At 58.6% G+C, this 226,203-nt stretch carries 220 protein-coding genes, 7 pseudogenes and 1 riboswitch (2 of these 228 only partly in view); of the genes and pseudogenes, 111 read left to right on the top strand and 116 right to left on the bottom strand.

Going from position 1 to position 226,203, the window contains the following annotated elements; translation table 11 throughout:
* Positions 1-321: the start of an AraC family transcriptional regulator gene (locus ACR809_RS12440; protein WP_004189983.1), read on the bottom strand. It extends 447 nt beyond the left edge of the window; 321 of the gene's 768 nt are visible here — the first part of the coding sequence; the start codon lies at positions 319-321; its stop codon lies beyond the left edge, outside the window.
* Positions 322-430: 109 nt separating this feature from the next.
* Here ACR809_RS12440 and ACR809_RS12435 point away from each other — a divergent pair, with 109 nt between their 5' ends.
* Positions 431-1,222 (top strand): sulfite exporter TauE/SafE family protein, encoded by a 792-nt coding sequence (locus ACR809_RS12435; protein ID WP_009307823.1) that lies wholly within the window; start codon positions 431-433, stop codon positions 1,220-1,222.
* A gap of 88 nt (positions 1,223-1,310) precedes the next feature.
* Here the strand turns inward: ACR809_RS12435 and puuE are convergent, their stop codons facing one another.
* The 3 genes and pseudogenes from puuE to ACR809_RS12420 all read right to left on the bottom strand — a co-directional run bounded on the left by puuE (position 1,311) and on the right by ACR809_RS12420 (position 3,715).
* Entirely contained in the window at positions 1,311-2,243 is a 933-nt protein-coding gene (gene puuE, locus ACR809_RS12430) for an allantoinase PuuE (protein ID WP_122051290.1), read from the bottom strand.
* A pseudogene (gene hpxA / locus ACR809_RS12425) lies at positions 2,128-2,999 on the bottom strand (allantoin racemase). The gene puuE and the pseudogene hpxA overlap by 116 nt, the downstream one beginning before the upstream one ends.
* The gene (locus ACR809_RS12420) at positions 2,999-3,715 is read right to left on the bottom strand and encodes a GntR family transcriptional regulator (protein ID WP_004179987.1); all 717 of its coding nucleotides are present in this window, start codon (positions 3,713-3,715) and stop codon (positions 2,999-3,001) included. Before ACR809_RS12420 ends, hpxA begins: the two are co-directional and overlap by 1 nt.
* A 144-nt stretch (positions 3,716-3,859) precedes the next feature.
* Here ACR809_RS12420 and ACR809_RS12415 point away from each other — a divergent pair, with 144 nt between their 5' ends.
* Together ACR809_RS12415 and guaD are read left to right on the top strand one after the other, a co-directional pair.
* A complete protein-coding gene (locus tag ACR809_RS12415; protein ID WP_004176095.1) occupies positions 3,860-5,356 on the top strand; it encodes an NCS1 family nucleobase:cation symporter-1 in 1,497 nt (498 codons plus the stop codon).
* 101 nt (positions 5,357-5,457) lie between these two features.
* Positions 5,458-6,768 carry a guanine deaminase gene (guaD, locus tag ACR809_RS12410; protein WP_004184146.1) on the top strand — a complete coding sequence of 437 codons (1,311 nt, stop codon included), beginning with the start codon at positions 5,458-5,460 and terminating at the stop codon, positions 6,766-6,768.
* A gap of 97 nt (positions 6,769-6,865) precedes the next feature.
* On the opposite strand, the gene ACR809_RS12405 is transcribed toward guaD, so the two are convergent.
* Positions 6,866-8,122: a sensor domain-containing diguanylate cyclase gene (locus ACR809_RS12405; protein WP_004169988.1), complete on the bottom strand. Its 1,257-nt coding sequence runs from the start codon at positions 8,120-8,122 to the stop codon at positions 6,866-6,868.
* 398 nt (positions 8,123-8,520) lie between these two features.
* Here ACR809_RS12405 and ACR809_RS12400 point away from each other — a divergent pair, with 398 nt between their 5' ends.
* The 3 genes from ACR809_RS12400 (at position 8,521) to ACR809_RS12390 (ending at position 11,863) form a co-directional block, all read left to right on the top strand.
* Entirely contained in the window at positions 8,521-9,561 is a 1,041-nt protein-coding gene (locus tag ACR809_RS12400) for a LacI family DNA-binding transcriptional regulator (RefSeq protein WP_004148452.1), read from the top strand.
* Positions 9,562-9,753: 192 nt separating this feature from the next.
* Positions 9,754-10,677, top strand: coding sequence for a TIM barrel protein (locus ACR809_RS12395; protein WP_004176088.1), 924 nt, complete (start codon positions 9,754-9,756; stop codon positions 10,675-10,677).
* Positions 10,678-10,690: 13 nt separating this feature from the next.
* Complete coding sequence (locus ACR809_RS12390; protein WP_064278750.1) at positions 10,691-11,863, top strand: Gfo/Idh/MocA family protein; 1,173 nt, start codon at positions 10,691-10,693, stop codon at positions 11,861-11,863.
* A gap of 37 nt (positions 11,864-11,900) precedes the next feature.
* Here the strand turns inward: ACR809_RS12390 and ACR809_RS12385 are convergent, their stop codons facing one another.
* Entirely contained in the window at positions 11,901-13,007 is a 1,107-nt protein-coding gene (locus ACR809_RS12385; RefSeq protein ID WP_122051289.1) for a DUF4056 domain-containing protein, read from the bottom strand.
* A gap of 65 nt (positions 13,008-13,072) precedes the next feature.
* Positions 13,073-13,254 (bottom strand): annotated as a pseudogene (locus ACR809_RS12380) (hypothetical protein).
* Positions 13,255-13,356: riboswitch (TPP riboswitch) on the top strand. It abuts the pseudogene before it with no gap.
* Between the two features lie 68 nt (positions 13,357-13,424).
* Between ACR809_RS12380 and tenA the strand changes: the two are divergent.
* The 7 genes from tenA (at position 13,425) to ACR809_RS12345 (ending at position 20,812) form a co-directional block, all read left to right on the top strand.
* Positions 13,425-14,120: a thiaminase II gene (tenA, locus tag ACR809_RS12375; protein ID WP_004189951.1), complete on the top strand. Its 696-nt coding sequence runs from the start codon at positions 13,425-13,427 to the stop codon at positions 14,118-14,120.
* Complete coding sequence (locus ACR809_RS12370; RefSeq protein WP_004180001.1) at positions 14,117-14,845, top strand: ABC transporter ATP-binding protein; 729 nt, start codon at positions 14,117-14,119, stop codon at positions 14,843-14,845. Before tenA ends, ACR809_RS12370 begins: the two co-directional genes overlap by 4 nt.
* Positions 14,842-15,582: an ABC transporter permease gene (locus tag ACR809_RS12365; RefSeq protein ID WP_040250481.1), complete on the top strand. Its 741-nt coding sequence runs from the start codon at positions 14,842-14,844 to the stop codon at positions 15,580-15,582. Before ACR809_RS12370 ends, ACR809_RS12365 begins: the two co-directional genes overlap by 4 nt.
* Positions 15,583-15,606: 24 nt before the next feature.
* Positions 15,607-16,542 carry an ABC transporter substrate-binding protein gene (locus ACR809_RS12360; RefSeq protein WP_117076599.1) on the top strand — a complete coding sequence of 312 codons (936 nt, stop codon included), beginning with the start codon at positions 15,607-15,609 and terminating at the stop codon, positions 16,540-16,542.
* A gap of 306 nt (positions 16,543-16,848) precedes the next feature.
* A complete protein-coding gene (locus ACR809_RS12355) occupies positions 16,849-18,234 on the top strand; it encodes a diaminobutyrate--2-oxoglutarate transaminase (protein ID WP_002905540.1) in 1,386 nt (461 codons plus the stop codon).
* A gap of 9 nt (positions 18,235-18,243) precedes the next feature.
* A complete protein-coding gene (locus ACR809_RS12350) occupies positions 18,244-19,725 on the top strand; it encodes a pyridoxal phosphate-dependent decarboxylase family protein (RefSeq protein ID WP_004217942.1) in 1,482 nt (493 codons plus the stop codon).
* 193 nt (positions 19,726-19,918) lie between these two features.
* The gene (locus tag ACR809_RS12345; RefSeq protein ID WP_073900532.1) at positions 19,919-20,812 is read left to right on the top strand and encodes a LysR substrate-binding domain-containing protein; all 894 of its coding nucleotides are present in this window, start codon (positions 19,919-19,921) and stop codon (positions 20,810-20,812) included.
* Between the two features lie 420 nt (positions 20,813-21,232).
* On the opposite strand, the gene ACR809_RS12340 is transcribed toward ACR809_RS12345, so the two are convergent.
* The 4 genes from ACR809_RS12340 to ACR809_RS12325 form a co-directional block, all read right to left on the bottom strand.
* Positions 21,233-22,423 (bottom strand): cytochrome c biogenesis protein/redoxin, encoded by a 1,191-nt coding sequence (locus tag ACR809_RS12340; RefSeq protein WP_023158305.1) that lies wholly within the window; start codon positions 22,421-22,423, stop codon positions 21,233-21,235.
* A gap of 102 nt (positions 22,424-22,525) precedes the next feature.
* Positions 22,526-23,869: an ATP-binding protein gene (locus ACR809_RS12335; protein ID WP_122051288.1), complete on the bottom strand. Its 1,344-nt coding sequence runs from the start codon at positions 23,867-23,869 to the stop codon at positions 22,526-22,528.
* Complete coding sequence (locus ACR809_RS12330; protein ID WP_004180014.1) at positions 23,866-24,606, bottom strand: response regulator; 741 nt, start codon at positions 24,604-24,606, stop codon at positions 23,866-23,868. The genes ACR809_RS12335 and ACR809_RS12330 overlap by 4 nt, the downstream gene beginning before the upstream one ends.
* Before the next feature lie 86 nt (positions 24,607-24,692).
* A complete protein-coding gene (locus ACR809_RS12325) occupies positions 24,693-25,685 on the bottom strand; it encodes an alpha/beta fold hydrolase (RefSeq protein ID WP_004180015.1) in 993 nt (330 codons plus the stop codon).
* A 243-nt stretch (positions 25,686-25,928) separates the two neighbouring features.
* Here ACR809_RS12325 and ACR809_RS12320 point away from each other — a divergent pair, with 243 nt between their 5' ends.
* From ACR809_RS12320 to pqqF, 7 genes are all read left to right on the top strand, one after another.
* Positions 25,929-26,948: a dipeptidase gene (locus ACR809_RS12320; protein ID WP_004891758.1), complete on the top strand. Its 1,020-nt coding sequence runs from the start codon at positions 25,929-25,931 to the stop codon at positions 26,946-26,948.
* Between the two features lie 136 nt (positions 26,949-27,084).
* Positions 27,085-27,156: a pyrroloquinoline quinone precursor peptide PqqA gene (pqqA, locus tag ACR809_RS12315; protein ID WP_002905689.1), complete on the top strand. Its 72-nt coding sequence runs from the start codon at positions 27,085-27,087 to the stop codon at positions 27,154-27,156.
* Positions 27,157-27,210: 54 nt separating this feature from the next.
* Entirely contained in the window at positions 27,211-28,137 is a 927-nt protein-coding gene (pqqB, locus tag ACR809_RS12310) for a pyrroloquinoline quinone biosynthesis protein PqqB (protein WP_004148467.1), read from the top strand.
* Positions 28,131-28,886 (top strand): pyrroloquinoline-quinone synthase PqqC, encoded by a 756-nt coding sequence (gene pqqC / locus ACR809_RS12305; RefSeq protein WP_004143685.1) that lies wholly within the window; start codon positions 28,131-28,133, stop codon positions 28,884-28,886. The genes pqqB and pqqC overlap by 7 nt, the downstream gene beginning before the upstream one ends.
* 2 nt (positions 28,887-28,888) lie before the next feature.
* On the top strand, positions 28,889-29,167 hold the full coding sequence (gene pqqD, locus ACR809_RS12300; RefSeq protein ID WP_004143686.1) for a pyrroloquinoline quinone biosynthesis peptide chaperone PqqD: 279 nt from the start codon (positions 28,889-28,891) through the stop codon (positions 29,165-29,167).
* Entirely contained in the window at positions 29,154-30,296 is a 1,143-nt protein-coding gene (pqqE, locus tag ACR809_RS12295) for a pyrroloquinoline quinone biosynthesis protein PqqE (protein ID WP_004184158.1), read from the top strand. The genes pqqD and pqqE overlap by 14 nt, the downstream gene beginning before the upstream one ends.
* A complete protein-coding gene (pqqF, locus tag ACR809_RS12290) occupies positions 30,296-32,581 on the top strand; it encodes a pyrroloquinoline quinone biosynthesis protein PqqF (protein WP_122051287.1) in 2,286 nt (761 codons plus the stop codon). Before pqqE ends, pqqF begins: the two co-directional genes overlap by 1 nt.
* Here the strand turns inward: pqqF and ACR809_RS12285 are convergent.
* From ACR809_RS12285 to ACR809_RS12270, 4 genes are all read right to left on the bottom strand, one after another.
* Positions 32,578-33,315 carry a glutamine amidotransferase gene (locus tag ACR809_RS12285; RefSeq protein WP_122051286.1) on the bottom strand — a complete coding sequence of 246 codons (738 nt, stop codon included), beginning with the start codon at positions 33,313-33,315 and terminating at the stop codon, positions 32,578-32,580. The genes pqqF and ACR809_RS12285 overlap by 4 nt on opposite strands.
* 112 nt (positions 33,316-33,427) lie before the next feature.
* Positions 33,428-35,338, bottom strand: a complete 1,911-nt coding sequence (gene mrdA / locus ACR809_RS12280; RefSeq protein ID WP_002905759.1) for a penicillin-binding protein 2 — start codon at positions 35,336-35,338, stop codon at positions 33,428-33,430.
* Between the two features lie 198 nt (positions 35,339-35,536).
* A complete protein-coding gene (locus tag ACR809_RS12275) occupies positions 35,537-36,013 on the bottom strand; it encodes a DMT family transporter (protein WP_122051285.1) in 477 nt (158 codons plus the stop codon).
* A gap of 9 nt (positions 36,014-36,022) precedes the next feature.
* On the bottom strand, positions 36,023-36,457 hold the full coding sequence (locus ACR809_RS12270) for a DMT family transporter (RefSeq protein ID WP_004143693.1): 435 nt from the start codon (positions 36,455-36,457) through the stop codon (positions 36,023-36,025).
* Between the two features lie 99 nt (positions 36,458-36,556).
* On the opposite strand from ACR809_RS12270, the gene ACR809_RS12265 reads away from it, so the two are divergent.
* Together ACR809_RS12265 and katG are read left to right on the top strand one after the other, a co-directional pair.
* Positions 36,557-37,489 carry a LysR family transcriptional regulator gene (locus tag ACR809_RS12265; RefSeq protein ID WP_004184162.1) on the top strand — a complete coding sequence of 311 codons (933 nt, stop codon included), beginning with the start codon at positions 36,557-36,559 and terminating at the stop codon, positions 37,487-37,489.
* A gap of 268 nt (positions 37,490-37,757) precedes the next feature.
* On the top strand, positions 37,758-39,935 hold the full coding sequence (gene katG, locus ACR809_RS12260) for a catalase/peroxidase HPI (protein WP_004176050.1): 2,178 nt from the start codon (positions 37,758-37,760) through the stop codon (positions 39,933-39,935).
* Between the two features lie 34 nt (positions 39,936-39,969).
* On the opposite strand, the gene zapE is transcribed toward katG, so the two are convergent.
* Together zapE and ACR809_RS12250 are read right to left on the bottom strand one after the other, a co-directional pair.
* On the bottom strand, positions 39,970-41,031 hold the full coding sequence (gene zapE, locus ACR809_RS12255; protein WP_004153572.1) for a cell division protein ZapE: 1,062 nt from the start codon (positions 41,029-41,031) through the stop codon (positions 39,970-39,972).
* A gap of 96 nt (positions 41,032-41,127) precedes the next feature.
* Positions 41,128-41,808 (bottom strand): MgtC family protein, encoded by a 681-nt coding sequence (locus tag ACR809_RS12250; protein WP_002906011.1) that lies wholly within the window; start codon positions 41,806-41,808, stop codon positions 41,128-41,130.
* Between the two features lie 587 nt (positions 41,809-42,395).
* Between ACR809_RS12250 and ACR809_RS12245 the strand changes: the two genes are divergently transcribed.
* Positions 42,396-43,802, top strand: a complete 1,407-nt coding sequence (locus ACR809_RS12245) for an MFS transporter (RefSeq protein WP_004151891.1) — start codon at positions 42,396-42,398, stop codon at positions 43,800-43,802.
* Between the two features lie 40 nt (positions 43,803-43,842).
* On the opposite strand, the gene ACR809_RS12240 is transcribed toward ACR809_RS12245, so the two are convergent.
* From ACR809_RS12240 to ACR809_RS12230, 3 genes and pseudogenes are all read right to left on the bottom strand, one after another.
* Positions 43,843-44,157 carry a PTS lactose/cellobiose transporter subunit IIA gene (locus ACR809_RS12240; RefSeq protein WP_004180041.1) on the bottom strand — a complete coding sequence of 105 codons (315 nt, stop codon included), beginning with the start codon at positions 44,155-44,157 and terminating at the stop codon, positions 43,843-43,845.
* Between the two features lie 9 nt (positions 44,158-44,166).
* The gene (locus ACR809_RS12235; RefSeq protein WP_004180042.1) at positions 44,167-44,490 is read right to left on the bottom strand and encodes a PTS sugar transporter subunit IIB; all 324 of its coding nucleotides are present in this window, start codon (positions 44,488-44,490) and stop codon (positions 44,167-44,169) included.
* Positions 44,491-44,525: 35 nt separating this feature from the next.
* Positions 44,526-45,481 (bottom strand): annotated as a pseudogene (locus tag ACR809_RS12230) (alpha/beta hydrolase fold domain-containing protein).
* A gap of 43 nt (positions 45,482-45,524) precedes the next feature.
* Here ACR809_RS12230 and ACR809_RS12225 point away from each other — a divergent pair.
* Positions 45,525-46,493 carry an IS5-like element IS903B family transposase gene (locus tag ACR809_RS12225; protein ID WP_162992539.1) on the top strand — a complete coding sequence of 323 codons (969 nt, stop codon included), beginning with the start codon at positions 45,525-45,527 and terminating at the stop codon, positions 46,491-46,493.
* An 86-nt stretch (positions 46,494-46,579) separates the two neighbouring features.
* Here ACR809_RS12225 and ACR809_RS12220 read toward each other — a convergent pair whose 3' ends face one another.
* From ACR809_RS12220 to ACR809_RS12185, 8 genes are all read right to left on the bottom strand, one after another.
* A complete protein-coding gene (locus ACR809_RS12220; protein ID WP_032418921.1) occupies positions 46,580-47,863 on the bottom strand; it encodes a carbohydrate porin in 1,284 nt (427 codons plus the stop codon).
* A gap of 186 nt (positions 47,864-48,049) precedes the next feature.
* Positions 48,050-48,994 carry an AraC family transcriptional regulator gene (locus ACR809_RS12215; RefSeq protein WP_004180047.1) on the bottom strand — a complete coding sequence of 315 codons (945 nt, stop codon included), beginning with the start codon at positions 48,992-48,994 and terminating at the stop codon, positions 48,050-48,052.
* A 42-nt stretch (positions 48,995-49,036) separates the two neighbouring features.
* The gene (locus tag ACR809_RS12210; protein ID WP_050597315.1) at positions 49,037-51,649 is read right to left on the bottom strand and encodes a family 78 glycoside hydrolase catalytic domain; all 2,613 of its coding nucleotides are present in this window, start codon (positions 51,647-51,649) and stop codon (positions 49,037-49,039) included.
* A 50-nt stretch (positions 51,650-51,699) separates the two neighbouring features.
* Complete coding sequence (locus tag ACR809_RS12205) at positions 51,700-52,935, bottom strand: PTS sugar transporter subunit IIC (protein ID WP_162992579.1); 1,236 nt, start codon at positions 52,933-52,935, stop codon at positions 51,700-51,702.
* Between the two features lie 403 nt (positions 52,936-53,338).
* The gene (locus tag ACR809_RS12200) at positions 53,339-54,220 is read right to left on the bottom strand and encodes a LysR family transcriptional regulator (protein ID WP_002906016.1); all 882 of its coding nucleotides are present in this window, start codon (positions 54,218-54,220) and stop codon (positions 53,339-53,341) included.
* A 149-nt stretch (positions 54,221-54,369) separates the two neighbouring features.
* The gene (locus ACR809_RS12195; RefSeq protein WP_122051282.1) at positions 54,370-56,670 is read right to left on the bottom strand and encodes an FdhF/YdeP family oxidoreductase; all 2,301 of its coding nucleotides are present in this window, start codon (positions 56,668-56,670) and stop codon (positions 54,370-54,372) included.
* Positions 56,671-56,985: 315 nt separating this feature from the next.
* On the bottom strand, positions 56,986-57,903 hold the full coding sequence (locus ACR809_RS12190; protein ID WP_004148478.1) for a bestrophin family protein: 918 nt from the start codon (positions 57,901-57,903) through the stop codon (positions 56,986-56,988).
* Positions 57,904-58,152: 249 nt separating this feature from the next.
* Positions 58,153-59,076: a cation diffusion facilitator family transporter gene (locus ACR809_RS12185; protein ID WP_004151892.1), complete on the bottom strand. Its 924-nt coding sequence runs from the start codon at positions 59,074-59,076 to the stop codon at positions 58,153-58,155.
* Positions 59,077-59,125: 49 nt separating this feature from the next.
* Here ACR809_RS12185 and ACR809_RS12180 point away from each other — a divergent pair, with 49 nt between their 5' ends.
* A complete protein-coding gene (locus tag ACR809_RS12180) occupies positions 59,126-59,308 on the top strand; it encodes a hypothetical protein (RefSeq protein WP_004143707.1) in 183 nt (60 codons plus the stop codon).
* Positions 59,298-59,984, top strand: coding sequence for an ABC transporter substrate-binding protein (locus tag ACR809_RS12175; RefSeq protein ID WP_117109289.1), 687 nt, complete (start codon positions 59,298-59,300; stop codon positions 59,982-59,984). Before ACR809_RS12180 ends, ACR809_RS12175 begins: the two co-directional genes overlap by 11 nt.
* A gap of 1 nt (position 59,985) precedes the next feature.
* Here the strand turns inward: ACR809_RS12175 and ACR809_RS12170 are convergent, their stop codons facing one another.
* From ACR809_RS12170 to ACR809_RS12155, 4 genes are all read right to left on the bottom strand, one after another.
* The gene (locus ACR809_RS12170; protein ID WP_009485847.1) at positions 59,986-60,855 is read right to left on the bottom strand and encodes an oxygenase MpaB family protein; all 870 of its coding nucleotides are present in this window, start codon (positions 60,853-60,855) and stop codon (positions 59,986-59,988) included.
* 104 nt (positions 60,856-60,959) lie between these two features.
* Positions 60,960-61,391, bottom strand: coding sequence for an OsmC family protein (locus tag ACR809_RS12165; protein WP_002906030.1), 432 nt, complete (start codon positions 61,389-61,391; stop codon positions 60,960-60,962).
* 123 nt (positions 61,392-61,514) lie between these two features.
* Positions 61,515-61,661, bottom strand: a complete 147-nt coding sequence (locus tag ACR809_RS12160; RefSeq protein ID WP_002906033.1) for a hypothetical protein — start codon at positions 61,659-61,661, stop codon at positions 61,515-61,517.
* A gap of 15 nt (positions 61,662-61,676) precedes the next feature.
* Complete coding sequence (locus ACR809_RS12155) at positions 61,677-62,081, bottom strand: YdeI family stress tolerance OB fold protein (RefSeq protein WP_002906035.1); 405 nt, start codon at positions 62,079-62,081, stop codon at positions 61,677-61,679.
* Between the two features lie 144 nt (positions 62,082-62,225).
* Here ACR809_RS12155 and ACR809_RS12150 point away from each other — a divergent pair, with 144 nt between their 5' ends.
* The 3 genes from ACR809_RS12150 (at position 62,226) to ACR809_RS12140 (ending at position 64,498) form a co-directional block, all read left to right on the top strand.
* Positions 62,226-62,729 (top strand): hypothetical protein, encoded by a 504-nt coding sequence (locus tag ACR809_RS12150; RefSeq protein WP_032446090.1) that lies wholly within the window; start codon positions 62,226-62,228, stop codon positions 62,727-62,729.
* A gap of 8 nt (positions 62,730-62,737) precedes the next feature.
* A complete protein-coding gene (locus ACR809_RS12145; protein ID WP_004148482.1) occupies positions 62,738-63,184 on the top strand; it encodes a DUF421 domain-containing protein in 447 nt (148 codons plus the stop codon).
* 318 nt (positions 63,185-63,502) lie between these two features.
* Positions 63,503-64,498: an SDR family oxidoreductase gene (locus ACR809_RS12140; protein ID WP_004151245.1), complete on the top strand. Its 996-nt coding sequence runs from the start codon at positions 63,503-63,505 to the stop codon at positions 64,496-64,498.
* Here the strand turns inward: ACR809_RS12140 and ACR809_RS12135 are convergent.
* The 5 genes from ACR809_RS12135 to ACR809_RS12115 all read right to left on the bottom strand — a co-directional run bounded on the left by ACR809_RS12135 (position 64,495) and on the right by ACR809_RS12115 (position 67,655).
* Positions 64,495-66,120: an alpha-amylase family protein gene (locus ACR809_RS12135; protein WP_122051281.1), complete on the bottom strand. Its 1,626-nt coding sequence runs from the start codon at positions 66,118-66,120 to the stop codon at positions 64,495-64,497. The two genes, ACR809_RS12140 and ACR809_RS12135, sit on opposite strands and share 4 nt — an antisense overlap.
* A 39-nt stretch (positions 66,121-66,159) precedes the next feature.
* Positions 66,160-66,342, bottom strand: coding sequence for a hypothetical protein (locus tag ACR809_RS12130; RefSeq protein ID WP_122051280.1), 183 nt, complete (start codon positions 66,340-66,342; stop codon positions 66,160-66,162).
* A gap of 16 nt (positions 66,343-66,358) precedes the next feature.
* Positions 66,359-66,865 carry a ferritin-like domain-containing protein gene (locus ACR809_RS12125; RefSeq protein WP_004151243.1) on the bottom strand — a complete coding sequence of 169 codons (507 nt, stop codon included), beginning with the start codon at positions 66,863-66,865 and terminating at the stop codon, positions 66,359-66,361.
* 23 nt (positions 66,866-66,888) lie between these two features.
* Positions 66,889-67,104, bottom strand: coding sequence for a hypothetical protein (locus ACR809_RS12120; protein ID WP_115196180.1), 216 nt, complete (start codon positions 67,102-67,104; stop codon positions 66,889-66,891).
* 365 nt (positions 67,105-67,469) lie between these two features.
* On the bottom strand, positions 67,470-67,655 hold the full coding sequence (locus ACR809_RS12115) for a general stress protein (protein ID WP_004143718.1): 186 nt from the start codon (positions 67,653-67,655) through the stop codon (positions 67,470-67,472).
* A 655-nt stretch (positions 67,656-68,310) separates the two neighbouring features.
* Here ACR809_RS12115 and ACR809_RS12110 point away from each other — a divergent pair.
* Entirely contained in the window at positions 68,311-69,225 is a 915-nt protein-coding gene (locus ACR809_RS12110) for an SDR family oxidoreductase (protein WP_004151242.1), read from the top strand.
* A 196-nt stretch (positions 69,226-69,421) separates the two neighbouring features.
* Entirely contained in the window at positions 69,422-69,667 is a 246-nt protein-coding gene (locus ACR809_RS12105; protein ID WP_002906114.1) for a YmjA family protein, read from the top strand.
* Between the two features lie 67 nt (positions 69,668-69,734).
* Here ACR809_RS12105 and ACR809_RS12100 read toward each other — a convergent pair whose 3' ends face one another.
* Positions 69,735-70,628, bottom strand: a complete 894-nt coding sequence (locus tag ACR809_RS12100; protein ID WP_004184171.1) for a LysR family transcriptional regulator — start codon at positions 70,626-70,628, stop codon at positions 69,735-69,737.
* A 113-nt stretch (positions 70,629-70,741) separates the two neighbouring features.
* Between ACR809_RS12100 and ACR809_RS12095 the strand changes: the two genes are divergently transcribed.
* Together ACR809_RS12095 and sra are read left to right on the top strand one after the other, a co-directional pair.
* Complete coding sequence (locus tag ACR809_RS12095) at positions 70,742-71,593, top strand: Vmh family MBL fold metallo-hydrolase (RefSeq protein ID WP_004151241.1); 852 nt, start codon at positions 70,742-70,744, stop codon at positions 71,591-71,593.
* Positions 71,594-71,770: 177 nt separating this feature from the next.
* Positions 71,771-71,911, top strand: a complete 141-nt coding sequence (gene sra / locus ACR809_RS12090) for a stationary-phase-induced ribosome-associated protein (protein WP_004143727.1) — start codon at positions 71,771-71,773, stop codon at positions 71,909-71,911.
* Here sra and ACR809_RS12085 read toward each other — a convergent pair.
* Positions 71,908-72,036 carry a hypothetical protein gene (locus ACR809_RS12085; protein ID WP_002906122.1) on the bottom strand — a complete coding sequence of 43 codons (129 nt, stop codon included), beginning with the start codon at positions 72,034-72,036 and terminating at the stop codon, positions 71,908-71,910. The genes sra and ACR809_RS12085 overlap by 4 nt on opposite strands.
* Before the next feature lie 56 nt (positions 72,037-72,092).
* On the opposite strand from ACR809_RS12085, the gene ACR809_RS12080 reads away from it, so the two are divergent.
* The 3 genes from ACR809_RS12080 to ACR809_RS12070 all read left to right on the top strand — a co-directional run bounded on the left by ACR809_RS12080 (position 72,093) and on the right by ACR809_RS12070 (position 76,790).
* Entirely contained in the window at positions 72,093-73,790 is a 1,698-nt protein-coding gene (locus tag ACR809_RS12080; protein ID WP_122051279.1) for an NAD-dependent malic enzyme, read from the top strand.
* A gap of 180 nt (positions 73,791-73,970) precedes the next feature.
* Positions 73,971-74,678 (top strand): glycosyl transferase, encoded by a 708-nt coding sequence (locus tag ACR809_RS12075; protein ID WP_122051278.1) that lies wholly within the window; start codon positions 73,971-73,973, stop codon positions 74,676-74,678.
* A gap of 396 nt (positions 74,679-75,074) precedes the next feature.
* A complete protein-coding gene (locus tag ACR809_RS12070) occupies positions 75,075-76,790 on the top strand; it encodes an ABC-F family ATP-binding cassette domain-containing protein (protein ID WP_122051277.1) in 1,716 nt (571 codons plus the stop codon).
* A gap of 37 nt (positions 76,791-76,827) precedes the next feature.
* Here ACR809_RS12070 and ACR809_RS12065 read toward each other — a convergent pair whose 3' ends face one another.
* Both ACR809_RS12065 and ACR809_RS12060 read right to left on the bottom strand, forming a co-directional pair.
* On the bottom strand, positions 76,828-77,781 hold the full coding sequence (locus tag ACR809_RS12065) for a bifunctional helix-turn-helix transcriptional regulator/GNAT family N-acetyltransferase (RefSeq protein WP_004184175.1): 954 nt from the start codon (positions 77,779-77,781) through the stop codon (positions 76,828-76,830).
* A 167-nt stretch (positions 77,782-77,948) separates the two neighbouring features.
* The gene (locus tag ACR809_RS12060) at positions 77,949-78,548 is read right to left on the bottom strand and encodes an inorganic diphosphatase (RefSeq protein WP_009307786.1); all 600 of its coding nucleotides are present in this window, start codon (positions 78,546-78,548) and stop codon (positions 77,949-77,951) included.
* Positions 78,549-78,800: 252 nt separating this feature from the next.
* Between ACR809_RS12060 and adhP the strand changes: the two genes are divergently transcribed.
* From adhP to ACR809_RS12025, 7 genes are all read left to right on the top strand, one after another.
* Complete coding sequence (gene adhP, locus ACR809_RS12055) at positions 78,801-79,811, top strand: alcohol dehydrogenase AdhP (RefSeq protein WP_002906221.1); 1,011 nt, start codon at positions 78,801-78,803, stop codon at positions 79,809-79,811.
* Positions 79,812-79,980: 169 nt separating this feature from the next.
* Positions 79,981-81,603 (top strand): TIGR04028 family ABC transporter substrate-binding protein, encoded by a 1,623-nt coding sequence (locus ACR809_RS12050; protein ID WP_122051276.1) that lies wholly within the window; start codon positions 79,981-79,983, stop codon positions 81,601-81,603.
* 10 nt (positions 81,604-81,613) lie between these two features.
* Entirely contained in the window at positions 81,614-82,558 is a 945-nt protein-coding gene (locus tag ACR809_RS12045; protein WP_048990728.1) for an ABC transporter permease, read from the top strand.
* Positions 82,555-83,403: an ABC transporter permease gene (locus ACR809_RS12040; protein WP_122051275.1), complete on the top strand. Its 849-nt coding sequence runs from the start codon at positions 82,555-82,557 to the stop codon at positions 83,401-83,403. Before ACR809_RS12045 ends, ACR809_RS12040 begins: the two co-directional genes overlap by 4 nt.
* The gene (locus ACR809_RS12035) at positions 83,400-85,016 is read left to right on the top strand and encodes a dipeptide ABC transporter ATP-binding protein (RefSeq protein WP_004189869.1); all 1,617 of its coding nucleotides are present in this window, start codon (positions 83,400-83,402) and stop codon (positions 85,014-85,016) included. Before ACR809_RS12040 ends, ACR809_RS12035 begins: the two co-directional genes overlap by 4 nt.
* Complete coding sequence (locus ACR809_RS12030) at positions 85,016-86,002, top strand: putative FMN-dependent luciferase-like monooxygenase (RefSeq protein ID WP_162992538.1); 987 nt, start codon at positions 85,016-85,018, stop codon at positions 86,000-86,002. The genes ACR809_RS12035 and ACR809_RS12030 overlap by 1 nt, the downstream gene beginning before the upstream one ends.
* Positions 86,003-86,011: 9 nt before the next feature.
* A complete protein-coding gene (locus tag ACR809_RS12025; protein ID WP_004151235.1) occupies positions 86,012-87,103 on the top strand; it encodes an alkylhydroperoxidase domain protein in 1,092 nt (363 codons plus the stop codon).
* A gap of 6 nt (positions 87,104-87,109) precedes the next feature.
* On the opposite strand, the gene araJ is transcribed toward ACR809_RS12025, so the two are convergent.
* A complete protein-coding gene (gene araJ / locus ACR809_RS12020) occupies positions 87,110-88,264 on the bottom strand; it encodes an MFS transporter AraJ (RefSeq protein WP_002906449.1) in 1,155 nt (384 codons plus the stop codon).
* Between the two features lie 264 nt (positions 88,265-88,528).
* On the opposite strand from araJ, the gene ACR809_RS12015 reads away from it, so the two are divergent.
* The 4 genes and pseudogenes from ACR809_RS12015 to ACR809_RS12000 all read left to right on the top strand — a co-directional run bounded on the left by ACR809_RS12015 (position 88,529) and on the right by ACR809_RS12000 (position 90,542).
* Positions 88,529-88,969, top strand: a complete 441-nt coding sequence (locus ACR809_RS12015; protein WP_004176000.1) for a VOC family protein — start codon at positions 88,529-88,531, stop codon at positions 88,967-88,969.
* Positions 88,970-89,036: 67 nt separating this feature from the next.
* The gene (gene ppk2 / locus ACR809_RS12010; RefSeq protein WP_004180084.1) at positions 89,037-89,855 is read left to right on the top strand and encodes a polyphosphate kinase 2; all 819 of its coding nucleotides are present in this window, start codon (positions 89,037-89,039) and stop codon (positions 89,853-89,855) included.
* A 178-nt stretch (positions 89,856-90,033) separates the two neighbouring features.
* Complete coding sequence (locus ACR809_RS12005) at positions 90,034-90,219, top strand: hypothetical protein (RefSeq protein WP_004175994.1); 186 nt, start codon at positions 90,034-90,036, stop codon at positions 90,217-90,219.
* Positions 90,216-90,542: pseudogene (locus ACR809_RS12000) on the top strand (CcdB family protein). The gene ACR809_RS12005 and the pseudogene ACR809_RS12000 overlap by 4 nt, the downstream one beginning before the upstream one ends.
* Positions 90,543-90,594: 52 nt before the next feature.
* On the opposite strand, the gene fdnI reads toward ACR809_RS12000, so the two are convergent.
* From fdnI to fdnG, 3 genes are read right to left on the bottom strand one after another with little or no spacing between them, the layout of a single operon-like run.
* Positions 90,595-91,251 carry a formate dehydrogenase-N subunit gamma gene (gene fdnI, locus ACR809_RS11995; RefSeq protein ID WP_002906457.1) on the bottom strand — a complete coding sequence of 219 codons (657 nt, stop codon included), beginning with the start codon at positions 91,249-91,251 and terminating at the stop codon, positions 90,595-90,597.
* Positions 91,244-92,128 (bottom strand): formate dehydrogenase subunit beta, encoded by an 885-nt coding sequence (gene fdxH, locus ACR809_RS11990; protein WP_004143747.1) that lies wholly within the window; start codon positions 92,126-92,128, stop codon positions 91,244-91,246. Before fdxH ends, fdnI begins: the two co-directional genes overlap by 8 nt.
* Positions 92,129-92,139: 11 nt before the next feature.
* Positions 92,140-95,187 (bottom strand): formate dehydrogenase-N subunit alpha, encoded by a 3,048-nt coding sequence (gene fdnG, locus ACR809_RS11985; protein ID WP_162992537.1) that lies wholly within the window; start codon positions 95,185-95,187, stop codon positions 92,140-92,142.
* A gap of 225 nt (positions 95,188-95,412) precedes the next feature.
* On the opposite strand from fdnG, the gene yddG reads away from it, so the two are divergent.
* Positions 95,413-96,291 carry an aromatic amino acid DMT transporter YddG gene (yddG, locus tag ACR809_RS11980; protein WP_002906464.1) on the top strand — a complete coding sequence of 293 codons (879 nt, stop codon included), beginning with the start codon at positions 95,413-95,415 and terminating at the stop codon, positions 96,289-96,291.
* On the opposite strand, the gene benD is transcribed toward yddG, so the two are convergent.
* From benD to ACR809_RS11945, 7 genes are all read right to left on the bottom strand, one after another.
* Positions 96,288-97,061: a benzoate diol dehydrogenase BenD gene (gene benD, locus ACR809_RS11975; RefSeq protein WP_004143751.1), complete on the bottom strand. Its 774-nt coding sequence runs from the start codon at positions 97,059-97,061 to the stop codon at positions 96,288-96,290. The two genes, yddG and benD, sit on opposite strands and share 4 nt — an antisense overlap.
* Positions 97,062-97,070: 9 nt before the next feature.
* Entirely contained in the window at positions 97,071-98,087 is a 1,017-nt protein-coding gene (gene benC / locus ACR809_RS11970) for a benzoate 1,2-dioxygenase electron transfer component BenC (RefSeq protein ID WP_040188599.1), read from the bottom strand.
* Positions 98,088-98,096: 9 nt separating this feature from the next.
* Positions 98,097-98,582: a benzoate 1,2-dioxygenase small subunit gene (benB, locus tag ACR809_RS11965; protein WP_004180096.1), complete on the bottom strand. Its 486-nt coding sequence runs from the start codon at positions 98,580-98,582 to the stop codon at positions 98,097-98,099.
* Positions 98,582-99,964, bottom strand: a complete 1,383-nt coding sequence (locus ACR809_RS11960) for a Rieske 2Fe-2S domain-containing protein (RefSeq protein ID WP_002906468.1) — start codon at positions 99,962-99,964, stop codon at positions 98,582-98,584. Before ACR809_RS11960 ends, benB begins: the two co-directional genes overlap by 1 nt.
* 109 nt (positions 99,965-100,073) lie before the next feature.
* Positions 100,074-101,000 (bottom strand): catechol 1,2-dioxygenase, encoded by a 927-nt coding sequence (gene catA / locus ACR809_RS11955; protein WP_004891641.1) that lies wholly within the window; start codon positions 100,998-101,000, stop codon positions 100,074-100,076.
* Positions 101,001-101,066: 66 nt separating this feature from the next.
* Complete coding sequence (catC, locus tag ACR809_RS11950) at positions 101,067-101,357, bottom strand: muconolactone Delta-isomerase (RefSeq protein WP_002906471.1); 291 nt, start codon at positions 101,355-101,357, stop codon at positions 101,067-101,069.
* Positions 101,358-101,376: 19 nt separating this feature from the next.
* Positions 101,377-102,540, bottom strand: a complete 1,164-nt coding sequence (locus tag ACR809_RS11945) for a muconate cycloisomerase family protein (RefSeq protein ID WP_072158546.1) — start codon at positions 102,538-102,540, stop codon at positions 101,377-101,379.
* 115 nt (positions 102,541-102,655) lie between these two features.
* Here ACR809_RS11945 and ACR809_RS11940 point away from each other — a divergent pair, with 115 nt between their 5' ends.
* Positions 102,656-103,546, top strand: a complete 891-nt coding sequence (locus tag ACR809_RS11940; RefSeq protein ID WP_162992578.1) for an IclR family transcriptional regulator domain-containing protein — start codon at positions 102,656-102,658, stop codon at positions 103,544-103,546.
* Here the strand turns inward: ACR809_RS11940 and kmrA are convergent.
* The gene (gene kmrA, locus ACR809_RS11935; protein WP_114266408.1) at positions 103,541-105,040 is read right to left on the bottom strand and encodes an efflux MFS transporter KmrA; all 1,500 of its coding nucleotides are present in this window, start codon (positions 105,038-105,040) and stop codon (positions 103,541-103,543) included. The genes ACR809_RS11940 and kmrA overlap by 6 nt on opposite strands.
* Positions 105,041-105,163: 123 nt before the next feature.
* Here kmrA and ACR809_RS11930 point away from each other — a divergent pair, with 123 nt between their 5' ends.
* The 6 genes and pseudogenes from ACR809_RS11930 to narI all read left to right on the top strand — a co-directional run bounded on the left by ACR809_RS11930 (position 105,164) and on the right by narI (position 114,064).
* Positions 105,164-105,739, top strand: a complete 576-nt coding sequence (locus ACR809_RS11930) for a TetR family transcriptional regulator (RefSeq protein ID WP_004888643.1) — start codon at positions 105,164-105,166, stop codon at positions 105,737-105,739.
* Between the two features lie 174 nt (positions 105,740-105,913).
* Positions 105,914-107,296, top strand: a pseudogene (locus ACR809_RS11925) (NarK family nitrate/nitrite MFS transporter).
* Positions 107,297-107,410: 114 nt separating this feature from the next.
* A complete protein-coding gene (locus ACR809_RS11920; protein WP_122051272.1) occupies positions 107,411-111,151 on the top strand; it encodes a nitrate reductase subunit alpha in 3,741 nt (1,246 codons plus the stop codon).
* Complete coding sequence (narH, locus tag ACR809_RS11915; RefSeq protein ID WP_004148517.1) at positions 111,148-112,692, top strand: nitrate reductase subunit beta; 1,545 nt, start codon at positions 111,148-111,150, stop codon at positions 112,690-112,692. The genes ACR809_RS11920 and narH overlap by 4 nt, the downstream gene beginning before the upstream one ends.
* Positions 112,692-113,387 (top strand): nitrate reductase molybdenum cofactor assembly chaperone, encoded by a 696-nt coding sequence (gene narW / locus ACR809_RS11910; protein ID WP_002906547.1) that lies wholly within the window; start codon positions 112,692-112,694, stop codon positions 113,385-113,387. The genes narH and narW overlap by 1 nt, the downstream gene beginning before the upstream one ends.
* Positions 113,384-114,064, top strand: a complete 681-nt coding sequence (gene narI, locus ACR809_RS11905; protein ID WP_004175972.1) for a respiratory nitrate reductase subunit gamma — start codon at positions 113,384-113,386, stop codon at positions 114,062-114,064. Before narW ends, narI begins: the two co-directional genes overlap by 4 nt.
* A 550-nt stretch (positions 114,065-114,614) precedes the next feature.
* Here narI and nhoA read toward each other — a convergent pair.
* The 4 genes from nhoA to ACR809_RS11885 form a co-directional block, all read right to left on the bottom strand.
* Positions 114,615-115,460, bottom strand: a complete 846-nt coding sequence (gene nhoA / locus ACR809_RS11900; protein ID WP_002906551.1) for an N-hydroxyarylamine O-acetyltransferase — start codon at positions 115,458-115,460, stop codon at positions 114,615-114,617.
* Positions 115,461-115,536: 76 nt separating this feature from the next.
* Positions 115,537-117,192, bottom strand: a complete 1,656-nt coding sequence (locus tag ACR809_RS11895; protein ID WP_122051271.1) for an ABC transporter permease — start codon at positions 117,190-117,192, stop codon at positions 115,537-115,539.
* A gap of 57 nt (positions 117,193-117,249) precedes the next feature.
* A complete protein-coding gene (locus ACR809_RS11890) occupies positions 117,250-118,218 on the bottom strand; it encodes an ABC transporter substrate-binding protein (protein WP_004189830.1) in 969 nt (322 codons plus the stop codon).
* Positions 118,215-118,919 carry an ABC transporter ATP-binding protein gene (locus ACR809_RS11885; RefSeq protein ID WP_162992536.1) on the bottom strand — a complete coding sequence of 235 codons (705 nt, stop codon included), beginning with the start codon at positions 118,917-118,919 and terminating at the stop codon, positions 118,215-118,217. The genes ACR809_RS11890 and ACR809_RS11885 overlap by 4 nt, the downstream gene beginning before the upstream one ends.
* A gap of 211 nt (positions 118,920-119,130) precedes the next feature.
* Between ACR809_RS11885 and ACR809_RS11880 the strand changes: the two genes are divergently transcribed.
* Entirely contained in the window at positions 119,131-119,712 is a 582-nt protein-coding gene (locus tag ACR809_RS11880) for a flavin reductase family protein (RefSeq protein ID WP_004151228.1), read from the top strand.
* 9 nt (positions 119,713-119,721) lie between these two features.
* A pseudogene (locus tag ACR809_RS11875) lies at positions 119,722-119,796 on the top strand (hypothetical protein); the annotation flags it as partial.
* A 39-nt stretch (positions 119,797-119,835) separates the two neighbouring features.
* On the opposite strand, the gene pptA reads toward ACR809_RS11875, so the two are convergent.
* The 10 genes and pseudogenes from pptA to ACR809_RS11825 form a co-directional block, all read right to left on the bottom strand.
* On the bottom strand, positions 119,836-120,063 hold the full coding sequence (pptA, locus tag ACR809_RS11870; protein ID WP_002906690.1) for a tautomerase PptA: 228 nt from the start codon (positions 120,061-120,063) through the stop codon (positions 119,836-119,838).
* 70 nt (positions 120,064-120,133) lie between these two features.
* Positions 120,134-120,751, bottom strand: a complete 618-nt coding sequence (locus tag ACR809_RS11865) for a glutathione S-transferase family protein (RefSeq protein WP_004175955.1) — start codon at positions 120,749-120,751, stop codon at positions 120,134-120,136.
* Positions 120,752-120,828: 77 nt separating this feature from the next.
* Positions 120,829-121,680, bottom strand: coding sequence for a transporter substrate-binding domain-containing protein (locus ACR809_RS11860; protein ID WP_072093194.1), 852 nt, complete (start codon positions 121,678-121,680; stop codon positions 120,829-120,831).
* 38 nt (positions 121,681-121,718) lie between these two features.
* Entirely contained in the window at positions 121,719-122,498 is a 780-nt protein-coding gene (locus ACR809_RS11855; RefSeq protein WP_002906697.1) for an amino acid ABC transporter ATP-binding protein, read from the bottom strand.
* A complete protein-coding gene (locus ACR809_RS11850) occupies positions 122,482-123,408 on the bottom strand; it encodes an amino acid ABC transporter permease (protein WP_004184216.1) in 927 nt (308 codons plus the stop codon). Before ACR809_RS11850 ends, ACR809_RS11855 begins: the two co-directional genes overlap by 17 nt.
* 9 nt (positions 123,409-123,417) lie before the next feature.
* Complete coding sequence (locus ACR809_RS11845; protein ID WP_023283782.1) at positions 123,418-123,927, bottom strand: GNAT family N-acetyltransferase; 510 nt, start codon at positions 123,925-123,927, stop codon at positions 123,418-123,420.
* 11 nt (positions 123,928-123,938) lie between these two features.
* Positions 123,939-126,202 (bottom strand): annotated as a pseudogene (locus ACR809_RS11840) (NtaA/DmoA family FMN-dependent monooxygenase).
* Between the two features lie 24 nt (positions 126,203-126,226).
* On the bottom strand, positions 126,227-127,348 hold the full coding sequence (locus tag ACR809_RS11835; RefSeq protein ID WP_004180131.1) for a M20 peptidase aminoacylase family protein: 1,122 nt from the start codon (positions 127,346-127,348) through the stop codon (positions 126,227-126,229).
* Entirely contained in the window at positions 127,338-128,345 is a 1,008-nt protein-coding gene (locus ACR809_RS11830; protein WP_080884080.1) for an MsnO8 family LLM class oxidoreductase, read from the bottom strand. Before ACR809_RS11830 ends, ACR809_RS11835 begins: the two co-directional genes overlap by 11 nt.
* Positions 128,346-128,436: 91 nt before the next feature.
* Positions 128,437-128,988, bottom strand: a complete 552-nt coding sequence (locus ACR809_RS11825) for a shikimate kinase (protein ID WP_004151218.1) — start codon at positions 128,986-128,988, stop codon at positions 128,437-128,439.
* A 273-nt stretch (positions 128,989-129,261) separates the two neighbouring features.
* On the opposite strand from ACR809_RS11825, the gene ACR809_RS11820 reads away from it, so the two are divergent.
* Both ACR809_RS11820 and ansP read left to right on the top strand, forming a co-directional pair.
* Complete coding sequence (locus tag ACR809_RS11820; protein ID WP_002906776.1) at positions 129,262-130,149, top strand: LysR family transcriptional regulator; 888 nt, start codon at positions 129,262-129,264, stop codon at positions 130,147-130,149.
* 189 nt (positions 130,150-130,338) lie between these two features.
* Positions 130,339-131,793 (top strand): L-asparagine permease, encoded by a 1,455-nt coding sequence (gene ansP, locus ACR809_RS11815; protein ID WP_014907513.1) that lies wholly within the window; start codon positions 130,339-130,341, stop codon positions 131,791-131,793.
* A gap of 49 nt (positions 131,794-131,842) precedes the next feature.
* Here the strand turns inward: ansP and ACR809_RS11810 are convergent, their stop codons facing one another.
* On the bottom strand, positions 131,843-132,064 hold the full coding sequence (locus tag ACR809_RS11810; protein ID WP_002906779.1) for a YgdI/YgdR family lipoprotein: 222 nt from the start codon (positions 132,062-132,064) through the stop codon (positions 131,843-131,845).
* A 168-nt stretch (positions 132,065-132,232) separates the two neighbouring features.
* Positions 132,233-133,294, bottom strand: a complete 1,062-nt coding sequence (gene yncE, locus ACR809_RS11805; protein WP_002906780.1) for a 7-bladed beta-propeller protein YncE — start codon at positions 133,292-133,294, stop codon at positions 132,233-132,235.
* A gap of 258 nt (positions 133,295-133,552) precedes the next feature.
* Here yncE and pqqU point away from each other — a divergent pair, with 258 nt between their 5' ends.
* Positions 133,553-135,658 carry a TonB-dependent receptor PqqU gene (gene pqqU / locus ACR809_RS11800; protein ID WP_002906783.1) on the top strand — a complete coding sequence of 702 codons (2,106 nt, stop codon included), beginning with the start codon at positions 133,553-133,555 and terminating at the stop codon, positions 135,656-135,658.
* A gap of 197 nt (positions 135,659-135,855) precedes the next feature.
* Complete coding sequence (locus tag ACR809_RS11795) at positions 135,856-137,562, top strand: amidohydrolase (RefSeq protein WP_122051270.1); 1,707 nt, start codon at positions 135,856-135,858, stop codon at positions 137,560-137,562.
* A 97-nt stretch (positions 137,563-137,659) separates the two neighbouring features.
* Here the strand turns inward: ACR809_RS11795 and ACR809_RS11790 are convergent, their stop codons facing one another.
* A complete protein-coding gene (locus ACR809_RS11790; protein WP_002906788.1) occupies positions 137,660-137,959 on the bottom strand; it encodes a DUF406 domain-containing protein in 300 nt (99 codons plus the stop codon).
* A gap of 89 nt (positions 137,960-138,048) precedes the next feature.
* Positions 138,049-138,279 carry a hypothetical protein gene (locus ACR809_RS11785; RefSeq protein ID WP_122051651.1) on the bottom strand — a complete coding sequence of 77 codons (231 nt, stop codon included), beginning with the start codon at positions 138,277-138,279 and terminating at the stop codon, positions 138,049-138,051.
* Between ACR809_RS11785 and rihA the strand changes: the two genes are divergently transcribed.
* On the top strand, positions 138,241-139,176 hold the full coding sequence (gene rihA / locus ACR809_RS11780) for a pyrimidine-specific ribonucleoside hydrolase RihA (protein WP_002906791.1): 936 nt from the start codon (positions 138,241-138,243) through the stop codon (positions 139,174-139,176). The genes ACR809_RS11785 and rihA overlap by 39 nt on opposite strands.
* A gap of 62 nt (positions 139,177-139,238) precedes the next feature.
* On the opposite strand, the gene ACR809_RS11775 is transcribed toward rihA, so the two are convergent.
* Both ACR809_RS11775 and ACR809_RS11770 read right to left on the bottom strand, forming a co-directional pair.
* On the bottom strand, positions 139,239-140,276 hold the full coding sequence (locus tag ACR809_RS11775) for an NADP-dependent oxidoreductase (RefSeq protein ID WP_017879923.1): 1,038 nt from the start codon (positions 140,274-140,276) through the stop codon (positions 139,239-139,241).
* A 65-nt stretch (positions 140,277-140,341) separates the two neighbouring features.
* Positions 140,342-140,923 carry a helix-turn-helix domain-containing protein gene (locus ACR809_RS11770; protein ID WP_002906794.1) on the bottom strand — a complete coding sequence of 194 codons (582 nt, stop codon included), beginning with the start codon at positions 140,921-140,923 and terminating at the stop codon, positions 140,342-140,344.
* 162 nt (positions 140,924-141,085) lie between these two features.
* Between ACR809_RS11770 and ACR809_RS11765 the strand changes: the two genes are divergently transcribed.
* The gene (locus ACR809_RS11765) at positions 141,086-141,604 is read left to right on the top strand and encodes a GNAT family N-acetyltransferase (RefSeq protein WP_002906796.1); all 519 of its coding nucleotides are present in this window, start codon (positions 141,086-141,088) and stop codon (positions 141,602-141,604) included.
* Positions 141,601-142,050 carry a DMT family transporter gene (locus tag ACR809_RS11760; RefSeq protein WP_004180135.1) on the top strand — a complete coding sequence of 150 codons (450 nt, stop codon included), beginning with the start codon at positions 141,601-141,603 and terminating at the stop codon, positions 142,048-142,050. Before ACR809_RS11765 ends, ACR809_RS11760 begins: the two co-directional genes overlap by 4 nt.
* 8 nt (positions 142,051-142,058) lie before the next feature.
* Here ACR809_RS11760 and ACR809_RS11755 read toward each other — a convergent pair whose 3' ends face one another.
* The gene (locus tag ACR809_RS11755) at positions 142,059-142,292 is read right to left on the bottom strand and encodes a YdcY family protein (RefSeq protein ID WP_004180136.1); all 234 of its coding nucleotides are present in this window, start codon (positions 142,290-142,292) and stop codon (positions 142,059-142,061) included.
* A 16-nt stretch (positions 142,293-142,308) separates the two neighbouring features.
* The gene (locus ACR809_RS11750; RefSeq protein WP_002906804.1) at positions 142,309-143,907 is read right to left on the bottom strand and encodes an ABC transporter substrate-binding protein; all 1,599 of its coding nucleotides are present in this window, start codon (positions 143,905-143,907) and stop codon (positions 142,309-142,311) included.
* Between the two features lie 269 nt (positions 143,908-144,176).
* On the opposite strand from ACR809_RS11750, the gene ACR809_RS11745 reads away from it, so the two are divergent.
* The gene (locus ACR809_RS11745; protein ID WP_122051269.1) at positions 144,177-145,610 is read left to right on the top strand and encodes an aldehyde dehydrogenase; all 1,434 of its coding nucleotides are present in this window, start codon (positions 144,177-144,179) and stop codon (positions 145,608-145,610) included.
* A 13-nt stretch (positions 145,611-145,623) separates the two neighbouring features.
* Here ACR809_RS11745 and ACR809_RS11740 read toward each other — a convergent pair whose 3' ends face one another.
* Together ACR809_RS11740 and ACR809_RS11735 are read right to left on the bottom strand one after the other, a co-directional pair.
* The gene (locus ACR809_RS11740; RefSeq protein WP_122051268.1) at positions 145,624-146,373 is read right to left on the bottom strand and encodes an alpha/beta fold hydrolase; all 750 of its coding nucleotides are present in this window, start codon (positions 146,371-146,373) and stop codon (positions 145,624-145,626) included.
* Positions 146,374-146,461: 88 nt separating this feature from the next.
* Positions 146,462-146,635: a GhoT/OrtT family toxin gene (locus tag ACR809_RS11735; RefSeq protein ID WP_002906888.1), complete on the bottom strand. Its 174-nt coding sequence runs from the start codon at positions 146,633-146,635 to the stop codon at positions 146,462-146,464.
* Between the two features lie 194 nt (positions 146,636-146,829).
* On the opposite strand from ACR809_RS11735, the gene yncL reads away from it, so the two are divergent.
* On the top strand, positions 146,830-146,922 hold the full coding sequence (gene yncL / locus ACR809_RS11730; protein WP_002906891.1) for a stress response membrane protein YncL: 93 nt from the start codon (positions 146,830-146,832) through the stop codon (positions 146,920-146,922).
* Positions 146,923-146,973: 51 nt separating this feature from the next.
* Here yncL and ACR809_RS11725 read toward each other — a convergent pair whose 3' ends face one another.
* Positions 146,974-147,225, bottom strand: coding sequence for a hypothetical protein (locus ACR809_RS11725; protein WP_048290534.1), 252 nt, complete (start codon positions 147,223-147,225; stop codon positions 146,974-146,976).
* Positions 147,226-147,362: 137 nt separating this feature from the next.
* Positions 147,363-147,560 carry a hypothetical protein gene (locus ACR809_RS11720; protein ID WP_004189776.1) on the bottom strand — a complete coding sequence of 66 codons (198 nt, stop codon included), beginning with the start codon at positions 147,558-147,560 and terminating at the stop codon, positions 147,363-147,365.
* A 148-nt stretch (positions 147,561-147,708) separates the two neighbouring features.
* Here ACR809_RS11720 and ACR809_RS11715 point away from each other — a divergent pair, with 148 nt between their 5' ends.
* Positions 147,709-147,831, top strand: coding sequence for a small membrane protein (locus ACR809_RS11715; RefSeq protein WP_004175940.1), 123 nt, complete (start codon positions 147,709-147,711; stop codon positions 147,829-147,831).
* 340 nt (positions 147,832-148,171) lie between these two features.
* Here ACR809_RS11715 and patD read toward each other — a convergent pair whose 3' ends face one another.
* From patD to ACR809_RS11685, 6 genes are all read right to left on the bottom strand, one after another.
* Positions 148,172-149,599, bottom strand: a complete 1,428-nt coding sequence (patD, locus tag ACR809_RS11710; protein WP_004175939.1) for an aminobutyraldehyde dehydrogenase — start codon at positions 149,597-149,599, stop codon at positions 148,172-148,174.
* A 22-nt stretch (positions 149,600-149,621) separates the two neighbouring features.
* Complete coding sequence (locus ACR809_RS11705; protein WP_004143773.1) at positions 149,622-150,428, bottom strand: ABC transporter permease; 807 nt, start codon at positions 150,426-150,428, stop codon at positions 149,622-149,624.
* Complete coding sequence (locus ACR809_RS11700; protein ID WP_032441246.1) at positions 150,418-151,347, bottom strand: ABC transporter permease; 930 nt, start codon at positions 151,345-151,347, stop codon at positions 150,418-150,420. Before ACR809_RS11700 ends, ACR809_RS11705 begins: the two co-directional genes overlap by 11 nt.
* A 1-nt stretch (position 151,348) precedes the next feature.
* On the bottom strand, positions 151,349-152,362 hold the full coding sequence (locus tag ACR809_RS11695) for an ABC transporter ATP-binding protein (RefSeq protein WP_004151215.1): 1,014 nt from the start codon (positions 152,360-152,362) through the stop codon (positions 151,349-151,351).
* 16 nt (positions 152,363-152,378) lie between these two features.
* A complete protein-coding gene (gene ydcS / locus ACR809_RS11690) occupies positions 152,379-153,524 on the bottom strand; it encodes a putative ABC transporter substrate-binding protein YdcS (RefSeq protein WP_122051267.1) in 1,146 nt (381 codons plus the stop codon).
* A 304-nt stretch (positions 153,525-153,828) separates the two neighbouring features.
* Entirely contained in the window at positions 153,829-155,241 is a 1,413-nt protein-coding gene (locus ACR809_RS11685) for an aminotransferase-like domain-containing protein (protein WP_004180141.1), read from the bottom strand.
* Between the two features lie 687 nt (positions 155,242-155,928).
* On the opposite strand from ACR809_RS11685, the gene ACR809_RS11680 reads away from it, so the two are divergent.
* From ACR809_RS11680 to ACR809_RS11660, 5 genes are all read left to right on the top strand, one after another.
* The gene (locus ACR809_RS11680; RefSeq protein WP_004151214.1) at positions 155,929-157,326 is read left to right on the top strand and encodes a cytochrome ubiquinol oxidase subunit I; all 1,398 of its coding nucleotides are present in this window, start codon (positions 155,929-155,931) and stop codon (positions 157,324-157,326) included.
* The gene (gene cydB, locus ACR809_RS11675) at positions 157,326-158,336 is read left to right on the top strand and encodes a cytochrome d ubiquinol oxidase subunit II (RefSeq protein ID WP_009484795.1); all 1,011 of its coding nucleotides are present in this window, start codon (positions 157,326-157,328) and stop codon (positions 158,334-158,336) included. The genes ACR809_RS11680 and cydB overlap by 1 nt, the downstream gene beginning before the upstream one ends.
* Positions 158,336-158,461, top strand: coding sequence for a DUF2474 domain-containing protein (locus ACR809_RS11670; protein WP_002907461.1), 126 nt, complete (start codon positions 158,336-158,338; stop codon positions 158,459-158,461). The genes cydB and ACR809_RS11670 overlap by 1 nt, the downstream gene beginning before the upstream one ends.
* 95 nt (positions 158,462-158,556) lie before the next feature.
* Positions 158,557-158,862 (top strand): hypothetical protein, encoded by a 306-nt coding sequence (locus ACR809_RS11665; protein WP_029602933.1) that lies wholly within the window; start codon positions 158,557-158,559, stop codon positions 158,860-158,862.
* A 149-nt stretch (positions 158,863-159,011) separates the two neighbouring features.
* Entirely contained in the window at positions 159,012-159,242 is a 231-nt protein-coding gene (locus ACR809_RS11660; protein ID WP_004143781.1) for a DUF2554 family protein, read from the top strand.
* A gap of 12 nt (positions 159,243-159,254) precedes the next feature.
* Here ACR809_RS11660 and ACR809_RS11655 read toward each other — a convergent pair whose 3' ends face one another.
* Complete coding sequence (locus ACR809_RS11655) at positions 159,255-161,216, bottom strand: peptidase U32 family protein (RefSeq protein ID WP_122051266.1); 1,962 nt, start codon at positions 161,214-161,216, stop codon at positions 159,255-159,257.
* A 33-nt stretch (positions 161,217-161,249) separates the two neighbouring features.
* Between ACR809_RS11655 and ACR809_RS11650 the strand changes: the two genes are divergently transcribed.
* Positions 161,250-161,417, top strand: a complete 168-nt coding sequence (locus ACR809_RS11650; protein WP_014343127.1) for a hypothetical protein — start codon at positions 161,250-161,252, stop codon at positions 161,415-161,417.
* Between the two features lie 10 nt (positions 161,418-161,427).
* Here the strand turns inward: ACR809_RS11650 and ACR809_RS11645 are convergent, their stop codons facing one another.
* A complete protein-coding gene (locus tag ACR809_RS11645) occupies positions 161,428-161,997 on the bottom strand; it encodes a helix-turn-helix domain-containing protein (protein ID WP_002907473.1) in 570 nt (189 codons plus the stop codon).
* Positions 161,998-162,182: 185 nt separating this feature from the next.
* On the opposite strand from ACR809_RS11645, the gene ACR809_RS11640 reads away from it, so the two are divergent.
* On the top strand, positions 162,183-163,349 hold the full coding sequence (locus ACR809_RS11640; protein WP_009307732.1) for a benzoate/H(+) symporter BenE family transporter: 1,167 nt from the start codon (positions 162,183-162,185) through the stop codon (positions 163,347-163,349).
* On the opposite strand, the gene ACR809_RS11635 is transcribed toward ACR809_RS11640, so the two are convergent.
* Entirely contained in the window at positions 163,326-164,195 is an 870-nt protein-coding gene (locus tag ACR809_RS11635) for an AraC family transcriptional regulator (protein WP_004151213.1), read from the bottom strand. The genes ACR809_RS11640 and ACR809_RS11635 overlap by 24 nt on opposite strands.
* A 180-nt stretch (positions 164,196-164,375) precedes the next feature.
* Between ACR809_RS11635 and ACR809_RS11630 the strand changes: the two genes are divergently transcribed.
* Entirely contained in the window at positions 164,376-165,272 is an 897-nt protein-coding gene (locus ACR809_RS11630) for a DMT family transporter (protein ID WP_004180146.1), read from the top strand.
* A 46-nt stretch (positions 165,273-165,318) separates the two neighbouring features.
* Here ACR809_RS11630 and ACR809_RS11625 read toward each other — a convergent pair whose 3' ends face one another.
* The 3 genes from ACR809_RS11625 to tehA form a co-directional block, all read right to left on the bottom strand.
* Positions 165,319-165,987 (bottom strand): DUF3313 domain-containing protein, encoded by a 669-nt coding sequence (locus tag ACR809_RS11625; protein ID WP_004184252.1) that lies wholly within the window; start codon positions 165,985-165,987, stop codon positions 165,319-165,321.
* A gap of 260 nt (positions 165,988-166,247) precedes the next feature.
* A complete protein-coding gene (gene tehB, locus ACR809_RS11620) occupies positions 166,248-166,844 on the bottom strand; it encodes a tellurite resistance methyltransferase TehB (protein WP_021313841.1) in 597 nt (198 codons plus the stop codon).
* Entirely contained in the window at positions 166,841-167,845 is a 1,005-nt protein-coding gene (gene tehA, locus ACR809_RS11615) for a dicarboxylate transporter/tellurite-resistance protein TehA (RefSeq protein ID WP_108443568.1), read from the bottom strand. Before tehA ends, tehB begins: the two co-directional genes overlap by 4 nt.
* A 111-nt stretch (positions 167,846-167,956) precedes the next feature.
* On the opposite strand from tehA, the gene ydcK reads away from it, so the two are divergent.
* Positions 167,957-168,937 carry a YdcK family protein gene (ydcK, locus tag ACR809_RS11610; protein ID WP_004891515.1) on the top strand — a complete coding sequence of 327 codons (981 nt, stop codon included), beginning with the start codon at positions 167,957-167,959 and terminating at the stop codon, positions 168,935-168,937.
* On the opposite strand, the gene rimL is transcribed toward ydcK, so the two are convergent.
* Both rimL and ACR809_RS11600 read right to left on the bottom strand, forming a co-directional pair.
* Positions 168,923-169,501: a 50S ribosomal protein L7/L12-serine acetyltransferase gene (gene rimL / locus ACR809_RS11605; protein WP_002907487.1), complete on the bottom strand. Its 579-nt coding sequence runs from the start codon at positions 169,499-169,501 to the stop codon at positions 168,923-168,925. The two genes, ydcK and rimL, sit on opposite strands and share 15 nt — an antisense overlap.
* A 53-nt stretch (positions 169,502-169,554) precedes the next feature.
* Positions 169,555-171,210: a glucan biosynthesis protein D gene (locus ACR809_RS11600; protein ID WP_002907489.1), complete on the bottom strand. Its 1,656-nt coding sequence runs from the start codon at positions 171,208-171,210 to the stop codon at positions 169,555-169,557.
* Positions 171,211-171,647: 437 nt separating this feature from the next.
* Between ACR809_RS11600 and ACR809_RS11595 the strand changes: the two genes are divergently transcribed.
* On the top strand, positions 171,648-172,736 hold the full coding sequence (locus ACR809_RS11595) for an NAD(P)-dependent alcohol dehydrogenase (RefSeq protein ID WP_009484803.1): 1,089 nt from the start codon (positions 171,648-171,650) through the stop codon (positions 172,734-172,736).
* Between the two features lie 46 nt (positions 172,737-172,782).
* Here ACR809_RS11595 and ACR809_RS11590 read toward each other — a convergent pair whose 3' ends face one another.
* The gene (locus tag ACR809_RS11590) at positions 172,783-174,288 is read right to left on the bottom strand and encodes a carboxylesterase/lipase family protein (protein WP_016946517.1); all 1,506 of its coding nucleotides are present in this window, start codon (positions 174,286-174,288) and stop codon (positions 172,783-172,785) included.
* 41 nt (positions 174,289-174,329) lie between these two features.
* Positions 174,330-175,673 carry a 2-oxoadipate dioxygenase/decarboxylase HglS gene (gene hglS, locus ACR809_RS11585; protein WP_048290542.1) on the bottom strand — a complete coding sequence of 448 codons (1,344 nt, stop codon included), beginning with the start codon at positions 175,671-175,673 and terminating at the stop codon, positions 174,330-174,332.
* Between the two features lie 239 nt (positions 175,674-175,912).
* Between hglS and pcaH the strand changes: the two genes are divergently transcribed.
* The 4 genes from pcaH to ACR809_RS11565 all read left to right on the top strand — a co-directional run bounded on the left by pcaH (position 175,913) and on the right by ACR809_RS11565 (position 181,044).
* Positions 175,913-176,653: a protocatechuate 3,4-dioxygenase subunit beta gene (pcaH, locus tag ACR809_RS11580; protein WP_002907552.1), complete on the top strand. Its 741-nt coding sequence runs from the start codon at positions 175,913-175,915 to the stop codon at positions 176,651-176,653.
* On the top strand, positions 176,650-177,270 hold the full coding sequence (gene pcaG / locus ACR809_RS11575; RefSeq protein ID WP_075917503.1) for a protocatechuate 3,4-dioxygenase subunit alpha: 621 nt from the start codon (positions 176,650-176,652) through the stop codon (positions 177,268-177,270). Before pcaH ends, pcaG begins: the two co-directional genes overlap by 4 nt.
* A gap of 177 nt (positions 177,271-177,447) precedes the next feature.
* Complete coding sequence (locus tag ACR809_RS11570) at positions 177,448-178,371, top strand: LysR substrate-binding domain-containing protein (protein ID WP_004143800.1); 924 nt, start codon at positions 177,448-177,450, stop codon at positions 178,369-178,371.
* A gap of 300 nt (positions 178,372-178,671) precedes the next feature.
* Positions 178,672-181,044: a membrane-bound PQQ-dependent dehydrogenase, glucose/quinate/shikimate family gene (locus ACR809_RS11565; protein WP_122051265.1), complete on the top strand. Its 2,373-nt coding sequence runs from the start codon at positions 178,672-178,674 to the stop codon at positions 181,042-181,044.
* Positions 181,045-181,113: 69 nt separating this feature from the next.
* Here the strand turns inward: ACR809_RS11565 and ACR809_RS11560 are convergent, their stop codons facing one another.
* The 3 genes from ACR809_RS11560 to cybB all read right to left on the bottom strand — a co-directional run bounded on the left by ACR809_RS11560 (position 181,114) and on the right by cybB (position 183,164).
* On the bottom strand, positions 181,114-182,232 hold the full coding sequence (locus ACR809_RS11560) for an S-(hydroxymethyl)glutathione dehydrogenase/class III alcohol dehydrogenase (RefSeq protein WP_004143804.1): 1,119 nt from the start codon (positions 182,230-182,232) through the stop codon (positions 181,114-181,116).
* A 24-nt stretch (positions 182,233-182,256) separates the two neighbouring features.
* On the bottom strand, positions 182,257-182,532 hold the full coding sequence (locus ACR809_RS11555) for a metal/formaldehyde-sensitive transcriptional repressor (RefSeq protein WP_002907563.1): 276 nt from the start codon (positions 182,530-182,532) through the stop codon (positions 182,257-182,259).
* A gap of 104 nt (positions 182,533-182,636) precedes the next feature.
* The gene (cybB, locus tag ACR809_RS11550) at positions 182,637-183,164 is read right to left on the bottom strand and encodes a cytochrome b561 (protein ID WP_002907640.1); all 528 of its coding nucleotides are present in this window, start codon (positions 183,162-183,164) and stop codon (positions 182,637-182,639) included.
* A gap of 259 nt (positions 183,165-183,423) precedes the next feature.
* Here cybB and ACR809_RS11545 point away from each other — a divergent pair, with 259 nt between their 5' ends.
* On the top strand, positions 183,424-183,786 hold the full coding sequence (locus ACR809_RS11545; protein WP_004143806.1) for a hypothetical protein: 363 nt from the start codon (positions 183,424-183,426) through the stop codon (positions 183,784-183,786).
* A 9-nt stretch (positions 183,787-183,795) separates the two neighbouring features.
* Here ACR809_RS11545 and ACR809_RS11540 read toward each other — a convergent pair whose 3' ends face one another.
* A complete protein-coding gene (locus ACR809_RS11540) occupies positions 183,796-183,981 on the bottom strand; it encodes a hypothetical protein (RefSeq protein ID WP_002907644.1) in 186 nt (61 codons plus the stop codon).
* A gap of 243 nt (positions 183,982-184,224) precedes the next feature.
* Positions 184,225-184,689: a winged helix-turn-helix transcriptional regulator gene (locus tag ACR809_RS11535; protein WP_004180158.1), complete on the bottom strand. Its 465-nt coding sequence runs from the start codon at positions 184,687-184,689 to the stop codon at positions 184,225-184,227.
* 193 nt (positions 184,690-184,882) lie between these two features.
* Here ACR809_RS11535 and ACR809_RS11530 point away from each other — a divergent pair, with 193 nt between their 5' ends.
* Positions 184,883-186,037: an MFS transporter gene (locus tag ACR809_RS11530; protein ID WP_122051264.1), complete on the top strand. Its 1,155-nt coding sequence runs from the start codon at positions 184,883-184,885 to the stop codon at positions 186,035-186,037.
* A gap of 157 nt (positions 186,038-186,194) precedes the next feature.
* Positions 186,195-187,196 carry an adenosine deaminase gene (add, locus tag ACR809_RS11525; protein WP_004151209.1) on the top strand — a complete coding sequence of 334 codons (1,002 nt, stop codon included), beginning with the start codon at positions 186,195-186,197 and terminating at the stop codon, positions 187,194-187,196.
* Positions 187,197-187,231: 35 nt separating this feature from the next.
* Here the strand turns inward: add and ACR809_RS11520 are convergent, their stop codons facing one another.
* The gene (locus ACR809_RS11520) at positions 187,232-188,272 is read right to left on the bottom strand and encodes an oxidoreductase (RefSeq protein ID WP_117373372.1); all 1,041 of its coding nucleotides are present in this window, start codon (positions 188,270-188,272) and stop codon (positions 187,232-187,234) included.
* 190 nt (positions 188,273-188,462) lie between these two features.
* On the opposite strand from ACR809_RS11520, the gene blr reads away from it, so the two are divergent.
* From blr to gstA, 13 genes are all read left to right on the top strand, one after another.
* Positions 188,463-188,600 carry a division septum protein Blr gene (gene blr / locus ACR809_RS11515; RefSeq protein WP_004227851.1) on the top strand — a complete coding sequence of 46 codons (138 nt, stop codon included), beginning with the start codon at positions 188,463-188,465 and terminating at the stop codon, positions 188,598-188,600.
* A 115-nt stretch (positions 188,601-188,715) separates the two neighbouring features.
* Positions 188,716-190,086: a GH1 family beta-glucosidase gene (locus ACR809_RS11510; protein WP_004180160.1), complete on the top strand. Its 1,371-nt coding sequence runs from the start codon at positions 188,716-188,718 to the stop codon at positions 190,084-190,086.
* 216 nt (positions 190,087-190,302) lie between these two features.
* Positions 190,303-190,518, top strand: a complete 216-nt coding sequence (ydgT, locus tag ACR809_RS11505) for a transcription modulator YdgT (protein WP_002907652.1) — start codon at positions 190,303-190,305, stop codon at positions 190,516-190,518.
* Between the two features lie 75 nt (positions 190,519-190,593).
* The gene (locus ACR809_RS11500) at positions 190,594-191,034 is read left to right on the top strand and encodes a DUF2569 domain-containing protein (protein WP_122051263.1); all 441 of its coding nucleotides are present in this window, start codon (positions 190,594-190,596) and stop codon (positions 191,032-191,034) included.
* A 78-nt stretch (positions 191,035-191,112) separates the two neighbouring features.
* Positions 191,113-191,694 carry an electron transport complex subunit RsxA gene (gene rsxA / locus ACR809_RS11495; protein ID WP_002907658.1) on the top strand — a complete coding sequence of 194 codons (582 nt, stop codon included), beginning with the start codon at positions 191,113-191,115 and terminating at the stop codon, positions 191,692-191,694.
* Positions 191,694-192,272 (top strand): electron transport complex subunit RsxB, encoded by a 579-nt coding sequence (gene rsxB / locus ACR809_RS11490; RefSeq protein WP_004143816.1) that lies wholly within the window; start codon positions 191,694-191,696, stop codon positions 192,270-192,272. The genes rsxA and rsxB overlap by 1 nt, the downstream gene beginning before the upstream one ends.
* A complete protein-coding gene (gene rsxC, locus ACR809_RS11485) occupies positions 192,265-194,628 on the top strand; it encodes an electron transport complex subunit RsxC (RefSeq protein WP_122051262.1) in 2,364 nt (787 codons plus the stop codon). Before rsxB ends, rsxC begins: the two co-directional genes overlap by 8 nt.
* Positions 194,629-195,681, top strand: a complete 1,053-nt coding sequence (gene rsxD / locus ACR809_RS11480) for an electron transport complex subunit RsxD (RefSeq protein ID WP_002907730.1) — start codon at positions 194,629-194,631, stop codon at positions 195,679-195,681.
* A gap of 10 nt (positions 195,682-195,691) precedes the next feature.
* A complete protein-coding gene (gene rsxG, locus ACR809_RS11475) occupies positions 195,692-196,312 on the top strand; it encodes an electron transport complex subunit RsxG (RefSeq protein WP_002907731.1) in 621 nt (206 codons plus the stop codon).
* Between the two features lie 2 nt (positions 196,313-196,314).
* Positions 196,315-197,013 (top strand): electron transport complex subunit E, encoded by a 699-nt coding sequence (locus tag ACR809_RS11470; protein ID WP_002907733.1) that lies wholly within the window; start codon positions 196,315-196,317, stop codon positions 197,011-197,013.
* 1 nt (position 197,014) lies between these two features.
* Positions 197,015-197,650 (top strand): endonuclease III, encoded by a 636-nt coding sequence (gene nth, locus ACR809_RS11465; protein ID WP_002907734.1) that lies wholly within the window; start codon positions 197,015-197,017, stop codon positions 197,648-197,650.
* A 607-nt stretch (positions 197,651-198,257) separates the two neighbouring features.
* A complete protein-coding gene (gene dtpA / locus ACR809_RS11460) occupies positions 198,258-199,763 on the top strand; it encodes a dipeptide/tripeptide permease DtpA (RefSeq protein WP_004151206.1) in 1,506 nt (501 codons plus the stop codon).
* Positions 199,764-199,873: 110 nt separating this feature from the next.
* Entirely contained in the window at positions 199,874-200,479 is a 606-nt protein-coding gene (gstA, locus tag ACR809_RS11455) for a glutathione transferase GstA (RefSeq protein ID WP_032104203.1), read from the top strand.
* Positions 200,480-200,521: 42 nt separating this feature from the next.
* Here the strand turns inward: gstA and pdxY are convergent, their stop codons facing one another.
* From pdxY to anmK, 5 genes are all read right to left on the bottom strand, one after another.
* Positions 200,522-201,382 carry a pyridoxal kinase PdxY gene (gene pdxY / locus ACR809_RS11450; protein WP_023278944.1) on the bottom strand — a complete coding sequence of 287 codons (861 nt, stop codon included), beginning with the start codon at positions 201,380-201,382 and terminating at the stop codon, positions 200,522-200,524.
* Positions 201,383-201,443: 61 nt separating this feature from the next.
* Positions 201,444-202,718 (bottom strand): tyrosine--tRNA ligase, encoded by a 1,275-nt coding sequence (tyrS, locus tag ACR809_RS11445; protein ID WP_002907740.1) that lies wholly within the window; start codon positions 202,716-202,718, stop codon positions 201,444-201,446.
* 124 nt (positions 202,719-202,842) lie between these two features.
* On the bottom strand, positions 202,843-203,499 hold the full coding sequence (gene pdxH / locus ACR809_RS11440; protein ID WP_002907742.1) for a pyridoxamine 5'-phosphate oxidase: 657 nt from the start codon (positions 203,497-203,499) through the stop codon (positions 202,843-202,845).
* Between the two features lie 57 nt (positions 203,500-203,556).
* Positions 203,557-203,880 carry a C-type lysozyme inhibitor gene (mliC, locus tag ACR809_RS11435; RefSeq protein ID WP_002907744.1) on the bottom strand — a complete coding sequence of 108 codons (324 nt, stop codon included), beginning with the start codon at positions 203,878-203,880 and terminating at the stop codon, positions 203,557-203,559.
* A 92-nt stretch (positions 203,881-203,972) separates the two neighbouring features.
* Positions 203,973-205,097, bottom strand: a complete 1,125-nt coding sequence (gene anmK / locus ACR809_RS11430) for an anhydro-N-acetylmuramic acid kinase (RefSeq protein ID WP_004143831.1) — start codon at positions 205,095-205,097, stop codon at positions 203,973-203,975.
* A 267-nt stretch (positions 205,098-205,364) separates the two neighbouring features.
* On the opposite strand from anmK, the gene slyB reads away from it, so the two are divergent.
* Positions 205,365-205,832, top strand: a complete 468-nt coding sequence (gene slyB, locus ACR809_RS11425; RefSeq protein ID WP_002907749.1) for an outer membrane lipoprotein SlyB — start codon at positions 205,365-205,367, stop codon at positions 205,830-205,832.
* Between the two features lie 222 nt (positions 205,833-206,054).
* Complete coding sequence (locus tag ACR809_RS11420; RefSeq protein WP_101998859.1) at positions 206,055-207,416, top strand: sensor domain-containing diguanylate cyclase; 1,362 nt, start codon at positions 206,055-206,057, stop codon at positions 207,414-207,416.
* A 33-nt stretch (positions 207,417-207,449) separates the two neighbouring features.
* Here ACR809_RS11420 and slyA read toward each other — a convergent pair whose 3' ends face one another.
* Entirely contained in the window at positions 207,450-207,890 is a 441-nt protein-coding gene (slyA, locus tag ACR809_RS11415) for a transcriptional regulator SlyA (protein WP_004143833.1), read from the bottom strand.
* 172 nt (positions 207,891-208,062) lie between these two features.
* Between slyA and ACR809_RS11410 the strand changes: the two genes are divergently transcribed.
* From ACR809_RS11410 to ACR809_RS11400, 3 genes are read left to right on the top strand one after another with little or no spacing between them, the layout of a single operon-like run.
* A complete protein-coding gene (locus ACR809_RS11410) occupies positions 208,063-208,299 on the top strand; it encodes a DUF1656 domain-containing protein (protein ID WP_004143834.1) in 237 nt (78 codons plus the stop codon).
* Positions 208,300-208,309: 10 nt separating this feature from the next.
* Positions 208,310-209,206, top strand: a complete 897-nt coding sequence (locus ACR809_RS11405) for an efflux RND transporter periplasmic adaptor subunit (RefSeq protein WP_064839080.1) — start codon at positions 208,310-208,312, stop codon at positions 209,204-209,206.
* The gene (locus ACR809_RS11400; RefSeq protein WP_002907754.1) at positions 209,206-211,230 is read left to right on the top strand and encodes an FUSC family protein; all 2,025 of its coding nucleotides are present in this window, start codon (positions 209,206-209,208) and stop codon (positions 211,228-211,230) included. Before ACR809_RS11405 ends, ACR809_RS11400 begins: the two co-directional genes overlap by 1 nt.
* Here ACR809_RS11400 and sodC read toward each other — a convergent pair.
* From sodC to ACR809_RS11385, 3 genes are all read right to left on the bottom strand, one after another.
* Positions 211,223-211,744, bottom strand: coding sequence for a superoxide dismutase [Cu-Zn] SodC (gene sodC / locus ACR809_RS11395; protein ID WP_004184268.1), 522 nt, complete (start codon positions 211,742-211,744; stop codon positions 211,223-211,225). The two genes, ACR809_RS11400 and sodC, sit on opposite strands and share 8 nt — an antisense overlap.
* A gap of 69 nt (positions 211,745-211,813) precedes the next feature.
* Positions 211,814-212,710, bottom strand: a complete 897-nt coding sequence (locus ACR809_RS11390) for an aldo/keto reductase (protein WP_117080352.1) — start codon at positions 212,708-212,710, stop codon at positions 211,814-211,816.
* A gap of 48 nt (positions 212,711-212,758) precedes the next feature.
* Positions 212,759-213,001, bottom strand: a complete 243-nt coding sequence (locus ACR809_RS11385; RefSeq protein WP_004189722.1) for a DUF1289 domain-containing protein — start codon at positions 212,999-213,001, stop codon at positions 212,759-212,761.
* 139 nt (positions 213,002-213,140) lie between these two features.
* Here ACR809_RS11385 and ACR809_RS11380 point away from each other — a divergent pair, with 139 nt between their 5' ends.
* From ACR809_RS11380 to rnt, 4 genes are all read left to right on the top strand, one after another.
* Positions 213,141-213,740, top strand: coding sequence for a TetR/AcrR family transcriptional regulator (locus tag ACR809_RS11380; protein ID WP_004175857.1), 600 nt, complete (start codon positions 213,141-213,143; stop codon positions 213,738-213,740).
* Positions 213,741-213,793: 53 nt separating this feature from the next.
* Complete coding sequence (locus ACR809_RS11375) at positions 213,794-214,891, top strand: alkene reductase (protein ID WP_002907763.1); 1,098 nt, start codon at positions 213,794-213,796, stop codon at positions 214,889-214,891.
* A 78-nt stretch (positions 214,892-214,969) separates the two neighbouring features.
* Entirely contained in the window at positions 214,970-215,377 is a 408-nt protein-coding gene (gloA, locus tag ACR809_RS11370) for a lactoylglutathione lyase (protein WP_002907764.1), read from the top strand.
* Positions 215,378-215,514: 137 nt separating this feature from the next.
* Positions 215,515-216,162 (top strand): ribonuclease T, encoded by a 648-nt coding sequence (gene rnt, locus ACR809_RS11365; protein WP_002907766.1) that lies wholly within the window; start codon positions 215,515-215,517, stop codon positions 216,160-216,162.
* Positions 216,163-216,209: 47 nt separating this feature from the next.
* On the opposite strand, the gene ACR809_RS11360 is transcribed toward rnt, so the two are convergent.
* Positions 216,210-216,557, bottom strand: coding sequence for a Grx4 family monothiol glutaredoxin (locus ACR809_RS11360; RefSeq protein WP_002907768.1), 348 nt, complete (start codon positions 216,555-216,557; stop codon positions 216,210-216,212).
* Positions 216,558-216,897: 340 nt separating this feature from the next.
* Between ACR809_RS11360 and ACR809_RS11355 the strand changes: the two genes are divergently transcribed.
* On the top strand, positions 216,898-217,770 hold the full coding sequence (locus ACR809_RS11355; protein ID WP_004151204.1) for a C40 family peptidase: 873 nt from the start codon (positions 216,898-216,900) through the stop codon (positions 217,768-217,770).
* Here the strand turns inward: ACR809_RS11355 and ACR809_RS11350 are convergent.
* On the bottom strand, positions 217,725-218,210 hold the full coding sequence (locus tag ACR809_RS11350) for a helix-turn-helix domain-containing protein (protein ID WP_004200127.1): 486 nt from the start codon (positions 218,208-218,210) through the stop codon (positions 217,725-217,727). The genes ACR809_RS11355 and ACR809_RS11350 overlap by 46 nt on opposite strands.
* A gap of 469 nt (positions 218,211-218,679) precedes the next feature.
* Here ACR809_RS11350 and sodB point away from each other — a divergent pair, with 469 nt between their 5' ends.
* The gene (gene sodB / locus ACR809_RS11345; RefSeq protein WP_002907771.1) at positions 218,680-219,261 is read left to right on the top strand and encodes a superoxide dismutase [Fe]; all 582 of its coding nucleotides are present in this window, start codon (positions 218,680-218,682) and stop codon (positions 219,259-219,261) included.
* A gap of 62 nt (positions 219,262-219,323) precedes the next feature.
* Here the strand turns inward: sodB and ACR809_RS11340 are convergent, their stop codons facing one another.
* Together ACR809_RS11340 and cydH are read right to left on the bottom strand one after the other, a co-directional pair.
* Entirely contained in the window at positions 219,324-220,490 is a 1,167-nt protein-coding gene (locus ACR809_RS11340) for an MFS transporter (protein WP_004143846.1), read from the bottom strand.
* 167 nt (positions 220,491-220,657) lie between these two features.
* A complete protein-coding gene (gene cydH, locus ACR809_RS11335; protein WP_002907776.1) occupies positions 220,658-220,750 on the bottom strand; it encodes a cytochrome bd-I oxidase subunit CydH in 93 nt (30 codons plus the stop codon).
* A gap of 292 nt (positions 220,751-221,042) precedes the next feature.
* Between cydH and purR the strand changes: the two genes are divergently transcribed.
* Complete coding sequence (gene purR, locus ACR809_RS11330; RefSeq protein WP_002907778.1) at positions 221,043-222,068, top strand: HTH-type transcriptional repressor PurR; 1,026 nt, start codon at positions 221,043-221,045, stop codon at positions 222,066-222,068.
* On the opposite strand, the gene punR is transcribed toward purR, so the two are convergent.
* Positions 221,995-222,999 carry a DNA-binding transcriptional activator PunR gene (gene punR / locus ACR809_RS11325; RefSeq protein WP_002907780.1) on the bottom strand — a complete coding sequence of 335 codons (1,005 nt, stop codon included), beginning with the start codon at positions 222,997-222,999 and terminating at the stop codon, positions 221,995-221,997. The genes purR and punR overlap by 74 nt on opposite strands.
* Before the next feature lie 112 nt (positions 223,000-223,111).
* Here punR and punC point away from each other — a divergent pair, with 112 nt between their 5' ends.
* Both punC and cfa read left to right on the top strand, forming a co-directional pair.
* Entirely contained in the window at positions 223,112-224,293 is a 1,182-nt protein-coding gene (punC, locus tag ACR809_RS11320) for a purine nucleoside transporter PunC (protein WP_122051261.1), read from the top strand.
* A gap of 292 nt (positions 224,294-224,585) precedes the next feature.
* On the top strand, positions 224,586-225,734 hold the full coding sequence (gene cfa / locus ACR809_RS11315) for a cyclopropane fatty acyl phospholipid synthase (protein WP_002907788.1): 1,149 nt from the start codon (positions 224,586-224,588) through the stop codon (positions 225,732-225,734).
* Positions 225,735-225,770: 36 nt separating this feature from the next.
* Here the strand turns inward: cfa and ACR809_RS11310 are convergent, their stop codons facing one another.
* A protein-coding gene (locus ACR809_RS11310; protein WP_025861980.1) for a riboflavin synthase crosses the window boundary here: on the bottom strand, positions 225,771-226,203 show its 3' portion. The gene runs 203 nt beyond the window's last position; the window shows 433 of its 636 coding nt (coding positions 204-636); the start codon falls outside the window, past its right edge — the gene reads right to left on this strand; its stop codon occupies positions 225,771-225,773.

Below are 226,203 nucleotides of genomic sequence, written 5' to 3'. Positions count from 1 at the left end.
CGGCGAGACGCTGATCACTTCGCAACGACGGTGTTTAATGAAAGCGGCCACACAATCTGGCTCAATATACAAGCTACGCGTGGTCACCCCTGCAAATCTGACGGCATGCACGGTTTCAGGGGGGATCCAGACAGCGTGTTGCGGAGGAACCACCCATTCTCCGTCCTGCGTAGTGACATACATCAGTCCGGTCGCGCCATACAGTAGCTGTGCGCGACGATGCTGGTGCGGGGGCAGGATAAATCCCTGCGCATAGTCATTACCTAACGCCACCACATCACGATCGAGTCGATCGAACTCGTCAATTTTTACGTTGCGCACACCTGCCTCCCTCTGACCGATTTACAAAGGTAATTGAGCGCTACGCAAATGGGAAGCAGTACGCGACCGGTATAAGCTGCTCGCTCATTTTCAGGTCGGGGATACTCTCTTGAATGAGATCGTTATTATTGCGCTGGCAGGCTTTACTACCGGCATTACCACGGTGCTGTTCGGCTTCGGCGGCGGCTTTGTGGTGGTGCCCTTTGTCTATCAACTGATGCTCCGGCAGCCGGCGATCGCGGGCAACGCCATGCATGTCGCGGTGGCTACCTCAACGGCGGTGATGATATTTAACGCCGGCTGGGTCAGCTATCGAAACTGGCGGGCGGGCAGGCTTACCGCGCAGACGCTGTTTCCGTTGTTATGGTTTATTGCCATTGGGGCGGTGGTAGGCTCCTGTCTGGCGGGGATATTGAGCGAGAAGATCGTTCGCGTGCTGTTTATTCTCTATATGCTGGCAACCATCAGCGATTGTTTGTTGCGCAAGGGTTTTTTCACGGGCAGCGCTCGGCGTCGCCTGTCCCTGCCAGTGGTCACCGGCGGCGGTGTGATTATCGGTACGATCGCCGCATTGCTGGGCGTGGGCGGCAGCGTCATGACGGTGCCCCTGCTACGGCGACACGGGTATGCAATGCAGGAGTGCGTTAGCGCATCCAACCCGCTTTCTTTACCCGTGGCGCTATGCGGGGCTGTGACCTATGCCGTCATTGGCTGGCACAGCATTCCGCTGAGCGGATTTCTGGGGTTTATCAGCCTGAAAATTTTAGGCCTGCTCGTCCTGACCGGCTGGGCCGGGATAGTGTTTAGCCGCCGGGCAATCCCTGCGGTACCTGATGTATGGTATGCGCGCATCTATGTGCTGCTGCTGTGCCTGGTACTCCTCGCCATGCTTATTCAATAATCAAATTACATTCTGGTGAACCGGTGTAACAGACGCGGCCGGGCGGAGCCCTCTCCCTGGAGAGAGGGCCAGGTTCAGGGGCAACAAGCTACCCGCGATACGGATGGGTTTCGCGCCAGTGGTCGGCAATCTGCTGCCGGGTGCAGACCCACACCTTGTCGTGCTGCTGGACATAGTCAAGGAAACGCTGCAGCGCGCGGAAACGGCCCGGACGCCCAAGCAGCCGGCAGTGCATTCCCACGGACATCATCTTCGGCGCGGTTTCACCCTCGGCATACAGCACGTCAAAGCTGTCTTTCAGATAGGTATAAAACTGCTCCGCGGTGTTGAATCCCTGGGCGGTGGCGAAGCGCATGTCGTTGGCGTCGAGGGTATAAGGCACGATCAGGTGCGGCCGCTGGCTGCCGTCGCTGCAGGCCACTTCGCTCCAGAAAGGTAAATCATCGCCGTAATAATCGCTGTCGTAGTCAAAGCCGCCGTGCTCCACCACCAGCTGGCGGGTGTTAGGGCTGTCGCGGCCGGTATACCAGCCGGTGGGCGGTTTGCCGAACAGGTCGGTCAGTACCTGCACCGCTTTTTGCAGATGCTCGCGCTCCTCGGCGATATCCATGTGCTGATAGTGGATCCAGCGCCAGCCGTGGCTGACCACATCGTAATCCGCAGCCTTGATCGCCGCCACAATCTCCGGATGCCGCGCCAGCGCCATCGCCACGCCGAAAACGGTCAACGGCAGCCCGCGCTGGCTGAACTCGCGATGGATGCGCCAGAACCCTGCCCGGCTGCCGTACTCATAGAGTGAATCCATCGACATATGGCGCGCCGGGTAGCTGGCGGCGCCGATAATATCGGACAGGAACTGTTCCGAACCCGCATCGCCATGCAGGACGTGATTCTCCGCGCCTTCCTCATAGTTGAGGACGAACTGCACCGCGATCCGCGCCCCGCCCGGCCAGCGCGCGTGCGGCGGCTCCCCTGCGTAACCTCGCAGATCGCGAGGATAGTGTTCCTGGTTCTCTCCCATCTCCTGCCCCTTTTAAAATGGATTTAACGACTGAAACTGTCCGCTTAACGCTTTTTTCTCCGGGAACGCTAAGTCCCCATGCTTGCTGGTCGCCAGGCCCAGCGCGACCAGCGACTCCACCATCTTCACCGCCGCGCTGACGCCATCGATCACCGGCACCCGCAGCTCGCGGGTCAGCTCCTGCGCCAGGGTCGCCATCCCGCCGCAGCCAAGAACAATCGCCCCGCTGCCATCCTCTTTCAGCGCGCGAATGCAGCGCTCACGCACTTTCTCCTGTGCCAGGCCACTGCCGTCTTCCAGCGCCAGCACCGGCAAATCAATGGCGTGTAGCGCCGCGCAATGTTGATGAAATCCGTACTGGTGCAGCAAATGACGGGCGATGATCAGCGTGCGCGGCAGCGTGGTCACAATGGAGAAACGGGTGGCGACCATCGTCGCCATATGCATTGCCGCCTCCGCGATACCGATCACCGGCCCCTGGGCCAGCTCCCGCGCCGCCAGCAGCCCCGGGTCGCCGAAGCAGGCGATCACATGCCCATCCACTCCCTGCTCGCGTCCGGCCCTGATCTGCTCCAGCACGCCGACCGCCGCGATGGCTTCGTCAAAGTGGCCCTCAATTGACGGCACCCCGGCGCGGGGACAGACCGTAAGGATCTCGGTGCCCGGCGCAGCGACCACACGCGCGGCGGCGCCTATCGTTTCGGTCATCGCCAGGCTGGTGTTGGGGTTAATCACTTGTATACGAACGGAAGACATCACGACTCCTTGTGGCCGGCGAACAGCCGGGAAAAATCGGGCAGGCTGACGCCATCGCGCTCGAAGCACAGGCTGGCGACAATATGATCAAAATGGTGCATCAGCGCCTCGCTGAGCGGCTGCAGGGCTTTATCCCGCAGCAAACCGACCAACTGCTGGTGATCGTCGCAACGGCAGCCCTGTCGCCAGGGGGCGCCCCAGGCGGCAATCACTAAAGAGGAGCGCTGGCTGAGGCGGGTCACCATCTCTGTGAGCACCGGGTTGCCGGAGATAGCCTGCAGCTGAATATGAAAGTCAGCGGAGTGGCGGATCGCCGCCGGGCCGTCGTGCGCCGCATGGGCCTGCTGTTCACGCTGAATAATGTTCTCCAGCGCCGCCAGATGCGGCGGCTGACAGCGCGCGATCACATCGGGGAGATTGGCGACCTCGAGCAGCGCCCGGGTGCGAAAGATCGCCTGGGACTCTTCCACGCTCGGGCTGGTGACGTGTGCACCACGTTTGGGCGTCAACGTGACCAGTTGCACAGCGGCGAGTCGTTGCAGCACCTTTCTGATGCCGGTGCGGCTCACGGCGAACACCTCCGCTAGCGCCTCTTCCGGCAGTTTGCTGCCCGGCGGCAGCTGATGTTCGACGATAGCCGTCATCAGCGCCTGGTAAATGCTTTCGTCCTTGTCCTGCAGCGCTGGCGCGGCCTGGAGACGATGTTCATTATTCATTAACCCACTCCGGTTTCACTTATCGATAGCAGATCGTATACATAAAATTTATTTTTTGTATACAAGATTCATCATTCTGGCCTGGATCCTGCAATAGCCTCAGCAATCCATATCAAAGGGTTTTCATTCAGAGGAGCAGGTTTCATGCCACATTCATCCCACACGCAGCAGACGAAGACTCACAAGGCGGCCGCCGGCTACAGTCCGCGGCTATGTAATGACGATCTGGCGCCGACCCGCGACCAGAACTGGAGCTGGTACAATATCTTTTCATTCTGGATGTCGGACGTGCACAGCATGGGCGGCTACGTAGTGGCGGCGAGCTTCTTTACGCTTGGGCTGGCCAGCTGGCAGGTTCTGCTCTGCCTGCTGGTGGGCATCTGTATTGTCCAGCTGTGCGCCAACCTGGTGGCGAAGCCGAGCCAGATGGCCGGGGTGCCTTACGCGGTGATTTGTCGTCAGGCGTTTGGCGTTTTCGGCGCCAATATCCCGGCGGTGATCCGCGGGCTGATCGCCTTTGCCTGGTACGGCATTCAGACCTATCTGGCGGCGAATGCCCTGATGCTGGTCCTGCTCAAGTTCTGGCCCTCCCTTGCCTCGCTGACCAGCAGCAGCTTTCTCGGGCTGTCGCCCCTCGGCTGGCTGTGCTTCGCCACTATGTGGCTGCTGCAGGCGATGGTGTTCTGGCATGGCATGAACGCCATCAAACGCTTTATCGATATCGCCGGTCCGGCGGTTTATGTGGTGATGCTGGCGCTGGCCGGCTGGATTGTATACAAGACTGGTCTGGACGGTATCTCCTTTACCCTCGCCAGCAAATCCCTGAGCGCCGGCGAGCAGACCTGGCAGATGATCACCGCCACGGCGCTGGTGGTCTCCTACTTCTCCGGGCCGCTGCTTAACTTCGGTGACTTTTCCCGCTACGGCAAAAGCATGGGCGAGATCCGCCGCGGTAACCGCTGGGGACTGCCGTTTAACTTTCTGCTATTCTCGGTGGTTACCGTGGTGATTGTCTCCGGCACCCAGTCGCTGTTTGGCAAAATGATCACCGACCCGATCGAAACCGTCAGCCGCGTGGGTAACGATCTGGCGGTGGCCATCGGCCTGCTGACCATGATCACCGCCACCATCGGCATTAATATCGTGGCTAACTTCGTCTCGCCGGCCTTCGATTTTTCCAACTGCGCCCCGCAGAAAATCAGCTTCCGTACCGGCGGGATGATTGCCGCGGTGGGCTCGATACTCCTGACGCCGTGGAACCTGTTTAACTCCCCGGAGCTGATCCACTATACCCTCGACGTGCTGGGCGCCTTTATTGGCCCGCTGTTTGGCATCCTGATCGCCGACTTCTACCTGATCAAACGCGGCCGGGTGTCAGTGGACGATCTGTTTGACGATACGCCGCAGGGTAAATACTGGTACCGCAACGGCTTTAACCCGAAAGCGATTGCCGCCCTGCTGCCGTCGGTGGGCCTGGGGCTGATTATCAGCTTTATTCCGGCCCTGCATGAAGTGGCGAACTTCAGCTGGTTTATCGGCGTCTTCCTCGGCGCCACCACCTACCGCTGGCTGGCTCGCGACGAGCGCGAAGTGCAGGCGAAAGCTGCCTTCCGCTCCGGCGCGGTGGCGCAAAAAGAGTAACCTTCCCCTTCTGCCGCGGCGTCTGGCCGCGGCAGGCTGCAAACTGGCACCAATCTTGCTGTTTATCACTATTCCCAGAGCGTTAAGAGAAGGCAGGTTCGATGATGGATTACCAGACCGCGGTGCGCGGTGCATTTTTTGATATCGCCGGCGTGGCGGAGACCCCGGATGAGGTGGCCGCCCAGGCCCGCTATCTCGATGATGGCTTGTTGTTCCTGCAGGAGGGGAAAATTATCGCCCTGCTGCCATGGCAGGAGGGGGAAGCCTTTCTGCATCCCCTGAAGGGCTATGTCGATCTGAGGGGTAAGCTGCTGCTGCCGGGGTTCGTTGATGCCCACGTTCACTATCCGCAGACCGAGATGATCGGCGCCTTTGGCGAACAGCTGCTGGAGTGGCTCACCACCTACACCTTCCCGGTGGAGAGCCAGTTTGCCGATGCGGAGTATGCCCAGGAGATAGCGCAGTTTTTTGTAAATCAGCTGATAAGCCATGGCACCACCACCGCGCTGGTGTTTTGTACCCTGCATCCGGCATCGGTGGAGGCGTTATTCAGCGAAGCGCTGCGCCTCAATATGCGCCTGATCGCCGGGAAAGTGATGATGGATCGCCATGTGCCCGACTACCTGTGCGAAACCGCCGGGGAGAGCTACGAGCAGACCCGGGCGTTGATCCGCCGCTGGCATCAGCGCGGCAGGCTGGGCTATGCCATCACCCCGCGCTTTGCCCCCACCTCGACCCCGGGGTTGCTGGAGGCGGTGCAGCGCCTGCGGGCCGAGTTTCCCGACACCTGGCTGCAGACGCATCTCAGTGAAAACCGGGAGGAGATCGCCTGGGTTAAACAGCTGTGGCCTGAGCATGCGCGCTATCTGGATGTCTATCATCACTATCAGCTCACTGGCGAACGCAGCGTCTTCGCTCACGGGATCCATCTCGATGATGCCGAGTGGCAGTGCCTGCATGACACCGGGTCCGCCGTCGCCTTCTGCCCGACGTCGAATCTGTTTCTCGGCAGCGGGCTGTTCCGCCTGCCCGCCTGCTGGCAGCACCAGGTGCGGATGGGCATCGGCAGCGACGTCGGAGCCGGGACCACCTTCAGCATGCTGCGGACGCTGGGCGAGGCCTACAAGGTAGGACAACTGCAGAGCTATCGCCTGCGCGCCAGCGAGGCCTTCTATCACGCCACCCTCGGCGGGGCGCGCGCCCTGCGGCTGGAGGAGAAAATTGGCAATTTCCAGCCGGGCAAAGAGGCGGATTTTGTGGTGATTGACCCGGCGGTCACCCCGCTGCAGCGCCTGCGCATAGGCCGCTGCCATGACATTTATGAGCAGCTGTTCGTGCTGATGACCCTGGGTGATGAACGCAATATCAGCGAGACGTGGGTGAATGGCGAGCGGGTGTGGTGTCAGGACTGACCCCTCAGCCAGTCCCACTTCCTGAAAAGAACGAGAAAACGCACCATACCTTGTTTGCCACCTTAACGCAGGCTAACCACTACAGGCGGGGGCTTATTCAGGCGGCGCCATCTCTACTGCGCCGTCGCTCAGAGCTGTCAAAAGGCATGCGCGTCACCCGATTACGCCCATCATTTTTTGCCGCATACAGCGCTTTATCGACGCGGGAAAACAGTTGTTCAACCGTTTCGCCGTCATGATGTTCAGCTACGCCGATGCTGACGGTCACCGACAGCGTCTGGTATTCGCTAACCGCCTGGCGGATCCCCTCCGCCAGTATCAGCGCGCGGCCGATCGGCGAATGGGGCAAAAAAAGCAGAAACTCTTCTCCACCCCAGCGATAAATTTTATCTTCGCGGTCGACCGACGTTTCCAGAATACGAGAGAGCACCAGCAGGACCTCATCGCCTTTTTGATGGCCGTGAATATCATTAATGCTCTTGAAATGATCGATATCGATTAACAGCAGACAATAACCCCGGGGGATAAAAGTTGGCGCCTCAACCAGACGGTGAAACTCCCGGCGATTAAGCAAGCCGGTTAACGGATCGTGGGCGGCGGAAAATTCCAGCTCTTTTTTCAGATGCACTTCTTCGGTGATATCGTGAATGATGCATAGCATCAGTCGAATATTATACAGCACCACCGGCCCGGCATAAGTTTGGACATGGCGTAGCGAGCCGTCAGCCAGAATATGCGTAAAATTAAGCGGTTTATGACCGCCAGGCAGACTGGCAATATTATTCATAATGGGGATAACGTCCCGGCCCAGGGTATTTATTTGCCAGGTATGTTTGGTGCGCATTTCCTCATCGGAATAATGATAAAAACGTAGCGCGGCAATATTGGCATCGACAATCCGGCCATCTTTATGAGGGTCGATCAACAGCATCGGCGCGGTATTGGTCATAAAAAAGCGAGCGAAAAAGCCATTGTTACGCCGCTGGTAGCGGCGGGAGCCGGTATGAATCGACTGATTTTGCGCCAGCAGCTTCACGGCTTCAAACAGCAGCAAGCAACCACAGTCTTCGGTATCAATCAGGGTGGTTTTGCAATACACCGACTGCAACCCATTGGCGGTGGGTAACGTCCAGACTTCGAATATCTCGCTCATGGTGTCGAGATAGCGAAGGTAGTGCTGCAGTTGCGTTTCCGGACAGGTGGAATAAATACCGTTACGCATCTCATTGAGCGACATCTCGCCGCTCAATGTCCGGGAAGCCTGATTGGCATAGACCACCCTTTCGTTAAAAGGATGAACTACCCATATCGGGGTGCTTAAGACCTCAAAAACAGCCAGCTCTTTTAATAACATACAGGCCCCAAACCGACCCACTGCCGGCGCGGAACGGCACTTAACGCTGTGCAGCCCCAACGCTGGTTTAAAGTGAAAGCAAAATAGACACCGAGAAACCGCAATTACGCGCGAGCGCGCCAAGTATAGTCGGTTATGCGCCCAGTAAAGCCCTCTGAGGGTGACTTTGCGCGCAGTTTAACCAACAGAAGCGATGCTGCCTTTAATAATAATTTTATTTCAACAGCATAGCAGCAATGCCAGAACGGGTAGTCGCTTTTGATCACAGAGTGTGCATCGCCAACAGGGGTTACCCGGCAGGCGCAGCGGCATAGGCCAGGGCGGGCAGAGAGTCGCTTTTCTGCCCAGGCTAACCGTGATAGTTTCTATCATTACGCTCATTCATAGCGACAATTACCTTGAAAAAAATCGCCACTAAAATCACCCTTGCCGACATTGCGCGTGAAGCGCGCGTCGGCGTAGCCACCGTTGACCGGGTGCTCAATAAGCGCGCGGCGGTGAAAGAGTCCACGGCGCGGCGCGTGCTGGAGGCCGCCCGCCGGCTGGGTTTTACCCTCGAGCAGCCCCACTATCGCCTGGCTGCCGGCAAAGCGCCGGTCACGATCAGAATGGGCTTTATCCTGCTGCAGGAGAGCCACTCCTTCTACCTGCCGTTGGCCCGGGCGCTGACGCGCGAGGCTGCCCCATGGCTACCGGCGGGCCAGGCGCCGGTGATACTGCATTTTGCCATCGATGCGGTGGAAGCGATGGCTCAGGCCATTCACCGACTCAGCGATGAAGTGGAGGTGCTCGGCCTGGTGGCGCTGGATCACCCGCTGATTCGCCACGCGGTGGCCCGGGCCGCCGCCCGCGGCGTGCGCGTGTTCACCCTGCTTTCCGATCTATCGGTCCCCCAGCGCAGCGGGTATATCGGCCTCGATAATCATAAAGCCGGGCGCACCGCCGCCTGGTTTATCGAGCGCTTATGCCGGGGGAATGGCGAAATTGGCATTATCATTGGCGATAATCGTTTTACCTGCCAGGAAAGCTGTGAGATCAGCTTTCGCTCCTGCCTGCGAGAACAGGGCAAGGGGCAACAGATCCTTGAGCCGGTTCGCAGTCATGAGCGGGCGGATATCGCCAGGACCGTGACGGAACAGATGCTGACTCAGTACCCGGCCCTGCAGGCGATCTACGCCCCCTGCGGCGGCGTCGAAGGGATCGTCGACGCGCTGCGCGACAGCGGCCGTCAGCAGGAGATCGCTCTGGTCTGCCACGGTCCGCTCAGCGACAGTGAACTGGCCCTGATCGATGGCACCATCGACATCATGCTTAACCACCGGCTGGATGAGTTTGCCGCCGTTACGCTGCGCGCCATGGCGGACGCCGCTTCACGCCCCCATAGCGAGGTGATTTCACTCCCTCAGCCTTTCGATATCATCACCAAAGAAAATATGTAAATTTCCGGCTCCGTCTCCAGCGGAGACGGTTATCGGGCGGACCGCGCCACCTCTCGATTTGATAAAAAATTATCAAAAAATCCATCAATTAAAATCATGATGATTATCATAAAATCAAAGTTCCATCATTGTTGATAATGAAATCTTTATTCAATACTCAGCGGCATCCCTTGTATGAAAAAGGAAGCCGACATGATACATCCTATCGCTAACGCCCCCTGCAGCTGGGGCGTCGATGACCCGAAAAACCCTAACCTCCCTGCCTGGGCTACCGTACTGAAGGAGGCGGCGCAGGCTGGCTATCGCAGCATTGAGCTCGGCCCCTGGGGTTATCTCCCCACCGATCCGGCCAGCCTGCGCGCGGCGCTGGAGCAGCATCAGCTGTCGCTGGTCGCCGGCACGATCTTTGACGATCTGGTGAGCGAGGCCCATTTCCCCACCCTGGTGGCGCTGACCCATCAAATCTGCCGCAATCTGTCGCAGGTAGCCGCTGCCGAGCCGATCCCGGGCCGCCCTTTCCAGCCGCCCTATCTGGTGATTATCGACTTCGGCAACCCCGAACGGGCGCGCTTTGCCGGGCGCGGCGCGCTGGCTCCGCGCCTCAATGACAAAGACTGGCAGCGCATGATGGAGCACATTATCGCCCTTAGCACCCTCGCCTGGCAGGAGTACGGTGTGCGGGCGGTTATCCATCCGCACGCCGGGGGCAGCATTGAATTCGCGGATGAGATCGAGCGGCTGGCCAACGATATCCCGCACGACGTCGCCGGGTTGTGTCTGGACACCGGACATCTCTATTACGCCGGGATGGATCCGCTCGACTGGCTGGATCGCTATTACCACCGCCTGGACTATCTGCACTTCAAGGATGTCGACCCGCAGGTTTATCAGCGCGCTATCCATGAGGGTATCGACTTCTTCACTGCCTGCGCCGAAGGGGTGATGTGCCCGCTCGGCAGCGGCGCCATTGACTATCCGGCTATCAAAGACTTTCTTGCCCGCCGGGGGTATCAGGGCTGGATAACCATTGAACAAGAGCGCGACCCGCGCCATGCCGCAGGCAGCCTGCAGGCGGTCACGGAAAGTCTGCGCTATCTGCGCGACGTCGGATTCTGACAGGAGGCACGACATGATTAACGGTTTAAAACCTCTCGACCGCACCCTGCGCTGGGGCATGGTCGGCGGCGGCGGCGGCAGCCAGATCGGCTATATTCACCGTTCTGCAGCGCTGCGCGATAACACCTTCACGCTGCTGGCCGGCGCCTTTGATATTGATGCCGAGCGCGGACGCCAGTTCGGCCAACGGCTGGGGGTGGATCCCGACCGCTGTTACGCCGACTATCAAAGCCTGTTCCGCGGCGAGGCTGCCCGGCCTGACGGCATTCAGGCGGTGTCAGTTGCCACGCCAAATAACACCCACTATGCCATCTGCCGGGCCGCGCTGGAGGCCGGGCTGCACGTGGTGTGCGAAAAGCCGCTGTGCTTCAGCAGCGAGGAAGCTGACGAGCTGGTGGCGCTCAGCCAGCGGCGGCGCAAGATCATCGGGGTGACCTACGGCTATGCCGGCCACCAGCTGATCCTGCAGGCCCGGCAGATGATCGCCGACGGGCTGCTGGGCGATATCCGTATCGTTAATATGCAGTTTGCCCACGGTTTTCACGCCCAGCCGGTGGAACAGGAAAACGCCAGTACCCGCTGGCGGGTCGATCCCCGCTTCGTCGGCCCCAGCTATGTGCTGGGCGACCTGGCCACCCATCCGCTGTTTCTGGTCGAAACCATGGCCCCGCAGCTGAAGATCACCCGGCTGATGTGCGCCAGACAAAGCTTCGTCAAAAGCCGCGCGCCGCTGGAAGATAACGCCCATGTACTGATGGAGTATGACAACGGGGCCATCGGCTCACTGTGGAGCTCCGCCGTCAACTGCGGTTCGATGCACGGGCAAAAGGTGCGAATCATCGGTGAAAAAGCCAGTCTCGAATGGTGGGATGAACAGCCCAACCAGCTACGCTACGAAATCCAGGGCGAACCCGTGCGCATCCTCGAGCGCGGTATGGACTATCTCGATCCGCTGGCGCGTCAGGATGATCGCATCGGCGGCGGCCATCCCGAGGGCCTGTTTGAGGCATGGTCGAATCTCTATCGCCGCTTCGCCATCGCCATGGATGCCGCCGACCGTCGCGACGAGGCGCTGCTGGCCGACTTCTGGTACCCGGACGCCCGCGCCGGGGCGTTCGGCGTCCGCTGGGTGGAAAACTGCGTGCGTTCTGCCGACAACGGCGCCTGCTGGGTCGACTTCCGCTAACTCGCCGGCTCAGGGCGTTCGTCCTGAGCCTTTACGGCTATTTTTCTGTCCGCGCCAGCTGGGTTTTATCCGCCTCATGGGCGCGATCCGCCAGCCCCTGGAACGCTCCGGCGCCATAGTATTGCGCGGGAACCGGCAGCGCCTGCATATCGTGCCCTGGATAGATCTGCAGTTCGCCGAGGTCGCGTAAGCGGAATCCCCCGACCTGCTCCGGCATGGTCAGGCGATACGGCGGCATGGTTTCGAATGGGACCGGCGTCGGCAGCCGGTTTTCCTGTAGATCGTAGTTACGCTTCAGTACCAGAAACTTATCCGGCACCCGCCGGTGACTGTTCCACCAGTCGCCGTCGATCTGCTGAAACATCGCTTCCGTCTCTCCGCGCGTCGCCACCAGCAGCCGGGTCAGCACTTGTTTCAGCGCCGAATCCATGGCCTGGTTATAATCCTCCAGCGAACCGCCGTGGCCGCTGAGGATGACATTAATCGCCAGCCTCGCGCCCAGTAAATTGGAGTAGAGATCCTCGGGCGAAAAAGCGGAAATCTCTTCGGAAAACCCGGGGACCGACTGGAAGCCATACCACTGGGCGATCTCATGCCACTGGGCGATTTCGAAGGCCAGATGCCCGGCGAGCCAGGCCGCCAGCTGATAGCGCTGCCTGACGCCCGCCGGCGGCGTAAAGGTATTCAGCTGCACGCGGCGCACGCCCAGTTCTTCACTGTAGAAGATCCGCCCCGCCTGGCCCAGCGTCGGCGCAATACGATTGAACAGATAAAAGGTGTTGTCCGCCGTATCGCGCACATGGGCGATATCAATAAACCCGCCGCGGCGGGTATAGATAAGCCCGTTCTGCTCCTCGCTGAGCCCCAGCAGATTTTTCACCGCACCGAACGCGCTGTCGTTGTAATGGTGCTTACCCAGCGTACCCAGAGTCAACACATTACCGATCTGGTACATCGGGATCGGAATGCCCGCCGCGCGCACGTGCAGGTCGTAACCAAAAGCGCAGCACGGTCGCAGCGACTCCGGCGGCGGCAGCTCACCGAGGGTGGGCGCCGTATGGATCGCCGTCACGGCGGGTAGCACCGGATCCTGCGCCAGCGCCGGCAGCGCCAGCGCCAATAATAGCCAGAAGGCTTTACGCATCAACAGCCTCTCCACAGCAATAAAAGTGCGCGCATCTTACCGGCAGATAGCGCCTGCGGTTTTAGTTAAAAACGGTATTCAGCGCCGACAACGAAACTATTGCGCGCGTAAAAGCCGCTCTTCCGTTCGTCGCGGCCCGGTGGTTAGTAGTTCTTGCGCGGAAAAGCGCTGGCTATCCCCCTATTACCATCATCCTGCGGCAAGGTGGCGCGGTGATTGTATTCAAAAGGTGAATGTCGTATAACATAGCGCTACCGAGGGGTGTCCCGTGAGGGCTGAGATGGCGCAAGCCGAACCCTTTGAACCTGATCTGGGTCATGCCAGCGAAGGGACGGGTCGGCAATTTTGCCAGCATTACCGCCATTGCCTGTTCACACCCCTGCACGCCCGGATCTCCCCTGAATAAATGGAGGTCCTGTGATCGTTCCCGCTTTTAGCCAAGGTCTTTACGGCCGTTTACGCCAGCTGGCCGCCGCTGACTGGCAGCGCTATGTGGCGCATCCTTTCGTCCAGCAACTTGCCTCTGGGACGCTGGCGGAAAACGCCTTTCGTCGCTATCTGACCCAGGATTATCTGTTTCTGATTCACTTTGCCCGCAGCTACGCGCTGCTGGTGAGTAAACTGCGCACGCTGCCGGAGATGCGGGCCGCGGCCGCCTCGATGAATGCCATCCTCAACGAACTGCCGCTGCACGTCGGCTACTGTGCCCAGTGGGGGATTAGCGAACCGGAGATGGCCGCCCAACCTGAAGCCCCCGAAACTCTCAACTATACCCGCTATGTGCTGGATATTGGCCACTCGGGTGACGCGCTGGATCTGCTGGTCGCCCTGATGCCCTGCGTCGCGGGCTACGCCGAAATCGGTCTCGGCCTGCTGCAGCATCCCGCCACCCGACTGGACGATAACCCCTACGCCTCATGGATCCGCAACTATGGCGATGAAGGCTATCTGCAGGGCGTCAGCGCCGCGCTGGCGCTGTTGGAAACGGTGTGGCAGCAGCGCGGGAGCGAGGCGCGAATCACTGAGCTGAGCGAGATTTTCACCACCGCCACCCGCCTTGAGGCGCAGTTCTGGCAGATGGGCCTCAACGCCGCGGCGGAGACTCGGGCGTGACGGCGCCGGGTATTGAGGTCCGTGGCCTGAGCCTGCATGTCGGCGACCGTCGGCTGTTCGACAACCTGTCGTTTACGGTCCCCGGCGGGCAGTGGGTGTCGCTGCTCGGCGCCAGCGGCGCCGGCAAAACCAGCCTGCTGCGGGTGATGGCCGGTCTGGCGCCCGCCACCCGCGGAGAAGTGGTCGCCAGCGATGGGCAACCGATTCAGGGCCGTCTGGCGTGGATGGGGCAGAAAGATCTGCTCTACCCCTGGCTGAGCGTTAGGGACAACGTCGCCCTCGGCGCGCGGCTGCGCGGTGAAAAAGTCGATCGTGCCCGGGTCGCCGCCCTGCTTGAACAGGTTGAGCTTTCATCCTGCGCCGACGCCCGCCCGGCGACTCTCTCCGGCGGCATGCGTCAGCGCGCCGCGCTGGCGCGCACGCTGTATGAGGATCGCCCCATCGTGCTGATGGATGAGCCTTTCTCGGCGCTGGATACCCTCACCCGTACGCGCATTCAGACCCTGGCGGCCACCCTGCTGGCCGGTCGCACGGTGGTGCTTATCACCCACGATCCGCAGGAGGCCTGCCGGTTGAGCCACCGCCTGCTGGTCCTCTCGGCGGCCGACGGCGACATTGATGATAGCCATCACCTCGCCGGCACACCTCCGCGCGCGCCGGACGCGCCCGATCTCCTGATCGGCCAGGCCGCCCTGCTGCAGCAGCTGATGAGGGCCCAACCATGACTGGACGTCTCTGGCGCGGCGGCATGGTATTCGGCGGGCTGATGCTCCTCTGGGGTCTGGCCAGCCGCAGCGGCATTCCCCATTTTCTTTTACCGTCCCCGATGGCGGTCGCCGAGGCGCTATGGGTTAATCGCGCCTATCTCGGCTGGCATACGCTTATCACGCTCAGTGAGATCCTGAGCGGCCTGGCGCTGGGCGTGACGCTCGGCGTCACCCTGGCGCTGGGCATGATCCTCTCCCCCCGTCTGCAGCGCTGGCTGATGCCGCTGGTGCTCACCAGTCAGGCGATCCCGGTCTTTGCCCTCGCCCCGCTGCTGGTGCTGTGGCTGGGCTTTGGCATGAGCGCCAAAGTGGCGATGGCGGTGCTGGTGATTTTCTTTCCGGTGACTTCCGCCTTCTTTGATGGCTTGCGGCGGGTCAACCAGGAGTATCTCGACCTGGCGCACAGCATGAATGCCTCCTTCGGCGCTCAACTGCGACATGTCCGCCTGATGGCCGCCCTGCCGGCGCTGGGCTCTGGCCTGCGCATGGCGGCGGCGGTGGCGCCCATTGGCGCGATCATCGGCGAATGGGTCGGCTCCGCCGAGGGGCTGGGCTACGTCATGCTCAATGCCAATGCGCGACTGCAAACCGATATCTGCTTCGCCGCGCTGTTTATTTTAGTACTACTGACCCTCCTGCTGTGGCTGGCGGTAGATACCCTGCTACACCGGCTGATCGACTGGTCGCCGGAATAAGAATGACGTAATAAAGGAAAACAGATGAAAAAGTCGCTATTCGCCGGGGCAACCTTGACCGCCCTGTTCAGCGGCCACGCGCTGGCCAATGAACCGCTGACGCTGGTGCTGGACTGGTACATTAATCCCGACCATGCGCCGATTATGGTAGCCGAGCAGATCGGCGCCTTTAAGGCCCAGGGGCTGGACGTCAGGATTGTCCCTCCTTCCGATCCCGCGCTGCCTCCGCGCATGGTGGCCGCCCGTCAAGCGGATCTGGCCATCACCTACCAGCCGCAGGTGCACTTCTTTGCTGACGAAGGGTTACCGCTGGTGCGTGTAGGGACTCTGATTAATTCGCCGCTGAATACGGTTATCGCCCTGGATAAGCAGAACAAAACCCCGGCAGATCTGCAAGGCAAGAAGGTGGGCTACTCGGTCAGCGGCATTGAGCAGGCCACCCTGGCGACCATGGCGCAACATGCGGGGATCGATCCGGCCAGCATCAAACTGGTGAACGTCAATTTCCAGCTGACCAGCGCCCTGCTGGCCGGCCAGGTGGACGCGGTTATCGGCGGCTATCGTAATATAGAAGCGCAGGAGCTGAAGCTGCAGGGCAAAACGCCGGTGGTGATGAACGTCGAAGATTACGGCGTGCCGGCCTATGACGAGCTGGTGATTGTCGCCCATCGCGACGCAATTCATGAGGCGAAGATCCGTAAATTCCTCACCGCCCTGCAGGCGGGAGTGGGCTATCTGCGCGCCCATCCGCAGAAGAGCTGGGAGGCGTTCGCCGCCGCCCACCCGGAGCTTAGGACCGAACTCAACCACCAAGCGTGGTTGCAAACCGTGCCCCTGTTCGCCACCGATCCGGCAGCGCTGGATAAAGCGCGCTACGAGACTTACGAACAGTTTTTATATAACAATAAGTTGGTGAAAAAAGTTACACCTTTAACAAATTATGCGGTGCAACTGCATTGAGTCTTGCTATCGCTGACGGAAGGCATTCCGTCAGCGCTTTAACGTAGCGGCAATAAAAATATAGAGACTTTCTCACTAATAATTACACTTTAAAGGGTTATAGTGACAGAGCGTTGTTCTATTATAATTCAGCAAGTTACGTTAATTTTGCCCCTGGTAAGAATAACGTCAAAATAGCGCAATCAATAAAACGTTGAATGCGGATTTAAAAAGCCATATATTGTGCGCGCTTTATGAATGCCAATTCAATTTCTTACACCAATTATTCAACCAGCGTTCAACCGCAATGCTGGTTGTGGGAGTGATATGATGACGGATAAAGTCCGTATTGATACTTTACGTGCCGATTTATTAGACGCAAACAACGAAACCTTTTTGGCCCGTCAGGCCGAATTCGAATCGAATGTCAGGAGTTACCCGCGTAAGCTGCCGCTGGCTATCACTAAAGCCGAAGGCGTGTGGCTGACGGATGCGGATAACAAACAGTACCTGGACTGCCTCGCGGGCGCCGGTACTCTCGCTCTGGGCCACAACCACCCTGATGTATTGCAGAGCATCCAAAGTGTCATTACCAGCGGCTTGCCGTTACATACTCTCGATCTTACCACCCCGTTAAAAGATCGCTTCTCCGAATACCTGCTCTCTTGCCTGCCGGGCGAAGGGAAAGAATATTGCCTGCAGTTCACCGGCCCGTCCGGCGCTGACGCCGTGGAAGCCGCGCTGAAGCTGGCGAAAAAATACACCGGTCGTACCGCGGTGATCAGCTTCTCCGGCGGCTATCACGGGATGACCCACGGCGCGCTGTCCGTCACCGGCAACCTGTCGCCGAAAGCGGCGGTTAACGGCATGATGCCGGAAGTCCAGTTCATGCCTTACCCGCACCTGTATCGTTGCCCGCTGGGCATCGGCGGCGAAGCCGGCGTGAAAGCCCTGACCTACTACTTCGAAAACCTGATCAACGACGTGGAGAGCGGCGTCCGTAAACCGGCGGCGGTGATCCTTGAAGCCGTTCAGGGCGAAGGCGGTGTGAACCCGGCGCCGGTCGAGTGGCTGCAGCGCATCCGCAAAGTGACCGAAGAGCACGGCATTCTGCTGATCGTCGATGAAGTGCAGGCCGGCTTTGCCCGTACCGGTAAATTCTTCGCCTTCGAGCACGCCGGTATTCAGCCGGACATCATCGTGATGTCGAAAGCGGTTGGCGGCGGGCTGCCGCTGGCGGTGCTGGGCATTAAAAAGCAGTTCGACGCCTGGGAACCGGGTCACCACACCGGCACCTTCCGCGGCAACCAGCTGGCGATGGCCACCGGCCTGACCACCCTGCGTCATCTGCGCGACAACAAGATCGCCGACAAAGTCGCCGCCCAGGGCGAGTGGCTGAAAGGTAAACTGGCCGAGCTGCAGAAACGCTACCCGGTGATTGGCCACGTTCGCGGTCTCGGTCTGATGATCGGTATCGAAATCGTCAAGCCGAACGAAGCGCAGGATCACATGGGCTGCTACCCGGCTGACGGCGAACTCTCTGCCCTGCTGCAGAAGAAATGCTTCGAAGCGGGCCTGATCCTCGAGCGTGGCGGTCGTCACGGCTGCGTGCTGCGCCTGCTGCCGTCCCTGCTGATCAGCGACGCAGAGCTGGACGTGTTCCTCGACAAATTTGAACAGGCCCTGCTGGCCGCCGGCGTAAAACCGGTCTGAGTGGAGTAAGTGACCGCCATGTCCACATTGAATCCGATTCTTGCTGGTTCAGCGCAGAGCGTTGAAGCCTATCAGCAGGTTATCGAGCAGACCAGCCAGGCCGTTGTGCAGTGGCTGAAGCAACCTGAGATGTATCAGGGGAAAAGCGTTGACGAGCTGCGTGAGCGTATCTCCCTAGAATTTAACGAACAGGGTTTGGGTAACCAGGCGGCGATTGATCGTGCGATCGAGTACTTCCTGAAAGACAGCCTGTCGGTGCATCACCCGCAGTGCGTGGCGCACCTGCACTGCCCGAGCCTGGTGATTAGCCAGGCGGCGGAAGTGCTGATTAACGCCACCAACCAGAGCATGGACTCCTGGGATCAGAGCCCGTCGGCAACCATTATCGAGATGAAGCTGATCGAATGGCTGCGCGCCCGGGTCGGTTTTCCGGCGGGCGACGCCGGCGTCTTCACCAGCGGCGGCACCCAGAGCAACCTGATGGGCCTGATGCTGGCGCGCGACGCCTTCTTCGCCCGTCAGGGCCACTCCATCCAGCAGGATGGGCTGCCGGGGGATATCCGCAAGTACAAAGTCTTGTGCTCGGAAAACGCCCACTTCTCGGTGCAGAAGAACATGGCGCTGATGGGCCTCGGCTACCGCTCGGTAACGCTGGTGAAAACCGACGAATTCGCGCGGATGGACGTGTCCGACCTGCAGGCGAAGATTGCGCAAGCGCAGGCTAACGGCGAGCAGATCATGGCGATCGTGGCCACCGCCGGCACCACCGACGCAGGCGCTATCGACCCGCTGCGCGACATCGCCGGTATCGCTGCGGAACATCAGATCTGGCTGCACGTTGACGCAGCCTGGGGCGGCGCCCTGCTGCTGTCTGAGCAGTATCGCGACTACCTTGACGGTCTGGAGCTGGTGGATTCCGTTACCCTGGACTTCCATAAGCAGTTCTTCCAGACCATCAGCTGCGGCGCATTCCTGCTGAAGGACGCGCGCCATTACGAGCTGATGCGTTATCAGGCGGCCTATCTGAACTCCGAGTTCGATGAAGAACACGGCGTACCGAACCTGGTGTCTAAGTCGCTGCAGACCACCCGTCGCTTCGATGCGCTGAAGCTGTGGATGGGTCTGGAAGCGCTGGGCCAGAAACAGTATGCGGCGATCATCGATCACGGCGTCACGATGGCGAAAAACGTGGCGGAGTACGTGAAGTCGCAGCCGACGCTGGAGCTGGTGATGCAGCCGCAGCTGGCGAGCGTGCTGTTCCGTTCCCGTCCGGCGCAGATGGCCGGGAGCGACGCGGCGGCTATCGCGCTGCTCAACCAGCGCGTCGGCGACGCCCTGCTGGCCTCCGGCCGCGCTAACGTCGGCGTAACCGAGCACAACGGCGTTACCTGCCTGAAGCTGACCCTGCTGAACCCGGTGGTGACGCTGGATGACGTGAAGGTTCTGCTGAACCTGGTGGAGCGCACCGCTCAGGAACTGCTGGCGCAATAACCTGCCTTAGCGAGGCGGCGCCTGCCGCCCCGCTGCCAGCCTTGCCTGCAATAAGCCGATAATGTCCTTATCGGCTTTTTTTATTTCTTTCCGCACCGCTAATGCTCTCTTCGCAGGGCCCGTTGACCCCTGCCTCTCGCGATGCCACAGTACTATCTCGAAAATAACAACGTTCAGGATAAACGTCCTGAAAATGGGGATGATGATGGAGAAACGCTTACCAGGGCTGGATCTCGACGCCCTGCGCAGCTTTGTGACCGGCATGGAGTGCGGCAGTTTCGCCCAGGCAGCGCTGCGCCTGTCGCGTTCCACCTCCGCGGTCAGCGCCCAGCTTAAAAAGCTGGAGAGTCAGTGCGGTGCGGCGCTGGTGACCAAACAGGGGCGCCATCTGGTGCTCACCGCGGAAGGCGAAAAGCTGATGAGCTACGCCAGACGCCTGCTGGCGCTCAATGATGAAACCCTGCGCGCGCTGCAGGGTGAGCGGCTCACCGGCGAGATCCACCTTGGTATGCAGGAAGATTTTGGCGAATCGCTGATGCCGGAGATCCTTGGACAATTTAAACGGCATCATCCGCAGGTGCGGATAGTCGCCAGGGTGGATCGCAATGGTCCGCTGCGCCAGGCGCTGGCGGAAGAGGCGCTGGATCTGGCGCTGCTGTGGCAAACCGAAGATCAGGGTCCCGGGCTGGGCCTCTGCCCGCTGGCGTGGATTGCGCATCCTGACCTGGACATTCGCGCTCTGCTGGTCTCCGGCGAGCCGCTGCCGCTGGTGATGTTCGACAGCCCGTGCCTGATGCGCTCCCGCGCCATTGCCTGTCTCGATGCCGCGGGGATCCCCTGGCAGGTGGTGTTCGTCAGCCACAGCCTGAGCGGCATTTGGGCGGCGGTGCAGGCCGGGCTGGGCCTGACGATACGCACCCGCATCGGCATGCCAGGCAACCTGCGCCCCGCAGGAGGACTCCTGCCAGCTCCAGGAAGTCTGGCCGTCAGCCTGCGACAAACCCCGCGTGAGGAACACCATTCCGCCGCCGTGGCGCTGCTCGGCGAACTGATGACCGAGGCCCTGCAGGGATGGCTCGACAGGTGACACTGTCACGCCATTTCCATTCACCCTCACCCTAACCCTCTCCCTGAAGGGAGAGGGAACCGTTCGGCAGCAGATGTTACCCCTCTCCACATTCTGTCTCCCGGGCAAGCGTAGCGCAGCCCAGCCCAGCGCCGTTCCCGCTTCAATGCCCGGTGGCGGCTACGCCTTACCGGGCCTACACGCGGCTCCGTAACGATGTAGGCCGGGCAAGCGCAGCGCCGCCCGGCAATGTGCACAAGGGATGAAGGGAACCGCCCGGCAGTCACCGGCAATGGGCATTCTGCGCCTCTCCCGCTTCAATGCCCGCATTACCGGGCCTACATTCTCCCTGCGCGCTCATGTAGGCCGGGCAAGCGCAGCGCCGCCCGGCATCGGGTATAAGGGCTGGAGGGATCCGTCCGCCAGACGCCTGCGCCGCGGTCAGGCTTTGCTCTCCTGCAGCAGCTGCTGGATCACCTGCTCCTGGCGGGCATAATCCCCTTCGCCGAATGCGGTATAACGCAGCTGTCCGCGAGCGTCGAAAATGTAATGCGCCGGCCAGTACTGATTGCCGAAGGCGTTCCAGATGGCGTACTCATTATCCGCCACCACCGGGTAGGTTATCCGCCAGTCCTTCACCGCCTGGCGCAGCAGGGGCAACGAACGCTCCCAGGGATATTCCGGGGTATGAACGCCAATCACCACCAGGCCTGCCGCGCGGTATTTGTTCGCCCAGTCGCGCACGTAAGGCAGGGTATGCTGACAGTTGATACACTCCCGGGTCCAGAAATCCACCAGCACCACTTTGCCCTTCAGACGCTCCGGAGTTAACGCCGGGCTGTTGATCCATGCGCTGCCCCCCGCCAGAGAGGGCATCGCGCTGCTGGGCTGCGGCGCGGCGATCGGCTGGAGGCTGGTCTTTTGCTCCGGCTGCGGCAGACGGGCGGCCAGCCGCTGCTCCAGCGCCTGGCTCAGTCCACCAGCGCTCTGCAGATAGCGATCGCCGCCGCTGGCGATCAGCGCCACCGAGGCCAGCATTGCCCCCCCTGCCAACCGGCGCAGCCGTTCGCCGAACGCCTGTCCGCGACGCAATCTGGTGATCAACGCCGCCCCGCACCACCCCAGCAGGAATAACATCAGCGCCCCGCCGCTGCCGTAGGCCAGCAGCAAGCCGCCGGTAGTCGCCTGCCCCGGATGCACAAAGCCCAGGCTAAGTATCGCTCCCAATACCGGCCCGGCGCACGGCGCCCACAGCAGGCCCACCGCCAGCCCGGCCAGTAGAGAACCGATCCAGCCGCGCTGGCGTGAACTGGCATCGTTAAGCTGATTCCCCAACGCTACCAGGGGTGAGGTCAGCCGTTGCGCGACGCGTTGCGAAAGCAGACTCAACCCGACCAGGGCGAAGAACGCCAGCGCCAGACCGCGGCCTGCGAGGGTCAGATTCACCACCCAGCCGCTGGCGACCGTCACCAGCCAGGAGACAGCGCCGAACATCAGCGCCATTCCTGCCAGCATGATCGCCAGCTGCCCCCGGCGGCCCCGGACGCTGGCGAACAGCAGCGGGATCACCGGCAGCGTACAGGGGCTCAGCAGAGTTAACATCCCGCCCAAAAATGCAATTAATATCGACATCGCCTTCTCCTCATTATGCCGTCGCTGCCGAGAGTGGCAGCCACGACATTACAGCAAGGCCATGTAAGGCGAATGTGTCGGGAAAGGGGGAGAATTGTCGGCTTAGTTATCCGTCTTTCCCGGAGATACAACAGGATACAATCCCGCCGCGGCAAGGCGAACGCTGGCGTCCAGGCCGCCCTGCGGGCGGTTGGCCAGGCGCAGCGCGCCGTCCATCTGGCTGACCAGCTGCGCGGCGATCGCCAGCCCCAGGCCGGTGCCGCCGGTATCGCGATTGCGCGAGTCCTCCAGGCGATAAAACGGCTGCAGCACCGCCTGCAGCGCGGCCTCGGGGATCCCCGGCCCCTCATCCAGCACATGAAGGGTGATATCCCCCACGGCGTCACGGGTCAGGGTTACCGTGGCCGTCGTACCGAATTTCAAGGCGTTATCGATAAGATTGGTCATCACCCGGCGCAGAGCCTGCGGCGGGATCCACACCACCCCGGCGGTCTCTTCGGGACAAAACTGGACCGGCCGGCCGACATCGGCATAATCGCAGACGATGGTGTCGAGAAACGCATCGAGATTCAGCCGCTGTCGCGCCTCCTCCAGCGGCTGCGAGGTGCGGGCGAAGGCGATGCCCTCCCGCACCAGACGGGTCATATTGTCGAGATCCTGCAGTAGCTTATCGCGCAGTTCCGGCTGGTCGGCCATCTCCACCCGCAGCTTCATTCGGGTTATCGGGGTTTGCAGATCGTGGGAGATGGCGGCAAGGATCCGCGCTCGCTCCTGCAGATGATCGTGGATGCGCGCCTGCATCGCGTTAAACGCGCGGGCGGCGCGACGCACCTCCTCCGGCCCCTGCTCGGCCATAGTTCCCGCCGTGTCGCTGGCCGGCTCCAGGGCATTTACCGCGTGGGTAAAGCGGGAGATGGGCAGCAATACCTGGCGAACCGCGTACCAGGCGCAGGCCAGCAGGAGGACAAACTGAGCGATCAGCACCACCGGCAGCCAGCGGGCGATGGCCGGTAGTTTCGGCCACAGGTCGAGGGTCAACGGCGCGCCGTCGTGAAGGGTAATATGGGCCTGAATATGCTGCCGCGGGCCGGGGATCGCCACAATACTTACCGGATACTGCGCGCTCAGCGCCTCCTGCAGGGAGCGCGCTGCGTCCCGGGCGCGCCAGCTGTCCGGGTAATCGCCGCGCTCCCCGGCGTCCAGCAGATAGCGATAATTGCCGCGCGCCAGCTTCGGCAGCCATTGTGGCCGCTCAGCGGCCGGCAGGCGGTCAAGGATCGCCACGCTGGTGGCGACATCGGAAGCCAGATTCCCCAGCATCACGCTGCGAGCGCTGCTCATACGCTCATAAAACAGCAGCGACAGGGTTAAGGTATTCGCCAGCAGCAGCGCCAGAAACAGCAGCGCCATCAGCCTCGACTGCAGCGAGGCGGGCCAGAACCTCATTCATGCCTCTCGCGAATGGAGACCGGCACCGACAGCACATAGCCTTCGCTGCGCACCGTTTTAATGTAGGCCGGCTCGCGGGCATCCTCCCGTAGCCGTTGGCGCAGTCGGCTCACCAGCAGGTCAATCGACCGCTCAAACAGTTCCGCGTCGCGTCCCTGGGTCAGATTGAGCAGCTGATCGCGGTTCAGCACCCGCTGGGGATGGTCGAGAAACACCCGCAGCAGCCGATACTCCGCCCCGCTGAGGGCGACAATCGCCCCGCTGTCGTCAAGCAAATGGCGAGCGGCAGTGTCGAGCAGCCAGTCGCCAAAGGCGATCAGCCTGCCCGCCTCGGTGATCTGCAGGTTGGGCGGCAGCGCCCGGGTGCGGCGTAAAATGGCTTTGATGCGCGCCAGCAGTTCGCGGGCCACAAAGGGCTTAATCAGATAATCGTCAGCCCCCATTTCCAGGCCGAGGATCCGGTCGCTGTCATCGGTGCGGGCGGTGAGCATCAGCACCGGGATATCCTGCTGCGGGTTGGCGCGCAGCTGGCGACAGAGCGTTAAGCCATCCTCGCCCGGCATCATAATATCCAGCACAATCAGGTCAATTTGATGGTTTTTGAGTACCGACCACATGGCTTTGCCGTTCGCCGCGCCGCTGGCGCGATATCCCGATTTTTCCAGATAGTCGACAATCAGTTCCCGGATGTCGCGGTCGTCGTCGACGACCAGGATGTGGTCAATACGCTCCAAAGGCTGCTCCTGCGGCAAAATAAACTCTTCACAAGCATAAGCCGTGTTGCCGGAAGCGCAACGTCGCGCCGCCGGCAAGGCGCGGGTTACAAACGATCGGCGTCCACCACCGCCTGCACAAACGCCGTCGGATCCTCCTGCGGCGGGTTATGGCCCACCGCTCCCGGCAGATCCCGGTGCTCATATTTACCGGTAAATTTGGCACGGTAGCTGGCGGGAGCCGGATGCGGCGCGCCGTTATTCGCCCCTTCCAGGGTGATGGTGGGCACGGTTATCGGCGGTAGCGCCGCCAGCCGTTGTTCATAGCCGGCATACTTCGCTTCCCCTTTCTCCAGCCCCAGGCGCCAGCGGTAGTTGCTGATGGTGATCGCCACATGGTCCGGGTTATCCAGCGCCCGGGCGGTTTTGGCAAAGGTCGCGTCGCTGAATTGCCACTGCGGCGACGCCTGATGCCAGATAAATTTCGCAAAGTCGTGGGTGTTTTGCCGGTAACCGGCCTCCCCACGCGGGGTGGCAAAATAGAATTGATACCACCACGACAGCTCAGCCTGCGGCGGCAGCGGTTTTTCGCCAATCTGCTGACTGCTGATCAGATACCCGCTCACCGAGACCAGGGATTTCACCCGCTGCGGCCACAGCGCGGCGACGATATCCGCCGTGCGCGCGCCCCAGTCAAAACCGGCCAGATCCGCCTGCCTGATGTTAAGGGCGTCCATCAGATGGACAATATCGGCCGCCATCGCCGACGGCTGACCGTTACGCGGCGTGCTGGCGGAGAGGAAACGGGTCGTGCCGTAGCCACGCAGATACGGCACGATCACCCGGTAACCCTTCTGCGCTAGAGCCGGCGCCACCTGGGCATAGCTCTGAATATCGTAGGGCCAGCCGTGCAGCAGGATCACCGGCTGGCCGTCGCGCGGGCCGATATCCACGTAGCCAATATTCAGGTCGCCGGCGCGGATCTGCTGGATCTTGTCGAACGCCCCCGCGTCTTCAGCGGCGCAAACGGCGGCGGACCACAGGGTGGATAACCCCAGCGCCACGGCGCTGGTATAGCGGATCAGGGATAATCTGTTCATCGTTTTCTCACCTTTTATCGTCATCAAGAGAGTACGTGACCAGTAAAACGGAAATTTGTATCCGCCATGTGCCCGACCGGGGCCATTTTTATCTCTTAATGTCAGCGCTGCGCCGCGAGATACAGTGTGATACAAAGTCGAGGTTGGCAATTGTTGCGGGCATGTGAATTTATGCTTGCCCCGGGAGATAAATCCGTTACCGTGGCAGGCATTTTTCACCACTTGAGAACGCAGGAACCCGCTATGGCGATTTTTGATGGTCACAATGACCTGCTGCTGAATCTCTGGCTTCACCATCGCGCGGATCCGGTGAGCGCCTTCTTTGCCGGGATAGAGAACGGCCATCTCGACTATCCGCGCATGCTGCAAGGCGGATTTGCCGGCGGGCTATTCGCGCTATTCGTGCCACCGCAGGAATATATTGCCCGTATGACGCCGCAATACGCCAGCCAACGATGGGATCCGATCGATATCCTCTGGCAGCAACTGGCCATCCTGAAGCAACTTATCGCCCACTCCGCTGGACGCTTGAGATTGTGTCTGAGCGCGGCGGATATCGAGCGCTGCCGCGAGAATAAGGTACTGGCGATGGTGGCGCATATTGAGGGTGCCGGAGGTTTTGATGGCGAGGGCCGCGACCTGCAGGCCTTTTATGCCGCCGGGGTCCGCAGCATTGGTCCGTTCTGGAATATTGCGAACCGCTTCGGCAGCGGCGTTAACGGTTCGTTTCCCGGTAGCCCGGACACTGGGCCTGGACTGACAGCGGCAGGTATCGATCTGATTAAGCAGGCCAATGCCTTGAAGATGCAGATGGACGTGTCTCATATGAATGAAAAAGCGTTCTGGGATACCGCCCATCACTCGACGTCACCGCTGGTGGCCACCCACTCCAATGCCCACGCCCTGTGCCCGCAGCCGCGCAATCTGACCGACCAGCAACTGCGGGCGATCCGCGACAGCGGCGGCGTGGTGGGCGTCAATTTCGGCAATGCTTTCCTGCGCGCCGACGGCCGGCGCGATAGCGACACGCCCTTAACCACCATTGTCCGGCATATCGACTATCTTATTAACATAATGGGTGAGGATCATGTGGCCCTTGGCTCGGATTTTGACGGCATCACCCTGCCGGACGAGCTGGGCGATGTGGCCGGCTTACCGCGGCTTATCAATACGTTGCGCGCTAGCGGCTATGATCAATTGGTGCTGGATAAGCTGCTGTGGCGTAACTGGCTACGGGTATTAAAAAATGTTTGGCAACAATAGGTTATATTGTAAACATAAAGTTAATTCCTTACAGATTCCGGGTTGATCTCTCTCCCGGTGAAGCGCAATATGCGGCAGCCGTCACAGATCCACCATTATCCGTGAGGCCTGTAGTCATTTTTAAGAGGAACAAAACATGTGGAAGAAACCTGCTTTTATCGATTTACGTCTCGGTCTGGAAGTGACGCTGTACATTTCTAACCGTTAATCGCCCCGCCCGCCGTTCGCGCGGGCACCTTCATTCATTACCCGGTCCGTCTTCATGTTCATTAAAGTCCTCGGTTCCGCCGCCGGCGGCGGTTTCCCGCAATGGAACTGCAACTGCGCCAACTGTCAGGGTCTGCGCGATGGCACCATTCAGGCTGCCCCCCGCACCCAGTCGTCAATTATCGTCAGCGACAACGGTAAAGAGTGGGTGCTGTGCAACGCCTCGCCGGATATCAGCCAGCAGATTGCCCATACCCCCGAGTTAAATAAAGCCGGCGTACTGCGCGGAACGCATATCGGCGGCATTATTCTCACCGACAGCCAGATCGACCACACAACCGGGTTGCTGAGCCTGCGGGAAGGCTGCCCACATCAGGTCTGGTGCACCCCGGAGGTTCATGAGGATCTCTCCACCGGCTTCCCGGTGTTTACCATGCTGCGGCACTGGAACGGCGGCCTGGTGCATCATCCCATCGCTCCGCAGCAGCCTTTTACCGTTGACGCCTGTCCTGATTTGCAGTTTACCGCGGTGCCTATCGCCAGCAACGCGCCGCCCTATTCGCCGTATCGCGACCGGCCGCTGCCGGGTCATAACGTGGCGCTGTTTATCGAAAACCGCCGCAACGGGCAGACGCTGTTCTATGCCCCGGGGCTGGGTGAGCCGGATGAAACCCTTCTGCCGTGGCTGCAAAAAGCGGACTGTCTGCTGATCGATGGCACCGTCTGGCAGGATGACGAGCTGCAGGCCGCCGGCGTCGGGCGCAATACCGGGCGCGATATGGGCCACCTGGCGCTCGGCGATGAGCACGGGATGATGGCCCTGCTGGCCTCCCTGCCGGCAAAACGCAAAATTCTCATTCATATTAATAACACCAACCCGATCCTTAACGAGCAGTCTCCCCAGCGCCAGGCGCTAACGCAACAGGGGATCGAAGTGAGCTGGGACGGGATGGCAATCACCCTTCAGGATACCGCATGCTGATCACTGACACGCTGTCGCCGCAGGCCTTTGAAGAGGCTCTGCGGGCTAAAGGCGCCTTCTACCATATTCACCACCCTTACCACATCGCCATGCATAACGGCGACGCGACCCGCGAGCAAATTCAGGGTTGGGTGGCGAACCGGTTTTATTACCAGACCACTATTCCGCTGAAAGACGCGGCGATTATGGCCAACTGCCCGGATGCGCAAACCCGGCGCAAATGGGTGCAGCGGATCCTCGACCACGACGGCAGCCACGGCGAGGACGGCGGGATTGAAGCCTGGCTGCGGCTGGGGGAAGCGGTCGGTTTAAGCCGCGACGATCTGCTCAGCGAGCGTCACGTGCTGCCCGGCGTGCGCTTCGCAGTGGATGCCTATCTTAATTTCGCTCGTCGCGCCTGCTGGCAGGAGGCGGCCTGCAGCTCCCTGACCGAGCTGTTCGCCCCGCAGATCCATCAGTCGCGCCTCGACAGCTGGCCGCAGCACTATCCATGGATCAAAGAGGAAGGCTACTTTTACTTCCGCAGTCGTCTGAGCCAGGCTAACCGCGACGTTGAGCATGGCCTGGCGCTGGCGAAGGCCTACTGCGACAGCGCTGAAAAACAGAACCGGATGCTGGAGATCCTGCAGTTTAAGCTCGACATTCTGTGGTCGATGCTCGATGCCATGACCATGGCCTATGCCCTGCAGCGCCCGCCCTATCACACGGTCACCGACAAGGCGGCCTGGCACACGACCCGACTGGTGTAATCATGCAGAAAACGTCCATCGTTGCCTTTCGTCGCGGCTACCGACTGCAGTGGGAAGCCGCCCAGGAGAGCCATGTGATCCTCTATCCGGAGGGTATGGCCAAACTCAATGAGACCGCCGCGGCGATCCTCGAGCTGGTCGATGGCCGGCGCGACGTCGCGGCGATTATCGCCATGCTTAATGAACGTTTCCCGGAAGCAGGCGGCGTCGATGACGACGTCATCGAGTTCCTGCAGATCGCCTGTCAACAGAAGTGGATCACCTGCCGTGAGCCAGAGTAAACCCACCGTCAATCCGCCGCTGTGGCTGCTGGCAGAGCTGACCTACCGCTGCCCGCTGCAGTGTCCCTACTGTTCCAATCCGCTGGACTTCGCCCGGCAGGATAAGGAGCTGACCACCGAACAATGGATCGAGGTCTTTCGCCAGGCGCGGGCGATGGGCAGCGTTCAGCTGGGCTTTTCCGGCGGCGAGCCGCTGACCCGTAAAGATCTGCCGGAGCTGATCCGCGCCGCGCGCGACCTCGGGTTCTATACCAACCTGATCACCTCCGGGATAGGGCTGACGGAGAGCAAACTGGACGCCTTCAGCGAGGCCGGGCTGGACCATATCCAGATTAGCTTCCAGGCCAGCGATGAAGTGCTCAACGCCGCGCTGGCCGGCAACAAAAAAGCCTTCCAGCAGAAGCTGGCCATGGCCAAAGCCGTGAAAGCGCGCGACTACCCGATGGTGCTCAACTTCGTTCTCCACCGGCACAACATCGACCAGCTCGATAAAATTATCGAGCTGTGCATTGAGCTGGAAGCCGATGACGTTGAGCTGGCCACCTGCCAGTTCTACGGGTGGGCGTTTCTTAATCGCGAAGGGCTGCTGCCGACCCGGGAACAGATCGCCCGCGCCGAGCAGGTGGTCGCTGACTACCGGCAGAAAATGGCCGCCAGCGGCAACCTCACCAACCTGCTGTTCGTCACCCCGGACTATTACGAAGAGCGGCCGAAAGGCTGCATGGGCGGCTGGGGATCGATTTTCCTCAGCGTCACCCCGGAAGGCACCGCCCTGCCTTGCCACAGCGCGCGCCAGCTGCCGGTGGCGTTTCCGTCGGTGCTGGAGCAGAGTCTGGAATCGATCTGGTATGACTCATTCGGCTTCAATCGCTACCGCGGGTATGACTGGATGCCGGAGCCGTGCCGCTCCTGTGATGAAAAAGAGAAGGACTTCGGCGGCTGCCGCTGCCAGGCCTTTATGCTGACCGGCAGCGCCGATAACGCCGACCCGGTGTGCAGCAAATCCCCGCATCATCACAAAATCCTCGAGGCCCGGCGCGAAGCGGCCTGCAGCGACATAAAAGTCAGCCAGCTGCAGTTCCGCAACCGTACCCGCTCGCAGCTGATCTACCAAACCCGGGACCTGTAATGACGCTGGCGACCCGCACCCTCACTTTGCCGGGCGGCCTGCAGGCCACCCTGGTCCATCAGCCGCAGGCGGATCGCGCGGCGGCCCTTGCGCGGGTCGCCGCCGGCAGCCACCACGAACCGTCGCGCTTCCCTGGGCTGGCGCACCTGCTGGAACATCTGCTGTTTTACGGCGGAGAGCGCTACCAGGATGATGACCGACTGATGGGCTGGGTGCAGCGCCAGGGCGGAAGCGTGAATGCCACCACCCTGGCTCGCCATAGCGCGTTCTTTTTCGAGGTTGCCGCCGATGCTCTGGCTGACGGCGTCGCGCGTCTACAGGAGATGCTGCAGGCCCCGCTGCTGCTCAGGGAAGATATTCAGCGCGAAGTGGCGGTGATTGACGCCGAGTACCGCCTGATCCAGCAGCATGAGCCATCGCGCCGGGAAGCCGCGGTGCGCCACGCCGCCAGCGCGCCCGCGGCCTTTCGCCGCTTTCAGGTAGGCAGCGCCGACGCGCTGGCGGGCGATCTCGCTGCGCTGCAGGCCGCCTTAGGCGATTTTCACCGCACCCATTACGTCGCCCGGCGAATGCAGCTCTGGCTGCAGGGGCCGCAGTCGCTGGAGGCGCTCGGCGAGCTGGCGGCCCGTTTCGCCGCCGGGCTTGCCGCAGGCGAGGCTCCGCCGCCGGCGCCGCCGCTGCGCCTGGGCGAGTTCACTGCACTGCAGCTGGCGGTCTCCAGCCAGCCCGCGCTGTGGCGCTGCCCGCTGATCGCTTTAAGTGACAACGTCACGTTACTGCGCGAGTTTTTGCTGGATGAAGTCCCCGGCAGCCTGATGGCCGGCCTGCGCCAGCGCCGGCTGGCCGGGGATGTGGCGCTGAACTGGCTGTATCAGGATCGGCACCTCGGCTGGCTGGCGCTGGTCTTCGCCAGCGACCGGCCGGAAGAGGTCGACCGGCAGATAACCCACTGGCTGCAGGCGCTACAGCAAACGACACCTGAGCAGCAGCTACACTACTATCAGCTATCCCGGCGCCGCTTTCAGGCGCTGTCGCCTCTCGATCAGCTGCGCCAGCGGGCATTCGGCTTTGCCCCCGGCGCGCCGCCCGCCGGGTTCGCCGATTTTTGCGCCGCCCTGCAGGCCGCCCCGTCGGTCAGCCTGGCCTGTCAAACCGTTTCCCCAGGGGAGCCTGTTGCCACCCAGGGCTTTAGCCTGCCGCTTAGCCGCTGGCGCCGCCGCCCTGAGTCTGACCCGGCGCTGGCGTTCGCTTTTTATCCGCAGGCCGCTGGCGATCTCGTTGCCAAATGCCCGGAGAAAGCCGCGCCGCTGCTCCACCTCCCGTCACCGGGAGATCCGCCGAGGCTCCTGCTGCGACCGCCCTTCTACTGCTCGCCCGATCAGGCCGAGGGGCTGGCGCGTGGGGAACAGCTGCGCCCACTGCTTGCCGCCCTGCGCCATGCCGGGGGACACGGCGAGTGGCATCTGTTCGACGGCAGCTGGCAGTTGACCCTCCAGCTGCCGGAGGCCGGCCGACGGCCGGAGGCGATCCTGCAGGCCATCCTGCGGCAGCTCGCGCTCCCGGTCGCCTCGCCGACCCCACCGCCGGAAAGTATCGCTATCCGTCATCTCATGGCTCAACTCCCCGAACGGCTGGGTACATCCGGGCATCAGGAAGGTTGGCTGTCGGCCCTGGCCGGCGGCAGCGCAGAAGATGCGCAGTGGGTAGCGCTTCAGCTGAGCCTGATTACCGCCCCGGTTAATCCGCCGATGCCCGCTCCGGCGCCCTGCCGCCGCGGCGTCGAACGTCTGGTTTATCCGGGAGGCGATACGGCGCTGCTGGTCTTTATTCCGCTGCCGGATGGCGCCTCGCTGGCGGCCCTGCGGCTGCTGGCGCAGCATTGTGAGCCGCTATTTTTCCAGCGCCTGCGGGTGGAGCAGCAGATTGGCTATGTGGTGAGCTGCCGCTATCAGCGGGTCGCCGATCGCGACGGGCTGCTGATGGCGCTCCAGTCCCCGGATCGCCGCGCCGGGGAATTGCTGCGCTGTGGTAAAGACTTTCTGCGCCAGCTGGCCCCCATGGATGAGGCGACCTTCAGACCGCTACAGCAGCGCCTGGCCGCTCAGATCCGCGCCAGCAGGCCGCCAGAGGCGCGGGCGCTGTCCGCCCTGCGTCAGGAGTATGGTTTACCAGAGCTAACGCCGCAGGCGGTTGACGCGCTGCGCGTTGCAGAGGTGGCCGATCTGGCACGCGAAATGACCCGCCGGCGTCGCCGCTGGCAGGTGCTGTTCACGACAGGGGATTAATGGCCGGGGGCATCCGGGGTCAGAAAGGCGCTGACGAAGCGCGTAAGGATCGCCGCGCCCTGCGGGCTCTCCTGCACCTCGTCGTGTAACCGCTGCGCGTCAATACCTTCCGCCTGCAGCACCGCCTCCCGGTGGCGGATCAGCGAACGGGCTATCGGCGCGGTAAATTCCGGGTGAAATTGCGTAGAGACCGCGTGCGGCCCATAGCGCACAATCTGGTGGGTATCGTGGGCGGACGCGGCCAGCACCGTGGCCCCTTCCGGCAGACGAGTCACGGTTTGCAAATGGCTCAGATGCGCAGGAAATGTGGCCGGCAGGCCGATCAGCAGCGGATCATCTATACCCCACGGCGACAGCGTAATGGTTTGGCTGCCGCTTTCCCGCCCGCCAGGATGATACGCCACCTCGCTCCCCAGGGCATGGGCCATCAGCTGATGACCATAACAAACGCCGAACAGCGGCATGTCGATAGCCACCGCCTGCCGGATCCAGTCGGCGGTCCGTTCGCTCCACGCCAAACGATCGGTTACCATCGCCCACGAGCCGGTCAGCACCGCTATGGTCTGGTTATCCGGCGTCGGCAGCGGTTCATCTTCAAACACCCGCACCGTGGTGAGCTGCATCTGCCACGGCGCCAGCAGCGTGCGAAACCAGCGCGGCAGATCGCCATGCGCCTGGCGAATGGCCGTCGGCGGCGTGCCGGTCTGGACCAGCAGTAATCGGTTACGTGTCACCTTTCCTCCTCGCTCCGGGTCATGTTCCCGTAAAACACTATGCCGCCGGGAAGACGATGGGACAAATAACCAATTACTATGGACGATGCGCCTGCGGAATAAGTCCTGTCGCTTACTGGGCATCGGCGCTGTCACGCTGCGGCACATCGGCTGCCGCCGAAGATGCCTGCTGCGGGACAAAAATATGGTCCAGGATGGCGCGCGCCGTCGGTCCGGCCACCACCCCATCCCCGCCGCCGTTCTCCAGAATCAGCGCCATCGCCACCTTCGGATGCTGATAAGGGGCAAACAGGGTGTAGAAGATATGGTCGCGCAGACGCACCGGGATCATTTTGGCGTTATAGGTCTGGTTTTGCTTCAGGCTAAAGACCTGCGAGGTCCCGGACTTCGCCGCGATCTGATACGGCGCAGTATGAAACAGCTTATAGCCGGTGCCGTTGGGCTGATTCGCCATCCCATACATGCCGTTGCGCACAATGCCCCAGTACGGGGATTTCGGGTCACCCACCTGCGGCAGGTTCGCCGGCTGCTGATAACGTTCCACATGGTTGCCCTGCTTCATCGAATAGAGCAGATGCGGATCCTGTACCTTACCATTGTTCAGCAGAGTGGTAAGCGCCTTCACCATCTGGATCGGGGTGGCGATCCAGTACCCCTGGCCGATGCCGACCGAGATGGTGTCCCCCTGATACCAGGGCTTTTTATGCACCCGCTGTTTCCACTCCCGGCTGGGCAGCACCCCGGCGTACTCCTCATTAAGGTCGATGCCGGTGGACTGGCCGTAGCCGAACTTGCTCAGCCATTCATGGATCCGGTCAATGCCCATCTCGAAGGCGACCTGATAGAAAAAGGTATCCGCTGACTCTTCGATGGCTTTAGTCACGTTGAGCATGCCGTGGCCGGTTTTCAGCCAGTCGCGGTAGCGGCGTTGCGTGCCCGGCAGCGTCCACGTCGGCGCCCCGAAGAAGGTGGTGTTCGGGGTGATGACCCCAGCGGAGAGCGCCGACAGCGCCATATAGGGTTTGACCGTCGAAGCCGGAGGATATAGCCCCTGGGTGACGCGGTTGATCAGCGGCCGGTCCGGATTCTCCAGCAGCGATTTATAGGCCTGATAGCCGATACCTTTGACGAACGGATTAGGATCGTAGCTGGGACTGGAGACCATCGCCAGCACGCCGCCATCCCGCGGGTCGACCACCACCACCGCCGCCCGCTGTCCCTTCAGCACCGACTCAATATACTGCTGGAGATGAAGGTCGAGAGTCAGATAGAGGTTTTTTCCGGCCACCGGCGGCACCTCTTTCAGTAGACGCACCACCCGGCCGTGGTTATCCACCTCCACTTCCTGATAGCCGGTGGTGCCGTGGAGCGCTTTTTCATAATAGCCCTCGATGCCCTGCTTACCGATATTGCGGTCGGCGGCGTAGTTCTCCTCTTCGCCGTTTTTCGCCAGCCGCTGCAGATCGCTGTCGTTGATTTTCGACACATAGCCCACCACGTGCGCCAGCTCTGCGCCGTAGGGGTATTCCCGTTGTTGGTAGCTCTCCACCGTCACGCCGGGGAAACGGAATTCGTTGACCGCGAAGCGGGCCACCTCCACATCGCTGAGGTCTGACTTGAGGGTGACCGCTTTGTAGCGGCTGGTGTGGTGCATATCGTCGCGAAAGCTGGCGATGTCATCCGGCGTCAGGTCGACGATAGGCGTCAGCTGCTGCAACAGCGCGGCCATATCGGGAATTTTGCTCGGGATCACCTGCAGGCGATACAGGGTGATATTCTGCACCAGCGGAATGCCGTTGCGATCGAATATCAGCCCGCGGCTGGGGGCGATGGGCAGCATTTTGATGTCGTTCTGGTTTGACCGGGTCTGGTAAAAATCGTGCTGCTCCACCTGCAGATGGTAGAGGTTAACGATCAGCACGCCAAAGCAGACCACCACCAGCAGAAAAGCAATTGCGGCCCGGCGGATAAACAGCATCTCTTCCGCGGAGTGGTCGCGAATTTCGTCTCTCAAAAGGGGCATTAGCGGTACATCACCTGAATCACTGGAAAAGCCAACGGCGTAACGGCCGGGAAGCATAGCCTTATCGCAGCGTCAGCCCTACTGAAAGGTTGCTAATGATCTGGCAGAAATGTTTCAGCATGTTAGAGGGATCGTTATTCTTAACCTTGCCCGTGACGCGTCAGGCTATATTCACGATGCCCGACGCGTCGGCGCAGCTCACTGTTCTGCGCGGGCCGCCTCGTGGGAGGTAGCCGACTTTCCTGAGGTGTAGATTAAGTACAGCGCGAGGGCCAGACATATCACCGCCGCCAGTCGCGCCGGCGAGAACGCCATCGTGCTATTGCCCAGCCAGCCAAAGTTGTCGATCAGCAGGCTCATCGTCAGCTGGCCAAAGATCACCGCCACGGTGGCCGTAGCGGTGCCTATCCGCTGCACCGCCAGCACCATAATGACGATGTAGGGCACGCCGCAAAAAGCGCCCAGCAGCTGCCACTTAGGCACCTGTAGCAGGTTTACCGACGTCGCTGGAGCAAAAAACAGGATCAGCAATCCCGTCACCAGCGCGCCGGTGGCGAAGGTTAAAAAGGCGCTGCGTAGCACCCCAACCTGGCTGCCAAGACGGCCATTTATCGCCGCCTGGACGCTAAGCAATGCGCCGCCGCACAGTGCCAGAATGATCACTATCGAATCCATTTCCCCTCCTTAACCCAGAGCCACCAGCAGTAACGCCGCCATAATCAACATCAGCGCCATGGCGCGCCGCGGATCGATTTTGCGCCGTGGGCTGCCGAATAACCCGTAATGGTCGATCGCCAGGCTTTTCGCCACCTGACCCGCCAGGATGCCGATCATGGTCATGGCAATACCAATCACCGGCGTCGCCATGGTCAAGATCACCACGTACCCCGCCCCCAACAGACCGCCGGTGAGTTGCCAGCCGGGCAGAGAAAAGAACGACGGGCTGCTACGCGGGCTGAAAAAGAGCATCAGAAAAAAGGTTAACACTGCGCCAATCCCAAAGATGCTCATGGTTGCCCACAGATCCCCCACCTGGCTCGCCAGCGGCCCCAGCAGGCCGGCCTCGACCGATAATCCCATGCCGCCGGCAATCACTAATAAAATGAATAATAACGCCATTACTGCGCCTCCTCTGTACAACAGGCGGCTGAGGATAAAACAGCGTGCTGATGCGATAAACGGTATAATGCAGAAAACACTATTGCAGGAATTGCACAGATGGCCGATGCCAGCAGCGTCGATTTTCGCGCCCTTCAGCTTTTCATCGCGGTTTACGATAACCAGAGTTTTTCCGTAGTGGCCCGCCGCGAAGGGGTCTCTCCCTCGCTGATCTCGCGAACCATCCAGCAGCTGGAAGATGCCCTCGGGCAGCAGCTGTTCTACCGCAACACCCGTGCCGTGGTACCGACCGAAGCAGGACGCCTTTTCGCAGCGTCCGCCCGGGAACTGCTGGGACAGTACGCCGACGCGCAACGGGCGTTACAGGATCGGGCACAGGTCCCCGGCGGACTGGTGCGGATCAATGCGCCGGTCTATTTTGGTCAGCGGCATATCGCCCCCTGGCTTCCGGAACTGGCGGCCCGGCATCCCAAACTGCAGTTTGACCTGATGCTGACCGACGATTTTATCGATCCCCATCGCGATGCGACGGATATCCTTTTTCGCATCAGCAGCCTGCCGGACGCGGGCTATCACGCCAGAGTGTTTGGCAGCCAGCGCTATTACCTGACCGCCTCCCCGGAGTATGTTTCACGGTACGGCAGCCCGACTTCGCCGGAGGCATTGCATCAACATCGCACGCTGGTGTATGGCGGTTCGCAGGGAGCCAACCGCTGGCTGTTTCGCCAGCGCGAAGAGGCATGGGTGCACTATCCGTTGACCCCGCTCATGACCTCGAACAATGCCGATGCCCTGCTCACTTCAGCCATCGGCGGGATGGGGATCGTGTTATTTCCCGACTGGATGGTCAGCGAGGCGCTGCACAACGGGACATTAGTCACGCTGATGGATCGCTATTCGGCGGCCATCAGCCACACGCCATCGTATATCGCGGCGATTTATCCTTATACCCGCCATCCCTCTCTCAACGTGCGGACAGTGATTGACTATTTTGCCGACGTGTTTGGATCGCCGCCCTACTGGCAGCGCTAATGCGAGATTCGTAGTAAAACTTGTCATATCTCAAACAATTAGCATTCCTTCGCCCAGCTTGACGCGGATCGTTTCCTTTGCCGCCTCGTTACGGCTATGGTTACTAATGAGGTTAATCTCAATCTCCAGGCCGACACGGTCCCACCAGGGGGTTGCCTAACCCTTCATTGAACGGAAATAGCTATTAAATCCGTAGATTCATTCAAATATCGCTTATTGGTAGCAGTGTATATCGTAACGGCATTCACAAAAGCAAACGGAGCCTGATATGAGCACGTCTAACGACCCATCCAACAATGCATCCGCCGGGAAGTGCCCTTTCCACGCCGAGACGCCAAAACAGAGCGCCGGCAGCGGCACCGCCAACCGCGACTGGTGGCCGAACCAGCTGCGTGTCGATCTGTTAAACCAGCACTCCAATCGCTCCAACCCGTTGGGTGAGAATTTTAACTACAGGGAAGAGTTTAAAAAGCTCGATTACTCCGCGCTGAAGGCTGATCTCAGAGCGCTGCTGACCGATTCGCAAGAGTGGTGGCCGGCAGACTGGGGTAGCTATATTGGCTTGTTTATTCGTATGGCCTGGCACGGCGCCGGCACCTACCGCACCGTTGACGGTCGCGGCGGCGCAGGTCGTGGACAGCAGCGCTTTGCCCCCCTGAACTCCTGGCCTGACAACGTCAGCCTCGATAAGGCCCGCCGTCTGCTGTGGCCGGTGAAACAGAAATATGGCCAGAAAATCTCCTGGGCCGACCTTTACATGCTGGCGGGTAACGTCGCTCTGGAAAACGCCGGCTTCCGCACCTTTGGCTTTGGCGCCGGTCGCGAAGACGTCTGGGAACCGGATCTCGACGTCGACTGGGGCGATGAGAAAGAGTGGCTGGCCCACCGTCATCCGGAAAGCCTGGCGAAACAGGCCATCGGCGCCACCGAAATGGGTCTGATTTATGTCAACCCGGAAGGTCCGAACGCCAGCGGCGAGCCGCTGTCCGCCGCGGCGGCCATTCGCGCCACCTTCGGCAATATGGCGATGGACGATGAAGAGATCGTCGCGCTGATCGCCGGCGGCCATACGCTGGGCAAAACCCACGGCGCCGCAGAAACCAGCCACGTCGGCGCCGAGCCAGAAGCCGCGCCGCTGGAAGCGCAGGGTCTGGGCTGGCACTCCAGCTACGGCAGCGGCGCAGGCGCGGACGCCATCACCTCCGGTCTGGAAGTGGTCTGGACGCAGACGCCCACCCAGTGGAGCAACTACTTTTTCGAAAACCTGTTCAAATACGAATGGGTGCAGACCCGCAGCCCGGCTGGCGCGATCCAGTTCGAAGCCAAAGACGCGCCGGAGATTATCCCGGATCCGTTTAACCCGGAGAAAAAGCGCAAACCGACCATGCTGGTCACCGACCTGACCCTGCGCTTCGACCCGGAGTTTGAAAAAATCTCCCGCCGCTTCCTCAACGATCCGCAGGCCTTTAACGAGGCGTTCGCCCGGGCGTGGTTCAAGCTGACCCACCGTGATATGGGGCCAAAATCCCGTTACCTCGGGCCGGAAGTGCCGAAAGAAGATCTGATTTGGCAGGATCCGCTGCCGGCAGCGACCCATCAGCCGAGCGCGGAAGATATCGCCAGCCTGAAAACCGCCATCGCCGGCGCCGGCCTGTCGGTCAGTGAGCTGGTCTCGGTCGCCTGGGCGTCCGCCTCCACCTTCCGCGGCGGCGATAAACGCGGCGGCGCTAACGGCGCGCGTCTGGCGCTGGCCCCGCAGAAAGACTGGCCGGTTAACGCCATCGCCAGCCGGGTGCTGCCGACCCTGCAGGCGATCCAGCGCGCCTCCGGCAAAGCGTCGCTGGCCGATATTATCGTACTGGCCGGCGTGGTCGGCGTTGAACAGGCGGCCGCTGCCGCCGGCGTCAGCGTTAATGTGCCGTTTACCCCAGGCCGCGTCGACGCTCTGCCTGAGCAGACCGACGTCGAGTCGTTTGATCTGCTGCAGCCGCTGGCGGATGGCTTCCGCAACTATCGCCGTATCGAAGGCGGTGTCTCGACGGAAACCCTGCTGATCGATAAAGCGCAGCAGCTGACGCTAACCGCCCCGGAAATGACCGTGCTGGTCGGTGGCTTGCGCGTACTGGGCGCGAACTACGACGGCAGCAAACACGGGGTGTTTACCGACCGCGTCGGCGTGCTCAGCAATGACTTCTTCGTTAATCTGCTGGATATGGCTACCGTCTGGAAAGCGGCCGATGATAACGCGGAGCTGTTTACCGGCAGCGACCGTAAAACCGGCGAAGCGAAGTACAGCGCCACCCGCGTGGATCTGGTGTTTGGCTCCAACTCGGTACTGCGCGCCCTGGCGGAAGTGTACGCCTGCGCCGACGGGCAGCAGAAGCTGGTGCATGACTTCGTTGCCGCCTGGACCAAGGTGATGAACCTCGACCGCTTCGATCTGTAATCCTCTCGCCCCGGCTCCCGCCGGGGCGTTTTTCTTATACCGCCCGCGGCAGCTGTTGCAGGCGACTCCGCGTTCGTTGAATATCCTCCAGTTCCACCCCTGCCACCAGCGTCTCCAGGTCGCAGCGGGTCACCAGCAGCAGGCGGATCTGCTTTTCATACAGCACATCAATCACATTGATAAAGCGCTGCTGGGCCGCCGGCCCCACCGTAGCCAATGGCGGCACCTCGTCCAGTAGCCAGACGGCATAGCTTTCGCAGAGCGTCAGATAGTCCATCACCGCCGTGGCGGCCTGACAAAGCTGGGTAAAGGTGAAGTGCAGCAACGCGGGCGACGCCGCGGCCGCCAGCAGCGTGCGATAGCCTACCGTCAGCGAAACCGGTTCGCCAGGCAGCGACGGCAGGTCATACAGCTGACGCTGTTGTGCATTCGGATTAACCCACATCCGCCCGCTGCAGAAGGCGTTATCCTGGCTCAGATGCCGTTCGCGATAATCCTCCTCGCCGTTCAGCGCCACCACCGTTAGATGGGCGCGGATCAGCGCGATCGACGGTAAAAAGCGATCGTGATACAGCGGATTGGGCAGCAGCATCTCCGGTGGGTAGTTTGAGGTGGCCAGCAGCACGATACCGTGTTGAAAGAGATGTTCCAGCAAGGCTTTAATCAGCATGGCGTCGCCGGGGTCATGCAGATGAAATTCGTCGAAGCATAGCAGGCGGCAACCGGATGTCATCTGCCTCATCACCGTCTGCAGGTCGGGCGCTCCGGGGGCATTCAGCCGCTGGTGCAGTTCGCGGAAGAAGTGATGAAAATGGACCCGCCGCCTGGCGGCGAGCGGCAGGCTGGCGAAAAAGTGGTCGAGGATAAAGCTTTTCCCTCGCCCGGTACGTCCCCAGACGTATACCCCCTGCGGCCTGCCTGTCGTGGACACCAACTGCTGACCGAGGGCGTCAAGGCGGGCGATGAGTGACAGCTGATCGTCGTCCAGCGTCAGACGCGCCCGCGCCGCCTGCTCGGCCATCACGCGGGTAAAACGAAAATCAGCCGTCACCTCTGTGGGACCAGATTCCGAGGGTACACATCCATTATTTAACATTCTTATAACCTCCTGCGAGGAGGCCATTCTAGCCGCTTTCCCGCGGGATGGCGAATCGCGCGACGAGCGGCCGTTTCCGCTGCTCCGCCGCCAGCCCTACGCCTCTCCGACACGCCAGTGCACCGATGTGACGTTCTGCTGAACGCCCATCTGCGCCATAATTTGCGCCAGCGTTTTTTGGTGCTGCTTATGGCTAATCAGCTGCGCGCAAATCTCCAGATGGTCCGCGGTGTCCGCCGCCGCCGACTGCAATCCCTGCAGGGTAAACCGCTGCTGCTGCGCAATATTCAGCAACAGCTGACGTACGGCATTTTCATGTTCGCGCAGACAGGTGACGCGTAAGACATAGCGTTTCTCTTCGTCACCGGCCCCCGGCAAGGCATGAATGCGCTGCGCCGCCTCGCGCAGCAGGATATTGGCGCACAGAATAATCAGCGTAGCCGCCGTCGCGTTCCAGAACTGTCCCAGGCCGCAGAGTACGCCGATCCCGGCCGAACACCACAGCGTGGCGGCGGTATTGAGGCCGCGGACGTTCATGCCATCGCGCATAATCACCCCTGCCCCAAGAAAGCCGATACCGGAGACGATCTGCGCTGCAATACGCCCCGGGCTGTCCGGCGAGGCCGACATCGCGCTGAGAATAAACACCGCCGCGCCGGTGGCCACCAGGGCATTGGTGCGTAAACCGGCCATACGTTGCCGCCACTGTCTTTCCGCGCCGATCAGCGCCCCCAACAACATTGCCGCGAGTAAATGAGTCATATAAGGAAATACCATCGCGCCTTCCTCCAGAAAACAGAAAGCCAAAAATTACAGATGTAGCGCTCTGCCGCGCCGGGCGATTAGCCGGTGGATGATGGTGGAGGAAATAAGGGTCTGGAAAACATAAACATAACGCTGCCTCTCGCGCTCAATGGCGCATAAATTATTGAGGGAGGCAATCCGGAACTGAGAGATTGCTGCCCGCCGGGACGGCAAGCAGCGAAATGATCGCGTTAGCTTGCCGGAAAATCGCAATAAGGGTGACTGTCCAACGTATGACTCCTGAATAAAAGTGGGCACATTATAGCCCGGGGTAATGATGGGTAAAGCACGAAAACGCCGCCGGTGACGATTCGTTTAGTTTGTCTTTCGCGGGTCCTGCGTAGCGTGACATCGCCAGGCGACTAAAATGCCGTCAGCGGTGATTTACTTCAATTCCGTCGCTGGGATGCGGCGAAAACCAGCATGAATATCATCTTTATGTCTCCCCAGCGCGATCTTACGCTAAAGAATGTCGCTAAGGCTAAGGATTAAAAATTTAAAACTATTAACAATCAATTAACATTAGCAGGCAAACCATTCTTCCTGAGGAACACAACACCATGTCTACCACCCAGGTTCTCGGCGAAACGCCCTATGCTTCGCCAGGACAACCGCACGCCAGCTTAACCGGACGCATTGATGCGCTGCCCGCCTCATTTGGGTTATGGTCGTTTATTACCCTGCTCTCACTTGGCGGCTTCTTTGAGCTCTACGATCTCTTCCAGACCGGGTATATCAGCGCGGGCCTGCTGGCGGAGGGCATTTTCCACACCGGACAGGCGGGCATCTTCGGCATCGCCGACCAGGCGGCCTTCGCCTCCGCCACCTTTATGGGGCTGTTTATCGGCGCCAGTCTGCTGGCGCCGCTGGCGGACAAACTGGGCCGCCGCCTGACCTTTATGGTGGCGCTCGCCTGGTACGGTCTTTTTTCGCTGCTGATGGCGACGCAGAGTAGCGCGGAAGGGGTGATCTTCTTCCGCTTTCTGGTGGGGATCGGCCTCGGCATTGAGCTGGTGACCATTGATACTTACCTCAGCGAATGGGTGCCAACCCATCTGCGCAATAAAGCCTTTGCCTTTGCCTTCTTCATCCAGTTCCTCTCGGTTCCGGCGGTGGCGCTGATGTCCTGGATGCTGGTGCCGACCACCCTGTTCGGCCTCAGCGGCTGGCGCTGGGTGATCATCTTTGGCGCACTGTTCTCGCTGGCGATCTGGTTTATCCGCAAAAAGCTACCGGAGTCAGCCCGCTGGCTGGAAAGCAAAGGGCGGCATGATGACGCGCATACGGTGATGTGTGAGATGGAAGCCCGCTGCGGCCTGACGCCGTCGCCGAAGCATGCGCATGCGGCACAGAGCGTCGTCAAACGCGGCACCTTCCGCGAAATCTGGGCGCCGGAGTATCGGCAGCGCACCCTGATGCTGATGGTGATGAACTTCTTCCAGGCGATCGGTTTCTTCGGCTTTGGCAACTGGCTGCCGGCGCTGCTCTCCGGTCAGGGCGCCAGCATCACCCATAGCCTGCTGTACGCCTTCTTTATCACCCTCGCCTATCCGCTGGGCTGCCTGTTCTGCACCCGCTTCGTGCATCGCTTTGAAAACAAGTGGCAGATTGTCCTCTCCGCGCTGATGACCGTTATCTTCGGCACCCTGTTCGCTCTGCAAAACAGTCCGATTCTGCTGGTGATTTGCGGGTTTATGATCACCTGGTCCAACGCCTGGCTGACCATCAGCTATCACGCCTACCAGGCCGAGGTCTTCCCGACCCATATTCGCGCCCGCGCCGTCGGCTTCTGCTACTCGTTCAGCCGGCTCTCGACCGCGGTGACCAGCATTCTGATCGGCATTATTCTGCAATACGCCGGCACGCCGGGAGTAATTAGCTTTATCGTCGTCAGTATGCTGATGGTGATGCTGTCGGTGGGGATCTTCGGCCCGAGAACGCGGGGCATTCGTCTGGAGAATATCTGATGGCGGTCGCCGCCGAGGGTGCCGGCGGCGACATATTTTATCAGTTGCGATGTTGCAGCTGGCGCTGAACCTCAATAAGCTCCGCGATCAACTCCCGCGCGAGCATAGAGGTCATTATATGATCCTGGGCATGTACCAGAATAAGATTAACCGGTACTTTGCCACAGCCCTCATCCATACCGATAAGCATGGTTTGTACATCATGCGCGCGTTTTGCGGCATCTGCGGCGTCCTGCATCAGCCTATCAACGTCCTGCCACACTCCTTTTCTGGCGGCTTGCAGCGCCTGCATCGCCAGACTGCGGGACTCACCGGCGTTAATGATGAGTTCCATGACGGTTGCTTCCATATCCATACGGTTTCCCTACTTGTTAAGTGAAGGTTCATCCAGCAGCGCCAGCGCCGCAGCAAGAATTTTATCGCCACGCATCATGCCGTAATCCATGCTATCGATAACGGCGACTCTCTTGCCCACCGCAGCGGCCTTTTTGTTAAATTCTTCGAATTTATATTTAATCTGCGGCCCTAAAAGACAGCAATCGTAATTTGGTAACGTGCGATCAAAATCATCCATTGAAACAGCAATAATATCGACAGCAATGCCTTGCGCCGCGGCCGCTTGTTTCATTTTATTCATTACCATGCTCGTTGACATGCCGGCAGCGCAGCACAAAAATATTTTTTTCATCTTATTTACCTGTTCCTGTAACGTATTATTGATGCTTATCTTTGAGATTTTGGTCTAAAAAATTAATAATAATTTTTGATACTTCAGGCTGATACCACATCAAACCTGCGTGATCCGCCCCTTTCACCACGTAATGGGTGGACGGTATTTTTTTCGCTACCAGCGCCTCGTGTAAAAGCGTTGACTGGCTGGGTGAAACCACATTGTCGGCATCGCCGTTCATTAGCAGAAAAGGCGGCGTTTTATTCGAAATCCAGGTGATGGGATTAGCCCTTTTCGCCTTTTCGGGATAAGCGGAGATCGCGCCACCGCCTTGCCAGGGAATACCATTAACCAGCATCGCCTCTGGTATGGCCGGTGACTGATGCGCTTTTTGAATGTCCGCGGAAAAGTCAGCCCCGACTTTCGTCAGATCGGACAGGCCATAGAGATCAACCACCGCCTGCACATCGCTGCTTTGATTTGAATACTCTCCCTGGTCGAATTCCTTATGGCCGCTGGTGGTACCCACCATGGCGGCTAAATACCCACCCGCCGACTCGCCCATCACAGCGATATGGTTGGGATCGATGCCTAATTTTTCAGCATTGGCGCGTAAAAATCTGACCGCCGTTTTCGCATCTTCAACCATGCCCGGGAAAGTCACATTGGGTACGACCCGATAGGTAATGCTGGCGACGACGTAACCGGCCCGGGCAATATCGACCCGCTGACCGATAAATTTTGATTTGGGCGCATCGAGAAAGCCGCCGCCGGTAATAAATACTACTGCGGGTAACGGTTTATCAGCATAAGGCTTGAGCAAATCCATCGTTAACTGGAGCGGTCGTCCCATGATATTTTGCGTAAATGAATAGGCAATATCAGGCACCATCTCGACGGCCAGAGCGCTGGGTTTAATAACGATAGTTTTGCTGTCTGTTAAAGGTGTTTGTGCAAAAGCAGACGGAATAATAAGCATCGTCAGCATAGCAGCGACGTGTTTGTTCATAGGGTAATATCGGCTTTGTTGAATAAATCGAACTTTTGCTGAGTTGAAGGATCAGATCACGTATCTTCCCGACAACGCAGACCGTTCCGTGGCAAAGCAAAAGTTCAAAATCACCAACTGGCCCACCTACAATAAAGCCCTCATCAACCGTGGCTCCATAACTTTCTGGCTGGATGATGAAGCTATTCAGGCCTGGTATGAGTCGGCAGCGCCTTCTTCACGAGGCAGACCTCAGCGCTATTCTGACCTTGCCATCACGACTGTGCTGGTCATTAAACGCGTATTCAGGCTGACCCTGCGCGCTGCGCAGGGCTTTATTGATTCCATTTTTTCTCTGATGAACGTTCCGCTACGCTGCCCGGATTACAGCTGTGTCAGCAGGCGGGCAAAGTCGGTTAATGTCAGTTTCAAAACGCCCACCCGGGGTGAAATCGCACACCTGGTAATTGATTCCACCGGGCTGAAGGTCTTCGGTGAAGGCGAGTGGAAAGTCAAAAAGCATGGCCAGGAACGCCGCCGTATCTGGCGTAAGCTGCATCTCGCCGTTGACAGTAAAACACATGAAATCATCTGCGCTGACCTGTCGCTGAACAACGTTACGGACTCAGAGGCCTTCCCCGGGTTAATCCGGCAAACCCACCGGAAAATCAGGTCAGCCGCCGCCGATGGCGCTTACGATACCCGGCTATGTCACGATGAACTGCGGCGTAAGAAAATCAGCGCGCTTGTCCCTCCCCGAAAAGGTGCGGGTTACTGGCCCGGTGAATATGCAGACCGTAACCGTGCAGTGGCTAATCAGCGAATGACCGGGAGTAATGCGCGGTGGAAATGGACAACAGACTACAACCGTCGCTCGATAGCGGAAACGGCGATGTACCGGGTAAAACAGCTGTTCGGGGGTTCACTGACGCTGCGTGACTACGATGGTCAGGTTGCGGAGGCTATGGCCCTGGTACGAGCGCTGAACAAAATGACGAAAGCAGGTATGCCTGAAAGCGTGCGTATTGCCTGAAAACACAACCCGCTACGGGGGAGACTTACCCGAAATCTGATTTATTCAACAAAGCCGGTAATATCCTGTAGTGATGTAGTAATGATTCAGAACCAGACTTCCATTCGATACCCGACTCGCCACTCCGAGTCTTCCGGCAATAACGTGACCTCTTTGTCCCCACCTGCGTAGGTAACCGTCAAACTGAGAATCGGCGCGACATACGGTAAAACATCCAGTTGCAGGGCCGGGCCGGCGGCAATTTTGTAGCCGACGCCGCTGGCACCTTCGACGCCATTTTTATTGATAGTGTTATTCACCATGACTTCATACAACATGGAGAGATTTTGGTGATGAATATTTTGTTTAACGTTTACGCCGGTAAAGATCCCGGTTTCATTTGCGGAACCATAGGTCATGTCCCCCCCTGAATAACCTGTATCAGGTATAAAGGTGGTTCGGTCAGCAGTTTTTTCACGCTTGGTATATTCATAGATGAAAGCCGGCGAGACGGCAAAATCATCAAATAACGTCAAGTTTCCGTCGGTGGAAAAACGCATTGAAGAATCGCCCTCTTCGCTAAGGACGGTAATACGACTGGTGTTCAGATAAGGAGCAATAACCCCTTTACCATACTGTAATTTGACTGTCGATTGTCCCTTTGCCACTCCCCAAAAAGACGGCATGCTGTATTTCGCGGAAAAACTAATTGCTTTCTGCTTGCCAGTGCCCAATGGGTCATCAATTTCTTTAACATAGGTCATACCCAGCTCTGTCTGATCGATACGATAAGCCATATCAACGATGCGCCGCGAGCCTTCTATCGCCTGCGGCGCGGTATCGCTGGACCAGTCGATCTGGTCGGTACCAACGTTCAAATCAAAATTCTTACTGTTATAACCGAGGCCGGAATCAATATGTACTTCTTTGGTATTGTAAGCGAAGATATTAATACGTTGATCGAGGTAACGACGCCCAGCCCAAATGTTTGCGCCCTCGGGAAGAAAAGAGAGCCCACCAAAGCGCCCATAATTCTGTGCCGTTTCTACCGTTTTATCGCCGTAACCCACCATTTCATAGGTGTAATCAGCCCATTGCTCGGGAGAAGCCAGCCCCTGCCATTTTTTAGTGATAGCCAGCGATGTCCAGTAATCGTGCCAGAAACTGTTTCCCAAATCGCCCATTTTGCCACGAGGATCCTGATTAGGTCCGGTGGGATCGGTATGCAACGACATGTTTTTGGGACGGTTTAGTTCGCTCTGAAAATCTCCAGCCACCATGCCATATCCATTTAACTGGAAGCTGCCGTCGTCGCTTAGATTGGCCGCATGGCATAAGGTCGCAGGCAGAAAACATGAGATAACACCTGAAATAATAATTCTGGGGTTCATTCTTCAGACTCCATCGGGTAAGAGATATAAAATAAATAAAATTATTATTTTTATTGCTTATCTGATTTTATTTAAAGAATGCCACCCGTGTTATAACCCTGCTTGCCTTTTTATATATCGGTTGTTGCCGATTTTACTTATTACAAAAACATGCAATAGCATGAACGCTGTCAGCCAATTTACTATTCAGGAGTTCAGATCACGATACTCCTTAATACTCATATTATATTTCTCTTTAAATACCTTATAACAATGCGAGGCGTTTTCATAACCCGTCATATTAATAACATCAATAATAGAGTGATTAGTATGCTTAAGGAGATGGATCAACACATCCAGGCGTTTTTCAACCAACAAATCGCTAAAGTTCTTACCAGTGAAGTCTTTTATCAGTTTACTCACCTTATAATTAGGCTGATTTAAACGACAGGAGATCTCTTTCAGGCTGGCAGTTTTATAATCGGTATCAATATATCTCAACACGGCCATGGCAAGTGATTCATTGTAACTGCCGTTGATATGGTAATCGCTGGCTTGCACATTCGAGAGCAGTTCGGTCATCAACAGTCCCACCAGGAAATTGACGCGTATCTCTTTTAAGTGGTTATTACTGTAGATCTCGCTAATGATGACATGCATAATGTTTTGAATTGCGTCGATTTCCCCCACTTTAAAGTGAATATGCTCTCCATGTTTTTTTCTGCCATTAATTGCTGAAAGGATAAAGCGGGAAATGATGTTATTTTCGTCAAAAAGGGACATGAGTCGACCGAAAAATTCGGTCTTAATAATAAAATTGATGATAATATCATTCTGCCCTGCGGCTTCAATTTCGTGTCTGGCAAACTGGTTGATAAGCAGGATCTCCCCCTTACCTAAAGTGAGACTTTCTTCATTAATCTTCTGATGCATTTTACCCTGATATATATAAATAAGCTCGATAAAGCCATGAGAATGCAACGGAATTTTAGTAAATCGGGTCTGCTTTTCAATATGAATGTAGTTGTCTTTGAAAAACCTTCGCTCCATATGGCTTTTGAATTTATGACACAGTTGATAGTTAGCGCGAAGCAGTTCGAGTTCTCTATCGGTATAAGCCAGTAGCTTTTCATGAATATCATGGTGTAACATAAAAGTACCTAACTGGAGCGAACGTTTGGGTATGCACTATCATTACAATAGTACTTTTATCTCACCTGCATCGGTAATGTCATAAAAGTGATGATAGGTATCACAGTCTATCGGCGCAGGTAATTGTTTATTAAGTTGATACACTTTTGGTAATTTAAGGGTGCATTTTTTGAGGTTAAATGGCACTTTGATGACTAATTCAATGCCTTTTTTATAGCGCCGCCAGCGACACTCAATACGCCCTCTGATGGTTTGATGCCAGCAATCCACAAAGTTAATCGTGTCAGTAAAGGATGGACTGATTAAAATAACATCAGCACCAACCGCCTCCTCAGCGACGGTAATGCCGCCCAAAGCCTGAAACAGCCAACTGGAATAAGAACTGAACATCGCGTGATTATTCGAACCATTCAGGTTATCACCGAAAAATTCCTTCAATGTGCTGGCATCATTTTTAAGCATTTTCTTGAATCCGGCTTCGACTCTTAACCATTCAAGGATTAATTCATTATGACCATAGCGATGAAATATTTCATAGGCAAAACTTTGGCCAAAAATCCCACAAGTGATAACATTTTGCTCTTTTTTGATGAGATCGATCAATGCATTCAATGAACTCTCGATATCATCACACAAATCGAAGTAGATTGCAAAAACAAAGCTGGTCTGACTGCGATCGGCAAAGCTGCCATCCGTATTCTTATAGAGTGATAAAATTTTCTCTCTAATTTTATTGGCCTTGCCAATATATTTTAGCCATTTTTCTTTAAAGCCAAGATCATCACATATTTTTGCGATAATTAACAAATGATAATAATAGAAACAAGCACTGGTGAAATGGAGAGCTGGCGAGCCATTTTTGTAATTACGCATATCATGAACGCGGCTTCCCCAGTCACCCAGGCAGCAGGTCACCAGGTCATCAAAGTCGCGCATTTCCAGGGAGAGGATCTGCTTCTCAAGAAATGGCAAGCTTTCGGCCAGCAGATTGACATTGCCATAATGTCGATAGTGAATAGCTATCAAATAAGGTAATACCAGTTGCCAGCCCAGGGGGCCCGTTTCCCCGCCGACTCCATTAGTCTTAATTCCCATAAATGGCGCAGTTTCCGTCACACCACCACAGGGACGAATATCATTGATAAAATCAAAGATAGTTTTCTTATAAATAGCGGCAGAGTCAAACTGATACACTTGCGACCGGGCCAACGCGACAATGTCTCCGCCATAGGCGAAACGTTCGCGGGCACAATCCCCGAAGACCGAATGAATGTTATTCAGTTTGGTTCTTTTAGCAACCTCAAAGAGCTTATTTATGTAAGGATCTGAGCAGTAAAAGCCCCCGTTTTCCCTTAGTACAGTATGTACTGAAAGCGCCTGAACGTTGTTTAATTGTTCAATATTAATACCGCTTAACTGCACATAGCGAAACGAATGACAGGTAAAGGCATTGATAAAATGATTCTTCCCACTGCGGCATTCAAAGGCATCCTTCTGTTCCGCCCTCGCCGGTGCTCCAATTCCGCCGTCAATAATCACACCTTCAGTAACCTGTTTGCCGACAAATCCCGCAAGGGTGGAGTCAGTGTTTAGTTCGTAGTTTTCATCAACGTCTTCGCTATAGAGCAGTTCCACACGTTGATTCTCAGACGCGGTAATGGATAAATCGATAAATCCGGTGACGATGGCACCGAAATCAATAATGAATGTCTCTTCGTCTACGACGTGGATATGCTCTGCCCCGAGGGACAACGTATGGTTAATTTTCGGAATAAAACTCGAGACCAGACGGCCTTCAGGCCCGTTGCTCAGCACCACATTTTTCCAGTCAGGCATCAGCAAATCGGTGGTGTTGTCTCCGCGAAACAGTTTCATATCCAGGCGCTCGCCCAAATAGATATTATTGAAGGTATAAGCGCCTTCGCAATATTGCCAGTCGGCATCACTACCGATGATCATTTCGCGATCTGCAAACCTCATATAAATGTCAGCGATGACCTGTGGTTCACCGATGGTTAAGGTCTCTCTCAGGTTATATTTACCAAATAATTTAAGCGGTGCTGGATTAAACCAGCCATCGGCTAGCTCAACAATGACTTCATTTTTCGGCTGATTAATAAACGGCTTTATATTGTAAGTATCATAATAAATAATTTTAGCATAATTTGTCCAGTCAGTATTGAGCTCACCGCGTGTGACCTCTTTACCGTTGATATACAATTTATAAAAACCAAGACCAACAATACTAATATAGGCATCGAGGAGGTCTTCGTCGAGATAAATTGTTTTTCTCATCACCACATTACGTTTACCGCGATAGTAATGAATATCATTAGTGAAGTGATGCCCACCGCTCACCCAGCGGCCAGAAAAATGGCCAAGATTACTGGTTGTAAAACTGTTTCTAAAAACGTTGTTCTCACCATTGTCACCGTGGGTAAGGACTTCTATGGTATAAGAAGTAAAGCTTTGTAACGATATTGCATCGAGAGTGACAATTGTATTATTACCCTCTCTTGCGATAAGAGATACCAGTTCTGCACCTTTATACACTTTTATCGAAAATGACTTTTGAGGATAATTGGTAGACCAGCACACCATAATTGGCAGATGATCGACAATAATGTTTTCCGTTTGGTAATTGATACTTAACATCTTTCCCACCATGGCTAAATTGGCGTTGCTGGCATTTTTTTAAGGAGCATTCAAATGGTATCCGTCTGATTTTCTTCCCGGCAAGCGACAAGATCGGCAGTCTTGAAGAAGAAATACCATCCTGCAAATCGCGCAAAAAGTCCTATAAATTGGAAAGCGGCAATTTTCCAGCTCCCCTGCATAAAACCAGAAATAATGATCGGCATGCCGGCCGGGGTACTCACCCCAGCGACGCGAGGCAATACGCCAATGACCGTTAGATACCATGCAATGCCGAGCATGATGCCATTGATAAAAATATAAGGAATCGCCAGAGTAAAATTCATTACCAGCGGCACGCCATAAGCCATCGGTTCGCCAATGGTGAAGATAGCTGGCGGCAAGGCGATCTTACCGAGCGTTTTATAGCGTGCGCTCTTCGCGAAAAAAGCGAGCATTATAGCCAGCGGCAATAAATCTCCAGCAGAGCCATAAGTCATAAAGAACGCAAAGCCGGTGATGTTGGGTAAGTCGACGCCTGCAGCATACGCAGCAAGCTGCTGGGCATCCATGGCAAACCAGATCGGCGCTACGATACCGAGGGTGATAGCGTGGCCATGCAGCCCAAAAAACCATAGCAATTGCGCAACAACAGCAACAAAGATGAGTGACCAGATTCCGGATCCAAGTGATGTTAGCGGAACCTGGATTAATTTATAAATAATTTCGTGAATGCTCCCATAACCAACGCTGGTAATGACTGCGGAGATAATTGTAAACAGCGTCAGGATGGCGATTCCTGGAATCAATGAAGAGAACGATTTGGAGATAAATTCAGGGACATTTTCTGGCATTTTGATAATCAACCCCTTGCGAGTTATCGCCACGAATATTCGTGTTGAAATTATCGCCACCAGAATGGCGGTAAACAGCCCCATGGGCCCCAGCCATTGGCCAGGGATTGAAAATGATTGCCCTAACGGCCCTATTTCACCGAGATCATACGGCGTTAAAATAAAGAAAGAGATCATTGAAATCAGGCCTGACATGAAGCCATCAACATCGAAATTTTTCGCTAGCGTATAGGCAACGGAGAAAGCGACAATCACGGCTAAAAAATTATTCGTGAAGGTAATCGGGATATCAAAGAAGCGAGTTAAGTTGTGTCGTAACAAAAAATCCTGATATGGAGCAAACGGAAACACTTTAACCAAAGTCGCCACAGAACTCATGATCGTTACTGGCAATATGAGCATCATACCGCTCATGATTGACTTAAGGTAGGTATTTTGACCAATGCTTTGCATCAGTTGCAAAGCCTTTTCTTGTACAATGTTGGTATGAGATGACATGTAAACAGTCCGTGATATTATTAGTTTTCAGACATATTCATTTAAGAATTCATATGCCGGCATGACATTAATGCATCATAATCTAACCAGGAAGTCAGCCTAATATATCATTATGGAGTAATACATATCGGTTGTTGTTAACTTAAATGACGGCTGTTGCCATAGTTAATATTTGTGATGTGTACTGCAGGAGGGATAAAAAATTGCCATTAAGGCTTGTAACTTCTGGACAGCATTAAGCGGCGCCGCAATACCACTTTTACCAACGGTCCAGCATCACCGGGGCTATATTGACACTCTCCCATCAGAGGGGCGTTTAGGCATTTTAGTGACAAGCCGCCAGGTCGGCGGCCCGGCCTCAGCCAAATATCCCCTGCGCCTCGGCGAAGCATTTTTCCGCCAGGGTCGAGACTGGTTCCTGCTGGCGCATAATCAGCGCCAGCTGTGAATCAACATGGGTTTCGGCGATCGGCAGAATTTCAAGATTATCGCTTAGCGCTTCGAGGCCGTTGTTAAGCGGCATAATGGCGCAGCAGATCCCCGCCTGCACCGCCTGGATAATCTGAAACGTCGAATCACTTTCAAAGACATACCTTGGCGTTAGCCCTTTGGCCTTAAAGCTGATTTCAATCGATTCCCGGTAATACATCCCCTTGGTCAGAAAGCCGAGGGGCAGCGTCGCCAGCGTCTCCCATCCCGGCGTCCCGGCGCTGAAGTCGAAATGGCGTTTATCGTGCAGCAGTCCCATCCGGGTTTGCGGCAAGCGAGCAATCTTGAACTGACCTTCATCCAGATGCTGCAGATAACAGATCCCCAGATCCAGCTGATTACGGCTGACGCCATCGATAATCTGCTCCGAGGTCATCGACAACAGGCTGAACTGCAGCGCCGGATATTTCTCCGCCAGGGGTTTAATCAACTGCATCGGATTGAGGCTCGCCAGCGGCACCATACCGACCCGCAGCTGGCCGACCATCTGCCCGCGACAGATGGCCGCCTCTGCCGCCAGGCCGTCATGAGCGGCCAGCACCGCCCGCGCCCAGGCCAGGATCCGCTCTCCCTCCGGGGTAAAACCTTCAAAACGTTGGCCGCGCTGGATCAGCGTCAGGTTCAGCTCCTCTTCCAGGTTACGAATGCGCATGGAGAGCGTCGGCTGGGTAATATGACAGGCCGCCGCCGCCTGGCCAAAATGGCGCGTCTGATCGAGCGCGATCAAATACTTGAGTTGCTTAATATCCATTCTCTTTCCCGTTTGAACCCCGCCGTTCACCCCCGGGGCCGCGCACAGGTTACCAGAATGTTAGTTTCGCTAGCGATAAATTCAAGCGAGGACACCACGAGGTGCTGCGGGGCGCAGGACGGCGCGACGCCGCTCTGCGCTATACCTTTTTAGCGCCCGCCGCCCAGCGGACGGATCTCTTTCGAGCGCAGCGTCAGGCGAACGGGAACCGACTTATACGAAGGGGTGCCGCTCTCTTCATCGAGATAGTTCAGCGGCACCAGCACGTTGGCTTCCGGATAATAGGCGCCGACGGTGCCCGGCGCAATGCCGTAGGCCACCACCGTGATATCTTCCAGCGTCAGCGCGCTTCCCGGCAGCGCGGTATGGATATCCACCCGATCGCCATGCTCCAGACCTTGGGCGGCCATATCCTGCTCGTTCATAAACAGCACGTCGCGGCGGCCAAAGACGCCACGGTAGCGGTCATCCATCGCGTAGATGGTGGTGTTGTACTGGTCATGACTGCGCAGCGTCACCAGGCGCATCACGTCCTCACCCTCCACCACCACGTTCTCATGCACCCCTTTAAATACCGAGAACATGGCTTTACCGGTGGCGGTAGGCCAGATGCGCTCGGTCGGCGGCAGCGGCATGCGGAAGCCTCCAGGATGGCGAATGCGCTGGTTATAATTCTCGAACCCTGGAATGGTCTGTTCGATCAGATCGCGAATGCGATCGTAGTCTTCCACGAGGTACTGCCAGTCCACTTTGCTGGCCGGCAAGGTGGCCTTCGCCAGACCGGCGACAATCGCCGGCTCCGAGCGCAGCATCGGCGAGGCGGGCTTAAGCTTGCCCGACGAAGCATGCACCATCGACATCGAATCCTCGACGGTGATCGACTGCCGGCCGCTGGCCTGCAGGTCAAGCTCGGTGCGGCCCAGACACGGCAGAATAAAGGTCTCTTTCGCCGTCAGGAGATGTGAGCGGTTGAGCTTGGTGCCGACGTGAACGCTGAGCTCAAGGCCACGCATCGCCGGGAAGGCGCGTTCGTGGTCCGGCATCGCCACGGCGAAGTTGCCCCCAAGGCAGATCAGCGCTTTGGCATCGCCGGCGATCATGGCCTCCAGGGCCTTTACCGCATCGTGGCCATGATGCCGCGGCGGCGTAATCCCCATCACCCGCTGCAGGCTGTCGAGGAACGCCGCGGAGGGTTTTTCGCTGATCCCGACAGTGCGGTTACCCTGCACGTTCGAGTGACCGCGCAAAGGACAGATCCCGGCCCCCGGCTTGCCGATATTGCCGCGCATCAGCAGCAGGTCGGCAATCAGACGCACGTTGGAGGTGCCTTTGTTATGCTGGGTGATGCCCATACCGTAGGTGACGATGGTGGCCCTGGATTTGGCGTAAGCCGCCGCAACCTGGGTCAGGGATTCGCGCGTCAGGCCAGACTCCTGCTCGATATCCTGCCAGCGGGTGGCGTGGAGGTCATCGGCGAAGGCGGTGAATCCCTGGGTATGTTGGGCAATAAACGCGTGGTCGAGCACATTGCCCTGCTCCTCCTCCAGCTGCAGCAGCGCTTTGGCGATCCCTTTCAGCGCCGCCGCGTCGCCGCCGGCCCGTACCTGGTAGTAGGTCGAGGCGATCGGCGTCGAGCGCCGGGTCGCCATCTCCATCACGTTCTGCGGATCGGCAAAACGCTCCAGCGCCCGTTCACGCAGCGGATTGAAAACGATAATCGGCACGCCGCGGCGGGATAGCTCATGCAGGGTGCCCATCATCCGCGGGTGGTTGGTGCCCGGATTATGGCCGATGGAGATCACCAGCTCGGTCTGGTCAAAATCGTCGAGAGAGACGGTGCCTTTACCAATGCCGATCGACTGTGGCAGGCCCACGCTGGTGGATTCATGACACATGTTGGAGCAATCGGGGAAGTTGTTAGTGCCATACTCGCGGGCAAACAGCTGGAACAGCCACGCCGCTTCGTTGGAGGCTCGGCCAGAGGTGTAGAATTCAACCTCATCCGGCTGCAGGCCGCGGAGGATCTCGCCGATACGGGCGAAGGCTTGCTCCCACGCCACCGGGCGCAGGGTATCGCTGTCCCGGTCGTAAACCAAAGGATGGGTTAAGCGGCCGTAGCCCTCCAGTTCAAAATCGCTTTTTGCCAGCAGGGAAGATACGGTATTTGCCGCGAGGAATGCGGGCGTCACCCGTTTGGTGGTCGCCTCCCAGGTCACGGCTTTGGCGCCGTTTTCGCAAAACTGGAAGGTCGATTTATGTTCTTTATCCGGCCAGGCGCAGCCCGGGCAGTCAAAACCGTCCGGCTGGTTGGTACGCAGCAGCGTGGCGGGCGCCTCAAAGGCATCCATCTGGGTGCGCACGGCGATGGCCGTGGCCTTCAACGCGCCCCACCCGCCTGCCGGACCGTCATAGGGGTGAACACCGGGAACCGCGCGTCTTTTATTGGTCATCTCTTTACTCCTGCTGCTCTGTTCTGGCTGTCTCTAGCCGAAAAAGGCGTACGACAACCCCGGCGACGAAGCGTGAATCGCATGGCGTCACCTGAAAAGAATGCTGTTTCTCAAGGATAGTACGATGGGAAAGCGTAGGTACTGCGTTTGTTAACTGAATAATAACATACACCACAATTCTGTATAATTGATGTTATCTATCAGGTGTTAAATTTAACTTATTTGCAAATTTTGCGGTTTTCACCGCGGTGCTGTGACGGATAAATTGCTACGGAAAGTGATGACCGGGCAGCGAAACCGCCCGGTGGGCCAGGCTCAGGTCAGATTGAAGTAACGGTCCGGACGCAGCGTCTCCGGCAGCGGATGCTGACCGGTCATGTCGAGCAGATTGCGCTCGATGGTATTGCACATCGCGTTCAACGGCAGGTCATTGGCTGCGGTGCCGAACGGATCTTCCAGCTCTTCCGCCAGCGAATCCCACGATAAAAAGGTGTAAGAGATAAAGACCGAGACAAACGGCGTCATGTAGTGCAGATCGCCGACCAGGGCGAACGGCAGCAGCGTACAGAACAGGTAGACGGTACGCTGCAGGATCAGGGTATAGGCGAAAGGCACCGGGGTGGTGGCCAGCCTTTCACAACCGCCCAGCACGTGCGCCAGCTCGTCGAGTTTGTTGTCCATCAGCCCGTAAGTGATGTCGCTGAGCTTGCCCGCCTCCCGCAGCTGGCCAATTTCGTTGCCGGCCAGCAGCAGGATCCGGTTGGTGGGCATTGAGCTGGCGAGGATCTCCGTCACCCTCTCCTCCGGTAGCAACCGCCGCAGGTCAGCCGTCGGATCGGTTTTGCGCAGCTGGTGCTTCAGGCTCCAGCTAAAGGCCACCAGATAGCTGACGATGCGGCGATGGGCATCGTGTTCCGCCGGCAGGATATTGCGCAGCTGACGCACCAGCGTGCGTTCGGCGATAAGCACCGTCCCCCACAGATTTCGCGCCTCGACGAAGCGGCTGTAGCTGGCGCTGTTGCGAAAGCCGAGGAAAATCGCAATCGCAATCCCCAGCAGGCTGAACGGCGCCACGGTTAAGTGGATCCCCAGCTGTTCGTACCATTGATAGCTGATAATGGCGATGATCGACATCAGCACATTTAGCAGCAGGCGAAAGATGATTTTCGACAGCACGGAGCCGTGCCAGTCAAATAGGCGAAGAAACCAGTGTTGTTCTGGCCGAATGATCATTGTCTGACTTCCTGAATTACCGCTCTGGTCATTATCTCTGAATACAGAATAGAGATTATCTATGAGCCGATTGGTTTATTTTATCGTTAACTGCGATGGGCAGATCTGCGCCATTATTTAGCGATGGTAATGGCGTTTTTAGTATGGGCCTTTTTTATATTTCAGGCAATCAATGCGCCAGCAATAATGGCTCAGAAGAAAAAATAACCGCTGAGCCAATTCATTTTTCCGCTTATGCTACCGGGTGTATCAGACCGCTTTCGTCAACCCCTGCGCTTCGCAGGGATCGAGATGCACCATCACATTAAGCACCGGATGCTGCGCCAGCACCCGCTCCCGCGCGTGACGGGCAATCTGATGCCCTTCGGCTACCGACATCTCGCCAGCCACCTCGAGATGGACATCCACCAGCACCAGATCCCCCGCCTTACGGGTTTTCAGATCGTGGAGGCCCGCCACGCCCGGCGTGGTTCGCAGCGTATCGGCGATCGCCTGCTGCATCTCTTCATCAACCGCACGGTCCATTAAATCATGCAGCGCGCTGACGGCGAAACGATAGCCCATGCGCGCAATCAGCAGCCCCACCGCCAGCGCGGCGAGCGGGTCGAACCAGGCGAACCCGGCCAGATTACCGATAATCCCCAGGGCCACCACCAGGGAGGATGCGGCGTCAGAGCGGGCATGCCAGGCATTGGCGATAAGCAGCGACGAATTCAGCCGCCTGGCGGCCGCCAGCATATAGCGAAACAGCCCCTCCTTGACGGCCAGCGCCACCAGCGCCATCCACAGCGCCGCGCTGTGCACCGGCGGAATAGTTTGCGGTTGCGCGAGATGGCCCGCCGCGGACCATAGCATGCCACCCCCGACGAGCAGCAGCATCGCGCCGATGATTAGGGAGGCGCCGTTCTCATAGCGCCAGTGGCCATAGTGGTGATCGTGGTCAGACGGTCGACGGCTCTTTTTATTCGCCATCAATACCACGCCATCGGCGACCAGATCGGAAAAAGAGTGCATTCCGTCGGCAATTAATCCCTGAGAGCCGGAAAATATTCCCACGACTACCTGTAAGGCAGAAAGGAAAATATTAACCACCACGCTAACAAGGGTACTCTTTCGCGCCTGCACCGAACGCTCATGATATTTATTATCATTTTCAAAATTATGTTGTGTCATTATTTCTCTCCCTTTGTGAGCGGGAAGAATAAACTGACAAACTGAGTTTATGCTTAACAATATAAAAGCCATTGCCTTGCCGTTTAACGATATCGCGGCGGTCGGTAATGACTATTTACTGTATGTGCCGTTGGAACGCTGCAACCTTGCGCCAATGAACTATCTTTTGAAGGGTGGCCACAGGTCGGGCCACTTTAGCTTAGCCACCACAGGAGTCAGCGATGTCACATAACAAACCATCCCGGCTGCGTTTCGCCATTAATCTGGGCAATGCGGTCCTGGCCCATCTCGGGGAGACAGGAAAGCCCGCGGGCATCACCGTCGAGCTCAGCCATCGGCTGGCGACGCGCTGGGGCGTCAGCGCCGAATTCGTTCCCTATCCTGCCGCGGGTAAAGTGGTGGCTGACGCCGGTGGCGAGCACTGGGATATTGCCTTTCTGGCCATCGATCCGGCGCGGGAAGCCACCCTGCGCTTTACCTCGCCCTATATCACCATCCAGGGTACCGCGCTGGTCAGCGTTGATTCGCCCTGCCAGAGCGTGGCCGACATGGATCGCCCGGCAACCACCATTAACGTCGGACAAAACGCCGCATACGATCTATGGCTAACCCGCCATCTGCAGCACGCCAGCCTGCATCGCCTTCCCTCTTCGCAGGAGGCAATCGACGCCTTCCTCGCCGGTGAAGGGGATATGGTCGCCGGCATCCGCCAGCCGCTGGAGGCGACAGCCCGTCAGCACGCCGGGGTGCGGGTACTGGCGGATAATTTTACCGAGATCCAGCAGGCCATCTGCGTCGCCCGGGCGGACGTGGACCGTTTTCACGCGGTAAACGACGCGCTTAGCGAGTGGCGGACGGATGGCAGTCTGCAGGCGCTGATTGCCGGTCACCTGGGCCAAGCGAACTGAATCACGCCTCCGTCATCCGGCGCATGGCGCAATGCCAGGCGCCGTTGCGTACCGAGGCGCGCAGTACGCGGGCCACGCCATGCACCATCAGGCGCGTCGTGCGCCGCTGCAGCGGCGTGAGCGATAATCCCAGCATCTCCTGCGCCCATTCCGGCAAAAGGTCAATTCCTGCGTTCATCATCACCCGGCCGACCGGCTGGCTCATCCGCCCCGGCAGACGGGTGGAGAGCAGCACCTCAGCTACCTCCCGGGTACGTTCGTCGCAGCGCAGTCGCGGGCGCATCGCCTCGAGATAGTCCGCCACCTCCTGCGGTGTCTGAGGGATATCCCGAGCCCCCAGCCGCCGGGCGATTTCCGCCGACTCACGAAAATAGTCCTCCTGGCGCTCGGGACTGACCACCGTCCGCTTGTAGCGCAGGTGGGAAGCCATAAAGCGACTGCACTCGGCGACGTGCACCCAGGTTAACAGCGCCGGGTCGCTCGCCTGATACGGGGTTCCGTCCTTATCCACCCCGGCGATCCGCTGATGGATCCCCTGTACTTTGGCGATTAGCCGTTCGGCGTCGGGGGTAGTGGCAAAAGTGGTGGCAGAAATAAACTGGCTGGTGCGGCGCAGGCGGCCCAAAATATCCTCGCGAAAACGAGAGTGATCCCAGACGCCGGCCAGCGCCAGAGGATGCAGCATCTGCAGCAACAGCGCGCTAATGCCGCCGCAGAGCATCGAGGTAAAATCGCCATGCACCTGCCAGATGGCCGACTGGGGACCAAACAGCCCCGGCTCTCCTTTGGGTCGTTCAAAGTCGATCTCTTTTAGCGCCATGCCGGTCAGGCCGAGCACCTGCGCCTCGATCATCCGGCGAATGCCGATCATGATGGTATCCCTTACGTGCAACTAAAGGACAAAAGATACCACTGTTGGACAGCATTGGGAGAGATATTGCGGAAAGAGTGCCCGCAGCACGCGGGCACGACGGCTTACGGATTCAGCTGGTAATCGAGGGTAATGTTGGCCTTCAGCACCTGCGATACCGGGCAGCCTGCTTTCGCTTTCTGGATGATCTCATCGAACGCCGCCGGAGACACGTCCGGCAGGACGATCTGGCTTTGCAGCGCGATATCGGTAATCGCAAAGCCGCCGTCGGTTTTATTGAGGGTGACCACTGCGGTAGTGTCAATGGACGTTGCGGTATATCCCTCTTCGCTGAGCATCAGCGACAGGGCCATCGAAAAGCAGGCGGCATGTGCAGCGCCGATCAGCTCCTCAGGGTTGGTGCCCTTCACCCCCTCAAAACGGGTGTTAAATCCGTAGGGCTGCTGGCTCAGCGCCCCGCTTTCTGTCGACACGGTGCCTTTGCCATGCTTCAGGTCGCCTTCCCAGTGCGCTAGCCCTTTCTTATGAATCGCCATTTGATTCCTCCTGTAGTGATGTCGAACAAAAAGTATAGTGCGTGATGCCGAAGCTGCGTCTTTTTGCAGCCTCTGGCTCCCACGTTCCCCTGGTTTTCGTGTCGTTGGTGACGCAGGGTGACGCTATCGGCCATCCTGCGGATGCCAGGGATCGGATTTGTCATCCTTGCTGTCGTCCCGTTTACGCGGAACTTCGCCCTGCTCCCCGGGCGCCTCACGGGCAGGTTGCTTACCGCGCTCTTCGTCTTGCGAGTGAGAAAAGGTGCTCATATCGACGTGCTCCGCTTACTTAGGCGACTGCTTGAGCAGACGATCGATTCGCACGACCGGCGGCGTCATTTTGCGATCCAGACTGCCGTTGATATTGACCAGATCGTCTGGCTCTACGTGTTGTTCGTTAAACGCGGCGACCGGGATAATAACGGTGATGGTGCCGCTTTTATCACGAAACTGATAACGGTCATCTCCCTGCCGCTTGAGCAGATTGCCGCGCAGCGAAACGGTCGCGCCATCGTGCATGGTTTTCGCCTGCTCAACGGTCATGATCCGGCCATCCTCGACGCCGCGATAGCCGTCATCGAGTTTGTGCGGCGGCGGCGGCGCTGCATCCTGGCTAAACCCTCCCTTATCGTCCGCCTGCGCGACACCTACGGCAAACAGACAGGCCATGGCCAATGCTAGTTTTTTCATCATGCCTCCGTTTTTTGCTGACGATGAGAATAAAGCCTGGCTGAGGCTGGCCATTTTTACAAAGTCAATTGTTCTGATATCGTCTAATATAAGAATGTCCTTATCGTTACGCTCCTGGCGAAACGAAACGCGGGGAAAATATTAATGATTAAGAATCAACAGCCTTGTCCTATCGTCGATGAGAATGAACGCTCCTTACGCTTTGAATATCGCTTCCGCCGCTATGGGATAATTGTTTTGAGTCTCATCATTCTTACCGCGTTAAGCGGCCTGTGGTCCTCCGGTTATTTCAGTGAAGCACACCGGGAAACCAGTGGAGGCGAATTAAGCGTCGATTATCAGCGCTATGCCAGGCTGATGAGTGAAACCGAGCTTAATATTCAGATTAAACCGGATACGGCCAGCGACACCATTATCAGCTTCGCCGCCCCGTTATTAACCCGCTACCAGATCGGTGATATCCGTCCGCAGCCGGATAAAATGTATAGCGCCGACGGGAAATTACATCTCGTCTATCAGCGGTCGCCCCCCCCTTCACCGATATCTGTGTGGTTAGCCGTTACCCCAAAAACGGCCGGTAATATCTCTCTGCAGGCGGTAGTTAACGATCGCTATTCTGTAACCTGGCAGCAGTTTGTCTATCCGTAGGAGTCGCTATGGAAATGGTCCTTAGAGCCGCAGCAATCTATCTGATCTTGTTGATTATTTTTAAGATTGCCGGCAGAAGAACCCTGATGCAATTAACCAACTTTGACCTGATACTGTTGCTGATTATCAGCGAAGCCACCCAGCAGGCGATGCTCAGCACAGACTATTCGGTTACCGGGTCGATGCTGACTATCGTCACCCTGGTTAGTATTGATATTTTGTTCGGCTATATTAAGAAAAAATTTGCTCAGGCAGAAAATTTTCTCGATGGTACGCCGGTTATCGTGGTTGAAAATGGTGCTGTCATCGACGAGAAGATTAAGCTCGTCAATATCTCTGTCGATGATATCCTGCTGGCGGCCAGGCAGCACCATGGCATTTATGAATTGAAAGCGATCAAATTCGCTATTCTCGAGCGTAACGGCCAGATATCCATTATTCCTGAGCAGGAATAGTATCGGCTTCGCTATTTATCACGCTCCGGTTGTTTATCACCTGATTCCGGAGCGCGAGTGGCGTCATCCTCTTCTTTTTCACCGTTAACAACGTTCAACATTAACATTTTTCCTCCTCGCTGGTTGTCAGGGATCCTACAAATTATAGAACGCCTTCGCCGAAGTATGTAGGATCTGCCGAAACTAACCAGGAGATGCCGCCTGATTCACATTGCGCTTATTCCAGGATATTTCCCACCTCGTCATTGCCATTGGTGAGAAATAATTAACCGATCCGTACAGTCAATATTGTGAAAGCCAAAACATAATGAGGTCACTATGTCTGTGATGGTTATTACCGGTGGAACCGCGGGAGCGGGCAAAGCTACCGCGCTGCGTTTCGCCCGCGCTGGATATCACGTGGCGCTGATCGCCCGAGACGAAACGGGTTTACAGGAGACGCGACAGGCCTGTGAACGGTTTGGCATTAAAACGCTGGCTATTAGCGCCGATGTCGTCGATGCCGGGGCGCTGCAGCGCGCCGCCGCCGAGGTGGAAACCACCCTCGGGGCAATCGACGTCTGGATCAACAACGCCATGACCACCGTGCTGGCGCCCTTTCGTCAGATGAGCGAGGAGGAGTTTCGCCGGGTGACGGAGGTGACCTATCTCGGGTACGTGAACGGCACCCGCGCGGCGCTGGAGGTCATGATCCCCCGGGATCGGGGGGTGATTATTCAGGCCGGCTCGGCGCTGGCCTGGCGTTCAATCCCACTGCAGTCGGCTTACTGCGGAGCGAAAGCGGCGATCCGCGGCTTTACCGATGCCGTGCGAACCGAACTGATGCATGAGAAAAGCCACATCCAGTTGACCATGGTGCAACTGCCGGGGATGAACACCGCCCAGTTTGGCTGGGCGCGAAACAAAATGGATCAGGCCATGCAGCCGGTGCCCCCGGTCTATCAGCCGGAAGTCGCCGCCGAGGCTATTTACAGCGTCATCCAGCGCCCGGTCAACGAGCTGTGGGTCGGAAAAAGCACCATCCAGTCGATCCTCGGCCAGGTCTTCTTCCCTCGCCTGCTCGATCGGCTGATGGTGAAAAAAGCGTGGGAGGGACAGTTTACCGGTCAGCCAAAGTCGTCAGACCAACAGGACGACCTGTTCACGCCGGTGCGCGGCAATCATCCGGGCCACGGCCCCTTTAACGATGGCGCACGGCGTAAAGCAGTCACCATCAGCGCCGATCTCCCGGGTAAAGTCGCCGCCGGCGTCGGGGTAGCAGTGGCGACGATGGCGCTGCGGGCGTTGTTCCGTCGTTCCGGAAAACGGCGCTAACTCAGGCTGCGGCTGAACCAACGGTAACCATACCCGGAGAGTGCCAGCCGCGCATCTTTCCCGCCGTGCAGCCCATCCTGATAGAGCTTATCTTCCAGAATTGGGCTCCAGTAGCCCTCGGCCAGCGGCGGGAGCAGGACCTCTACCGCCTGCTGGCTGCAGTTGGCCAGCATCAATACCTCCCGCGATTCGCTGCGATAGAGTAAGCCCAGCACCGCGTCGGGCTTTAGGGTAAGGAGAGTAAAAGGGAGGGATCCCGGTTCAGTATATTCCGTGCGCGCCAATACCATATTGCGTACCCGATGCAGCAGCGACCTGGGATGGCGCAGCGCCGTTTCTACATTGATCCGTTGGTAGCGGAACCGCCCGCTGGCCACCGGTTTTACCGGCAAATCATCCCGCGCCGCCCGGGAAAAGCCGGCGTTGGCCGCGGCCGACCACTGCATCGGCGTTCTGACCGCGTAGCGCTCCGGTAAGGAGAGATCGTCACCCATGCCAATCTCGTCGCCATAGCGCATCACCGGCACGCCGGGCAGCGCCAGCAGGATAGCATGGGCTAACGCTATGCGTCGGGTATCGCCGTCCAGCATCGGCGCCAGTCTTCGGCGTACGCCGCGCTGGTAAACGGACATCGATTTATCAGGGGCAAAGGTGCGGATAACCTGGCGCTTGTTGCGCTCGCCAATCCCCTCAAGATCCAGTTCATCATGGTTGCGCAGCCAGTTGACGAAGCAGCACCCGTCCGGCGGGGTCACCATCGCCTGCAGAGCCTTCACGACCGGCGCGGCGCGCTGCTGCGCCAGGCTGAGGTAGAGGTATTTGTTAAGCCAGAAATTAAGCACCATCTGCAGCCGATCGCCCTGGCCGAAATAATGACGGTAATCTTCTACCGCGACGTCCACTTCCCCCAGGAGTATCGCATCGGGATTGAGGCGCTGTACAACCTGCCGGAGATGGGTCAGCAGCGGGTAGCCGCGCGTCTCGTCGCCCTTTCCGGCCTGCTTGACCAGATGTGACGCGGCATCGAGACGAAAGCCAGACACCCCAGCCTGCAGCCAGAAGGTGATAATGTTTTCGATTTCAGAGATCACCGGCGGATGGGCGAGATTCAGGTCGGGCTCGTGGTGATAAAACATGTGGCGATAATATTGCCCAGCCTGTTCGTCCCAGCGCCAGACGCTCTCCTCAACGCCGGGAAACATGGGAGGATCGTCGTTTTCCGGCGGCCGATCGGCCCACAGATAATACGGCCGCCACGGCGACCGGGGATCGCGTCGCGCCGCCTGGAACCACGGGTGCTGCGCGGAGGTGTGCTGGATCACCAGCTCAACGATCACCCGCAGTCCCAGCTCGCGGGCGCGGGTAATCAGCTCAATCACGTCAGCGATAGTGCCGAACCGCGGATCGGGCTGCAGATGATCGCTGATATCATAGCCATCATCCTGCAGAGGAGTGAGATAGAACGGAGTCAGCCAGAGCACCGTCGCTCCGAGGCTGCGGATGTAGTGTAGCTTTTGGCGAATGCCCGCGAGATCGCCAAAACCATCGCCATTGGCATCATAAAAGAGCGAACTGTCAACCTGATAGATGACCGCTCTGTGAAACCACTCTTCCCGTTGCATCACTCTCACCTCGCGTTCTGCCCGTCCCTGTCAGCCGCCTCAGCGCGATCCGGACCCCGCCCTGGCCTTCGCGCGCGGTTTGCCGACAGGCGATACGGGATTGCGTTCCGCTGGTAGCATCCTGTTCGCTACCGCGTCCACCAGCGCCTGCTGCCTGGCGGTTAATACCAGCGGAACCTGTTCCTCGGCGACGAGGAGCGCGATGGTTTGCCGTTTGACCATAGCGTTCTCCGGCGGCTTAATGCCCGGCCTCAACGCCAGGCATATCGGTATCCATAAGATATTGCCCGGTCAGCGCTGGCAGATAATGGAGCAGCCAATCAGCCATTCCTCTCTCTTCAGCCAGGATACCCTCCAGTGTGTGCATCGCGCTGTGGTCGCCTACTCTTTTCGCCGCCGTTAATAAAGCGGTATAGCAGGCGACCTCAAAATGGGCAAAAACGTAGGCAGTGATAATCACTTTAATAACCTCATCACCGGGCAGCATGATGCCAATGGTCTGTCCTAACGCCGCCACCCGGCTCATCGCATCCTTCAGCGCGGAGCGGGAAATATGGTTGCGGGCGATGATATCCTGCAGGGCGGACAATTGCCGTCGGGTTTCATAGAGATGTTGTTCAAGGCGGGTGCGTAACTGCGGTTCATTATCGAGGCGTCTGATGGTGGCCACCAGCAGCGACTCAGCCTGTTTTTCCATGGCATGCGCATCGCGAAGCCAGTTGTGATAATTTTCAATATCCGTCATATACACCTCTGATCATTAACCTTTTATTTTGACGTGGACTCTTCACTCTCTTCCGCCGCCTGGTCAGCTCGCGCTGCGCTATATCCGGATAAATGGCCAACAATATTGGCATAAATACTGATGAGAATGACCCACAGTACGCTGTCTTTCCACCAGATTAACGAGGGTATCGCCAGACCCACCCACATAACGGCGGCGACAAGATGACAGCGCTTAATAAACACTGGCGTCAACTTCATTTTATTACCTTAGGACCGAACAATATTGAGCGACCATTTTATCGACGCTCTGACCGCAGCGTCAGGCGCTAAACCTTACGCTGAAAATGACTTTCTTTTGCCTAAGCATAAAAAAGAAAGTAGCGTTGCGTATTGTCCCGTTCCGTTATTTTCTGTCTTTACCGTCCGGCTAATTTATTGCCGCTGCGGCCGTCTTTTATTGCTAGTGATGCGGCGATTTCCTCCTCACCTTTTAGTTTCCCCACATCGCGGATAATGAATGTCGTTATAGATAAATAAACCCTGAATATGCAGAAACCTGCGGACCATCTGGCCCACAGGTTTTGTCTCAACGCCGATTTGTCGGCGTCACAGCTCATCAGTCGCTAGCTGTCACCGGATTTACGGCCGCCGCCATGACTGTTCTTACCACCCTTCTTACCGGCTTCGGATGCACGTTCAGGATCATTTTTAAAGTTCCCGCCGCTGTGCTGTCCGCCTTTACGCCCGGCTTCGGATGCTTTCTCACGATCTTCTGCAAAATTACCTGAACCGCCTCTATGCTCTGCCATAATTTTCACCTTTGGTTTGATCAATATCGGTTGGTAAATGGAAAATGACCCTGTTACAAATCATCGCCCTCGATATCTAACACTAGAGGAATGCCTGCAGGAGTCAAATTAATTTCAGATACCCATCCGCGCACTGACAAAATAAAGCTTTACTAACGAAGCGGCAAGATAAAATATACCTCACACAACTCCTTTATTTGACGTAGGTTATGTTCACCGGCGGGTAAAACAGAAACGTCCAACGGCCGTTTGTAAAAAAATGCAAACGATTTAATGAATAAATATTTCTTTATCTCGCGCAACACAACCCCAGGAATATTACCCCTAAAGAGGTATCACCTTATAGGCCATGGTTTGCGAGTGAACATCTTCATCGTTTATTCAGGCAGCACCTTCATCGTAACTTGAGAAAAAGATCATGCGCGTTACGAAAATAGCCCTTGGCCCTTGATTAAGGATGGAATAATCCTAATTTAACGTCAGCAATAATAACGCAACGCTATCCCCCGAAATACGCCAAGGATCAGTCGGTTAAGGCATACCGTTACGCCTACGATTGGCCATTGACTGCGATGTTGCGAGTCATCCAGGGTCTGTCGCCAGGAGAAGCTGACCTATTCTTAGAGCTGGCCCGTTCTGTCTGAAGGAGATGACTATGCAAGATGAAAAACCGCCAATGAAGAAGTTACCCACCTCCATGTTGCCAGAAGAGACGGCTCCACGTCCGGAGTTCCCGGAGCAAGAACAAACCCCGCCGGGTCTGGATGCGGAAATGGAGCCATCCCCGGACCACGGTGAAACCAGCTACACCGGCTCCGGGCGACTGGCCGGTAAGAAAGCGTTAATTACCGGCGGCGACTCCGGTATTGGCCGTGCGGTGGCGATCGCCTTTGCCCGCGAAGGCGCCGACGTCGCGATAAACTATCTGCCCGAAGAGCAAAAGGATGCGGATGAAGTTATCGCCCTGATCAAAGCCGAAGGGCGCACCGCGGTGGCCCTCCCGGGTGATATTCGCTCCGAATCCTTCTGCCAGTCGCTGGTGGCCGACGCGGTGGAACAGCTGGGAGGTCTGAGCATCCTGGTTAATAACGCCGGGCGTCAGCAATACTGTGAAACCCTTGAGGAACTCACTACCGAAGATTTCGACGCTACCTTTAAAACCAACGTCTACGCGCCGTTCTGGATCACCCGCGCCGCACTGCCTCACCTCCAGGCCGGAAGCGCGATTATCAATACCACCTCGGTACAGGCGTATAAACCCAGCCCGATCCTGCTCGATTATGCGCAGACCAAAGCCTGTCTCGCGATCTTCACTAAATCGCTGGCTAAACAGGTGGCGAAACGAGGCATTCGCGTGAACGCCGTAGCGCCTGGCCCTTACTGGACGGTGCTGCAATCCAGCGGCGGCCAGCCGGACGAGAAGGTGAAACAGTTTGGCAAAGACACGCCGATGGGGCGCCCGGGACAACCGGTAGAGATCGCCCCGCTGTATGTCACCCTGGCATCCGATGCCTGCTCATATACCTCCGGACAGGTGTGGTGTTCTGACGGCGGGGATGGTGTGGTCTAAGCCTCCCGGCATACCGACGCGCGCCAGCGCGCGCCGGTATTTTCCCGGCCAACCCTTGCGGCTATATACTGGCCCCTCGCCTCCCGGTTGCGGCAATTTTTTCTTTCCTCCACTCCGCTACTCTGGCCGCATGCTATGATGTCCGCCCGCCGCTGTGCGCTAACCCTGGCCCCGACGCCACCCCTGAGGACGACAGATGAGTAATGACATCCCCCTGAAATTTTATGACATCGTGGACGAATACGAGACCGAAGCGGCTGCGCCGGTAAAGGATGAAGAACGCGATGCGCTGGCGCGCTATTTCCAACTGCTGATTGCGCGGTTAACTAATAACGAAGAGATTGACGAAGAGGCGCAGCGAGAAATGGCCCGCGAGGCGGCCATTAACGAAGACCGCATTGACGATATCGCTAATTTCCTTAATCAGTGGGGCAACGAATAAAGCTCAACGTCAGCCTACCGGCGGAATTGCCTTCCGCCGGTGCTGTCGGGGCGCGAAGCGCCAAGACTCAGCCGTGGCCAGTCTCCTCTCCCAGACGCCTCTGCAGCGCATCAAGAAATAGCGGTAATCCGTCAGGTTGGTAGTCGCGGGAAAGATAGATGCCGTAAACGCTCAACGCCTTCGGCGTCCACTCCGGAAGCACCACCTCCAGCGTGCCGCTGGCAATCGCGCCCCGGGCCTCCAGTTCGGGAAGCATCGCAATGCCGCACCCGGCAACCGCCGCCTCCAGCAGCAATGAAGATATCCCTGCGCTCAGATTACCGTTCACCGCCACCGACGCTTCCCGCCCCTGCGCATCGCTGAACTGCCAGTGCTGGCTGGCGAAATGGCTGTATAGCAGGCAGTTATGTCGTTGCAGATCGTCGGGCGTCGTCAATGGGCCATGCTGGCGCATCCAGCCCGGCGCGGCGCAGAGCAGCGAACGGCACACTCCGAGGCGACGAGCGATGGCCCCCGCCTCCGGGTTGTCGGTAATGCGAATGGCCACGTCGATACGCTCGCCGATCAGGCTGACCGGATGGTTATTGATATCCAGCTCCAGGCGCAGTAGTGGATAGCGGGCGAGAAAGTCCGGCAGCAGCGGAGAGATCAGCTGCATGGCGGTAAAGTGCGCGCAGGCGACGCGCAGTGTGCCGCTGGGATCGGCCCGCTGACGCTCGCCGGCGATTTCATCGGCGATCCGCGTCAAACCGCGGGTCTTGAGCAATACCTTCTCCCCGGCCGGGGTCAGCGTCAGCCGCCGGGTTGAGCGATGGATCAGCCGGGCGCCGGCCCAGCTCTCCATTTGTTCCAGATAGCGGCTCACCATCGGGCGCGACATCCCCAGCGCCCGCGCCGCGGCGCTAAGACTTCCCAGCTCGCAGATGCGCAGATACACCTGCGCAGCAATCACCCTGTCCATCACTCCCCCTGATCTGCACGTTTTATGAAACTCAGCATCTCTTGTTTCAGGAATTTTATCAAATAGCGAAATCCGTACAATGGAACGCATTCACCTGTTACTGAGAATAAATCATGAAATTATCTGCCCTTGCTGTTGCTACCGCCCTGTTCAGCGGCGCGGTCTTCGCGGCGCCTCTGACGCTGCAAACTTACAACCCGCAGGAAAAAGGACTTTTTGCCGTCAACTCGACCCTCGTTTCCGGTCCGCATGAAGCGGTACTTTTCGACGCGCAGTTCAGCGTCAAAGATGGGGAAAAGCTGGTGGAGATGATCAGGAAAAACGGCAAACCGCTATCGCGGATTGTGATCACCTCTGGCGATCCGGATTTCTATTTTGGTCTTGAGCCGCTGGTAAAAGCCTTCCCGCAGGCGGAGGTGGTCGCCACGCCGGAGGTCGTCAAACATATTGCAGCCACCAAAGCGGCCAAACTGGCGTACTGGGGCCCGCAAATGAAAGACGGCGCGCCGACGCAGGTGTATGTCCCACAGGCGCTGGAGGCCAACAGCTTTACCATCGATGGCGAGAAAGTGACCATCATGCAGCCGCATGACTACGCGGCGTTCGTCTGGATCCGGGCGAACAAAACGATCCTCGGCGGCACCGGCGTGGCGTGGGGTATGCATCTCTGGACCGCCGACACCCAGACGCCGGCCAGTCGTCAGCAATGGCGTAATACGCTGGACCAGATGATCGCCCTGCACCCGCAGCGGGTGATCCCGGGCCATTATCTCGGCACCCCGCCGGAGGGAGACAGCGCAGTGCGCTTTACAAAAACTTATCTCCAGCAGTTCGAGCAGGCGCTGAAGACGCATTCGGATTCGGCCGGGGTGATCAAGGCGATGGAGGCACAGTGGCCGGGCCTGGCGGAGACCAGCTCGCTGGAGTTAAGCGCCAAAGTTAATACCGGTGAGATGAAGTGGTGACCCCTGCGGCGCGCAAGGAGGACTGTTCTTAATCTGGCTCCCCAGGGTTGCTATTACCGAGAAAATGGACCACCCTACCTGTGGCCGCACAAAAAACGCGCGGCCGACTTTGGGTTACATTTCATCCGGTCATTACCGGGTTTGCCCTTGAAACCAGAACAGGATAAAGGAGTCAGAATGAAATCGAACCATCAGGCACGTCATCTTCTCGGTCTGAACTATAAGCTTTCCCGGCAGAAAAAAGTGGTGCTGGAAGGCGATGAAGAAACCACCATCAACCACATCCATGCTACCGGCCGCAAACGCCGCGGTGGTTAATTTTCAGCCTGAGTGATGATAAACAACACCGTCCTGTTGCCAGGATGGTGTTTTTTTATGGCAATTGACTGCTTGTTTACCCGCTTGAAGACCTTCTGCTCTATACTCTGCCCGCTGCTTTCCACCCGCCCTTCGCTTATCGCCGCGCCGGGACTGTGGTCATGATCAAGGAGTTAGTGCGATGCAATTTACCCATAAGAAAAACCGTTCCCTGTACATCCCCTACGCGGGTCCCGTTCTGCTTGAATTCCCCCTGCTCAACAAGGGAAGCGCCTTCAGTATGGAAGAGCGCAGCAATTTCAACCTGCTCGGCCTGCTGCCGGAAGTGGTTGAAACTATCGAAGAGCAAGCGGAACGCGCCTGGATCCAGTATCAGGGATTCAAAACTGAAATCGACAAACATATTTATCTGCGTAACATCCAGGACACCAACGAAACCCTGTTTTATCGCCTGATCGGCAACCACCTTGAAGAGATGATGCCGGTTATCTATACCCCGACGGTAGGCGCGGCCTGCGAACGGTTCTCCGAGATCTATCGTCGCGCCCGCGGCGTCTTTATCTCCTACCAGAATCGCCATAACCTTGACGACATCCTGCAGAACGTCCCGAACCACAACGTGAAAGTGATTGTGGTCACCGATGGCGAGCGCATTCTCGGCCTCGGCGACCAGGGAATCGGCGGAATGGGGATCCCGATCGGTAAACTGTCGCTGTACACCACCTGCGGCGGCATCAGCCCGGCTTACACCCTGCCTATCGTGCTGGACGTCGGAACAAACAACCAGCAGCTGCTCGACGATCCGCTGTATATGGGCTGGCGCCATCCACGCATTACCGACGACGAGTACTATCAGTTCGTTGACGACGTGATCCAGGCGATTAAGGCCCGCTGGCCGGACGTGCTGCTGCAGTTTGAAGATTTTGCGCAAAAGAACGCCATGCCGCTGCTCAACCGCTACCGCAATGAAATCTGCTCGTTTAACGACGATATTCAGGGCACCGCGGCGGTGACCGTCGGGACGCTGATCGCCGCCAGCCGCGGCGCCGGTAGCCAGCTGAGCGAGCAAAAAATCGTCTTTCTCGGCGCGGGTTCGGCCGGCTGCGGTATCGCTGAACAGATTATCGCCCAGATCGTCCGCGAAGGACTCAGTGAAGAAGAGGCCCGCCAGCGCGTGTTTATGGTTGACCGCTTCGGCCTGTTAACCGACGGCATGCCTAATCTGCTACCGTTCCAGAACAAGCTGGTGCAAAAGCGTGAGCAGCTGCAGAGCTGGGATACCACCAGCGAGGCGCTGTCCCTGCTGGACGTAGTGCGCAACGTGAAGCCGAACATCCTGATCGGCGTCTCGGGTCAGCCGGGACTGTTCACGGAAGAGATTATCCGCGAGATGCACAAGCACTGCCCGCGGCCGATCGTGATGCCGCTCTCCAACCCAACCTCACGGGTGGAAGCGACGCCGCAGAATATCCTGAGCTGGACCGACGGCGAGGCGCTGGTCGCCACCGGCAGCCCATTCTCCCCGGTTACCGTGAAAGGCAAGCAGTATCCCATCGCCCAGTGCAATAACTCCTATATCTTCCCGGGTATTGGACTGGGGGTGATCGCCTCCGGCGCGTCGCGGGTCACCGACGAGATGCTGATGGCTGCCAGCGAAACCCTGGCGCAGCACTCGCCGCTGGTCAACACCGGCGAAGGTCCGGTGCTGCCGGAGCTGAAGGATATCCAGACCGTCTCACGGGCGATTGCCTTCGCGGTGGGCAAGGTGGCCCAGGAGCAAGGCGTGGCGGTGAAAACCTCCGCCGAAGCGCTGCTGCAAGCGATCAGCGATAATTTCTGGTTACCGGAATATCGCAATTATCGCCGCACCTCGATTTAATCGCTGTCACCGGGTCGAAATAGCGGCCCGGTTATTAATAACGTCAGAATAATACCTCCCGCCACAGAAACGTTTTTTCCGCCTATATACATTCATCGTAAAAATATAAAACGGATAGCATTTGCCGCGCGCCCTCCGCTGTGCAAAATAGTTGCCTCTCCCCTCACAACGGAATGTGAAATGCAAAAATTAATCCCAGGCACAAATAAAACAATCGCTATTCTGATCCGTGTTATTTTATTGCTTACGGGCGGGTCCGCCATCATCGCCGGCCTGTGCCTATTTGGCGGCGATATGTGGATGCTCACCCCGCGCGCTGAGCAGTATCAGCCCGCCACTGGCGATCTGGTGGATGTCGTCATCTATGAGCCGAGTAAATTTTTCTTCGCCCTGCTCTACGTGTTTATTATTACCCTGGTCTGGCTGTTGGCGGTACGTAAAATCCCCTGGCGGCCGATACAGCATCCTATATTACCGCTGATGGTACTGATTGCCGCCGGGATATTTATTTTCCTCCACCCGGAGGTCACCCCGGGTCGGGATGCCAGTATTCAGTACGGTAAACACAACATTTCTTACACTGCCATTTTCTGGAGCAAAACTAATTCAGCTCGACATGTCACTCAACCCTCTAAATATGAAATTTTTGTTGAAGCGAAAGATCCCCGCTGGCTTATCGACAGAAACAATCTTGGCCGCGCCTGGCGCTGTGAAGTCAAGCGGCATACCCAGTTTTACACCCTGTCATTCAATGAGGGCTGGTTTCCGGACGGCGATCCGCAGGTCATGGCCCGCCAGTGTACTCAGGTAAGCGATCTGAATGCGCTCAGTGAAACGGCAATCATGATTGCCCGCCCGATCGCCACCGTCCCTGTAGAGGCACCGTAAATGAGCCAGCAAAAAAATGGTTCTGCAACCATGTTCTGGCAAACACATAAGCCCTCTGCGCCAACCCGGCATCGTAGACAAAGGCGGCGCAGGTGAAAGCTGGCGGGGCCCCCTGCCAGTTTTGTCACTGGCGTCGCTAGCCTTTCCCCACTACACTGCCAGCACCCACCCACTGACTGAATAAAAAAGGAGGCCCCCCATGCTGTATTGTGAAATGTTTATTGTTTCACATGCTTTAGGCAATTGCGCCAGCTCAAGCGTTATCGGTATCGTGCTGCGATAACTATGGCTTGAGCGAAGACTCTTCACGCAATCCCTTCTCTCCGGCTTACCGGGTTATCGTCAGCGAGTTTTGACGAGGCATTTGCATGCCTGTAACTCTTGAGTAAGTTGACTATGAGTACATTACTAACTGCCCATGCGCTCCACGTGGAGACGGCTTTTGGGCCGCTGTTTAACTCCCTCTCCTTCACCCTGAAGAAAGGCGACCGGATCGGTCTCATCGGCCATAATGGTTGCGGCAAAAGCACCCTGCTGCAGGTGCTGGACGGCACCCTCGCGCCCACCTCGGGCAGCGTCTCGCTTGCCGGTCAGTGTCTGATGGCCCGCGTTGAACAGCATCTGCCGGAGGCGCTGCGTTCGCAGTCGCTGCTGCAGGCGGTGCTGGCCCCATTACCCGCTGATGTACGGGAAGCGCAGCGCTGGCTGGCCGAACGCCTGCTGGCGCAGATGGGCTTTACCCCGGCGGTGATGGAGCAGCAGACCGCCACCCTGAGCGGCGGCCAGCACACGCGTCTGCTGCTGGCCCGGGCGCTGATCCGCCAGCCTGATCTGCTCTTGTTGGATGAGCCGGGCAACCATCTCGATCTGCCCACCCTGCTGTGGCTGGAAAGCTTCCTGCAAACTTGGCAGGGGAGCTTCGTACTGGTGTCACACGACAACACCTTACTGGATGCTGTAACTAATGCGAGTTGGATCCTCCGTGACCAGACGCTACATTGCTTCGCCTTGCCCTGCAGCGCTGCCCGTCAGGCACTGCAGGAGCAGGATGAAAGCGCCGCGTTACGTCATAAGGCGGAGCAAAAAGAGATCGACCGGGTCAGCGCCAGCGCCCGGCGGCTGGCCACCTGGGGTCGGGTCTATGACAATGAAGATCTCGCCCGCAAAGCCAAACAGATGGAGAAGCAGGTCGCCCGCCTGAAAGACGAGCAGACCGAGCTCAGCGTCGGCCCGCCGTGGCGCCTGGTGTTACAGGGGGACGCCCTGCCGGCCGACCGCCTTTTGGAGATGGACACCCTTCCCGTCTCGCCCGCGCCGGGTCAGCCATTCCTCTTCACCACCGGCGTGGCGCGCCTGCGCAGCGGCGATCGCGTGGCCATCATGGGACGTAATGGCGGCGGCAAATCGTCCCTGCTGCGCCTGCTGTGGCAGCAGATGAACAACGCATCGCCTCTCCCGGGGCTGCGCCTGCATCCCCGGTTGCACCCCGGCTACTATGACCAGACGCTGGCGCAGTTGCCGGACGAGGCCAGCCTGCTCGAGGCCCTGACGCCGTTTGCCCCGTCGGCGGACACCCGTAAACGGGCGCTGATCGCCGCCGGGTTTGGCTGGGCGAGACATAGCCAGAAGGTCAGCACCCTCAGCGGCGGCGAGCGATCGCGGCTGCTGTTCGTTGGCCTGTCGCTGGCGCGCTACAGTCTGCTGCTGCTGGATGAACCCACCAACCATCTTGATATGGAGGGTAAAGCGGCGCTGGCGCAGACGCTGCGCGATTACCCCGGCGGCGTGCTGCTGGTCAGTCATGACCGCCAGCTGATTAGCGAAAGCTGTAACCGCTTCTGGCTGATTGACAGCGCCGGGCTAACGGAGTGGCACAGCCTGGAGGAGGTCTATGCCCGTCTGCAGGCCGTGGCGCCCGCCCCGGACAGTCGGCTCGCTTTGCAGAGTACACCCGCCGGGGCTGACGATGATGAGGAGGCGCTGCTGGCGCGGCTGATTGACCTGGAGCAGTGGCTGGCTGACGACATGGCCCGTAAGCCAAAACATCAAAAGCCGTCACTGCAGGCACAGTGGCAAGAGGAGATTGCCCGCCTGCTTAACCAACTGACGTAATCTCCATGTCCCCCCCACCGGCTAAGGCGCCACGCCCTTAGCCGATGTTTCCGGACCGGGTAAACTGCTGCTCGGTCATTACCTTTCCCCACTGCTCCCCCTGCCATTCGCGGATTAACGTGAAGCCAAAGGATTCATACAGTTTGCGGGCCGCGTCCAACCCTTTAAAGGTCCACAGCTGCACCGCGCTAAACTGGCGACTATCGCAGAAAGCCATCGCCTCGCTGAGGAGCCGCCTGCCAATGCCGGTTCCCCGGCAGCTGTCATCGAGAATGAACCAGCGCAAATGCGCCTCCTGCTGGCCGAGGTCCTCGCCATCGATAGCCAGCGAGCCGACGATTTTCCCTTCGCGGATCGCCAGCCAGATCTGGTTGGCCGGGGAGGAGAGCCGGGTGGCAAATTCCGCTACGCCGCTGGCGACCTTGCCTTCAAAAAAAGCGCCAAAGTCATGATGACGGGCGTAATACTCCCCGTGCATCTGGGCTATCCGGCCGATCATCCCCGGCTGGTAGCCGGTCATCAGCGAAATTTGCGGAGCCGTATCCGCGAGCGCGCTATCCCGACACTGCGCCAGCGCCCGGGCATAGGCCGCCAGTCCAGTGGCGACAGTTTGCTGCTGCGTCTCATCCAGATGGTCTAACGCCTCCACCACCTGACGGGTACCCCAGGCGTTAATTTTCGCCACCGTATCGTGCCCCTTTGCCGTCAGGGCGAGTGATTTCGCGCGCGCATCCTCCGCGCAAGGACGCTCCTCCAGCTCACCGGCCGCCAGCAGACGAGAGACCATCCGGCTGACGCTTGATTTTTCCAGTCCCAGCAACGTGACCAGCTGCGCGGCCGTCATCTCCCCCCTCATCGATACCTCAAGCAGGGTGTGCACCGCCGAAGGTGAATAATGGGTGGCGGCCAGCGTGGTGCTCATAAAGCCCAGCTCGCGCACCATTAACCGCGAGGCGGTACGAATCTGTTGGATTAAGGGGGTATCAGGCATGGCGGCGGGTCCAGAAAATGAAATGGTTGTACAATACAACTATTACCTTCATCCTGCGTCAAGATGCAATATGGTGGGATAAGCGTTGTCGTGTGACGTGTGATTTTGCCGCCACATGGATCGTGAAAGCGAATGCCGCGGGCGCCGGCCAGCGCCCGCGATGAATATTATTGCGGGTTCTTCGCCTTCCAGGCCTCCCAGGCCGATTTGATCTCCTGCTTCGCGGCCGCGGCGTCATTAAAGCCGGCCAGCTCGACCTTTTTACGCCCCTCCGGCAGTTCTTTATAGACCCGGAAGAAGGCCTCCAGCCGCTGCTGTTCTATTTTCGGCAGATCGGAGATGGTCTTGATGTCGTCGTAGGTCGGGTCAATTTTACTGGCCGGTACGGCGATGATTTTGTCGTCTTTCTCACCGCCGTCTACCATCTTCAGCACACCAATTGCCCGCAGCTTAATCAGCGTGCCCGGGGCCATCGGCGCGCGGGTATAAAACACCACGTCCAGCGGGTCGCCATCCCCGGCCAGCGACTGGGTCAGCGAGCCGTAGTTCGCCGGGTAGGCCACCGGCATCGACTGAAAGCGGTCGGCGACGATAAACCCCGTTTTAGCATCGGTTTCGTACTTAACGATCCCGCCCGTCGGGATCTCAGTGACGGCGTAAAATTCTTCCGGGTTGTTTTCCGGCTGGGGAAATTCCAGCACATTGTGGGCCTGGGCGGCGGCGGACAAAAGCAGACCGGCGGTGAGGATGGTTTTTACCAGATGCATTGTTGTATCACTCTGTTGTTATAAGAAATTGATGCGCAAAACAATAGATTCGAGTGATGACAAAAACATGACCATTCAGCGTCAATATTATTACCTACCAAATATAGCGATGTTGTCTGAATTTTGTGCTATCCCTGTAGCAAAAAGCCACATTCTGTACTAAGCGCCTTGTATTTTACCGCTCAGCGTCTAATCCTTATTGGGTACTATTGCATTAATTAAGTTAATCAATTCCCCCACAAGGAGACAGGCATGAAGGCAGCTGTTGTTACCCACGACCATCAGGTTAACGTCACGGAAAAAACGCTGCGCCCGCTGGAATACGGCGAAGCGCTGTTGAAAATGGAATGCTGCGGCGTGTGTCATACTGACCTGCACGTGAAAAACGGCGATTTTGGCGATAAAACCGGCGTCATTCTCGGCCATGAAGGGATCGGGGTGGTACAAAAAGTCGGCCCGGGCGTCACCTCCCTGAAGCCGGGCGACCGCGCCAGCGTGGCGTGGTTCTTCGAAGGCTGCGGCCACTGCGATTACTGTAACAGCGGCAACGAGACGCTCTGCCGCTCGGTGAAAAACGCCGGCTATACCGTCGATGGCGGCATGGCGGAAGAGTGCATCGTCACCGCCAACTACGCGGTAAAAGTTCCGGACGGCCTCGACTCCGCCGCCGCCAGCAGCATCACCTGCGCGGGCGTCACCACCTACAAAGCGGTCAAGGTCTCCCACATCAAACCGGGCCAGTGGATCGCCATCTACGGCCTCGGCGGGCTGGGTAACCTCGCGCTGCAGTATGCGAAGAATGTGTTTAACGCCAAAGTGATCGCTATCGACGTCAACGACGGACAGCTGGAGCTGGCGGCCTCGATGGGCGCCGACCTGACCATCAACTCCCGCAATGAAGATGCGGCGAAAGTGATTCAGGAAAAAACCGGCGGCGCCCACGCTGCGGTAGTAACCGCGGTGGCTAAAGCGGCCTTTAACTCGGCGGTGGATGCCGTTCGCGCCGGTGGCCGCGTGGTCGCGGTGGGCCTGCCGCCGGAGGCGATGAGCCTCGATATTCCGCGTCTGGTGCTGGACGGCATCGAAGTGGTCGGTTCGCTGGTCGGCACCCGTCAGGATCTGGTGGAAGCCTTCCAGTTTGCCGCCGAAGGCAAAGTGGTGCCGAAAGTCACCCTGCGTCCGCTGGAAGATATCAACGCTATCTTCAAAGAGATGGAGCAAGGTCAGATCCGTGGCCGTATGGTTATCGATCTGCGTAGCTAATCACCCGCGCCTCTCCCGTCCGGGAGAGGCGATCCCCCTGGCACGTCCTCTCGCTTCCCAACCCGGGAAGTAAATGCAATTTCCGCAAATGCTTAGCGCAATTCCTTGGTTCCTTTGTTTTTAGCCGCGCCCGATGATGGCAACACAATAGATAACAAAGGAATTCACCATGCATCGTCATTTTCGCCTGCCCGCGCTGGCCGCGCTGTTTCTCACCGGCGCCTTTTCCGTCTGGGCCGCCGACACGCCGGTTAAAGGCGGCACCTTAATTTATCTGGAGCAGCAACCGCACACCAATCTCTATCCGCCCGCCGGCGGCTTTTACCCAAATGGCGGGATTCTCAATCAGATAACCGACAAGCTCACCTGGCAGAACCCGAAAACGCTGGAGATTGAGCCGTGGATCGCCGAGAGCTGGACCAGCAATGCCGATAAAACCGAGTACACCTTCCACCTGCGCAAAGGGGTCACTTTCTCAGATGGCACACCGCTGGACGCCGCCGCCGTCGCCAAAAACTTCGATACCTATGGTCTGGGAGATAAAGCCCATCGTCTGCCCGTCTCGGAGGTCATCAATAACTACCAGCGCAGCGAAGTGATCGACCCGCTGACGGTAAAATTCTACTTCAACAAGCCGTCGCCGGGCTTCCTGCAGGGAACCGCCACCATCGGCTCCGGTCTGGTATCTCTCAGCACCCTGCAGAGTAATTTTGAAGAGCTGGGCGATGCCCGACATATTATCGGCTCCGGCCCCTTCGTCGTGCAGGATGAAAAACCAGGCCGCGAGCTGACGCTGGTGGCGCGCAAGGATTACCAGTGGGGGCCGAAAAACATTGCCCAGCAGGGGCCCGCTAACCTCGACGGCATCACCTATATTGTGACGCCGGAAGACAGCGTGCGTATCGGCGCGCTGCTGGCAGGTCAGGCGGGCTTTATTCGCCAGGTGCAGGCCTACGATGAAAAGCAGGCTACCGATCAGGGATTTAAGATCTACGCTGCCCCTACCCGCGGGGTCAACGACAGTCTGAGCTTCCGCCCGGATAACCCACTGGTCGCCGACCTGCGGGTGCGTCAGGCCCTGCTCCATGCCACCAACGCCAGGCAGGTGGTGGAGACGCTATTCTCCGCTAACTACCCGCAAGCCACCTCCGTGCTGGCCAGCTCTGCCGCCGGCTATGTCAATCTCAGCGATAAACTCACCTTCGACCAGGCCAAAGCCCGGCAGTTGCTGGATGACGCCGGCTGGAAGCCCGCCGCCGACGGTATTCGCAGCAAAGACGGTCAGCGGCTGGCGCTGACCGTCTATGAGTCGCTGCCGCAGCCGCAGAATAAGGAAGTGCTGCAGCTGATCGCCCAGCAGTGGCGCCAGGTGGGTGTGGCGTTGACGGTCAAAGCCGGGGATGCCGGTAGCCGTACGCTGGATAACCTCGACCCGCAGAAAACCCCGCTCACCGTCTCAGAAGTGGGCCGCGCCGACCCGGATGTGGTGAAAAGTATGTTCTTCCCCAACAACCGCGATGCGCTGCTGCAGAAAGGCGGCTCCAGCGATAAAGTGCAGCGCTTCCGCGATGATAAGCTCAATGACCTGCTTACCGGCATCTCCGCGGCGGTAGAGCCGCAGCAGCGCTTGCAGTTAACCGGTGACGCCCAGCGCTATCTGATCGATAACGCCTATGTGATCCCTATTTTCGAAGAGCCGCAGGTGTTCGCCGGCGCGCCGTGGGTCAAAGGCGTCAGCTTCGAGGCCGTCGGTCGTCCGTCGTTCTACGGCGCGTGGCTGGACAAGCACTAAGAGGCCGGTTATGAGCGCTTATCTTCTGCGACGATTCGGCCAGGGGCTGCTGGTCCTGTGGGCGGCCTTTACCCTCACCTTTTTCCTGCTGCAGGTCCTGCCGGGGGATGCGGTGCTGATCAAGTTTCAGAACCCGGACCTTGGCCTGAGCCCGGCGCAAATTGCGGAGATGCGGCTGGCCTACGGCGCCGATAGCCCGCTGTGGCGCCAGTACCTGCACACGCTGCTGGCGATGCTGCACGGCGACTTCGGCTATTCCCTGCAGGCGGGTCTGGCGGTCAGCAGTCTGATTGCCAGCAACCTGCCGGATACCTTAAGCCTCGCGCTGCCGGCCTTCCTGCTGGCCGTGGCGCTGGCGTTCGCCCTCGCTTTCGCCTCGCGGCTGCCGGGGCTGCGCTGGCTGAGCAATTTTCTGCAGTCGCTACCGGTGCTGTTTATCTCTCTGCCTACCTTTTGGTTGGGTATCGCCCTGATCCAGCTCTTCTCGTTTCAGTTGCGCTGGATCCCGGTGATCAACCCCGGTCCACTGGAAGGACTGATTTTACCGGTTATCGCCGTCGCGCTGCCCATTTCCGCCCCACTGGCGCAGCTCCTGATGCGCAGCATGGATCAGGTGGCGGTTCAGCCCTTCGTCGCGGTCGCCCGCGCCAAGGGCATGAGCGAAACGGGCGTCCTCTGGCGCCATGTGATGGGGAATGCCCTGCTGCCGGCGCTGAATATTGCCGGGCTGCTGCTCGGCGAACTGATTGCCGGGGCGCTGATCACCGAGACCGTCTTCGGCCGCAGCGGCCTCGGCCAGCTGACCCAGCAGGCGGTCAATAACCAGGATATCGCCGTACTACAGGCGGTGGTGATGATCTCCGCCCTCGGTTTCGTCCTGATCAACCTGCTGGTCGACCTGGTCATGCCGCGACTGGACCCCCGACTCCATTTACAGACCGGAGGTGCGAAATGAGCCTGGTCGACTATACCATCGCGGTTCGCCGCCGCCCGGAGTGGCGTAGAGTGCGCCTGCAGCCTGGCCTGTGGCTGGCGTGGGCGGTGATGATCGCCGCCCTGTTAATGGCCATTGCCCCACAGTGGTTTACCTCCGCTAACCCGCTGGAGGGGATCCCCGGCGCTCAGCGCCTGGCGCCGCAGGCGCACTACTGGCTGGGTACCGACCAGCTGGGGCGCGACCTGTGGACGCGGGTGGTTTACGGCGCGGTGCATTCCCTGTCGGCGGCGCTGATCGCCGTCGCCATCGGCCTGGTGGTGGGTACCGCCCTTGGCACCCTCGCCGGGGCGCTGGCCGGACGCGTGGAATCCACCATCATGCGCCTGGTCGATGTCCTGCTGGCTATCCCCTCCCTGCTGCTGCAGCTCACGGTGATTATTCTGCTGGGTTTCGGTACGGTAAATGCGGCGGTGGCGGTTGGCGTCGCGGCTATCGCCAGCTTCGCGCGCCTGGCGCGAGCAGAAGTGGTGCGCGTGCGCCACAGCGATTACGTCGAGGCGGCCCGGGGCAGCGGTGGCACTTTTTTCGCCGTCTTCTGGCGCCATATTCTGCCCAACGCGCTCACTGCGGTGCTTGCTTTCGCGACGCTGCAGTTCGGTCAGGCGATGTTGGCCCTGGCCACCCTCAGCTTCCTCGGCTACGGCACTCCGCCGCCGGTCCCGGAGTGGGGACTACTGATCGCCGAAGGTCGCAATTACCTGTCAACCGCCTGGTGGCTGACCACCTTCCCCGGCCTCGCCGTGGTCGCCGTGGTCCTTGCCGCCAATCGTCTTAGCCGCCAGTGGAGTGGAGCACGCCCATGACCGTTTTGTCCGTTGAAGATCTACGCATCAGCTACCGCTCGCGGGGCGAATGGCGCGAGGTGGTGCACAACATCAGCTTTTCCATCCAGCGCGGCGAAATGCTGGCCTTCGTCGGAGAATCCGGCTCGGGGAAAACCACCACCGCGCAGGCCATTATCGGCCTGCTGGCGGATAATGCCCGCCGGGATGCCGGGCGGATTGTCCTCAATGGCGAAGTGATTAGCGACTGGTCGGATAAACGCCTGAACCGCCTGCGCGGAGTGAGCATCAGCCTGGTCCCGCAGGATCCCGGTAATTCGCTCAACCCGGTAAAAACCATTGGTCAGCAGGTGGAAGAGATCCTGCGGCTGCATCAGTCCCTCTCCGCCGCTGAGCGCCGACAGCAGGTTCTTAACCTGCTCGCTAAAGTCGGTCTCAGCCACCCGGAACAGCGTTTTGACCAGTATCCGCATCAGCTGTCTGGCGGGATGAAACAGCGGGTGCTGATAGCCATCGCCATTGCCCTGCAGCCGGATCTGATTATTGCCGACGAGCCCACCAGCGCCCTCGACGTCACAGTGCAGAAGCGCATTCTCGACCTGCTCGATATCCTGCGTCGCGAGTCGGGCACCGCCGTGCTGTTTGTCACCCACGATCTGGCGCTGGCCGCCGAACGCGCCGACCGGATCATGGTGTTTCGCCAGGGAGAGATTCAGGAACAAGGCGCCACCGAGGCGATTGTCCAGCGTCCGCAGCATCCTTACACCCGCCAGCTGCTCCACGACCTGCAGGATGCGCCGTTGAGGCTAACGGCGGCGCGTCACCGGCCGCTGGCCACGCCGGCCATTCGCGTGGAGGGGATCAGCAAACGCTTCTCGCTGGGCAAACAGGCGCTGCAGGCGCTCGACAGCGTCAGCTTTGAGGTCAGACGCGGCAGCACCCATGCGCTGGTGGGCGAATCCGGCTCCGGGAAAACCACCCTGGCGCGGATCCTGCTGGGCTTTGAGCGCGCCGACGCCGGACAGGTCACCATCGACGGTATTGACGCCGGGCATCTCAGCCGCGAGGCACAGCGTCAGCTGCGGCGCAAGATCCAGTTTGTCTACCAGAACCCCTTCGCTTCGCTCGACCCGCGCCAGACGCTGTTTGCGATTATCGAAGAGCCGTTAAAAAACTTTGAGCGCCTCAGCGCGGCGACGCGTCGCCAGCGTGTGGAGAGCGTTGCCGCCCGGGTGGCCCTGGCCCCCGAGCTGCTGTCGCGTACGCCGCGGGAGCTTTCCGGCGGCCAGCGCCAGCGGGTGGCGATTGCCCGGGCGCTGATCCTCGAGCCGGCGATACTGGTCCTTGACGAAGCGACTTCGGCGCTCGACGTCACCGTTCAGGCGCAGATCCTCGCCCTGCTGCAGCAGCTACAGCAGCAGCTGGGTCTGAGCTACCTGTTCATTACCCACGATCTGGCGACGGTCAGGCGGATCGCCGACAGCGTCACGGTTCTGCGCGCCGGCCAGGTGGTGGAGCATGGCGACGTAAACCGCCTGTTCGCCGCCCCGCAGCAGGCCTACACCCGCGAACTGATCGCCGCCATTCCCCAGGTTTCCTCCCGCTTAGCACAGGCCCACACGGAGAACGCATAATGCCTAAACGCCTCGGTTTTTTTACCCGTCTGCTCGATCAGGGCTCCGCGCAAACGCGCTACCGGCTGGCGGCCGAACAGATCCGCCACGCGGAGCGTTTGGGCTTCGACAGCGCATGGATTGCCCAGCACCATTTTCATGAACAGGAAGGCGGCCTGCCTTCACCGCTGGTGTTTCTCGCCCACGTCGCGGCGCAGACCGACCGGATCCGCCTCGGTACAGCGATTATCACCTTGCCGATGGAAAATCCGCTGCGCGTCGCCGAAGACGCAGCGGTACTGGATTTACTCACCGACGGACGTCTGGAGGTGGGTTTTGGCTCCGGCGGCACGCCAACCTCGTTTCTGCCCTTCGGCCTGACCAGCGAGCAGCGCGGGGCGGCGTTTGCCGACCATCTGCACCTGATCCATAGCGCCTGGCGCGGCGACACGCTGAGCCACCCGGACAACCGTCTCTATCCGCCGGCGCCGCAGTTGGCGGAGCGTATCTGGATCGCCACCTTCTCTGCGGAGGGCGCCATCCGCGCCGGTCAGGCGGGACACGGGCTGATGCTGTCCCGCACCCAGCCACGGCCACCCGGCGAGCCACGTCTGCCGCTGGACGCCATTCAGAACCCGATCATTGACGCCTACCTGGCGGCGCTGCCGGACGGCGTTGCGCCGCGGATCCTCGCCTCGCGCACCGCCTTCGTCGCCGACAGTCACGCCCACGCCCTGCAGGTCGCCGAGCCCGGTCTGCGCAAGCAGGCGACTCAGCACCGGGCGGCGGGTCATACGATAGAAGGTGACAGTGTCACCGACCATCTGCAACAGCTGGATGCCCACGTTGGCGATCCTGAGCATGTTATTGCCTCCCTGGCGCAGGACAGCGTGCTGGCCCGCGCCACCGATATTTCGTTTCAGGTGCACTCGGTCGAGCCTTCGCACCGGGATACGCTGCGTTCCATTGAGCTGATCGCTCAGCATATTGCCCCCCACATCAGATAAGGAGTCCCCATGACGCTGAGTCAGGATATTCTGGCCGAACTGGCGGAGATCGCCCCCGGTTCCCCGCTCGATCAGGCGCGCGCCGTCCGCGATGCCGCCACCCGTCACGCCCAGGGAAGTTATGAAGTGCTGTTCCGCCAGCAGGACGCTGACTTTCCTCTTGATGAACGCTTCGCGGTGGCCGCAAAGGTGGCGAAACTGCACCAGGCGGACGCGCTGGCGGCGCACTATGCCGGTTTCGGCCTCGCCGATCCGACCACCGATCGTCTGGTCCCGGCGCTGGCCTTTGCCCGCCTGCTCACCTTCACCCCCGTTGAAGCCACTCCCGGCGCGCTGCACACTTTAACCAGCGCGGGCTGGAGCCTGCGGGGCATCGTCACCCTGGCGCAGCTGGTAGCCTTTGTCAGCTTCCAGAGCCGACTGCTGCTGGGCCTGCGGGCGCTCAACCATAAGCCCATCGTCAGCGCAGATACGCCGCTGGTCGCCGGATACTGGCATACCACCCCGTACGCGCAGAGCGGCAAAGCCGCCCCGGTTCGCTTCACCCGCGACGAGCTGCACTGGGAACCCTGGCTGGCCGATAAACCGCTGGCGGAATTCAACGCTGAAGAACAGGCGATTCTGGCCAAATATGGCCATAGCGACTCCCCCTACTTTCGCCTGCTGGCGCGCAACCAGCCGGTGCTGGAGCAGCGGACCCTGACCGATAAGGGCATTTTCTATACCGCGGGAGGATTGCCGCGCGCCGAACGCGAGCTGGCCGCCACGGTCGCCAGTAAAATCAACGGCTGTATTTACTGCGCCTCGGTGCATGCCCGCAAAGCGGCGCAGCTGGCGAAGGACGAGACCGCCGTCGACACGCTGCTGGCGGTGACGCCGGGAGAGGATCTGCGCGACGGGCAATCGCCGCGCTGGCAGGCGGAAATCGACGCCGCCGCCGCGCTATCGGTGACGCCACCCGCATTAAACGCCGATCATCTGGCGGCGCTTGATGAGCAGGGCTTAGATACTCTGGCCCAGCTGGATCTGCTGCAGTCCGCGGCCTTTTTCGCCTGGGCCAACCGCCTGATGCTGACCCTGGGCGAACCCTGGCGTGAGTAGGCGTCGTTAGTAAGCTTGTCGCCGCTGATGACAGCCATAGATGAGCAAGGCGCTCATCGCCAGAAACGACAGCGCGGCGGCGGGGAGCGCCACGCTGTTCCAGCCAAAGCCCTGGGCGATCATCATTCCGCCGCAGAAGGCGCCGATGGCGCTGCCGAGGTTAAAGGCGATCTGTCCCCCGGCCGCCCCCAGCATCTCGCCGCCTTTGGCGTTCTGCAGCAGCAGGATCTGCAGCGGCGCTGACAGGGCGAATAGTCCCGCGCAGCAGAGAAACGCCAGCGCCAGCGAAGCGACTTTCTGTTCACCGAAGGCAAAGATCAGCAGCAGCGTCACGGCAATGACCCCGTCGGTCATGGCCGCAATGCGCAGCGGGCTGTAGCGCCCGGAAATTTTGCCGCTGAACAGATTGCCGACCACCATTCCCAGCCCCGCCAGCATCATAATCAGCATCATCTTGCTTTCAGCAAAGCCGGAGACGTTGAGCATAAAGGGCTTGATATAGCTGAACCAGGCAAACACGCCGGCGTTACCGAACATGGTGGCGGCGAAAATCAGCCACGGCGCCGGGGAGGCCAGAAAACGGAACTGCTCGCGCAGCCGCGTGCTGGCCCGGTCATAAAGCGTGGGCACCCAGCAGAAGATCGCCAGAAATACCGCCACGTTAAATACCGCGATAAGCGCAAAGGTATAGCGCCAGCTGAAGTGATGCCCAAGCCAGGTGCCACCCGGGACGCCAACCAGGTTAGCGATCGTCATGCCGCCAATCATCCCCGCCACCGCGGCGGTCACCTTCCCCGGCGGCGCGATTTTCGACAGGATAATCGCGCCGACGCCAAAAAACGCCCCGTGGGGAAACCCGGAAACCAGCCGGCCAAGCGCCAGCATGGCGTAGCTACTGGAGAAGGTAAACAGGGTATTGCCGAGAATACACAGGCCAGCCAGGAACAGCATCACCGATTTCAGGGAAAACCGGCTGGAGAGCAGCGCCATGATCGGCGCGCCGATCACCACGCCGAAGGCATACCAGGCAATCATATTGCCGGCGGCGGGAATGGATATTCCGACATCGTGCGCCATATCCGGCAGCACGCCCATAATGCCAAACTCCGCCATGCCAAGTCCAAAGGTGCCCAGCGCCAGTGAAAAAATCGTTTTTTTCATACATCTTATAGGGGTATTGAGAGCCGGCCGGCATTATTTACTATCCCGCCCCGACACACCAGCTAAAAACGCCCGACGGCAGTTTCCTCCATACAACAGCCTGATTCGTTCATGTTCCCCAGCCGCGTGGCATACCGGCGGCGTGGTTTCGCAGTAACAATCCCCTATCAAAATCAGTGAGCTCAAAGAGATAAACACCTCATTGATCTCAAGTTAACTTGAGGTTGTAAAGTCAAAACATCGTTCACCTTGGGAGAATTATCCATGCATAGTGTTGATGTCGGTTTTACTCATGTCGCCTTTACCGTCCGCTGTCTGGCCAGCAGCATCGATTTTTATACCCGCTATACCGCGATGACCGTCATACACCAGCGCGAGCCCGACCTTCCCTCGGCGCGGAAAGTGGCATGGCTCAGCGACCGCACCCGGCCTTTCGCCCTGGTGCTGGTGCAAAGTGACGATCCGGCCGATACGCCGCTGGGACCGTTCGGCCATCTCGGCGTCGCCTGCGCCACCCAGGCCGAGATCGATGAGAAAGTGGCCCTCGCACGGCGGGAAGGTGTTTTACGCCGGGAGCCGGAGCAGCTGGGCGATCCGGTGGGCTATTTCGCTTTCTTTGCCGACCCGGACGGTAACACCCTGGAGCTGTCGTGGGGGCAGCGGGTGGGACTGGAAGTCATCCTGGCGGGAAAACCCGGCGAATAATTTTCCACCGCCTCGCCGGGGGAGGATTACACTTCAAAGGGATACCTCGGCAACACGGAGCATGGCGATGGGCAACAAGAAAAGCGGTAATCCGGTCGACACGGCGGCAAAAATCGCGCCGCTCGACAACAAAGCGTACGAGAAAGCGCTGCGCAAACTCCACGTTGAGCTGGTGAAACTGCAGCGCTGGGTGGTACACAAAGGACTGAAAGTGTGCATTGTCTTTGAAGGCCGGGACGGCGCCGGGAAAGGCGGCACCATTAAGGCCATCACCGAGCGCGTCAGCCCGCGTATCTTCCGGGTCGTCGCCTTACCCTCGCCCACCGAGCGCGAAAAAAGCCAGCTTTACTTTCAGCGCTATATCAAGCATCTCCCGGCGGCCGGCGAAATCGTGATTTTCGATCGCAGCTGGTATAACCGCGCCGGCGTCGAACGGGTGATGGGCTTTTGTACGCCGGAGGAGGTGCAGAAGTTCCTCGACGGCGCGCCGATGGTGGAGCGCGGCATGGTCGAATCGGGCATTATTCTGCTCAAGTACTGGCTGGAGGTCTCTCCGCAGGAGCAGGAGCGCCGTCTGCGGGATCGCATCGACGACGGGCGTAAAATCTGGAAGCTCTCGCCGATGGACATTAAGTCTTTCAACCGCTGGGATGAATATACCGCTGCCCGCGACGCCATGTTCGCCGCCACCGATACCGCCTGGGCGCCGTGGTTCGTCGCCCGCTCGGAGGATAAAAAGCGCGTGCGTCTAAATATCATCACCCATCTGCTGTCGCAGATCCCCTATGAAGCTTTACCGGTGGAGCCTGTGACGCTGCCGAAGCGCAAAATTGGCAAAATGAAACAGACTAATTTTCCTTTCCGCTTCATTCCAGAGAAGTTTTGATTATTTCCCGTCGCGCTGGTTAATGCCAGCGCCAGGTTTATTACCATAACCATGAATATTTCAGGCTGTTACTTCCCACTGGAAGCTGCTTCGCAAAATAAATATTAAACTTACTGCTGGTATTTATTTTTTAGTGGGTAAAGTAAATAATCACAGAACCAACCGCAAGGAGCCTATGATGAAAAGTAATACGCTACGTAAAAGACCCACTGACGTACCCGTCCAGAAGGCGTCAGAACAGCCAGGTAAGGATTTACGAGAAGCAGATAAACAGCGACAGCACAAGGAATTCATTGCCGCAATGAATGAATTTATTGCAAAAGGAGGCACTCTTACTGATGATGAATTTTTCAGGGTGCTATGATGCTTGAATAATTCAATGTTTATCGAAATTGTTCTGCTCAGACAAATAAAACCCTGCCATATTATATGATCGTGCAGAATGATTATTATGCAGACCTGGCCACGAGAGTCATTATTCCTTTAATGCGACCACAACAATTACCACGCTGGCATCAGCATGCCGTACCAAGGATAAATATAGAATTTGACAGCTTTTTACTTTGTACGCCAATGAGCAGTAACTTAAATAATAAACGGATCCCGCCACAGGGTTTCGTCTGCAATCTGAGTCATGCGCGCCAGGGCGTTATCGATTCAATCGATACACTTATCACGAACTGCTGACTGCCGGGAACCCGCTCCGACATCTCCGGAGCGGGTTTCGCGCCGTGAAGGCTTACTTCATCCCTTCACGACTCTCTTTCATCGCTTCCAGGCGTTCGACATCGCGATACCAGCGCGGGTGGTGTTTCTTCGCCCAGCGGCGGCTCACCTTGCCTTCAATCATTCCCTTAATCGACCCCTTCACCCAGAACGCCATATACATATGGATAAGGATGGCGTGGATCAGAATGATGGCCGACGTCGCATGAATCAGCAGGCTATAGCGAATCACCTGCATCGGGAAATATTCCGCAAAATATGGGCGCCAGATAATCACCCCGGTCACCAGCAGCACAAATATCATGCTCATGATGGTCCAGAACATCATCTTCTGCCCGGCGTTATACTTACCGACGCGCGCCACCTTATGCTCGTTGCCTTTCAGCACCTCGACGATGCCTTTCAGCCACGGAATATCCTGTTTATCAGGGATGTTGTGGTGGACAAAGCGCACGAACATAAACATCAGCGCGACAAAAATCAGCACCCCAAAGAACGGGTGCAGAATACGCCCCATCTGCGGCGTGCCGAAGGTTTCCGTTAGCCACTGTAGCGTCGGAAAGAAGAACGATATTCCCGACAGCGCCACCAGGAAGAAACAGATAACCACCGTCCAGTGACAGGCGCGATCGATAAACGTCGTGCGCACAATCATCTTCGATTTACTCATCATGCTTCTCCTCGTCGTCGTCAACTTCCTTGTTCGGCCCGATACCGATGTAGTGGTAAATCAGCCCGGCGAAGGTGGCGATAAAGCCCGCTGCCGCCAGCGGTTTCAGCGCCCCCTTCCACAGACTGATACTGGTATCGATCTGCGGTTCCTTCGGCAGCTTGTGATACAGCTCCGGCTGGTCGGCATGATGCAGGACGTACATCACGTGGGTGCCGCCGACGCCCGGCGGGTTGTAAATCCCGGCGTTGGCATAACCGCGTTTTTTAAGCTTAGCCACCCGCTCCTCGGCCACCTCCAGCATCTCTTTCTTCGTACCGAAGTGGATCGCGCCGGTAGGACAGGTTTTCACGCAGGCCGGCTCCTGGCCGACGCTGACCCGATCCACGCACAGGGTGCATTTATAGACCCGGTTATCCTCTTTATTGAGGCGCGGGACGTTAAACGGACACCCCGCAATGCAGTAGCCGCAGCCGATGCAGTTTTCCTGCTGGAAATCGACGATGCCGTTGGCGTACTGAATAATCGCCCCGGCGGACGGGCAGGCCTTCAGGCAGCCCGGCTCTGCGCAGTGCATACAGCCATCCTTGCGGATAAGCCACTCCAGTTTGCCGTTCTGTTCGGTCTCGCTAAAACGCATTACCGTCCAGGATTTGGCGCTGAGATCCGCCGGGTTGTCGTACACCCCGACGCAGTGCCCCACGTCATCGCGGATGTCATTCCACTCGGAACAGGCAACCTGGCAGGCTTTACAGCCCACGCAGGAGGAGACATCGATAAGCTTGGCGACTTCCGCTTTATAGTCCCGCGCGCGCGGCGCGGGGGTGATCGGGTTGGTCGCGGAGCGTTTAATAATGTCTTGGGTTTCCATCGCCATTGAATCGCTCCTTACGCTTTCTCGATGTTGACCAGGAACGCCTTGTATTCCGGCGTTTGCGAGTTGGAATCGCCAACGTTAGGCGTCAGGGTGTTGGCGATGTAGCCTTTGCGGGCCACGCCTTCAAAACCCCAGTGCAGCGGGATCCCGACGGTCTCCACCTGCTGGCCGTTGACGTTCAGCGTGCGCAGTCGGCGAGTCACCACGGCAACCGCGCGAATGAAGCCGCGCTTGCTGCTGACTTTCACCCAATCGCCGTTAGCGATACCTTTGCTTTTCGCCAGCCCTTCGCTGATTTCGACAAACTGTTCCGGCTGCGCGATGGAATTGAGCAACGCATGCTTGGTCCAGGTGTGGAAATGCTCGGTCAGACGATAGGTGGTCCCGACATACGGGAATTTATCCTTCTTACCTAAGCGAATGGCGTCCTCTTCATACAACCGCACCACCGGGCTGGAGACCACCTTCGGGTGCAGCGGGTTAGTGCCAAGCGGGGTTTCCATCGGCTCGTAGTGCTCCGGGAACGGCCCTTCCGCCAGTTTATCGAGCGCAAACAGGCGACCCAGCCCCTCCTGCTGCATGATAAACGGCCCGGTTTTGCTCCCTGGCGGCGCGGTATTGAAGTCCGGAATATCATTCCCGACCCACTTGCTGCCGTTCCACTGGATCAGCATCCGCTTCGCATCCCAGGGCTTGCCGTTGATATCGGCCGAAGCGCGGTTGTACAGCACCCGACGATTGAGCGGCCACGCCCAGGCCCATCCCAGCGTATTGCCCAGGCCCGAAGGATCGGCGTTATCACGATTCGCCATCTGGTTACCCTGCTCGGTCCAGCTGCCGGTATAGATCCAGCAAGACGACGCGGTGCTGCCGTCATCGCGCAGCAGCGCGAAGCTATTGAGCAGTTGGCCTTTTTTCGCCAGCAAAGTGCCATTTTGATCGTAGAGATCCGCCAGCGCGTAGCCGTTGTTCTCTTTTGCCACCTCTTCCGATTCCGGATGGTCCGGCTGCTTGTAGCGCCAGCTCATCTTCAGCAGGGGTTCCGCGCCCTTCCCGCCTTCGGTGCGGTACAGTTCGCGCAGGCGATGGTAAATCCCGGCAAGGATTTCGCCATCATTGCGCGCTTCACCTGGGGCATCCTGACCTTTCCAGTGCCACTGCAGCCAGCGGCCGGAGTTGGCGATCGAACCGTCCTCTTCGGCAAAGCAGGTCGACGGCAGACGGAAGACTTCGGTCTGAATCGCCGACGGGTCGACATCATTAGACTCGCCGTGGTTCTGCCAGAAGGTCGAGGTTTCGGTCACCAGCGGGTCGATAACCACCATATATTTCAGCTTGCTGAGGCTGCGAACCACTTTGTTTTTGTCCGGGAAGGAGGCAACCGGGTTAAAGCCCTGGCAGATATAGCCGGTGACGTTGCCGTTATCCATCATATTGAAGTATTTGATAACGTCGTAAGCCTGGTCCCACTTCGGTAACCACTCAAAGCCCCAGTCGTTCTCTTTTTGCGCCGCCTCGCCGTAGAAGGATTTCATCAGGCTAACGAAGAATTTCGGGTAGTTGCTCCAGTAGTTCACCTGCTCGGGCAGGGTCGCCTTCGGCGTGTTGGCGCTGAGGTAGCTTTGCAGATCGGTCTGTTTGTCCGATGGCAGCGTCAAATAGCCCGGCAGACTGGTCGACAGCAGGCCCAAATCGGTCAGCCCCTGAATATTTGAGTGGCCGCGCAGGGCGTTGACGCCGCCGCCGGCCATCCCCATATTGCCGAGCAGCAGCTGGATCATTGCCATGGTGCGGATGTTCTGCGCGCCGACGGTGTGCTGCGTCCAGCCCAGGGCATACAGAAAGGTGGTGGTGCGGTCCGCGGCGCTGGTTGAGGCCAGCACGTCGCACACTTTAAGGAAGTCCGCTTTCGGCGTACCGCAGATGTTTTCGACCACCTCGGGCGTGTAACGGGAAACGTGCTGCTTCAGCAGATTCCACACGCAGCGCGGGTGGGTGAGCGTTTCATCGCGTTTGGCGTAGCCGTTTTCATCGAACTGGTAGTTCCAGGACGATTTATCGTACTGGCGTTTTTCCGCATCGTAGCCGCTGAACAGCCCCTCTTCGAAGGCAAAATCATCCCGCACCAGCAGGCTGGCATTGGTGTAATGCTTAACGTACTCGGCATTGATCTTATTGTTTTCGATCAGGTACAGCAGCACGCCCGACAGGAAGGTAATGTCGGTACCGGAACGAATCGGCGCATAGATATCGGCCACCGACGCGGTACGCGTAAAGCGCGGGTCGACGACGATCAGCGTGGCGTCGTTATTGTTTTTCGCCTCCATCGCCCAGCGGAAACCCACCGGATGGGCTTCGGCGGCGTTACCGCCCATCACCACCACGACGTTGGCGTTTTTGATATCCACCCAGTGGTTGGTCATCGCACCGCGACCAAATGTTGGAGCAAGACTTGCTACCGTTGGTCCGTGTCAGACGCGCGCCTGGTTGTCTACCGCCAGCATACCCAGCGATCGCACAAACTTCTGCGTTAGCATGCCGGTCTCATTGCTTGCCGCCGAGGCGCACAGCATGCCGGTGGAAAGCCAGCGGTTAACCGTCACGCCCTGTTCATTCTTTTCAATAAAGTTGGCGTCGCGGTCGGCTTTCATCAGTCGGGCGATGCGGTTAAAGGCTTCATCCCACGAGATGCGCTGCCATTTATCCGAGCCCGGGGCGCGGTATTGCGGATAACGCAGACGGTTTTCGCTGTGGACATAGTCCAGCAGGCCTGCCCCTTTCGGGCACAGCGCGCCACGGCTCACCGGATGGTCCGGGTCCCCTTCGATATGGTAGATCGCTTCTTTGGCGTTTTTCGCACCGTCGCCGAGGCTATACATTAATAGCCCGCAGCCCACGGAGCAGTAAGTGCAGGTGTTGCGGATCTCTTTCGCACGCAGCAATTTGAAATTGCGTGCCTGAGCCAGCGTCATTTTAGGGGCAAAGCCCAGGGCGGCGGCGGTAGTTCCGGCCATACCGCCTGCGCAGATCTTAAAGAACTTTCTGCGGCTGACGTCCATTGCATTCCTCCATGCAGGATGTTGATTCATCGCGCGGAGGAAACTAACAGCAAAATCCCGGGAAAATTTGCGTCAAATCAAGGAGAAAAACCTTCGCCCCCTTAATCGCCAGCCCTGGCCATTTTCGCTAATCCCTAAGGGTTAGCAACGGCGGAAAATTTCGCCCCTCACCGATAAAAAGATGATATATATGCCGGCTGCATTTGCGTAACCATCAGGAAAAGCATGGAGAAAAAGAGAGCCACGACCATCGGCTTCGCCGCCATTATCTTATGGAGCACGATGGTCGGATTGATTCGCGGCGTCAGCGAAGGACTGGGAGCGGTCGGCGGCGCGGCGATGATTTACAGCCTTAGCGGCCTGCTGCTGATCTTTACCGTCGGCTTTCCCAACCTGCGCCAGATCCCGCGTCGCTATCTGCTGGCCGGCAGCGTGCTGTTTGTCAGCTATGAAATCTGCCTCGCGCTGTCGCTGGGCTATGCCGCCAGCCGCCAGCAGGCCATTGAGGTGGGGATGGTCAATTACCTGTGGCCCAGCCTGACGATTTTATTCGCCATTCTCTTTAATGGCCAGAAAAGCAGCTGGCTGGTGATCCCCGGCCTGATTCTCGCCCTGCTGGGCGTTGGCTGGGTGTTGGGCGGTGAGCATGGGCTACAGCCCGATGAGATTATCAGTAACGTCATTTCCAGCCCGCTTAGCTATCTGCTGGCCTTTGTCGGGGCGTTCATCTGGGCCGCCTACTGCACGGTGACGGCCAAATATGCCCGCGGTAAAAACGCCATTACGCTGTTCGTCCTGTTAACCGCCCTGACGCTATGGCTGAAATTTCTCGCCAGCGACCAGCCGCCGATGCTGTTTAGCTGGCCGGTGGTCATTAAGCTGATGACGGTCTCCGTGGCGCTGGGGCTGGCCTACGCGGCGTGGAACGTTGGCATCCTGCACGGCAACGTCAGCCTGCTGGCGGCGGCCTCCTACTTCACGCCGGTGCTCTCCTCTGCGCTGGCGGCGATCCTGCTGAGTGCGACCCTGTCGTGGTCCTTCTGGCAGGGGGCCGGGATGGTATGTCTCGGCTCCCTGCTCTGCTGGTACGCCACTCGCCGTTAGCCGAGATCGCCTCCGGCTACCGGCAGCGTCACGCCGGTGATATAGCTGGCCTCATCGCTGGCGAGAAACAGGATCGCATTCGCCTGTTCCGCCAGCGTGCCGTACCGGTGCAGCAGACTGCTCGCCACCGTCTGATCGACGACCTGCTGATACCACGCCTTTTCCTGCTCGCTCGGCTGCTCTTCGTTACGCGGCGTCAGGCGCGGCGGCGCCTCGGTCCCGCCCGGGGCCACGGCGTTAATCCGAATACCGCTACCGCTGTACTCCATGGCAATCGACCGGGTCAGCGCGTTAACGCCGCCTTTCGCCGCCGAGTACGGCACCCGATTCACTCCCGCCGTCGCCACCGATGAAATGTTGACGATGCTGCCTTTGCCCTGCTTCAGCATCCATGGCAGCGCCGCGCGGCAGCCCCACAGCGTGGGGAACAGCGAGCGGCGGATCTCTTTCTCAATCTGCTCCGGCTGGTATTCGGCAAAGGGGCGCGCCCAGATGGTGCCCCCAACGTTGTTGATCAGCACGTCGATACGGCCAAAATGAGCGACCCCGGCGGCAAACGCCTGCTCGGTACTTTCCCACGCTTCCAGATCCGCCTCCAGCGCCAGCACCAGACAGCCGGATTGCGCCAGCGTCGCCGCCAGCTCATGGACGTATGACGAGCGATCGATGAGCAGCAGAGCCGCGCCTTCTGCAGCCGCCTGCTCCGCCGTCTGGCGGCCAATGCCCTGCGCCGCGCCGGTGATGACGACGACTTTATCGGTAAAACGCATTTTGTCTCCTTATGCCGCCGCGCTCTGGCTGGCGATAAATTTCTCATACCAGAACCCCGCCGGGGTGATCCCGCGGTCGCGCAACGCCGTGGCAACCGCGTTAACCATCGGCGGCGGGCCGCAGAGATAGATATCCACGTCGCCGTTGTTCAGCATCGCGTCGTCGAGATGGTCGGTGACAAAGCCGCGCTGCGGGCAAGTGCTGTTTTCATCGGCCACCACCGGTAGCCAACGATACCCCGTCAGCTGTTGAATAAAGGTATCCAGCGCGTCGGTTTTCACCAGATCGCAGTCACGAGTAACACCGTACAGCAGCATCACCGGACGCTGGCTGCCCTGTGTCTGCAGGGTATGGAGCATGGAGAGCAGCGGCGCCAGGCCGGTACCGCCCGCCAGCATCAGCAGCGGACGTTCGCCGTGGCGCAGATAGAAGCTGCCCATCGGGCCGCTGAGGGTAAGACGATCGCCGGGCCGCGCCCGCTGGGTTAACCACTGGCTCATCATCCCGCCAGGCACGTTACGGATCAGAAAACGCCCTTCGAGAGAACCCGGCAGCGAGCTGAATGAGTAGGCGCGGACATGAAGCGTGCCCGGCACCTGAATGTTGACGTACTGCCCCGGCAGGAAGGCCAGCGGCTCATCGAGGGCGACCACCAGTTCGATGGCGGTATCGGACAGTAAATTCACCTGCCGCACCTGCGCCCCGGTGTTGGTCAGCGCGGTTTTACACTGCGCGGCGGCCACCGGCACATCGATAACGCAGTCGCTGGTCGGGACCATCTGACAGGTCAGCACCTGACGGGCCTGCGCTTCGTCGTCGCTTAACGCCTCGTCGAGATAATCTTCGCCCAGGTCGTACTCACCGCTGGCGCAGTGGCATTTGCAGGTACCGCACACCCCGTCCGAGCAATCCATCGGCAGATTCACCCTCTGGCGATAGGCGGCATCCAGGACTTTCTCTCCGGCATTGCACTGAATAAAGCGGGTTACGCCGTCCTCAAAATTAAGAGCAATATTGAAGGTCATAAGCGCCTCTTAAATGTGGTAAACGTCAATCACCTGACGGATATAATCGTTATTCAGGCGCACGGTTTTGCGCACGATCTGCGGTCTGCCGTCCTGTTCGATTAGCGTGCAGCAGGTAGAGCCAAAATAGGCATCAGTGTGCTGATAGCGATGGCTCCAGGTGACCCAGCTGTAACGCACCTCAAGCCCCTCATCGCTCTCCCCCAGCAGCTCAACGTTGCTGATGATGTGGGTGGTGCGCGGCTCCGGCGTACTGGCCCCGGAGCGCTCGGTTTTAATGCGGTAGACGCGATCCTCCAGCCCTTCGCGGTTGGGGTAGTAGATAAGCGAAATCTCTTTTTGCGGGTCGCGGGTCAGCTGGTCATCGTCGCCCCACGCCGGCATCCAGTAGACCACCTGCGGGCTGTAGCAGCTGAGCCATTCGTCCCACTGACGATCGTCCAGCAGACGGGCTTCGTAGTAGAGAAACTGGCGAACCTGTTCGAGGTTAAGCATCAGGCCACCTCCACGCGCTGGGTAATGGACTGGTCGTAACGCTGTTGTTCCTGTTCAATGGCCGCCAGCATCAGCGTCTGCCAGTGGTGGTGATGGGCGATGTACAGCGCTTCGTCCTCCGATTTCACCCCGCTTAACCGCGGCGAAAAGCCGGCATGTTGCGCATGCTCATCCGCGCCATCGACCCAGCGCAGCGCGCCGCGGCTGAGGTCGCTCCATGGCAGATTTTCGCCGAGATAGCCGCGCTGACAGGCGCTGAACTCTTCGAGGTCGTCCGGCGTCCCCATCCCACTGACGTTAAAGAAATCCTCGTACTGGCGGATACGCAGCGCTCTGGCCTGGTCGGATTCCCCTTTCGGCGCAAAGCACCAGATGGTGACTTCGGTTTTATCCACCGCAATGGGGCGGATTACGCGGATTTGCGTCGAGAACTGATCCATCAGGTAGACATTGGGGTACAGGCACAGGTTGCGGGTTTCGTTGACCATCTGGTCGGCACGGCGTTCGCCAAATTCCGCCTGCAGCCGTTCGCGGTGGGCATAGACCGGGCGCACTTCCGGGTTGAGCGCCCGGGTCCACAACAGCATATGGCCGTTATCAAATCCATAGCCGCCGCCGAGGCTTTTTGACCAACCGTTGGCATCCACCGCGTGCGTCCCTTCCGCTTCATAGTTGCGGCGTGACATGGTTGAGGCGTAGTTCCAGTGGACCACGCTGACGTGATAGCCATCGGCGCCGTTTTCCGCGCCCAGTTTCCAGTTGCCCTCATATACATAGCTCGACGAACCCTTAAGTACCTCGAGCCCCTCCGGCGCCTGGTCGACGATCAGGTCGATAATCTTGCAGGTTTCCCCGAGATAGGCCTCCAGCGGCTGCACGTCGGCATTGAGGCTACCGAATAAGAAACCGCGATAGGACTGAAAACGCGGCAACTTTTGCAGGTCGTGGGAGCCGTCTTGTTTAAAGCTCGGCGGATAGCCGCCAGTGCTCTCATCTTTGGCCTTTAATAATTTGCCATTATTGCTGAAGGTCCAGCCGTGGAACGGACAGGTGAAAGAATTTTTATTCCCGGTTTTGCGTCGACATAACATGGCGCCGCGGTGAGCGCAGCTGTTAATTAGCGCGTGCAGCTCATTCTTTTTATCGCGGGTAATAATAACCGGCTGCCGTCCCAGCGTCAGGGTATAATAATCTCCCGGCTCGGCAATCTGGCTTTCATGGGCAAGAAAAACCCAATTTCCTTCGAAGATATGTTTCATTTCAAAATCAAATAACTGCTGGTCGGTAAATATAGAGCGGTGGCAACGGTAAATATGATTTTCACGGTCGACAACTAAGGCATTATTGATTTTGTCTTTGAGCGTCGAGAGCGTTTTTTGCATGAGTCGGTCCCTCCTGCAGGATTCAGGATGAAAGAAACAGGGTGAATTCTTCGTTTTCGAGTGCAATATCTGGCCCGGGCAGTAGCGTGCCCGGGGCCGATAATGCCGCTTACTCTTTGGCGCGCAGGCGGATCCCGCGCTGCTCTTCGTCGGCGCTCAGCGCTTTACACAGGGTGAAATCAAAACAAACCTCGGTGTGCTCTCCCTCAAGATTGCGCTGCGCGATGATCTCGCGGTCGGTCACTTTTACCGGATCGGCAATCAGGCCGTAGCGGGTGGCAAAGGCAAAATCGTCCCACAGGTATTTATCGCCATTGAGGTTAATCTGGCTGGTCAGATGTTTATGACCCGGCGCGGAGACGAAAAAGTGAATGTGCGCCGGACGGTTGCCGTGGCGACCCAGTCTGTCCAGCAGTTTCTGGGTTGGGCCATCCGGTGGGCAGCCGTAGCCGGAGGGCATGATGCTGCGCACGCTGTAGCGGCCATCGGCGCCGGTGCGGATCCGCCGGCGCAGGTTGTACTCACTCTGGCCTGGGTCGAAGAAGGAATAATTTCCGAGGGTGTTGGCGTGCCAGATATCAACAATAGCGTTGGCCACTGGCCGGCCTTCGGTGTCTTTGACTTCACCGTGCAGCCACATCACTTCTCCGGCGTCGGCGCCGTCATCCATGCGGGCGTGACCCTCGGCCAGCGGCGCATTAGCCACGTACAGCGGCCCTTCGATGGTGCGCGGGGTGCCGGTTTCCCGATGCGCTGCCGCGTCGATGGCGTCCTGGCGCAGATCGAGGAAATGCTCCAGTCCCAGACCCGCCGCCAGCAGCGCCGCCTCCTGACGCCCGCCCAGCTCGTGCAAATAGTTTACCGCGTGCCAGAACTCTTCTTCCGTAACGTTATAGTCGTCGATGAGCGTGCAGATATTTTCCAGCAGACGATGAATAATCGCCTTAAAACGTTCATCGCCGCCGGCAACATCTAATCCGGCACTGTCGCGTAATAATTTCTGAATAGCTGGTTGTTGTACGAATACATTACTCATACTGGTTCTCTCTTATATTTTGCAGGGTATACGCCGGTAATACCGGCGTGAGGTCAGATATTATTATTAGCGATCGTCATCGCGAATTGATGACGGATGACGACAGAGGGCTTCCACTTTTATCGCCATAAAGGGATATAGCGGCAATCCCATTAATATTTGATGCAATTCTTCGGCATCTTGAACATCGAAAATACTGACGTTGGCATAAAGGCCGGCAACGCGCCAGATATGCCGCCATTTGCCTTCCCGCTGTAATTGTTGCGAATAGGCTTTTTCGCGTTGTTTTATTTCCTCCGCCTCGTTGGCGGGAAAGCCAGGCGGAATATTGACGGTCATCTCCACTTTAAATAACATTTTTTTCTCCTGTTCCCCGCTACGGCTGGCGGGTATAAAAATGCAGTTTGTCTTCATCCAGCTCGACGCCAAGGCCCGGCGTTTGCGGCAGCGCCACCTGACCGTCGGCAAAGGTGAGCGGCACGCTGACAATATCGTCTTTCAGCAACAGCGGGCCGAACATCTCGGTACCCCACTGCAGCGGCAGCGTCGACCAGGCGTGCAGAGAAGCCACGGTCCCTACGGTGCCTTCCAGCATGGTGCCGCCGTACAGGCCAATCCCTGCCGCCTGCGCGACGCGGGCCAGCGCCAGCACGCTGTTCGGCCCCCCGGCTTTGGCGATTTTCAGCGCGTAAGCGCCGGTAAAGCCCTGCTGCGCCAGCTGATAACCATCGTAAGCGGTCGCGACCGCTTCATCCGCGAGGATCGCGGTTTCAATTTGCTGGCTTAACCGCACCAGGGCGGCATTATCGTGGGCGCTGACCGGCTGTTCGATAAGATCGACGCCCATCGCCGCCAGTTCGCGGCAGCCTTTCGCGCCGGTGGCGGCGTCCCAGGCCTGGTTGACGTCGACACGGATGCTGGCGCGGTCGCCTAACGCTTCAACGATGGCGCGGGTATGACGCAGGTCGGTGGCGAGTTCACGCGCGCCGATCTTCAGTTTGAACGCCCGGTGGCGGCCTTCGGCCAACAGTTTTTCTCCTTCAGCGATATCTTTCGCGGTATCGCCGCTGGCTAAGGTCCACAGCACCGGCAACGCCGTTTGCAACGCGCCGCCGAGCAGGGCTGATATCGGCAGACCTAAGGCTTTGCCCTGAGCGTCGAGCAGCGCGGTTTCGATGGCGGACTTCGCAAAGGTGTTGCCTTTAATGGCGCCGTTCATGCGGGCGGTCAGCGCATTCAGGTTATCGGCCGGCTGCCCTTTCAACAGCGGCGTCAGATAATGGGTGATCGCCGACGAGATGGCCTCGGGGCTCTCAACGCCATAGCTCAAGCCGCCGATGGTGGTGGCTTCGCCGATGCCGCAGATGCCGTCGGAACGGGTAAGGCGCACGATCACCAGCGACTGGCAGCCCATGGTGGTCATCGACAATTTATGCGGCCGGATGGTCGGGACATCCACAATCCAGCTCTCGATTTGCTCTACGGTGGCAGTCATTTTCTGTTCCTGATGAGATATATAACTTTTTGTACCCACATCCATAACGGGGGTCTGTGCCATTGACAATAGGGTTCAGCCTGGCGGATGGTCAACGGCGATAATCGAAATGTTGTGCGATTATCGACGCGTTTGTTAAAAGACGGTTATTAATGTGATCGTGGTGGTAAAACCGGCACAATTCAGCGCGCCCCATTTTGCGCAAGGTATAGTGATCTGCCGTGAGTTTTACGCTGCAACGGAGAAGGATGCGATGAGCGACAATATCCCCAATACGCTGAGCGCCAGGCAGGCCGAGCACGACCCTAACTTTATGCTATCTCTGGCCCGCGGGCTGGAGGTCCTTAACGCCTTCACCCCCCAGCGCCAGCGGCTGACCATTTCCCAGCTCAGCCAGAAAACGCAAATCTCGCGCGCGGCGGTACGCCGCTGTTTGTATACCCTCGCCGCGCTGGGCATGGTGCACAGTCCGGATGGCCGTAGCTATGAACTGCTCCCCCGGGTACTGGCCGTCGGCCACGCCTATCTGGCAGGCACGCCGCTGGCCAAGGTGGCGCAGACGGCACTGGATAATCTTGGCAAAGCGCTCGGCGAATCCTGTTCGGCAGCCACGCTCGACGGGGATAACGTGCTCTATATTGCCCGCGCGGCGGTCAATAATTTACTGAGCATCGATCTGGGGCGCGGCAGCCGCCTGCCGGCGTGGGCCACGTCGATGGGGCGGGTGTTGCTGAGCGCGCTGCCGGAGGAACAGCTGGAAGTGACGTTGTCACGGGCTACGCTTATTCGCTACACTCCGCATACCCTGTGCGATTTGTCCGGTTTACGTGCAGAGATCGCCCGGGTGCGCATGCAGGGCTATGCCCTCGCCGACCGGCAGATCGAGGTAGGCTTGTGCTCGCTGGCGGTACCCGTGCTGTCGCGTCACGGTCAGGTGGTGGCCGCCCTGAATGTCGGGGTACCTGCCGCGACGGTCAGCGCCGCGGCGTTAAAAGAGAAGGCTCTCGCCCCGCTACGGCGCGCGGCGATGGATCTGTCGCTGCAGCTATAGCGCCGACTGCGGTTTCGCCACGGTGGCGAGGCTGCGCCAGATCCCAGCGGCCAGCAGCAGAAGCAATACACCCGCCGTCGCCAGCACCAGGCTATGAGCCTGAATAAAAGCCGTCTTCGCCGCCGCCATCAGCGCCTGCGCCACCCCGGCGGGCAGCGCCTGGGACAGACTCACCGCCTCGCCAATCGATGACGCCGCCTGCTGCGCCATGGCGCCACTCAGGCCAGACGGCAGCGCAATAGAGGCGCTGTAGCTGCGGGTCAGGATCAGGCCGAACAGCGCTATGCCGAGACCGGCGCCCAGCTCATAGGCCATGGTTTCAATCGCCCCGGCGGCCGCCGCTTTCTCCTTCGGCGCTGCCGCCATAATCGCGGAACTGGAGGCCAGCAGCGCGCTGGCCACGCTAAAGCCCAGCAGCGTCATCAGCCCCCAGGCCAGCCACTGCTGGGTACTGAAATCGGTCAACGCCAGGCCGAGAAAGCTGAAGGCGCTGAGCAGCATCCCGCCGGTCGCCACCTCGCGCAGCCCAAGCCGCGACACCAGCAGGCCGGCAATCGGGCCGCTGAAGCCGCTGGCCACCATTACCGGCAGCATAAATATCCCCGCCTCGAACGGCGTTTTCTGGTGCACAAACTGCAGCTCCTGGGCCATCAGTAGCTCAAAACCGACCAGGGTAATCAGGGCCGTCATCGCCATCATCACCCCGCTTAAGATAATGCGATGGGTGAACAGGCGCATATCCACCATCGGGCGGGCCGCCGACAGCTGCTTGCGGATAAACCAGGTTAACATCGCCGCCCCGCCGAGCGCCACCAGCGCGGTGAGCCACAGCGCCAGCTGGCCCTTCAGCGCCGATTTCGCGCTAAACACCAGCATCAGGATCGCGGCAATCAAAACGAGCGCCTGCAGTAGATTGAGCGGCTGTTCGCGGCGCGCGGGCTGGCGCGGCACCACTTTCGCGTTAATCGCGATAACCACCAGCACGATCGGCACATTGATCAGGAACACCGACCCCCAGTAGAAATGCTCCAGCAGGATACCGCCCACCAGCGGGCCGAAGGCCGCGCCGCCGGAGCCGACCGCTGCCCACAGCCCCAGCGCCATATTGCGCTGGCTGGCCTCGGCAAAGGTGCTGCGGATCCCGGCCAGCGTCGCCGGGACGATCATCGCCGCCCCCACCGCCAGCAAAGCGCGTGAGGCAATCAGCGTAATGGCCGTCGGCGACAGCGCGGCGCACAGCGAGGCGATGCCAAAAATGGCGCTGCCGAGCAGCAGCAGGCGCTTAAAGCCGATCTTATCGCCAAGGGCGCCCATCGGCAGCACCATGCCGGCCATCACTAATGAGTAGATATCAATGATCCACAACAGCTCATTGCCGCTGCTACCCAGCGCCACGCTGAGGGTCGGCGCGGCCACATGCAACACCGTAGCGTCAATCGCCACCGGAATATAAACCAGCAAAATCGCCATCAGCGTCATCCATTGCCGTGACATAGCTTGTACCTCAATCAATATTGAATATTGGACACACGTCCAGGATGGCGATCCTGCCGGATTGTTGAACACATGTCCAACTTTTTGTTACACTCGGCCAAAGCCAGATGACAGTGGGGTTCTATGCACTATTTACAACGTGATGCGCGACGGGAAGGGATTATGCAGGCCGCCATGCGCCTGGCGCTGCGCGGCGGCTTTGCCGCCATGACCGTACGGCAGATAGCCCGCGAAGCCCAGGTGGCCGCCGGGCAGCTGCACCACCACTTCACCTCCATCGGCGAGCTGAAAGCGCAGGTTTTCATCCGCCTGATCCGCGAGATGCTCGACATGCCGCTGGTGGCTGAGGACGCCAGCTGGCGCGAGCGCTTGTTCTCGATGATCGGCAGCGAGGATGGCCGACTGGAACCCTATATCCGCCTGTGGCGTGAAGGCCAGGTGCTGGCCGACAGCGATCCGGACATCAAAGCGGCCTACCTGCTGACCATGAATATGTGGCATGCCGAGACCGTCGCCATCATCGAGCAGGGCCTCGCCAGCGGCGAATTTCGGTCGGCTGAGCCTGCGGCGGATATCGCCTGGCGCTTTATCGCCCTGGTGTGCGGCCTCGACGGGATTTATGCGCTGGACGCGCAGGCCCTGGATGAGGCGGCGTTTAGCCGCTATGTAAATAAGATGATTACGCTGGAGTTGTTTTAGGCATATTTACATTTGGTAACAATTAATTCCGCTACGCTTACCACGTGCTCTCTGTCAGCACGTTTTTTTTATCTACGCTTCATAGATAACGCAAATTAAGCGTTATTCACTATCCCCTTGTATTCAGCTGTTGACCTTATTTATTTACTCCTTTCCGGGCAAGTAGAGGGCAATATGTCGGTGCAGAATGATAAAGATAATCATTACCTTTTGAACAACTGGCGGCCTGAAAACAAGGCGTTCTGGGAAAATAAAGGCCAAGCCATTGCGCGAAGAAATCTATGGATATCAGTGGCCTGTCTGCTGCTTGCTTTCTGCGTATGGATGTTATTCAGCGCCGTAGCGGTCAATCTCAATAAGGTCGGTTTTCATTTCACCACCGACCAGCTTTTTTTATTAACCGCCCTGCCTTCACTTTCCGGCGCGATATTACGGGTCCCCTACTCCTTTATGGTACCCCTTTTTGGCGGGCGCTACTGGACCGTATTAAGTACCGTTATCCTGATCGTGCCTTGTATTTGGTTAGGGGTGGCAATCCAGAATATTACTACTCCGTTCTGGGTATTTATTATTATTGCGCTGCTGTGCGGTTTTGCCGGAGCGAATTTTGCTTCCAGCATGGGAAATATCAGTTTCTTTTTCCCCAAAGCGAAACAGGGCAGCGCGCTGGGAGTCAACGGCGGCCTTGGCAATCTGGGCGTAAGCGTGATGCAGATGGTCGCCCCGGCGGTCATCTTCCTGCCGCTCTTCACCTTTCTCGGCGTCCATGGCGTCACCCAGCCCGATGGTTCGACAATCACCCTGAGTAATGCGGCGCTCGTCTGGGTACCGCTGCTGCTGCTCGCCACCGTCGCGGCATGGTTCGGCATGAACGATATCGCCGGTTGAAAGGCTTCGATTCGCGATCAGCTTCCCGTGCTCAAGCGACCGCATATGTGGCTGTTAAGCCTGCTCTATCTGGCGACGTTTGGCTCGTTCATCGGCTTTTCCGCCGGCTTTGCCATGCTGGCGAAAACCCAGTTTCCCGCGGTCGATATCCTCAAGCTCGCCTTCTTTGGACCGTTCATCGGCGCGCTGGCGCGCTCGTTCGGCGGGATCATCTCCGACCGTCTCGGCGGCGTGCGGGTGACGCTGGTTAACTTCGTCCTGATGGCGCTGTTTACCGGCCTGCTGTTTCTGACCCTGCCAGGCAGCGGCTCCGGCAGCTTTCTCGCTTTCTACGTGGTGTTTATGGGGCTCTTTTTAACCGCCGGTCTGGGAAGCGGCTCCACCTTCCAGATGATCGCCGTCATCTTCCGCCAGCTCACCATCGACAGCGTAAAACAGCGCGGCGGCAGCGATGAAGAAGCGCAGCACGAGGCGGTGACCGATACCGCTGCCGCGCTGGGCTTTATCTCGGCGATCGGCGCCATCGGCGGCTTCTTTATTCCGAAAGCCTTCGGCACCTCGCTGGCGATGACCGGCTCACCGGTTGGCGCGATGAAAGTCTTTTTTGTCTTCTATGTGGTTTGCGTGCTGGTGACCTGGCTGGTCTACGGCCGCCGTAAATCCGCTTAACCATAACGATTTATCTGCCGGATAGCGGCTTACGCCTTATCCGGCCTTACGAGTTCGTTCGCTCATCCGGCCGGGTGGCACGATGCCGGACATTATCGGAGCAGGAGAAATGTCATGAGTAAACTTCTGGATCGCTTTCGCTACTTTAAGCAGAAGGGCGAGACCTTTGCCAACGGCCACGGCCAGGTCTACAACAACAACCGTGACTGGGAAGATAGCTACCGTCAACGCTGGCAATTCGACAAAATTGTCCGCTCCACGCACGGTGTGAACTGCACCGGCTCCTGCAGCTGGAAAATTTACGTCAAAAACGGCCTCGTTACCTGGGAAACCCAGCAGACCGATTATCCGCGCACCCGGCCGGATCTGCCAAATCACGAACCGCGCGGCTGCCCGCGCGGCGCCAGCTACTCCTGGTATCTCTACAGCGCCAACCGCCTGAAGTACCCGCTGGCGCGTAAACGACTGATTGAGCTGTGGCGCGAAGCCCTGGCGCAGCATCCCGACCCGGTGCTGGCATGGGATAGCATCATGCAGGATCCGGCAAAAACACGCAGCTATAAAGCGGCGCGCGGCAAAGGCGGTTTTGTCCGCTCCAGCTGGAAAGAGCTGAACCAGCTCATCGCCGCCGCCAACGTCTGGACCATCAAACATTATGGCCCGGACCGCGTCGCCGGCTTCTCGCCGATCCCGGCGATGTCGATGGTCTCCTACGCCGCGGGCACTCGCTATTTATCGTTGATTGGCGGCACCTGCCTGAGCTTTTATGACTGGTACTGCGATCTGCCCCCCGCCTCGCCGATGACCTGGGGCGAACAGACCGACGTGCCGGAATCCGCCGACTGGTACAACTCCAGCTACATTATTGCCTGGGGCTCCAACGTGCCGCAGACCCGAACCCCGGACGCCCACTTCTTTACCGAAGTGCGCTACAAGGGCACCAAAACTATCGCCATCACGCCGGACTATTCGGAAGTCGCTAAGCTCTGCGACCAGTGGCTGGCGCCGAAGCAAGGCACCGACAGCGCGCTGGCGATGGCCATGGGCCATGTGATCCTCAAAGCCTTCCACCTCGATAACCCGAGCGATTACTTTCTCAACTACTGCCGGACCTACACCGACATGCCGATGCTAGTGATACTCGAGCCGCGCGACGACGGCAGCTATACGCCGGGCCGTATGCTGCGTGCTTCCGACCTGCTTGACGGTCTCGGAGAAAGTAATAACCCGGAATGGAAAACCGTGGCTTATAACAGCGACGGCGAACTGGTGGCGCCGAACGGCTCCATCGGCTTTCGCTGGGGCGAAAAAGGCAAATGGAATCTCGAACAACGGGCAGACGGCAAAGATGTCGAGCTTAAGCTGTCGCTGCTGGATATTCGCGACAGCGTGGTGTCGGTGGGCTTCCCCTACTTTGGCGGCAACGAAAACCCGCATTTTCGCAGCGTAGCGCAGTCACCGGTGACCCTTCACCCGCTACCGGCTAAACAGCTGACGCTGGCCAGTGGCGAAAGCGGCCTGGTGGTCAGCGTCTATGACCTGATTCTGGCCAACTACGGTCTGGATCGCGGGCTTGACGATGTCAATGCGGCGAAGGATTTCGCCGAGGTCAAAGCCTATACCCCGGCATGGGCGGAGCAGATCACCGGCGTACCGCGTCAACATATCGAACAAATCGCCCGCGAGTTTGCCGATACGGCGCATAAGACCCACGGCCGCTCAATGATTATCCTCGGCGCCGGGGTGAACCACTGGTACCACATGGATATGAACTACCGCGGGATGATTAATCTGCTGGTATTTTGCGGCTGCGTCGGCCAGAGCGGCGGCGGCTGGTCGCACTATGTCGGTCAGGAGAAACTGCGCCCGCAGACCGGCTGGCTGCCGCTGGCGTTCGCCCTGGACTGGAGTCGTCCGCCGCGGCAGATGAACAGTACCTCTTATTTCTACAACCACGCCAGCCAGTGGCGCTACGAAAAACTGACCGCGCAGGAGCTGCTGTCGCCGCTGGCCGACGCCAGCAAATTTAGCGGCAGCCTTATCGACTTCAACGTCCGTGCGGAACGGATGGGCTGGTTACCCTCTGCGCCCCAGCTCAACGTCAACCCGCTGACCATTAAGCAGCAGGCCGAGGCCGCCGGGCTCTCCCCCGCGGAGTTCACCGTCCAGTCGTTAAAATCAGGCGATATTCGCTTTGCCGCCGAGCAGCCGGATAGCGGCAAAAACCATCCGCGCAACCTGTTTATCTGGCGCTCAAACCTGCTGGGATCGTCCGGTAAGGGGCATGAGTACATGTTGAAATACCTGCTCGGGACCGACAGCGGTATTCAGGGTGATGAACTGGGCGCCAGCGATGAGGTAAAACCTGAGGAAGTCGAGTGGCAGACCGCGGCGATTGAGGGCAAACTCGATCTCCTGGTGACCCTCGATTTCCGCATGTCCAGTACCTGTCTCTTCTCCGATATTGTCCTGCCGACCGCCACCTGGTATGAAAAAGACGATATGAACACCTCGGACATGCACCCGTTTATCCACCCGCTCTCCGCCGCCGTCGACCCGGCCTGGGAGGCGAAAAGCGACTGGGAGATCTACAAGGATATCGCTAAATCCTTCTCGCAGGTCTGCGTCGGCCATCTTGGCAAAGAGACCGATGTGGTGCTGGTCCCGCTGCAGCATGATTCCCCCGGCGAACTGTCGCAGCCGTTCGAGGTGCTTGACTGGCGCAAGGGCGAATGCGATCTGATCCCCGGGAAAACCGCACCGTCGATTGCCCTGGTGGAACGCGACTATCCTGCCACCTGGGAACGCTTCACCTCTCTCGGCCCGCTGCTCGATAAGCTTGGCAACGGCGGAAAAGGCATTGCGTGGAATACGCAAAGCGAAGTCGATTTCCTCGGCAAGCTTAACTACGTCAAGCCCGATGGTCCGGCCAAAGGCCGGCCGCGGATCGACAGCGCCATTGACGCCTCTGAAGTTATTCTCAGCCTCGCGCCGGAAACCAACGGCCAGGTGGCGGTGAAAGCCTGGCAGGCGCTGGGAGAGTTTACCGGCCGCGATCATACCCATCTGGCGCTCAATAAAGAGGATGAGAAGATCCGCTTTCGCGATATTCAGGCGCAGCCGCGCAAAATTATCTCCAGCCCGACGTGGTCCGGACTGGAAAGCGAGCACGTCTCCTACAATGCCGGTTATACCAACGTACATGAGCTGATCCCATGGCGCACTCTCTCCGGCCGCCAGCAGTTGTATCAGGACCATCCGTGGATGCGCGCCTTCGGCGAAAGCCTGGTAGCCTATCGCCCGCCCATTGATACCCGCAGCGTCAGCCAGATGAAGGCCGTGCCGCCAAACGGCTTTCCGGAAAAAGCGCTGAATTTCCTGACGCCGCACCAGAAGTGGGGGATCCACTCAACCTATAGCGAAAACCTGCTGATGCTGACGCTGTCGCGCGGCGGGCCGATCGTCTGGCTTAGCGAAACCGACGCGAAAGAGCTGGGCATTGAAGATAACGACTGGATTGAAGCGTTCAACGCCAACGGGGCTCTCACCGCGCGGGCGGTGGTGAGCCAGCGGGTGCCGCCGGGGATGACCATGATGTACCACGCTCAGGAACGGATTATGAATATCCCGGGTTCGGAAGTGACCGGTCGTCGCGGCGGCATTCATAACTCGGTAACCCGCGTCTGTCCGAAGCCAACGCACATGATTGGCGGCTACGCCCAGCTGGCCTATGGCTTTAACTACTACGGCACCGTCGGATCGAACCGCGACGAGTTCATCATGATCCGCAAAATGAAGAATATTGCCTGGCTGGATGACGAAGGTCGCGATCAGGTACAGGAGGCGAAAAAATGAAAATCCGTTCTCAGGTTGGAATGGTGCTGAATCTGGACAAATGCATCGGCTGTCACACCTGCTCGGTCACCTGTAAAAACGTCTGGAGCAGCCGCGAAGGCATGGAGTACGCGTGGTTCAATAACGTGGAGACCAAACCGGGCATTGGCTACCCCAAAAACTGGGAGGACCAGGATCAGTGGCAAGGCGGCTGGATCCGCGGCATTAGCGGTAAGCTGACGCCCCGCCTCGGCAATCGGGTCAGCGTGTTATCGAAGATTTTCGCCAACCCGGTGCTGCCGGCGATCGACGATTACTACGAACCCTTTACCTACGACTACCAGCACCTGCACAACGCGCCGGAGGGCAAATATCTGCCGACCGCCCGCCCGCGCTCGCTGATCAGCGGCGAGCGTATGGATAAGATTAACTGGGGCCCGAACTGGGAGGAGCTGCTCGGCGGCGAATTCGAGAAACGCGCCCGCGACCGTAACTTCGAAGCCATGCAAAAAGAGATGTACGGCCAGTTCGAAAATACCTTCATGATGTATCTCCCGCGCCTGTGCGAGCACTGCCTCAACCCGAGCTGCGTGGCCACCTGCCCGAGCGGCGCCATCTACAAGCGTGAGGAAGATGGCATCGTACTGATCGATCAGGATAAATGCCGCGGCTGGCGGATGTGCATCAGCGGCTGCCCGTACAAAAAAATCTACTTTAACTGGAAGAGCGGTAAGTCGGAAAAATGTATCTTCTGCTATCCGCGCATTGAGTCCGGGCAGCCAACGGTCTGCTCAGAAACCTGCGTCGGGCGCATCCGCTATCTTGGCGTACTGCTGTATGACGCCGACCGTATTGAAGAGGCGGCTAGTACCGAACATGAAACCGACCTCTATGAGCGCCAGTGCGAGGTGTTCCTTAATCCAAACGATCCGGCGGTCATCGAGGAAGCGCTAAAGCAAGGGATCCCGCACAACGTCATTGAGGCGGCGCAGAAGTCGCCGGTCTATAAGCTGGCGATGGACTGGAAGCTGGCCCTGCCGCTGCATCCGGAGTATCGCACCCTGCCGATGGTCTGGTACGTGCCGCCCCTGTCGCCGATCCAGTCGGTTGCCGACGCCGGCGGTTTACCGAGCAACGGCAACATCCTGCCGGCGGTTGAGAGTCTGCGCATCCCGGTGCAATACCTGGCGAATCTGCTGAGCGCCGGCGATACCGGACCGGTCTTGCGCGCGCTGAAACGGATGATGGCGATGCGCCACTACAAGCGCTCGCAAACCGTCGAGGGCGTCACCGATACCCGGGCCATTGAAGAGGTGGGCCTCAGCGTTGAGCAGGTCGAAGAGATGTATCGCTATCTGGCGATCGCCAACTACGAAGACCGCTTCGTGATCCCCACCAGCCATCGCGAACTGGCGGAGGATGCCTTTCCGGAACGAAACGGCTGCGGCTTTACCTTCGGCGATGGCTGCCACGGGTCAGATACGAAATTCAACCTGTTTAACAGCCGGCGGATCGACGCCATCGACGTCAGCGGCGTGCGTAAGCATGGGGAGGGCGAGTGATGCGGATCCTGAAAGTGATCGGTCTGCTGCTGGAGTACCCCGACGAGTTACTGTGGGAGAACCGCGACGACGCCCTGGCGCTGATCAGGGCCGATGTCCCTTCCCTGACGCCGTTTGTCGGTGAGCTGTTGACGGCTCCGCTGTTGGATCGCCAGGCCGAATGGTGCGAGGTGTTCGAGCGCGGGCGCGCCACCTCGCTGCTGCTGTTTGAACATGTGCATGCCGAATCCCGCGACCGCGGCCAGGCGATGGTCGACCTGATGAATCAGTATCAGCAGGCGGGTCTGCAGATCGATTGTCGCGAGCTGCCCGACCATCTGCCGCTGTATCTGGAGTATCTCAGTATTCTACCTCCCGCGGAGGCTCGGGAGGGGCTGCAGAATATCGCGCCGATTCTGGCGCTGATCGGCGGCCGTCTTAAGCAGCGAGCCTGCCCGTACTACCAGCTGTTTGACGCCCTGCTGGCGCTGGCTAAAAGCCCGCTCACCAGTGACAGTGTCACAAAACAGGTGGCAGGAGAAAAGCGCGACGATACCCGTCAGGCGCTGGACGCCGTGTGGGAAGAAGAGCAGGTGAAGTTTATCGAAGATAATGCGACCGCTTGCGATAGCTCGTCGATGCAAGCTTATCAACGACGCTTTAGTCAGGATGTGGCGCCGCAGTACGTTGACATCCGCGCCGGAGGCCCGAAATGATCCAGTATCTGAACGTCTTCTTTTACGATATCTACCCTTACCTGTGCGGCACCGTCTTTCTGGTGGGCAGCTGGCTGCGCTACGATTACGGGCAGTATACCTGGCGCGCCTCATCCAGCCAGATGCTGGATAAGCGCGGGATGGTGCTATGGTCGAACTTATTTCATATCGGCATTCTCGGCATCTTCTTTGGCCATCTCTTTGGCATGCTGACCCCACACTGGGTCTACTCGTGGTTCCTGCCGATGTCCCAGAAGCAGCTGATGGCCATGATCCTTGGCGGCATCTGCGGCGTGCTGACCCTGGTAGGCGGTATCGGCCTGCTGATGCGCCGCCTGACCAACCCGCGAATTCGCGCCACCTCCACGACCGCGGATATTTTGATCCTGTGCATTCTGCTGATTCAGTGCGCGCTGGGGCTGACAACCATCCCCTTCTCCGCCCAGCATCCGGACGGCAGCGAAATGCTCAAGCTGGTGGACTGGGCGCAGGCGGTGGTCACCTTCCACGGCGGCGCCTCGGCGCATCTGGACGGTGTCGCATGGATTTACCGCGTCCACCTGGTGCTCGGAATGACCATCTTTCTGATCTTCCCCTTCACCCGCCTGGTTCACGTCTGGAGCGCGCCGGTGGAGTATTTCACCCGGCGTTACCAGGTGGTACGCTCCCGGCGCTGAGCGCTGGCGGCGTTTACCATTCATCCTTACCGGTAGCCCGGACGAGGCCTTCGCGCCAAGTCCGGGTATTTATCGTACCTGGCTCCAGGCTTTATGCCGGATGGCGGCTACGCCTTATCCGGCCTACAGGGGCCTCTCACAGGCTCATACCCCGTAGGCCCGCGCAGGCGCAGCGCCGCCGGGCAAGGTATCAAACACGGTACCTGTAATTTCGCCGGGTGGCGGCTGTCGCCTTGCCCGGCCTACAGGGTCCTCTTACAGGCTCATACCCCGTAGACTCTCACAAGCGCAGCGCCGCCGGGCAAGATATCAGGCACGGTACCTGTAATTTCGCCGGGTGGCGGCTACGCCTTGCCCGGCCTACAGGGGCCTCTCACAGGCTCAAACCTCGCAGGCCCGCGCAGGCGCAGCGCCGCCGGGTAAGATATCAGGCACGGTACCTGTAATTTCGCCGGGTGGCGGCTGTCGCCTTACCCGGCCTACAGAGTCCTCTTACAGGCTCAAACCTCGCAGGCCCGCGCAAGCGCAGCGCCGCCGGGCATGGGGAGATTTACTTCCCGGCTTCCGGATGGGTATCGAACGCCGCCATCACCGCCGCCAGCGCCGCTTCGCTGAAGCCATGTTTAGGATCGTCCACCCCCAGGCCGAAACGGGTCTGCAGCGCTTCATACAGCGCGGAGACATCGGCAAAATCGACCTTCTCCACCACATGGTTATTCTCCCAGTGGGTAAAGTGGAAGTTGGTGAGGGTCATTTTGCCGCCGTCCGGGAGATGACGACACATCAGCAGATGGTGACGGAAGTGGGACTGCGGCCAGTGCGCCGACCAGAAGTTGCCCATCACATAATCAGACGCATACTGGCGGCCTAAATCGAAATGGTACATCGACTGCCAGTGTTCGTGATGGTTGAACTGCAGCGTCCACTCATCCCCTTCATGCACCAGACGATAGCTGCCGTGCGGCGTTTGCTGTGGAATATCGGCCAGCAGTTTGATCGGCGCGGTCAGCGTCTGGCCGCCGAAGCCGACGTCGGCGATCCAGCGCTCCCCCGCCACCTCCACCAGCAACAGACGGTGAGTACGCGGCGGCATCTGCGGCGGGTTGGCCAGCACCACGCGGCCCAGCAGGCTGCGGACGTTAAAGCCTATCTCGCGCAGCGCGCGCTCCAGCAGGCCATTCTGTTCAAAACAATACCCCCCGCGGCGGGCGGCGATCAGCTTCTCTTCCAGCGCCCCATCGTCAAGGTGGATTTCACGCGGCAGCAGGACATCGAGGTTTTCAAAGGGGATGGCGCTGTTATGCTGCAGATGCAGTTCCCGCAGGGTATCGATGGAAACATCAGGCTCACCCGTCCAGCTCAGACGGGAAAAATAGGCGCGTAAAAAGGGACTCATCAGGGCCTCCAGCTGTAGGTGTCCGACATTTATAGCCTATTTTTCCGCGCCGACCGTCTTTTTTGTGCGCTTAGCGTTAACCGCACGTGCGGCGCTGCATCAGCGCCAGCGCCGTCAGCATCAGGACCAGACCAGTCAACAACGTCAGGCTGGCCATCGCCATGCCCTGACCGACGGAACCCTGTTCGAACTGGCGCCAGATAAACACCGCCACGGTTTGCGTACCGGCCGGAGAGAGCAGCAGCGAGCTCACCAGCTCCCGGGAGGCCACCGCGAACACCATCAGCATCGCCGCCAGCAGCGCCGGAAAGACCAGCGGCAGGACAATCAACCGCAGCGCCTGCAGTGGCGACGCCCCATGCACCCTGGCGGCGGGCTCAAGGTTCGGGCCCAGCTGGCGCAGCGCGCTGCCGACATAGCGCACCGGCCAGGGCAACAGCAGGCAGCAATAGGAGAGCAGCAGCATCCACAGCGTGTTATAGGGCGAGCGCGGCCAGAAGGGCTGATTCCACAGCAGAATCAAACCGACCCCCACCACCACGCCCGGCAGCGCCGCCGGCATCAGCGACAGCGCGTCCACCATCCCGCGCCCTTTAATCTTCTGCACCATCACCAGCCAGGCGGCCAGCAGGCCCAGCGCGCCGACGATTAGCGCCGAACCCAGGGCCAGCGACAGGCTGGTGCCGAGGGCCGACAGGGCATCTCCCTGCTGGTCAAACAGCGCCGCGAAATGACGCAGTGTGACATTCTCAACACTCACGCCACCGGAGAGCGTGCCCATCACGCTGGTGAGCATCATCGAGACGGCGGGGACGCCGACCGCCAGGCCGCCGACGGCCGCCATCGCCAGCACGGCGGGCAGCGTCATCCAGCCCAGCGATGCCCCGTGGTTCTCCCCCGGCTTACCGGTAACGCTGGTGACCTCTTTCTCCCCCACCAGCCGCCTTTGCAGCCACCAGGCGAACAACGCCACCGCCATCAGCAGCAGCGACAATAGCGCGGCGCCAGGGAGATCCACCGGCCAGTCGGCCAGCTTTTTCTCAATACCGACCGTCAGCATCACCACTCCCGCCCGGTTGCCCAGCGCCGCCGGTACGCCAAACTCCTCGATGGCGAGGGTAAACGCCAGCAGCATCCCCGCCGCCAGCGCCGGAGAGAGCATCGGTAGCGTCACGTGCCAGAAGGCGCGCCAGGCGCTGGCGCCATGGACGCGGGCGACCACCGCCAGCCGGGTCCCGCTCGCCAGCAGGCTGCGGGAGACGGCAAAGTAGACCACCGGAAATATGTTAAAGGTCATCACCAGCACGATCCCGCTGCGGCTGAACAGCAGATCGTTCAGCTGCCAGCCGGTCAGCTGCTGCAGATAGCCCTGGCTTTGCAGGGCCAGCATCCAGGAGAGCGCCGAGATATAGGGCGGCGTCAGAAAGGGGATCAAAAACAGGAGATCCCACAGCCGGGGCAGCGGCAGCGAAAACATACCGCGCAGGATGCCGAGCGGCAGGCCAATCATTACGCTGACCAGCGCCACGCCGGCGGCGATCCACAGCGTACCGCCGAGCATCGCCGGCAGCTGAGGATCGGCCAGCAGCGCCGGGATGCCGCCAAAGGCGTCCCCGAGCGAACCGGCGCTAAAATGGGGAAAAATCGCCTGCAGCAGAATAAACACTAACGGTAACGCGACCAGCATCACCAGGGCGGCAAGGGTCGCGCCGGAAAGGAATGTTTGTTTCACAACCGGTTCCTGAAGCTGAGGGTCCTCCGGCGGCCAGCGCCGGAGAAACGGGATCAATTACTGCGCGTACAGCTGACTGAAGCGGGCGAGCACGGCGCCCCGCTCGCTGCTGCCCTCGCTGGTGGTGGGTAGCACCTTCAGCGCGTCCAGTAGCGGACGTTTAGCCGCCACGTCGCGGCGGGCGGGCATCAGCCAGGCGTCGGCGACCTTCGCCTGACCTTCCGGCGACAGCACGTAATCGATAAAGGCTTTGGCCTCGCCGGGATGCTGGCTGGTTTTGAGGATCATCATCGGGCGCGGGGCAATCACCGTTCCGCTGGCCGGGAAGATCACCTTCAGCGACTCGCCCTGCTGAATGTTGCCGTAGGAGACATAATCCACCGCGCCAAACACCGCCGCTTTCGCTCCCTGCATCACCGGCGTCACCGCCTGGGCGTTGGGTCCGCTGACTACCATGCCGTTCTTTTTCAGATCGTCAAACAGTTGCCAGGCCTGGTCGCCCATGCTGTTTTGCAGCCCGATCAGCAAATCCAGCGACGCGCCGGAGAGCGCCGGGTCGGGGGTTGTCACCTTGTCTTTAAACGCCGGCTGGGTGAGATCCCGCCACTCTTTCGGTTCCGGGGTGCCGCTTTTACTGTTCCAGACAATACCCAGGGCGGAGACGCCCTGGGCGATATAGTCCGCCGATTTCAGGTTCGCCGGTACCTGGTCGGCGTTGGCGCTCGCAAAAGGCAACAACCAGCCCCGCTGGTGCAGATCTTCGGCGGTATCCCACGAGGCGGAGATCAGCACATCCGCCTGCGGGTTGGCCTGCTCGGCCTCCAGTCGGGCCATCACTTTGCCGGTGGTGGCCTGAAAAACGGTCACCTTCACCCCGGTCTGTTGTTCAAAACCGCTGGCCAGGCTTTTCGCCAGCGAGCCGGGTCCGGCGGTGTAAACGGTCAGCGCATGGGCGCTGGAGAGCATCATGGCGGAGAGAGCCATCGCGAGTACCACTCCTTTCTTAACGGTCATAACGGTGTTCATGCAACTTCCCCTGAGGTTGGCGTAACGGCGCGGACAGCGGCCACGCGGCCCGCGGATAAATAGACAATCTGGTCGGCTAACAGCTCGGCTTCACGTCGGTCATGGGTGACATACAGGGCGGTGATGCCGAGCTGTCGCAGCAGGCGGCTCATTTCGCCACACAGCGATTCGCGCAGTTCGCTGTCCAGGTTGGAGAGCGGTTCATCAAACAGCAGCACCCGCGGCGCGGCGACGATCGCCCGCGCCAGCGCCACCCGTTGCTGCTGACCGCCGGAGAGGCCTGAAGGCTTACGTTCGGCAAAGCCGTTGAGGCCTACCCGCGCCAGCGCCTCGCTGACCCGGCGCTCGCGTTCGCTGCGGGAGACGCCGCGCATGCGCAGCGGAAAGGCGACGTTCTGCGCCACGCTCATATGCGGCCAGAGGGCATAATCCTGAAAAACCATGCCGATATCGCGCTGCTCCGGGGGCAATCCCCATCCTGCGCTGGCGACCAGCCTGTCGCCAAAGCGGATTTCGCCGCTGGCCGGCACGCTCAGCCCGGCCAGCAGACGCAGCAACGTGCTTTTGCCGCAGCCGGAAGGGCCCAGTAGCGCCACGATGCGGCCGGGTTCGATATGCAACGTGAAGCGGTCAAGAATAGGGGTCTCTGCGAAGGCGAAAGAGACCTCCTGCAGGGTGATAGAGGTCAGCGTGCGCATCATCGCCCTCCCTTTCGGGACAGCGAGACCAGCCCGGCGGTCGACATCCGACGGGGCACGCTCACCTGGGATAGCATCAGGGGAGCCAACATATTGTGATCCTCTTTGGGACTTAGTGCTGGCGACTATAGTCAGACGAGATGACGTATTGATTACATTTTCATTGCGGCTTAACGTGTTACCTGCCAACCGACCCATTATTCAAGGAACGCCTATGAGCCGCTTTCGCCACGTTGAACTGCAGTACGCCAGCCGCCTGCTCAACCACGGCCCAACCATTTTGATCACCAGCTACGATGCCCCGTCCGACCGGCGCAACGTTATGGCCGCCGCCTGGTCAATGCCGGTGGAATTCGCCCCGCCGCGGGTGGCTATCGTGGTGGATAAAAGCACCTGGACGCGGGAGATCATCGAGCGCAATGGCACCTTCGGCATTGTGGTTCCCGGCGTCGCAGCCGCCAGCTGGACCTACGCCGTCGGCAGCGTCAGCGGCCGCGATGAGGACAAATTCAATGCCTGGGGGATCCCGGTAGTAACCGGTCCGGAGCTGGGGCTGCCGCTGATCGAGGAGAAATGTCTGGCATGGATGGAGTGCCGGTTGCTGCCGGCGACGGCGGCCCAGACCCAGTACGATACCCTGTTCGGAGAGGTGGTCTCTGCCGCCGCCGATGAGCGCGCGTTCGTCACCGGACGCTGGCAATTCGACGACGATAAGCTCAATACCCTGCATCATCTGGGCACCGGCAATTTTGTCGCCAGCGGCCGTCATGTGCGGGCAAACTCCCTCGACGAATAAACCGTTCTCGACGATTTCGGCAGCAAAGGCTTTACCGCCGGTGGGACATGGAACTTCGGCGTGCAGACGGAGATTTGGTTCTGACCGAGTGTCACTGGCGGACATCATGCCCGCCAGTGGCAACTACATGCTATAACCCGGCTTCTTAATCAACTGTGCCATCTGCGGGGCGATCTCACTGTCCCACACCGCCTGCCACGCGTCCGGCTCAACCTGAGTGAGTGCGACGCTGACGGCGCTCTCTTTGCTGTTCAGATGGCGGATCAGCACCTCAGTGATGTCGGCGGCCAGCGCGGTTTTTTGTTCATCAGTCAGTTCACGGGGAAAGCATTTAATATCAACATGCGGCATAGCAAAGACTCCTTGTGATCAGAGCCATAACGCTACCACAGAATGGCCGTTATGGTTGGCATCGCGTGCGTTAAATCAGCTTGTTACGGCGTAGCGCCGCGGCCAGCTCCGGTCGCTGACAGACCGCCCGGGCGATGGCGGCGAATTTTGGCGCGTGGTCGTCAAACCACGCCTGGCGGGGTCCCCAGCGGTACATCGCCGCGATATAGCAATCCAGCAACGTTACCGACGCGCCCAGCGCCCACGGCCCGGCGGCCAGCTGCTGTTCGAACCAGAGATAGAGATTTTTCCGGTACTGGCGACAATTCTCCACCAGCTGCTCCGCGGCGGCGGGCGCCCAGCGTTCCGGGTAATCGGCATAGGTAAAGGTAGGATAGACATTGGCCACCAGCCAGACCAGCAGGCGCTGAAACTGCGGACGCTGTGGCGTCCCCGGCGCGGGGGCCAGATCGGGACGCTGGTCGAGGATCATCAGCGCGATGGCGGCGGTTTCGGTCATGATGCTCCCGTCGGCCAGCCGCAGGGTGGGCACCTGGCACAGCGGATTAATCTGCCGCAGACGCTCGCGCGCCGGACCGGGCTGGTCAAAGCCCTCCACGTCAACCACCTCGTAGGGAATATCGGCCAGGGAGAGCATCAGCTCGCTAATCGTCGAGCCCCATCCCGGCACGCCATAAACGGTTATCATGGTCTGCCTCCAGGGTAAAGCCTAAGTGTAGGCAGAAATTTGCCGCTCACCCACCCGGCACACCATGCCACTGGGGGTTAGTAGGTTATCCCCGGCGGGTTGACCACCGACTGCGCCACCGCTTCGCCCTGCTCCCCCCAACGCGCCAGCACCTGCTGATATTCACCGCGGGCAATCGCCCCGTCGAGGGCTGCCTGCAGGGCATAGACCAGGCCGTTGCCTTTTTTGGTGGTTGTCGCCACCCACGCTTTTTTCGGCCCCAGGCCCACCACCCGGGTCTGGCCGTTAAGCGCCGCTTTATAGGCTGCCACCGACTGCGGGCCGAAAAAGATATCCGCCCGCCCGGACTGGATATAGAGATTGCCGGAGGCATCATCGGTCAGGTAGACCGGCTGGGCCTGCGGCCGTCCGGCGGCGCGGTTGTCCTCGTTCCAGCCCAGCAGGATCCGCTCCTGATTGGTGCCGGACCCGACGATCACTTTGCGCCCCGCGAGATCGGCGGGTCCGTTTACCGCGGCGATGTCGCTGGTGGATTTCACCGAGAAGGCCAGGGAGTCCACCCGGTAAGTCGCAAAATCGAACTTCTCTTTGCGCTTCTCGGTTACCGCGATATTGATCAGCGCCACATCGTAGCGGCCGGAGGCGATGCCCAGCGGCCAGTCCTCCCACGCGGTGGGCACCAGCCTGAGCTTCAGGCCAAGGCTTCCGGCCAGCAGGCGGGCTATATCCGGGTCGCTACCGATCCGCGTGCGGTTGTCGCTGGCTAGCAGGGCCAGCGGCGGCGAATTGAGCGCCGAGATCGCCACCGTTAGCGTCCCCGGCTCGACGAAGCGATAGCCCGGCGGAATTTTCGCTATCGCCTGCGGGTCGCGGGTGACCGGCAATGGCTGCTCATTGGCGCGCAGATCCAGCGCCGCGTGAGCGCTCATGGCAAAAGCGCTGAGAACAAGGGTCATTAGCGCTCTGTTCATGACGGCAGCACCCTGGATAAAAACTGCCGGGTACGCGGATGCTGCGGATGGTTGAGCACCTCGTCGCTGCTGCCCTGCTCGACGATCCTGCCGTCGACCATAAACACCACCTGGTCGGCCACCTCGCGGGCAAAGCCAATCTCATGGGTGACCACCACCAGGGTGGTGCCCGATCGCGCCAGCTTCTTGATGACATCCAGCACCTCGCCCACCAGCTCGGGATCCAGCGCCGAGGTGGGTTCATCAAACAGGATCACCCGCGGGTTCAGCGCCAGCGCCCGGGCAATGGCGATACGCTGCTGCTGGCCGCCGGAGAGATGCCGCGACCAGGCGTCGGCTTTATTGCGCAGTCCGACGACGTCCAGTAGCTCATAGGCGCGGGCAATGGCCTCTTTGCGCGTGACCTGCTGGTGGGCGATCGGCGCCTCAATCAGGTTCTCCAGCACCGTCAGGTGCGGAAACAGGTTAAAGTTCTGGAACACGTAGCCGACGTTGATCCGCTGGCGAAGAATTTCCTTTTCTTTCATCTCATACAGCTTGTCGCCTTTGCGGCGATAGCCGATATAGTCGCCGTCAATCTGAATAAATCCCTCATCGACCCGTTCGAGGTGATTTATGGTGCGCAGCAGCGTGGACTTGCCCGAACCGGAAGGGCCGAGGATCACCGTCACCGTGCCCGGGGGGATCTCCAGCGACACATCGTCCAGCGCCTTGTGGCGGCCATAGTATTTGCTGACTCCGGTGATAGAGATATGGCCATTATGAGAGCTGGGCATGAACGGCCTCCTGCGGCTGCGCTTGACGTGCGGATTGAGTGGTTCGGCTGCTGCGGGCGCTGTTTACCGCCGAGCGGCGTTCGCTGCGCGCCAGGCCCCGTTCCACCAGATACTGAATGGCGGAGAGGACGCTGGTGATCGCCAGATACCAGGCGGCGCCGACCATCAACAGCGGGATCACCTCCTGGGTACGGTTGTAGATCATCTGGATGGTGTAGAACAGCTCCGGCATCGCCAGGACGTACACCATCGCCGTTCCCTTGGCCAGACTGATGATCTCGTTGAAGCCGGATGGCAGGATGGTGCGCAGCGCCTGCGGCAGAATAATGCGCAGCGTGCGCCGCCAGGCGGGTAGCCCCAGCGCGGCGGCGGCTTCATACTGCCCGTGGTCGACGCCGAGAAAGCCGCCGCGAATAATCTCCGCGGTATAGGCGCTCTGCACCAGGGTCAGGCCCACCACCGCCGTGGAGAATTGCCCCAGCACGTTAATGGTCTGATAGCTGGCCCAGGTCACGCCGGTAAACGGGATCCCCAGCGACAGGGTGTCGTAGAGATAGGAAAAGTTATAGAGAATGATCAGCACCACAATCAGCGGCAGCGAGCGAAACAGCCAGATATAGCCCCAGGCGAGACTGCTGAGCAGCCACGATGAGGACAAACGGGCCAGCGCCAGCAGGCCGCCGAAGATCACGCTTAGCACCGTGCCGAGCAGGGTCAGGAGCAGGGTTTGCCCCAGCCCCTCGAGGATCACCGGGTCGAAGAACCAGCGGGCGAAGACGCCCCACTCCCAGCGCGGGTTAAAGGCCACCGACTGGATCACCACCGCCAGCACCAGCAGGGCGACCAGAGCCCCGACCACCCGCAGCGGATAGCGCGCCGGCACCACTTTGATCGTTTCAGATGAATGCATAATGCCTCCTCAGGCGCTGTGGCTGTAGGCGCTCACCGCCAGCGCTTTAGTGAACCGCAGCCGGCCATCGTACGGCGGCTGACTGTACTCTTCCGGGTCTCGCGTGAGGTCAAACTGCGCCTCATACCCCTGGCTGAGATAGAGCTTTACCGCCTCCGGCTGACGGAAACCGGTGGTCAGGTAGATATGGCTGTACCCGGCCAGCACCGCCCGTCGTTCCAGCTCCTGGACCATCTTCGCCGCCAGCCCCTGCTGGCGCAGACGGCGGTGCGTCCAGATACGTTTGATCTCCGCGGTGTGGCGATCCTTCGGCTTATACGCGCCGGTGGCGATAATTTCGCCCTCACGCTCAAGGACAATAAACAGCCCCTGCGGCGGCACATACCACTCACTTAACTCCACTTCCGCATCGCGGGAAAAATAGTCGCCGTAGCGGGCGGCATATTCGGCAAACAGCCCGCTAATAATCGGCTGCAGCTCCGGAGCCTCCGGAGAAATATCGCGGAATGCTTCGCTCATCGCGCCTCCTGTCAGTCGCCCAGTCCGGGCGGATTGATTTCCGATTGCGGAATGCTTTCCACCCCTTCGCCCCAGCGGTTAAGCACTTTGGCGTAGTCCCCGCTGGCGATAGCCCCGTTCAGCGCCGCCTGGACGGCGTTCACCAGCCCGCTGTCTTTTTTCAGCGTTACCGCGATGTGCGCCGCTTTCGGCCAGCCGCCATCGACGCTGCCCACCAGTTTGGTTTTGCCGGTCAGCGCCGCCTTCCACGCGCCAATCACGTTGGGGCCGAAGAAGGCGTCGGCTCGTCCGGTCTGCAGGGCCAGCGTCTGGGCGGCATCATCCTTGGTGTAGACCGGGATAAACGGCTTCAGCCCCTTCTTGACGTTCTCCGCGTTCCACGCCAGCAGGATCGCCTCCTGGTTGGTGCCGGAGCCGACAATAATCTTTAGCCCGGCGATATCTTCCGCTTTGTCTATCTTGCTCAGCGGACTGGTGCTTTTGACGTAGAAGCCCAGCGAGTCTTTGCGGTAGGTGGCGAAATCGAACTTCTCTTTCCGCTCTTTGGTGACGGTAATATTGCTGATCGCGGCATCATATTTGCCGGAGGTGACCCCCAGCGGCCAGTCTTCCCATGAAGTGGGAACCACGTTTACTTCCAGCCCGAGGCTCTCCGCCACCAGCCGGGCGATATCCGCCTCGCTGCCGAGCAGGGTTTTGTTGTCATCGGCAAAGACCGTCAGCGGCGGAGAGTTCAGGGCCGCCACCGCGACGGTGAATTTCCCCGGCACCGCCAGATGCAGATCTTGCGGCAACAGGGCAATGGCCTGCGGATTTTTCGCTGTGTGAATCGGCGTTTTGTTGGCCTCCAGGCTCACTCCGGTGCCATTGATCTTGACGTCCTGACCCCACGATGAGGCGCTAAATGCCAACGCGACGGCCAGCAAGAGTGTTGTTTTCTGCATAGCGTGATTCTCTTTTATTATTTTTGGAATTGATTAGCGGGTAGCGCCAGACCCAGACTTTCCCGCAGGGTGGTGCCCGGATAGTCGCGACGGAACAGTCCGCGCGCCTGTAACAGCGGAACCACCTCATCCACAAAGCGCGGGAAGGTTTCCGGCGTGCCGCCCTGAATAATGAAGCCGTCCGCCGCGTGCTGCTCGAACCACAGTTGCAGGCCATCAGCGACATCGCTGGCGGTGCCGGTAAAGCGCGGACGCGGGCTGGCTGCCTCCAGAGCCACCTGGCGCAGGGTTAAGCCCCGCTCGCGGGCGTGACGTTTAATCTCGTCGGTGGTGCTGCGGAAGCTGTTTTGTCCGAGGTCGCCAATATCCGGGAAAGGTTCGTCGAGCGGGTACTGCGAGAAATCGTGGTGTTCGAAATAGCGCCCGAGATAATTCAGCGCATCCTCGATGGAGACCAACGCCGCGGTGGTCTGGTACTGCCGCTCCGCATCCTCGGCGTCATCCCCGACGATGACGCTGACGCCCTGGAAAATATGCAGTTGGTCCGGACTGCGATGATATGCGGCGAGTTGGCTTTTGACATCCCGATAAAATGCCTGCGCCTCGGCCAGCGAGTCCTGATGAGTAAAAATGGCATCGGCGTGGCGCGCGGCTAATTTCTTGCCGTCGTCCGACGCGCCGGCCTGGAAAATAATCGGTCGGCCCTGCGGCGTGCGGGCAATATTCAGCGGCCCGGCGACTTTAAAGAAATCGCCGTGGTGATCGAGCGTATGCAGTTTATTTTTATCAAAGAACTGGCCAGTCTCCTTATTGCGCACAAAGGCATCTTCTTCCCATGAATCCCATAAGCCTTTCACCACCTGCAGGTATTCATCGGCAATGCGATAGCGCAGCGCATGATCCGGATGTTGGGCCCGGGAGAAGTTTTTCGCCGACCCCTCCAGCGGGGAAGTGACCACGTTCCACCCCGCCCGTCCCTGGCTTAAATGGTCAAGGCTGGCGAACTGGCGGGCGGTGGTAAACGGCTCGCTGTACGAAGTCGATAAGGTCCCCACCAGCCCCAGTCGCCGGGTGATCGCGGCCAGCGCGGAAAGTACCGTTAAGGGTTCGAAGCGATTTAAAAAATGGGGAATCGATTTTTCGTTAATATATAAACCGTCGGCGACAAAAATAAAATCCAGCTTCCCCGCTTCTGCTTTTAGCGCCGTCTGGGTGACGAAAGCAAAATTAATACTGGCGTCCGCCTGGGCCGCCGGATGACGCCAGGCGGACATATTTCCCGATGCGCCATGCAATATGGTTCCCAGACGCAATTGTCGATTTTCAGACATAGCTACCCCTTCCCCTGTCATTCGTTAAATGTGTTGTAACGCTTCTTCCGCGAGACGGGCGAAATAGTGCGCCGCGGGCGCAATCAACCGTTCATCCGGATTAAATGCCGGATGGTGCAAACCATATTCGCTGGCGCTGCCGATGCTGACGAACGCCCCGGGAATATGCTGAAGATAGACCGCAAAATCTTCGCCGCCGAGATGCAGATCGGCATGGTGGGTGCGATACCCGGCCTGGGCTGCCACCTCGCTGGCGAAATCGGCCCAGCGGGCGTCGTTGACCAGCGCCGTCGGGCCGGCGTACCAGAAGACGTCAATCTGCGCGCCAAAGGCGCTGGCGAAACCGGCGGCAATCTCGCTGACCCGGGCCTTGACCCGCTGCTGCACTTCACTGCTGTGGGTGCGCAGCGTCCCCTCCAGCTCGACGCTCTCCGGCAGCACGTTCCAGGTATTGCCTCCCTGGATCCGCGTCACGCTGAGCACCACCGAGTCGAGGGTGTTCACCTCCCGGCTGGCCACGCTCTGCAGCACCGTCACCAGCTGGCTGGCCAGCAGGATCGCATCCCTTCCTTCATGTGGGCGGGCGGCATGCGCCCCCTTCCCGGTCACTTTGAAGACGAAGCGGTCGACGTTGGCGTAGAACGCGCCGCCGCGGGTGGCAAATTCGCCCACCGGCAGGCCGGGCTCATTGTGCATACCAAAGATCGCCGACACCTCCTCCAGCGCCCCGGCGCGGATCAGGGTTTTCGCCCCGCCAAAATTTTCCTCCGCCGGCTGAAACAGGATCCGCACCCGCCCCGGGAGTTCCGCTTCCCGCTCCTTCAGCAGCAGCGCCGCCCCCAGCATCACGCTGGTGTGAATATCGTGGCCGCAGGCATGCATTACCCCTTGATTCTGCGAGCGGTAAGGCAGACCGGTCGCCTCCTCGATGGGCAACGCGTCGATGTCCGCCCGCAGGGCAATCACCTTGTCGCCGCTGCCGACTTCGGCGACCAGCCCGGTTTTCAGATCGTAGGGCAGCAGGGTCAGCCCGCCGCTCTGCAGCCAGTCGCGGATCCGCGCGGTGGTGGCCACCTCCTGCAGGGAGAGCTCCGGGTTCTGGTGCAGCTCGCGCCGCCAGCTAATCAGTTGTTGTTCAAAGGACATTCAGCACCTCCTTGCCGTAGTGAGCCTGCGCCAGCAGGCGCAGGGAGTGCAGGCGCGCTGGCCCGTCGCTAATGGGGGTATCAATGATGAGTTCATCCAACTGTTCTTCCGCCTGCAGCGCGTCAAGCCGGGCTTTAACCTGTTCGGGAGTACCGGAGATCAGCGAAGATTCACGGCGGGCAATGCGCGTCGGTCGGCTGCCGGCCTGGCGGGCAAAAGCGACGGCCTGCGCCTCACTGCCGACGGTCACCCGCTGGCCGTTCTCCAGCTCGACGCCCCACACCTCGACCTGCTGCGCCAGCGCGGCGGCGGTGGCCGGATCGTCAGCGACCACCACCTGGACGGCGACCACCGCCTCACGCGGGCTGAGCTCGCGCCAGCGGTTGAACACGGCACGGCGCAGCGCGCTGTCGCCATTGAGATGGGCGGCAAAGACAAAGTTCCAGTCAAGGCGGGCGGCCAGTTCAGCACTCTCCAGGCTGGCGCCGAGCAGAAAACCGTCTGCCCGGCGCGGCGGGATCGGCGTGGCGCGTAGGCTCTCCTCTCCCCCGGGCTCAGTCAGCGACAGCCAGTTATCCAGCTGCGCCAGCTGATCGGCAAAGGTCCCTTTCTCCTCTTGATGCAGGCCCTGCTGCAGGGCGCGCGTGGAGAGCGGCAGGCCGCCAGGCGCCTTGCCGACCCCGAGATCGATGCGGCCCGGCGCGAGGGCGGCCAGCAGGTTAAAGTTTTCCGCGACCTTATAGGGGCTATAGTGCTGGAGCATGACGCCGCCGGACCCAAGACGGATCCGCCGGGTGTGGCCCAGCAGCCAGGCGATAACCAGCTCCGGCGAGGGGCTCGCCAGCTGATCGGTATTGTGGTGTTCGGCGACCCAGAAGCGGTGGTAGCCCCAGGCTTCGGCGTGTTGCGCCAGCGTTAATGTACGCGCCAGCGCCTGCGCGGCGGTTTCCCCGGCGGCAAGCGGACTTTTATCCAGGATACTGATTCGATAAGACATTTCGCAGGCTCATATGAAAGTACGTGCCTGCATTATTAAAATCTCTGCTAACTATTGAGAAACAATTAATTCACATGTGTACTGCTGAAAATTAGATATGCCCGGCTGAACGCTGCGCTTCCAGCTCGCGGAGCAGCGCCTCGGCCTGCCGCGGATTGCGCACCCGGACGAAGCGAATATGACGATATTGCGGATCCTGCATATCGGCCAGATAGCGTCGGCGATGCTGCCGCCAGGTTTTCAGCGTCCAGAGGATGATGGATTCCCGGCTGCAGAACGAACGGCGAAAGCTCTCGCAGTTGCCCGTGCCCGGCCACAGCTCCTGATGTCGCCACGCCCGGCTCGCCGCCCGCCATACCGCCTGGCGCAGCGTGCGCCAGAAACCATAATCTACCCAGATCACCAAATCCACCGCACGCCATTTAACGCTGCGGCTGCGATTGTAATTGCCATCCAGCACCCAGCCCGGCGTGGCCGTCGCGGCGGCAATGGCGGCGAAAAATGCCTCATCCGGCGCGCCCTGCCAGTTCGGCCGCCAGTACAGGCGATCGAGCTCGATCCAGGGTAGTCCCAGCCTGTGCGCCAGGCGCCGGGCCAAAGTGGATTTGCCTGAGCCGCTGGTGCCGACCACGTTGATATTCATCTCTGTTTCTCCCCGGTTACCAGACTCTGCCTGGCGATACTCTTGGATCATCTTTCGGGCTGCCGTCCCCCCGGTCATGCCGCGCCAGCGAATGTCGGTTCACCTGGCGCTGGCGTTTTTTGGGCCGACTACAATACCTGCCCTGCACAGAGGAATAAATCATCCGCCATAACCATTCTGCTCCACTGCGTCCGGCCATCAGGCTGGCACAATCCTCAGGCCGGGCATACACTCTGCGTACCTGTGAGCAGTATTCATCAATCCGGAAAGATTATGCTAAAAGAGAACGTAAACGATCTGCTCTCCTTTATGGTGGTGGCGCGTGAACGCAGCTTTACCCGCGCGGCGGCCCAGCTTGGCGTGTCGCAGTCGGCGCTCAGCCATGCCATGCGCCATCTCGAAACGCGGCTCGATGTCCGGCTGTTAACCCGCACCACCCGCAGCGTGGTGCCGACCGAAGCGGGCGAGCGACTGATTCAGCGCCTCGGTCCGCATCTGGAAGAGATCGAGCAGGCCCTGGCTGCATTGCGCGACACCCGAGAACGCCCGGCGGGCAACCTGCGCATTACCGCCGGGGAGCATGCCGCCAGCGCAGTACTCTGGCCGGCGCTAAAGCCATTTATGCTGCAATATCCTGATATTAACATCGAAATCACTGTTGATAATGGGCTCACGGATATCGTGGGTGACCGCTTCGACGCCGGGGTGCGTCTCGGCGAACAGGTGGCAAAAGACATGATTGCCGTGCGCATCGCCCCGGATATGCGGATGGCGGTGGTGGGTTCGCCGGCCTATCTGCAGCGGGCCGGTACGCCGCAAACGCCCTGGGATCTTGCCCAACATCGCTGCATCAATCTGCGCCTGCCGACACGAGGGGGACTTTACGCCTGGGAATTTGCCCGCGATGGCCGGGAGATTCAGGTGCGGGTGGAGGGACAGCTGATCCTCAACAGCCTGCCGCAGCGCATCGACGCGGCGGAGGCGGGCCTCGGGCTGGCCTACGTTCCGGATGACTGCGTGGCGGAGGCCTTAGCCAGCGGCCGGCTGGTGCGGGTGCTGGCGGAGTGGACCCCCGCCTTCCCCGGCTACCATCTCTATTACCCCAGCCGGCGCCAGCATACCAGCGCTTTCACGCTGTTACTGGAAACTCTGCGACGCTGATCTCATTGATAAATCTGTCAAATGCTCTCGGTAAATGTTTTAGGTGCGTAACTATTAGGTTACGTGTAGGATTCAGCGCCATGTCTGAGCTTATCTCCTACGTCAGAATGATGAGAAAGCCAGCATAATGTGCCAGCCGTCCTCCATTCCGGCTGCAAACATGGGCATTGACAGGAAACTGATACATCAATGAATACGAAACACGAAAGTGCAGCGGAGCATCATGCTGCAAAACGCCACTGGCTTAACTCACATGAAGCGGGTTATCACAAAGCGATGGGCAACCGTCAGGTACAGATGATCGCCATCGGCGGCGCCATCGGTACCGGTTTGTTCCTCGGCGCCGGGGCACGTTTACAAATGGCAGGGCCAGCGCTCGCCCTGGTCTATCTGGTCTGCGGCATCTTCTCCTTCTTTATTCTTCGCGCCCTCGGCGAACTGGTCCTCCACCGCCCCTCGAGCGGCAGCTTCGTCTCTTATGCCAGGGAGTTCCTCGGTGAAAAAGCCGCTTACGTGGCCGGCTGGATGTACTTCGTTAACTGGGCGATGACCGGGATTGTCGATATCACCGCCGTGGCGCTGTATATGCACTACTGGGGCGCGTTTGGCGATGTGCCGCAGTGGGTCTTCGCCCTCGGCGCGCTGGCTATCGTCGGCACCATGAATATGATCGGCGTGAAGTGGTTCGCCGAAATGGAGTTCTGGTTCGCGCTGGTTAAGGTGCTGGCGATCGTCGCCTTTCTCGTGGTCGGCACCATTTTCCTCGGCTCCGGTAAGCCGCTGGACGGCAATGCCACCGGCTTCCATCTGATCACCGATAACGGCGGCTTCTTCCCGCACGGCCTCCTGCCGGCGCTGGTGCTGGTGCAGGGGGTGGTCTTCGCCTTCGCCTCCATCGAGCTGGTGGGGACCGCGGCCGGAGAGTGTAAGGATCCGGAGACAATGGTGCCGAAGGCCATCAACAGCGTGATCTGGCGTATCGGTCTGTTCTATGTCGGTTCGGTGGTGTTGCTGGTGCTGCTTCTGCCGTGGAACGCCTACCAGGCCGGACAGAGCCCGTTCGTTACCTTCTTCTCAAAGCTGGGCGTGCCATATATCGGCAGCGTGATGAACATCGTGGTGTTAACCGCGGCCCTTTCCAGCCTTAACTCGGGTCTCTACAGTACCGGGCGTATTCTGCGCTCGATGTCGATGGGAGGCTCCGCGCCGAAGTTTATGTCGAAGATGAGCCGTCATCACGTCCCTTACGCCGGGATCCTGGCGACGCTGGGGGTATATGTAGTCGGGGTTTTCCTCAACTATCTGGTGCCATCTCAGGTATTTGAGATCGTACTCAACGTCGCCTCGCTGGGGATCATTGCCTCCTGGGGCTTTATCGTGGTGTGTCAGATGCGTCTGCGCAAAGCGATCAAGGAAGGGAAAGCGGCAAAGGTCAGCTTCAGAATGCCGGGGGCGCCGTTCACCTCCTGGCTGACGCTGCTGTTCCTGTTCAGCGTGCTGGTGCTGATGGCCTTCGATTATCCGAACGGTACCTACACCATAGGATCAATTCCGCTGCTGGCGGTATTGCTGGTGGCTGGCTGGTTTGGTGTGCGTAAACGCGTGCATGAGATTCACAGCACGGCGCCGACGCTGAGGAAGTAACTGGCAGGACTCCCGGTTTGTCCATCGCGGGCAAACCGGGAGGTCAGACTTAATTATCTTCAACCAGCTGCGACACATCGCTGCTGTTAATTTCCCGCTTATTACCTGACTCATCGATATAGCTGGTCATCCCCGTTTCTTTATCCAGCTGCGGCTTGCCGTGGGTAACGATAGTTTGACCGCTCTTCGTGGTCATAACGTAGTTTGACGAACAACCTGCCAGCAGCGCCAGCATCGCGCCGGCGCAAATCACCATGAATGGCTTTTTCATTTTATCTCCACTGATTACCACTGCCCGCACGTGGCGGGAAAGGGTTAAGTGTATAACCATCTGGTTTGTCAGGCCAATAGGCGTTTGTAACAGAGGGTGAGTCGCCGGGCCTGGCCCGGCGGCATGCGGAGCGCGACCACCGTTTTCCGGTTTCGTCGCGCTGAGGTCTTACAGGGCGATGCGGATCACATCGTCCGGCGCGGTGGCTTCTTTCTCACGGCTGGAAGCCTGTTTCACGCTAACGTACAGCGTTTTGCCGTCCTCGGAGAGCGCCAGGCTGTTGGGGTGAGTCGGCGTTTTAAAGGTCTTCACTACCTTGTAGCTCTTGCCGTCGATAACGCTGACTTCCCCGGCCTTACGATGCGTCACATAGGCTTCGTTGCGCGCCGGGTTAAACAGCACCGCCAGCGACTCCGGCGCGGCGATTTTCTCCAGCACCTTGCCGTCGCGGGTATCGACCACCAGCACTTCCGGCTGCTTGCTGTCGGTAATAAAGGCACGATGGCCGGCGGTATCGAGACTCAGGTTAAGATAGAAATGCGCTTTGCCGTCATCCTGCAATTTTTTGCGCGACGCAATCGTGTTGCTCTCGCTGTCGATGGTCAGCAGTTCGCCGTCGGCGTTGGTGGTATACAGACGCTTAGCCTGCGGATCGATCGCCAGACCCGTCGCCATTGCCCCGGTGCCGGTAATGGTCGTTTTCAGCTTCAGGGTCGCGCCATCTACCACCCAAATCACGCTCTCTTTGCCCAGACCGGTAATGTAGACCGTGTTGGTCTGCTCATTGACCGCCAGCTCGCGCGGCTGCAGCGGGCGCACGGTTTCGCTGCGCTGACGCTCGTCCAGCACCAGGCGCCCCTTCACGGCGCCGGTTTTGGCGTCAATAGCGGTGACAGTGCTGTCGACGGTATTGCCAAACCACAGCGTGCCGGTGGCATGGTTGATAGTGGCGCCGAACGGCTTCAGATCGTTGTGAATAATCTGCGTCACGTCGAGGGTGGTGGGGTCAAGACGGTAAACCACCCCGCCTTTGTCCAGCGAACGACTCTGTGATGTGGCGACCCACAGCGCATTCTCCTGCTGGCTGTAGGCCATTTCGTAGGCCCCTTTTCCGACGGCCTTGCGCAGCATCTCTTCCGCGGCGTGGGCGCTAAAGCTGCCTGCCAGCAGCAGAGAAGTGACGAGCAGTGAATGGCGCAGACGCGGCGCGGCAAAATGACGTAATGACATGACGACTCCCTTTGATAAACCAGTATGTGCTGACCCGACATCGCTTCCGGCGGTAAAGTCCTGGCTTTACCCTTATTATTGAATGCGAATAGTAATCATTATTTATATCAAAGTGGAGCGTTAATTGTTGTTGTGCGGTAAATTCATGCCTGGCGAGCACTATCCGTTAACCAGTAGCAGTTAATAATTTTCAAATATTTTACAAACGAGGTAACATATATACATATGTTCCATTTGGTTCGTCTTTGAGTATTATCGATGAAAATCCTGTCCGTGCGTCACGCCGCCCTCCCGGCCCTGCTCTTGCCGCTCATTGCGGCAGCCCAGGCCGCTGATGAACAAACCATGGTGGTGACCGCCGCGCCAACCACGGTTTCTGAACTGGATACCCCCGCCGCCGTCAGCGTGGTGAATGGGGATGAGATGCGCCAGGCCGCGCCGCGCGTCAATCTCTCTGAATCGCTGGGCGCCGTGCCGGGCCTGCAGGTGCAGAACCGGCAAAACTATGCCCAGGATCTGCAGCTGTCGATTCGCGGCTTTGGCTCGCGCTCAACCTATGGCGTGCGCGGACTGCGCATCTATGTGGATGGCATTCCGGCCACCATGCCCGACGGCCAGGGGCAGACCTCAAATATTGATATCGGCAGCGTTGACACCATTGAGGTGCTGCGCGGCCCCTTCTCTGCCCTGTACGGTAACTCGTCCGGCGGGGTGATCAACGTCACCAGCCAGACCGGCACCCAGCCGCCCACCGTGGAAGCCAGCAGCTACTATGGCAGCTTCGGCACCTGGCACTACGGGATGAAAGCCACTGGCGCCGTTGGCGACGGCAGCCACGCAGGCGATGTGGATTACACGGTCTCAACCAATCGCTTCACCACCCATGGCTATCGCGATCACAGCGGCGCGCGCAAAAATCTGGCGAACGCCCGGCTGGGGGTGCGCATCAACGACGTCAGTAAGCTGACTCTGCTGCTGAATAGCGTGGATATCAAAGCCAATGACGCCGGTGGCCTGACCGCCGATGAATGGCGCGATAACCCGCGCCAGTCGCCGCGCGGCGACCAGTATAATACCCGCAAGAATACCCGACAGACCCAGGCCGGCCTGCGCTATGAGCGCCAGCTCAGTGCCCAGGACGATCTCAGCGTTATGATGTACGCTGGAGAACGTGAAACCACTCAGTTCCAGTCGATCCCGCGGGCGCCGCAGCTGAAGCCGAGCCATGCCGGCGGGGTGATCGACCTTACCCGTCACTACCAGGGGATCGATACCCGGCTGACCCATCGCGGAGAGCTGCTGGTGCCCGTCACGCTCACCGCCGGTCTCGACTACGAAAACATGAGCGAGCGGCGCAAAGGGTATGAAAACTTTGTGATGGTCAACGGCGCGCCGCAGTATGGCGAACAGGGCGCGCTGCGCCGTAACGAACGCAACCTGATGTGGAACGTCGACCCCTACCTGCAGACCCAGTGGCAGCTCACTGACAAACTCTCGCTCGATGCCGGGGTTCGCTACAGCTCGGTATGGTTCGACTCGAACGACTACTACATCACCCCAGGCAATGGCGATGACAGCGGTGATGCCAGCTATCACAAATGGCTGCCCGCGGGCTCGCTGAAATATGCCCTGACCGACGCGTGGAACGTCTATCTTTCCGCCGGCCGCGGCTTCGAGACGCCAACCATTAACGAACTCTCCTACCGCTCCGATAACCAGAGCGGCCTCAACTTCGGCCTGAAACCCTCCACCAACGACACGGTGGAGATCGGCAGCAAGACGCGGATCGGCAATGGGCTGTTCACCGCCGCCCTGTTCCAGACCAATACCGATAATGAGATTGTGGTCGACAGCAGCAGCGGCGGGCGCACCAGTTATAAAAACGCCGGCAAGACCCGCCGTCAGGGGATGGAGCTGGGGCTGGATCAGCAGTTTGGCGAGAGCTGGCGTCTGAAGGCGGCCTGGACCTGGCTGGACGCGACCTATCGCACTAACGTCTGCGACGACGCCAGCTGCAATGGCAATCGCATTCCGGGGATCGCGCGCAATATGGGCTACGCCTCCTTTGGCTATCAGCCGGAGCAAGGTTGGTACGCCGGGAGCGATATTCGCTATATGAGCGATATCATGGCCAATGACGAAAACACCGCCAAAGCGCCCTCCTGGACGGTGGTTGGCCTGACGACTGGCTATAAATGGAGCTACGGCAGGATGGATATGGATCTGTTCGGTCGCATCGACAACCTGTTCGACCGGGAGTACGTCGGGTCTGTCATCGTTAACGAGTCTAACGGACGTTACTACGAGCCTGCCCCGGGACGTAACTACGGCATCGGCCTGAACCTCGCCTGGCGCTTCGAATAACACGCCCCTTCCCCGCCGATGCCTCTCGCGATCGGCGGGCGAAGCGCTTTTCCTTACCGTCTATTCCACCGCCAGGCGGACACCCGCCAACGACCCGCGCTTGACACTCCACCCCCTTCGTAGTCATATAGTCACCACATAATCACCATGGTTACTATTTATATTGATCGGCACTTTTATCAGCCAGGGAGGGATAAATGGATAATGTCGTTTATGCGGACTGCGTATTGATTAACGGCAAGGTCGCCACGGTGGACGCACATTTTAGTTTTAAGCGCGCCATCGCCGTGAAGCAGGGATGGATTATTAACGTTGGTGAAGACCAGGATATTCAGCAGCATATTGGTCCCCAGACGCAGGTCATTGACCTTGGCGGCAAACTCATTTTACCCGCCGCGCATGACTCACATATCCATATCGGCTGGCTCGCTGACAGCTGGCATTGCCTGAACTGCCAGGACGTGCGTTCCCTGGCAGTACTGCGGGAAAGACTGCGCGACCAGGCAGCCCGCACTCCCGCCGGGGCATGGATTCGTGTCTGCGGTCTGGATCCAAACGCAATCAAGGAGTGCGCGGCCGAGCAGCGCTCTCTGACGCGCTGGGATATTGACGACGTCACGGCCGATCATCCCACCCTGCTCGCCCTGTGGGACGGTCACTCCTGCATCGTCAACAGCCGGGCGCTGGCCCTCTCCGGTCTTGACGCCAGCACCCCTGATCCCCTCGGCGGACATCTGGGGCGAACGGCCAGTGGCGAACTGGACGGCAATTTCATCGACCTGCCCGCCCTGCATCTCGCATCCGGCATGATGCCCCGTCTGACCGTAGCGGCCCTCAAAGAGAACCTTCTGGCAGCCCAGCGCCTGATGAACAGCGAAGGGTATGCCAGCTACACGGAAGGCGCCATGGGTCCGGGGGAAAACACGCGCGAGGTGGGCGCTGCGGGGGATCGCGCCATCGCCGCCTACCGTGAACTGCAGGATGAAGGAAAACTCACCGCCCGGGTATCCATCGCCTTTTACTCCGCCGAGCGGGGCGTTCAGTCCTGCGCCACCCTGAAGCGCGATCTGGATAGCTTTGATTTCTCCCAGTTCACCGACCGGGACTGGCTGGACTGTCGGACCATAAAACTGTTCTGCGATGGCGTTCCCACATCGCACACAGCGTGGATGAATCAGGATTACGCCGACCGGCCGGGATATCGCGGACGCTCGGTGTTTGGTGGCCCCGAGGCGACCGAGGAAGCACAAGTTGAGGCGCTACAGCAGATGATTCTGCTGGCTCACCAGCGCGGTTTTCAGGTGGCAGTCCATGCGGTCGGCGATAAGGCGGTAAAAGTCACGATTAACAGCTTCGTGCAGGCGATTCAGCGCTATCCGGGGGAGAGCCGACGGCATTATGTGCTGCACGGCTCCATGGGCGATCGGCAAGATTTCGTGACGGCGGCAAAATACGGCATTCTGCTTTCCGAACAACCCTCACCCGGCGGCCCGGCATATGACTACGAACAGCGCGCCCGGTACTGTGGCATCAAGGGGGAAATCTGCAAAGGGCTACGGGATATCATCGACCTTGGGGTCATCGTCGCCGGCGGGTCAGATGGCATTATGGCGCTGGTGAACTGGCGCAAAATGGTTCAGGCCGCGGTCACCCGCAAATCATCTTCCAGCGGCAACGTTATTCGCCCGGAGCTGGCAATTAGCGTGGCGGACGGCGTGCGGATGTACACCATCAATGCGGCCTATCAGGAAGGGAAAGAAGCGGTACGCGGATCGATAGAGGTCGGCAAAGTCGCTGATTTTCAGGTGCTGGACCGCGATATCTTCGCCGTAGCCCATGAAGAGATTGGCGCCAGCCGCGTGGTGATGACCATGGTTGGCGGAAACATCGTCTTTCAAGACTAACCGCGCTCACCCGGCTCAGGTCGCCGGGCGGGCAGCGTGCTGCATCAGCGGAAGGCGCCTGCCCGCCAGAGCATCACGCTTCCGCTACAGGCGCGAATTAAAGCAGATTTCGCAAGGATAACTCGAAAATGATCTTTTCCGCCTGGCAGGAGAAGGCGATGGAGAGGTCGAGTTTCACCGCGTCGCCAGCGGCGACGATGGTGTAATCGACCTGCGGCGGTTCACTGGCCGGCGCTGCGGCGGCGGCACGTTCGCGCACGGCGGCTACGGTGGATTCCGCTTCTTCGCGGCTTGGGAACACCTTCTCGGCCCGGTAGACGCAGTCCTCGTTATCAATGATCGTCCCGACATCAATGGCGCAGCCTTTGGTGCTGCATTTATCTACTACATCTTTCATCGTAATAACCTCTTGAGTTTTCTTAAGGATAAGAACCCGCCCGCCGAAAAGCAAACCATTAATATCCGTAAGGATTAGCAATTTTTCTATTATATCGCGCCGCGCCGGGCGCCATCTTGCGCCACCGCAAAACGAGGCGCCATGTTTACGGACGGTCGCGTAACGATACGCGTTGCCCTCGCAGCAATCGTGGTCTCCATCACACTATTCTGCACACCATCTCGTCTGCCTCGCCTCAAAGCGTTAGTCTGGTCACAGAACATCGCCAACAAGGAGCTGCTATGGCACTGCCGATTATGATTGATTGCGATCCGGGACATGATGACGCGATCGCCCTGGTCCTCGCCCTCGCCTCGCCGGAGCTGGAGGTGAAAGCCGTCACCGCTTCTGCAGGCAACCAGACCCCGGAGAAGACCCTGCGCAACGTGCTGCGTATGTTGACGCTGCTGAACCGGCCGGACATTCCGGTTGCCGGCGGCGCGTGGAAGCCGTTGATGCGCGATCTGATCATCGCCGATAACGTGCACGGCGAGAGCGGACTGGATGGCCCGAGCCTGCCTGAGCCGGCCTTTGCGCCGCAGAACTGCACCGCCGTCGAGCTGATGGCCAGCGTGCTGCGGGAAAGCCAGGAGCCGGTGACCCTGGTGGCCACCGGGCCGCAGACTAACGTGGCGTTGCTGCTCGCCAGCCATCCGGAGCTGCACGCGAAGATCGCCCGCATCGTGATCATGGGGGGCGCCATGGGGCTGGGCAACTGGCAGCCGGCGGCGGAGTTTAATATTTACGTTGATCCGCAGGCCGCGGAAATGGTCTTTCAGTCCGGGATCCCGGTGGTGATGGCGGGCCTTGACGTCACCCATAAGGCGCAAATCCTTCCCGCCGATATCGAGCGATTCCGCCAGATTGGCAACCCGGTGTCGACCATCGTCGCCGAACTGCTCGACTTCTTTATGGCCTACCACAAAGATGAAAAGTGGGGCTTCGACGGCGCGCCGCTGCACGATCCCTGCACCATCGCCTGGCTCCTCAAGCCGGAGATCTTTACCACGATCGAACGCTGGGTTGGCGTAGAAACGGAAGGCAAATATACCCAGGGGATGACGGTGGTCGATTACTACCATCTGACCGGCAATCGGCCCAATACCACCCTGATGCTGGATGTGGACCGCGAAGCCTTTGTCGATCTGCTCGCCCAGCGGTTAGCCTTCTACGCCTGACCTCTATGCCAGGCCCCTTTCCCCTGGCGGGAAAGGGGCCTGTTAAGTCGAAGCCCGCCAGGCTAGTCGTCCGCCGCGACGCGGATCACCACCTTACCGAAGTTCTCACCTTTTAACAGGCCGATCAGCGCCTGCGGCGCCTGGTCCAGACCGTCGATAAGCTGTTCGCGATATTTAATTTTCCCCTCCTGCACCCAGCGCCCCATATGCTGCTGGAATTCGGCGATCCGATGCCCGTAATCCTGGCCGATAATAAAGCCCTGCATCCGGATGCGCTTTTTGAGGATGGTCGCCATCAGCAGCGGCAGACGATCTGGCCCGTCCGGCAGCCCGGTGGCGTTATAGCCGCTCACCAGCCCGCAGACGGGTACCCGCGCTGCGGTATTCAACAGCGGCAGCACCGCGTCAAAAACCTTGCCGCCGACGTTTTCATAATAAACGTCAATACCCTGCGGGCAGGCCTGGGCCAGCTGTTCGGCAAAATCATCCGCACGATGGTCAAGGCAGAGATCAAAGCCTAACGTCTCAACCGCATAGCGGCATTTTTCCGCGCCGCCAGCGATGCCGACGGTGCGGCAGCCCTTAATTTTGCCGATCTGTCCAACCGTGGCGCCAACCGGCCCGGTCGCCGCGGCGACCACCAGCGTTTCGCCCGCCTTTGGCTGGCCGATGTCCAGCAAACCCATGTAGGCGGTGAAGCCGGGCATCCCCAGAACTCCCAGCGACCAGGACGGGTGTTGCGGATTGTCACCCAGCTTCACCAGTCCGCTGCCGTCGGAGAGTTCATAATCCTGCCAGCCGCTGTAGCCCAGCACCCAGTCGCCGGGTTGATAATCGGCATGATTTGAGCTGACCACACGACTCACGGTCCCTCCCACCATCACCGCGCCAATGGCCACCGGCGGCGAATAGGACGGCGCGTCGCTCATGCGCCCGCGCATATACGGATCGAGCGATAAATAAACGGTACGCAGCAGCACTTGACCCGGGCCTGGCGTCGGCACTTCGCTCTCTTCCAGGCGGAAATTCTCTGCCGTCGGTTCACCATGGGGGCGGGAAGCCAGTACCCAGCGGCGATGGCGTTGCGGTTGATCTGTCATAGCAAACTCCTCTTGTTAGCAGACTGTACTGAGGCTAGCTGCTTTATGCGCAACGTGCTTTACCATTAAGAGCCGGATGGCGATTGATTAAGGCGAACCACCAGATAGACGCAGGTCTCTGCGGATTCATTAATAAAGCGACAATCGTTGGGCGGGCCAAGCTCCAGACAATCCCCCGCCTGCATCTCATGGCGGGTATTGCCTTCGACAAACACCAGCTCGCCCTGTTGCAGCCAGATTAGCTGGCGGGCAAGCGCATAGGACGCGGCGGGCATCGGCACATCGCTACCGGGCGGCAGCTCAATCTGCACCAGATCGATCGGCAAATCGCTGCGCGGCGAAACGTGGCGGCGGAGATAGTGGCTTTGCGGGTCGCGCCATACCGGCTGGCTGGCAAAGCGCAGCAGCTTGCCCTCCTGCATTTCCGCGCGGGCGATCAGGGTCGACATACTGATGCCGAAGGCGCCGGAAAGGCGGCCCAGCATGGAGGCGGTCGGGCTGCTTTCGCCACGCTCGATTTTATGGATCATCGCCCGCGAGGCGCCGGCCCGTTCGGCGAGGTCGTTCAGCGACCAGCCGCGGGACTCGCGCTCGATGCGGATGCGCGCGCTGATGCGCTGATTGAGGTTGTCTTCTATAGTATTCATAACGTAACACTATAGTGTGCGCCCCCCCATTACACAACCATCCACCGAGACGCGTTATTCCCGGGTTAGCCGTTAAAATTATGCTGAAAACGGATGACAGCGTGGCGTTCATTATTGTAATAATATTGTACTACTATAGTGTACGAAAAATTGAGGTTTGCTATGTCCATTCGCCCTGCCATTAAAGACGACTGCGCGGCGATCGCCGAGATCTATAACCATGCCGTCGTCCATACCGCCGCCATCTGGAATGATAAAACTGTGGATACCGACAACCGCATCGCCTGGTTTGAAGCCCGCCAGCTGGCTGGATTTCCGGTACTGGTGAGCGAGGAAGACGGCGTCATTACCGGTTATTCCTCGTTTGGCGACTGGCGGGCGTTTGACGGCTTTCGCCATACCGTGGAGCATTCGGTGTACGTTCATCCCGAACATCAGGGGAAAGGGCTGGGCCGCAAGCTGCTGGTCGCCTTGATCGCCGAAGCGCGACGGCTGAATAAACATGTGATGGTCGCCGGCATCGAGTCGCAGAATCACGCTTCGCTGCATCTGCATGAAACGCTGGGCTTTATCACCACCGGGCAGATGCCGCAGGTGGGCACCAAATTTGGCCGCTGGCTGGATCTGACCTTTATGCAGCTGCAGCTGGATGCGCGTCAGGACCCGGACGGCAAAGCATGAACGCGTCGCTCACTCTCGCCTGCCTGATCGCCGCCGGCGTTGGCCTGGTAGTGCAGAACACTCTGATGGTGCGCATCACCCAGTCGGCGTCGACGATCCTTATCGCTATGCTGCTCAATTCGCTGGTCGGGATCGTTATCTTCGTGACGATGTTACTGCTGCGCCAGGGCGTCGCCGGCTTTCAGGAGCTGGCCCTGAGCGTGAAATGGTGGACGCTGATCCCCGGCCTGCTGGGGTCCTTTTTCGTCTTCGCCAGCATCAGCGGTTATCAAAACGTTGGCGCGGCGACGACCATTGCGGTACTGGTGGCCAGCCAGCTGGTGGGCGGGTTGATCATGGATTTAGTTCGCGCCCACGGCGTGCCGGTGCGGGCGCTGATCGGACCGTTATGCGGGGCGGTGATGCTGGTGGTGGGCGCCTGGCTGGTGGCCAGACGCCAGTTCTGAGCGCATCTTCAGAGGATCGCGCCGCCTTTGGTCAACTGCTCGCGGCGCGCGTCCTGCTCTTCCTGATGCTGTCGCCCATGATGGGCGATGGCGGTGCGCAGACGCTGCTGTTGGATATAGCGTTCCTCACGACTGAGTTGCGCATCATCACTCAGGGCGATTAGCAGCTCATTCATATGCGCGATAACGCCCTCGGCCAGGGCGTCATCGACTTTGACGATAACCTCATCCAGATGTGCCATCCTGTTCTCCTTTCGCTTAATTCAGTTTCGCTTTGGAAAAATCGCTCCCCATCATGCTGACGGTGTAGCCGCTGACGTTGCTGCGCGTCGCATAGAAGGTTTTCCCGGTCGCCAGGGTGATCCATGGCGCCTGCTGATAAAAAATCTCCTGCGCCTGTTCGTAGAGTTTGGCCCGCGCCTGCGGATCGCTCACCAACAGCGCTTTCTTTACCAGCGCGTCATAGGATTTATCACACCAGCGGGCGGCGTTGGAGCCGGTCTGGATATTATCACAGCTGAGCAATGTGCCAGCAAAGTTGTCCGGATCGCCGTTGTCCGACATCCAGCCATACAGGGCGCTGTCGTGCTCCCCTTTACGCATACCGGCAAGGTATTCGCCCCATTCATAGCTGACAATTTTGGCTTTCACCCCCACTTTCGCCCAGTCGTTTTGGATCATTTCGGCAATGCGTTTTGAGTTTGGGTTGTAGGGGCGCTGGACCGGCATTGACCACAGGGTCACTTCCGCGCCTTGCTCCAGACCCGCCTGCTTGAGCAGCGCTTTGGCTTTCTGCGGATCGTAATCGTAATCCGGGAGATCTTTCTTATACCCGAGCATCGTCGACGGGATCGGTGATTTCGCCACGCTGCCGGAATCGAGGAATACCGCCTTGACGATCGCCTGCTTGTCGGTAGCGTAGTTTAACGCCTGGCGCACCAGCACATTATCAAACGGTTTTTTCTCGGTGTTAAACGCCAGATAGCCGACGTTCAGCGCCTCAACCGCATGCAGCGCCAGATCTTTATTGCCCTTAATCACCGGGAACTGTACCGGCGACGGCGCGGGAATAATCTGGCACTCGTTGGTCTGCAGTTTCGCCAGACGGGTCTCGACGTTCGGCGTAATGGAGAAGATCAGGTGCTTGGTCGGTACCTCGCCTTCCCAGTAGTGGGGATTGGCAATATAGCGGATTTGCGAATCCACTTTATACTGCTGCAGCGCATACGGCCCGGTACCGACAGGCCAGTTATCAACGTTTTCCGGCGTTCCTTTCTTCAGCATCGCCTCACCATACTCTGCCGACAGAATAGAGGCGAAGTCCATGCCCCAGTCGGCAAGAAACGCCGCGTTCGGCTCGTTGAGCTCGAACTGGACATGGTAATCATCCACCTTTTTCACCGATTTAATCAGCTTATCGAGGCCCACGTCGTGGAAGTATTCATAGTTCCCCTGCGACACCTTGTGATAAGGATGCTGAGGATCCATCTGGCGCAGCACGGAGAACAGGACGTCGTCGGCGTTAAAATCGCGGGTCGGTTTGAAGAATTTGTTGCTGTTGAACTTCACCCCCTGACGCAGAGTAAAGGTCCAGGTTTTGCCATCCTCAGAGACGTGCCACTCGGTGGCCAGCGACGGGATCGGCGTATTTTTCACCGGGTCAAAGCTCACCAGACGGTTATACAGTACCTGCGAGCTGGCGACGAACGACGGACCGGAGCTGGCGATCTGCGGATTGAAGGACTCCGGAGAGGCTTCTGAGCAGTAGACCAGAGTGTCATTGCCTGCGGCCCAGGCGGCGCCGGCCGGCAGCAGTGCGCTCAGCAGCAGCGCCAGCGTGGTTTTCCCTGTAGACATGGTTATAAGTCCTGATTATTGATTATAAGAACAGTAATAACAGCACAGCCGCCTGACGGCGGCAAATAATCAATGGCTATCACCTTATGCAAAACGCGTGGAATTTGCTGGTTTAATCGACGTTGCGCTGCTTTTTACGCCAGAGGGCTTCGGGATGTTGTGAGCCACACAAAATTCCTGCAAAAAAATGTGCGATAACCGCCCGGCTCACGCTTCCCGTCAGTGCCGCCCGGTACACTGGGGGAACCGCAGAACAAGAGGTTTCCACCATGACAATCACCTGCAATCTGTACATTAACGGCCAGTGGCACGATGCCGAAGGCCGCCGCACCTTTACCCGACGCCACCCGGCCCACGATGAGGCAGCCTCGGTGGCCGCTGCCGCCAGCCTCGCCGACGGCAAACGCTGCGTCGAAGCCGCGGCCTGCGCCTTTCCGCTGTGGCGCGATACTGCGCCGGCGGAACGACGTCGCTTACTGCTCGAGGCGGCGGAACAGATGCTGTTGCGGGAGGCGAAATTTATCGCCGCCATGGCGGCGGAGACCGGCGCGACCGCGCACTGGGCCGGATTTAACGTTCATCTGGCGGCAGATATTCTGCGTGAAGCGGCGGCGCTGACCACCCAGATTGAAGGGCAAATAATTCCGTCCAACGTGCCGGGTAACCTGGCGATGGGCGTCCGCCAGGGGGCGGGAGTGGTGCTGGGCATGGCGCCGTGGAACGCGCCGCTGATTCTGGCCACCCGGGCCCTGGCGACGCCGATGGCCTGTGGCAACACGGTGATCCTTAAGGGCGCCGAACTTTCCCCCGCCACTCAGGGACTGATTATCGACGCCCTTGACGCGGCCGGCTTCCCGCCGGGCGTGGTGAACTATCTTACCTGTGCGCCTGAAGATGCGCCGGCGCTGGTGGAATCGCTGATCGCCCACCCGGCGGTGCGGCGCGTTAACTTTACCGGCTCCACACCGGTGGGGCGCATTATCGCCCGCACCTGCGGACAGTATCTGAAACCAGCGGTGCTCGAGCTCGGTGGAAAAGCGCCCCTGCTGGTGCTGGACGATGCTGATATTGAGCAAGCGGCGGCGGGCGCTGTTTTTGGCGCCTTCGCCAACGCCGGGCAGATCTGCATGTCCACCGAGCGCATTATTGTCGACAATGCCGTAGCGGAGGCGTTTATCCCGCAGCTGGCCAGGCGCGCAGCCGCCCTGCCTGCCGCCCTCACGGGCCCGGTTGTCGATATGAACACCATCGCCCGCTGCAACGCGCTCATTGACGATGCGTTAGCGAAAGGCGCTCGCCTGCTGACCGGTGGTAAAGCCAACGATACCCATATGAGCCCGACCCTGCTGGACGGCGTGACCCGCGAGATGCGGCTGTGGCGTGAAGAGTCCTTCGGTCCGGTGAAAGCGATTATTCGCGTCCATAGCGAAGAGGAGGCGCTGGCGGTGGCCAACGACAGCGAGTACGGTCTTTCCGCTGCGGTCTACAGCCGCGACAGCGCCAGAGCGTGGAACGTAGCGCAACGTCTGCAAACCGGGATTTGCCATATCAATGGCCCAACGGTGCATGATGAGGCGCAAATGCCGTTTGGCGGCTGCAAAGCCTCCGGCTATGGCCGCTTTGGCGGCCGGGCCGGGATCGCGGAATTCACCGAGCTGCGCTGGATAACGATCCAGACCCAACCCCGCGAGCTTCCCTTCTGAGGCCCAGCGCCTCTTAACTATGGCTGGCGATAAGCTGCGCCAGCCCCTGCGGGTTGTCCCACGCCATCGAGTGTCCGGCATGGGGCACGATGCCGACCGGGATCCCTTGTGCCTGAACGAGGTCGCTATCCGCGTAAGGGAGCGACCGCTCTCCGACGATCAGCATTTTCTGGCAGCGCAGCTGGCATAGCTGGGTAAACCAGGGCGTGTCGCTGCCGCGTATCAGGCTGCTGGCGGCCCGCCAGACGGCCCAGGGGGCGCTGTTTTGTAAACAACCCGCCCACGGCGAGCGCTCCTCCGCCAGCAGCCTGGCATAGCCGTCAGCGACAAAGGTTGTCTCTGACTGCGCCGCAATGCGCCTGCTGTACTCGCCGCCGCCGGCGAACAGGTTGGGTTCCGAGACCAGCAGCGTGGTCACCCGCTCGCCCAGTAGCCCCGCCGCTTCGATGGCGATGCTCCCTCCCATGCTATGCCCGAACAGCGCGAAGCGCTGCAGGCGCAGGTGGCTGAGGAACTGCTCCAAAACTAAAGCCTGCTCATGTATGTTGTAACTAAACGCGCGCGGTTTATCGCTATAGCCGAAGCCCGGCAGATCGATGAGTATTTTGCGCCGTTCGCGGAGCGCAGGATCGCTGGCAATGCGGGGATAATCGTAGGATGACGCGCAGCCAAGGCCGTGGATAAACACCACCGGAAGGCCATCTCCCGGGAAATCGTGCCAGCGCAGCGTAGCGCCAGCGACGGACGAATAAAAACCGTTCACCTGTATGCCTCCATGATAAGGTTACTGTTTTTTTATACAGTAACCTTATCCTTTGTGCTACCCCTTTCTGCCGTCTAGCGCCTGAGGGTTAAAACAGCGAGACGAGCAGCGCCATCGGGAAGCTGAACGGCCAGGTGGCGCCGATCAGCAGGGCCGCCAGCAGGCGGATCATCCGGCTCTCTTTGGTTAAAAACCAGCTAATCACGGCGCATATCACGCCCATAATGGCGTAAAACACCAACATTTTTTGATATAACGTCATTCTTACTTTTTCCTTCCCTGAGGGCGTTCCATGGTGGGATGATTATCTGCCATGACGTCGTGATTCAGAGATACCTGTATAACAAAATCAGAAACGGGCTGAATATTCAGAATAAAGCCTGATTCGTCTTAATCTGATAGCGCAACCGCTGGCGCCGTACTATACCTTTAGGACTTACTCATTAGGGTGGCGCTATGGATGTCTCCAGTAAAACCGTCGTTATGATTAATGTCTGCGCCGCGTTCGCGCTTATCAGCCTGCTGTCCGTAAGATTTGGCTGGTTTTAATCATTTAATTCAGCAACGAAACCTAAAAAAGCAGCCCCGGAGGCTGCTTTTTTACACGCGAACAACAGAGTTGTTATCTTGCTGTCGGGCGGCGGGGGCTAACTGCGCGGCAGCTATTACCTTATTAAGACTGGGGTTATAGCGCGGCAGTACATTGACTTTTTCACTATCCCATTCGGCGGCGGCGCAGACGGCCTGCCCTACGCCCATCTTCTCACAGCTTTGGATTCGTTTCGCCGGGGCATTACCATAGCTCAGCGCCACAGCGCCGATAGCCAGCAGAATAAAAGCAAAAATTTTCACAGCGACATCAACGTCAAAACCTAATATGCCCTAAATGATCGCATGAGCGGCGGCGGAAAGTCAAACCCGGGGCACGCTACCGGGCGGCATCCGGTATTTGCCTCTGCCTCAGGGCTATAAAATATTCAGAACAAATATCATGCGATAACCGTAAATATTAAAAGCTTATCTCTAGCCGTGAAATACTTTCTGTTCAGGGGAGTTAATTTCGCTAATAAGGAAAATATTTCGCCGTCGGCAAGGGGAAAAGGATCGCCGCCTTCGCCACAGGCGCAATATATCGCGCGGGCCGTCATCGTAAGAAGATAAATGGCGATGGCAAGCCGTTGTAACATAACCTCTTCATCTCCGTCATCACGGATAAGAGCCAGAAATAGCGCTAAATGACAACAAATATCATTTGCCTTCGCGTCAGATAATACTTACATTCATAACCATTGGTAATGCTTTAGCGCAGTTCGCGCTTTGAATTTCGAGGTGGATATGTCCGGAATCATCACGCTGGTCATCGCGCTAATCCTGCTGGTCGCGGCGGTGTATAATCTTATTTCCTACATTCGTGACCGGCGCAGCGCCAGCCTGCCCAGCAAAAAAACCAAGCGCTGAAAGTAGTTAAAGCGGTATTCTCGTTACCCCGGCGCGACTGGCCGGCTCATCTCTTCGCTCTTCTGCGAGCACAAAAAAGCCCCTGCCGACAGACAGGGGCCGCAATTCGGTCGCGAACCGCGATGTTGCCGCCCCACCCGCCGGGCGCTGTGCGCCCAGGGTGACTGGCGGACCCCATCCGGCGCTTATCTCCGGCACTCATGATGGCTTAGCTCTTGAAGGGGCATCAGAATAATCTCATATTCCCTGGGTTGAGTTTTGACAATTTTTGCCATTGTGACTATTAGCGGCCTAACACACCCATCGCGCAATAGTCGCCTGGCGCTAAATGATCAATCCTTTAGCTATGCTTAACCATCACATGGCGGACCACGGTATAATCCTCAAGGCCATACATCGACATGTCCTTGCCGTAGCCTGACAGCTTCTGGCCACCGTGCGGCATTTCGCTGACCAGCATAAAGTGGGTATTGACCCAGGTGCAGCCGTACTGCAGCCTGGCGCTAAGACGATGGGCGCGACCGACATCTTTCGTCCATACCGAGGAGGCCAGGCCATACTGAGAGTCATTCGCCCAGCTCAGGGCCTGCGCTTCATCGCTGAAAGGCGTCACGCTGACTACCGGACCAAACACTTCGCGCTGGACAATAGCGTCTTCCTGCCGGGCGCCGGCGAGCAGCGTCGGCTGGAAGTAATAGCCCGCGCCGTCAGCCCGACTGCCGCCGGTGACCACCTTAATGTGCGGCAGCGCCCTTGCGGCTTCCACCGCCGCGCTAACGCGCTCAAGATGGGCCAGCGAGCTCAGCGGACCCAGTTCGGTGGCAGCGTCCTCCGGCGCCCCCATTTTCAGGCTGGCCACCGCCGCCCCAAGTTTCTCCACCAGCTGGTCATAGATACCCTGCTGGGCGTAGATCCGGCAGGCGGCCGTGCAGTCCTGGCCGGCGTTGTAAAAACCGAAGGTCCGCACCCCATCCACCACCGCATCGATGTCCGCATCGTCAAAAACGATCACTGGCGCCTTACCGCCCAGCTCCATGTGGGTGCGTTTAATCGACGAGGCGGTATGGCCAATGATATGGGCTCCGGTGGCAATCGATCCGGTCAGGGAGACCATTCGCACTTTAACGTGGGCGGTCAAGGGGTCGCCCACCGTTTTACCGCGGCCAAACAGCACGTTGATAACCCCCTCCGGGAAGATATCTTTTGCCAGCTCCGCCAGCTTCAGCGCCGTCAGCGGGGTGATCTCCGAGGGTTTTATCACTACGCAGTTGCCCGCCGCCAGCGCCGGGGCCAGCTTCCAGGCCGCCATCATCAGCGGATAGTTCCACGGCGCGATGGAGGCCACCACGCCCACCGGATCGCGGCGGATCATTGAGGTATGCCCTTCGAGATACTCTCCGGCCGCCATCCCCGGCAGGCAGCGAGCGGCGCCGGCGAAGAAGCGGAAGACGTCGGCGATGGCCGGCATTTCATCATTAATCACGCAGTGCAGCGGCTTGCCGCAGTTCAGCGACTCCAGCTGCGCCAGGGTTTCAGCCTGCGCCGAGATGGCGTCCGCCAGCTTCAGGAGACATTCCGCACGCGTCTTCGGCGTCGTCTGACTCCAGGCATCGAATGCCCGGTCCGCCGCCTCAACGGCGGCATCGACCTGGGCCGCTGTCGCTTCGGCAATCTCCAGGATCACTTCGCCGGTTGCAGGGTTATATACCGGAACCTTCTCGCCTTCACCTGCCACTAACTTACCGTTTATCAATAGGTTGTGTTGCATAGCATTATCCTGTTTCATGGTTTTATTTCCCGTTTCCGGCGTCGTTATCGCCGTCGCGGGTGAGCCACCAGGCCCCTAAGATTGGTATCGTCGTTACCAGCATCACCAACAGCGCGACAACGTTGGTGACGGGCACATCTCGCGGCCGCCCCAGCTGATTCAGCAACCACAGCGGCAAGGTGCGTTCATGCCCCGCGGTAAAAGTGGTAACGATAATTTCATCAAACGACAGAGCAAATGCCAGCATTCCCCCCGCCAGCAGCGCCGACCCCAGATTGGGCAGCACTACGTAACGAAAGGTCTGCCAACCGGTAGCGCCTAAATCCATCGAGGCTTCCACCATACTCCACGAAGTCCGGCGGAAACGGGCGATGACGTTGTTAAACACCACCACCACGCAGAAGGTCGCGTGCCCCACCACGATCGTCAGCAGGCCAGGCTCAAGGCCGACCGCTTTGAACGCCGTCAGGAGTGCCAAGCCGGTAATGATCCCCGGCAGGGCGATAGGCAGCAGCAGCAGTAGCGACACCGCATTTTTGCCAAAAAAGGCGCTGCGCCACAGGGCTCCTGCAGCCAGCGTGCCAAGCACTAAGGCAATGGCGGTCGACAGGGCGGCGATTTTAAGTGACAGTGTCACTGCCTGCAGAATGTCGCTGCGCCCGGCCGCCTCGCTGAACCAGCGCAGCGTCAGCCCCTGCGGCGGAAAGCTAAAGGCTGCATCTTCCGTATTAAAAGCATAGATGGCGATAATCAGCAGCGGAAAGTGGAGGAATATCACCCCGCCCCAGGTCGCCAGTCGCAGATACCAGGGCGCGCGTTCAGAGTGCATCGAAGGCTCCCAGACGTTTCACGAACGCCAGATAGAGGGCAATCAAGACGATAGGCACCAGGGTAAACGCCGCCGCCATCGGCATATTGCCGATCGCCCCCTGCTGCGAGTAAACCATATTGCCGATAAAGTATCCCGGCGGGCCCACCAGCTGCGGCACGATAAAGTCGCCTAGCGTCAGCGAAAAGGTGAAGATCGACCCAGCGGCGATGCCGGGAATGGCCAGCGGCAGCACCACGTAGCGAAAGGTCTGCCGCGGGGCCGCGCCGAGATCGGCCGAGGCCTGTAGCAACGATCCCGGAATACGCTCCAGCGCCGCCTGCACCGGCAGGATCATAAACGGCAGCCAGATGTAGACGAACACCAGAAAGCGTCCAAGGCCGGAGGTGGACAAGGTATTGCCGCCGATCGCCGGGACGCTCAACAGCGCGTTCAGCGCCCCCTCCAGTCCAAGATGACCGAGGAACCACTGCGCCACGCCATCTTTCGCCAGCAGCAGCACCCACGCATAGGCTTTGACGATATAGCTGGCCCACATTGGCAGCATGACCGCGATATAAAAGAAGGCCTTCATTTTGCCGCTGGTATAGCGCGCCATATACCAGGCCATCGGCAGCGCCAGCAGCGCGCTGGCCAGCGTGACGCACAGTGCCATCACCAGGGTCCGCACAATAATGTCGTAGTTGGCAGGGTTGAACAGCGCCCGCAGGTTAGCCAGCGTGAAGTCGCTGGTCACCGACATGGTGAAGTCGTCAAAGGTATAAATGCTCTGCCACAGCAGGGTCAGCAGCGATCCCAGATAGACGATGCCAAACCACATCAGCGGCCCGAGCAGCAGTAAAAACAGGCCCAGCGCCGGTCGGCGCCAGAAGATCCCCGATATGCGCCCGGTCTGCGCAGGAATTATTGCCATGGTCATCTCAGCCTCCGCTTTCCAGCGGGGTCATCGCCGAGCGCGACCATGACGCCTGTACTATTTGCCCGGTTCGCGGAACGCTGGCCGCCGCCGCGCCATCGATGTTGGCCTGGCTGACCAGCAGTTTGTCGCCATCCGCGAGGCGGAGCTCGATCCGCGTCGCCGCCCCCTGATACTGCACCGCCTGCACCACACCCTGCACCTGCACCTCGCCGCCGCCCTGCAGGCGAACATGCTCCGGACGCAGCGACCAGCTGCCCGCCATCCCGCACAATCGTCGGGCCGCCTCGGCTGCAAAAACGTTGGCGGTGCCGACAAAACCGGCCACAAACGCGGTCCTGGGGTGCAGATAGAGATCCTGCGGGGCATCCACCTGCTCAATGCGCCCGTTGTTAAACACCGCCACGCGATCCGACATCGACAGCGCTTCGCTCTGGTCGTGGGTCACGAAGATGAAGGTGATCCCCAGCGACTGCTGCAGCTTTTTCAACTCCACCTGCATCTGCTCGCGGAGTTTCAAATCCAGAGCGCCCAGCGGCTCATCGAGCAGCAGCACCCGCGGCTGGTTCACCAGCGCCCGGGCAATCGCGACCCGCTGCCGCTGGCCGCCGGAGAGCTGGGAGGGCTTGCGATGATGAGCAAAGCCAAGGGCCACCTTCTCCAGCGCCTCCTGGGCGCGGGCATGGCGCGCTTTCTTCGCCATGCCTTTGACCATCAGGCCGTAGGCGACGTTGTCAAGGATCGACATGTGGGGAAATAGCGCGTAGTCCTGGAACACGGTATTCACATCCCGCTGCCAGGGCGGCAGTTCGCTGGCCGGCTGACCAAAGATATGGATGGTTCCGCCGGAGAGCTGCTCAAAACCGGCGATCAGCCGCAGGCAGGTGGTTTTACCCGAGCCGGACGGACCCAGCATCGAGAAAAATTCTCCATCGCGTATGCCAATGCTAACCCCATCCACCGCCCGCACATCGCCATACAGGCGCGATACATTCTGGAACTCGACCGCGTACGTCATTGTTTGCCTCCGATCCTTAGCGGCCGCCCATTATCGCAATATAGTCCTGAGTCCAGCGGCTATAGGGCACGTATTTCCCGCCTTCCGCAACCGGCGTTTTCCAGAAGTGAATGCGGTTAAACTGCTCATAGCCGTTGGTCTCACAGCCTTTATCACCGAGCAGCGCGCTGGCTTTACAGCCCTCAGGCACCACCGGCAGCGAACCGAACCATGCCGCCACATCGCCCTGCACCTTCGGCGTGAGCGACCAGTTCATCCATTTATAGGCGCAGACCGGGTGCTTCGCCTCGCTGTGCAGCATGGTGGTATCCGCCCAGCCGGTTACCCCCTCCTTCGGGAACACGGTGGCGACCGGCTGGCCTTCCGCCTTCAGGCCGTTGGCTTGATAGGGCCACGAACTGGAGGCGGCTACCCCTTCGTTTTTGAAGTCGTTCATCTGTACGGTGGCGTCATGCCAGTAGCGATGGATCAGCGGTTGCTGGTCGCGCAGGACTTTCAGCACCGCGTTGTACTGGGTTTCGGTCAGTTGATAGGGGTCTTCGATCCCCAGCTGCGGCCGGGTGGCTTTGACAAACAGCGCGGCGTCGGCGATATAGATCGGGCCATCATAGGCCTGCACCCGCCCCTGGTTGGTTTTACCATCCGGTAGATCCTGCTTGACGAACACCACGCGCCAGCTGTCCGGCGGCGTCGGGAATACGCGGGTGTTGTACATCAGCAGGTTCGGCCCCCACTGATACGGCGTGCCATAGACTTTACCGCCGACGTTAAACCACGCCCCCTTCGCAATACGCGGATCAAGGGAGCCCCAGCCGGCAATCAGCGCCGTGTTGATCGGCTGCACGCGTTTGCCCATGATCAGGCGCAGCGAAGCATCACCCGAGGCGGTGACCAGATCGTAGCCGCCTTTGGCCATCAGACTGACCATCTCGTCAGAGGTGGCAGCGGTTTTGACATTAACCTGGCAACCGGTGTCCTTTTCGAACTGACTCACCCAGTCGTACTGTTTGTCGGTCTGACCGCGTTCGATATATCCCGGCCAGGCAATAATATCGAGCCGCCCTTCCGGTTTATCCAGCGAGGTGAGCGGCTCTGCCGCCTGAACGGTCAAACAAGCCATACCCAGCACATAAAGGCTGCAACGGGCAATTTTTTTGCTCATCAGGTGTTACTCCTGTCACAAAGGAATTAGCGGCAGCCGTGCCGTAAAAATATCTCCTGAAATAAGGGTAGTCAGCGGATTAACGCCCCCAGGGGAATTTATTCAGGTTGTGACCCGGGACGCATTACGTAAAAATCGCCAACACAAGCAGGACTTTATGGATTATAGACAACGAGTTAGGGAATGAGGAGGGGTATGCATATTTCCTATGGTGAGCGCCGGTAAAATAATGACCGGCCTCGATAAAAATCCTCTTTCGCTTATTTTCGCAGAATGTTTATGATGAGAAAAATAAACGACAGGGTCAGGCAAGCTGTTCGCGAATAAGCTCCCCCAGGCGCTTCACCCCCTGCTCTTCGCGTTCCCCCCAGCCCCAGGCGGTATTAAAACGGAAAAACGAGGTCCAGCTGTCGGAGGTGGAGAACATTTTCCCTGGGGCAATGCTGATGTGCGACGCCAGCGCCCGGGCGCTAAGTGCGCTAGCGTCGGCCCCTTCCGGTAGTTCGATCCACAGAAAGTAGCCGCTGTCGCTGTGGTGGACGATGACCTCCGGCGGCAGATGGCGCAGCAGCGCCTGCCAGGCCTGCTGTTTACGCTCCGCCAGCTGACGACGTAGACGGCGCAGGTGGGCGTCATAGCGCTTGGTGGACAGGTAATCCACCAGGGCTAACTGCATCGGCGAACTGGTGGAAAGCGTACTCATCAGCTGGAGCTGCTGGATCCGCCGCGCCTGTTTGCCGGCCGCCACCCAGCCGATACGAAAGCCGGGTACCAGACATTTTGAGAACGAGCTGCAGTGCAGCGTCATCTCCTGGCGATCCCAGAACTTCGCCGGTAACGGCTTTTCGCGGCCAAAATAGAGCTCGCTGTAGACATCATCTTCGATCAACATCACGTTATAGCGCGCCAGCAGCGCCACCAGCGCCGCTTTTTTTTCAGCGCTGAGGGTGAAGCCGAGCGGATTTTGGCCGTTGGTCATCAGCCAGCAGGCCTTCACCGGATAGTTTTGCAGGGCCGCCTCCAGCGCCGTCAGATCAATGCCTTCCCTGACGTCAGTGGCCACCGACAATGCTTTCAAACGCAGCCTCTCCAGCGCCTGCAGGGCGCCGTAGAAGCAGGGGTTTTCCACCACCACCCAGTCTCCCGGCTCGGTCACCGCCTGCAGGCTGAGGTTAAGCGCCTCCAGCGCCCCGGCGGTGATGACGATCTCGTCCGGCGAGACGTTCATCCCCTGCAGGGCATAGCGACGGGCAATGGCATGCCGAAGTTCTGCATTGCCCGGCGGCAGATTCTCAATGACGCTCATGGCGGTGGCGGTTTTACTCACCTGCGCCAGCGAGCGGTTGAGCTGCTGCAGCGGGAAGAGACGCGGGTCCGGAAAGGCCGAGGCAAAGGGCAGCATCGACGCCTGGCGGCTGGCCTGGAGCACCTCAAAGATATAGGTATTGATATCGACGGCTTCATCGCGAGTGACTTGGGCAGGCGGCGCCGGCTGGCGGAGCTTCACCGGCTGAGGGGCAACATAATAACCCGACTGCGGACGGGCGACGATGCGCCCCTGGCTTTCCAGCAGCTGATAGGCATGGCTGACGGTCATAAAGCTCATGCCGCTGCTGATCACCTGCTCGCGCAGCGACGGCAGCCGATCGCCAGGCAACCAGACGCCAAGGGCGATCTGCTCGGTCAGTTGCTGCGCCAACTGTTGATACTTTTTCATTGCGGCCGTCCCCGTACGATAACGTCCCATTATCATATATCAGTTATAAAAAAATCATAGTTTCCTGTAACTGTTATATCTGCAGCGGCGGCCGCGTCGCCGTGATAGCACGGGATGAGTTTAAAATATCACCACCCAGAATAGCGAGATTAAAACAAACCAGAAGATAATCATTACGCCAAGCGTAATGCACAGACTCTGTAATCCTTTTTCAGACATTGGCATTCCCTTTTATTTATTCCCGAGCTCATACAGTACAAATTAGCCGCGGAGCCGACAATTTATTATTATTTAATTTACGATTAACCGGCTCAGCGTTTTTACTTATTCTCATACTAATGAGTGACAATAAATCAGAGTAAAAATCCGTGGCGGATTTCGTAAGCCAAAATATGAGCTACGGGGGGTGGTAAGGATATATTATGCCGACCAGGTGACTACGCCATACCGGCGGCAGGGCCGCGTAGCCAGCCGTTAGCAATAATATGACAGACAGCGGAATAGACGCCTAATCACCTTCCGCAGGGATTAATCAAGGTTGCGCAAGGATATTTTCTCGCCCTGGCAACAGCTGAAAAATCATAACAGCGGCCAACTGTTATGATAAAAAATGGCGTGACTGCCTCTGCCCCTCAGTCGTCACTCCACCTAAAATTGCGCTGAATCAATTTTGTTGTGGAGTCCTGCATGTTCGGTCTTGATGCATTCCATCTGGCGCGAGTTCAATTCGCTTTTACGGTCTCATTTCATATTATCTTCCCCGCCATTACCATCGGACTGGCCAGCTATCTGGCGGTGCTCGAAGGCTTATGGCTAAAAACAAAAAATCCCGTCTGGCGCTCGCTGTACCATTTCTGGTCGAAGATTTTCGCCGTCAACTTCGGTATGGGGGTCGTTTCCGGGCTGGTGATGGCCTACCAGTTCGGCACCAACTGGAGCGGTTTCTCACAGTTTGCAGGCAGCATAACCGGCCCTCTGCTGACCTATGAAGTCCTGACGGCATTTTTTCTGGAAGCGGGCTTCCTCGGGGTGATGCTTTTCGGCTGGAACCGCGTGGGGCCGGGGCTACACTTTTTCGCCACCTGCATGGTGGCGCTGGGTACTATCATCTCCACCTTCTGGATCCTCGCCTCTAACAGCTGGATGCAGACCCCGCAGGGGTTTGAGATCGTTGATGGCCAAGTCGTGCCCGTCGACTGGCTGGCGGTGATCTTTAATCCGTCGTTCCCCTACCGATTATTGCATATGACAGTAGCGGCATTTCTCAGTAGCGCGCTGTTTGTCGGCGCCTCGGCGGCCTGGCATCTGCTGCGCGGCAATCAGTCGCCGGCGATCCGTAAGATGTTCTCGATGGCGCTATGGATGACGCTGCTGGTCGCCCCCGTCCAGGCGCTGATCGGCGATATGCATGGCCTGAATACCCTGAAGCACCAGCCGGCGAAAATCGCCGCCATTGAGGGGCACTGGGAAAATCCGCCGGGTGAGCCAACGCCGTTGCTGCTGTTTGGCTGGCCCGATATGGACCAGGAGCGCACCCGCTACGGGCTTGAGATCCCGGCCCTGGGCAGTCTGATCCTCACCCACAGTCTTGATAAACAGGTGCCGGCGTTGAAAGAGTTCGCTCCTGAGGAGCGCCCGAATTCTACTGTGGTGTTCTGGTCATTTCGCCTGATGGCCGGGCTAGGCATGTTGATGCTGCTGCTGGGCGTGCTGGCCCTGTGGCTGCGTCGCGGCGACCGGCTATACCACTCGCGGCCGTTTCTGCGTTTTGCCCTGTGGATGGGGCCATCCGGCCTGATCGCTATTCTCGCCGGCTGGGTGACCACCGAGGTGGGCCGCCAACCCTGGGTGGTGTATGGCGTTCAGCGCACCGCCGATGCCGTTTCCGCTCATGGCGATCTGCATATGTCGGTCAGTTTATTGACCTTTATCGTAGTGTACAGCGCCGTCTTCGGCGTCGGCTACAGCTATATGCTGCGCCTGATTCGCAAGGGGCCGCAGGAGATGCTCCCGGCGACAACCGGTACGCCCGCCCGCCCGCTGTCCGCCGCCACTGAAGGTTATCTGCAGAAGGAGTCCCGCTAATGGGTATCGAATTATCGGTGATCTGGTTCGTGATTATCGTCTTTGCCACGCTGATGTACATCGTCATGGATGGCTTTGATCTGGGCATTGGCCTGCTGTTCAGCACGGTGCGGGGCGGCGGGGATCGCGACGTAATGGTCAACAGCGTCGCGCCGGTATGGGATGGCAATGAAACCTGGCTGGTGCTCGGCGGCGCCGGCCTGTTTGGCGCCTTTCCCCTCGCCTACGCGGTGATCATCGACGCCCTGTCGATCCCCCTGACCCTGATGCTGATCGGCCTGATTTTTCGCGGCGTCGCCTTTGAGTTTCGCTTCCAGGCCACGCCGTCGCACCGGCCATTCTGGGATCGCGCCTTTTTTGGCGGCTCCCTGCTGGCAACCTTCAGCCAGGGCGTGGTGGTCGGGGCGGTGATCAACGGTTTCACCGTCAGCGGTCGCGCCTTCAGCGGCGGCATGTTTGACTGGCTGACTCCGTTCAGCCTGTTCTGCGGATTCGGACTATGCGTGGCCTATGCGCTGCTCGGCGCCACCTGGCTGGTGATGAAAAGTGAAGGCGCGCTGCAGCAGAGAATGCGCAGCGCATCGCGGCAGTTGCTGGGTGCCCTGCTGGCGGTGTTTGCCGTCATCAGCCTGTGGACTCCGCTGGCGCACCCGGCGATTGCTGCCCGCTGGTTCAGCCTGCCGAATCTCTATTTCCTGCTGCCGGTACCGCTGCTGGTGATCCTCGTTAGCGGCTGGCTGTGGCGCACGCTGCATCAGCGCGACCGCCATGTTTCGCCCTTCACGCTGACGCTGGGCCTGGTCTTTCTCGGCTTCAGCGGACTGGGGATCAGCATCTGGCCGCATATTATCCCGCCGGCCATCACGCTGTGGCAGGCTGCCGCTCCCCCGCAAAGCCAGGGCTTTATGCTGGTGGGCGCCCTGCTGATTATTCCGGTCATTCTTGGCTACACCTGCTGGAGCTATTACGTGTTCCGCGGCAAAGTTCAGCCCGGGGAGGGATATCACTGATGCATACTGCCTGGCCTAAACGTCTGCTGTGGCTGATCGCGCTCTGGGGAGGCAGCGTACTGACGCTGGCCGCCATTAGCCTGCTGTTTCGCCTGCTGATGACCGCTGCAGGGCTAAAAGTCTGAGTGGGATGCAGAGAGGTCCGAAAAGGGACTTCTCCATCTTATCTTCACTTTTGCCTGATGAAATACGGCGATACATCTGAAGAAAGGATATTGCTATGAAGAAGTTAGCTTTACTCTCCGCCGTAATGACGCTTGGAATGTCGTCATGGGCTTTTGCTGCCGACAACCCGCCGCCGCCGCCGGAAAAAGGCGCGCAGCATCAGGGTAAACCGCCGGTGAAAAACGGCCAACACGAAGGTAAGCAAGCGCAATACAACAGCAAACAGCCACAACGAGACGGCAAACAGCCGCAGCACGACGGTAAACAGCCGCAACACGATGGTAAACAACCGCCGCACAACGGCAAGCAGCCGCCAAAAGGAAGCGAGCACAGCGGGAAACCGCTGCCGCCGAAAGCGTAACACTCTGGCCTGGCCTTCCGCGTCAGGCCTTTTTTCATCCTTCGTCAGCCATCGTTGACAAACTCTTGCCGTTCTTTGAGATGCCCGAAAAAAAGCCTGCATTGCGCCTGACATAGTATGTCCACGCCATTGTTCCGTCGAGAAAAGGTATGTTAAAGAGAAGCATAAGCGCCCTGCTGTTGCTGTGCGCATTATTTTCCGGGCATCTGTTGGCCCATCGTCAGGGACACGAGTACTTTCCGGTGCAAAGTCTCGAACAGCAGCTGCTGCACGAAGCGGATAGCGATGAGCTTCGCAGCCAGCACGAGGAGGCCGCCGCAGACCTGCGCGAACATCACCGCTGGCAGGACGACCGTAAACCGCGGGCATCCTGCCAATAGCATCGACTCGAATCAGGCCCCTTTGCGCTTCGGCAGCGTCTTCATCAGATCGTCCGGGCTGACGGAGGCCACAATGCTGCCCGGGTGCGGCATTTTGAGGATATGGTTTTTGATCTTGCCGACCACGTGCATTTCGCACGGACGGCAGTCAAACTTCAGGGTCAGGACCTCATCGCCATGGATCAGCTGCATCGGCGTGGCTTTCCAGCTCTTGATGGAGCCTTTCGCCTGCTTCGGGCAGAGGTTGAAGGCGAACCGCAGACAATGCTTAGTGATCATCACCGGCACATCGCCCTTCTCTTCGTGCGCTTCATAGGCGGCGTCGATCAACTGTACGCCATAGCGCTGGTAGAACGCACGCGCCTTGTGGTTATAGACGTTGGCGAGGAAGGAGAGATGGGTCTCAGGGTAGACCGGCGGCGGTACGGAGACCGGCTTGCGGGTGCCGCGCTGCCAGGCGTTGAGGCGCGCTTCATCCAGCATCTCCGCAGTTTCCCGACGCAGCTGGTTGAGCAGGCTGTTGGGCACAAACAGCGGCGGCAGATTAACCTGCACCTCGCGCGCATAGTAAATGGTTTGCCCCAGTTTTGTGACACCGTCACGCAGGTTGGTCAACGCTTTCTCCGCCTGGTTAGCTTCGGCGAACTCCCCGTCAAGGGTGTGGGTCACGCTGACGCCATCTTCACAGGTCATGGTGAGAACCAGCTGCTCCTGCCAGCCGCTCAACGTCACATCTACCGCGATGCGGCGTTCGCTGGAGGTCTTTAGCAGCGCCTGTTGCCAGTTATGATCGAGGTTGCGGTTGAGCGGCTGATGGGGGCGCACTTTATGCAGATCCGCTGGCATCTCGTTCGGCCATACCCGATAACGGTTTTCGCCGGTTTTTTCCACGGTATTAGCACGGAAGCCCACCACTTCGCGCTTAATCATCACGTTGAGACCATCGCCGTTGGTTAACGGTTCACTGACTTCAACGTCGAGATGGTCTTTGCCTACCTTCAGAACTTCACCCACCGGCAGGCCGATAAATTTCGGCGAATCAAAGGCGCCGATATCGCCTTTGCGGGCATTAACAAAGTAGTCAGTGCTGCCCCGGTGGAAGGTTTTATCCGTGGACGGGATAAAGAAATGCTCAGTGCGTCCAGCCGAGGCGCGCGCCAGGTCGCCGCGATCTTCGATAATGGCATCCAGCATTTGACGGTAGTGCGCAGTGATGTTTTTCACATAACTCATGTCTTTGTAACGGCCTTCAATTTTGAAGGAGCGTACGCCAGCGTCGATCAGCGCCGCCAGGTTGGCGGTCTGATCGTTATCCTTCATCGACAGGAGATGTTTCTCATAGGCCACCACCCGCCCCTGATCGTCCTTCAGGGTATACGGCAAGCGGCAAGCCTGCGAGCAGTCGCCGCGGTTGGCGCTGCGTCCGGTCTGGGCGTGCGAAATGTAACACTGCCCGGAATAGGCCACGCACAGCGCGCCATGGATAAAGAATTCGATAGTGGCGTCAGTGTGGTCGTAAATGGCTTTAATTTGACTGAGGTTCAGTTCGCGCGCCAGCACGATCTGACTGAAGCCGGCGTCGGAGAGAAACTTCGCTTTTTCCACACTGCGAATATCGCACTGGGTGCTGGCGTGCAGCTCAGTCGGCGGCAGATCCAGCTCCATGATCCCCATATCCTGCACGATCAGCGCATCGACGCCTGCGTCGTAGAGATCGGTAATCAGCCGCTGCGCCGGCTCCAGTTCATCGTCATGCAGAATGGTGTTCAGCGTCACAAATACCTTTGCGCCAAAGCGATGAGCGAAAGGCACCAGCCCGGCGATATCGCTCAGACTGTTGCTGGCGTTGTGGCGGGCACCAAAGCCAGGTCCACCGATGTAAACGGCATCGGCGCCGTGAAGGATCGCTTCGCGAGCGATACCGGCGTCCCGGGCAGGACTAAGAAGTTCAAGACGATGATTGTGCAGGCGCATACGCGTGTTGTTATCCAGTATAAGGGGGTCGAAATGGCGGCTATTGTAGTCAGAACCGGGCGCAGACGAAAACCTTTTCCGCCGTCGCGCGACGACGAATTTTCACTTTTCAACAAAGTATTGACGGAAAAGATATTTCCCTCAAATCACGGCGAAGAGTACTGTCATCACGTATTCCGGATTTTCCTCGTCACGTTGTGAGTGGTTATCATCAGTCATCTTGTCTGGCCGCGGGTTCGCTCGCGGTTTTTTCTTTTGGATAATGGATAAGAGAATGGAAATGGGCCGCCTGGGCGCCGCGGTTACGATACGCATGCGTCGCGTCGCCGGCGAAACGCCTACCCTCACCCGCCTGCAGCGAGTGCCACTCCCCTTGTAAGCACAAATCCAGCGTACCACTTATCACTACCACATGCTCAATCACCCCTTTCTCATGCGGCGTTGATTCGCTCAGCGCGCCGGGGGCAAGGGTTATCGAAAAATGGTCAAAGCGCAGCTCGGGATCCCACGGGAATACTGGCGTCACCACCATCGCCTGCTGCTGCGGATCAAACGCGGAGGGCGCGGCGCTGGCGTCCGGGACGATGAACGCCGAAAACGGTACGTTCAGCCCGGTGGCAATCTTCCACAGCGTCGCCACCGTTGGACTTGATTCATTCCGCTCAATCTGCCCGAGCATGGCTTTCGACACCCCGGTCTCTTCCGCCAGTCGCGACAGGCTCCAGCCTCGCTGCTGGCGCAGGGTTTTAAGCGTTGCCGCCAGATGTTGCGCAATATTCATCCTTCCTCCTGTTTTTACTGCGCAAAGTATACCGCCATTTGTCTGATTTTTTCAGGACGTTTAACGGCATCGTACGCCACTGGCGGCGAGTTTTTCTCCCAGGTTAGCTGCGCGAACCACCGCTTGTACGTTATAACGCACAATGATACATTGAATGGATGTTATAACGCACATGAGAATCATCTATGCGCTCGTTTAGTCTTCCGCTTCCCACTCTGTTCGCTGGCTTCGTCGCCGTGTTGGTGGGGTACGCCAGCTCCGCCGCCATCATCTGGCAGGCCGCCGCCGCGGCCGGCGCTACCCCCGGGCAGATCGCCGGCTGGATGACGGCTCTTGGCCTCGCCATGGGCATCAGTACTCTCGCGCTGAGCGCCTGGCGGAAAGTTCCTGTGCTCACCGCCTGGTCAACGCCGGGCGCTGCGCTGTTAGTTAGCGGCCTGCAGGGGGTGACCCTCGCCGAGGCCGTGGGGATCTTTATTTTCGCCAACGCGCTGATCGTTATCTGCGGCGCCACCGGCCTGTTTGCCCGGCTGATGAAGATCATTCCCCATTCGCTGGCCGCCGCGATGCTGGCTGGGATCCTGCTACGGTTTGGTTTGCAGGCCTTCGCCGGCTTACAGGATCATCTGCCGCTGTGCGGCGGGATGCTCGCCGCCTGGCTGCTGTGTAAAGCGCTGTGGCCCCGCTTCGCCGTGGTGGCCGCGCTGGTGATTGGAGCGCTGATTGCGGCGGCGTCCGGGGATGTGGCTAGCGCCGCCGTGCCGCTGGCATTTGTGACGCCGGAATGGGTCGCCCCGCAGTTTACTCCGGCGCTTTTGCTCAGCGTCGGTCTGCCTTTCTTCCTCGTCACCATGGCCTCGCAGAACGCTCCAGGGTTCGCCACCCTGCAGGCATCAGGCTATACCGTACCGGTCTCCGCACTGATCGTCGTTTGCGGGGGGTTGGCACTACTGCTGGCGCCGTTTGGGGTTTATTCCATCTGCATCGCGGCGATCACCGCCGCCATATGCCAGAGCCCGGAGGCGCACCCGGATCCGAACCAGCGCTGGCTGGCGGCCATAGCTGCGGGCGGTTTTTATCTGCTGGCCGGTCTGTTCGGCGGGTCAATCACCGCCCTGATGTCGGCCCTGCCGCCGGCGTGGATCCAGATGCTGGCGGGTCTGGCGCTGCTCGGCACCATCGGCGGGAGTCTGTTTCAGGCGGTGCATCAGGCCAGTGAACGCGATGCGGCGGTGTTAACCTTCCTGGTCACCGCCAGCGGGGTGACGCTGGCGGGAATTGGCTCCGCCTTCTGGGGCGTGGTGCTCGGCGGGGTGAGTTACGGCGTGCTATCCGCGCTGCGCCGCCCGTAGCTGGGAGGGCGTCAGGCCGGTGGCGGCTTTGACCCGATGGCTGAAATGGCTGGGGGAGCTAAAACCACAGGCCAGCGCTATCTCGGTTAACGGCAGCGCGCTATGGCAGATCAGGTTTTGCGCCTTCGCCATTCGCTGCTGCATGACGTACTGATGCGGAGCCATATTTAGCGACTGACGAAACATACGAGCAAAATGAAACTCACTCAGACCCGCCTGCTGCGCCAGGTCGGCCAGGGTCAAGGGCTGATCGAGATGAGCATCGATCCAGGCCAGTACGTGACGCTTTACGCCTGGCGCCAGCCCGCCGGTGACCGTCGGCAAACGCCACTGCACGGTGGAATAGTGCTGGATCAGATGGGTAAGCAGTAAGCTGCTGGCGGCGCTGAGGGTCAGCTGGTTCGCCGGCTGCCGCCAGTCGTTAGCGAGCAAAAACTGACGATACACTGCGGTGATTTTATCATCGCTGGCGAAGGTCTTTTCCTGTAGGGTGAAATTCGCCGGGCTGCGGTCCCACACCTCCTCGCCGACGCGACGCAGGTGCGCATCGGTACAGTAAAGATGCACAAACGACAGATCGCCGCGGATATCCCATACGCTTTCATCGCCTTTCGGCATCAGACAAAAACGGTCCGGGCCGCCGCCATTTTTCCAGCCGTGCGGCGTCTTTTGATAGCTTTCGTAGCCATCAGCCACGTACAGACTTAAGGTATGATGGTCGCTGCGCACCGTCACGGTATCGCAATTGTTATACCAGGCGGCCAGTTGAATACCGGAATTCAGCTCCACGGTTCCCTTCAGCACCGCGTTCTGTCGCCGTAATGTTTCAAATGTCCCGTAACCCATCGTCTTCACACATTGTCTGTAAAAGCCCTAGTCTAGGGAGACTACGGCGCGGTTTCCAGTCCTCACCGCCAGCGGATGGCAAATAAGCGCAAGAATTTGCAAGCCGACAACAAACCGGTGAAAGCCGCAGCAGGCGGCAGCCGGCATACTCCTCCCATCAACAGGTAGAGGAGAACCAGGGTGAACGCATTACTCTATGCACTCGTTGTCGTGATCTGGGGTACAACGTGGATTGCGATTTTTTTACAACAGGGACCGGTGGCCGCGCCGGTATCGATTTTCTGGCGTTTCGCCGTAGCCAGCGTCACGATGCTGGCGATTCTGCTCGTCACACGACGCCTGCGGCCGCTGGGCGCGAAAGATCATCTCTGCTGCCTGCTGCAGGGCTGCTGCGTCTTCTGCTTTAATTTCTGGTGTTTTTATACCGCCGCCGCCTGGATCAATACCGGTCTGGAATCGGTGATCTTTTCGATGGCGGTACTGTTTAACGCCATCAACAGCTTTCTCTTTTTTCGCCAGCAGCCGCCGGGCCGCTTCTGGGCCGCCGCCGCGCTGGGTCTCGCCGGTATCGTCATCCTGTTCTGGGACGACCTGCTGGCCAACGGACTAAACGCCTCGCTGCTGTGGGGGATCGGGTTGAGCGCCCTGGGTACCTACGGTTTTTCGCTCGGCAATATGTTCAGTATTCGCCACCAGCGCCGCGGGCTGGAAACGCTGACCACCAACAGCTGGGCGATGCTCTACGGCACGCTGGTGATGGGGGCAATCGCTCTGCTGCGCGGCGATAATTTTATGCCAGAATGGACCGTCAGCTATCTGGGCGCCCTGCTTTACCTGGCGCTGTTCGGCTCGGTCATCGCCTTTGGCGCCTATTTCACTCTCGTTGGGCGCATCGGCGCCAGCAAAGCCGCCTACAGTACGCTGCTGTTTCCGCTGGTCGCCTTATCCATTTCCACCGTCTATGAAGGGTATGTCTGGCACAGCAGCGCCGTGATCGGGCTGGCGCTGATCCTGCTGGGTAACCTGGTGATGTTTGCCAAACCGGAACAGCTATTGCTGCGCCGAAGGCTGGCCTGAGGAGGCTGAAGAAAAACAGCGCCGTCGTCAGACGGCGCTGGCACGATTAACGCTGAGAGGGATCGAATTTAACGGCGTCGACCGCCATATCATCGATAACCTGCTTCAGGGTATCGACGGTCAGCGGTGTATTCTCATTCGCCAGGGTTTTGCCTTCCCCTTTACGAACTACCTTGATGACCGGCTTATTGGTGCTGGCGTCAATGACCTCCGCCTCAAAGTACAGATCGGTGTCCATGGTACGATGGCCGGTGGCGGCCTGGGTGCCGGCGACAATCATAGCGACCGGGATCACTTCATAGAACTGCAGCCCCTCTTTGCTGGAGTCCACCCCGGTGATCGCCCCGCGGAAGATGAGGCTGCGCTTGCCGGCGGTAGTGGCCAGCGGTTTACGCTCGGAAATAGCCTGTTTCAGCTCTTTGTTGGTGTAGTTAAGAATATCCTGCAGCGCCTTCTCCCCTACCTGGGTGGTCGGCTTCGGTACCGGATAGTAGGTCACCGGGTGATAAACGATATTGTCATAGTTGGCCGGATTGAAGTTCGGATCGATCCAGCGCAGCTCCGGCTTGCCGGAGGCAGAGGTCGTTTCTTTCAAACTGGAATAATCTTTTAAGAAGCCCGAATACTGATCCGGTTGCGCCACTTTCGCCGCACAGCCGGTCAACGCCAATATTCCCGCCAGAGCGGCGACTTTCAGTAAAACGCGAGTACGCATAGAGAGATCCCTGTAAATGCAGTTTTTTTTCGGCAGACGTTATAGCAAATAGGACCCACTAGTTTTGTGACAAAAAAAGGGCTTCGTCAAGGAAGATTTATAAATATTGATGGCCTGAACATTACGTTAATAAATAATCACTTAAAAGGGGTATCGCGCGGTTTTCCTGGCTCATTTTCGCCGCAACGGGTCTCTGTCTTGCCCAGGCTTTGGCGGGGAATGCGGCGCGGGCCATGCTCAGCTTCCCACGCCGCGGCAAATCAGGCAGGCTTGCGCGCCAACAGGGTGGCGAAGCGCAATTTGATGCGATTGCCGTTGGCGTCGGTGCGATGCAGCTCGCCGACGTCCTCATTGTATTTCAGCAGCTCCCAGCCCTGGTAATAATCACGAAGCTCATCAGGTTTAAAGGCAAACGGGAAGCCGACGGTGCAGGGATAGTCTTCGGTATCCATCGCCGCCACAATCAGGTTATAGCCGCCGGCGGCGGTGCAGCGCTGCATATTGGCGATCAGGCCCGGGATGGTGTCAGGCTCGAGGAACATCATCACTACGGTGGAGAGGATCAGGTCATACTCGCCGTCAAAGCTCAGGCTGTTGAGGTCTTTCACCGCCGTTTGCAGATTATCCAGTCGCTCGGCGGCGCGAATACTTTCCAGATTGTTGACGCTCATCGGATTTTTATCCCACGCCGTCACCGCGAAGCCGTTCGCCGCCAGATAAAGGCTGTTACGCCCGTTGCCGCAGCCCAGATCCAGCGCCCGCCCCGGTGGCACAATCGTCGCGGCATGCAGCACCTCGGAATGGGTGCGGGTCAGGCTGTATTTTTGACTAAAATAATCCGCGTCACGCATTGTCATGATCCTTCCTTCTTATTCAGGAGTGTTTCCCGGTCGACCTGGAGCAACAGTTTTCCGCTGACCAACAGCAACGCTGTACGCAGCAGCAGCAGGCCGACAACCAGATTGCTAAAAATAAATAGCGGCATCGCCAGATGATGAAAAAAGCCGTCTCCCCTGGCCTGGCCGAGATGCAGACCGGTGGTGGCCAGCGCGGAAATGCCGAACGAGAAGCTCCAGAAAGAAGCATTGAACGGCTGACGAAGATACCAGGGCATCAGACGGAGCATAAACAGCAGCTGCAGCAGGCCGTAACCAAACAGCAGCTTAGCGAAGGTATCGGCCTCCCCGCCGTTGACGCTGAGCCAGGCGCTGCAGGCCACCAGCGCAGGCGCCAGCTGGATCCCCAGCGAGGCGCGCAGCGGCGTCGGCAGCTCGCCTGCGCTGCGCAGACGCTGGAGGATCGCCGGCTCGAGGCTCAGCCAGGAGAAGACCCCGGCGCCGAGGAACACCAGTCCGGCATCGGAAAATCCCAGCGCGCCGCAGGCCATCGCGCTGATAAAATTATTGGCTACTGTCGGCAGATACAACCCCGGCGTGGTGGCCTCGCGAGGATGGTTCCCCCGCCATAGCCCACCGCTTTGCCAGGCGGCATAGGCGAGCTGCAGCGCCACGCCCGGCACAAACAGCCCGATCGCCAGCGGCCGGCACCAGGGAGCCAAACCAATCGCCACCAACAGCGTGGTGGCCGGAAACAGGCTGACGAAGCTGCTGCTCACCGGATGACGCATCTCCCGCAGCACGCTCGCCGGAAAGCGGATCGCCCGGCTGATAAACGCCATGCTGAGCAGGACCCACATCGCCATCGCCAGCGTCACCAGCCCATCACCAATGCTGCGGCTGACCGGCCAGAGGGTGCTGGCGTAACGCCAGGCGAAGCCCATTCCGATGGTGCCGAGCACCATGCCAAAATAACCCGCCGGCAGGTTTAGCACCTGCCGCGGCGTTTGCGTTTTATTCATTTTATTGATGATATCAATTTAATTTGAAGTTGCATTCTAAAGGAACCTTATCCCGCGCGCTATGGCGATCTTTGCTATGTTTATGTTAACCATAAGTAATAAGGATCGGCCATGCGTAAATACCGTCTCAGCGAACAGACCCGGCAGTATTGTTATGAGGAAGAGCATGGCAAACAAAGCGTCACCCTGCGCCAGATCGTGGCGCTTATTGATTTCGCTGACGTTAAAGCGGGCAGCGAAGGCGGCTGGGTGGATGAGGAATGCGCTCTCAGCCAGCAGGGGGAGTGCTGGATCTACGATGTCAACAGCGTGGTCTTCGCCGGGGCGCGCATCCGCGACGACGCCCGCTTAACCGGGTTCTGCGTGGTCAGCCATGAGGCCACCATCGGCGGACGGGCCTGCATCCACGCCTCGCAGATCAGCCATCACGCGCAGATCAGTGACAACGTCACGGTTATGCAGAGCCAGGTGCGCGGTTATTGTCGCCTTGCCGACGAGGCGCGTCTTCTCCCCCACTGCCAGGTGATTGCCGCGCGCGGGTTAACCGCCGATCGCGACAAAGTCCTGCAGATCTATCAGCGAGCCACCGTCAGCGCCTCGCGCATTCTCCACCAGGCGCAAATCTACGGCGATGCCTTCGTTGAGCATGCGTTTGTCGAACATCGGGCGGAAGTGTTTGACCAGGCAAGACTTGAAGGGAACGAAGAAAACGACGTCTGGGTATGCGATAACGCCCGGGTATACGGGCACGCGCGCCTGATCGCCGGTCGCGGAGAGGATGCCATTCCCACCGTGCGCTACAGTTCGCAGGTGGCAGAGAATGCGGTGATTGAAGGCAACTGCCTGCTGAAGCATCGGGCGATGGTCGGCGGCGAGGCGCAGCTGCGAGGTGGTCCGATTCTGCTCGACGACGATGTGCTGATCCAGGGGCGGACAGTCATCACCGGCGATGTGATCGTTGAGCACCAGGTCTCCATCAATGACGAGGTGCAGATTGCCGCACAGGAGGGAGAGGCCATTCATCTGCGCGGCCCGAAAACGCTTGACGGCCAGCAGCACATCACCCGCACGCCGCTGTTAGGCGCGCTTTAATGCCTCATCGCGGTCAATAATGCGGGCGTAGATATTCTGATCGTCATAGCTACCGTTCAGATACTCGGCTTGTCGGAGACAGCCTTCCAGAACAAACCCGTTGCGCAACGCTACCTGGTTGCTGCGGGTGTTCGCCACCCGGCATTTGATCACAAACCGGCGCACCAGCCCGCTGGCGGCATAATGGCGGATAAAGGCCTGTAATGAACGGGAAAGCAGCCCTTGCCCCTGGTGCTCTTCATCGATCCAGTAGCCAATATAGGCCGTTTTATTCTGCGGCTCGATCTGATTGAACGACAGGACCCCGACTAGCTGCTTATCGAGAAACAGCAAAAACATTTTGGCGTAATCCCGCTGATGCAGCATCACGTTACCCTGCACATGGCGGCGGGTCTCGTCTTCGCTGCGCACCTCGGCGGGCCAACTGAGCGACTGCTGTAGCCAGCGCTGGTTTTTGACCACCAGCTGGTGCAGGTCGCTAACGTAGCGCTCATCAATGGCGATTAGCGTCAGCGCGTCGGTTACCGGGATCGACTCAGGTACTGCTGGGATATCTGCGGTCATAGCGCTCTCTTCTGGCCCGCAGGGACTGCCTGCGGGCGTCGGGTGACTCAGGGTTATTTCATGATCCGGTCGTCAACGTAGTTGCGTTTATCTGCTGCCGGCGGGAAATACTGATAGAGCCAGGTTTCGCTGATGGCTTCTCCCTGACAGCGCAGGAACAGACGCATCTCCACCGGGTCGGTTGAGTCGGTGGTCGGATACCAGTCGAAAAGGATCCGGTAGCCATCGAACGGCTCGACGTAGAGGATCTCAATCTGCTTCGCTTCCCCGCTGGAGAGGGTGATCACCGGTTCAATACCGCGCGGCGCGGCCGCCTTCAAATCGCCGCCGACAAAGTCGATGGCAAAACGACGCGCCCACTTATCCGGGTAGTGTTCACCCGGCGCCCATCCTTCGGGGAAGCCCCCCATCCCGGTGCGGGTGGCCAGAACGCGCGCCAGCGGGGTGCTAACCGGCGGCTGCGCGCTCCAGTAAAGACGATAGCGGAAGTCCAGTTCGTCGCCCGCCTTCACCGCCTTTTCCGGCTGCCAGAAGCAGACGATATTATCCAGCGTTTCGCCGGTAGTTGGGATCTCCATCAGGCTGACCGCCCCTTTGCCCCACTGGTTACGCGGCTCAACCCACAGGCTGGGACGCTTGTTATACCAGCCCATCACATCCTGGTAGTGGGAGAAATCACGGTCCAGCTGCAACAGACCAAAGCCGCGCGGGTTCTTGTCCTGGAAGGCATTGAACTGCAGCTTCTGCGGGTTATTCAGCGGCCGGCAGACCCATTCCCCGTTGCCCAACCACATTGACAGCCGATCGGAGTCGTGGATTTGCGGATGGATGGTGTCGCACATCCGCCGCTCATTATTGCCGCAGCTGAACATACTGGTCATCGGCGCGATACCCAGCTGTTTGATATCCTTGCGGGCGTACAGGTGGTTTTCCACGTCCATGATAACCTGGGTATCCTGGCAGTGGATGGTGAACTTGTAGGCGCCAGTGATGCTCGGGCTGTCCAGCAGCGCGTAAACGGTAAACACCGTGGCGTCCCCTTTGACCGTTTCGAACCAGAACGACGTAAAGTCGGGAAACTCTTCCGGGGTATCGGTAAAGGTATCCACCGCCAGACCGCGGGCCGACAGGCCATACTGATAGGTGCTGTCTACCGCGCGGAAGTAGCTGGCGCCGAGGAACGCCACGATATCGCGGCGCGCCAGCTCCGGCGCTTTAAACACCCGGAACCCGGCGAAGCCGAGGTCAGACTGTCCTTCCAGCTGACGGGTATCCACACCGGCGTCATTGTACTTAAACAGCTCCGGACGGAAGTGGATCTCGCGCGCCTGCTGGGTGCTGGCGTCTAAAGAGAACATCCGCACGCGGCGACGGAACCCCATCCCGACGTGGAAAAACTGGATGTCCAGCTTACGCTCTTCAATATTGTTCCACAGCGAGTGGTTGGCATCGTACTGGATGCTGTTATAGGCCTGCGGGGTGAGATTGGCGAGCGTCGGCGGCAGATCGCGCGGGGCGCCGCCCCACGGCTGGCGCGCCAGATCGTGAGCCATCGCCTGCAGAACAGCATAATCAAAACGACGCGTTTGCCCGTCGGCAATGCCCGCGTCTTCGGCAAAAGCGGCCTGACTGAATAAGGAAGCGACTCCTGACGTTCCGCATACGGCGGCAACAGCCATGGAAGATTTAAGAAAACGTCTGCGGTTCATGCCTGAGAAAGCGTCCTTCTGCACGGGTGAATTGATTCGCAACGCGTCATCACGCTGCGTGATAATTTCCGCCCACTCTAGACAAAAACGATTAATAATCCAATTGTTGCCAGCAGAAAAAAGGTAAAAAAGCCCTGTCCAGAGGAACAGCCTGTTTTTTTCATTTCCTCTGGCGTGTAGCCAGGGCATACACGCTGCCTGCCGCTTTTTACCCCTGACTATTCAAGGGAAATCTATTCTCCAGTGCTGAATATTCATCCCATGTATCGCTCCTCGCCGCGCGCGTTTTTTAGGCACGATTCGCGCAAATTTCCATCGCGCCTGGTGCTAACTTTTCCCCGATAACCGCTATCTTTCTTCACGTTAGCGGCCAACAGGGGAGAGCCGTTCGGGCTGTCCCGCCACGCTCTCCAGGGAATTCATTCAGGAGTCACGCCATGCAAGTGAAAGCAGCCGTCACGCTGGGCTACCAGCAGCCTTTTGTCATCAAAGACGTCGAGGTCGCCCCGCCGGGGAAGGACGAGATATTAGTGAAAATTGTCGCCACCGGCGTCTGCCATACCGACGCCGTGATGCGCGACAACCCCGGGGTGGTGCCTATGCCGGCGATCCTCGGCCATGAAGGTGCCGGGATCGTTGCCAGCGTCGGCGAGGCGGTTAGCGGCATCAGAGTAGGAGACCACGTGGTGCTCAGCTACGCCGCCTGCCACCACTGCGAAAATTGTTTAAGCAACCACCCTTCGGCTTGCGAAGATTTTAATACGCTTAATTTTGGCGGCCGACGCGAGGATGGCACCACCCCCTACCGGCTGGGAGACCAGGATCTGTCCCTGTTCTTTGGCCAGTCGTCTTTCAGCCAGTATGTGGTCACCCGCGCCAGCAACGCGGTCGTGGTCGACCCGGAGGTTGATCTCACCCTGCTCGGCCCGCTGGGCTGCGGTATCCAGACCGGTAGCGGGACGGTGCTCAACCGCCTGAAACCGGTGGTCGGCGAATCGCTGGTGGTGTTTGGCTGCGGCGCGGTGGGGCTCAGCGCCATCATGGCAGCGAAATTAACCGGCTGTTCGCAGATTATCGCGGTGGATATCCATGCCAGCCGCCTCGCCCTGGCGCGCGAACTGGGCGCCACCCATCAGATCAACGGTAAGGAACAGGATGCCGTCGCCGTGATTAAACAAATCACCGGTAAAGGCGCCCACTACGCGGTGGAAACGACCGGCGTCTCCGCTATCGTTCTGCAGGCCGTACACGCGGTGAAACCGCTGGGAACGGTGGCGATTGTGGGCTTTACCGGAGATATCACCCTTAACGTGCAGAACGACCTGATGGCGGAGGGAAAATCGCTGGTCGGGGTGATTGAAGGCGACGCCGTGCCGGCGCTGTTTATTCCGCTGTTGGTGCAACTCTATAAACAGGGAAAATTCCCTATCGATAAGCTTATCGCCCGCTATCCGTTGGCCGATATCAACCAGGCCTTCGCCGATTCGGCGTCCGGCAAGGTGATCAAGCCGGTGGTGGTCATGTGAGATAACGTCGCCACCGGTCGGTGGCGACAGTTGCGCATTATGGGATTTATTCCAGCGTCACGTGATGCTTCATCACCCGGCGAAACAGCGCCAGTCTGGCGCGCATAAAGCGGTTCTCCACTTTAAACCCGGCGCGCTTATGCAAGCCAATGCGCAACAGGCGATCCCGCCCGCGCAGGCACGCCGGCCAGCGCACCGCGCCGGAAAGCGTCTGCTCGCCGCTGGCGAGGCGGGCAAACTGCGTCCAGTAGTCAGCGACCTGAGCGGCGAAGGCCAGATCCGCTTCGCTGGCGTACTGCCGCACCGGGTCGGTCAACCGCAGGTTATCAAACACGTAGGGCACCTCGTTGCCATGCCAGGCCCCATGCGGGTAGGCGTCATGCTCCGCTTCCGCGACATAATCAAACCAGTAGCGCCAGCACGGCTGACCCACGCGCTGTTGCGCCTGCATCACTACATAACCAAGGGTGGTGAAGGCCATGTCGCGGCATACTTCCCGCCCCAGCGCTTCATCGCCCTTCACGCCGGGATAGAGGAGTTTGATCAGCCCCAGCCCCAGACGGCGCTCTCGGCGCAGCTTCTGGATCTGCCCGGCGATATCGACGCCGAACACGGCCATCACGCTGGCTTCATCGCTATTGGAGCCGATCATCACCGGTATCGGATGCTGGCGGCCGGCAAAGAAGGTCTCCAGCATCGGCTGCGGCAGCACCGCGTCTCCGGCAATAGGCGCTGGCCCGGTATTCAGCGGCGCGGTGAGCGACCAGAAGGCCTCCGCGGGGATCGCCCGCAATTCCTCAGCGCTGGCTTGCGGTAAGGCGAAGTGTTCCGCCAGCAGGCGCCCTTTTTCCAGCGCTTTTTCCCGCGGCAGATCGGGTAGCGTGTACCCGCTCTGAATAATCGCTTTATGAAACAGCCCTTTCGCTTTCGGGGAGGCCATTAGCGACAGCACGCTGCGCGCCCCGGCGGATTCGCCAAACAGCGTGACGTTGGCGGCATCCCCGCCGAAGGCGTGGATATTCTCCTGAACCCACTGCAGAGCGGCAATCTGATCGAGCAACGCGAAATTATAGAGACGTTCGCCCGCCTCTTCTTCCAGCGCCGGATGGGCGAAAAAGCCGAGATGGCCCAGCCGGTAGTTAACTGTCACCACCACCACGTCGCGGCTGGCAAGCGCTTTGCCATCGTAAGGCGGCAGGCTGCCGGCGCCGATGGTAAACCCGCCGCCGTGCAGCCAGACCATCACCGGCAGCGGCTGCGCTGCGCTGGCCGGGGCCCAGACGTTGAGATATAAGCAGTCTTCGCTGAAGGCGCCAGGATCGCCGCCGCCGAGCTCGCGGCAGTAGTCAATGTCCTGCCAGCTGGCGGCGGAAAAGGTCTCGGCTGGACGTACCCCCTGCCAGCGGGCGGCTGGCTGCGGCGCGCGCCAGCGCAGCGGGCCCACGGGCGGCGCGGCGTACGGAATGCCGCGCCAGATATGAATCCCCTGTTCTGCGCTCCCGGCAAGCGTTCCCTGACGGGTTTTCGCCAACGGTTTCGACGGATGTTGCATAACCTGCTCCCTGTAAGACTGATGCCAGCAGGGTACTGATTTTACAGCAGACCGCAACGTCGTTTGCTGCGCTCCTCCGCCTGTCGGTATAGTTCAAACTCATCCTGCACCGGGCAGCCCAGAGCTGCCTCAAACGCCTCGCGACTGGCGTTCCCGTGGCTGCGCGCCTGGGTTTCGTTGCCCAGATTGGACTGAAAAATGCCCGCCGCGCTGACCGGTAAAAAATCTTCATAAATAATCGGCTGGGCGACCACCCACCCGCGCTCAATCAGCGGCTGCGGATCGTCGCCCGGGCGAAACGCCTGGCGATGTGCCTCACCCGTGGGCGTCAGGCGGTAGCGAAACCAGGCCAGCCCCTGCTGACGGAGCAGAAATTCGCTGTCGGGAAATTCGCTAAACACCTCCTGTAGATGCTGCTGGTGGCTGAGATTATCTTTCCCGGTTCCTGCCGCCTGCAGCAGCCGATCGTACAGCGCGCGCCCTTTCGGCGTCAGCGCCACGCCCCGCTGCTCAATTTCGCCAAAGCGGGCGCAATGGGTGCCTCGGTGTTCTCCGGCGAACATCACCGGCTCCTCAAGCGCCTTAAAGCTGGTCTGCCGCAGGAGGATCGGAACCTCCCGGCGCGGTGGCCCTTCAATCAACGCTTTGGGTTCAATACCGCACTCCGGCATCAGGGACTGGACGCGGTCAATATCCAGCGTCCGCGGCGTGAGATGGTTGATATGACACCCCGGGAAACAGACCACATCGGCAATCAGGCGGTGCTCGCGATGCAGAGCATGGTAAGTCTCCTCATCGACGGTGGCTTGCCGGTGCCAGCGGAACGTCTCCAGCGCCTCCTGGACAAACTCGCGCGCGTCGGCAGAGGTGAATTCGCCCTCTGCTTCATACTGCGCAATCAGCGCCAGGCAGCGGGGGGTGAAGATTTTGCGCCGCGCGAGGATCGCCTCGGCCCGCTCGCGCAGGGCGCGATTTTCAATCAGCTCCAGGCGCAGCAGCGAGGTGAAAATCCGAAATGGATTGCGCGCCAGCGCGGCATCGTCGATGGGACGAAACGCCGTGGAGTGGACCGGCACGCCGGCCTGCGAGAGATCGTAATAGCTAACGGGATACATTCCCATGATGGCAAACATGCGACGGAGCGTCGCCAGTTCTTCCGCTGTGCCCACGCGAATCGCGCCGTGGCGCTCCACGTTTAAGCGCGCCAGCTCGTCAGCGTTAGCGAGCTGTTCATGCAGCTGCGGATTATTTTCCAGTACCGCCAGGTTGACGTCAGCCACCAGCTCCAGCAGCGTTCCGTACTGCGGAACTTCCTGCTGGTACATGGCCGACATGGCCTGCGAAAAGTGCTCCCGAATCTCATCAGCCGTGATGGTGTTCGCCATGATGTGTTACCTCCAGTGAATACTTCCTGGAGTGTAGGAAAGCTGCCTCGCGGCGGGGGGAAGAATTTACAAACTGTGATGGCGATAACCTGCCGCCGGCCCAGGTCATTGCGCAAAACATAACCCATAGTTATGAAAAACACCCGGTAATTTCACTTTAAATTAACAATACATTTACACACACTGCTTCTGGCGACATTACAACAATATGCCCCTCTACCGTCTACACGGAGTACCCTATGAACGACAAATGGTCCCCACGTGAGGTTGTCCATCGCGATTACAGTAGCCACCCGCCCGCTTACGCGCCGGGCTATAAAACCAGCGTCCTGCGCTCGCCAAAAAACGCCCTCATCTCTCTGCAGAACTCGCTGTCAGAGATCACCGGCCCGGTATTTAGCCGCGACGACCTCGGCCCTCTGGATAATGACCTAATCCTGAACTATGCCAAAGAAGGCCTGCCGATCGGCGAGCGGATCATCGTCCACGGTTACGTGCGCGATGGATTCGGCCGACCGATGAAAAATACGCTGGTGGAAGTCTGGCAAGCCAATGCTGGCGGTCGCTACCGGCATAAAAAAGATCAGTATCTGGCGCCGATTGACCCGAACTTTGGCGGCTGCGGCCGGGTGCTTACCGATGAAAACGGCTATTACTGTTTTCGCACCATCAAACCCGGCCCCTACCCCTGGCGCAACCAGGCCAGCGACTGGCGTCCGGCGCATATCCATTTTTCTCTCTCGGGCGACGCCTGGGCCCAGCGCCTGATCACCCAGATGTATTTTGAAGGCGACCCGCTGATTAAGCAGTGCCCGATCGTCAGGACCATTAATAATGACGACGCCGTGCGCACGCTGATCGCCGAGCTGGACATGCACGCCGCCGTACCGCTGGATTGTCTGGCCTACCGCTTCGACCTTGTTCTGCGCGGCCACCGCGCCACGCTGTTTGAAAATCGCACTCAGGGGGCCGCCCGATGAAAGAGTATCTGCCTGAAACCGCCTCGCAGACGGCGGGACCCTATGTTCATATCGGCCTGGCGCCGGACGCCGCAGGCTTTCATATTTTTGAGAAAAATTTTGGCCCGGTCCTCACTACCGCCGATACCGTCGGGGAGCGCATCACCATTGAAGGCCGGGTTATCGACGGCTCCGGGACGCCGGTCCGCGATGTGCTGCTGGAGATCTGGCAGGCCAACGCCGCGGGTCGCTATAACCATCCTGACGATCGTCAACAGCAGAAAGCCGTCGACCCGGCCTTCCGCGGCTGGGGGCGTACCTGCTCTGATTTCACCTCCGGCATTTGGCGCTTTGAAACCATCAAGCCGGGCCCGGTGGCCGGTCGCGATGGCCGGCTGATGGCGCCGCACGTCAACCTGTGGGTGGTGGCGCGGGGGATCAATATTGGCCTGAATACGCGGATGTACTTTGCCGATGAACACGAGGCCAACGCCAGCGATCCGGTGCTGAATCTCATCGAGTGGGAGGTGAGACGCAAAACCTTAATCGCCGAGCGCGAGGTTCGCGGTACGGAAGTGGTCTATCGTTTTGACATTCATCTGCAGGGCGAGAACGAAACCGTCTTTTTCGATATTTAGCCGTCGCGGTGACCACCACCTTCGCCCCGGTTCTGCGGGGCGAAGGCGTTTTCAACCACAGGGAAAGATCTTGTCATGTAACCAACTCAAATGTTAATAATATTTTGCTATCTGGTTATCAAATTTAAACAAGTCCGCTTGTCTCTTTCACCGCTGTGTTTTTAACATCATCTTACTATGGAAAAAAATGGTCTCTTCAGTCAGCGCATTCGCTTGCGCCATCTACACACCTTCGTGGCCGTCGCTCAACAGGGAACGCTGGGGCGCGCGGCTGAAACATTAAATCTGAGCCAGCCAGCACTCTCGAAAACGCTTAACGAGCTAGAACAGCTGACCGGTACCCGGCTGTTCGAACGGGGTCGTCTTGGGGCGCAGCTAACCCTGGTCGGCGAACAGTTTCTGACGCATGCCGTTAAGGTGCTTGACGCCCTTAATTCGGCCGGCCAGGCGCTGAACCGCAAAGAGGGCCTGAATAACGATATCGTGCGCATCGGCGCGCTGCCCACCGCCGCGCTGGGGATCCTGCCGACGGTGATCGGCCAGTTTCACAAGCAGCAAAAAGATATCACGCTGCAGGTCGCCACTATGAACAACACCATGCTGCTCGCCGGCTTAAAATCCGGGGAGATCGACATCGGCATTGGACGTATGTCCGACCCGGAGCTGATGAGCGGGCTGCATTACGAACTGTTGTTCCTTGAATCCCTGAAACTGGTGGTTCGCCCGGGACATCCCCTGCTTCAGGAGACGGTGACCCTTAGTCGGGTGATGGAGTGGCCGGTGGTGGTCTCACCTAAAGGCACCGTGCCGCGGCAAAACGCCGAAGCGCTGCTCCAGAGCCAGGGCTGTAAGATGCCCGCCGGCTGCATCGAGACCCTCTCCGCCTCCCTGTCGCGCCAGCTGACGGTGGATTTTGACTATGTCTGGTTTGTCCCTTCCGGGGCGGTAAAAGACGATCTTCGCCGTGGCGTGCTAACCGCCCTGCCGATCGCCACCCAGGGCGCCGGAGAGCCCATCGGCATTTTAACCCGCGTCGATGCGACACTGACCCCGGGTACGCAGACGCTGCTCAGCGCTATCCGTAAGTCCATGCCTGCCTGACCCCCCTTTCTCCCCGGCCCGCAGCGGCCGGGGAACCTGCAAACGCGCCGACGCCGCTCCCCATGACGTTAGACATATTCGGCAAAATAATCATTTAGTGCGAAATTATTTATTAACATTTGCGCAAACTTCTTTAACAGATCTATCATGTCTCGATTTCACCAAATGGTTCACTCGAAATCTAATCAAGCAACAAATACAGTTTTATGAAGGTTAAAACCACTTCATTCAAAAATGATTCAAAAGCAACATGTTTCATTTGGTTCACAGTGAGGTGGCTGGTGTGGTTAAGGAGATTACATGGCAACTGGCATCGCGCCGCGCGGATTCCCCCGGATCCTGCAGTGGCTTCTCGCCGGACTGATGCTCATTATCGGTCTGGCTGTGGGTATTCTTGGGGCAAAACTGGCCCTCGTCGGCGGTACACTGTACTTCGCGCTGATGGGCGTGGTCATGGTCATCGCGGCGGTGTTGATTTTCCGCAACCGCCGCGGCGGTATTCTGTTATACGCCGTGGCGTTTATCGCCTCGGTGATCTGGGCGATTAGTGACGCTGGCTGGAACTACTGGCCGCTCTTCTCGCGCCTGTTTGCGCTCGGCGTACTGGCCTTCCTGGCCGCCCTGGTCTGGCCTTTCCTCGCCAGCCCACCGGCGAAAAAAGGCCCGGCCTATGGCGTCGCCGCCGTTCTCGCCGTGGCGCTGGCGGTGAGCTTTGGCTGGATGTTCAAATCCGCACCGCTGGTCAGCGCGACTGAAGCGGTACCAGTCAAGCCCGTCGCGCCAGGCGAACAGCAGAAAAACTGGGCGCACTGGGGTAACACCACCCACGGCGACCGTTTCGCCGCCCTCGACCAAATCAACAAACAAAACGTCAACCAGCTGCAGGTTGCCTGGGTAGCGCATACTGGCGATATCCCACAGAGCAACGGCTCGGGCGCGGAAGATCAGAACACCCCGCTGCAGATTGGCGATACTCTCTATGTCTGTACCCCTTACAGTAAAGTGCTGGCGCTGGATGTGGACAGCGGAAAAGAGAAATGGCGCTATGACTCCAAATCCTCTTCACCCAACTGGCAGCGCTGCCGCGGCTTAGGCTATTACGAAGATAGCCAGGCGCAAACCGCGACAGCGTCAGGCACGCAGCCGGCCGCCTGTTCCCGTCGTCTGTTCCTGCCGACCATCGACGCCCGCCTGATCGCCATTGATGCCGATACCGGCAAACTGTGCGAAAACTTCGGCGATGGCGGTATTGTCGACCTCAGCGTCGGCATGGGTGAAGTGAAAGCGGGTTACTATCAGCAGACCTCCACCCCGCTGGTGGCGGGCAATGTGGTGGTGGTGGGCGGCCGCGTCGCGGATAACTACTCCACTGGCGAACCGCCGGGCGTGGTCCGCGCGTTTGATGTCCACACCGGCAAACTGGCATGGGCGTGGGATCCGGGCAATCCAGCGCTGACCGGTGTTCCGCCGGAAGGCCAGACCTACACGCGCGGTACGCCAAACGTCTGGTCGGCGATGTCCTACGACGCGAAGCTGAATCTGATCTATCTGCCCACCGGCAACGCCACGCCAGATTTCTTTGGCGGCGAACGTACCGCGCTGGACGATAAATACAGCTCCTCTATCGTGGCCGTGGATGCCACCACCGGCCAGGTGCGCTGGCACTTCCAGACCACACACCACGATCTGTGGGACTTTGACCTGCCGTCTCAGCCGCTGCTGTACGATCTGCCTGACGGCAAGGGCGGCACCACCCCGGTGCTGGTGCAGACCAGCAAGCAGGGCATGATCTTTATGCTCAACCGCGAGACCGGCGAGCCGGTGGCCAAAGTGGAAGAGCGTCCGGTGCCGGCGGGCAACGTCAAAGGTGAACGCTACTCGCCGACGCAACCTTACTCGGTAGGGATGCCGATGATCGGCAACCAGACGTTGACCGAGTCCGATATGTGGGGAGCGACACCGATCGACCTGCTGCTGTGCCGTATTCAGTTCAAAGAGATGCGCCATCAGGGCGTCTTTACCCCGCCAGGTGAAGACCGTTCCCTGCAGTTCCCGGGCTCGCTCGGCGGCATGAACTGGGGCAGTGTTTCGCTGGATCCAAACAACAGCCTGATGTTTGTCAACGATATGCGTCTGGGCCTGGCCAACTATATGGTGCCGCGCGCGAAGGTGGCGAAAGACGCCAGCGGGATCGAGATGGGCATCGTGCCGATGGAAGGCACGCCGTTTGGCGCGATGCGCGAACGTTTCCTGTCGCCGCTGGGCATTCCGTGCCAGAAGCCGCCGTTCGGCACCATGTCCGCGGTGGATCTGAAAACCGGGAAACTGGTGTGGCAGGTGCCGGTTGGCACCGTAGAAGACACCGGGCCGCTGGGGATCCGTATGCACATGCCAATTCCAATCGGCATGCCGACCCTTGGCGCATCGCTGGCAACGCAGTCCGGACTGCTGTTCTTCGCCGGCACCCAGGATTTCTACCTGCGCGCCTTTGATACCGCGAACGGCAAAGAGATCTGGAAATCGCGTCTGCCGGTCGGCAGCCAGTCCGGCCCGATGACCTACGTCTCACCGAAAACCGGTAAGCAGTACATCATTATCAATGCCGGCGGCGCCCGTCAGTCCCCGGATCGCGGCGATTACATCATCGCCTACGCGCTCCCAGACCATCACTGATCGACATACACAAAAGGGCCCATCCGGGCCCTTTTTTTATGGGTGACGATTCGCCTTCAGCGTCGGGGATTACTGGTCGCCAAAGTGGATCACGGTGCGAATCGATTTACCTTCATGCATCAGATCAAAGGCCTCGTTAATCTGCTCCAGCGGCAGGCGATGGGTAATAAACGGATCGAGGCGAATTTTACCCGCCATGGCGTCTTCCACCATTCCCGGCAGCTGACTGCGCCCTTTTACGCCGCCGAAGGCGGAACCGCGCCACACGCGGCCGGTCACCAGCTGGAACGGACGGGTCTTGATCTCCTGCCCGGCGCCGGCTACACCGATGATCACGCTCTCACCCCAGCCTTTATGGCAGCACTCCAGCGCCGCGCGCATCACATTTACATTGCCGATGCACTCGAAGCTGAAATCCACCCCGCCGTCGGTCAGCTCAACAATCACATCCTGAATCGGCTTATCGTAGTCGTTCGGATTGATAAAATCGGTCGCGCCCATCTCTTTAGCGAGAGTGAACTTATCCGGGTTGGTATCAACCGCCAGAATGCGCCCGGCCTGTGCCTGCACCGCGCCCTGGATCACCGCCAGACCAATGCCGCCCAGACCAAAGACCGCGACGCTATCCCCGGCCTTGACCTTCGCCGTGTTATGCACCGCGCCGATACCGGTGGTTACGCCGCAGCCCAGCAGGCACACTTTATCCAAAGGCGCCTGCGGATTGACTTTCGCCAGCGAAATCTCGGCGCAAACCGTATATTCGCTGAAGGTGCTGGTGCCCATATAGTGATAGATCGGTTCGCCATTGTACGAGAAACGAGTGGTGCCGTCCGGCATCAGTCCTTTACCCTGGGTGGCACGCACCGCCTGACAGAGGTTGGTTTTACCCGACTTACAGAATTTGCACTCGCCACATTCGGCGGTATACAGCGGAATGACGTGATCGCCCGGCTTAAGGCTGGTGACGCCCTCGCCTACTTCCACGACAATCCCGCCGCCCTCATGGCCCAGCACCGCCGGGAAGACACCTTCCGGATCGTCACCGGAGAGGGTGAAGGCATCGGTATGACACACCCCGGTGTGGGTGATTTTCACCAGAACTTCGCCTTTTTTCGGCGGCGCGACGTCAATCTCAACGATTTTTAACGGCTGACCGGGGCCGAAGGCCACTGCTGCGCGTGATTTCATAACTGTCTCTTCCTCGTCGTGATGTTATTTTAAATAGGATCGTAGCAGATGACCGACCTCTGCCATTCTCGCGGCCCGCTGCTCAGGGGTGGTGTCGCCGCTGACCAGCTCGTCCTGCAGGTGGATCTCCACCATTTCGCCCATCAGGCCGTTCGCCGCCCCGCGAATCGAGGCGATCTGCTGCAAAATAGTCATACAGGGCTCGCCGGACTCCAGCGCGCGCTCAAGGGCTTCGACCTGGCCGCGGATGCGTCTTACGCGGCTGAGCGCCCGTTTTTTATCTTCAGGTGAATGTGGCACGATTACGCCTCCGTATCATATAGGGGGGTATACTATATTCTATTAGCGGTGAAGGCAAAAAAAACCCCGTCGCGGGACGGGGTCAGGAAGTGAAAGAGGATGATTTAGCGCTTACGAGGCATCATTCGCAGCAGAGTATTATCCTTCCACCAGTAATGATGGAGCAGCGCGGCGAGAGCATGCAGGCCAATCACAAAGTACCCGGCATTGGCCAACCATTCATGGATCGCCTTCAGGGTATCCACCCGCTCAAAATCGCTCTGCGGGGCATACGGCATGGTCAGACCAAAGGCATACCAGGGGTTACCGCGCCAGTACATCATCACCATGCCGATCAACGGCAAGGCAATGAACAGCAAATAGATCGCCAGGTGACCAAGATGGGCGAAACCGGTCATCATCGGCGATGGTTTCGGTACGATCGGCGGCGCCGGCGATTTCAGCCGCACCAGCAGACGCGCCACCATCAGCACGAAAATGGTGATCCCGCAGGAAACATGCACCATATTAATCAATGGCCGTTCACTGCGGGGAAAAAACCCGCGCAGCTCCATCGCCGCATAGGCTACTACTACCAGCAAAAAAACCAGCCAGTGAATCCCAATCTGCAGGCCGGAATATTTATCGCGCATGGCATATCCTTTATGGAAAGTATGATGCTGCCAACATAGCGGCGTTCCCTTAAATTTTCATTAACCTTTACGTAGAATTAACAATTGATTACCGCTTTCTGCCGAGCCGCTATACCACGCTTAGCGCACGCTCTTTCCTGGCCGAACGACAAACCGTCCACCGGTCATTACAAAATTACACAGTTTTGTTACTTACCGCGCTACTGCCGCCGCTATAGTACAGAATGTCTGGCAGACCACACGGCCCTGGGAGATAAGAATGAAGGAAATCGGCTTACCGTTATTGCTACTGACCGCGCTGGCCAGTCCGGCTTTTGCTGCAGACTGTCAGCCAAACGGCATTGGCGGCTCGTTTTGCATTAACGATGACGGTACGACTACCGACACGGTGCCTAACGAAGTCAACGGCATGGATACGTACTCGAATAATGGCGGCTATACCAGTTCCCTGCCCGATCGGTCAGGGGCGGATGAAGCACTGGAAGGTTCATCGCTGTCGACGCAGCAAGGCGTCGGCAGCGGACAGAGCGACAGTGCGCTGGCGGGTCGCGACTGGCATTCGCCCGCCAATCTGAATGATGGCGCCGCCACCTCCAGTATGAGCCTGCTGGATAAACCCTGAGGCCAGCGGCTAAGCGAGACTCCAGCCTGCGGCGCCGATGGCGAGGGCGAAAAGCAGGCAGGCCAGCGCCGTCTTACGTAACAGCATGGTATAGAATGAAATTGCGACACCAATGAATACCACCAGCAGAATCGGCCACATGCTTAATAACAACAGCAGAAAACCCTCAATATTGTTATGGATTACGCTCTCCACATCCGCATCCTTGCCTCATCGTCGATAAAGTAAGCAGAATTTAATATGTAACATGAATACATTCAAATAAAATATAATTGTAAATGGTTATGCACCGCCTCCTGCGGTTGGCGGTGGGTCACTTTCACGCGTCCGGAGCTTTGGCATCAGAAGCAGTTCGCAAAAAAACACGTCAGGATTGTTCCATGACACTTTAGCGGCACGCTCGTATTCTCGCTGGTATCCTGCAAATTCTTCACGCCATTATTCGGCGCGGGTATCTGACACAATGCGCCGGCGATGACAGTCGCCTGGTTGCAGTTTATCCCCCTGAGCGGAACGCACATCCAGATACTGAAGGGGCTGGCCGTGCGCGTTATCCAGCAGGACCGAATAGGTTTCCCCTTGCTCAAACATATAACGCTCTCCCCATTGCCGCAGCGCCACAACAATGGGAAACACGGAGCGCCCCTTTTCAGTCAGGACATATTCCTTGTATGCGCTGCCATCCGATGCCGGTAAAATCTCGAAAATACCGATATCAACCAGATGCTTCAGCCGCGAGGCAAGGATATTTTTGGCCAGCCCCAAATTTTTTTGAAACTCGCTGAATCTCCGCACATCGTCAAATGCTTCGCGGATAATCATCAGGCACCAGCGTTCACCAATTGATTCCAACGTTCTCGCCACCGGACATTCACTGGTTCTAAGTGATTCCTGCTTTGCCATCTGCGCGCTCCTTATCAATTTATCTACTGATCTAGCTTAATCCTCACCTTTACCAGTTGCAAAAAAAAACCAGCAAGGCTAATTCTATAGGCACACTAGTTTTAAAAAGCAACCAGATAGAGGGTCTCTTATGAAATGTAAGGCAAGTAGATGTACCGGCCAAAGGATCCAAACTGCGTCAGTCCCTGACACGATGCTGACCACAGGGATAACGGCGTTGTTTTCACTAACCTGCGCGCTGGCAGTAGCCAATGTTTATTCAGCACAGCCTTTACTCGACTCGATGGCGGTCAGCCTGAAGGTGTCGCCAGGCATGATTGGCAGCGTCATCACCGCTACGCAGGCGGGCTATGCCATTGGCCTGCTGTTCCTGGTTCCGCTCGGGGACTGGTTGAACCGTAAATACGTGGTGATGAGTCAACTGTTGCTTTCAGTAGCGGCGTTAGTCGCGGCAGGGTTATCCCCCAATATAGCAACGCTACTTGGCGCCATGCTGATCGTCGGCCTGATGGCCGTGGTGGTGCAGGTGCTGGTGGCCTGGGTGGCAGTACTGGCGACGCCGCAGAAACGAGGCCAGGCGGTGGGTACCCTGACCAGCGGCATTGTTTCAGGTATCCTGTTATCTCGGTTTATCTCAGGCGCGATAGCCGATATCGCCGGCTGGCGAGCCGTGTATCTCACGGCTGCCTGTCTGATGTTGATGATTGCCGGGATCGTCTGGAAAATCATGCCTTCGCCCCCGCAGCAGCCGCAGCCGCAAAAGCCGACTTACCTTTCCTTATTGAAGTCCGTGTTTCAGCTGTACCTCACCGAGCCGCAACTGAGAAAGCGCGGGATCCTGGCGCTATTTATCTTCGCCGCTTTCAGCATGCTATGGTCGACCATGGTCATGCCGCTCACCGCCCTTTCCCTCTCGCACACCCAGACGGGGATGTTTGGCTTAGCCGGCTTCGCTGGCATGCTGGCCGCCGCCAGAGCGGGCAAGTGGGCTGACCAGGGATGGGCTCAGCGCACTACCGGCCTGGCGCTGGCGCTGCTGACCATCTCATGGCTTCCTATCGGCTATGCCGAAACCTCTCTGCTTTGGCTGATAGCTGGCGTCATTGCGCTGGACTTTGCGGTACAGGCCGTTCATGTCTCCAGCCAGAGCCTGATCATTGCCGCCAGGCCTGCAGCGGCAAGCCGCCTGGTTGGGGCTTACATGTGTTTTTATTCGCTGGGCAGCGCGGCAGGGGCTATCGTTGCCACACAGCTTTATTCCCACTGGGGATGGCAGGCGGTCTGCCTTGCGGGCGCCGCGGTCAGCGCGTGTGCATTTCTGATCTGGTCAGGATCGCGTCAATCATGATATTCGTTCTGCGTTTTAAAGGGGCCAGTCAAAAAGACCGTAATGCTGACCTGATTGCTGCCAGCTATTTGTATCGCATACATTTTTTCAATGCTTTTAAACAGTTATGTTCATGTTGTATAATGACGTGCACTTTAACTAAAAAAAGAGTGCGACCATGATTGATTCCTCATTGCCATTAACCGACATTCATCGTCATCTTGACGGTAACATCCGGGCCCAAACCATCCTCGATCTTGGCCGCGAATTTAATATCGCTCTTCCCGCAACCACCCTCGACACGCTGCGTCCTCATGTCCAGGTCACCAGCCTTGAGCCCGATCTGGTTAGTTTCCTCGCCAAGCTCGACTGGGGGGTAAAGGTCCTGGCCTCGCTGGAAGCCTGTCGCCGCGTGGCGTATGAGAACGTCGAAGACGCGGCGCGAAATGGCCTGCACTACGTTGAGCTGCGCTTCTCTCCCCGCTATATGGCGATGACCCACCGGCTGCCGGTCGACGGCGTGGTAGAGGCGGTAATTGCCGGGGTTCAAGAGGGATGCCGCGATTTCCAGGTCGACGCCCGGCTGATCGGTATTCTGAGCCGCACCTTCGGCGAAGCCGCCTGTCAGGAAGAGCTGGCGGCGCTGCTCGCCCACCGCGAGGGCATCACAGCCCTCGACCTCGCCGGCGATGAGCTCGGCTTCCCGGGTACGTTGTTCCGCAACCATTTTAACCAGGCCCGCGACGCCGGGTGGCATATCACCGTCCACGCGGGCGAAGCGGCCGGCCCGGAAAGTATCTGGCAGGCCATTCGTGAGCTGGGCGCGGAGCGCATCGGCCATGGGGTTAAAGCGGTAGAGGATCCAGCCCTGATGGACTACCTGGCCGAGCACCGCATCGGGATTGAATCCTGCCTGACCTCGAACGTGCAAACCAGCACCGTGGCCTCCCTGGCCCAGCATCCGCTGAAGCAGTTCCTTGAGCACGGCGTGCTGGCGAGCCTCAACACCGACGATCCGGCGGTCCAGGGTGTGGACATCATTCACGAGTATACCGTGGCGGCGCCGGCGGCAGGGCTGAGCCGGGAGCAGATCCGTCAGGCGCAGATCAACGGCCTGACCCTGGCGTTCCTCGGCGAACAGGAAAAAGCCGCCCTCATTCAGCGGGTTGCCAAAGGCTGATAACCGGCCCGGCAGCCGTGCTGCCGGGCTCCTCCTCAGACCAGGCTGAGCGTGGCGCGATGTCTGGCCGACTCGATACCCAACTCAATCAGGGTCATTATCTGAATCGCCTCGCTGGCCGGGACCGGGTTTTCCCCTACGCCGTTAAGCGCGTCGCGGATAGCGGCATAGTAGGCGGGATAATTACCCGGTAGCGTCAGCCATTTCTCCTGACTACGTTCATCCCCTTCGGCGCGGGTCAGGGTACCGTCGCGCATATCATATCCCCAGTCCTCCTGCGGCAGCCGTTCACCGTTTTTTAGCCGCTCCTCCTGCGGGTCAAGACCGTACTTAATATAGCTGGCCCGCGAGCCGTGGACGATAAAGCGCGCGCTCTCCGCGGCGGCGAGTAACGTACCATGCAGTACTACCCGCCGCTGCGGATAGGCCAGCACGGCGTGAAAATAGTCGGTGGATTGCGCGCCGGGCCGAAGCTGCGCGAGGTCCACCGTGATGCTTACCGGCAGGCCAAACAGCACCACGACCTGGTCGAGCAGATGCGGCGCGAGGTCATACCATATGCCGCTGCCAGGACCCGCCTGCTCACGCCAGCGCTGGCGCACCTGTGGTCGGAAGCGATCGAAATGCGACTCGAAGTAACACACCTCCCCCAGCTGACCTTCGTTGATCAACGCGCTGACCGTTAAGAAATCGCTGTCCCAGCGCCGGTTATGAAACACCGAAAGTATCCGACCGCAGTGCTTCGCCAGGTTTTCCAGCTCGCGAGCTTGTGACAGTGTCACGGTAAATGGCTTATCCACCACAACATGCTTTCCCGCCTCCAGCGCCGCTTTCGCCAGCGGAAAGTGGGTGTCGTTCGGGGTGGCGATGACCACCAGATCGATATCCGGGTCGTCCAGCAGATCCCCCGGCGCACTCATTACCTTCACGCCAGGCCAATCGGCATGGACCTTATCGGCGTCGCTGCTGGCGACCGCCTTCAGCGCCATACCCGGCGTGCCGCCGATCAACGGCGCATGAAACGTTTTGCTGGCGTAACCGAACCCCACCAGCCCCACCCGGATCGCATCGCTCATCTTACCGCCTCGCTTATGCAACTGATATCAACACCAGGTTAATGAGAATAATTTTACAAACCGTGAGCAAAACTTATCATTCCTTACTTTGCGACTTACATGCAAGTGTGAGAAATCAGACAGATACCCCTTGTGATCTGCTGACCATCGAGTAACATTTCACGCTGTGTTCAAAGGATATTGAAGTGTTATGACAACTGTTTTTACCCGTATTGTAGAACTTATTGGCTGGATTGTTTTTGGTATTTCGGCACTGCTTTTGGTTATCGCACACCATATAGATAACTATCAGTCCCCACCGCCAGCGGATGTGGTGCACACGAAGTAGCTCCGCGTTAAAACAGTGACCCGCCTCGCAACTGTGCAACCGGTTTCAGAAACCGGTTGCACGTATGCTCGCGCTTTTATTACACTCCCTTTATCATCAGACAGGGAGCTTTTTCATGGCCGCTTTTCCGCACAATTTCTTATGGGGTGCCGCTACCGCAGCGTATCAGGTTGAGGGAGGACACGACGCCGACGGTAAAGGACCGTCAATCTGGGATATCTACTCTCATCTGCCGGGTACCACCTTTGAAGGCACCACCGGCGATATTGCCGTCGACCACTATCACCGTTTTCGCGAAGACGTGGCGTTAATGGCCGAGATGGGCCTGCAAAGCTATCGATTCTCCATCTCCTGGCCCCGCCTGCTGCCCGCCGGGCGCGGTAAGGTGAATGAAGCGGGAGTCCAGTTTTACAGCGATCTGATCGACGAACTGCTGGCGCACAATATTGAGCCGATGATCACCCTCTATCACTGGGATCTGCCGCAGGCCCTGCAGGATGAGGGCGGCTGGGAAGCGCGCACTACCGCCGAGGCCTTCGCCGAGTACGCCCGCCTGTGCTATGCGCGCTTTGGTTCACGGGTGAAGCTGTGGGCTACCTTCAACGAAACCATTGTCTTCATTGGGCACGGCTACATTAACGGCCTCCACCCCCCGGCGGTCCGCGATCCGGCGCGTGCCATTCAGGCCTGCCACCACGTGTTTATCGCCCATGCGCTGGCGGTGAAGGCCTTTCGCGAGATGGCTGTGGCCGGCGAGATTGGCTTCGTCAACGTACTGCAACCGCATACCCCGCTCACCGACAGCGAGGCGGACATTAAGGCCACCGAACTGGCTGACGCCATCCATACTCACTGGCTGTACGATCCGGTGCTGAAAGGCACCTATCCTGCCGACCTGCTGGCGCAGACCCAGGCGCTGTGGGGGGTACCTCGCTTTGCTCCAGGCGACGACGCGCTGCTCCGTGACAACCGCTGCGACTTTATCGGTCTGAATTACTATCGCCGGGAAACGGTATCTGCCCAGCCGCCTGAGATCGCTACCGGCGGCGAGCCTGGCGTGGAGGGATTATTCTATTTCGTGCGTAATCCCCAGAGTACATATACCGAATGGGGCTGGGAAATCTGGCCGCAGGGGCTAACTGACGGCATTATGATGATTAAGGCGCGCTATGGCGATATTCCGATATATATCACCGAGAATGGCCTCGGCGCGAAGGACCCGATTATTGACGGGGAAGTGGTCGACGACCCGCGGATTGATTATCTCAGCAGCCATATTGGCGCCCTCGAAAAAGCGCTGGCGCTGGGGGCAGATGTGCGCGGCTATTACCCCTGGTCATTTATCGATCTGCTGAGCTGGCTCAACGGCTATCAAAAGCAATATGGTTTTGTCTATGTCGATCACCAGCAAAATCTGGCGCGGAAACGAAAGAAGAGTTTTTATTGGTACAAATCTGTTATTGCCAGTCACGGCGAACAGCGTTAATCTTCTCTTGCGGGCGCCATTCGGCGCCCGGTCTGATTTTAGAATATTCTTAAACTTCTCCCTGCTCTTCAAGGCTGGCTTTGCCCCTTGTCATGGGTTTATATAACCTGATTCATTCCACGCGGCCCCAGCAGAAGGCGCCGTTGGTTGAGAGTAGGTTTAGTGAATGCTGATAATATTCAACGCAATAATTCCGATTATAAAATGGATACGAAAATGACCGTGCTGGACTACTTATTAAAATTTCGCAAAATCAGTTCGCTGGAAAGCCTTGAAAAACTATTTGATCACCTTAACTACTCCCTGACTGACACCCAGGAGATCGTGAATATGTATCGCGCCGCCGATCATCGTCGCGCAGAGCTGGTCTCCGGTGGTAAATTGTTCGATGTGGGCCAGGTTCCTAAATCCGTTTGGCGATTCGTGCAGTAAGGCTGTCATCCTTCACGCCAGTTGCTTATACTTCCCGGCCTGATTTTATTCACTGGCGTTGAATAGGGGAGAAACATGACGTCTCAATCTGCAGAGCGCATCGGCGGATGGCTGCTGGCTCCGCTGGCCTGGTTGCTGGTGGCGCTGCTGAGCGCCTCGTTATCGCTGCTGTTTTTTGCCAATGCGCTGATGTCGCCGCAGACCTATACCCTACTGCGCGCCATGAGCGCGGGCCATATGACGCTGTGGGTCGCCTCGCTGCTGTTTGCCCTCGCCATGTGGTATTACACGCTCTGGCTGACTATCGCCTTTTTCAAGCGGCGCTCGGTGGTGCCGAAACACTATATTATCTGGCTGCTCATCACCCTGCTGCTGGCGATAAAGGCTTTTGCCTTCTCGCCGGTCTCGGATGTGCTTGCCCTGCGTCAGCTGCTGTTTCCGCTGCTGGCCGCTGCGCTGCTGGCGCCCTATTTTCGCCGTTCGCAGCGGGTAAAACGGACTTTTGTTAATCCGTAATACCCCCACACTTAACCTGTTGTCGCTGGTATCGTTTTATTCGATAATAAGCGGCTTTTTTTCGTTTCAGGTCGCATGATGGCTGATTATTTACTGCTCTTTATTGGTACAGTCCTGGTCAATAACTTCGTTCTGGTGAAGTTTCTTGGTCTGTGCCCGTTTATGGGGGTTTCCAAAAAGCTGGAAACCGCAATGGGGATGGGGCTCGCTACCACCTTCGTGATGACCCTGGCCTCTATTTGCGCCTGGCTGATTGATACCTGGATCCTTATCCCGCTAAATTTGGTTTATTTGCGTACCCTGGCCTTTATTCTGGTTATCGCCGTGGTGGTTCAGTTTACTGAGATGGTGGTGCGTAAAACCAGCCCGGCGCTCTATCGCCTGCTGGGGATCTTTCTACCGCTGATCACCACCAACTGTGCCGTACTCGGGGTAGCGCTGCTGAATATTAATCTGGGCCACAATTTCCTGCAGTCGGCGCTGTACGGCTTTGCCGCCGCCGTCGGCTTCTCGCTGGTAATGGTGCTGTTCGCGGCGATCCGTGAACGGCTGGTGGTGGCCGATGTCCCCGCGCCGTTTCGCGGTAATGCCATCGCGCTGATTACCGCCGGTTTAATGTCTCTGGCCTTCATGGGCTTTAGTGGTTTGGTGAAGTTGTAATGAGCGCAGTCTGGATAGCCGTGATCGCCATCAGCCTGTTAGGGCTGATTTTCGGCTTAATACTGGGATACGCCTCGCGTCGTTTCGCGGTGCAGGACGACCCGGTGGTGGAAAAAATTGATGAGCTATTGCCGCAGAGCCAGTGTGGGCAGTGCGGGTACCCTGGGTGTCGCCCCTATGCGGAAGCAGTCGGCGTACAGGGTGAGAAAATAAACCGCTGCGCGCCGGGTGGCGAAGCGGTGATGTTAAAAATCGCCGCCTTGCTGAACGTCGACCCGCAGCCTGTCGACGGCGACGCACAGGAAGCGGAGCCGGCCCGCATGCTCGCGGTAATTGACGAGCCGAACTGCATTGGCTGTACCAAGTGTATCCAGGCCTGTCCGGTGGATGCCATCGTTGGGGCGACCCGCGCCATGCATACCGTGATGAGCGACCTGTGCACCGGCTGCAATTTGTGCGTCGCCCCCTGCCCGACCCAGTGCATTTCACTCGTTCCGGTGGCCACCACCCCGGAGACCTGGAAATGGGATCTGCATACGATCCCGGTGCGAAATATTCCTGTGGAACAACATGTTTAAGCTATTTTCCGCTTTCCGAAAAGACAAGGTCTGGGATTTCAACGGCGGTATTCACCCGCCTGAAATGAAAACCCAGTCTAACGGCACCCCGCTGCGTCAGGTTTCCCTGCCGCAGCGCTTTGTTATCCCGTTGAAACAGCACATTGGCGCCGAGGGCGAACTGTGCGTTAAAGTGGGCGACCGGGTGCTGCGCGGCCAGCCGCTGACCCGCGGCTGGGGAAGAATGCTGCCCGTTCACGCCCCGACCTCCGGCACCATTGCCGCCATCGCTCCGCACACTACCGCGCACCCGTCGGCGCTGGCGGAGATGAGCGTGATCATTGACGCCGACGGCGAAGACCGCTGGATCGAGCGCGATGGCTGGAGCGACTATCAGACCCGCACGCGTGAAGCGCTGATCGAGCGTATCCACCAGTTTGGCGTTGCTGGCCTCGGCGGCGCAGGCTTCCCCACCGGCAGTAAACTGCGCGGTGGCGGAGATAAAATTAAAACGCTGATCATTAACGCCGCCGAGTGCGAGCCCTATATCACGGCGGATGACCGCCTGATGCAGGACTGCGCGGCGCAGATTGTCGAGGGTATCCGCATCCTCGCTCATATACTGCAGCCTGAAGAAGTGCTGATCGGCATTGAAGACAATAAGCCGCAGGCCATCTCAATGCTGCGGGCGGTGCTCTGCGACGCCCATGGCATTTCGCTGCGCGTGATCCCCACCAAATATCCCTCCGGTGGCGCCAAGCAGCTCACCCAAATTCTCACCGGCAAACAGGTACCGCACGGCGGTCGTTCATCGGACATTGGCGTGCTGATGCAGAACGTCGGTACGGCTTATGCGGTGAAACGCGCGGTGGTTGACGGTGAGCCGTTAACCGAGCGCGTGGTCACCCTCACCGGCGAAGCGGTAACCAGACCGGGCAATGTCTGGGCGCGTCTTGGCACGCCGGTGCGCCATCTATTGAACGATGCCGGCTTCTGCCCCAGCGCCGAGCCAATGGTGATCATGGGCGGCCCGCTGATGGGCTTTACCCTGCCGTGGCTCGACGTCCCGGTGGTGAAGATCACCAACTGTTTGCTGGCGCCTTCCGCCAGCGAGATGGGCGAACCGCAGGAAGAGAAAGGCTGCATTCGCTGCAGCGCCTGCGCTGACGCCTGCCCGGCCGATCTGCTGCCGCAGCAGCTGTACTGGTTCAGCAAAGGTCAGCAGCACGATAAAGCCACTGCCCATAATCTGGCGGACTGCATCGAGTGCGGCGCCTGCGCGTGGGTATGTCCAAGTAATATTCCGCTGGTGCAGTACTTCCGTCAGGAAAAGGCCGAGATCGCGGCGATTCGTCAGGAAGAGCAGCGCGCTGCGGAAGCCAAAGCCCGATTCGAGGCCCGACAGGCGCGCCTGGAGCGTGAGAAAGCCGCGCGCGCCGAGCGGCATAAAAAAGCCGCCGTTCAGCCTGCCGCCAAAGATCAGGAGGCGATTAGCGCCGCCCTGGCCCGGGTACGGGATAAACAGCGCGATGCCGCGCAGCCGATCGTGATCCAGGCCGGCGCCAAACCTGACAACAGCGAGGCGATTGCCGCCCGCGAAGCGCGTAAGGCTGAGGCCCGGGCGCGCAAAGCGCAGCAGCAGGCCGCGCCGGTGGTAGCCCCGGCCGCCGAACCGGTCGATCCACGCAAGGCGGCGGTGGAAGCCGCTATCGCCCGCGCTAAAGCGCGTAAAGCAGAACAGCAGGCCGCGCCGGTGGACGCCCCGGCCGCCGAACCGGTCGACCCGCGCAAGGCGGCGGTGGAAGCCGCCATCGCCCGAGCCAAAGCGCGTAAAGCCGAACAGCAGGCCGCGCCGGTGGACGCCCCGGCCGCCGAACCGGTCGACCCGCGCAAGGCGGCGGTGGAAGCCGCTATCGCCCGCGCCAAAGCGCGTAAAGCCGAACAGCAGGCCGCGCCGGTGGACGCCCCGGCCGCCGAACCGGTCGACCCGCGCAAGGCGGCGGTGGAAGCCGCCATCGCCCGCGCTAAAGCGCGTAAAGCCGAACAGCAGGCCGCGCCGGTGGACGCCCCGGCCGCCGAACCGGTCGACCCGCGCAAGGCGGCGGTGGAAGCCGCCATCGCCCGCGCTAAAGCGCGTAAAGCCGAACAGCAGGCCGCGCCGGTGGACGCCCCGGCCGCCGAACCGGTCGACCCGCGCAAGGCGGCGGTGGAAGCCGCCATCGCCCGCGCCAAAGCGCGTAAAGCCGAACAGCAGGCCGCACAACAGGATCTCGCGTCAGCCGCAGCCAATGACGACCCGCGCAAAGCGGCCGTCGCCGCGGCTATCGCCCGCGTTCAGGCGCGTAAAGCAACACAGCAGGCAGTTAACGAGGAATAAATGGTTTTCAGAATCGCAAGCTCCCCCTATACCCATAACCAGCGGCAGACCTCGCGTATTATGCTGCTGGTGCTGCTCGCCGCTGTGCCTGGCATTGTGGTCCAGACCTGGTTTTTCGGCTGGGGCACCGTACTGCAGATTGTCCTCGCCGCCCTGACGGCCTGGGCGACCGAAGCCGCTATTCTCAAACTGCGTAAACAGCCTGTTGCTGCCACGCTGAAAGATAATTCCGCCCTGCTCACCGGCCTGCTGCTGGCGGTGAGTATTCCGCCACTGGCCCCGTGGTGGATGGTGGTGCTCGGCACTGCCTTTGCCGTAGTCATCGCCAAGCAGTTGTACGGAGGCCTGGGCCATAACCCCTTCAACCCGGCAATGATCGGCTATGTCGTGCTGCTGATTTCGTTCCCGGTGCAGATGACCTCCTGGCTGCCTTCCTATGAGATAGCCGCCCATATCCCGGCATTCAGCGACGCGCTGCAGATGATCTTCACCGGTCATACCGCCGCCGGAGGCGACATGGCCAGTCTGCGGCTGGGTATCGACGGCGTCAGCCAGGCCACCCCGCTGGATACCTTTAAAACCTCCCTGCATGCCGGACATAGCGTTCAGCAGGTGCTGCAATTGCCGGTCTACGGCGGCGTGCTGGCAGGTCTGGGCTGGCAGTGGGTGAATATCGCCTGGCTGGCAGGCGGCCTTTTCCTGCTGTGGCAGAAGGCGATCCGCTGGCATATCCCGGTCAGCTTCCTTGTTAGCCTCGGCCTGTGCGCCACCCTCGGCTGGATTTTTTCGCCGCAGAGCCTGGCCTCACCGCAGATGCATTTGCTCTCCGGGGCGACCATGCTTGGCGCCTTCTTTATCCTGACCGATCCGGTGACGGCCTCAACAACCAACCGCGGCCGTCTGATCTTTGGCGCCCTCGCTGGCCTGCTGGTCTGGCTCATCCGCAGCTTCGGTGGTTATCCGGACGGCGTGGCGTTTGCCGTTCTGCTGGCGAATATTACCGTGCCGCTGATCGATTACTACACGCGCCCGCGCGTATATGGCCACCGTTGAGAGAGCAATGATGTTAAAAACGATGCGTAAACACGGCGTCACGCTGGCGCTGTTTGCCGCCGGTTCCACCGGGCTGACGGCGGCGATCAATGAGCTGACCAAAAGCACCATCGACCAGCAGGCGGCCCTGCAGCAAAAGGCGTTATTCGACCAGGTTTTACCTGCCGACCGCTATAATAACGATCTGCTTAAGAGCTGCTATCTGGTCAGCGCCCCGGCGCTGGGCAAAGGCCAGCATAAAGTGTGGATCGCCAAAAATAACGATCGACCGATCGGCGCGGTGATGGAAGCCACCGCGCCGGACGGCTACTCCGGAGCAATACAGCTGCTGGTTGCCGCCGATTTTAGCGGCACGGTCCTCGGCACCCGCGTAACTGAGCATCATGAAACGCCGGGCCTGGGTGATAAAATCGAACTTCGCCTGTCGGACTGGATTACCCATTTTGCCGGGAAAGTCATCCACGGCCAGGGCGATAGCCACTGGGCGGTCAAAAAGGATGGCGGCGATTTTGACCAGTTCACCGGCGCCACCATCACCCCCCGGGCGGTGGTCAATGCCGTTAAGCGCGCAGGCTTATATGCACAAACGCTGCCTGCGCAACTTCCTGAATTCACCGCCTGTGGAGAATAACCATGAGCGAAGTTAAAGACGTCATCGTCCAGGGCCTGTGGAAAAATAACTCCGCCCTGGTTCAGCTGTTAGGTATGTGTCCTCTGCTGGCGGTCACCTCGACCGCCACCAACGCCCTCGGGCTGGGTTTGGCCACCACACTGGTGTTAACCCTGACCAACCTGACCATCTCCAGCCTGCGCCGCTGGACGCCGGCGGAGATCCGGATCCCCATCTACGTAATGATTATCGCCTCGGTGGTGAGCGTCGTGCAGATGCTGATCAACGCCTATGCCTTCGGCCTCTATCAGTCGCTGGGGATTTTCATCCCGCTTATCGTGACCAACTGCATCGTGGTCGGCCGCGCCGAAGCCTTTGCCGCCAAAAAAGGGCCAGCGCTGTCGGCACTGGACGGTTTCTCGATCGGCATGGGCGCTACCTGCGCGATGTTTGTGCTGGGCTCCCTGCGCGAGATCCTTGGCAACGGCACCCTGTTTGACGGCGCCGACAGTCTGCTTGGCAGCTGGGCGAAGGTTCTGCGCATCGAGGTTTTCCACACCGACACCCCTTTCCTGCTGGCTATGCTGCCGCCAGGCGCCTTTATTGGCCTCGGCATGATGCTGGCGATTAAATACCTTATCGATGAACGTAGCAAACAGCGGAAGGCGCAAGCGGCCCGGGCCGTCTCTGTCGCCCCGTCCGACGTGACAGGGAAAGCATAATATGAACAAAGCCAAACGCCTGGCGATCCTCACCAGGCTGCGGGAAAACGATCCCCACCCCACCACCGAACTGCATTTCAGTTCGCCATTCGAGCTGCTGATTGCCGTTCTGCTTTCTGCACAGGCCACCGATGTCAGCGTCAACAAAGCGACAGCCAAACTCTATCCGGTGGCCAATACGCCCGCAGCGATGCTGGCCCTGGGGGTGGATGGGGTGAAATCGTATATCAAGACTATCGGCCTGTTTAACAGCAAAGCGGAAAACGTCATCAAAACCTGCCGCATCCTGTTGGAGCAGCACAATGGCGAGGTGCCGGAAGACAGAGCGGCGCTGGAGGCGCTGCCCGGCGTGGGCCGTAAAACCGCCAACGTGGTGCTGAATACCGCCTTTGGCTGGCCGACCATCGCCGTGGACACGCACATCTTCCGCGTCTGCAATCGGACGCAGTTCGCCCCGGGCAAGAATGTTGAGCAGGTGGAAGAGAAGCTTCTGAAGGTGGTCCCCGCCGAGTTTAAGGTCGACTGCCATCACTGGCTGATCCTGCATGGGCGTTATACCTGTATTGCCCGCAAGCCGCGCTGCGGCTCCTGCCTGATTGAAGATCTTTGCGAATACAAAGATAAAGTCTACGCCTGACTGTCTCGTCTCTATTGCGGTCATAGCTTAACTCTGGGTTATGGCCCGCATTCATCTATTTCACCGGCCATTAACACCACATAATCATCATGATTATGGATGATTATCCGGTTATATAACAAACAACTAGTTCATTCATTTTTTATCAGCGCAAAATTTCTATGCATTTGTGATCCAGATCATGCTCGCAACTTTATGTTGAATGAATGTTACTGGAATGGAAATAAATGTCAGGCAATACAACGGATGAGTAAAGATTGTCAGGATAATGACCCATGATTTTTTAAGATAATGGACCATATCACTATGCTTACGCCAGATCAGTAGAATATATCGCCTTTTCCCGGCAAACCGGCGAACCCGAAAGATAAAAATACCAACGATATCGAAACGGTAAAATTTAACGCTGTATAACATTCATATGTCCGGAGCATTATACCACCCTGATTATGTGTAACAGATTATTACAAAAGCCTTGCCTGATGCGCCAGGATAGTGAACATTACTTGCCGTTTTCCCTCCAAGAATAACTATAAAGGCGGCGGTCCAACGAGATTGCGCCCCGAACACCCCCCAGTAAATATGGGATGTAAAAAAAGAGGTATATGTGTCTACTGCAAACAATAAACCAGCAGAAAGCGTGAGTCTGAACGCTTTCAAACAACCACGCGCGTTCTATCTCATTTTCTCGATCGAGTTGTGGGAGCGTTTTGGTTACTACGGCCTGCAAGGGATCATGGCCGTTTACCTGGTAAAACAGCTGGGTATGTCGGAAGCGGATTCCATTACTCTGTTCTCCTCCTTTAGCGCGCTGGTTTATGGCCTCGTCGCCATTGGCGGCTGGCTGGGTGATAAAGTGCTGGGTACCAAGCGTGTCATCATGCTGGGCGCTATCGTGCTGGCGATTGGCTATGCGCTGGTGGCCTGGTCCGGTCATGACGCCGCTATCGTCTATATGGGTATGGCGACCATCGCCGTCGGTAACGGCCTGTTTAAAGCCAACCCGTCCTCCCTGCTTTCTACCTGCTATGACAAAAACGACCCACGTCTGGACGGTGCATTTACCATGTACTACATGTCCATCAACATCGGTTCGTTCTTCTCTATGCTGGCAACCCCGTGGCTGGCCGCACGTTTTGGCTGGAGCGTAGCGTTTGCCCTCAGCGTGGTGGGGATGGTGATCACCATTATTAACTTCGCCTTCTGTCAGAAATGGGTTAAACAGTACGGCTCTAAACCGGACTTTGCCCCGGTACACATGGGTAAACTGCTGGCGACCATCGCTGGCGTGGTGGTGCTGGTCGCTATCGCCACCTGGCTGCTGCATAACCAGGGTATCGCACGTATGGTGCTGGGCGTCGTCGCACTGGGTATCGTCGTGATTTTCGCCAAAGAAACCATAGGCCTGAAAGGCGCTCCGCGTCGTAAAATGATCGTCGCTTTCCTGCTGATGGTAGAAGCGATTGTCTTCTTCGTGTTGTACAGCCAGATGCCGACCTCGCTGAACTTCTTCGCCATCCGTAACGTGGAGCACTCGATCCTCGGTCTCGCCTTTGAACCGGAACAGTATCAGGCGCTGAACCCGTTCTGGATCATGATTGGTAGCCCGATTCTGGCCGCCATCTACAACAAGATGGGCGACCGCCTGCCGATGCCGCACAAATTTGCTATCGGTATGGTACTGTGCTCTGGCGCATTCCTCGTCCTGCCTTTAGGGGCGAAGTTCGCCAGCGACGCCGGTATCGTCTCGGTCAACTGGCTGATTCTGAGCTACGCGCTGCAGTCTATCGGTGAACTGATGATTTCCGGCCTCGGCCTGGCGATGGTCGCTCAGCTGGTTCCTCAGCGTCTGATGGGCTTCATCATGGGCAGCTGGTTCCTCACCACGGCAGGCGCGGCGATCATCGCCGGGAAAATCGCTAACCTGATGGCAGTCCCGGAGAATGTCACCGATCCGCTGGTGTCGCTGGAAGTGTACGGTCACGTATTCCTGCAGATTGGTATCGTCACCGCGGTTATCGCCGCCCTGATGCTGCTGACCGCGCCGAAACTGAATCGTATGACTCAGGACGACAGCGCGGACATTAAAGCACGCGAAACCGCGGCTGCCTGACGCCGCAGGGAAAACTAATTATTTTTAAGCCGCTAACGTTAGTTTAGCGGCTTTTTTTTTACCCCTGGCAGGACTAACATACAGAAAACTGCAGCCACGAGGAGTCACGCATGAAACTGTTCTACAAACCCGGCGCCTGTTCCCTTGCCTCGCATATTGCCCTGCGCGAAAGCGGTCTGGATTTTACCCTGCAGAGCGTGGATCTGGCCCAGAAACGGCTGGAAAACGGGGAAGACTATCTGCTGATCAACCCGAAAGGTCAGGTGCCGGCGCTGCTGCTGGATGATGATATCCTGCTCACTGAGGGCGTAGCCATCATGCAGTACATCGCAGACCAGGTGCCGGATCGTCATCTGCTGGCGCCGGTGGGCTCGATTGCGCGCTATCAGACTCTCGAATGGCTGAACTATGTGGCCACCGAACTGCATAAAAGCTTTACCCCGCTGTTCCGCCCGGATACCCCGGAGGACTATAAGCCTGTCGCGCGGGGGCTGCTTGAGAAAAAGCTGCAATACGTTGATGCAGCGCTGGCAGACAAACAGTGGCTGACCGGCCATCGCTTCACCATTGCCGATGGTTATCTGTTTACGGTGCTGCGCTGGGCCTATGCTATAAAACTGGATATGGCTGCCTATGGTCATATCGGCAGCTGGATGGCGCAGGTGACAGCGCGTCCGGCGGTGGCTGCCGCACTGGCGGCTGAAGGCTTAAAATAAGGCCTGCACCTGCCCGGCGGACCGTCGGGCAGGCCCTGGGAGTTACAGCCGGGTGGCGCTGAAGCAGTGCTCCGGTACGGCGATGCGATCCTGCGCCGCTACTACCTGCAGTTCGTATTCCTGCATATTTTTGGTGGCGAGCATAATCTCGTACACCGCGGCGGTGACGTGTTCCAGCGCATCGCGCAGACTTGCCCCCTGCAGCAATTTAACCAACAGCAGACCGCTGGTCACATCGCCGACGCCCACCGGCTGACGCAGGCCGAAATCCACCAGCGGCCGACTAATATGCCAGGCTTCTTCGGCCGTCACCAGCAGCATCTCAAAACGATCCATACTCAGACCCGCACGGGCAAGATGCTTAACTAATACCACTTCCGGCCCCTGGGCAATCAGCTCCCGCGCGGCGGCCACTGCCTCGCTGACGCTGGCGACCGGATGACCGCACAGGATCTCCAGCTCAACCAGATTCGGCGCAATAATATCGCTGGCCGGCAGCGCATAGCGCGCGTGGAACTCCGCCACGCCCGGCGCGACGATGCAGCCCTTCTCCGGGTGACCCATCACCGGATCGCAAAAATATTTCGCCGCCGGATTGGCCGCCTTAACCTGACGCACGATACCGAGGATATGCTCTCCCTGCTCAGCGGAGCCAAGATAGCCGCTCAGTACCGCATCGCAGGTCTGCAGTTTGTCGATGTCGGCAATCCCCTGAACGATCTCCGTCAAATGCGAAGGCGGCATGACGCAGCCGGTCCATTTGCCATACTGCGTATGATTAGAGAACTGTACGGTATTCAGGGGCCAGACATTGGCGCCCAGACGGCGCATCGGAAATTCGGCGGCACTGTTGCCGGCATGGCCAAACACAACGTGAGACTGAATGGCGAGGATGTTCTTCATTTTCTTACCACAACCCTAAAAAGAAAAAGGGCGTGGTTTCCCACGCCCTGACAGTATTTTTTTATTTCCAGCAGACCAGGCAGTAATTTTTCTTACCGCGACGCAGCAAGGTGTAGCGGCCAAACAGGCGATCGCTGTCACTGAATACATATTCCGGGTCGGCCTGTTTTTCGCCGTTGATGGTCACCGCGTTAGAGGCAACGGTTTTACGCGCCTGACCGCGGGACGGCTGCAGCTCGGAATCAACCAGCGCCTGCAGCAGATCGGCGCCTTTTTCCATTTCGATCATCGGCACGCCATCCTGGGCCAGCTGTTCGAAGTCAGCTTCGCTCAGGTCGCTCAGGTTACCGTTGAACAGGCTTTCGGTAATGCGCTTCGCCGCTTCCAGGCCTTCTTCGCCGTGGACAAGGCGCGTCACCTGCTCTGCCAGCACGTACTGGGCGCGCGGCGCTTTACCGCTGTTTTTGTCTTCTTCTTCCAGGGCATTGATCTCCGCAATGTCCATAAAGGTGAAGAATTTGAGGAAGCGATAGACATCAGCATCCGCGGTGTTGATCCAGAACTGGTAGAATTTGTACGGACTGGTTTTCTTCGGATCCAGCCACACGGCGCCGCCTTCGGTTTTACCGAATTTGGTGCCGTCCGCTTTGGTGATCAGCGGTACGGTCAGGCCAAACACCTGGTTCTGATGCAGACGACGGGTCAGATCGATGCCGGAGGTGATGTTGCCCCACTGGTCAGAGCCGCCGATCTGCAGCGCCACGCCGTGCAGCTTGTTCAGGCAGGCAAAGTCGTAACCCTGCAGCAGATTGTAAGAGAACTCGGTAAAGGAGATACCCTGATCGTCACGATTCAGACGCTGCTTCACCGCTTCTTTGTTGATCATCTGGTTAACAGAGAAGTGTTTACCGATATCGCGCAGGAAGGTCAGCACGTTCATGCTGCCAAACCAGTCATAGTTATTCGCCGCGATCGCCGAGTTGTCGCCGCAGTCAAAATCAAGGAACGGAGCCACCTGTTTGCGGATTTTATCCACCCACTCCTGCACGGTATCCTCGGTGTTTAGTTTACGCTCAGCGGCTTTGAAGCTTGGGTCGCCAATCAGACCGGTTGCGCCGCCCACCAGCGCCACAGGTTTATGACCTGCCTGCTGGAAGCGTTTCAGGCATAACAATGGAACAAGATGCCCCAAATGCAAGCTGTCAGCGGTAGGATCGAAGCCGCAATAGAGCGCGATCGGGCCTTGCGCCAGTCGCTCTGCTAACGCTTCCTCGTCCGTCACCTGGGCTACCAGCCCCCGCTCTTGCAATTGTTTAATCAAGTTACTGCTTGCCATCAAATTCTCCATGTATAAACGACTGCACCTCTGCCGGTACACGACTTTTCGCCAGATGCGAAAAGTACATAGAATAAAGCGCCGGCCCTTTCAGCGCCAGCGCTTCGATAACTAATTTCGGCGTTTACGGCGCCAGACGGTCTATTTTCCAGGCGCCGCTATCGCGCTGGTATAAAAAGCGATCGTGCAGACGGTGTTCTCCCCCCTGCCAGAACTCCATCTGCTCAATGCTGACGCGGAATCCGCCCCAGAAGCTCGGCAACGGCACTTCACCCTGCTGGAACTTCTGCTTCAGCTCGAGGAATTTGCTTTCGAGGATGCCGCGGGCTGAGATCCGGCTCGACTGCTTCGAGACCCAGGCGCCAATCTGGCTGTCGCGCGGACGGCTGTGGAAATATTTGACCACTTCCAGCGTCGACAGACGCTCCGCTTTGCCGATTACCATCACCTGGCGCTCCAGCATATGCCACGGGAAAAGCAGGCTGACCTGCGGGTTGTTTTCAATTTGATGCGCTTTGCGGCTGCCAAGGTTGGTATAAAACACCAACCCTTTTTCGTCGTAGTGCTTCAGCAGCACAATGCGCTGGTAGGGCTGGCCGCGCTCATCGACGGTGGCGACCACCATGGCCGTCGGGTCGGCAAGTTTCGCATCGCAGGCCTGACGCAGCCAGCGTTCAAACAGCGGCAGGGGTTCAGCAGGAAGATCGTGGCGACGCAAACCGCCACGGGTGTATTCACGGCGCAAATGCGCAATTTGCTGGAGTTCGTCGTTATCAGACATGGCCATTGAGGATGTAGTCATAAGGTGGCGTTATTGTGCGCCCCCCGGACAGAAATCTCAACGTTTGGCCGTCTGCAGCTGACAGTTATCAAGGACGATGCGGTCGCGCTTATAGACGGTGGCGGTATCGCCTTTTGACCAGAACACATAGACGCCGTCGGTGTAGCGCGCCCCGGAAGCCGACAGCCCCTCAGACAGGTTCAGTTGCTGATTATCATAGATAAAACTGACCTGCTGGCGTGCGTTATTGCGATGGACCGTCAATGGTTTCTGGTCGCATTGATACTCCAGCGTGTCCGTCTGCATCCGCTCGACAAACTGGTTGTAGTAGCTACAGCCCGCCAGCATAAAAGGTACAACTGCGATAAGAATTTTTTTCATTCGTTTGCCTTCGACTTTCCCGGTCACGGCGGGCACTCCGCCCTCCGCTTAACTTGTCCAGTTTACCGGTCGCGTCGTATTTAAGATTTCAGTTAACTCCGATTCTGCGGCGGGTTAGCCGGAAAAATGGCGCCCAGCACCGAGGCTTCGCTGGCGCCGGTCACGGAGGGCAGATTGCCCGGCAGACCAGCCAGCGTTCGCCAGGCCAGCCAGGCAAAGGCCAGCGCTTCCATATCATCGCCGCTGATCCCCGCCTCATCGGTGGTGGAGACCTCGGTTCCCGGCAGCAGCGCCGCCAGGCGCGCCATTAACAAGGGGTTACGCGCGCCGCCGCCGCACACTAACAAACGCTCGCAGCCGCCGCTTAACAATACCTGCTCACTGATGGTGACGGCGGTCAATTCCGCAAGCGTAGCCTGAACATCCTCCCCGCGTAGCCCCGGATAGCGGGCCATATGCTGCTCCAGCCAGCCGTAATTGAAATATTCCCGACCGGTGCTTTTCGGCGCCGGCAAGGCAAACCACGGATCGCTCAGCATGTCCTGCAGCAGCGGCAGCAGCACTTTACCTTCGCTAGCCCATTGGGCGTCCTTGTCGTACGGTTTGCCCTTCTGGCGCCAGATCCAGGCGTCCAGCAACATATTTCCCGGCCCGGTATCATAGCCGCGCACCGGCTGACCTGGCGCCAGCAGCGACACATTAGCGATCCCGCCGATATTGAGCACCATACGTCGCTCAACGGGGTGGGCCAGCAGCGCATGATGAAAAGCCGGCACCAGCGGCGCCCCCTGCCCGCCTAGCGCCATATCCCGGCGACGAAAATCCCCCACTACGGTTATCCCGGTGTGGGCGGCGATCTGGTTGTTATCACCAATTTGCAGGGTATGCGGAGCCTCTCCCTGCGGTTCATGCCATACGGTCTGTCCATGGCAGCCGATGGCGATGACGTCGGTGGGTTTGAGACTTTCCTGGCGCATCAGCGCCAGTACGGCATCGGCAAACAGCCGTCCCAGACGGGTGTCCAGACGACCTAGCTGCGAAAGGGTCAGCGACTGCCCCTGGCAAATCGCCAGAATCTCTTCTTTTATCGCGTGTGGAATGGGCCAGGTGAGACTAGCCTGCTGCGCCACCATGTTTTCAGTAATGGTGGCCAAAACGACATCGATACCATCCAGGCTGGTACCAGACATAACGCCAATAAAGCGACCCGATCTCATACGTTTTCCTTCATTCCATGACCCTTGTATGCCCTTCACTCCATCATAAAGTGTCGGTTAATGCTATGTTGTACTAATACTTTTTAACAATAGAGCGACAAATCAGAGAACATCGTAAAGAACCGGCGTTTAGTTGAGGTTGAAGCACCAGTGTTTATTATTTTTTGTATAGTCCAGGGAGAACCTATGCCCGCCGACGACTAAATGCCATATAATTAACCGTATGGACGTTCAATTGAACACCTTCGGTGAACAGGAGATTCATAAATGATTTTACGTGTTTTGGCTGTATCGATGATTGGTTTTACGCTCGCAGGCTGCGTGAGCAGCAGCGGCCTGTCCGGCGACGTTTATTCCGCATCTGAAGCCAAACAGGTGCAGAGCGTGACTTACGGTACTATCGTGCATACGCGCGCCGTACAGATCCAGAGCGGCGACGATAGCAATGCCATCGGGGCCATTGGCGGTGCGGTACTGGGCGGGTTCCTTGGAAACACCATCGGCGGCGGTACCGGACGCTCTCTGGCTACGGCGGCAGGTGCGGTCGCGGGCGGCGTAGCCGGTCAGGGCGTTCAGGGCGCGATGAATAAAACGCAGGGCGTTGAACTGGAAATCCGTAAGGACGATGGCAATACCATTATGGTAGTGCAGAAACAGGGCAGCACTCCGTTCTCCGTTGGTCAGCGCGTGGCCATTGCCGGCAGCGGCAGCCAGGTCACCGTCTCTCCGCGATAATCTCCCTTACGATGCGGCCGGTTGCGCCGCATCGTATTTTTCAGCCACGTTTATTTCGCCGTAATAAATTCGTAGTAGCCATCAGACATCTTTATTTTAATATTCCATGAATCATTGCGCCTGCGCAATATCTTATCTGCCCGCCCCTATTACCCTCAAGAACGTAAATTAGCCCTGGCGACTCATCGTCGCTGCCGTTGCCTTTTATGTGGAATATTGCCTATGCCCGAACATGTGCATCATGTCGTTAAACGTCTAATCCTTTATATTTGCATTTGTTTACTGGCCGGGGTTGGCATTTCCGGGATGACTGCGTTTTTTCATACCAGCTTCAGTAGTACTTCCTCAATATTATTTCCGCTGCTGACCAGTTTCCTGATGGTTTTTCATATTACCATTGCCTGTTTTATGGGCATGAAATACTGGAGCAGCAAGCGGCGTCTCTACCTTACTCCAGTCTCTTTCGGGTTTGCCTGCTCAGCGCTGCTGATGCTTGGCACGCTCAGCAGCTATCCGGACTGGCTTACCTGCAATCCGGCCCCGGTCGTTAATCAAAATGACGCCGTTATCTATTATTTCTTCCGCAATATAATGATGGCTGTGTTATTCATGTCATCTATTATTTTGTACTATTTTCGCCAGCGCATCATGCATTCGTGGAAAGCACACGTTCTTACATTTACAGCATGTATTCTTTTTACGTTGACCATTATTGTTTTATCATGGCTATACTCCAGCCATTCGCCGTGGCTGAGCGTCAATTTTATCGACGATCTGAGCCATACCTTTACCCCGTTGTGGCAAAGTATTATCGGCTGGCTGCTGATGGCAGTTTGGTTCATCACGCTGATTTTATTAATTAGCTTGAGTAAACTGCGTAATATTTTTTGGTTCAGCGGCGCTTTTTTTTGCAGCGCTTATTTGTTCACGCTTTTCCAGCTGCTCTCCACCGCAGGGGAGCTGGATCAGACCTGGTACCAGGCGCGTTTTTTCGAAACGCTATGCACCTTGTTCCTGATTCTGGTGCTACTGGTTGACGTCTTTATCCTCTATCGCGAGTCTAACCACAAATATGTCCATTCGTATCAGAATTCGATCCGCGACCCGTTGACCCGCCTCTACAACCGCAGCTTTTTCTACGACACTCTTAACCAACAGCTGGCGAAGGTGAATGCCCAGCATCCGCTGTCGGTGCTCATCAGCGACCTCGACCATTTCAAACGCATCAACGATAGCTACGGCCATGTCGCCGGCGACAAAGTGATCCAGTTCGCCGCCTCGGTGCTGGAAAGCCATTCGCGGGTAGATGACGCCGCCGCACGCATCGGCGGTGAGGAATTTGCTCTGCTGCTGGTCAACACCGGTGAAAAAGAAGCGCAAGCGATCGCCGAGCGTATCCGCCTGGCGGTCAGTGCCGGGGAGAGCCATTTACCGGAGCGAATGACCATCAGCATGGGGGTGTATACCACCTACGACAATAGCGTGACAGCGGAAGCGTGCGTTCAGCGCGCGGACGAAGCCATGTATGAAGCAAAGAATAACGGACGTAACCAGGTGATCGTCTGGCATCAGCAGGGAGGGTGAAAAAAGGCCCGGATTAGCCCGGGCCGCAAAGAATTAATCTTTAGCCTGGAGATCGAGGATATTTTGTTCAAGTTTACGGATTAAGTGGAGCAAGGTTTCCACTTCCTGCTTCGAGACCCCTGAGAGGATTTCATCACGGGTCTTACCTATCACCTCTTCCATCTCGTTGATCAGCGGTTCGGCTTTTTCCGTCAGCTTGATGCGTTTGGCCCGCCGATCGCTTGCGCAGGTCTGGCGAGAAATGAGCCCTTTCTCCTCCAGCTGATCGAGCGTGCGCACCAGCGACGGCTGTTCAATACCGATAGCTTTCGCCAGCTGGATCTGCGACTGCTCAGGCGGCAGCTGGTGGATGTTATGCAGCGTGACCCAGTGGGTCTGCGTTAACTCCAGAGGTTTCAGGCGATGGTCGATTAGCGCGCGCCAAACGCGAACTAAACGTGCCAGATCAGAACCAAGTGGCGATTCCAATTTCATCTCCTTATAATTAGCTTGCTAAGTTATTATACTGATTTTAGAATAGTGTGCAGCATTTGAATTATCAAAACAAATGAATTACTTGATTCAACAAAAACCAAAACAATGATTTACACTGTTAAAGAGTAGCACGTCCTGAGGTTACCCCTGTAATGGCAAAGGATTTTTGCTTGTGAAACTGAGTCTTAACACATCCGGATTGCCGCTGCAGGACCTGGTGTTCGGCGCATCCGTCTATTTCCCTCCGCTGTTCAAAGCCGTCTTGTTGGGTTTCTTTATCTGGTTGTTTTTACATCGCCAGCTGCGTGACTGGATGTATGCGGGCGACATCTGGCACCCGCTACTAATGGATCTCTCCCTGTTCGCGCTCTCGGTCTGTCTGGCCCTGGTATTGCTCATTGCCTGGTGATCTCCCTGTTATGAAAAGATTAAAATATCTGTCAACGCTGCTGGTCGCGGCCGTCGCCCTGATTGCCGCATGGTTGTTATGGAATTTCTACACTCAGTCACCCTGGACCCGCGACGGCAAAGTGCGCGCCGAGCAGGTTGGGATCACCCCTCAGGTCTCCGGCAGTATTCTGCAGTTGAACGTAACCGATAACCAACGGGTCAAAGCCGGGGAAGTATTGTTTACCATCGACGACACCCCCTATCGCATCGCGGTGCTGAACGCCCGGGCGCAGCTGGCGAAAGCCCAGGCGGAGGTGGCGAAAGCGCAGGCGGAGCAAAGCAAGGCCGCCAGCGAGGCTCGCCGTCGCCGAAGCCTGTCGCAAAATGCCATCTCGGCTGAAGACCTTGAGAATGTCAATACCGCCCTGAATACCGCCACCACCACCCTGGCTGCCGCCAGAGCGGGGGTCGGCGTAACCGAAGCGGCGCTGAAACATGCGCAGTGGCAGCTCAGCCAGACGGTTGTCAAAGCGCCGGTGGATGGCTGGGTGACCAACCTTTCCACCCGCGTCGGTGATTACGCTACCACCGGCCATCCGGTCTTTGCCCTGGTGGACAGCCATTCGTTTTACGTGCTGGGCTACTTCGAAGAGACCAAACTGCGCCACATTCGCATCGGCGATCCGGCACAAATTATTCTCTATAGCAATCAGCAGACGCTAAAGGGCCATGTCGCCAGCATCGGCCGCGCGATTGTCGACCAGAGCGTGGAACAGGGAACCGGGCTGGTGGCCAACATCAAACCAAATATCCCCTGGGTTCGTCTCGCCCAACGCGTTCCGGTGCGAATTGCCTTTGATACGCTGCCGGCCGATGTCACCCTGGTCTCCGGCACCACCTGCACTGTCTCAATTGGCGGGCAGTAATGAACCTGCAGACCCTGTCGTGGCGCGCACTCCCCTGGGTTAAAGCCACCCGGCCGCAGTGGCGGTACGCATTGCGCAACGGCATCGCGATGTGTCTTGCGCTGAGTATCGCCTATGCGCTGGATCTTGATGAGCCCTACTGGGCGATGACGTCCGCGGCGGTGGTCAGCTTTCCCACCGTCGGCGGCGTGATCAGTAAAAGTTTTGGCCGCATCGCAGGCAGCCTGCTCGGCGCCTGCGCCGCCCTGCTGCTTGCCGGTCATACACTCAACGATCCCTGGCTGTTTCTGTTCAGTATCTCCGGCTGGCTGGCGCTCTGCACCTGGGCCTGCGCCCTGTTCACCAATAACGTCGCCTACGCCTTTCAGCTGGCGGGCTATACCTGCGCCATCATCGCCTTTCCGGTGATTAACATCAGCGACAGCTACGAGCTGTGGGTCATCGCCCAGTCGCGCGTCTGCGAAGTTATCGTCGGGATCCTCTGCGGCGGGCTAATGATGATGATCCTGCCAAGCACCTCCGACGGCAGCAACCTGCTGACGGCCCTGAAAACCATGCACGCCCGGCTGCTGGAGCACGCCAGCCTGCTGTGGGTGCCGGAGACGACGGATGCCATTCGCACCGCCCATGAGAGCGTGATTGGCCAGATCCTGACCATGAACCTGCTGCGTATCCAGGCCTTCTGGAGCCACTACCGTTTCCGTCGGCAGAATCCTCTGCTGAACTACCTCCTGCATCAGCAGCTCAGAATGACCAGCGTCATCTCCAGTCTGCGACGGATGCTGCTGAACTGGCCTGACGCGCCGGCGAACACTCGCCAGGTACTTGAGTCGCTGCTCGCCGAGCTCGCCACCCCTCATGCCGACAGCTATCACGTTGCGCGGATCCTGGCGCCGCTGGCGCCGCGGCAGGATGCCGATTACCGGCACATCGCTTTCTGGGCGCGATTGCGCTATTTCTGTCGCATTTACCTGGAGAGCAGCCGCTGGATCCGCCGCGTTGAAAATGCCTCGGCGATCGCCGAGTTCAATGTGCCCGCCGCCCCGCCGTTAGCCCGCCATACAGATCAGGCGGAGGCGTTGCTCAACGGTGTCCGTACCTTTTGCGCGCTGGTGGCGATTGGCGCATGGGGGATCAGTACCCAGTGGACCAGCTGCGCGGCGGCCCTGACCCTGGCCTCCATCTGCTGCGTGCTCTACTCCGTATCCGCCTCGCCGTTTCGCTCGCTGACATTGCTGATGCAGACTCTGGTCCTGCTGTCGCTATTCAGTTTCGTGGTGAAGTTCGGCCTGATGGTGCAGGTAACCGACCTGTGGCAGTTTCTGCTGTTCCTGTTCCCGCTCCTGACCACCATGCAGTTACTCAAACTGCAGTGGCCCAAATACGCCGGCCTGTGGGGACAGCTTATCGTCTTTATGGGCTCGTTTATCGCCGTCACCAACCCGCCGGTGTACGATTATGCGGCCTTTTTCAATGATAATTTGAGCAAGATTGTCGGGGTAGGCTTTGCCTGGCTGGCCTTTGCGGTACTGAGTCCGGGCTCAGACGCCCGCAAAGGGCGACGCCATATCAGAGCGTTACGGCGTCACTTTGTCGATCAGCTCAGCCGTCATCCTCAGCACAGTGAGCATGAATTTGAATCGCTGGTCTATCACCACGTCAGTCAGCTCAGCCAGAGTAAGGATGCCCTGGCGCGCCGCTGGCTGTTGCGTTGGGGCGTCGTGCTGCTCAATTGCTCGCACGTCGTCTGGCAGCTTCGCGAATGGGAAACCCGCTCCGATCCTCTCGCCCAGGTGCGCGACCTGTGCATCAACCTGTTACGCGATGTGATGAGCGAGCGCGGCGTGCAGCAGCGCCCGCTGGCCTCCACCCTGCAGGAGCTGCAGCGGATCTGCGACGCCCTGAACCACCATCATCAGCCGGCGGCGCGGGAACTGGCCGCCGCGATTTGGCGACTGTACTGCGCCCTGTCGCAGCTGGAACAGGCCCCGGTGGCCGGCACAATTGGCGAAGGAACTACTTAATCACCCCGCAGGCAAACCGTTCGCCGCCGCCGCCCAGCGGCTGCGGACTGTCGGCCATGTTATCCCCGCCTACGTGGACCATCAGCGCTTTCCCTTTCACCTCCGCCAGCGTTTTCAGGCGCGGAGCAATAATCGGCTGGTCGGCTACGCCCGCATCGTTGACCACCAGCAGGGGCAGGTCGCCAAGATGCCCGGCCCCCAACGGCCCTTCGTGTTTGCCGGTATGCTGCGGATCGTAATGTCCGCCCGCCGCCCCGGCGGCCACGGCTTTACCTTCTTTCATCGCCGGCTGGCAGCTACCTTCGGCATGAATATGAAACCCGTGCTTGCCCGGCGGTAGCGCCCGCAGAGTGGGGGCGAACTCGAGTCCGCGGTCGGTTTCGGTGATTTTGACGCTGCCGATGGTCTGACCGACGCCCTGGGTGGTCACGAGATTAAGTTGCACATCTTCACTAACGGCCTGTGCGCCAGCGCAAAATGCGAGGGATAAGATCGCGAGAATACATCGTTGCATAACACCTCCGGATGGCTGTCTCCCTGTTAAGTGTAAACCAGGAACGCCTTTCCGGAGGGGAAATGCCCGTTACGGTACGTCGTACCCGAGCGCGGCTTTACGGATGCGGAACCACTGCTGACGGGTCATGCTGAGTTTTTCAGCCACAATCGCCGAGCGCACGCGCTCGATTTTGCCCGAGCCAATAATCGGCAGAGGCTGCGACGGCAGACGCAGCACCCAGGCATAAACTACCTGTTCGATGCTGTCGGCGTTAAGCTCGTGCGCCACCTGCGCCAGCTCATCGCGCAGCGCCTGGAAGCACTCTTCGTTAAACAGGCGACCACCGCCAAGACAAGACCACGCCATCGGACGAATACGCAGTTGCTGCAGCTGATCGAGAGTACCGTCGAGCAGCAGCGGCTGATGCACCGGTGAAATTTCGACCTGGTTGGTGGCGAGGGTAAACGGCAGACGTGACTGCAGCAAGGTGAACTGGGCGGGAGTATAGTTCGAGACGCCAAAATGGCGCACTTTACCGCTATGATGCAGCGCGAGAAAAGCTTCGGCTACCTCGTCGGCGTCCATCAGTGGGTCCGGCCGGTGGATCAGCAGCAAGTCGAGATGGTCCGTCGCCAGATTACGCAGCGATTGCTCGGCGCTGAGCACGATGTGATCGCGGTCGGTAATGTAGTGGCCAATGGTGTTCTCAGCGCGCGCCCGGGTGGCGATACCGCATTTGCTGACGATTTCCATCCGGCTACGCAGATGCGGCGCTCGCTTCAGCGCTTCGCCAAAGGCAGCCTCACACTGATAATCGCCATAGATATCGGCGTGATCGACGGTGGTTACGCCTAAATCGAGATGCTGCTCAATAAAGCTGACCAGCTCGCCAGGCGACATTTTCCAGTCCATCAGACGCCAGTAGCCCATCACAAAACGTGAAAATTCCGGCCCCTGGGGAGCCATAGCAATACGCTGAACCATAACCGCTTCCTCAATAAAAAAGTGCTCTGAGTATACGTAATTTTTGGCTTAAAACAGTGAGGGTTGCTGCGGTTCTTCCGCCGGCTCCGGCCTGTTCGCGCGTATTTTGCGCAGCAGCCGTTGGCGGCAAAGACGCAAAACCTCCTGTTTCTGCGCATCGCTCATCGTTTGCCAGTTAAAACGTTCCTCACGGCTGCGGAAACAGCCGCGACAGTAGCCGCGCTCATCGGTCTGACATATTCCCCGGCACGGGCTCTGCACCGGGAAAAATTCTAACTGCTCTGCCACCACACGCCTCCTGTCCCCTCGTCTCCTTTCATTGAAGACGTTTCCCCGCGCCGACGCAAATTTTGTTCACTACGTGCTGCGCCAGCTAACATTTTTCCGCCGACGCTTGCATTAGACCAATCGGTCTACTACAGTGTGCAGCATGAACAGACACAGCGATTGCGATACCCGAGAACATATCCTGGCCACCGGCGAGCAGCTTTGCATGCATCGCGGTTTTACCGGAATGGGCTTGAGCGAACTTCTGAAGACGGCGGAGGTGCCCAAGGGCTCCTTCTACCACTACTTTCGCTCTAAGGAAGCCTTCGGCGTCGCGCTGCTTGAACATCACTACACCGGATATCTGCAGCGCCTGGTCGACCACTTCGATCATGGCGACGGTAACTATCGCGATCGCCTGCTGGCCTACTATCAGCACACGCTGAATCAGTTCTGCCAGCAGGGGATTATTAGCGGGTGTCTTACTGTCAAGCTATCCGCGGAGGTTTGCGATCTGTCGGAAGATATGCGCGCCGCCATGGATCGCGGAGCCAGCCAGATTATCGCCCTGCTGGGCGACGCGCTGGAGAAAGGACGTCAGGAAGGCAGTCTCGCATTTGACGGCGAGGCCATGACCCTGTCGCAGGTGCTGTATTCCCTGTGGCTCGGGGCCAACCTGCAGGCCAAAATTACGCGTAGCGCAACGCCGCTGGAAAGCGCCCTTGCCCACGCCAAACAGATTATTGCGGCGCCTGCGGTATAACAGGCGTTTTTATTTCATCAGTTACTAGACGACCGGTCTACTCAGGAGTCACTATGTCGGAAGCAAAATTATTCAGCCCACTGAAAGTCGGTGCGGTCACCGTCCCTAATCGCGTATTTATGGCGCCGTTGACGCGTCTGCGCAGCATTGAGCCGGGCGATATCCCTACTCCGCTGATGGGCGAATACTACCGCCAGCGCGCCAGTTCCGGGCTGATCATCACCGAAGCGACGCAGATCTCCGCGCAGGCCAAAGGCTACGCCGGCGCGCCTGGGCTGCACAGCCCGGAGCAGATTGCCGCCTGGCAGAAAATCACCGCCGGCGTTCATGCCGAAAATGGTCATATCGCCGTCCAGCTGTGGCACACAGGCCGAATTTCCCATAGCAGCCTGCAGCCTGGCGGCGCCGCCCCGGTAGCGCCTTCCGCGCTGAGCGCGGGCACCCGTACCTCACTGCGTGACGAAAACGGCCACGCCATTCGCGTCGACACCTCAATGCCCCGCGCCCTGGAAACCGCAGAGATCCCAGGGATCGTCAACGATTTCCGTCAGGCGGTCGGCAATGCCCGTGACGCCGGCTTCGATCTGGTTGAGCTGCACTCAGCCCACGGCTATCTGCTGCACCAGTTCCTCTCGCCATCGGCGAACCAGCGTACCGATCAGTACGGCGGCAGCGTGGAGAACCGTGCCCGTCTGGTGCTGGAAGTGGTTGACGCCGTGAGTCAAGAGTGGAGCGCCGAGCGCATTGGCATCCGCGTGTCGCCGATTGGCAGCTTCCAGAATGTGGATAATGGCCCGAACGAAGAAGAAGACGCGCTGTATCTGATTAGCGAGCTGGCGAAACGCGGTATCGCCTATCTGCACATGTCCGAGCCGGACTGGGCGGGCGGCAAACCTTACAGTGAAGCTTTCCGTCAGAAAGTCCGCGACCGCTTCCCGGGGGTGATCATTGGCGCTGGCGCTTACACAGTAGAAAAAGCCAACGATCTTATCAATAAAGGGCTGATTGATGCCGTGGCCTTTGGCCGCGATTACATCGCCAACCCGGATCTGGTGGCTCGCCTGCAGAAAAAAGCGCCGCTTAACCCGCAACGCCCGGAATCCTTCTACGGCGGCGGCGCGGAAGGCTACACCGATTACCCGACTCTGTAATCCCTCCATTGATAGCGGCGACGTATCGCCGCTATACTCAACGTTCTGATCTATCAAATAAACTGCATAGGGGACATTATGCGCTTACTCCACACCATGCTGCGCGTTGGCGACCTGCAACGTTCTATCGACTTCTATACCAACGTGTTGGGCATGAAGCTGCTGCGCACCAGCGAAAACCCGGAGTACAAGTACTCCCTCGCCTTTGTCGGCTACGGCGAAGAGAGCGAAACCGCGGTAATCGAACTGACCTACAACTGGGGCGTGGACAGCTATGAGCTGGGCACCGCCTACGGCCATATCGCGCTGAGCGTCGATAACGCCGCCGAAGCCTGCGAACGGATCCGTCAGAACGGGGGCAACGTCACCCGTGAAGCCGGGCCGGTAAAAGGCGGCACCACCGTCATCGCCTTCGTGGAAGATCCGGACGGTTACAAAATCGAGCTCATTGAAGAGAAAGATGCCGGCAAAGGTCTGGGCAACTAACGCTTCCCCACGCTGGCATATTTAATGCCATGGCTCGCCCGGGCGCTACGGCGCCCGTTGTTTTCACCCCTGCCTGCTGCAAGCCGCGGCAAAATTTGCCATAATGCGCGCTACTTTTTTCCAGCTAAGAGAATCTGATGTCCGAGAACGCTCAACTGAATGGTCTGTGCGACCGTTTCCGCGGTTTTTATCCGGTGGTGATCGATGTTGAAACCGCAGGATTTAACGCCAAAACCGACGCCCTGCTGGAGATCGCCGCCATTACGTTGAAGATGGATGAGCACGGCTGGCTGATGCCCGATGAAACGCTGCATTTCCATGTTGAACCTTTCGAGGGCGCCAATCTGCAGCCCGAAGCGCTGGCTTTTAACGGGATTAACCCGCATGACCCGCAGCGCGGGGCCGTCAGCGAATACGATGCCCTGCATGCCATCTTCAAAATGGTGCGCAAAGGGATGAAAGAGAGCGACTGCAGCCGGGCAATCATGGTGGCGCACAATGCCACCTTTGACCACAGCTTCACCATGACCGCCGCCGAACGCGCGGGACTTAAACGCAACCCTTTCCATCCGTTTGTTACCTTCGACACCGCCGCGCTAAGCGGGCTGGCGCTGGGCCAGACGGTGCTGTCGAAAGCCTGTATTGCCGCGGGTATGCCGTTCGACGGCGCGCAGGCTCACTCCGCCCTGTATGATACCGAGCAGACGGCGCAGCTGTTTTGCGAGATCGTGAACCGCTGGAAGCGTCTGGGCGGCTGGCCGCTGCCCGTAGCCACCCCGGAGTGATAAAAAAAGCGACTTCCAGGAAGTCGCTTTTTTACTGATGGCGGGAATTACTCCGCTTTTGGCTCGTCGGTATGGTACTTTGCCGCCGTCTCTTTGATCAGCTGCTGCAGTTCACCGCGCTGGTACATTTCGATGACGATATCGCAGCCGCCCACCAGTTCACCGTCTACCCACAGCTGCGGGAAAGTCGGCCAGTTGGCGTATTTAGGCAGCTCGGCGCGGATATCCGGGTTCTGCAGGATATCAACGTAAGCAAAACGTTCGCCACAGGCGGACAGCGCCTGAACGGCCTGGGCAGAGAAACCGCAGCTTGGCAGCTTCGGCGACCCTTTCATGTACAACAGGATCGGGTTTTCAGCGATTTGGCGTTGGATCTTTTCTAAAGTCGAGCTCATTGTCGTGCTTCCTTAAACTTCTTTCTACGGCAGTAACTTGTCATTGTAGCGTCCTGTAGGCAGGACGGATAATAACATTTTTTTCACTATTCATATTTTATCTTCTGTTGCGCGAAGTTGCCTTAAAAATATCATTTTGCGGTCACAGGCGGGCGCTCATTGCGCATTTTCTGTGCGAGGCGGTCAATGTCTGACGCGTTTTCTTGCAATCGTTAACCAATCGACATTTTTGATACAAAAGAATATTAACTTTCCGGCTTTTTATGCTTTAGAATCATTCCGGTTTGTCATTCATCGTCAGGCATTTGTACATGTCTGTAATTAATCAGGGGATTGCTCAGTGGCGCGGCTAAACAAAATCGCGATATCGCTCTGTGCATTACTGTTCACGTCTATCTCATTCACGCCACTGGCTCAGGCATCAGGGCATACGCACGCCTCCGCTTCGCCAAAAGCGTTGCCCGCGAAAAGTGGCTCAGAGCGCAAGAAAAAAGCAACCAGTCAAAAAACTAAAACCACCGCTAAAACCACCAGTAAAAAGTCCTCGCGCACCCGGCTCCCTACCCGCACTACCGCAGCAAGCCAAACCGCACTTCATCGTCAGGCCGCCGGCGCGACGAAAAAATGCGTGCTGCGTAAAGGTTATAAAAAGCAGTGCGCGAAAACGGTCGCCGCCAGCGCCGAGCCGACCCTGGCGCTAAACAGCGTCAAAAGCAAATGCGTGGTGCGCAAGGGCTATAAAAAACGCTGTAAGCCCGAGGCCAGCGAAGCGAATTTAACGATCGCCGACGCCCACAAGGTCCGGGTGCAAAAAGCGCAAAGTACCGCGATGAACAAACTGATGGGCCAGTTGGGTAAACCCTATCGCTGGGGCGGCACCTCGCCGCGCACCGGGTTTGACTGCAGCGGGCTGGTCTATTACGCCTATAAGGACCTGGTAAAGATCCACATCCCGCGTACGGCCAACGAAATGTACCACCTGCGCGATGCGCGTCCGGTGGATCGTGATGAACTGCAGAGCGGCGATTTAGTCTTCTTCCGCACCCGCGGACGGGGCGCTGCCGACCATGTCGGCGTCTACGTCGGCAACGGAAAATTCATTCAGTCGCCGCGCACAGGTCGTGATATTCAAATCACCTCCCTGAGCGAGGATTACTGGGTTCGCCATTATGTCGGCGCTCGTCGCGTCATGACGCCGAAAACCATTCGCTGATCCCGGTCTGCCGCTGCGGCGGCAGACCGCCTCTCCTGCTCCATCTCCATCCCCACCCGCAAGGGATATTGCAGATTGCTCTCTTTGCCCGGCGTATCACGACGATAGCGGGTCGGCGACATGCCAAAGTGACGGTGAAAGGTCCGGCAGAAAGCGGCTTGTCCCTCGTATCCCAGGCACTGAGAAATACTCTGTATCGACGCCTGCGTCTGCGTTAAATAGATTGTCGCAATCGTCATCTTTCGTCGGCTGACGTAGCTCGCCAGCGTGCAGCCCGTTACCATGGCGAATTGTCGCTGGAAGTACCAGTGTGAGTAGCCGGACTTTTTCGCAATCGCGCTCACCGACAGGGTGTCGAAAATATGTGCTTCGATCCAGTCAACAATCCCCTGCACCACCGGGATCATTTTCGCGCTCACCACCTCATCTGTTTTTGCCATCGTCGTCATCCTGGGGAAATTACTGCTGGCGGCTATATTTGTCATACAAATTAAAAAATAGACAATGAATTATTGGCATAGCGACGATTGCCTGAGCGCATATTTTTATTAATCGTTTGATATTAAAGTTTTATTTTTTGTTCAGCGCATTGCGTGACAGCGGCGAAGCAGAGTAGTTAATTGCCATGCGAGTTCGCAAATCCGCAGAGGGCATCTCCTTATACATGGTTGCAACAATTTTGGCGGCTTATTGCCCACTCCTGCAGAAAACGGTTAAGCCTTCACCACATGCACCGGTGATAATAGCCTTTATCGTTGTAAGGCTTTTCACTGCTTGCGGCAAATGTTAACATTCTCAATACAATAACACGCCCGGGACGCGACAGCGTCGGGCGGTCAGAACACGATTCAGGTGAAAACCTCATCCTGTCAATGTGAGATAAAACAAAAAGTTATAAGGAGAGTAGCAATGTCGTTTGAATTACCTGCATTACCATATGCAAAAGACGCCCTGGCGCCGCACATTTCCGCAGAAACCCTGGAATATCACTACGGTAAACACCACCAGGCGTATGTCACTAACCTCAACAACCTGATCAAAGGCACTGCGTTCGAAGGCAAATCCCTCGAAGAGATCGTCCGCACTTCTGAAGGCGGCGTATTCAACAACGCAGCGCAGGTCTGGAACCACACCTTCTACTGGAACTGCCTGGCGCCTAACGCCGGCGGCGAACCGGAAGGCGAACTGGCGGCCGCAATCGCCAAATCTTTCGGCAGCTTCGCGGATTTTAAAGCCAAATTTACCGATGCCGCGGCGAAAAACTTCGGCGCTGGCTGGACCTGGCTGGTCAAAAATGCCGACGGCAGCCTGGCGATCGTCTCCACCAGCAACGCCGGCACCCCGCTGACCACCGACGCGAAGCCGCTGCTGACCGTTGACGTTTGGGAACACGCCTACTACATCGACTATCGCAATGCCCGTCCAAGCTACCTGGACCACTTCTGGGCGCTGGTTAACTGGAAGTTTGTTGCGGCTAACCTCGCGGCATAAACGACAAACCGCAGCGGGGTCTCCCCGGCTGCGGTTTTTTTTTGCCCTTACCCAGCCGATGATTACTGGCTGGCGAAAGCCTCTTCCGGCTGCGCTCGCCCGCTAAACCAGACCAGCAGCAGCGCCAGACCAGCGATAATCGCGCCCATCACCGGCACAAACGCATATCCCAGTCCGCCAGAGATCACCGCCCCACCGGCGGCGGCGCCCAGCGCGTTGCCGAGGTTGAACGCGCCGATATTCACCGAAGAAGAGAGCCCCGGCGCCTCATGCGCTACGCGCATAACCCGCATCTGCAGCGGCGGAACCACCGCAAAGGTTGCTGCGCCCCAGACAATCATGCTGATGGCCGCCCCGGTCTGGGATTGCGCCAGCAGCGGGATCGCCAGCATGATCGCCATCAGCAGCAGCAGAAAGCCCTTCAGCGTGCCGGAGACCGACCGGTCAGCAAATTTGCCGCCCAGATAGTTGCCTAGCGAAAAACCGACGCCAATCAGCACCAGCATCGCGGTTATAAACAGCGATGAAGCGTGGGTCAGCGTATTGAGCACTGGCGAAATGTAGGTATACAGCGTAAACATCGCCCCGGCGCCCAGCACGGTGGTCAGCAACGCGGAGAGCACCTGCGGGCGCAGCAGGACAGAAAGCTCTTTTTTGACATCAGGACGTTCCCCCGCGCTGCCCTTCGGCAGGGAGAACCACAGGCTAACCATCGCCAGCAGGCCTAATCCCGCAGTAGCAAGGAAGGACATCCGCCAACCGATGGTTTCGCCAAGCCAGGTGGCCGCCGGCACGCCGCCAATGTTGGCGATGGTCAGGCCCATAAACATAGTGGCTACCGCGCTGGCCTGCTTATGCTTTGGCACGACGCTGGCCGCCACCACCGATCCCAGGCCGAAAAAAGCGCCGTGGTTGAGGCTGGTAATAATCCGCGACAGCAGCAGCGTGGTGTAATCCGGCGCGATGGATGACAACAGGTTGCCGACGGTGAAGATCCCCATCAGAAAAATCAGCGCATTACGCCGTGCGCGATGCGACAACAGCAGCGTCATCAGCGGTGCGCCGACCATGACGCCGATGGCATACGCACTGATCAGCATTCCCGCTACCGGTATCGAGACGTCCACACCTTTCGCAATCACCGGCAGCAATCCCATCGGGGAGAACTCGGTGGTACCGATGCCAAAGGCGCCGATCGCCAGCGCAAGTAAAGGAAAGTTGATTTTCATTCAATGACTCCATCAGACCGTCAGAGAGGACGGCGTAACATCAGAAGTCAAAAGCATGACATCAATCACAAAAAAACAAAAGTGAACGAAATGACAAAAGATTTTTGCAGAATTGATAATAATAGCGGGATATGGGGAGGAAGCGGCGCTCCTCCCTCAGCGAAACATTAGTGCAGTATGGCGGTCAGGCTGAAAGCGACAATCACGCCGAGAGCAATAATCGTGGTGATCAGCGAAAACTTTAAATTGGTATCCATCATTTTTCCCTCTTGTTATCCCCACACCAAAAGTGAGCTTGCTCATTTTTGCACAAAAAATCGCAAAAATCTTCCGGGATTTAGGGCGATGCACATTTTTGCTCTTCCACTTTGCCCCAAGATCGGACAAAATCCCACGCTAATTTAAAAGCGTATCGGCCATTGACCCCTTCCTGTCGTTCTGTGTCGTTTTCCCGACGTGATGCAATGTTGAAAATTGTATTCAGGGTGTGTGTAGGCAAACGTTTACGTATCGATGATCAGGCGATCAGGTCAAGGCATGGAGTGAGATGTAATGGCAACTATTAAAGATGTAGCGAAACGCGCAAACGTTTCCACTACAACTGTGTCACATGTAATTAACAAAACCCGTTTCGTTGCCGAAGAGACGCGTAATGCGGTATGGGCGGCGATCAAAGAGCTGCACTACTCGCCGAGCGCCGTGGCGCGCAGCCTGAAAGTCAATCACACCAAATCGATTGGCCTGCTGGCGACCAGTAGCGAAGCCGCCTATTTCGCTGAAATTATTGAGTCCGTTGAAAAGAGCTGCTTCCAGAAGGGCTATACTCTGATCCTCGGTAACGCGTGGAACGATCTGGAAAAACAGCGCGCCTATCTGTCGATGATGGCGCAAAAGCGCGTAGACGGTCTGCTGGTGATGTGTTCCGAGTATCCGGATTCGGTATTGAGCATGCTGGAAGAGTACCGCCATATCCCGATGGTGGTGATGGACTGGGGCGAGGCGAAAGCCGACTTCACCGATGCGGTGATCGATAACGCCTTCCAGGGCGGCTATATCGCCGGACGCTACCTGATTGAACGCGGCCATCGCGAAATCGGCGTGATCCCGGGCCCGCTGGAGCGCAACACCGGCGCGGGGCGACTGGCCGGCTTCATGCAGGCGATGAAAGAGGCGCATATCAGCGTGCCGGAAAACTGGATTGTGCAGGGCGACTTCGAGCCGGAGTCCGGCTACCGCGCAATGCAGCAGATCCTAAACCAGCAGCACCGCCCGACGGCGGTCTTCTGCGGCGGCGATATCATGGCGATGGGCGCTATCTGCGCGGCGGATGAAATGGGACTGCGGGTGCCGCAGGACATTTCGCTGATCGGTTATGATAATGTGCGCAACGCCCGCTATTTCAGCCCGGCGTTAACCACCATTCATCAGCCGAAAGATTCCCTGGGCGAGGCCGCATTTAACATGCTGTTGGATCGTATCGTCAACAAGCGTGAAGAGTCGCAGTCTATCGAAGTGCACCCTCGTCTGGTTGAGCGCCGCTCGGTAGCGGATGGCCCGTTTGTCGATTATCGTCGTTAAGGCATCTGGCGGGCGCGGATCTCTCCGGCGCCCGCAGCCACTCCCGATTCAGCGTGTCGCTGTCCCCCAGATAGTCAAGCATCCAGTTCAGCGCCGGTGAGGCATCGTTCTGCTGCCACGTCAGGCAGCAGGCGGCATCCGGGAACGGATTTTCCAGCGCCAGCGCAGTCCACTCGCCGCGATCTATCCATGGACGGGCGAAATGGCTCGGCACCATGCCGACGCAGAGTCCTGCCGACAAACAGGTTGCTGATGATTCCCAGTCAGGGACGACTACCCTCTTCTGGTTATCCAGCAACCATGTTGTCCGTTTAGGCAACGAGCGCGAGGTATCCTCCCGCACCAGCGACGGCCAGTTACGCAGGACGTCGTCGCTCAGGGGTCCCTCCATCTTTGCCAGCGGATGATCGCTCGCCACCACGCAGTCCCAGCTCAGCATCCCCATATCGCGGAACGCATAGCGACCGCCGACCGGAATAGATCGCGTTGCGCCAATCGCCAGCTCAACGCGGCCGTCGGCCAGCGCATCCCATACACCATTGAATACTTCCTGAAAGACGATCAGTTCGACGTCGGGAAAATGGCGATAGAAGTCGACGATCATCTGACGCATCCGCGCCGGTTTCACAATATCATCCACTGCGATCGACAACTGTCCGCGCCAGCCGTTCGCAATTTGCTGACACTGCTGGCGGGTGATCTGCATTTTTTTGATAACAGAGCGCCCTTCCTGTAAAAACCAGACCCCGGCGGGGGTCAACTCCACATCACGATGGCGACGCTCAAATAAGGGAACGGCGAGCCACTCTTCGAGCTGACGCACGGTATAGCTGACCGCGGAAGGCACCCGGTGAAGCTCCTGCGCGGCCGCGCTGAAGCTGCCGTTACGGGCGACGGCATCAACCACTTCCAGAGAGTATTCAGACCACATTTTCTGCCTGCAAAATTTTTGAATGCATGTGACAAATATTAGCGTTTCACAAGCCACAATGCACTCCCTACACTCTGCGGCATCGTACCTGTACACCAACTATGAGAACGTTATGTCACAACCCGGGAAAGGATTTTTAGTCTGGCTGGCCGGCCTGAGCGTGCTGGGCTTTCTGGCCACCGATATGTACCTGCCGGCGTTTGCCGCCATGCAGCAGGATCTCAACACCTCCGCCGCCTCCATTAGCGCCAGCCTGAGCCTGTTCCTCGCCGGCTTCGCGCTGGGCCAGCTGTTCTGGGGACCGCTGTCGGACCGCTATGGACGTAAACCGGTGCTGCTGAGCGGCCTGGCGATTTTCGCGGCCGGCTGTCTGGGGATGCTGTGGGTGCACAACGCCACCCTGATGCTGGCGCTGCGCTTTCTGCAGGCGATTGGCGTCTGTGCCGCGGCCGTTACCTGGCAGGCGATGGTCGCCGATTACTATCCTGCCCAGCGCACGAACCGCATCTTCGCCACCATTATGCCGCTGGTAGGACTGTCGCCGGCGCTGGCCCCGCTGCTGGGCAGCTGGCTGCTGGTGCACTTCGAGTGGCAAGCCATCTTCGCCACCCTGTTCGCCATCACTCTGCTGCTGATGCTGCCTGCCCTGCGCCTGAAGGCAGCCGCGAAGTCAGTAGTAGTGACGCAGCAAAAGATCACCTTTCTCGCGCTGCTGCGCTCCCGGGAATACAGCGGCAACGTCCTGATCTACGCCGCCTGTTCCGCCAGCTTCTTCGCCTGGCTTACCGGTTCACCTTTTATCCTGCATGAAATGGGCTATGGCCCAACCGCTATCGGCCTGAGCTATATTCCGCAGACCATGGCCTTTCTGGTGGGAGGCTATGGCTGTCGCGCGCTGCTGCAGAAATGGTCCGGTCAACAGATGCTGCCGTGGCTGCTGGTGATTTTTGCCGTCAGCGTAGCCGCCACCTGGCTGGTGGGCCTGCAAACCCATGCCTCGCTGGTGGCGTTAATGATCCCGTTCTGCATGATGGCGGTGGTCAACGGCGGGATCTACCCCATCGTGGTTGCTCAGGCGCTGAAGCCTTTTCCGCAGGCGACCGGCCGCGCGGCGGCGCTGCAAAATACCCTGCAGCTTGGCCTGTGCTTCCTGACCAGTCTGCTGGTATCCGCGCTGATCGCCACGCCGCTGCTGACCACCACCAGCGTAATGCTGGTTTCGATTGGCTTAGCCGGAATAGGCTATCGCCTGCAGCAGACGCCGGAGCTGACACCCCACTCTTCCCACGCGTAATGCCCGTCGCCAGGGCCCGGACCAGTCGTTAGCATGCTAAGAAATTTTTATTGAAAGCCAGTACTTAGCGTCCTATACTGGATCCGGGTTCACATAAATAGAAAATAGTTACAGATTAACGGATGCAGGATGCCTCCGTTTCACCATGGAAGGCCTTTCGGCAAGGGTTATCTCCCTTCCTCTGTTTACGTCGGATAGCGACTTCACGGATTATCCGTGAGATTTCTCACAAAGCCAAAAAAGCGTCTACGCTGTTTTAAGGTTCTGATCACTTGGGCGTGATGGAGAAGCTATGAGTTCATCGTGTATAGAAGAAGTAAGTGTACCAAATGATGACTGGTACCGGATTGCAGCTGAATTATTAGGCCGTGCGGGAATTGAAATCAATGGCTCCGCGCCGTCCGACCTGCGGGTTAAAAATCCTCTCTTTTTTAAACGGGTTTTGCAGGAAGGTTCGCTGGGTTTAGGCGAAAGCTATATGGACGGCTGGTGGGAATGCGAGCGTCTGGATATATTCTTCCACAAGGTGTTACGTGCCGGGTTGGAAAAGCAGCTCCCACACCATTTCAAAGATACACTCCGCATCGCAGGCGCTCGTCTGTTTAATCTACAAAGTAAAAAACGTGCCTGGATTGTCGGTAAAGAGCACTACGACCTCGGCAACGATCTCTTCAGCCGGATGCTTGATCCCTATATGCAATATTCCTGCGGTTACTGGAAAGAGGCGCAGAGCCTCGAGGCCGCCCAGCAGGCTAAGCTGGATCTCATCTGCCGCAAACTGGAGCTGGAGCCAGGCATGCGGGTACTGGATATTGGCTGTGGATGGGGCGGTCTCGCCGAATATATGGCGCGAAATTATCAGGTCAGCGTCGTCGGCGTCACTATCTCCGCCGAGCAACAAAAAATGGCCCAGGCGCGCTGCGCCGATCTCGATGTAGAGATTCGTCTCCAGGATTATCGCGATCTGCACGACAGCTTTGACCGCATCGTCTCCGTTGGCATGTTTGAGCACGTGGGGCCGAAAAATTACGCTACCTACTTTGAGGTTGCCGACCGTAATTTGAAACCCAACGGCCGCTTTTTACTGCACACCATTGGTTCCAAGGTCACCGACCATAACGTTGACCCGTGGATCGATAAATATATCTTCCCGAACGGCTGCCTGCCTTCCGTGCGTCACATTGCCGAAGCCAGCGAGAAGCATTTTGTGATGGAAGACTGGCACAACTTCGGCGCCGATTATGACACGACCCTGATGGCCTGGTATGAGCGTTTCCTCGCCAGCTGGCCGGAAATTGCCGATAACTATTCTGAGCGTTTCAAACGCATGTTTACCTATTATCTGAACGCCTGCGCCGGCGCCTTCCGCGCCCGCGACATTCAGCTCTGGCAGGTGGTGTTCTCGCGCGGTATTGAACATGGACTGCGCGTCGCCCGTTAAATAACACTCCCCCGCTTATCGGCGGGGGATTTTTTTTCAGGCTTCATTGACCTTAGCCGCCATATCTTTCGCGGCCAGCACGCGTTCGACCGTATCGACAACCGCCTGGGTCTGCGGATCAATCTCAATATTGACGCGATCGCCCAGTTTTTTTGCTCCCAGGGTGGTCCGCTGCAGCGTCTCCGGAATAAGATGCACGCAGAAACGGGTCGCCGTCACCTCACCCACCGTCAGACTAATGCCGTCAATACCGATGAATCCTTTATAGAGGATGTATTTCATCAGCGTTGGATCCTGCACTTTAAACCAGATCTGACGGTTATTTTCGGAAGTCAGAATCTTCACGATTTCCGCGGTGGTCATAATGTGGCCGGACATTAAATGCCCGCCGATTTCATCACTAAATTTCGCCGCTCGCTCGACGTTCACTTCATCGCCGACCTGAATATCGCCAAGATTGGTAATCCGC

Source organism: Klebsiella sp. CD33, from assembly GCF_051992865.1.
In the GTDB taxonomy this organism is placed as follows: domain Bacteria; phylum Pseudomonadota; class Gammaproteobacteria; order Enterobacterales; family Enterobacteriaceae; genus Klebsiella; species Klebsiella pneumoniae.
Note: the sequence above shows the minus strand (reverse complement) of the source record. Positions and strands in the feature narration are given on the sequence as shown.

What these genes read in the sequence shown, in the direction of transcription:
- puuE (WP_122051290.1), bottom strand. Translation starts at nt 2,243, where the DNA reads ATGGGAGAGAACCAGGAACACTATCCTCGCGATCTGCGAGGTTACGCA.
- ACR809_RS12420 (WP_004179987.1), bottom strand. Translation starts at nt 3,715, where the DNA reads ATGAATAATGAACATCGTCTCCAGGCCGCGCCAGCGCTGCAGGACAAG.
- ACR809_RS12415 (WP_004176095.1), top strand. Translation starts at nt 3,860, where the DNA reads ATGCCACATTCATCCCACACGCAGCAGACGAAGACTCACAAGGCGGCC.
- guaD (WP_004184146.1), top strand. Translation starts at nt 5,458, where the DNA reads ATGATGGATTACCAGACCGCGGTGCGCGGTGCATTTTTTGATATCGCC.
- ACR809_RS12405 (WP_004169988.1), bottom strand. Translation starts at nt 8,122, where the DNA reads ATGTTATTAAAAGAGCTGGCTGTTTTTGAGGTCTTAAGCACCCCGATA.
- ACR809_RS12395 (WP_004176088.1), top strand. Translation starts at nt 9,754, where the DNA reads ATGATACATCCTATCGCTAACGCCCCCTGCAGCTGGGGCGTCGATGAC.
- ACR809_RS12390 (WP_064278750.1), top strand. Translation starts at nt 10,691, where the DNA reads ATGATTAACGGTTTAAAACCTCTCGACCGCACCCTGCGCTGGGGCATG.
- ACR809_RS12385 (WP_122051289.1), bottom strand. Translation starts at nt 13,007, where the DNA reads ATGCGTAAAGCCTTCTGGCTATTATTGGCGCTGGCGCTGCCGGCGCTG.
- ACR809_RS12365 (WP_040250481.1), top strand. Translation starts at nt 14,842, where the DNA reads ATGACTGGACGTCTCTGGCGCGGCGGCATGGTATTCGGCGGGCTGATG.
- ACR809_RS12360 (WP_117076599.1), top strand. Translation starts at nt 15,607, where the DNA reads ATGAAAAAGTCGCTATTCGCCGGGGCAACCTTGACCGCCCTGTTCAGC.
- ACR809_RS12355 (WP_002905540.1), top strand. Translation starts at nt 16,849, where the DNA reads ATGATGACGGATAAAGTCCGTATTGATACTTTACGTGCCGATTTATTA.
- ACR809_RS12345 (WP_073900532.1), top strand. Translation starts at nt 19,919, where the DNA reads ATGGGGATGATGATGGAGAAACGCTTACCAGGGCTGGATCTCGACGCC.
- ACR809_RS12340 (WP_023158305.1), bottom strand. Translation starts at nt 22,423, where the DNA reads ATGTCGATATTAATTGCATTTTTGGGCGGGATGTTAACTCTGCTGAGC.
- ACR809_RS12335 (WP_122051288.1), bottom strand. Translation starts at nt 23,869, where the DNA reads ATGAGGTTCTGGCCCGCCTCGCTGCAGTCGAGGCTGATGGCGCTGCTG.
- ACR809_RS12325 (WP_004180015.1), bottom strand. Translation starts at nt 25,685, where the DNA reads ATGAACAGATTATCCCTGATCCGCTATACCAGCGCCGTGGCGCTGGGG.
- ACR809_RS12320 (WP_004891758.1), top strand. Translation starts at nt 25,929, where the DNA reads ATGGCGATTTTTGATGGTCACAATGACCTGCTGCTGAATCTCTGGCTT.
- pqqB (WP_004148467.1), top strand. Translation starts at nt 27,211, where the DNA reads ATGTTCATTAAAGTCCTCGGTTCCGCCGCCGGCGGCGGTTTCCCGCAA.
- pqqC (WP_004143685.1), top strand. Translation starts at nt 28,131, where the DNA reads ATGCTGATCACTGACACGCTGTCGCCGCAGGCCTTTGAAGAGGCTCTG.
- pqqD (WP_004143686.1), top strand. Translation starts at nt 28,889, where the DNA reads ATGCAGAAAACGTCCATCGTTGCCTTTCGTCGCGGCTACCGACTGCAG.
- pqqF (WP_122051287.1), top strand. Translation starts at nt 30,296, where the DNA reads ATGACGCTGGCGACCCGCACCCTCACTTTGCCGGGCGGCCTGCAGGCC.
- mrdA (WP_002905759.1), bottom strand. Translation starts at nt 35,338, where the DNA reads ATGCCCCTTTTGAGAGACGAAATTCGCGACCACTCCGCGGAAGAGATG.
- ACR809_RS12275 (WP_122051285.1), bottom strand. Translation starts at nt 36,013, where the DNA reads ATGGATTCGATAGTGATCATTCTGGCACTGTGCGGCGGCGCATTGCTT.
- ACR809_RS12270 (WP_004143693.1), bottom strand. Translation starts at nt 36,457, where the DNA reads ATGGCGTTATTATTCATTTTATTAGTGATTGCCGGCGGCATGGGATTA.
- ACR809_RS12265 (WP_004184162.1), top strand. Translation starts at nt 36,557, where the DNA reads ATGGCCGATGCCAGCAGCGTCGATTTTCGCGCCCTTCAGCTTTTCATC.
- katG (WP_004176050.1), top strand. Translation starts at nt 37,758, where the DNA reads ATGAGCACGTCTAACGACCCATCCAACAATGCATCCGCCGGGAAGTGC.
- zapE (WP_004153572.1), bottom strand. Translation starts at nt 41,031, where the DNA reads ATGTTAAATAATGGATGTGTACCCTCGGAATCTGGTCCCACAGAGGTG.
- ACR809_RS12250 (WP_002906011.1), bottom strand. Translation starts at nt 41,808, where the DNA reads ATGGTATTTCCTTATATGACTCATTTACTCGCGGCAATGTTGTTGGGG.
- ACR809_RS12245 (WP_004151891.1), top strand. Translation starts at nt 42,396, where the DNA reads ATGTCTACCACCCAGGTTCTCGGCGAAACGCCCTATGCTTCGCCAGGA.
- ACR809_RS12240 (WP_004180041.1), bottom strand. Translation starts at nt 44,157, where the DNA reads ATGGATATGGAAGCAACCGTCATGGAACTCATCATTAACGCCGGTGAG.
- ACR809_RS12235 (WP_004180042.1), bottom strand. Translation starts at nt 44,490, where the DNA reads ATGAAAAAAATATTTTTGTGCTGCGCTGCCGGCATGTCAACGAGCATG.
- ACR809_RS12220 (WP_032418921.1), bottom strand. Translation starts at nt 47,863, where the DNA reads ATGAACCCCAGAATTATTATTTCAGGTGTTATCTCATGTTTTCTGCCT.
- ACR809_RS12215 (WP_004180047.1), bottom strand. Translation starts at nt 48,994, where the DNA reads ATGTTACACCATGATATTCATGAAAAGCTACTGGCTTATACCGATAGA.
- ACR809_RS12210 (WP_050597315.1), bottom strand. Translation starts at nt 51,649, where the DNA reads ATGTTAAGTATCAATTACCAAACGGAAAACATTATTGTCGATCATCTG.
- ACR809_RS12205 (WP_162992579.1), bottom strand. Translation starts at nt 52,935, where the DNA reads ATGCAAAGCATTGGTCAAAATACCTACCTTAAGTCAATCATGAGCGGT.
- ACR809_RS12200 (WP_002906016.1), bottom strand. Translation starts at nt 54,220, where the DNA reads ATGGATATTAAGCAACTCAAGTATTTGATCGCGCTCGATCAGACGCGC.
- ACR809_RS12195 (WP_122051282.1), bottom strand. Translation starts at nt 56,670, where the DNA reads ATGACCAATAAAAGACGCGCGGTTCCCGGTGTTCACCCCTATGACGGT.
- ACR809_RS12190 (WP_004148478.1), bottom strand. Translation starts at nt 57,903, where the DNA reads ATGATCATTCGGCCAGAACAACACTGGTTTCTTCGCCTATTTGACTGG.
- ACR809_RS12185 (WP_004151892.1), bottom strand. Translation starts at nt 59,076, where the DNA reads ATGACACAACATAATTTTGAAAATGATAATAAATATCATGAGCGTTCG.
- ACR809_RS12180 (WP_004143707.1), top strand. Translation starts at nt 59,126, where the DNA reads ATGCTTAACAATATAAAAGCCATTGCCTTGCCGTTTAACGATATCGCG.
- ACR809_RS12175 (WP_117109289.1), top strand. Translation starts at nt 59,298, where the DNA reads ATGTCACATAACAAACCATCCCGGCTGCGTTTCGCCATTAATCTGGGC.
- ACR809_RS12170 (WP_009485847.1), bottom strand. Translation starts at nt 60,855, where the DNA reads ATGATCGGCATTCGCCGGATGATCGAGGCGCAGGTGCTCGGCCTGACC.
- ACR809_RS12165 (WP_002906030.1), bottom strand. Translation starts at nt 61,391, where the DNA reads ATGGCGATTCATAAGAAAGGGCTAGCGCACTGGGAAGGCGACCTGAAG.
- ACR809_RS12160 (WP_002906033.1), bottom strand. Translation starts at nt 61,661, where the DNA reads ATGAGCACCTTTTCTCACTCGCAAGACGAAGAGCGCGGTAAGCAACCT.
- ACR809_RS12155 (WP_002906035.1), bottom strand. Translation starts at nt 62,081, where the DNA reads ATGAAAAAACTAGCATTGGCCATGGCCTGTCTGTTTGCCGTAGGTGTC.
- ACR809_RS12150 (WP_032446090.1), top strand. Translation starts at nt 62,226, where the DNA reads ATGATTAAGAATCAACAGCCTTGTCCTATCGTCGATGAGAATGAACGC.
- ACR809_RS12145 (WP_004148482.1), top strand. Translation starts at nt 62,738, where the DNA reads ATGGAAATGGTCCTTAGAGCCGCAGCAATCTATCTGATCTTGTTGATT.
- ACR809_RS12140 (WP_004151245.1), top strand. Translation starts at nt 63,503, where the DNA reads ATGTCTGTGATGGTTATTACCGGTGGAACCGCGGGAGCGGGCAAAGCT.
- ACR809_RS12135 (WP_122051281.1), bottom strand. Translation starts at nt 66,120, where the DNA reads ATGCAACGGGAAGAGTGGTTTCACAGAGCGGTCATCTATCAGGTTGAC.
- ACR809_RS12130 (WP_122051280.1), bottom strand. Translation starts at nt 66,342, where the DNA reads ATGGTCAAACGGCAAACCATCGCGCTCCTCGTCGCCGAGGAACAGGTT.
- ACR809_RS12125 (WP_004151243.1), bottom strand. Translation starts at nt 66,865, where the DNA reads ATGACGGATATTGAAAATTATCACAACTGGCTTCGCGATGCGCATGCC.
- ACR809_RS12120 (WP_115196180.1), bottom strand. Translation starts at nt 67,104, where the DNA reads ATGAAGTTGACGCCAGTGTTTATTAAGCGCTGTCATCTTGTCGCCGCC.
- ACR809_RS12115 (WP_004143718.1), bottom strand. Translation starts at nt 67,655, where the DNA reads ATGGCAGAGCATAGAGGCGGTTCAGGTAATTTTGCAGAAGATCGTGAG.
- ACR809_RS12110 (WP_004151242.1), top strand. Translation starts at nt 68,311, where the DNA reads ATGCAAGATGAAAAACCGCCAATGAAGAAGTTACCCACCTCCATGTTG.
- ACR809_RS12105 (WP_002906114.1), top strand. Translation starts at nt 69,422, where the DNA reads ATGAGTAATGACATCCCCCTGAAATTTTATGACATCGTGGACGAATAC.
- ACR809_RS12100 (WP_004184171.1), bottom strand. Translation starts at nt 70,628, where the DNA reads ATGGACAGGGTGATTGCTGCGCAGGTGTATCTGCGCATCTGCGAGCTG.
- ACR809_RS12095 (WP_004151241.1), top strand. Translation starts at nt 70,742, where the DNA reads ATGAAATTATCTGCCCTTGCTGTTGCTACCGCCCTGTTCAGCGGCGCG.
- sra (WP_004143727.1), top strand. Translation starts at nt 71,771, where the DNA reads ATGAAATCGAACCATCAGGCACGTCATCTTCTCGGTCTGAACTATAAG.
- ACR809_RS12080 (WP_122051279.1), top strand. Translation starts at nt 72,093, where the DNA reads ATGCAATTTACCCATAAGAAAAACCGTTCCCTGTACATCCCCTACGCG.
- ACR809_RS12075 (WP_122051278.1), top strand. Translation starts at nt 73,971, where the DNA reads ATGCAAAAATTAATCCCAGGCACAAATAAAACAATCGCTATTCTGATC.
- ACR809_RS12070 (WP_122051277.1), top strand. Translation starts at nt 75,075, where the DNA reads ATGAGTACATTACTAACTGCCCATGCGCTCCACGTGGAGACGGCTTTT.
- ACR809_RS12065 (WP_004184175.1), bottom strand. Translation starts at nt 77,781, where the DNA reads ATGCCTGATACCCCCTTAATCCAACAGATTCGTACCGCCTCGCGGTTA.
- ACR809_RS12060 (WP_009307786.1), bottom strand. Translation starts at nt 78,548, where the DNA reads ATGCATCTGGTAAAAACCATCCTCACCGCCGGTCTGCTTTTGTCCGCC.
- adhP (WP_002906221.1), top strand. Translation starts at nt 78,801, where the DNA reads ATGAAGGCAGCTGTTGTTACCCACGACCATCAGGTTAACGTCACGGAA.
- ACR809_RS12050 (WP_122051276.1), top strand. Translation starts at nt 79,981, where the DNA reads ATGCATCGTCATTTTCGCCTGCCCGCGCTGGCCGCGCTGTTTCTCACC.
- ACR809_RS12045 (WP_048990728.1), top strand. Translation starts at nt 81,614, where the DNA reads ATGAGCGCTTATCTTCTGCGACGATTCGGCCAGGGGCTGCTGGTCCTG.
- ACR809_RS12040 (WP_122051275.1), top strand. Translation starts at nt 82,555, where the DNA reads ATGAGCCTGGTCGACTATACCATCGCGGTTCGCCGCCGCCCGGAGTGG.
- ACR809_RS12035 (WP_004189869.1), top strand. Translation starts at nt 83,400, where the DNA reads ATGACCGTTTTGTCCGTTGAAGATCTACGCATCAGCTACCGCTCGCGG.
- ACR809_RS12030 (WP_162992538.1), top strand. Translation starts at nt 85,016, where the DNA reads ATGCCTAAACGCCTCGGTTTTTTTACCCGTCTGCTCGATCAGGGCTCC.
- ACR809_RS12025 (WP_004151235.1), top strand. Translation starts at nt 86,012, where the DNA reads ATGACGCTGAGTCAGGATATTCTGGCCGAACTGGCGGAGATCGCCCCC.
- araJ (WP_002906449.1), bottom strand. Translation starts at nt 88,264, where the DNA reads ATGAAAAAAACGATTTTTTCACTGGCGCTGGGCACCTTTGGACTTGGC.
- ACR809_RS12015 (WP_004176000.1), top strand. Translation starts at nt 88,529, where the DNA reads ATGCATAGTGTTGATGTCGGTTTTACTCATGTCGCCTTTACCGTCCGC.
- ppk2 (WP_004180084.1), top strand. Translation starts at nt 89,037, where the DNA reads ATGGGCAACAAGAAAAGCGGTAATCCGGTCGACACGGCGGCAAAAATC.
- ACR809_RS12005 (WP_004175994.1), top strand. Translation starts at nt 90,034, where the DNA reads ATGAAAAGTAATACGCTACGTAAAAGACCCACTGACGTACCCGTCCAG.
- fdnI (WP_002906457.1), bottom strand. Translation starts at nt 91,251, where the DNA reads ATGAGTAAATCGAAGATGATTGTGCGCACGACGTTTATCGATCGCGCC.
- fdxH (WP_004143747.1), bottom strand. Translation starts at nt 92,128, where the DNA reads ATGGCGATGGAAACCCAAGACATTATTAAACGCTCCGCGACCAACCCG.
- yddG (WP_002906464.1), top strand. Translation starts at nt 95,413, where the DNA reads ATGGAGAAAAAGAGAGCCACGACCATCGGCTTCGCCGCCATTATCTTA.
- benD (WP_004143751.1), bottom strand. Translation starts at nt 97,061, where the DNA reads ATGCGTTTTACCGATAAAGTCGTCGTCATCACCGGCGCGGCGCAGGGC.
- benC (WP_040188599.1), bottom strand. Translation starts at nt 98,087, where the DNA reads ATGACCTTCAATATTGCTCTTAATTTTGAGGACGGCGTAACCCGCTTT.
- benB (WP_004180096.1), bottom strand. Translation starts at nt 98,582, where the DNA reads ATGCTTAACCTCGAACAGGTTCGCCAGTTTCTCTACTACGAAGCCCGT.
- ACR809_RS11960 (WP_002906468.1), bottom strand. Translation starts at nt 99,964, where the DNA reads ATGCAAAAAACGCTCTCGACGCTCAAAGACAAAATCAATAATGCCTTA.
- catA (WP_004891641.1), bottom strand. Translation starts at nt 101,000, where the DNA reads ATGAGTAATGTATTCGTACAACAACCAGCTATTCAGAAATTATTACGC.
- catC (WP_002906471.1), bottom strand. Translation starts at nt 101,357, where the DNA reads ATGTTATTTAAAGTGGAGATGACCGTCAATATTCCGCCTGGCTTTCCC.
- ACR809_RS11945 (WP_072158546.1), bottom strand. Translation starts at nt 102,540, where the DNA reads ATGGATGTGGGTACAAAAAGTTATATATCTCATCAGGAACAGAAAATG.
- kmrA (WP_114266408.1), bottom strand. Translation starts at nt 105,040, where the DNA reads ATGTCACGGCAATGGATGACGCTGATGGCGATTTTGCTGGTTTATATT.
- ACR809_RS11930 (WP_004888643.1), top strand. Translation starts at nt 105,164, where the DNA reads ATGCACTATTTACAACGTGATGCGCGACGGGAAGGGATTATGCAGGCC.
- ACR809_RS11920 (WP_122051272.1), top strand. Translation starts at nt 107,411, where the DNA reads ATGAGTAAACTTCTGGATCGCTTTCGCTACTTTAAGCAGAAGGGCGAG.
- narH (WP_004148517.1), top strand. Translation starts at nt 111,148, where the DNA reads ATGAAAATCCGTTCTCAGGTTGGAATGGTGCTGAATCTGGACAAATGC.
- narW (WP_002906547.1), top strand. Translation starts at nt 112,692, where the DNA reads ATGCGGATCCTGAAAGTGATCGGTCTGCTGCTGGAGTACCCCGACGAG.
- narI (WP_004175972.1), top strand. Translation starts at nt 113,384, where the DNA reads ATGATCCAGTATCTGAACGTCTTCTTTTACGATATCTACCCTTACCTG.
- nhoA (WP_002906551.1), bottom strand. Translation starts at nt 115,460, where the DNA reads ATGAGTCCCTTTTTACGCGCCTATTTTTCCCGTCTGAGCTGGACGGGT.
- ACR809_RS11890 (WP_004189830.1), bottom strand. Translation starts at nt 118,218, where the DNA reads ATGAACACCGTTATGACCGTTAAGAAAGGAGTGGTACTCGCGATGGCT.
- ACR809_RS11885 (WP_162992536.1), bottom strand. Translation starts at nt 118,919, where the DNA reads ATGATGCGCACGCTGACCTCTATCACCCTGCAGGAGGTCTCTTTCGCC.
- ACR809_RS11880 (WP_004151228.1), top strand. Translation starts at nt 119,131, where the DNA reads ATGAGCCGCTTTCGCCACGTTGAACTGCAGTACGCCAGCCGCCTGCTC.
- pptA (WP_002906690.1), bottom strand. Translation starts at nt 120,063, where the DNA reads ATGCCGCATGTTGATATTAAATGCTTTCCCCGTGAACTGACTGATGAA.
- ACR809_RS11865 (WP_004175955.1), bottom strand. Translation starts at nt 120,751, where the DNA reads ATGATAACCGTTTATGGCGTGCCGGGATGGGGCTCGACGATTAGCGAG.
- ACR809_RS11860 (WP_072093194.1), bottom strand. Translation starts at nt 121,680, where the DNA reads ATGAGCGCTCACGCGGCGCTGGATCTGCGCGCCAATGAGCAGCCATTG.
- ACR809_RS11855 (WP_002906697.1), bottom strand. Translation starts at nt 122,498, where the DNA reads ATGCCCAGCTCTCATAATGGCCATATCTCTATCACCGGAGTCAGCAAA.
- ACR809_RS11850 (WP_004184216.1), bottom strand. Translation starts at nt 123,408, where the DNA reads ATGCATTCATCTGAAACGATCAAAGTGGTGCCGGCGCGCTATCCGCTG.
- ACR809_RS11845 (WP_023283782.1), bottom strand. Translation starts at nt 123,927, where the DNA reads ATGAGCGAAGCATTCCGCGATATTTCTCCGGAGGCTCCGGAGCTGCAG.
- ACR809_RS11835 (WP_004180131.1), bottom strand. Translation starts at nt 127,348, where the DNA reads ATGTCCTTTGAACAACAACTGATTAGCTGGCGGCGCGAGCTGCACCAG.
- ACR809_RS11830 (WP_080884080.1), bottom strand. Translation starts at nt 128,345, where the DNA reads ATGTCTTATCGAATCAGTATCCTGGATAAAAGTCCGCTTGCCGCCGGG.
- ACR809_RS11825 (WP_004151218.1), bottom strand. Translation starts at nt 128,988, where the DNA reads ATGAATATCAACGTGGTCGGCACCAGCGGCTCAGGCAAATCCACTTTG.
- ACR809_RS11820 (WP_002906776.1), top strand. Translation starts at nt 129,262, where the DNA reads ATGCTAAAAGAGAACGTAAACGATCTGCTCTCCTTTATGGTGGTGGCG.
- ansP (WP_014907513.1), top strand. Translation starts at nt 130,339, where the DNA reads ATGAATACGAAACACGAAAGTGCAGCGGAGCATCATGCTGCAAAACGC.
- ACR809_RS11810 (WP_002906779.1), bottom strand. Translation starts at nt 132,064, where the DNA reads ATGAAAAAGCCATTCATGGTGATTTGCGCCGGCGCGATGCTGGCGCTG.
- yncE (WP_002906780.1), bottom strand. Translation starts at nt 133,294, where the DNA reads ATGTCATTACGTCATTTTGCCGCGCCGCGTCTGCGCCATTCACTGCTC.
- pqqU (WP_002906783.1), top strand. Translation starts at nt 133,553, where the DNA reads ATGAAAATCCTGTCCGTGCGTCACGCCGCCCTCCCGGCCCTGCTCTTG.
- ACR809_RS11795 (WP_122051270.1), top strand. Translation starts at nt 135,856, where the DNA reads ATGGATAATGTCGTTTATGCGGACTGCGTATTGATTAACGGCAAGGTC.
- ACR809_RS11790 (WP_002906788.1), bottom strand. Translation starts at nt 137,959, where the DNA reads ATGAAAGATGTAGTAGATAAATGCAGCACCAAAGGCTGCGCCATTGAT.
- rihA (WP_002906791.1), top strand. Translation starts at nt 138,241, where the DNA reads ATGGCACTGCCGATTATGATTGATTGCGATCCGGGACATGATGACGCG.
- ACR809_RS11785 (WP_122051651.1), bottom strand. Translation starts at nt 138,279, where the DNA reads ATGTCCCGGATCGCAATCAATCATAATCGGCAGTGCCATAGCAGCTCC.
- ACR809_RS11775 (WP_017879923.1), bottom strand. Translation starts at nt 140,276, where the DNA reads ATGACAGATCAACCGCAACGCCATCGCCGCTGGGTACTGGCTTCCCGC.
- ACR809_RS11770 (WP_002906794.1), bottom strand. Translation starts at nt 140,923, where the DNA reads ATGAATACTATAGAAGACAACCTCAATCAGCGCATCAGCGCGCGCATC.
- ACR809_RS11765 (WP_002906796.1), top strand. Translation starts at nt 141,086, where the DNA reads ATGTCCATTCGCCCTGCCATTAAAGACGACTGCGCGGCGATCGCCGAG.
- ACR809_RS11760 (WP_004180135.1), top strand. Translation starts at nt 141,601, where the DNA reads ATGAACGCGTCGCTCACTCTCGCCTGCCTGATCGCCGCCGGCGTTGGC.
- ACR809_RS11755 (WP_004180136.1), bottom strand. Translation starts at nt 142,292, where the DNA reads ATGGCACATCTGGATGAGGTTATCGTCAAAGTCGATGACGCCCTGGCC.
- ACR809_RS11750 (WP_002906804.1), bottom strand. Translation starts at nt 143,907, where the DNA reads ATGTCTACAGGGAAAACCACGCTGGCGCTGCTGCTGAGCGCACTGCTG.
- ACR809_RS11745 (WP_122051269.1), top strand. Translation starts at nt 144,177, where the DNA reads ATGACAATCACCTGCAATCTGTACATTAACGGCCAGTGGCACGATGCC.
- ACR809_RS11735 (WP_002906888.1), bottom strand. Translation starts at nt 146,635, where the DNA reads ATGACGTTATATCAAAAAATGTTGGTGTTTTACGCCATTATGGGCGTG.
- yncL (WP_002906891.1), top strand. Translation starts at nt 146,830, where the DNA reads ATGGATGTCTCCAGTAAAACCGTCGTTATGATTAATGTCTGCGCCGCG.
- ACR809_RS11720 (WP_004189776.1), bottom strand. Translation starts at nt 147,560, where the DNA reads ATGTTACAACGGCTTGCCATCGCCATTTATCTTCTTACGATGACGGCC.
- ACR809_RS11715 (WP_004175940.1), top strand. Translation starts at nt 147,709, where the DNA reads ATGTCCGGAATCATCACGCTGGTCATCGCGCTAATCCTGCTGGTCGCG.
- patD (WP_004175939.1), bottom strand. Translation starts at nt 149,599, where the DNA reads ATGCAACACAACCTATTGATAAACGGTAAGTTAGTGGCAGGTGAAGGC.
- ACR809_RS11705 (WP_004143773.1), bottom strand. Translation starts at nt 150,428, where the DNA reads ATGCACTCTGAACGCGCGCCCTGGTATCTGCGACTGGCGACCTGGGGC.
- ACR809_RS11700 (WP_032441246.1), bottom strand. Translation starts at nt 151,347, where the DNA reads ATGACCATGGCAATAATTCCTGCGCAGACCGGGCGCATATCGGGGATC.
- ACR809_RS11695 (WP_004151215.1), bottom strand. Translation starts at nt 152,362, where the DNA reads ATGACGTACGCGGTCGAGTTCCAGAATGTATCGCGCCTGTATGGCGAT.
- ydcS (WP_122051267.1), bottom strand. Translation starts at nt 153,524, where the DNA reads ATGAGCAAAAAAATTGCCCGTTGCAGCCTTTATGTGCTGGGTATGGCT.
- ACR809_RS11685 (WP_004180141.1), bottom strand. Translation starts at nt 155,241, where the DNA reads ATGAAAAAGTATCAACAGTTGGCGCAGCAACTGACCGAGCAGATCGCC.
- ACR809_RS11680 (WP_004151214.1), top strand. Translation starts at nt 155,929, where the DNA reads ATGTTCGGTCTTGATGCATTCCATCTGGCGCGAGTTCAATTCGCTTTT.
- cydB (WP_009484795.1), top strand. Translation starts at nt 157,326, where the DNA reads ATGGGTATCGAATTATCGGTGATCTGGTTCGTGATTATCGTCTTTGCC.
- ACR809_RS11670 (WP_002907461.1), top strand. Translation starts at nt 158,336, where the DNA reads ATGCATACTGCCTGGCCTAAACGTCTGCTGTGGCTGATCGCGCTCTGG.
- ACR809_RS11665 (WP_029602933.1), top strand. Translation starts at nt 158,557, where the DNA reads ATGAAGAAGTTAGCTTTACTCTCCGCCGTAATGACGCTTGGAATGTCG.
- ACR809_RS11660 (WP_004143781.1), top strand. Translation starts at nt 159,012, where the DNA reads ATGTTAAAGAGAAGCATAAGCGCCCTGCTGTTGCTGTGCGCATTATTT.
- ACR809_RS11655 (WP_122051266.1), bottom strand. Translation starts at nt 161,216, where the DNA reads ATGCGCCTGCACAATCATCGTCTTGAACTTCTTAGTCCTGCCCGGGAC.
- ACR809_RS11650 (WP_014343127.1), top strand. Translation starts at nt 161,250, where the DNA reads ATGGCGGCTATTGTAGTCAGAACCGGGCGCAGACGAAAACCTTTTCCG.
- ACR809_RS11645 (WP_002907473.1), bottom strand. Translation starts at nt 161,997, where the DNA reads ATGAATATTGCGCAACATCTGGCGGCAACGCTTAAAACCCTGCGCCAG.
- ACR809_RS11640 (WP_009307732.1), top strand. Translation starts at nt 162,183, where the DNA reads ATGCGCTCGTTTAGTCTTCCGCTTCCCACTCTGTTCGCTGGCTTCGTC.
- ACR809_RS11635 (WP_004151213.1), bottom strand. Translation starts at nt 164,195, where the DNA reads ATGGGTTACGGGACATTTGAAACATTACGGCGACAGAACGCGGTGCTG.
- ACR809_RS11625 (WP_004184252.1), bottom strand. Translation starts at nt 165,987, where the DNA reads ATGCGTACTCGCGTTTTACTGAAAGTCGCCGCTCTGGCGGGAATATTG.
- tehB (WP_021313841.1), bottom strand. Translation starts at nt 166,844, where the DNA reads ATGACAATGCGTGACGCGGATTATTTTAGTCAAAAATACAGCCTGACC.
- tehA (WP_108443568.1), bottom strand. Translation starts at nt 167,845, where the DNA reads ATGAATAAAACGCAAACGCCGCGGCAGGTGCTAAACCTGCCGGCGGGT.
- ydcK (WP_004891515.1), top strand. Translation starts at nt 167,957, where the DNA reads ATGCGTAAATACCGTCTCAGCGAACAGACCCGGCAGTATTGTTATGAG.
- rimL (WP_002907487.1), bottom strand. Translation starts at nt 169,501, where the DNA reads ATGACCGCAGATATCCCAGCAGTACCTGAGTCGATCCCGGTAACCGAC.
- ACR809_RS11600 (WP_002907489.1), bottom strand. Translation starts at nt 171,210, where the DNA reads ATGAACCGCAGACGTTTTCTTAAATCTTCCATGGCTGTTGCCGCCGTA.
- ACR809_RS11595 (WP_009484803.1), top strand. Translation starts at nt 171,648, where the DNA reads ATGCAAGTGAAAGCAGCCGTCACGCTGGGCTACCAGCAGCCTTTTGTC.
- ACR809_RS11590 (WP_016946517.1), bottom strand. Translation starts at nt 174,288, where the DNA reads ATGCAACATCCGTCGAAACCGTTGGCGAAAACCCGTCAGGGAACGCTT.
- hglS (WP_048290542.1), bottom strand. Translation starts at nt 175,673, where the DNA reads ATGGCGAACACCATCACGGCTGATGAGATTCGGGAGCACTTTTCGCAG.
- pcaH (WP_002907552.1), top strand. Translation starts at nt 175,913, where the DNA reads ATGAACGACAAATGGTCCCCACGTGAGGTTGTCCATCGCGATTACAGT.
- pcaG (WP_075917503.1), top strand. Translation starts at nt 176,650, where the DNA reads ATGAAAGAGTATCTGCCTGAAACCGCCTCGCAGACGGCGGGACCCTAT.
- ACR809_RS11570 (WP_004143800.1), top strand. Translation starts at nt 177,448, where the DNA reads ATGGAAAAAAATGGTCTCTTCAGTCAGCGCATTCGCTTGCGCCATCTA.
- ACR809_RS11565 (WP_122051265.1), top strand. Translation starts at nt 178,672, where the DNA reads ATGGCAACTGGCATCGCGCCGCGCGGATTCCCCCGGATCCTGCAGTGG.
- ACR809_RS11560 (WP_004143804.1), bottom strand. Translation starts at nt 182,232, where the DNA reads ATGAAATCACGCGCAGCAGTGGCCTTCGGCCCCGGTCAGCCGTTAAAA.
- cybB (WP_002907640.1), bottom strand. Translation starts at nt 183,164, where the DNA reads ATGCGCGATAAATATTCCGGCCTGCAGATTGGGATTCACTGGCTGGTT.
- ACR809_RS11545 (WP_004143806.1), top strand. Translation starts at nt 183,424, where the DNA reads ATGAAGGAAATCGGCTTACCGTTATTGCTACTGACCGCGCTGGCCAGT.
- ACR809_RS11535 (WP_004180158.1), bottom strand. Translation starts at nt 184,689, where the DNA reads ATGGCAAAGCAGGAATCACTTAGAACCAGTGAATGTCCGGTGGCGAGA.
- ACR809_RS11530 (WP_122051264.1), top strand. Translation starts at nt 184,883, where the DNA reads ATGCTGACCACAGGGATAACGGCGTTGTTTTCACTAACCTGCGCGCTG.
- add (WP_004151209.1), top strand. Translation starts at nt 186,195, where the DNA reads ATGATTGATTCCTCATTGCCATTAACCGACATTCATCGTCATCTTGAC.
- ACR809_RS11520 (WP_117373372.1), bottom strand. Translation starts at nt 188,272, where the DNA reads ATGAGCGATGCGATCCGGGTGGGGCTGGTGGGGTTCGGTTACGCCAGC.
- blr (WP_004227851.1), top strand. Translation starts at nt 188,463, where the DNA reads ATGACAACTGTTTTTACCCGTATTGTAGAACTTATTGGCTGGATTGTT.
- ACR809_RS11510 (WP_004180160.1), top strand. Translation starts at nt 188,716, where the DNA reads ATGGCCGCTTTTCCGCACAATTTCTTATGGGGTGCCGCTACCGCAGCG.
- ydgT (WP_002907652.1), top strand. Translation starts at nt 190,303, where the DNA reads ATGACCGTGCTGGACTACTTATTAAAATTTCGCAAAATCAGTTCGCTG.
- ACR809_RS11500 (WP_122051263.1), top strand. Translation starts at nt 190,594, where the DNA reads ATGACGTCTCAATCTGCAGAGCGCATCGGCGGATGGCTGCTGGCTCCG.
- rsxA (WP_002907658.1), top strand. Translation starts at nt 191,113, where the DNA reads ATGGCTGATTATTTACTGCTCTTTATTGGTACAGTCCTGGTCAATAAC.
- rsxB (WP_004143816.1), top strand. Translation starts at nt 191,694, where the DNA reads ATGAGCGCAGTCTGGATAGCCGTGATCGCCATCAGCCTGTTAGGGCTG.
- rsxC (WP_122051262.1), top strand. Translation starts at nt 192,265, where the DNA reads ATGTTTAAGCTATTTTCCGCTTTCCGAAAAGACAAGGTCTGGGATTTC.
- rsxD (WP_002907730.1), top strand. Translation starts at nt 194,629, where the DNA reads ATGGTTTTCAGAATCGCAAGCTCCCCCTATACCCATAACCAGCGGCAG.
- rsxG (WP_002907731.1), top strand. Translation starts at nt 195,692, where the DNA reads ATGTTAAAAACGATGCGTAAACACGGCGTCACGCTGGCGCTGTTTGCC.
- ACR809_RS11470 (WP_002907733.1), top strand. Translation starts at nt 196,315, where the DNA reads ATGAGCGAAGTTAAAGACGTCATCGTCCAGGGCCTGTGGAAAAATAAC.
- nth (WP_002907734.1), top strand. Translation starts at nt 197,015, where the DNA reads ATGAACAAAGCCAAACGCCTGGCGATCCTCACCAGGCTGCGGGAAAAC.
- gstA (WP_032104203.1), top strand. Translation starts at nt 199,874, where the DNA reads ATGAAACTGTTCTACAAACCCGGCGCCTGTTCCCTTGCCTCGCATATT.
- pdxY (WP_023278944.1), bottom strand. Translation starts at nt 201,382, where the DNA reads ATGAAGAACATCCTCGCCATTCAGTCTCACGTTGTGTTTGGCCATGCC.
- tyrS (WP_002907740.1), bottom strand. Translation starts at nt 202,718, where the DNA reads ATGGCAAGCAGTAACTTGATTAAACAATTGCAAGAGCGGGGGCTGGTA.
- pdxH (WP_002907742.1), bottom strand. Translation starts at nt 203,499, where the DNA reads ATGTCTGATAACGACGAACTCCAGCAAATTGCGCATTTGCGCCGTGAA.
- mliC (WP_002907744.1), bottom strand. Translation starts at nt 203,880, where the DNA reads ATGAAAAAAATTCTTATCGCAGTTGTACCTTTTATGCTGGCGGGCTGT.
- anmK (WP_004143831.1), bottom strand. Translation starts at nt 205,097, where the DNA reads ATGAGATCGGGTCGCTTTATTGGCGTTATGTCTGGTACCAGCCTGGAT.
- slyB (WP_002907749.1), top strand. Translation starts at nt 205,365, where the DNA reads ATGATTTTACGTGTTTTGGCTGTATCGATGATTGGTTTTACGCTCGCA.
- ACR809_RS11420 (WP_101998859.1), top strand. Translation starts at nt 206,055, where the DNA reads ATGCCCGAACATGTGCATCATGTCGTTAAACGTCTAATCCTTTATATT.
- slyA (WP_004143833.1), bottom strand. Translation starts at nt 207,890, where the DNA reads ATGAAATTGGAATCGCCACTTGGTTCTGATCTGGCACGTTTAGTTCGC.
- ACR809_RS11405 (WP_064839080.1), top strand. Translation starts at nt 208,310, where the DNA reads ATGAAAAGATTAAAATATCTGTCAACGCTGCTGGTCGCGGCCGTCGCC.
- ACR809_RS11400 (WP_002907754.1), top strand. Translation starts at nt 209,206, where the DNA reads ATGAACCTGCAGACCCTGTCGTGGCGCGCACTCCCCTGGGTTAAAGCC.
- sodC (WP_004184268.1), bottom strand. Translation starts at nt 211,744, where the DNA reads ATGCAACGATGTATTCTCGCGATCTTATCCCTCGCATTTTGCGCTGGC.
- ACR809_RS11390 (WP_117080352.1), bottom strand. Translation starts at nt 212,710, where the DNA reads ATGGTTCAGCGTATTGCTATGGCTCCCCAGGGGCCGGAATTTTCACGT.
- ACR809_RS11380 (WP_004175857.1), top strand. Translation starts at nt 213,141, where the DNA reads ATGAACAGACACAGCGATTGCGATACCCGAGAACATATCCTGGCCACC.
- ACR809_RS11375 (WP_002907763.1), top strand. Translation starts at nt 213,794, where the DNA reads ATGTCGGAAGCAAAATTATTCAGCCCACTGAAAGTCGGTGCGGTCACC.
- gloA (WP_002907764.1), top strand. Translation starts at nt 214,970, where the DNA reads ATGCGCTTACTCCACACCATGCTGCGCGTTGGCGACCTGCAACGTTCT.
- rnt (WP_002907766.1), top strand. Translation starts at nt 215,515, where the DNA reads ATGTCCGAGAACGCTCAACTGAATGGTCTGTGCGACCGTTTCCGCGGT.
- ACR809_RS11360 (WP_002907768.1), bottom strand. Translation starts at nt 216,557, where the DNA reads ATGAGCTCGACTTTAGAAAAGATCCAACGCCAAATCGCTGAAAACCCG.
- ACR809_RS11350 (WP_004200127.1), bottom strand. Translation starts at nt 218,210, where the DNA reads ATGGCAAAAACAGATGAGGTGGTGAGCGCGAAAATGATCCCGGTGGTG.
- sodB (WP_002907771.1), top strand. Translation starts at nt 218,680, where the DNA reads ATGTCGTTTGAATTACCTGCATTACCATATGCAAAAGACGCCCTGGCG.
- ACR809_RS11340 (WP_004143846.1), bottom strand. Translation starts at nt 220,490, where the DNA reads ATGAAAATCAACTTTCCTTTACTTGCGCTGGCGATCGGCGCCTTTGGC.
- cydH (WP_002907776.1), bottom strand. Translation starts at nt 220,750, where the DNA reads ATGATGGATACCAATTTAAAGTTTTCGCTGATCACCACGATTATTGCT.
- purR (WP_002907778.1), top strand. Translation starts at nt 221,043, where the DNA reads ATGGCAACTATTAAAGATGTAGCGAAACGCGCAAACGTTTCCACTACA.
- punR (WP_002907780.1), bottom strand. Translation starts at nt 222,999, where the DNA reads ATGTGGTCTGAATACTCTCTGGAAGTGGTTGATGCCGTCGCCCGTAAC.
- punC (WP_122051261.1), top strand. Translation starts at nt 223,112, where the DNA reads ATGTCACAACCCGGGAAAGGATTTTTAGTCTGGCTGGCCGGCCTGAGC.
- cfa (WP_002907788.1), top strand. Translation starts at nt 224,586, where the DNA reads ATGAGTTCATCGTGTATAGAAGAAGTAAGTGTACCAAATGATGACTGG.